Below are 221,870 nucleotides of genomic sequence, written 5' to 3'. Positions count from 1 at the left end.
CCTTGAAGAACACAAGGTTGATAGGTCAGAGGTGTAAGTGTGGTAACATATTTAGCTGACTGATACTAATAGGTCGAGGGCTTGACCAATAAAAATAGGCTTGAAATTAATTCATGTGCAATTTTCAGAGAACACTCTGAAAAGCAAATCTGGTAATGATGGCGTAGAGGAAACACTCCTTTCCATTCCGAACAGGAAAGTTAAGCTCTACAGCGTCGATGGTACTGCATGGGCGACTGTGTGGGAGAGTAGAACGTTGCCAGGTTATTTTTTTATGGGGGTATAGCTCAGTTGGGAGAGCACTTGCCTTGCACGCAAGGGGTCAAGGGTTCGAATCCCTTTACCTCCACCAAGCTACGAAGTAATTCGTAGCTTTTTTTGTTTATAATAAAAATATATATAATTGATAATAAAAATATATAATGTTATTATTTCTATATAAAGTAAAGTTTATAAAAATGGCAAGGTGATTAAAATGGCTTTGTATAGAGTAAAACAATTCGTATGGGGATTTACTTCATTATTTAAGGAAATAGATTATGATTATATCTGTAAGTTCTTAAACGAGGATGAGATAAAAATATTCAATAAATTAAAGCATAATGATAAACATCATTGTATAAGAGTTTGTAAGGATTCAATAAAAATGAAAAACGATTTAAATATAGATGTAGATACATATAAATTAGGGAAAGCGGCACTTTTACATGATGTTGGTAAAAGTAAAAAACATTTAAGCTTAATTGAGAAATCTTTAGTTGTATTATTAGATAAAGCAACTAAGGGAAGAATAAAAAAGTATAATAGCATAAAACAAATAGATATATATTATAATCATCCTAAAATAGGATTGGAAATGCTTAATAAATTTGATTATGATAAAGAATTTCTACAGGTTGTTAGGTATCATCATAATAAAGATAAAATCAAGGAAAATAAAATACTTAATATAATAAGTAAATGTGATGATAAAAATTAATAAAGAGGTGAATTTATGGGATCTATAGAAAGAAGAGAAGAAATTATGAAAATGCTAGTTGAAAGTAGTAGAGCAATTAAGGGAACGGAGCTTGCTTCTTTATTTAATGTTACCAGACAGATAATAGTTAAGGATATTGCTATATTAAGAGCTGCAGGTAAGAATATTATAGCTACTCCTGATGGATATATTTATAATAAAGATATCAACAAAGCAAAATCTATTATTGCTGTTAATCATGATAGTAGTAAGACTATTGAGGAACTAGAGATAGTAGTCAAATATGGTGGAATAATAGAAGATGTTATAATTGATCATCCTCTTTATGGTGAGATAAGAGGTAATTTAATGATAAAAAATTTAAATGATTTAAATAAGTTTGAAAATGAGTTCAAGGGAAAAAATGCAAAGCCTCTTTCAAACCTAACGAATGGAGTTCACCTTCATACAATAGCAGCAGATAGTGATGAAGAAATTAATGCTATAAAGAAAGAATTATTAGAAAAAGGATTTTTATTGTAGATTATGGGAGGATATGAGTTATGGATTATGATATTCTTATACTAGGCGGAGGAGTAATAGGGTGTTCAGTCGCTTATGAACTATCAAAATATAATTTTAATATAGCTCTAATAGAAAGAGATTATGATATAGCGGATGATATATCATTTGTAAACACATCAATAGTATATGATGGATCTGAAACATCAGATGATGTAATGGCAGGACTTGAGTATATAGGAAACTCAATTATGCTTGATACTTGTGAGAAGTTTAAAGTTCCATTTAAGAAAATTGGAGCTTTAAGGGTTGTGAGTGATGAAAATGGAGTTAAAAAGCTAGAAGAAATGTATGAAAGGGCAAAAAGAAGGGGAATAGACGGTGTATATTTAATAGATGATAAAGATGTATATGATATTGAACCCAATATAAACCCTAATATAAAAAAAGGTTTATATTCAGAAAACATAGGAATAGTTGCACCTTATGACTTAGCAATTGCTTATGCTGAAGTAGCAGCAGATAATGGTGTTAATTTTAGATTAGAAGAAGAAGTTTTAAATATACAGAACTTAGCTAAGGGGTTTAGAGTAACAACTAATAAAAATAAGTTTACCTGCAAGGTTGTAATAAACACAATTCCTCATGAGATATATATAAGGGAAAATGGAAAGGTAGAAGATAAGGAATTAGAAAGTGAAGAAGAACATTTTAAAAATATGAGTTATTTATTAGTTGATGATAATTATAAAAATAAATTAAATAAAATAGTAATAGAAACTTTCGATAAGAATACATTCGTACTAAGTACACCAACAACTACAACAGGTTCATTAATAGGTATAAAGAGTACAGAAAAAACTAGCTTAGAAGACAACTTAATATATGCTAATAGTTTATTGAATAATTTAGAAAAAAATAATATAAATAATTTGTTTAGAGAAAGTTATAATAAGGATTCTATGCTAATAGATGATAGCGAAATAGATAAGGGATATATAAGAGTGACAGGTACTCATTATGGAAAGATTACAATAGCACCAGCAATTGCTAAAATGCTTTGTGATACAATTGCTAATAACTTAAATTGCACATTAAAAAAGAACTTCATAGATAAAAGAAGAGAAGTTTATAAGTTTAGGGAACTTGGAAGAAAAGAAGCTAATGAAATAATTGCATTGGACAATAGATACGGTAAGATTATATGTGTATGTAATAATATATCAGAAGGTGAAATAGTAGATTGTATAAGAAGGCCGTTAGGTGCAAGAACCGTAGAAGGTGTTAAAAGAAGAACTGGATCAGGATTTGGAAGTTGTCATGGATCTTATTGCTATGAAAAGATTGTAAATATACTTGCAAGGGAATTAGATAAAAAAATTACTGATATAGTTGATGATTCTAAAGATTCTAAAGTAATTTCAAGTAGAATAAAGGAGTTTGGAGATGTCTAGCTTAGAGAATAAAAGTGATAATAAGGATATATTTACATCAATAGTTAGAGTAAAGGGAAATGATAAGTATAGAGTTATTCCAGTTAAATCTAATAAAGAAGTAGATAAGAAAATGTGGATGGAATTATCTAAGGTATTAGCTAGGATATATGTTAGTGTTCCAATTAAATCAGGGGATTTAATATGTAAAAATATACTTAATACTGGAATTGATATTGTTTGTACAAGAGACATATATGATGAATAATTAAAATATAAAAGTATAATAATATATATAAATAACTTAGTAAAATATTGACATATATATTTTTTTATAATATATTAAAAATAATGAAATAAAACTGTTGAAGGGGCTAGTAATAACAATATTTATTTTAAGAGAGTCGATGGTTGGTGTAAATCGATAGTAAAATGTTATGAATCCACCTTGGAGGGACTGTGATGAGCAGTACGGCTTAAACCGTTAAATTTATTTAAGAGAATAGCATATTTTGCTATTAATTAGGGTGGCAACGCGGAATCTTTCGTCCCTTGTTTAGGGAAAAGGTTCTTTTTTTATGAAAAAAATTAATAAATATAAATTATTAGGAGGTATACATAATGTTAGATTTAAAATTTGTAAGAGAAAATCCAGAGATAGTTAAGAAAAATATAAAAAATAAGTTTCAAGATAGCAAACTTCCACTAGTAGATGAGGTAATAGAATTAGATAAAAAGCTTAGAGAAGCTAAACAACAAGCTGAGGCTTTAAGAGCTGATAGAAATAAGTTTTCAAAGCAGATTGGAGCTTTAATGGCTCAAGGAAAAAGAGAAGAAGCAGAAGAAATGAAAAGGAAGGTAACTGAAAATTCAGAGCGTTTATCTGAGTTAGAAGTTAAGGAAACTGAATTATCTGAAAGAGTTAACAATATAATGATGACTTTACCAAATATAATTGATCCAAGTGTTCCAATTGGAAAAGATGATAGCGAAAATGTAGAAGTTGAACGTTTTGGAGAGCCAAAGGTTCCAGATTTTGAAGTTCCATATCATACAGAAATAATGGAAAAGTTAAGTGGATTAGACTTAGATAGTGCTAGAAAAGTAGCAGGAAGTGGATTTTATTATTTAATGGGTAATGTTGCAAGGCTTCACTCAGCAATAATTTCATATGCTAGAGACTTTATGATAGATCGTGGATTTACTTATTGTATTCCTCCATACATGATTCGTAGTGAGGTTGTAACAGGTGTTATGAGTTTTGCTGAAATGGATGCTATGATGTACAAAATTGAAGGTGAAGATTTATATCTAATTGGAACAAGTGAACATTCTATGATAGGTAAGTACATAGATACTATATTACCTGAAGATTCATTACCACATACTTTAACAAGTTATTCTCCTTGTTTTAGAAAAGAAAAGGGAGCTCATGGAATAGAAGAAAGAGGAGTATATAGAATTCATCAATTTGAAAAGCAAGAGATGATAGTTGTATGTAAACCAGAAGAAAGTATGGATTGGTATGAAAAATTATGGGTAAATACTGTAGAGTTATTCCGTTCTTTAGATATACCAGTTAGAACTTTAGAATGCTGTTCAGGAGATTTAGCAGATTTAAAAGTTAAATCAGTAGATGTTGAAGCTTGGTCACCAAGACAAAAGAAATATTTTGAAGTAGGAAGTTGTTCAAACTTAGGAGATGCACAAGCTCGTCGTTTAAAGATTCGTGTAAATTCTAAAGATGGAAAATACTTTGCTCATACATTAAATAATACGGTTGTTGCACCACCAAGAATGTTAATAGCATTTTTAGAAAACAACTTAAATGAGGATGGGTCAGTAAATATTCCAACTGCACTTCAACCATACATGGGAAATATGAAGGTAATTAAGTAATTTTAAAGACTAAATCTGCAGTGCTAGATTTAGTCTTAATTTATTATTATAAAGAATAAATTAAGTTATCATAGAATATATTATTTTTTAATATATTTAAGTTTTATAAAATTATAGTATAAATAAGTTGCTATTAGTCTAATAAATAGTTATTTTAGTATATAATGAAGGGATAAAAGTTTATTTTTTATAAAATTTATTATTTAGTTTAAAAATATATAAATTTATAATTGACAAAAAAGAAAGTGATTGCTATAATGATATTTGTCGTCAGACGAAGTATGGAGAGATGGTCGAGCTGGCTTAAGGCACCGGTCTTGAAAACCGGCGTACCTTTGCGGGTACCGTGGGTTCAAATCCCACTCTCTCCGCCAAAAATGCATCTAAGTTTTCTTAGATGCATTTTAAAATTTAATATATGTACCATTCAATTATAATGTTGTTCTAATAACTATTTATTAAATAATAAAAAAATTTAAAATAATAATTGACAATATGTAGAGTGGTTGCTATAATAATACTTGTCGCAAGACAGAATATGGAGAGATGGTCGAGCTGGCTTAAGGCACCGGTCTTGAAAACCGGCGTACCTTTACGGGTACCGTGGGTTCAAATCCCACTCTCTCCGCCATAAAACTTCAATAGAAGGCACGTGGAGAAATACTCAAGTGGCTGAAGAGGCGCCCCTGCTAAGGGCGTAGGTCGGGTAACTGGCGCCCGGGTTCAAATCCCGGTTTCTCCGCCAGAAAGCATCTAACATTTGTTAGATGTTTTTTTTATTTCTATAAAAATATAAAACTTTAAAAAAGGGTTGTATAATATTTTTAGTGAAATAATAATTGGAAAGTAGATATATTTTATATATAAAATATACTATAATCGTATTAAGTAATTTTTAGGGGGAAGATAAAATGAAGGTTACAATTAAGGATGTAGCTAGAGAAGCGAATGTTGCAACATCAACGGTTTCTAGGGTATTATCTAATAGCCATAAAATAAGTGATAAAACAAAAGAAAAGGTAAATGAGGCAATAAAGAAGTTAAATTATACTCCTAATATAATTGCAAGAGGACTTGCGAATAATAGAACAAGAATTTTAGCTGTAATACTTCCAAAGGAAGCTGAGGATATATTTTCAAATCCATTTTTTGTTCAGGCTATGAAGGGAATAAGTATATACGCTCAAAAAGAAAATTATTATATAATGTATGCCTTTAAACAAGAAGGAAAAGATGATAAGGAATGGTTTAAAAAATTTATAGATAGTAATTTAGTAGATGGAATATGCTTATTAAATTCTAAGGAAAAAGATGACACAATAAATTACCTAAATGATATAAAATTTCCTTTTGTAGTTATAGGGAGACCAGATGAAGTTAATAATGTATTATGGGTAGATAATAATAACGTAAAGGCTATGTATGATTTAGTTCAAATGTTAATAGACTATGGGCACAAGGAAATAGCTTTTATTGGAGCAAAAGCTAATTTAAATGTATCCAGAGATAGATTAAAAGGTTATAAGCAGGCATTAATTGATAATAGAATAGAGATAAAAAATAGTTTAATATATGAAGCTGAAGAATTTACACAAAGTAATGGAAGCTACGCTATAAATAAAATTTTAGATAGTAATAGACCAACTGCTGTAGTAGTAACAGATGACTTATTAGCTTTTGGAGCTCAAGAAACTTTAAATGAACTTGGAGTAAAGAATATGTCTATTGCAGGATTCAATAATATACCGATGTCAGAATATCAAAATCCTCCATTATCATCTGTAGATATTAATGCAGAAGAGTTAGGGTTTTATGCAACTAAGCTAATTATAGATAAATTAGAGGAAAAAAGTAGTAATAGAAATTCATATATAATAGATACTAAGTTAATAGAAAGAGAGTCAATAAAAAAGATTTAAATTCAAAAGCATATGCAATCGGTTGCATAAAACTTTAAATACTAAAGAAAAATAAAGGTAATTTAAAATAATTAGAAATTTTGAAGGAAAATAAGCAATTAAATTATTGTAAACAATTTCTGAAAATGCTATACTATGTCTATCATAATAATGGAAATAAAATTTAATTTATATCTAGGGGGATGGAAATGGAAAAGAAATATGTAGTTGGTGTTGATTTAGGTGGAACTAAGATATACACTGCTCTAGTTGATTTAGAAGGGGTTATAGTAAAAGAAGTTACGGTAAAAACGGAAGCTCATAAGGGTGAAAATGTAGTTTTAGAAAAGTTATTAAATACAATAGATGATGTATTAGAGGAAATTGATATAAATGAGGTTAAGGCAATAGGGATTGGATCTCCAGGACCATTAGATGTAGATAAGGGGTTAATAGTATATACTCCTAATTTACCATTTAAGAATTTTAATATAGTTCAACCTATAAAAGATAGATATAAATTAGATACTTACTTAGATAATGATGCAAATGTGGCAACATTAAGTGAATTTATGTTTGGCGCAGGTAAAGGAAGCAATAACATGGTTTTCATTACTGTAAGCACAGGAATAGGTGGAGGAGCAATAATAAATGGAAGTCTATTCAGAGGTAGTACATCAAATGCATTAGAAGTTGGACATACTACTGTTATGAAAGGCGGACCTAGATGTGGATGTGGTAATACTGGTTGTGCAGAGGCTGTTGCATCAGGAACTGCAATCATGAAAAGAGCAAAAGAGGCAGTGGAAAGCAAGGTAGAAACTGCATTAAAAGGTTATGAACAAGTAACTGCTAAGGAAGTATTTTTAGAGGCAGAAAAAGGAGATAAGGTTTCACAAGATATATTAAATGATGCATTATCTTACTTAGGAATAACTGTTGCGAATATAGCAAATACATTTGATCCTGATAAAATTGTTATTGGTGGTGGCGTAAGTGAAGCTGGAAGAATTGTATTTGATAAAATAGAAAATGAAATGGAAAAAAGATGTCTAAAGACAATTTATAATAACTGCAAAGTTGAAAAAGCTGTATTAGGTGGTAAGGCTGGAGTTTTAGGTGCAGCAGCACTAGCAATTTTAGAAAGCAAATAGAATATTGTGTACAGATATTTCTGTACACATATTTTACACCAGTTTGGGCAAACGATTGCATAATTTAAATAACAATGGACCAAATTAGACAACTATTGCATAAATTAAATTTATTAGATAAGGATTGCATAAATTATATTTAGTTAAGTTGGAGGAATATATGAAGCAGGTTTGGTGGAAGGAAGCAGTAGCATATCAAATATATCCAAGAAGTTTTATGGATTATAATAATGATGGTATAGGAGATTTAAAGGGGATAATATCAAAACTAGATTACCTAAAGGACTTAGGGATAGATGTTATTTGGATTTGTCCTATGTACAAGTCTCCTAATGATGATAATGGTTATGATATAAGTGATTATCAAGATATAATGACCGATTTCGGGACTATGGAAGATTTTAATGAATTATTAGCAGAAACTCATAAAAGAGAAATGAAGTTGATAATAGATTTAGTAATAAATCATACTAGTGATGAACATAAATGGTTTATAGAATCAAAATCAGCTAAAGATAATCCTAAAAGGGATTGGTATATATGGAGAAAAGGAAGAAATAATGCAGAGCCTAACAATTGGGAAAGTATTTTTAAGGGATCCGCATGGGAATATGATAAAAATACTGATGAATATTTCTTACACTTATTTACCAAAAGGCAGCCAGATTTAAATTGGGAAAATGAAGATTTAAGAAAAGAAATATATAAAATGATAAATTGGTGGCTCGATAAAGGAATAGATGGATTTAGAATAGATGCTATAAGTCATATTAAGAAGGATACAGAATTTATTGATATGCCAAATATAGAAAATAAGCAATATGTAAGCTGCTTTGAAAAGCACATGAATGTTGAAGGGATACATGATTTTTTAGATGAATTAACTGAAAATACATTTTCAAAATATGATGTTATGACAGTAGCTGAAGCAAATGGAGTTAGTGCTGAAGATGCAGAAGAATGGGTAGGAGAAGAAAAAGGCAAATTCAATATGGTATTTCAATTTGAACATCTAGATTTATGGAATAATGAGGATAATCAAAGCTTCAATGTAAAGGAGTGCAAAGAGGTTTTAACTAGATGGCAAGAAGGGTTAAATAATAGAGGTTGGAATGCATTATTTATAGAAAATCATGATATTCCAAGAGTAGTGTCAACATGGGGAGATGATAAAGAATATTGGAAGGAAAGTGCAACAGCTTTAGGATTAATGTACTTTATGCAACAAGGAACTCCGTTTATATATCAAGGTCAAGAAATTGGAATGACAAATGTAAAGTATTCATCTGTAGATAAATACGATGATGTTAAAAGCATAAATGTTTATAATGAAATGTTGGAAAATGGTTTTAGTAAAGAAGATTGCATGAAGCGTTTATGGGCTACATCTAGAGATAATTCTAGAACTCCAATGCAATGGAATAGTTCCATTAATTCAGGGTTTTCTAAACACAAACCTTGGATAGAAATTAATGATAATTTTAAAGATATAAATGTAGAGAAGCAAATCAATAATGAAGATTCAATATTGAATTTTTATAAAAAAATGATAAAGATAAGAAAAAGTAATAATGAACTTATATATGGTGAATATAAGTTAATATTAAAAAATGATGATAGTATTTATGCTTATATAAGAGAGTTAAATGATAAAAAGTTTATTATAATAACTAACTTAACAAATAAAACAGCAGAATACATTTATAAGGATGAAGTACTAAAATATAAAAATTTATTAATATCAAATTATAAAGTTTCAAAACATGATGATTTAAATACTTTAAATTTAAAACCATATGAAGCAAGAATGTACAAAATAAATTAATAATAATAGTAGTAAGGAGAGGTACAATAATGGGAAAAACAATGAAAAAGGGTAAGTTAATATCATTTGAATTTTGGCAAAAATTCGGTAAGGCTTTATTGGTTGTAGTAGCTGTAATGCCAGCAGCTGGACTTATGATATCTATTGGAAAATTGATAGGAATGTCGGTAGATATAGCATTAATAGATACAATTGCAAGGGTTATGGAGGATATAGGTTGGGCAATAATTGGAAACCTTCATGTATTATTTGCGGTTGCTATCGGGGGATCATGGGCTAAGGAAAGAGCAGGCGGTGCTTTTGCCGGATTGTTATCATTCATATTAATTAATCGTATTACAGGAGCTATATTTGGAGTAGGATTAGATATGTTATCTGATGCAACAGCAACAGTAAACTCATTATTTGGTTCAAAGCTTGTTGTAGCTAATTATTTTACTGATATATTAGGTGCTCCAGCATTAAATATGGGGGTGTTTGTGGGAATAATTGCGGGTTTCTTGGGTGCAGCTTTATACAATAAATATTATAATTATAATAAGTTACCTAAAGCATTAGATTTCTTTAATGGAAAAAGGTTTGTTCCTTTTGTAGTTATTTTAGGATCAGTAGTAGCTGCTATATTACTATCAATTGTTTGGCCATTTATACAAGGAGCTTTAAATGGATTTGGAGTTTGGTTAGCAGAATCAAAGGATACAGCACCAGTTTTAGCACCTTTTGTATATGGAGCATTAGAACGTTTGTTATTACCATTTGGATTACATCATATGTTAACAGTTCCAGTAAACTATACAGAACTTGGTGGAGTATATCAAATATTAACAGGTCCATCAGCAGGTACATTAGTAGCAGGTCAAGATCCATTGTGGTTAGCTTGGATAGGTGACTTAATAAATTTAAAAGATGCAGGTAATATTATAGAATATAATACATTATTAACCAGTATAGTTCCAGCAAGATTTAAAGCTGGCCAAGTTATTCTTTCAAGTGCATCATTATTAGGAATTGCATTTGCAATGTATAAGAATGTTGAACCAGACAAGAAGAGCAAATATAAAACAGTATTCTTATCAGCAGGTTTAGCAGTATTTTTAACAGGTGTTACAGAACCAATAGAATTTATGTTTATGTTTATATCACCAATATTATATGTAGTATATGCTTTAATCACAGGTATAGGTTTTGCTTTAGCAGATCTTTTCCAATTAAGAGTTCATGCATTTGGATTTATAGAATTCTTAACAAGAACTCCAATGATGGTTCATGCAGGATTAATAAGAGATATAATTAATTTTATAATTACATGCTTAGTGTTCTTTGGATTAAATTATGGAATATTCAATGTACTAATTAAAAAATTCAATATTCCAACACCAGGACGTAACGGAAACTATATAGACTCAGAAAGTGAAGATGCATTAGCACCTTCTGCTAAGAATGATCCAAGTACAGCAAATGATTTACAAGCTCTTAAGATAATATCATTATTAGGAGAAAAGGATAATATAGAAGATATAGATGCATGTATGACAAGATTAAGAGTTACTGTTAAAGATATAGCCTTAGTAGCTGACGAAAAGGAATGGAAGAAGAATGGAGCTTTAGGACTTATATTAAGAGATAAGGGAGTTCAGGCTATATATGGTCCAAAGGCAGATGTATTAAAATCAAATATACAAGATATATTAGGAGTTTAGAATGAAATTACTAACACTTAATTGCCATTCATGGATGGAAGAAAATCAATTAGAAAAAATAAAGTACTTAGCAGAAATAATAAATGAAAAGCAATATGATGTTATATCATTTCAAGAAGTAAGTCAAAGTATAGAAAAATCTGTAGTTAGTGGGGATATAAAAGAAGATAATTTCATTTATTTACTAAATAAAGAGCTTGAGAAGTTGGGAGAGTTCAATTATAAATATGTATGGGATTTTTCACATATAGGTTACGATATATATGAAGAGGGCTTATCTATACTGACTATACATGAAATTGAAGATATAGAGTTATTTTATATAACAAAAAGTAGTGAAAAGACTTTTTATAAAAGTAGAAAAATAATTAAAGCTACTATAACTATAGATAATAAAAAGATTAATTTCTTCACATGCCACTTGGGTTGGTGGGATGATGAAGAAGAATCCTTTAAGTATCAAGTAGATAATCTTATGACTAAGGTTAATGGGATAAGTTTTGTTATGGGGGATATTAACAATAACGCATTAATTAGAAATGAGGGATATGATTATCTATTAAGTAAAGGATTAATTGATACTTATGATATTGCACTTGAAAAAGATAATGGTATAACTGTTAAAGGCGAAATTGCTGGATGGGAAGGGAAAACTGAAAATAAAAGATTAGATATAATATTTACTAATACAGATGTTAATGTAAAAAAATCTAATGTAATATTTAATGATATAAATAAAAGTATTATTTCAGATCACTATGGAGTAGAAGCAGATATAGATATTATGGATTAGAATAAAAGAGCTCAATATTAAAAAGTGAGCTCTTTTTTTATTGTTCTCTTTTTTGCTTTTATAAATAGTTTTATAATTAAAGTATACAAAAATTAAAAGCATGGTATAAACTTTACTTAGGGAGATAGCAGTATGATATATGGAGAAAATATATATTTAAGAGATCCGGTAAGAGAAGACATAGATATTTTATATGACACTTGTGCAGACAAAGACGTACTTAAGTATAATGGTTTATCTACAGGGATTATGACTAAAGAATATATAAGGAGTCAATTTCATCATTTTACAAAGCCAAATAAAAAGGAAATGGTTATAGTGACAAAAGACAGCGATTTAATAGGATATGTTTATTATAAGGAAAATAGCTATACAAGAGACGTATATTCAATAGGGATAACTATTGGTAAGGAATATTGGGGAAATGGATATGGTAAGGATTCAATAAGAACATTATGTAAATATTTGTTTAACAATAGAAAGGCTCATAAGGTAGAATTAGAAGTTGTGAAGGAAAATATTAGAGCTATAAATTGTTATAAGAAATGTGGTTTTAAAGAAGAAGGAGTAAGAAGAAGCAAATATTATATTTGTGGTAAATATCTAGATACCATAGTTATGGGATTACTTAAAGAAGAATTTATTTAATACAAAGGGGAATAATTTAAGATAAAGTACTTTTAGGAGCGTGTTTATGGGAATAAGATTTATACTTGGAAGGGCAGGCACAGGGAAAAGCAGATTTTGCCTTGAACAAATAAAAAAGAAAATAGAAAATTATGATAATCAACATAAATTAGTTTTAATAGTTCCAGAGCAATATACTTTTGATACGGAAAAAAAATTCCTTGATATTGTAACAGAAAAGGGATTATTAAGAGGTGAAGTATTAAGCTTTAAGAGAATGGCGCATAGAGTATCAGAAGAATGTGGTGGACGAACAGAGCTTAGAATAAGTGATTCAGGAAGAAATATGCTTATTTATAAGCTATTAAAAGATAAAGGTGAAGAATTACAATACTTTAATAGAATGGCTAAGAAACAAGGTTTCTCGTTAATAGTATCAAAAGTAATAACAGAATTTAAAAAATATAATATTTCCGAGGAAATATTAAGTTCAAAGGAAGATGAAATAAATGATGAAGAACTGAAGAAAAAAATAAGTGACTTAAAATTAATTTTTAATAGCTTTAATGATATTCTTCATAAAAGATTTATCGACTCAGATGATGAGTTAACCTTTTTAGCTAAGAGGTTAAAAAATTGCAATATATATGATGATGCAGAAATATGGATAGATGAATTTACTACTTTTACACCTCAACAATTAGAGGTTATAAAAGTGCTTGCAAAGAAAGCGAAAGTTGTAAATATAACTTTATGTAGTGATTCTTTAAGTGCAGGTTCTGATATAGATTATACAGATATATTTGATGCTATAAAAAACACTGAGAACTCTATATTAAGAATTATGAAAGAAGGAAATATATCATACTTAGAACCTATTAATTTAAATAAGGGGCAGTCATATAGATTTCTAAATTGTGAGGATTTACAACACTTAGAACGTCATTTTTTTACATATCCATTTAAAGAGTATAAAGGAAAAGCTAATAATGTAAGAATATATAAGGCAAATAATAGTTATGATGAAGTTGAGGTTGTAGCCAAGGATATATTAAGAATGGTTAGAGATAATGGTTATAGATTTAAGGATATAGCTGTGGTATGTAGAAACATAGATGAGTATGAAAAAATATCTACAGTTATCTTTAATGAATACAACATTCCATTTTTCATAGATAAAAAAAGAGAAATACTTAATAATCCATTAGTTGTAGTTATTATTTCATCTTTAGAAATATTAGTAAGCAATTGGTCTTATGAAAGTGTATTTAAATATTTAAAGAGTGGATTAGTAAATGTTGAAAGAAATTATATTGATATATTAGAAAATTATATATTAGCTAATGGAATCAAGGGATACAAGTGGACTAAAGATCTTTATAATAAAGAGGATATTTCTGAAGAGGAAAATACAATTCTTGAAATTATGGAAGAAATACGCTCTCCTTTAATGAAGTTACATAATAGAATAAAAGGAAAGAATAAAGTAAGGGATTTTGCAACAAATCTATATGAGTTTTTAAATGAACTAAATGTATTTAAAACATTAGAAGTATGGTTAGAAGAATTTAATTCATTAGGGCTTCAAGATAAGATAAAGGAATATATACAAGTTCCTGAGATGGTAATAGAAATTTTAGATCAAGTTGTAGAAGTTTTAGGAGATGAAGTTTTAGATATAAAGGAGTTTACTAAAATACTTATATCAGGATTTGAAGAAAGAGAGATAGGGGTAATTCCTATGTCTTTAGATCAAGTAAATATAGGTGATATATCAAGAGTTAAAGGGAGAGAAGTAAAAGCTTTATATTTAATAGGAGTAAATGATGGGGTGTTACCAGCTGCAAATAAGGAAGAGGGAATTATAAGTGATAGAGAAAGAGACTTGTTAAGAAATATAGGTATAAGATTAGCTTCAGATACTAAAAGCAGAGCTTTCGAAGAGCAATTTATTGTTTATACAGCATTAACTATTCCTTCTCAGTATTTAATGGTAACTTTCCCTATGGCAGATTTTGAAGGAAAGTCTCTAAGACCATCTATAATTATTCCAAGGCTTAAAAAAGTTTTACCAAATGTAGTAGAGGAAAGTGAAATTTATAATATAAGAGATAGAAGAGATAAATTTAATAAGATAACAGCTCCAACGCCTACATTTAATGAACTTATTTCAGCATTAAGAATGGAATTTGAAAAAGAAAAGGTAGACGAATACTGGGCACAAGCATTTAAATGGTTTGAAAATAATGAGGAGTTTAAAAATAAATCAAATAGGATGTTTAAAGGCTTAACATATACTAATTTGGTTGAAAAAATTCCTAGGGAAAAAATAAAGAGATTATATCAATCAGAAAATAAAAAACTTATATTTAATGTATCTAGAATAGAAAAGTATGCTCAATGTCCTTTTTCTTATTATGTACAATATGGATTAAAGGCAAAGGATAGAAAAGTATATGAATTTTCTGCTCCAGATTTAGGATCATTTATGCATAATGTGCTAGATGATTTTACAAATACAGTTAGAAATGAAAAAATAGCATGGTCTGATTTGAATAGAGAAAGATGTAAGGTAATAGTTAATGAACTAGTTGATAAGAGATTAGAAAGTGATTCTAACTCAATATTAAATAGTACAAAGAAATATAAGTACTTTGCAGATAGATTCAAGAGAACTATAACTAAATCTGTTATGGTAATATCAGAACAAATGAGAAAAGGTAAGTTTGAGGTATTTAAGAATGAGTTTGCCTTTGGAGGATTTAGTGATGGAGAGCCAATTAAAATAGATTTACCATCAAATGAAACAGTATATTTAGTTGGAAGAGTAGATAGAATTGATACTTTAGATTTAGATGGTAACACATATATAAAGATAGTTGACTATAAATCAGGAGCTAAAAAATTCAATTTAACAGAAGTTTATTATGGTCTACAAATACAGTTATTGGTTTACTTAGATGCCCTTATTAAAAATTCAAAATATATATTACAAAAGCAAGCAATGCCAGGAGCAATATTATATTTCAGAATTGATGATCCAATAATAAAGTCTAAAAAGCAACTTACTGAAGAAGAAATAAAAGATAATATATTAAAAGAATTAAAAATGAGTGGATTACTTCTTAAGGATATAAATGTTGTTAAGGCTATGGATAATGATATGGATTCATATTCATTAATAATACCAGCTGCAATAAAGAAAGATGGCAATTTTACATCAAGTAGTTCTGTAATAACAGAGGAACAATTTGATACATTAAGAAAATATGTTAATGATAAAATGTCCGAAATATGCGAGGAAATGTTAAGCGGAGAAATAAAAATAGAGCCTTGCAAAAATAATAACACTGCATATTGTAGTTATTGTGATTATTCATCAGTATGTCAGTTTGATACATCAATAGAAAATAATAAGTATAGGGTAGTTTTAAAGAAGAGTAATGATGAAGCGTGGAAATTAATAAAAGATGAGGTAGAGAAGGGGGGTAACAACTAATTATGAGTGATACAAAATGGACAGAAGATCAGCTTAAGGCAATAACAACTAGAGGATGTAACTTACTTGTAGCTGCTGCAGCTGGTTCGGGAAAGACTGCTGTATTAGTAGAAAGAATTATAAGAATAATAACCAATGAAAATAATCCAGTAGATATAGATAGATTATTAGTTGTTACATTCACATCTGCAGCTGCGGCAGAAATGAGAGAAAGAATAGCAGCTGCAATATCAAGGGCTTTAGAAGCAAATCCTAATTCAAAAGTATTGCAAAGGCAATTAACTCTTTTGAGTAGAGCTAATATAACTACTATGCATTCATTTTGTTTAGATGTTATAAAAAATTATTATCATGTTATAGATTTAGATCCTACATTTAGAATTTCTGATGAAACAGAAAATACATTGTTAAAATTAGAAGTTATAAATGATATGTTTGAGGATTACTATGAAAGTGAAAATATAGGGTTTAGAAATTTAATAGAAGCATACAGTGGATCAAGAGATGATCAAAGGTTAAAAGATATAATACTAGATTTATATAGATTCTCAATGAGTGGTCCTTGGCCAGACAAATGGTTAGTTAATAATGCCGAAAGGTTTAATATAGAAACTATAGATGATTTAAATAAAACCATATGGATAGATGTATTAAAGGAAACTATAAAAATTGAAGTAACTGGATATATAAAAATGTTAGAAAAGGCTATAGGTATAATAAGGGATACTGAAGGTTTAGAACCATATGAAGTAACTTTTTTAGATGATTTGGATATGTTTATAAGGGTTGAAGAATCATTAAGCTTAGGAATAGAGGAACTATATTCTTCTATCAATAATATAAGTTTTTCTAGATTAAAGTCTGTTAAAAAGGATAAGGTTTCAGATGCAGAAAGCCTAGAGATAGTTAAGAGTATAAGAGATAGTATTAAAAAGAAAACATCAAAATTAATTGAAGATAGTTTTTCAATGACAGTAAATGATGCTTTAAATGGAATTAAAAATTCATATCCTTATATGAAAATGATAAGTCAGTTGACATTAGAATTTATAAATAGATTTAAGGAAAAGAAAAGAGAAAGAAATATACTAGATTTTAATGACTTAGAGCATTTATGTTTGAAAATACTTATAGAAAATGATGAAGAAGATAATATATGTCCATCTAGCGTTGCAAAAGGTTTTAGAGAATACTTTGATGAAGTTTTAGTTGATGAATATCAAGATTCTAATAATGTTCAAGAAGCAATAATAGATTTAGTTTCTAGAAAAACATTAGAAAATCCGAATGTTTTTATGGTTGGAGATGTTAAGCAAAGTATTTATAGATTTAGGAAAGCAAAACCTGAATTGTTTTTAGATAAATATAACAGATATCCACTAGAAGATGGTGATTTAAATAGAAAAATACAATTATATAAGAACTTTAGAAGTAGAGAAGAAGTAATTAGTGGAGTAAATTATATATTTAAGGAAGTAATGTCTAAGACTGTAGGTGAACTTGAATATAGCGACGATGAAGCTCTTAATCTTGGAGCTAACTACAAAGAAAATAATGATGAAAATACAATGATAGCAGGACCAATAGAACTTCATATTCTTGATAAGTCAGGGGAATACACTACTGAAGTAGAAGAATATGATTGTGAAGGTTTAGTAGAAGAGGAAGAAGATATTGATTCAATAGGACTAGAGGCAAGAATAGTTGCTAGAAGGATAAAAGAATTATTAAATCCAGATCCTAAAACAAGTAAAGTATTTAAAGTATTGGATAAGGAAACTGGAGAATATAGACCTTTAAAATATAAAGATATAGTTATATTATTAAGAGCAACTAGAAATTGGTCTGAAATATTTTTAGAAGAGATTGGCTCAGAAGGGATACCTGTTTATGCAGATACAGGAACAGGATATTTTGAAACTATAGAAATAAGAACAATGATGTCCTTATTAAAGGTTATAGATAATCCAATGCAAGATGTTCCTATGATTTCTGTATTAAGATCACCTTTAGTAAGTTTTAGCGCAGAAGAACTTGGAGATATAAGATTATTAGATAAAGAAAAATATTTTTATGAAATAATAAAAGGTGTTTCTGATGATGTATATGAAGTAAATGAGGAACTTAAAAATAAATGTAAAATATTTATAAATAACTTAGGAAAGTGGAGAAATAAATCAATTTATACTCCAATAGATGAATTTATTTGGTATCTTTACATGGATACGGCTTATTATGGTTATGTTGGGGCTATGCCAAATGGTAAGCTAAGGCAAGCAAATTTAAAGATACTATTCCAAAGAGCAAAGCAGTTTGAGCAAACTAGCTTTAAAGGATTATTTAATTTCATTAACTTTATAAATAAGCTTAGGAATTCATCAGGAGATATGGGAAGTGCAAAAATACTTGGTGAAAATGAAGATGTTGTTAGAATAATGAGTATTCATAAAAGCAAGGGGCTAGAATTTCCAGTAGTATTTACATGCGGTTTTGGTAAGCAATTTAATCTAATGGATTTAAATAAATCCATTTTATATCATGATGACCTTGGACTAGGGCCAGATTATGTTGATTTAGAAAGAAGAAACTCATATAGTACATTAGCTAAAGAAGCAATAAAGAAAAAAATATTATTTGAGACTCTTTCAGAAGAAATGAGAATACTATATGTTGCATTTACAAGAGCAAAAGAAAAATTAATTATTACAGGGGCAACAAGAAACTTAGAAAAATCAATATCAAGATGGGCTTCATCAGCAGCTTTAGATGATGAAATTGTTCCAGCATCAGAGGTATTAAAGGGGAAAAGTTATTTAGATTGGATTGGAATGGCTATATGTAAGCACAGAGATGGAGAAGAACTAAGAAAATATATTGGAGCAAAGAATAGTTCAATAATTAATGATTTTTCAACATGGAGAACACAAATGTGGACTAAAAATTTATTAGCTGTGGAAAAAAATGAAGTAGCTGTGGATGAAAATGAAGAAACAGATTTATTTATTAATTCAGATGTGGACCATATAGATAAAGAAATTGAAAGAAGATTAAATTATAAATATAAATATGATTTGGCAGGTAAATTACCTAGTAATGTTTCGGTTTCCGATTTAAAAAGATCTCTTTATAATAACGAAAATGATGATGTTATTACAGTAAATATTTTTAGTGATAAGGAAGTATTAAAGCCAAAGTTCTTACAAGAAAAAAGAGGTTTATCAGCATCAGAAAGAGGTACTATAGCACACTTTATAATGCAAAAATTAGATTTAAATAAAGTTAATACAAAAGAAGAAATAGATACTCAAATATATTCTATGAAGGATAAAAATTTACTTACTGAAGAAGAAATAAAAGCTGTACAAAAAATTAGTTTTATAAGCTTCTTTAATAGTAATTTGGGAAAGAGGCTTTTAAATGCATTTAATACAGGGAAATTAGTTAAACGAGAATTACCTTTTTATACTGAAATAAGTAGCTTAAATATTGATAGTACTCTATCAGAAGAGGTATATGGAAATGAAAATGTTAGATTGCAAGGGATAATAGACTGTATATTTGAAGAGGAAGATAAAATTATTTTATTAGACTATAAAACTGATTATGTTGAACATGGCAAGGAAAGTGAGATTTTAGATAAGTATAAAATACAAATTAAGTACTATAAGGATGCTGTGGAAAAGATAACTGGAAAAGAAGTAAAGGAATGCTATCTATATTTATTTGGATTAAATAAAGAAGAAAAAATGAATTTATAGATTAATTCTATAAAGAATATAAAAAGTGGATTTAAATAAATCCACTTTTTATATTATAAAGACATATTTTATATGTTTTTAGGTATTTATATTTAAAAATTAATTTTATTAAAAAATTATGTTTTAGTAAGTAGACACTCTTATGTAAAATAAAATTAACTACTATATTAAAGATAGAGGAAATAGTACTCAATATTATAAAAAGAAAAAAGTGATTTTATAAGTTACTTATAAAATCATTAGATAATTTTAATAATGATTCTCTAGTATTTAAATCAGGATTTTCTAAGACTTTATCCAATAAAAAGTTTAATGTATCTCCTATTAACTTTCCAGGCTTCAAATTAAATGATTTTATTAATGTCTCACCGCTTATATTAAGGTCTTTAATCTTAAGTGGTTCATTATTACTTAGTATTTCTGATACTAGATTATCTATATAATCAACTTTAGCTAAAAATATTTTAGGATTATCTAGAGAATTAATATCAGCTCTTTGTAAATCAAATAAAAGGTATATATATTCTTTACCAATAGTATTTAATAATTTTTTTACTTCAAATTTAGTTGGAAGATAGTTAACATTTAAAACTAAATGATGTTCTATTAATTTACAAACTATATTTATAGTATTATTATCAAATCTTAATTTAGATAATATTTTTCTAGTCATTAATGAACCTTCAATATTGTGATTAGGGAAGTAGTAGAATCCATTTTCATTATGGGTAAGAGTGTTTAATTTCCCCACATCATGCAATAATGCAGATAACCTTAGTAATAAGTTATTATGTGTATTATCAATTACATTAAGAGTATGCTTAAATACATTGTTATTATGATTATTACATTTTGGAGTGAATTTAACTAAGTTATTTATTTCAGGAAGTATTATCCCTAATAGGCTAGTATCCTTTAATAAAATCAATCCTTTAGATGGATTATCAGAAATCAATATCTTACAAAGCTCATCTCGTATTCTTTCAAAACTTATATTACTAATTAGTTTACTATTATTTAATATGGCATTATAAGTTTCTTCCTCTATATCGAAGTTTAGTTGACAACTAAATCTAACTGCACGGAGCATTCTAAGTGCATCTTCTTTAAATCTTTTATCAGCATCTCCAACACAACGAATAATACTATTTTTTATGTCGGATATACCATTAAAGTAATCAACAAGACCAGCTGATTTATTATAAGCTAAGGCATTTATAGTAAAGTCTCTTCTAGATAAGTCGTCTCTTATATCACTAACGAAATTAACTGATGATGGACGTCTATTATCTAAATAGTTTCCTTCAGTTCTATAGGTTGTAACTTCATACGAATTATTGTTGATAAGAACAGTCACTGTACCATGCTTTATACCAGTTGGAATTGTTTTTTCAAAAAGAGATAATGTATCTTCCGGTTTTGCGGAGGTAGTAATATCATAGTCTTTAGGTGAGTTATTTAGAATAGAATCTCTAACACAACCACCAACCATGAATGCTTCAAAATTATTTTTATAAAAAGTATCTATAATAAATTTAACTTCATTTGGAATATATATATTCATTATTATCCTACCTTTAAAATCAATAATATTATTATAAATATAATATCATATAATTAATAAATAAATTCATTATATAAATAATAAAAAGAGTCTGTATCAAAATTGTAATTTACTATTTTATTTTTAGATTTTATAAGTAAAAGCACCAAATAAGATGTAATTATTCTTATTTGGTGCTCCTGTTTACTATTATAGAATATTTAATTTGGGGTAAAACAAGGGATTATTTTTATGTTTAAATATTTAGAAACAGTTACGTTTTTCAATATATATTAATTTATTATTATCTTAGTATCATTTGCAATATTATCATATAACCATTTAGCATCTTCTACTTTTAATCTTATACAACCATGAGATGCAGGAGTACCAAGAGTGTCATCTAAAATAACAGTTTGGGTTTCATCAAAAGGAACGGAGTGAAATAAGTAATCGCCCATAAATTGAACCCAGTACTTACCGCCTTGATCAAACTCATCTGAGAAGAACCACTCCCCTCTATTGGTAACTGCAAATATTCCCTTGGGAGTTTCCTTGCCAGGAAGACCTGTAGAGCAAGAAAACTCTTTAACTAAATCCCAATCGTTAGTTTCTCCTTCATAAACATAGGTTTTTTGCTCGGCTAAATTTAAGTAAACAAAATAATTAGTTTTACTACTAATAGATAAGGTATTTACATTATTGAGTGTTATAGATTGAAGAATTGCATTAGAAGTATATTCAGAATCATCTCCTTGATACTCTTCTCTAAATAACTTAATAGAACTAATTTTATTTTTTATCTCAGTTATGTCATTTTTACTTAATAATTTTGAGTCATAATCAGATAAAAAGTCTATTGCTTTAGTATAATATTTATTTGCAACTAATTCATCTGCAGATTCAAGTAAGTAGTCTTTATAATTTGATTTACATTTTTCTATGTATTCTTGAGCTAGTTCATAATCATTAGCTAAGGAACTTGGAATTAGACTAAAATATTTCATTGCTTTTGAATAATCTTTTGAGTTAAAGGCTGAAATACCTAAGTTTAAGTAATTATCTTTATCAGCTGAAATATCATTAGAATTATCATTTGCAGAAGATATTTCTTTATTAGAAGTACCTTCAGTAGTTGAGGTTATACTATTACTATCTTTATCATCTAATGCAGAAATCAATTTATCTAAAGATGAATTTAATACATTGTAGCTCTTAATTTCATTTAGTACGCTTAATGCTTGATTAGTAGTAATTGCATTTTTAGATAAAGAAATGCATATTTTATCAACTATATCTGTAAAGTAATCATTTAAATCAGAATTAAGTTGTTTTTTCTTTAAAGATAAAATTTTATTATTTAAATTAGTCTTTGCATCCGAAAACTCACAATTATTAAAGGCTTTATAAAAGCTAGAAGTTACCTTACTATATTGAGAGCTTAAGTAAATATTTGCTCCAAATCCTAATAAAACAAATAGAATCATAGAAGAAAGAATCATAAAAATCGAAACTTTATTTTTGGGTTTGGATTTATTATTATACATTTTTATACCTCCTTACAACTTATACTATTAATCATTAACAAAAAGCTTAGACTTTAATCTTAAAAAGTCGTTTTTATAAAAATAAGAGTTGTTTATAAAAGTTAATACATATGATAGAATATTTATTAAGTATTAAATTCCATATAATTGGAGGTAATTATGAAGGATAATATAGGCTTTATAGATAAGGTTAAAATTAGTATTTATAACGTAGGAAGATATAAAGAATTATTAAAATTACGATTTTCTCATGCATTAGTATATTCTATATTATTAAGTGTATTAGTTGGATGTATATTAGGCATTATGAATTTTGCCAGTGTGACTACAATGCAAAATTCTATAAAACAAGTAATGACAAGTGATGAATTTCAATTTGAAATGAAGGATGGGATATTAGACTTTAAAAATTCTCCTATTAAAAGAGAAGTGGGAAGGTTTCTTATTTTAATTAATACGGACATATCACTTGACGAAGTTGAGACTATAAGAAATATAGTAATTCATAAGGATATTTCTATATCCATACTAAAAGATGGAATATCATATAGAGATAATGATGGAGTAGGGTCACTTAAATATAGCGATATTCCAATATTATTCGATAATATGAATAATGAAACTATTTTAAGAGCAGCAAGTATTATGGGAATATTAAAATACAGTATATTTATATTCACTCTTTTATATACTTATTTAGTTCTTTTATTTAATTCATTTATGCTATCATTAGTAGGATTAGTTCTAAGCAAAATGAATAATATTAACTTAAATTATGGAGATGTTTTTAAATTATGCATATATGCAATGACATTGCCAACATTAATTAACTTAATTTATCCACTAGGATCAGTTAGCATATTAATAGCAGGTATTTATTTAATACTTGCAATGAATAAAATAAGAAATGAAATGATTTAATTTAGAAATGATAAAATCTTAACAAGTAATTTAAAATTATTTGTTAGGATTTTTTATTAAATATGAGTAGTTTTAGTAATAATAATATTTGTAAAATATGAAAGATAATTATGAATTAATATAATTATGATTTTGAATAAAACATATATAAGCAATGTTTTATTCAATATTTTGGAAAATAAAATCAAAAGACCTTGTTGGGAAAATATCCATATGGTAAACTATTTATATAACATTAAAACAAAGTCTAAGACTGTTATGAAAGGAATTATTATCATGATTAATAATGAATTTATAGAGAAATTAGATAGTAAAATGAATATAAGTGAAATTATATTAAATGGAAATTTTAATTTTACAAATGAAGAGTCAACAAGTATCATAACAGGATTAATGGATAAAAGTATTAAACAAGAGAATTTTTTGCTTAATATTTCACATGATTTAAGAGGACATTTAAATGTAATATTAAGTATTATGCAATGTATAGATTATGGTAGCATAGCTATTAATGATAAAAAAGCAATGGAATATATGAAAATAGTAAAAAGAAATAGTCTCAAGATGTTAAAGTTAGTAAATAATTTAATTGATACAACGAAACTAGAAAATAACCATTATATTTTACACAAAAAAAATATAGATATTATATCTATGATTGAAGGCACTATAAGCTGCATAGATAAATACGCAAAGCAAAAGAATATACAGCTTATATTTGATACCAATGAAGAGGAATGTTTAATGGCAGTGGATCCAGATGCAATTGATAGAATTGTAATGAATTTATTATCAAATTCTATTAAGTTTTCATATACCAATACAAATGTATATATAAATATAATGGTTATGGGGGATAAAATTACTATATCTATAAGGGATGAGGGGCCAGGAATATCAAAGGAATATCAAGAAAAGGTTTTTAATAGGTTCTATCAGGTATCTAATAAAAAAGATAGAGAGAATTCTGGAAGCGGAATAGGATTAGATTTAGTAAATTATTTAGTGAAATCCATGGATGGAAGTATTGAGTTGAAAAGTGAAGAGGGAAATGGATGTGAATTTATAATAACGTTACCTATAACAATTGTAGAGGAACAAGATGACTTTTGCATAAGAGATGAAAGTAATAAAATACAAATGTTGGAAGTAGAATTTTCAGATATATATAATAATTGATCACATATAATATTTTATAAAAATTAGTCGCTTGATTTATTTAAGTAGTTATGATAATATAAATGTTGTTAAAATTTATATGCGGTGGTAGCTCAGTTGGATAGAGTAGCTGGCTACGAACCAGTTGGTCGGGGGTTCGAATCCTCTCCGCCGTACCATAAAAGCCTTGTAAATACTGAATTTACAAGGCTTTTTTATTTTGAAAAAAATTATTTTTTGTTTTAATCATTATAAATTTTAAGGTCAAAAATAGGTGAGTTAGTAAATGGACACTTATAATACTATTAATTTCAGTTCATAAATTTATATAAAATTTAGAGAATTATTTAAATTAAAAGGGAAAATGAATAAGTTAAATAAAATAAATGTAGTTACTATAAAAATTCAAAAAGTAACTACAATATTTATAGTTAAGATTGTAGTTATCAAATAAATAAAAGCAGTAACTACAAATAATCATTCATATAAATGAACTTTAAAAATTTTTTATTAAGCATTAAAGTATTAAAAATGTATATAAGCATTAGAAGAATATATAAGAAACAATTATATGGTGAAGATAAATGAAAGTATAATGGAATTAGAACAGTAAATATGAAAATTAAATATTAAAATTATAAAAAAACATTGATATTCCCGCGAGGTGACGTATAATTATTTATGGATTTACAATAATATTCGTAATATAAGGGGGTTATCAAATGAATTTTATTAAAGACAAATATGATGTTGTAATTGTTGGTGCAGGCCCTAGTGGGATATTCACTGCATATGAGCTTTTAAATATTAATCCAGAAAAGAAAATTTTAATTATTGAAAAGGGGAAGTCTGTTTATAAAAGATATTGCCCAATACCAAAGTTAAATAAGTGTGTTAAGTGTAAGCCATATTGTAATATAACTACTGGATTTGCAGGAGCAGGAGCATTTTCTGATGCAAAGCTATCTTTATATGACAAGGATTCAGAAGAAGTTTTAGTTGGAGGAAATTTACCAGAGATAATTGGACATCAAAGTACAAAGAATTTAATTGATTATTGCGATGAGATATATTTAGATTTTGGGGGAGAAAAAAATATAGCTGGAATAGAGCATAAAGATGAAATAAAGAAAATAAAGGATAAAGCAAAAAGTGAAAATATAAATTTAGTAGATATTCCTATTAGACATTTAGGAACAGAAAAATCAAGAGAGCTTTATGGAAAATTAGAAGATTATTTATTACAAAATGGTGTAGAAATAATATTTGGAAGTATTGTTAAAGATATTATAATAGAAAATGGTGAAGCTAGAGGTGTAGTAACTGAAAGTGGAAATTACTATGCTGATAAAGTAGTTATATCAGTTGGAAGAAATGGTGCTGATTTCTTATCTGATTTATGTGATAAGCATAAGATAGAAAAAGCAGTTGGAGTAGTAGACATTGGAGTAAGATTTGAAATGAAATCAGAAGGAGATATACAAAGGATAAATGAACTTATGTATGAAGGTAAGTTTATTGGGAATGTAGCTCCATTTAGAGATAAGGTTAGAACCTTCTGTCAAAATCCTGATGGGTTTGTAGCAGCAGAAGTTTATGACAATGGTGTTTCATTAGCAAATGGACACGCTTATAAGGAAAAGAAAAGTATAAATACAAACTTTGCAATACTTTCTTCTCATAAGTTTACTGAACCATTTAAAAAGCCAATAGAATATGCAAATAAAGTTGCAGAGCTTACAAATCTATTATCAAATGGAGAGGTTGTTGTTCAAAGATTTGGAGACATATTAAATGGTAAAAGAACTTGGAAGGAAGAACTTGAAAATAATTCAGTAGAAGCAACATTAAAAACTGCAATGCCTGGAGATATAACATTAGGTATTCCATATAGAACAATGACTAATATAGTTAATTTTATATTAGAGATGGATAAAGTAGTAAAAGGATTTGCTAATCATGATAATTTATTATATGGACCTGAAATAAAGTTCTACTCAAATGCTGTTAAACTTAATGAAAATTTAGAAACAAATATTAAAAACTTATATGCTATTGGAGATGGAGCTGGATTAACAAGAGGGTTAATGATGGCATCATGTTCAGGAGTTTATTTAGCCAGGAATTTATTTAATTAATACAAGAGGAGAGATTTCTTAATGAAATTTCTCCTTTTATATTATATGAATATAGGTATATGTATTTATTTAGGATAAAAATGCTCTCTTTGGATAAATTAAAAGTATATAAATTCAAAAAGAAGGATTATAGGTATGAATGTAGATATATTAATAAATCAACTAGATGAGCATAATCAAGCTAATATATTAGCAACAAAGAAATTTAATCCAAAGGAAGTCTTGTTTATATATGATAAAAATAACGAAACTCTAATGGATTCTGTAAAAAAATATTATGAAAGTTATATTCCAAATGTGAAATTTAATAAGACTATTGTCAATGAAGGTGAAGTTAATAAATTAGTTAAAATAATAAATGAAAATAAAAATAGAAATATATTAGTTAATTTAACAGGTGGTAGCAGAGTAAATTCTTTGACATTACTAAATATAAGCAAAGATAATTTGTTAAATTCAATATATGTAGATATAAAAAATAAGTTTTTATATATATTTGATAAGAGTATTAAAGTTATTAAAGAAGAATATGAGGATATGCAATTAGATAATCTTATAAAGGCATCTGGAGGAGAACTTTTAAATGATTCAAGTGATCTTTGTGATAAAGATGATTTAATTTATTTAACTAAAAAGATATATGAAAATTTAGAACTATGGCATAAGTATAAGCAAAAGCTATATGATTCAAATATTTTTATACATGACTATCAGGATACTAAAAAGGTTACTATAAAAACTGAATTCTTAACTAAAGAAGAAAAAATTATATTAAATAAAATATTAAATAAATTAAAAGAAATTAATGGGATGGATTATAATGAGACTCCTAATAATGAAATTCATGTTAATTTCAAAAATGAATATTTAAAATCATTTATATTTAAAAGTGGAACTTGGCTTGAGATGGCAACAAATATTATGATTAGTGAAATTAAAGAAATTGATGAAGTTAAAAGTGGAGTTATGTTCTTATGGAATGATAAGAGTAAGATAGTTAGAAATGAAGTTGATGTAGTTGCAGTAAAAGACTCAGTTGCTATTTGCATATCATGTAAAGATAGTGATAAATATAATGAAGATGCATTAAATGAGCTAGATGTATATAGTAATCAAATTGGAGGGGAAAAGGTATATAAAATTTTAGTTGCAACAAAAGAGCCTGTGAAGGCAGCAGTTAAAGCAAGAGCTAAAGAAATGGGGATAAATCTTATAATTTTTAATGGTAACGAAGAAAAATTTAAGTCTGAAATAAAAAATATAATTATAAAAAATTAAATTTAAAGTTTAATTGGATTTTCAAATTTTGAAATTGTTTTCTAAGATATATAGATATAATTAAGGTATAGAGATAATGAATAATTAAAAGTTATGGGGGTTAAGAGTATGGATAAAAAAAGTTTAAAAATAGTTACAATAGGTGGTGGATCAAGTTATACACCTGAATTAGTAGAGGGATTAATTAAGAGATATGATGAAATGCCTGTAAGTGATTATTGGCTAGTAGATATTGAAGAAGGTAAAGAAAAATTAGAGATAGTTGGTGCATTAGCAAAAAGAATGGTAGAAAAAGCTGGAGTACCAATGAATATCCATTTAACTTTAGATAGAAGAGAAGCTTTAAAAGATGCAGATTTCGTAACAACACAATTAAGAGTAGGGTTATTACCTGCAAGAGTTAAAGATGAAAGAATTCCATTAAGCCATGGATTTTTAGGACAAGAAACTAATGGAGCTGGAGGATTATTTAAAGCATTAAGAACTGTACCAGTTATACTAGATATAGCAAAGGATATAAGTGAGTTATGTCCAAATGCATGGTTAATAAACTTTACAAACCCAGCTGGAATAGTTACTGAAGCATTATTAAGATATGGAGTTCATAAAAAAGTAGTAGGTGTTTGTAATGTACCTATTGGTCTACAATATTCATTTGCAGAGATATTGGGTGTAGATAGTAATAGAGTAACAGTTGATTTTGCAGGATTAAATCATATGGTTTATGCAGAAAAAGTTTATTTAGATGGAAATGATGTTACAGCAGAAATTATTAAAGCATTAACAGCACCTGATACAAAGACTCAAACAATGGCGAATATAAAGGGATTTAATTGGGATGTTGCAACAATGAAGGCATTTGGAATAATTCCTTGTCCTTATCACAGATATTACTATAAAACTAGAGATATGTTAAATAGTGAATTAGAAGAGTTTAAAAAAGGAAAAACTAGAGCAGAAGTAGTAATGGAAGTAGAAAAGAAATTATTTGAAATGTATAAGGATGTTAATCTACAAGAAAAGCCAGAAGAATTGGCTAAACGTGGTGGAGCTCACTATTCAGATGTTGCATGTAATGTTATAAATGGAATATATAATGATAAAGACACTATAATTGCTGTAAATACTAGAAATAACGGAACTTTAAAACAATTTGAAGATGATTCAGCTATAGAAGTAAGTTGTTATATAGGAAAAAATGGTCCAGTTCCAGTAGAAACAGTTACTGATTTACCAATATTCGCACAAGGATTAGCTGGACAAATAAAATCATTTGAAAGGTTAGCAGCAGAAGCAGCATATACAGGAGATTATAATATAGCATTATTAGCAATGGTAACTAATCCTTTAATATCTGATGATGTAAGAGGAAGAAAGTTGTTAAATGAAATGTTACTAGCTCATAAGGACTATTTACCACAATTTAAAGATGTTATAGAAAAAATTGAGAAGGTAGAAAGAGCAGAGTTTTAATACAAGTTATAATGTATAATGAATAATTAAGGAAATAACTCATCTTAATGAGTTATGAAATAAAAAGAACTCAATTTTTAAAATTGAGTTCTTTTTTACCTATAGAAGCTAGTAAGAAGTAAGTTTTCCTTAACTTTTTCACTTTCACTATTAACTGTTTTTATACATGCTTCCGTATCTAATATAAATATATTCAAGTAGATAACTTAAGTCATATCTATGGTTTTGAACATATTCATTTGAATCATTTCTAGGTGGTAAATAAATTATATAATCACTTCTTTTCATATATTCAGGTTTATGTTGTTCGGTAATAACTACTACTGTAGCTGAACTTTTCTCTATTTTTCTCCAAAGTCTTTCATGATATAGTGTAAATCTACCAGTAGGAGAAATGAGAATTGCTAATGAATTTTCATCTAATTCATCAGCAAGTCTTTCTTGTTCTTGAACATCATTAGCGTGATAAATTAATTTAGAAATATTAACTAGTTTACGCTGTAATTCTTGTGCCATTAGCTGTGAAAATTGTGTTCCGAATATACATACATTATTACTATTGAAAATAAGTTCTACCACTCTATCAATAACTTTTAAATCTATAAATGATTTAAATGTTTCTATTTCATTTATAATTTCTAAAGACATATTATTTAGTATATCTTCTCTTGGTAGATCATAATGCATAGCTTTAGGCTTCATGAGACCTTTAGTATAGTGACCTATATTTATCTTTATGTTTTCTTTAAACTCTATAAAATTAGAATACCCTAGTTTATGACAAAATCTTGTTATTGCAGCTGGTGATGTAAAACAAAGATCAGCCAGTTTGCTTATAGACATATTAGGAATAGATCGTATATTCCTAAGCATAGTTATTGCTATATTATAATTAATATCATTTTCTTTACTGCTGTTTAAAAATAATAATAATCTATATATTAAGTCTCCCATAAATTCTAACTCCCATAATACTTTTTTAATATATAAGAAATTCTATTTTAGGTACTTGTTATAGACTTTGTTTTTATAAGCTATAAATTTTAATTAAAAAGTCTTATAGACTCAACTTTTTTTGCCTATCGTCTCACCCATTAGAACCTTACATTCAAATCCAAGATTTGTTTGATTTATTATATCTTCATCGATTTTAATTGTATCTTTTTTAAATAGAAGAATAGTAGTTGAACCACCAAACTTAAAGTAGCCTTTTTCTTCTCCTTTTATAACTCTATTACCTGGAGTATATGTTTGTATAATTGTTCCAACGCAAGTAGCTCCAACTTCAATGTGAATAATATCACCAAAGTTATCAGATTTAAATAAGCTCCATTCTCTTTTATTTTGACAATAAAGTTTAGCAATCCTTTCAAGGGCAACTGGATTAACAGAATAATAGTTACCATTAATAAAGTTACTTTGCATAGGAGTCCCATTATCAACAAAATGAAATCTATGATAGTCAGTAGGACAAAGTCTTAAAACTAAGCATACTCCACCTTCATATTCCTTAGCTATATCATCATCAGCGATTAATTCAGATAAACTATAATGAATTCCTTTAACCTGAACTAGTTTATCTACAGATATATTTTCATGTGCAAATAACCTTCCATCTCCAGGAGAAATAAGAAGATTATTATTAGTTTCAATTGGTCTAGCATCTTCTTTTAGCGATCTTACAAAAAAATCATTGAAATTATTAAAATCCTCAATAGCACTTGAGCTAATATTCATATCTATATCAAAATCTTTTATAAAATTAGATATTTTCTTTTTACTTAATGAAGTATCACAATAAGCTCCATAAAGTTTTGAAAATAACTTTTTCTTAACTAAAAGCTCTGTTAAGCCTTTTCCAACTGGTGAATTATAAGACCACTTTATATAATTTCCGCCTGCAACTTTTTCTACTTCATAATTATTTGTTTTTCTATTATATACTTGTATCATATGGTACCTCAAATAAATATATTTTATAGTATTATATTAACATAAAAACGCAATAAAAATTCTAAATTTGTTTAAATCGCTTTACTTATTTTTTATTATAAAAGATAATTGTTGATAAGGACAAGTTTGGAGGGGATAGGTTTTGATAGAACATTTTGTGGATTTAATAACTACAGTTGCAATACACCTTTTAGAGTTAATGGGAATATTGATAATAATAGTTGGCGCAATTAAAGCTTTTTATAAGTTTATAGTAAACATAGTTACTAAAAATAATTATCCTATAAAGGTGGAATTTGCACAGTCATTAACACTTGCACTTGAATTTAAGTTAGGTGCAGAAATATTAAAAACAGTAATAGTAAGATCTTTAGATGAAATGTATATATTAGCTGCAATAATAATTTTAAGAGCTATACTAGCTTTTGTTATACATTGGGAAATGAAAGCGGATTCTCATAGTGAAAAGTAAACTTTAAATAATTTATGTTAAATAATATAAATTTAAAAATTTTTAGAAAATATATTAAAAAGACATTATTAAAATGTCTTTTTATTTGAGTTTTAATAAAAAGAGTTAAAAGAATACACTTTTGACTATAATTTTACATTGTTCATATGCATTTTTTGTCGTAAAATCATAAGTGGAGAAAATCTAAGAAAATAATAATGGTTAAAAGATAGTAATTATTGCAAATATGGTGTAAAATAAAATTGTTAATATTCTAACAAGGATAATTTACTTACCATTCGGTTATAGGGGGAGTTATAATGAAGAACATAACTATTAATGGAAATAAAATTCTAGTAGATGATAATAAGAATTTGATGAAAATAGCTAAAGAAAATGGGATAGATATTCCAGCCTTATGTTTTTTAGAAGATTGCAGTAATGTTGGACAATGTGGAGTATGCCTAGTTGAAGTTGAAGGACAAGAAGATTTAGTTAAAGCGTGTTGTTTTATTCCAGAGGATGGAATGGTTATTAATACTAATACAGAAAGAGTTCAAGAAGAAGTTAAAAGTACAGTTTCATCATTATTAGATAAACATGAGTTCAAATGTGGACCATGTAAAAGAAGAGAAAACTGTGAATTTTTAAAGTTAGTAATAAAAACTAAAGCAAGAGCTTCTAAGCCTTTTGTTGTTGCAGATAAATCAGAATATGTAGATGATAGAAGTAAATCAATAGTTTTAGATAGAACAAAGTGCGTTACATGTGGAAGATGTGTAGCTGCATGTAAAACAAAAACAGGAACTGAATCAATAAAGTTCATAGAAGTAGATGGACAAAAAATAGTTGGACCAGAAAATTTAAAGTGTTTTGATGATACTAATTGTTTATTATGTGGACAATGTGTAGCTGCATGTCCAGTAGATGCTTTATCAGAAAAATCTCATATGGATAGAGTAAAAGATGCATTAGCAGATCAAGAAAAGCACGTTATAGTAGCAATGGCACCATCAGTTAGAACTGCCATGGGAGAACTATTTAAGATGGGCTATGGGGTAGATGTTACAGGAAAAGTATATACAGCATTAAGGGAACTTGGTTTTGATAAGATTTTTGATATAAACTTTGGAGCTGATATGACAATAATGGAGGAAGCTACCGAGTTAATTCAAAGAATTAAAACTGGTGGACCATTCCCTATGTTTACATCTTGTTGTCCTGCATGGGTTAGACAAGTTGAAAATTATTATCCAAACTTTATAGAACATTTATCAAGTGCTAAATCACCACAACAAATATTTGGAACAGCTAGTAAAACTTATTATCCACAAGTTGCAGATGTAGATCCTAAGAACGTATTTACAGTAACAATAATGCCTTGTACTGCAAAGAAATATGAGGCAGATAGACCTGAAATGGAGAATAACGGAATAAGAAATATAGATGCTGTAATAACAACGAGAGAATTAGCAAAAATGATTAAGGATGCTAAAATAGACTTTGCTAAGCTTGAAGATAGTGAAGCAGATCCAGCAATGGGAGAATACACTGGAGCAGGAGCTATATTTGGAGCAACAGGTGGTGTTATGGAAGCTGCACTAAGAACAGCAAAAGATTTTGTTGAAGGTAAAGATTTAGAAAATATAGAGTATGAACAAGTAAGAGGTTTAGCTGGAATAAAAGAAGCTACAGTTGAAATAGGTGGAGATAATTATAATGTTGCAGTCATAAACGGAGCTTCAAGCCTATTTGATTTTATGAAGAGTGGAAAAATTAATGATAAAAAATATCACTTTATAGAAGTAATGGCATGCCCAGGCGGATGTGTAAATGGTGGGGGACAACCTCATGTAAATGCTTCAGATAGATTAACTATGGATATCAGAAGCGTAAGAGCATCAGTGCTATATAACCAAGATAAAAATGTATTAAAGAAGAGAAAATCACATGAAAATGGTGCTTTAAATAAAATGTATGAAACATTTATGGGAGAACCAGGACATGGAAAGGCTCACGAATTACTTCATATAAAATATAATAAATAGAGTAAGTTAAAATAAAAAAGCAAAATAACATTAATATAATGTTATTTTGCTTTTAATTTTTTTCCTTGATAATCTTTTCTCTATATAACATTTAAAAATAAATATTCATATTTTACAATGAAAGGTGTAATGAAAATAACTAATGTTAAGTATGGTAAGAAAATATAATTTAATTTTAAAATTTCATATCTTAAAAATTAAAAATTAGTACTATATGTTATAATTTGAAAGTAGAAAATATTAGGGGAGTGTATATAAATGAAATATTTAGCTTGTGATTTAGATGGAACTTTAGTACAAAATGATGAAATTATCAATGAAGAAGATATAAATGCCATATTAAAGCTTAAGGAAGAAGGTCATAAGTTTATAATATCCACAGGGAGAAGCTTAGAAGGAATACATAAAATATTTAATAAATATCCTGAAATAGAATATGATTACATAGTTGCATGCAACGGTTCTATAATAATTGATAATAACGATAATGTAATTTATGATAATTTTATAACTAGTGAAGTTGCAGAAGAAGTATTTAGAGAGTTTATAGATGAAGATGGCATTTGTGTTCATTTTGAACATGAAGGAAGTAACTATCTTATAGATCCAGAGGACTTTAGTGGAATAGAACATTTAATGGACTACTTCAAAGGTGTAATATCAAAGGAAGATGTATTTTCTAAAAAAAGAAATTACTCAATTATAAGCTTATTTGCAAAAAATATGGATATAGATAAAGCAGAAGAAGCAAAGAATTTATTAATAAAGAAGTATGGACATGCGGTAGAAGCATTTAGAAATCAATATTTCGTTGATATAGCTCCTAAAGATTGCTCAAAAGGAAATGGACTAAAAAAATTATTAGAACTTAACAATTTAGATATAGAAAAGCTTTATGCAATTGGGGATTCATATAATGACTTATCTATGTTTAATTTAACTAACAATAGCTTCACATTTCATCATGTAGAAGAACAATTAAAGGGCTATGCTAATAATCATGTTTCAAGTGTTAGTGAATGTATAGAAAAGATGCTAAGGTAACAGATTATTTAAGAATACTAAGGAAATAAATTAATATAAATAAATTGGAAGTTTCACATGTTGACAATAAGAGTAAGTTATAATAAAATTGTTTTAATTAAATAAGCATTGAGTGATTATGTCGCCGGATATAATATTCGTATAGCAAGCATTAGGGATTCATGCCATTAGGCCTTTGGGTATGAACCACCTAATGCTTTTTTTATTTATAGGAGGAGAGAAATATGAGAATAGAATTAAGTAATAGTATTCTAAAAAGCTTCATAAAATATGTATCTTTTAATGTTATTAGCATGATAGGACTTTCATGCTATATATTAGCTGATACATTTTTTGTAGCAAATGGTGTGGGAAGTATTGGGTTAACTGCATTGAATTTGGTTTTACCAGCATATAGTTTAATTAGTGGAATTGGGTTAATGATTGGAATGGGAGCAGCAACAAAATATTCTATATATAGAGGTAGAAATAATAAGGAAAAGGCAAATAAAGTTTTTACCAATTCAATTATTTTAGGGGTGCTAGTTGGATTAATTTTAACTATTGTCGGGATACTTTTTTCATATGATATTGCTAGTCTACTGGGTGCAGATAAAAATGTGAATCCTTTAGCTGGAGTCTATTTAAAAACAATTTTAATGTTTTCTTGTGCATTCATAATAAATAATATAATAATATGTTTTATAAGAAATGATGATAATCCAAACTTATCTATGATAGCAATGCTTTTAGGAAGTTTTAGTAATATAATTTTAGACTATGTTTTTATATTTCCTTTTAAACTAGGCATGTTTGGAGCTGCATTTGCAACTGGACTTGCTCCGGTAATTAGTTTAATAGCACTAGCATTACATTTTATTAAAAAGAAAAATAATTTTAAATTTATTAAATGTAAGATTAGTAAGTATTATATAAAGAATATAATTTCTTTGGGAATACCATCATTTATAACGGAATTTTCTTCAGGGATAATAATGTTGTTATTTAATTTTACAATTTTAGGTATTGCTAATAACATAGGGGTAGCAGCTTATGGAGTAATAGCAAATCTTGCTTTAATAGTAGTTGCAATATTTACTGGTATAGCTCAGGGAATACAACCAATAATAAGTAAAAATTATGGCGAAGGTAAAAGTAAGAATGTTAAAGTTATATATAAGTATGCTTTAATAACAGCAGCAGTTGTTGGATCTCTTTGTTATCTATTAGGAATAGTATTTTCAGAAGAAATAATTAATGTTTTTAATAAAGAGCGAAATCAAGAGTTGTTTTCTATAGCAAATGAAGGTATTAAGATTTACTTTACAGCTTTTTTTATAATGGGATTGAATATAGTAACAACATCATTTTTTGCATCAATTAATGAAGCAAAAGAATCCTTTATAATTTCTATTATAAGAGGCTTAATTGTAGTTATTCCATTGATATTATTATTATCTAGATTATTTGGAATGACAGGGGTTTGGATTACTATCCCTTTAGCTGAAGTTAGTACTTTATTAATTAGTATTATGTTATATTTAAAATATACACAAGGAGTTAAAGAAGAAAAATAAATATAGTATTAAGGGGAGAGATTAGAGATGAATATAGAATTTAGGGAAATTGATAGAAGTAATTATAATGAATGTATAGAATTAAAAGTTAGTGATGAACAGAAAAGATTTGTTGCTTCCAATATGTATTCTTTGGTACAAGCAGCATATGAGCCTAATTTATATCCATTAGGTATTTATAAGGATAATGATATTGTAGGATTTATTTTATATGATTTTGATGACGAACTTAATGGATGGTCAATGAGCAGATTTATGATAGATATTAAGTATCAAAATAATGGAATAGGAAAAGTAGCAGTACAGAAGTTTTTAGAGTTCTTTGTAGATAAATATGGACATCAGAAGCTTTACACAAGTGCTGAGGTTGATAATATTATTGCGATAGATTTATATGAAAAAAATGGCTTTGAAAAGAGAGAAGTATTTGAATATGAATTTTCAGGAGTAAAATACAGAGAAATTAGAATGATAAATAATCTATAAAAAATAAGGAGCTGTTTCAAGCAGCCCCTTATTTTTATATAAATCTTTATTTAGTCTTACCTGAGAATTCTAAGTATTCATCATATGTCATAGCTCTATCTACTATTGATCCATCTTGTTTAATATCTATTATTCTATTTGCAATAGTTTGAATAAATTGATGGTCATGAGAAGCAAACATTATAACACTCTTATAATCTTTAAGTCCGTTATTAACAGCAGTTATTGATTCAAGGTCTAAGTGGTTTGTAGGTTGATCTAGCATTAATACATTAGCATTTGTAAGCATCATTCTAGATAACATACATCTAACCTTTTCTCCTCCTGATAATACACTAGCTTTCTTTAATGCTTCTTCACCAGAGAATAACATTCTACCTAGGAATCCTCTTAAGTAAGATTCAGATTGCTCTTCAACAGTGTTACCTGAGTATTGTCTTAGCCAATCTACAAGGCTTAAATCACAGTCATCAAAGAATTCATTATTATCTTTAGGGAAGTAAGATTTTGTTATAGTTATTCCCCATTTGAATTCTCCACTGTCTGGCTCCATTTCACCGTTTATTATTTTAAATAAAGTTGTTATAGCAATGTCATTGTCACCAATAAGTGCTATTTTATCATCTTTATTAATTCTAAAACTAACATTGTCTAAAACTTTAACTCCATCAATAGTCTTAGTTAATCCTTCAACTGTTAAAATTTCATTACCAACCTCTCTTTCAGGTTTGAATCCAACGAAAGGATATCTTCTGCTTGAAGGTTGAATATCATCTAAAGTTATTTTATCTAATAACTTCTTACGTGAAGTTGCTTGCTTAGATTTAGAAGCATTAGCACTAAATCTTGCAATAAAGTCTTGTAATTCTTTAATTTTATCTTCCTTCTTTTTGTTTTGATCCTTAGCCATTTGTAATGCTAATTGGCTTGATTCATACCAGAAGTCATAGTTACCAACATATAATTTGATCTTACCAAAGTCAACATCTGCCATTACAGTACATACTGTATTTAAGAAGTGTCTATCATGGGATACAACTATAACAGTTCCTTCAAATCTTAAAAGGAAGTCTTCCAACCAGTTAATTGATTGTATATCTAAGTGGTTTGTAGGCTCATCTAGAATTAGAATTCCAGGATTACCGAATAAAGCTTGAGCTAAAAGAACTTTAACCTTTTCTCCACCTACAAGTTCTGACATCTTTTTGTAGTGCATGTCAGTTCCGATTCCTAAGCCTTGAAGTAATGAAGAAGCATCTGATTCAGCTTCCCAACCATTCATATCAGCAAATTCACCTTCTAATTCAGAAGCTCTTATACCATCTTCATCAGAAAAATCAGGCTTTGCATATAAAGCATCTTTTTCTTCCATTATTTCATATAATTTTTTGTTACCCATTATTACTGTTTGTAAAACTTCGAATTCATCATATGCATAATGATCTTGTTTTAAAACAGACATTCTTGTATTTGGAGCAATAGAAACATCTCCTGTATTTGGTTCAATTTCTCCAGATAATATTTTTAAGAATGTACTTTTACCAGCACCGTTAGCACCGATAACGCCATAACAGTTACCAGGAGTAAATTTTATATTTACATCTTCAAAAAGCTTACGGCCACCAAATCTTAAACTTACGTTTGATACAGTTATCACTAAAAACCGACCTCATTTCTAATATTATTCATTTCGTTATTATATCATAAAGTTAACATATTTTCATTTAAAGCTAAAATAATATTTAGAAAATTTAATGGAAACATAGTAAATTATTTAAATACTATAATTTATAGGGTTGACACTCGAATAAGGAAGTGTTAATATTTACTAAAATGCAGTTTTGGGAGAATAAAAATGAGCAAAATAATTAACTTGAAAGAAATAAAAGTTAATATGAATTATTATTATAGCTATTATAGATAGGACTTGTATTTATAAAGTAATTATAGATACAAGCCGTAATCAAGATTTAAGGTTTGTATCTATGATGGTTATAAGTTTTAATTATGCTCGAGTTTATAGAGATAATTTAACCACATAGATAAATGCTATGTGGTATTTTTATTCCTGCTTATTTACCACATAGTAGAGACTATGTGGTTTTTTTATATATAAATTAAGGAGGAATGTAGGTTATGAAGAAAAGAGAACATTTTACGAGCAGGGTAGGATTTATAATATCTTGCATAGGAGCAGCTGTAGGTTTAGGTAACATTTGGATGTTCCCATATAGGCTAGGACAAAATGGAGGAGCAGTATTTTTAATACCATACTTTATATTTGTTTTATTACTAGGTTCTATAGGGCTTATTACAGAATTTACTTTTGGAAGATCAGCGCAGGGGGGATCATTAACAGGAATAAAAGATACATTTGAGAAAAGGGGCAAAAAAGGTGGAGTATTAATAGGGGCAATACCAGCAGTAGGATTAGCAGGAGTTTTTATGTTTTATAACGTAGTTGTAGGCTGGATTATTAAATATTTTACTTTAAGTACAACAGGAGAAATAAATAAAATAGAGATAGATAGTTTCTTTAATAATTTTGCAGGAAGTAATGAAACTATATTATGGAATGCAATTGCAATATTTATAGCTCTTATTATAGTAATTATAGGGATTACAAAGGGAATAGAAAAGGCAAATAAGATAATAATGCCATTACTTTTTATAATTTTTATATTATTAGCTTTTAGATCATTAACTTTACCAGGAGCAATGGAAGGAGTTAAATACTTATTAACACCTAAATGGGAATACTTATTTAAAGTTAATACATGGGTAATGGCACTTGGACAAGCATTTTTCACAGTATCATTAAATGGATGTGGAATGGTGGTGTATGGTAGTTATATAGAAAAGGATATGGATATACCAAGGGCCGCAATTAGTACAGCAATATTAGATACTATATCAGCATTATTAGCTTCATTTGTTATAATGCCAGCAGTATTTGCATTTGGCTTAGATCCTATGTCAGGGCCACCATTGTTATTTATAACACTACCGACTATTTTTAAATCAATGCCTGCAGGACAAATACTATCAATATTATTTTTCTTAAGTATAATATTTGCAGCTGTAAGCTCATCAATAAATATGCTAGAGGGGCCAGTAGAAGCTTTAATGTCTCAAACAAAATTAAGTAGGAAAAAAGCTACAATTTTAATATCAATGATATTATTTATACTATCAATACCATTAAATTTAGATATGAATTTATTTAATAATTTTGCAGATTTTATAACAATAGTTATATCTCCTCTTGGAGCATTAATAGTTCTTATAGTATTCTATTTCATGAGAGATAAAGAAGAAATTCTAGAGGAAATAAATATGGGTGCAAGTAGGAAGGTTGGAAATAAGTTTTTATTATTTTCGAAGTACGGTTTTACTACTATAACAGTATTGGTTATAATACTTGGAATAATTTATGGCGGTATATAGTTAATTAGTAAGTTTTAAATAAATCAAGAGATGATGTTTATATAGCATCATCCTTTTTTTGTTTCTAAATATTGACAATTAATCTTAAAAGATATATAGTTAATTACATAAGTAATGAACAAATTAACTGAATTCACATATATTATATTAGAAAGTTAAAAGGAGGTAGCTATGAATTTAGATTTTTCTAGTGAAATACCTATATATATTCAAATAGCACAATCAATAGAAGATGGAATTTTAAATGGAATTTTTAATGAAGATGAAGTAATACCATCAACAACAGAAATATCTGTAAAGTTCAAAATTAATCCAGCAACTGTAGCGAAAGGCTTTAATTTATTAGTAGATGAAGGAATTATTTATAAAAGAAGAGGTGTTGGGATGTTTGTTTCAAGTGGTAGTAAGGAAAAGTTAATACAAAAGAGAAAAGATAAGTTTTATTCTAATTATATAGTTTCATTAATTGAAGAAGCTAAGAAGCTTAATATATCTACTGTAGATATCATAGAAATGATTAGAAGGGGGGAGTAGTTAATGTCATTAATAAAAATATCTAATTTAACCAAGACATATGGAAAGAATAAGGTTCTAGATAATGTTTCATTAACAATAGAGGAAAATAAGATATATGGATTATTGGGAAGAAATGGGGCAGGGAAAACAACTTTACTAAACCTTATAACTAATAGAATATTCCCAACTGAAGGTAAAATTACAATTGATAATGAAGATTTAATAGAAAACGATAAGGTAAATGATAAAATTTATTTTATGACAGAGCAAGATTTATATCCACCAAGTTTAAAAATCAAAGATTTATTTAAATGGACAAAAGAATTCTATAATAATTTTGATATGGACTATGCATTAAATTTAAGCAAAAAGTTTGGACTTAATGTTGATAAAAAATTTAAAGAGTTATCTACTGGATATTCTTCAATATGTAAAATAATAATAACTTTATCATCAGGAGCTGAAATATTACTTTTTGATGAGCCTGTTTTAGGATTAGATGCAAATCATAGAGATATGTTTTATAAAGAATTAGTTGCAAATTATATAGATGAGCCAAAGACTATAGTACTTTCAACTCATATTATAGAAGAGGTTTCAGAGATTTTAGAAAAAGTAATAATAATTAAGAATGGAAAAGTTTTAGGTGATAGAGAAGTAGAAGGGTTATTAGGAGAAGCTTACTTAGTATCAGGAGCAGCTGAAAAAGTAGATAAGTATTTAGAAGGTAAGAATTGTATTAATATAGAAACTATAGCTGGATTTAAGGAGGCTACAATCATTGGGGGATTAACTAAAGAAAATAAAAAGGAGATAGTAGAATTAGGGTTAGAAATTTCAAAAGTTGAACTTCAAAAATTGTTTATTCATTTAACAGGAGAGGAGGAAGCTAAGTAATGAAGATAAAATCAATAGTTAAATATAATATAGGCTCTTTAAAAAAATCAATATTAATATATTATTGCGTATTCATTGCTATATGCGCTCTCTCAACAATATTTGCTTATAAATTTAATGGAACAATATCGTCATCGGGAATAGAACTTTCTTCTGCCATATTTATATTTGTTGTAGGATTAAATGTGTTTAAGGAAAATTTTTATTTTATAAAGGCTAATAACTTATCTAGAAAGAGTTACTTTTATGGAACAGTATTATCAATGGTTTCAATATCTATAGGGATGTCATTTATAGATTTAATTCTAAATAGGATATATAACATTTTTGTTAACTGTCCAACTAATTATGATATGATATATACGGATTACGTTAATATTTGGAATTATGCTAATAATGGGTGGGTTCAAAGTAATAGTTTAGAAACACTTTTTAATACGTTTTTATTTCAAGTATCTGTATATTTAATGGTATTTCTTTTAGGGTTTGTAATAACCATGCTTTATTATAAATGCAATAAATTAATGAAGACTGTAATATCAATTATTCCAATATTATTAATTATAGTTTTTAATATGATATTTAATATGATGGTATTAAGTTTTCCATATTTATTAGGTAAAATTTCTGAGGCTTTATTTTATATTTTAGGAATTTTACCTAGAAATGTATATATGACTATTTCAACTTTTAGCATTACATCTGTAGCATTAGCTGCTGTTGCATATATATTAATAAGAAAAATGACAATAAAACAAAAATAGTATAAATAAAAAATGAAGCCCTATTAATTAGAGCTTCATTTTTTATTTGTTTATATTTATATGAGATATGTGAAAACACATATGAAGTGACTTAAGCTTCCTAAGATAATAAATATATGGAATATTTCATGAAAACCAAACTTACCTAATTGAAGTTTTTTAGGCTTTATTCCATATATAACACCACCTACTGTGTAAAGAACACCTCCAAGTACTAATAAAAATAAACTAATAGGATTTAGTACTTGTGATAATGGTTTAATCATAAATATAGCAGCCCATCCTAGACCAATATAAAGAGATGTTTGTAACCATCTTGGGCAATTAAACCATAACATCCTAAATAATATGCCAGCTAAAGCTATAGAAGCTATAGTTGTAAAAAATACAGTTCCTTTTGAACCACCTAGAGCAATTAAGCAAAATGGTGCATAAGAACCAGCTATTAAGATAAATATCATAGAATGATCTAACTTTCTAAGTCTAAATATTATTTTTTCACTTGTTATTACGCCATGATAAGTTGCAGAAACACTATATAGTAAAATTAAGCTTATACCAAATATAACTACAGAAACAATTGCTACATTAGATGCATTATTAACTAATCCTTTTGCTAGCATTGCAATTAATGCAAATAGTGATAAAATTGCACCAACCCAATGAGTTAAACTATTTATAGGTTCTCTTAAATACTTTTCCAAAAATGAACACCCCTTTACATGTAGTTTAGAAAACTATGTACTGTTACTATTATATTAATAATATAAATTTAAAAAGTCAAAGTCTATAATATCTCAAATTTTTAGGGAAATTTATATATTTTATTAAATTCCTTGAAATATCTAACTGATACTAGTATATTTAAATATAGATATATTAATAGGTAGTTTGCAAAACTACATGGAGGTACATATGGATATTAATGAATTAAAAGAAAAATTTAGTGAGCTGAATTTACAAAATCAATTAACATTAGATGAAATACCTGAGATAGATTTATATATGGATCAAGTAACACAGCTTTTTGATAGTAAGTTTAATGAAACTAAGAGAAATGAAGATGATAAGGCATTAACAAAAACTATGGTTAACAATTATGCTAAAGGAAAACTTTTAATGTCTGTAAAAAATAAAAAGTATAGCAAGGAACACTTACTTTTAATGAGTCTTATTTATAATTTAAAGGGAGCGTTATCAATAAGTGATATAAAGAGTTCATTAAATAAAATAGTTATATCCTTAGAAAATGAAGAAGATTATCCAATAAGAGAATTATATAAATTGTATTTAAAACAATATGGGGAAGATTTAAAAGATGTAGAAGGTTCAATTGAAATAAAATATGATAGTATTGAAAATATGATAGCAAAAGAAGAAAATTTAAGTTCTGATGAATTTGAAAAAAACTTTTTATTGCTTAGTTCATTTATTAATATGAGTAATATGTATAGAAGAATGGGCGAAAAGTTAATAGATGATTATTTTAATAAATTATAAGAGGTAGTTTATGAGGGATTATAGCATTTTAAAAGAAGAATTAAGAAGAATAGATGGTAAGGGATATAAAGCATATAAGGACTTACAAGGCGAATATGACTTTAAAAGTTATATTTTATGTATTGATCATGTTCAAGGAGATCCTTTTGCATCTCCATCAAGAGTTAGAGTTGTTATTGATAAAAAGATAGCTGATTTCCCAGAAAATTTATTAAATGAAAAATATAAAAGAATTGCAGTTTCAGATTTTATAACTAGACTATTTTATTCAAATATAAATAAGTATAGTGAAAGAATATTTGGATCAGGAAAAAGTGGATTAATTACAATAAGTAAGTGTCCTCAAGAAATATTGGAGAGAACTTCAATAATAATAAATAAAAATAACATAGAAGCAAGATTTTATGTTGGTTTTCCAGCTAGAGGTAGAAGTGTATTAGCTAAGGAGTTAGAAAAGATATTATATAATATTGTTCCTAGTATAGTAGAAAATACATTAATATATAAGAATATTAATAAGAATAAGCTTATTGATAGGATAAGGATGATGGAAGATCAAGAATACATCAGAGCTAACCTTAAGAAAAATAAATTAATTGCTTTTGTGGCCAATGGATCGATACTTCCAAGAGAAAGTGGAGTTTCATCAAGACCATTAAAAACTGCTAAAAAATTTAAATCACCTAAAAGCTTAGAAGTAGAATTTAATTTGCCTAATAGAGGCTTAATAAAAGGGATGGGAATAAAAGAAGGTATAACTTTAATAGTAGGTGGTGGATATCATGGAAAATCTACTATTTTAAATTCATTAGAGCTTGGAGTATATAATCATATCGAGGGTGATGGAAGAGAATTTGTTATAACTGATAATACTTCTGTAAAAGTTAGAGCAGAAGATGGAAGAAGCATTAAAAATACGGATATATCATTATTTATAGATAACCTGCCAAATGGAAAAGACACAATAAAGTTTACAACTGAAAATGCCAGTGGAAGTACATCTCAAGCAGCAAATATAATTGAATCAATTGAGAGTGGTGCTAATGCATTGTTAATTGATGAAGATACATCTGCAACTAATTTTATGATTAGAGATGACTTAATGCAAAGATTAGTTTCAAAAGAAAAGGAGCCTATAACTCCATTTATAGAAATAGTTAAGCCATTATATGAACAAAAAAATATTTCTACAATTTTAGTAATAGGAAGTTCAGGAGATTATTTTGATGTAGCAGATTGTATTATTCAAATGGATAATTATGAAGCAAAAGATGTAACTAAAGAAGCAAAGTCATTAATGAGAGGCGAAATAAATAAGAGAATTAAAGAAAAGGATATAAAGATAAACATAAGTTTTGATAGGAAAGTAGAAAAAGGAACTATAGAAAGCACCCATAAAGGTGTAAAAATAAAAACTATGGGAGTAAGCTCAATTATTATAAATAAAGAAGATATAGATTTAAGATCAGTTGAGCAAATAGTAGATAATGAGCAACTAAATTCAATAGGTGCTATTATGAAGTGGGCAGAAGATAATATGATGAAGAAATCATTAGCTTTTGAAGAAATGATTGATTATATATATGAAGAGATAAATAAAAAAGGATTAATTTCTATAGATAAGATATATGGTGGATCTGGAAGTTTATCAATGCCAAGAAAACAAGAAGTTATGGCTGCTTATAATAGATATAGAAAGCTTATATTATAAGAAGAATCATTAATTTACAAATATTATTTATATAATCAGATAAGAATAAGTTGTATCAAAATAAATTTTGATATTAGCCGATGAAAAGTGAAGTTTTAATTAAAACTTCACTTTTGGTGCATATATATAATATATAAAAGTTTATATTTAAGTTTAAAAACGTCTTTAAGTAAGTAAAATCAATGGTTTAAAAGGAATTAATGAAACGGGATACCCTTTATAAAAATAAGAGATTAACTTTTTAAGAGAATAAAGTTCACTTGAAATTGAATAAATTTTAGGAGTATTTCTTATGAATGAAAAAGATATATTTATAAGATTTAACAGGATTAACTATAAAGAAGAAATTAATTGGTGTAAAAATTAACGATAAAATAATTAAATATTTTAGGTTAATAACTTATCATATAGATTGTAAAATAATCCATAGGATTTTTATTTATTTAGAATATGAATTAATAAATAAGGTAAAGGGAGAGATTTTATGTTTTTATATAAAAATACCATGGATAAGTTAAATGGTTTTGCAAAAAAATATAGATGGAATGAAGAAAAGGAGAACTTTCTGTATTTAATATTAGTCATTTAGGTGAATATTATGGAGAAGATGTAACATTTGAATCTGGGGGAGCAGGGCTTGTATAAACTATTGATGACTACAGTCATTTTGCTATGATGATGGTTAATAAAGGTGAACATAATGGTAAACGAATATTAGGCCGTAAAACTATAGAGTTTATGGCACAAGATAGATTAGCTTCAGATCAAAATATGGATCCAAAGGAAAATGTGGTATTTATGTATTTTATTCAAAGATGCGATTCTAGAGTTACACCAATTGTTAGAAAGCTTAGAATGGCTACTTATGCAGCATTAGAATAATATATTTAAAATTAAATTTGATTAGTAATTTATATAGATGAGTTTATTTTAGTATAAACTCATCTATTATACTTTAAAGATATTTTATAATTTCTTTAATAGTGCTTTCATTTCTTCAACACCTTTACTTTGTGTAGTTACAATATTTTCAGCAAGCTTTCTAAGCTCAGGATCCTTTGTATATTTTAAAATATCTTTTGCCATGCCAATAGCACCTTCATGGTGATATATCATTTCTTGAAGAAAATTAGCATCAACATTATTAGTTATTTCAACACCTTGCATTTCCTTAAACATCTTATCTTTTACTTTATTATATTCTTCTAGATATTCTTCAGAGTCTGCTTTACTTGAAGGTTTTTCTTTATCAAATTTAGCTTTTAGTTGCTTCATAATTGGAATTTGTGCTTCTTGAGAAGTAATGATATTTTCAGCAATTTTTTTTACTTCTGGATTAGAGCCATATTTAACGATTGCTTTTGCCATATTTATGCCACCCTCATGGTGAGGTATCATTTCTAAGACAAAGTCTAAATTAACATTTCCAGTATTAGGTGCAGCATTCATAGCCTTCATCATATTATTAAATATTGTTGTGTATTCTTCATTATATCCTTGCTTTTCGTTAAAAATAATAGAATTATTAATATTAGCAGAGACCTTTTGAAGTGGTGAAATAAAATTAATATTTGCAATTGATGTTGATATTAATAGCGATAAAAGTAATGTTTTCATAAATATCCTCCTAAGGCGTATTCATAGTTAGTATTTAATAAAAAAATAAATATATACTAACGAATAATGTTAATAGTAAGGAGATAAGTATTAAATTACCTACATTAAATTATTTCTTTAAAATTTCAATAATTTCTGTTAATGTAGAAATTTCATAAGTAGGCTTAAAATTAGTTTTATTTTCAATTTTACATGTATTAAGCCAACATGTATCTATACCAAAGTTTATTCCGCCTTGAATATCTGATGTTAAGCTATCACCTACCATTAATACCTTGCTTTTATCATTATAATTTAGATTGTTTAAAGCAATTTTAAATATATCATAATTTGGTTTTGATACACTGACTTCTTCGGATATTATAATATCATCAAAATATTTAGCTATATTAGATTTTCTTATTCTATTACTTTGAACATCTGATAGTCCATTAGTTATTATAGAAAGTCTATAATTTTTACTAAGTTCTTCTACAAGATTAAAGCTTTCCTCATATAAGATTGAAGAATGAGATAAATGTTTTAAATATGATTTAGAAAATTCAAGTTCATCAAACTTTATATTTAATTCATGAGATAATCTTTTAAATCTCTCAACTTTTAATTTTTCTTGAGAAATAAGACCACATTCAAATTCCTTCCAAATAGCAGTATTTATATCAGAATATATTTTAAGATGATAATCTTCTCTATAATCAATATTAAATTCTAAAATTGCCTTTTCAAAAGCATATTTTTCAGATTCCCTAAAATCAAATAATGTTTCATCTGCATCGAATATTATAACTTCATATTTCATAAAAGTCCCCCTAGTGTATTTATTTACATAATTATAAATATAGCATATAAATTCAATAAATATTTAATATTTAATTAAAATATATAATTTCAAAATTTACATTTCATTATAACTAAATTACAATATTTATATTAATTAATACATGACATATGTTATTATAGGAGAAATTATGAGAAGAATATCAGATAGAAGTCTTTTAAAGTACTATATTGATAAACATAATATAGAAGAAATATTAGATTAAGAAATTATAGATTATGCTCAGATTCATTTTTATGAGAAGGAAGAATATATATTACAGGCACAAGATGATCTTTAATATTATTATTTACTTGTAGATGTTAAGATAAAGATATCGTATCTTTTTGAAAATGGTAAATCAATGTTTTTAAAGTTTTATAGTAATTTTAATTCAATAGGAGATATAGAATTATTAAAGAATACTAATATACTTTGTGATATTAATGCTATAGGTGATACATATTTAATAGCAATACCGTCAGATATAATTAGAAAGAAGTTCCTGGGAAATATTAAATTTACAAGGCATTTAGATAGAACGTTTAAAGAGTTAGAATCAGAATCAATTATAAGATGTGATAATAAGAAAATATAAATTTTAGATGAACAAAGACTAAGAGATTTATCAAAATGTATATTTATAAAATCCTTCTAAGAATTTTTATAAGAATTATTCATTAAGAAAAATATATTAAAGTTTTGATATATAAATAGTAAATTGATATAATATTTTTAATTTGATTTATATAATATGAGAATTTTATATTTTAAATAGAGAGATAAAGCTAAAATAGATTGGGAGTGAAGATATGAAGGAATTAAAGGGGATAGAAGAAAAAATTTTGGATAGAGCATTATATCTTTTTGGAAAAAATGGGTCAACTAATGTTTCAATTAGAACAATAGTAAAAGAAGCTGAAGTAAATGTAAGTGCAATAAATTACTATTTTGGCAGTAAGGATAATATGCTGAAATATGTTAAACAATTTTATATAGACAATATTACTCAAGCATATTCGCCATTAGATTATGAAGAGTTAAGTAATGAAGAGAGACTTATTAGATGCGCTAATGAAATTATAGAATATTCGTTAAGATATCCTGGTGTACTTGTTATGAATAAGGAGGCCACTGATTCAAAAGAAAAGGATGAAATGGATGTAAAAATAATTGAAACTACAAAAGAAAAAAATAGAAAATTGGATAGTACATTGATAGAGGTTTTAAATTGTGAAGGCGAGGAAGTTAAATATAAAAGAGCTATATTTATTTCGTCTATTATATATCCATTTATGGGCGAAGATCATGAATTTTTTGGTGAGGAAATATCAAATAATATAGATTCAAGACTTAATTACATAAAATATATACTAAAGATGTTAAAAGGAAATGATATGAAAATGTAGGTTATTATCTCATTTAATAAATGAGATATTTTTTTTGTTAAAATTAAAACAAAATGTTTGAAACATATTGATTTAATTTTAACAAAGTCATATAATGAATGTGAGGGAAATATTGAAAATCAAATTTTGGAGGTAGCGAAATGGCATTTAATGATCTTTTTAGTCCAATAAAAATTAGAGGAATGGAAATAAGAAATAGAATTGAATTTCCTGCAATGGGAACAAAGATGGTAAAAGATGAGAAGGTAGTTACTGATCAGCTTATAAATTACCATGCTGCAAGATCTTTAGGAGGAAATGGCTTAAACTTCACAGAAGTATGTTCTGTATATGATAAAGCTGCACCGAAAAACTTTTTAGCACTATCAGATGATAAATATATTCCAGGAATGAAAAAGCTTGCTGATGCAATACATGAAGGTGGAGCAAAGGCAGGAGTACAATTATGGCTTGGTGGTTCAGCTGTATTATTTGGAGATCAAACTTCAATGGTAGTAGTTCCAAGTGATTTTAAAGTTGAAGGAACAGACTATGTTATAAAAGCTGCAAGCAAGGAAATAATAAATGAATGTATTAAGGCTTTTGGAGATGCAGCTAAACGTGCTGTAGAAGCAGGATATGATACTGTAGAGTTTCATGCTGGACATAATTACACACCACACTCATTCTTAAGTAAGGCTTTTAATAAAAGAATGGATGAATACGGTGGAAGCTTAGAAAATCGTGCTAGATTTTTATTAGAGTGTATAAAATCTATAAGAGAAAACATACCAGAAGATATGCCTTTATTTATGAGAATAGATGCTCATGATGATTGTGTAGAAGATGGACTTACTATAGAAGAGGTTATTCAATTTTGTAAATGGGCTAAAGAGGCTGGAGTAGATGTACTTGATGTATCACGTGGAAATTTTTCAAGTGCAGCTGTAAAATATGAAGTGCCACCAGTTGACGTACCAAGAGGATTTAATGTTGAAAATGCAGCAAGAATTAAAAAAGAAACTGGAATGATTACTGTTGCTGTTGGAAGAATTAATGATCCAGAGCAAGCAGATGAAATAATTAGAAGTGGAAAAGCAGATATGGTTGTTATGGGACGAGCTCAATTAGCTGACCCAGAATTCTGTAATAAAGCTAAGAATGGAAATGTTGATGATATAGTACGTTGTGTTGGATGTAATCAAGGTTGTTATGATGGATTTACTAATCCAGATGCACCATTTATAACTTGTATGAGAAATCCTGCTTTAGGTAGAGAAGCCGAATTTGTTATTAATAAAACAGATAATCCTAAAAAGGTATTAATAGTTGGTGGGGGAGTAGCTGGATTAGAAGCTTCTATAGAATTAAAGGATAGAGGACATAATCCAATCTTATGTGAAGCATCTGATTCACTAGGTGGACAATTTGTTCTTGCTGGTGCAGCACCAAGAAAAGAAGAAATGAAGGAAGCTGCTATAGCAATGGGAGAAATGGCTAAGAGAAAGGGAGTTGAAATAAAATTATCAACACCTGTTAATGCTGAAGTAATTAAGGATATAAATCCAGATGAAGTTATAATAGCAGCTGGTGCAGAACCAATAAAGTTAAATGTACCAGGAGCAAATTTACCTCATGTAACTAATTCTCATGATATACTTGCAGGAAAAGCGAAGGTAAATGGGGATATAGTTGTAATTGGAGGAGGCCTAGTTGGCTTAGAAGTTGCTGAGTATTTATCAGGAAATGTTAATAAAATTACTGTAGTGGAAATGCTTAATGAAGTAGCAAAGGATTTAGGGCAATTAAGAAAGATTTGTGTTATGGAAAGCTTATATCATGAAGGAATTAAGACCATAACTGAAGCAAAATGTGTTGAAATAAAGGAAAAATCAATAGTTATAGATAGAAATGGAGTAGTTGAAGAAGTTCCATGTGATTCAGTTATAGTTGCAATAGGAGCAAGATCTCGTAATTTTGAATCAATATCTGACTATTGCAAAGAAAATAATATACCATATCACGTAATTGGAGATGCAGTTAGAGCTCGTAGAGCACTTAATTGCATAGAAGAGGCATCTGAAGTAGCAAGAAGAATTTAATATATTAAATATGTAGTGGTATCTATAATTTAGGTGCCACTTTTTTATATAAACATTCAAATGTTATTAAAAAACATTAATAGGTTGAATTGGAAAATTTAAAATGATAATATTTTAATGAGTGAAATGTGTATGAAAGGGGTATAATCTATGGAAGAATTTATAGATGTATTGCAAGATTATATTTTGCTTATAAAAGATGGAAAAATAAAATTCTATAATAAAGCACTAAGAAATTTATTAGGAGATAATTTAAAAGAGTTAAATGACCTTAACATATTAGAACTACTTACAGACAAAGATAAATCAGATAGATACATAATTATTAATGATAAAAATGATAAAGAAGTTATATTTCAGCCTATTATTAAAAATATTATTATAGATAAAACGGAATTAAGCTTGATAACTCTAAAGGAATTAAAAAGTAAATCGTATAATATAGGTGATTTAGAGTTGATATTAGACAATATACCGTTAATTGCTTGGATAAAAGATACAAATGGTAAATATGTATATGCTAACAAGAGATATGCAGATGTCCTATGTATAGATAAATCTGAGATAATAGGAAAAGATGATAGTTATATTTGGGACATAAATCAATCAAATATATTTAAAAATGAAGACAGGAAAATAATAGAGGAAAAAGGTTATTTTGTTATGCCTCAAAAGTTTAATATAGGAAATAAATACATGTGGCATAATGTAAGGAAATTTTCAGTTTTAGATGAATGTGAAAAAGTAAAATTTATTATGGGATTTGCTGATAATATAAGCGATAAAATTACATTAAATGAAAAGAAAAGTGTATTAGAACATGAAATACAAATGGAAACTTTAAAAAATGAATTTTTTACAAATATATCACATGAGTTTAAAACCCCATTAAACATAATAATTAGTGCAAGCAAATTGATTAATACATACATAGAAAATAGAGCTAAAGAAAACTTAAATGATATAATTCTTAAAAAATATACTAAGTCAATAGAGAAAAATGCTTTTAGGTTAGAACGATTAATAAATAATTTAATAGATATAACAAAAATTGATTCTGGAGATTATGAAATATCTATAAACAATTATAATATTGTATCATTAGTAGAAAATATAGCTTTAGCAGTAGTAGATTATATTAGATCTGAAGATATATCAATAATATTTGATACGAATAAAGAAGAAAAAATTGTAAAGTGTGATAAGGAGAGTATTGAAAGGATAATATTAAATTTATTATCTAATTCAATAAAACATATTCATGGAGAAGGAAATATAGTAGTTAATATTAATGCATATGAAGATTATGTGGATATAACTGTAAAGGATGATGGTGAAGGGATTCCTAAAGAATATATAGAGAATGTTTTCAATAAATTTGGACAAGCAGATAAGAGCTTGTCAAGAAAACATGAAGGTAGTGGATTAGGCTTATTTATAGTGAAGTCGTTAGTAGAAATGCATGGTGGACTTATTAACATAGAGAGTGAAGTAGGAGTTGGGACTGAAGTTACAATAAGACTATATTCAAATGAACTAGAAAATAGTAAAGAAGTTAATGCGGAAGTAGAGGAGCTTATTAATAAATGTGGTAAAGAGTTTTCAGATATTTATTGCATTTAGTTTAGCTCTATTAATATAGATACATATTTAAATTTATAAAATGACGAAATATATGAATATAATAGTATTGATATCTATCTAATAATTTTTAGGTAAATTATATAACTAAAACTTTATATTGTAATATAATAAAATTAATATGTTATGAATGGAAATAATTTATAAAAATGTTTAATGTATATGGAGGGTTTATGGCAATGAAAGTTAATATTCAAAAGCCAAAGTTCCTAGATGAGCTTGAAGAAGTAGAAGATATCACAGAGGAAATAATTGAAGCTGATAAGATTCAAAATAAAATAGTAGAAAATATAGCAATAGAAAATATGATTAGTAAAGGAATTACAATAGATTCTTGTATATTTAAGAATGTAGTATTTGAAAGCTCATCACTTAGAAATATTGACTTATTAGATACAAGATTTGAAAATTGTGATTTATCTAATGTTGATTTAGGTGATGGGAGTATACATAGAGTAGAGTTTGTTAACTGTAAATTACTTGGAGCAAAGTTAGATGAGTGTAATATAAAGGATGTCGCGTTTCGCGACTCCCTAGGAAAATATATAAATTTATCTTATTCAAAGCTAAAGAATGTATGTATAGAAGATTGTAATTTCAAAGAAAGCATATTTCAACAGGTTAAATTTGATAAAGTTAGTTTTAATAATACAGATTTAACTGCTTCATATTTTAATAAAACATCATTAAATAAAGTGGATTTGACCACTTGTGATATAACTGAAATAGATGTTGAAATAAGTGATTTATCAGGTGCAATTGTAACTAGCATTCAGGGATTAGATTTAACTAGATTAATGAATATAGTAATTAAGTAATAAGATACAACTATTATTTTTATAAAAAAGAAGACAGTATAGAGTTTAAATTGATTAAATTCTATACTGTCTTTTTATATATTTAATATTTAAAGGAGAGATAAACTATATTAATTTAGTTGATTTTTTCCCAAGCACCCCACTGATTTGATCCAGGAGTTTCACCTTGTGTCCACCATTTAGCTTTATACTTAACACCGTTATACATAACAATGTCACCAGCTACATAAGCTTTAGTAGGACTATAGGTTGGAATCTCTGGCGTTGTATCATTAACAATAGTAATTGTTGCTTTAGCAGTAGTTATTAGTCCTTTACTATCAGTAACTGAGTAAGTTAAATCGTAAGCACCAGCTTTAGTTGTATCAACAGTACCAGAAACAACTATTTTACTAGTTAAATCACCATCTTCTTTATCAGAAGCAGTAACACCGGTTAGAGGGTTAAAGCTTGTACCGATATTAATTTGTTTATTAACTGCACCATTAATAACTGGAGCTGTATTTTCAGTAGGAGTTGATCCATCAGGAAGGACTCTTATTAATTTCCAATATTTTGTGTTAGCTGGAGAGCCATCATCTGTAGGAGGTATATACCAAGAAATACATTCATATAGGGCATCTTTATAAACAACTTGATCTCCATATTTGTAAGTTTTACTTGAATCATAGAATTGTTGTCCAGGTTCTAATATTCTTAGAACAGTTATTATTCTTTCCTTAGTTGTAGCTAATCCTTTGCTGTCTGTAACTGTGTATTTTAGAGTATAGTCACCAGCTTTAGATGTGTTAACTGATCCAGAAACTGAGATCTTACTAGTTAAGTCACCATCTTCTTTGTCAGAAGCAGTAATACCTGCTAAAGGATTAAATGAATCACCTAAATTTATTGAAGTATTTGAAATTCCTTTTAATGTTGGAGCATAGTTTCCATTTGAAGGAACATTTGATGGAAGCATTCCATTAAATGTTAAGTTTTTTACTCCTCCAAAGCATAGTTTAATTGATCCTGCTAATGAAGCTGTTTCTCCAACTCCAAGGTTTTGCCATCCTGATGATGTTATTGTAACTCTATTAAAATCTCCAATATCTTCAATTGTTGCAGTTCCACCTTGAGGTTGAGCGAATATTGCTGATTTCGGCAAATCAAAACTTACAGTCCAGCCTTTATCTATTGCCATATCTGTTTTATTTGTAACTTTGATATCATAAGTGTAATTTGGATGATCATATTTTCCTCCAAATATAACCTCTACATCAGTTTGAGATAATCCTGGAATAGAATCATCTGTTACTTTACAATTTCCTATTGCATCTAAGCCAGATTTTAATCTACTTGTTAGTGTATCTCCAAAAGTATATTTTCCTTCATTTATATTAGTAGAGCCTGGTTTATAATTAGGATTTGGTCCAAAATCTCCATTCATTACCCATATTAATGCTCCACCTAAGTTTTTGTTTTTAATATATTCTACTCTTTTATCTATTGATTTTTCATTTTCAAAAGATAGGAATACCTTCTTTTCATTTTGCCAAACGTATGGAACTCCACCAACTTCATCAAAATAAACTTTTAGATTTGGATCATTTTCCATTAAGTTTAATACGTGCCACAATGGATTAGCTCCTGCAGGGTCTAAGACACCGTTATTATCTACGTCGTCGCCCCAAACGTTATATATTCCTGTAGCAGGTGTTTTACTAGAACCGTGTAGTCCGTTAGTTCCACCTTGTACATTTTCCCATCCTCTTGTATAGTAAGGGATTCCCATAATTATTTTTTCAGGAGGTAATATTCCCCTATAGTATTTATAAGCCCAATCCATATTTAATGTAGGCATGGCCATTTGTATAGTTTCTCTATCAGCTGGATCGGGATAGATATTAGCTAAGTTTTCAACGAACTCATTCCAACCACCGTGGAAGTCATAAGACATTACACTAAGAAAATCTAAATATTGAGCATAAGAATTATCAGTCATTCCACCAAGAACCCAAGAAGATGCAGTTACTGCAGCTGTCTCAAGATATTTTTTACCATCTTGCTTTCCAGCGGCATCAAGTTTTTCTCTTAATGTCTTCATTAATAGATTATATCTTTCATTTAGTTTGCCTCTTCTAGGTTCAGCTAAATCTTGATCATCTGGATTACCAGAAGTTGATGTTGCAGATGGATATTCGAAGTCTATATCTATACCATCAAAGTTGTACTTTCTTACAAATTCAACACATGAATCGGCAAAAGTATTTATACCTTGATCAGTATCTAGCATTGTATAAAAACCTCTACTACCAGCCCATCCTCCAACAGACATCAATAGCTTTACGTTTGGATATTGTTTTTTCATTGTTTGAAGAACATTGAAGTGTCCTTTATAATGTAGGGTTGGATCAAGAGTAACAGCTTTACCATTGTGAGTTAATGGATGATCTGCAAATGTTTCTTCAATAGCGGCATGCTTATCTCCAAGTGTTATTTTATTAGTTGCTGGATCAATCATTCCAAAGGAATATTGAATATGAGTTAAGGATTCCCATTGCAAATCAGCAGCATCAAAATATCCTTGAGCCTCACTTTTATACGCCCATTCAGGGAAATATCCAATTATTTTTCTGTTTAAATCTGTATCGTTAATGCCTGAAGCAGTTGGTGTTATATTCTCATTATTAGTTGTGACAGCAGCTTGAGGTTGTATTGATATATTAAAAAGTGTAAATAGTGAAAGTGTTATTCCAGTTACTATTCGTTTAATTTTAATCTTTTTCATATTTTACCTCCATAATCTTAATTGAAAAAAGATGATAGAAGAGGCTAACAAAAATGTTAGCCATCTTCAAATTATAAATAGTTAAGTGTACTAATTAATTTTTTCCCAAGCACCCCATTGATTTGCACCTGGAGTTTCACCTTGTGTCCACCATTTAGCTTTATATTTAACTCCGTTATACATAACAATGTCACCAGCTACATAAGCTTTTGTTGGGCTATAAGTTGGGATTTCAGGAGTTGTATCATTAACAACAGTAATTGTTGCTTTAGCAGTAGTTACTAATCCCTTACTATCAGTAACTGAGTAAGTTAAATTGTAAGCACCAGCCTTAGTTGTATCAACAGTGCCAGAAACAACTATTTTATTAGTTAAATCACCATCTTCCTTATCAGAAGCAGTAACACCAGTTAATGGATTGAAGGCTGATCCAATTTTAATTTCCTTATTAGCAACACCATTAATTACTGGAGCAGTATTAGTTGAAGTTTTTTCGGAAACAGTTATAGTAACTATTGTAGTAGCTTTTAAACCTTTACTATCAACAACTGAGTAAGTTAAATTGTAAGATCCAGCTTTAGTTGTATCAACAGTACCAGAAACGGTTATTTTGTTTGTTAAGTCTCCATCTTCTTTATCGGAGGCAGTAACACCTGTTAGAGGATTAAAGGAATCTCCAATATATATTTGTTTATTAGTAGCTCCATTAATTACTGGAGCAGTATTATCATCTGGAGATACAGGGCTACCATAAATAAATTGTCTTCCCATTTCAGGAGATGTTGAATACATTCTTTGTGATAATTCAACACTTACTAATCCATTTAGGTTATCTATAGATTCAGCAATGTTTAAATCGAAAGATATTGTTTGACCAGGTTTCATAAGCTTTCCATCATATGATACAGAGAAATCTATTACGTAATATCCATTTTCTTGCTTAACTGCAGGACTTGGATGTTGAGCACCTGTTATAGTAATACCATTTGTCTTAATATAAAGCTTTACATTTTTTAGAGTTTTAGCTGCAGTTTCAACAGAACTAAGAACTTCACCAGATTCACTTAGCTTTTCATTATTTGTAAAGCTTAAATTTATTACACTACCACTTCCCCATGCAGGTTTACTTGTAGTTAATTTAGAAGTTATATTAAGATTATTATAAGTTAAGGTATAGTTGTCTAGACTACCTGAGCCAAATAATGCTTCCTTGGTTACTTTTGTTAGTTCATCATGTTTAGTAGATGTTGTTTTAGCATCTTGTGAAGCCATCCAAGCAATCATTCCACCTAAATTATGCTCTTTAACATATTTAGCTTTTTCTTGTATTGATCTTGCATTATCATAGGTAAAGAATGCACCAGTTGTTTCATTATATAAATAAGGTGCTTTAGCACTATCGTCCCAATATTCTTTTAGACCAGTATATTTTGATTTTAGTTGGCTAAGAGCATTGTATGACCATACTCCACCAGCGCGACCACCTTCACCATTTTTTATAGGAGCTTCATTAAGAGCACCTGGTGTTGGAGAAAGGTCTGCATCCTTATTAACTACTGCGGCTGTTCCAAATAATCCAGGGTTAGCAGCATCTGGGCCGTTATTACTTACTTTTTCCCATCCACGTGTGTAGTAAGCTGCTCCAATAACTATTTTTTCAGGCTTAGCTCCATTTGCAATATAGTAATTAACGCTTTCATCAACAGAAAGACATTCTCCTTTAAATGGAGATTTAGGATTAGTGTAAAGTGCTGTTTGATGACCGCTAACTGTGCTCCATGCACCAGCCATGTCATAAGTCATAATGTTAGCAAAATCAACTACATTAAATAATTTTGCTACATCAATACCTTCATCAACTTTAGCCTTACCAGCAGGGATAGCAACTGAAAGTTCATAAGTTTTTCCAAGTTCAATACCTTGTTTATTTAAGGCATTCTTTAAATCTTGTAATAAAATTATGAAGTTTTCTTTGTCGGCAGGAGTTGCTTTAGTAGTTCCTTCATCGTTAGTATTATCAACTTTGTCTGGATCTCTAAGACTAGCTGGGTACTCCCAATCTATATCAACAAAATCCATATTAGTATATTTAATAAAAGCCATAACATTTTTTACAAAGTTTGCTCTTATTGATGGATTAGCAGCTATAACTGAGAAGTCACCTGATTTAGACCAGCCACCTAAAGATACTCCTATTTTTAAATTAGGATTTTCACTTTTTAATACTTGGAATGCATTTAGAATACCTCCATTTACATCACCATAAGTTACGCCGGCATTTCCTAAAGGATGACCAGTAGCAGCATCTTTATCGGTGAATTTTAAAACACCTTGTGCATCAAAATCTACGAATGCAAAATTAAGGTGGGTTAATTGATCAGCAGGAATATCCTTAGGGTAGAAGTTACCTTGACCTCCCCAGATTGACCAGTCCCCATAATACATTACATTACGATATTTTTGATCAGATTGTTGAACTGCATTAGGTGCAAAATCGGTATTAGAATTAACAGTAGCTCTAACTGGAGTAACACCTGTTATAAGCATTGCTGCTATTGCTGTTAATGCAACAATAGGCTTCGATTTTTTATAAATCTTTTTCCTTATCATAATATTAAAACCCCTTTACAAATAAATTTCTAATTTTATTTAATTTATCTTTTCCCATGGGCCCCATTGAGTTGCACCAGGGGTTTCTCCTTGAGTCCACCATTTAGCTTTATACATAACTTCGTTGTATAAAACTATATCTCCAGCTACATATACTTTAGTTGGAATGTATGTCTGAACTGAAGTATCGATTACTGTTATTGTAGAACGGCCTTTACTATCAGAAACTGTATAGATTACATTGTAGATTCCTGCTTTAGATGTATCAACTAAGCCGTTTACAATAATCTTACTAGTTAAATCACCATCTTCTTTATCAGATGCAGTAACTTCTGCTAGAGGATTAAAGGTATCTTCAATATTAATTTGTTTATCTATAACACCGTTAATCACTGGAGCAGTATTGTCGCTAGGAATTGCTGGTGAACCGAATTTAGAAAATATCTTTGAATGCTCATACTGAGAAGTTATTCCTTGATTATTTTCTATTTGAGAATCTCTATTTAGTGACCAATAAGAAGTCATGCCAATATTTTTAGATTTAGCATGGTCGACTACTAATTGAGACCATGCTGGAGTAAATATAGGATCTGAAGAACTTTCATAACCTACAGATACTGTAGCACCAATTTTTGAATAAGCTTCGGAATCAGATAAAGTAGTATTAGCAAATTTTTGGTAAGAATCTTTTATTTGATTCTTTGTTGAGTCTATTGCTCGTATTGAGGCTGTGCCATAATTTTCTTCAGGTAGCAAAGTACTACTTCCATAGCACATAGCCATTATATTTATATATTTTAGAGTAACATTATTAGATAAATAGGCATCTAATAAATCTATTTGAGTTTGAGTTAAACCAGATGGTAAAACAGGAACGGTTAATGTCACTTCTACTCCTGTAGTATCTTGTAACATCTTTACAGCCTTTGCATTAGCAATATTGCTTTGTTTATTTTGGGCTCCGCCTTCAACATCAAGATCTATTCTTGTTAATGCATATCCATTCACTATGTCTAAATAGGTATTATAAAGAACATTAATATCTTGAGAAGTTTGCCAAAATGCAGTTCCACCAGAACCACCAAAGGATATAGCTGCATCACCACCAATTGCTCTTAGGTCTTTTAGAGACTGTTTTATTCCGTTATATTGATTATCATTTTTACCTTCGCTTAAAACAGAATATCCTCCCCAGCCCCAATTGATTTTTCCATTTGTAACACTACCAGTTGATTGTATAAAAGCTAAGTTAAAGTATTTTATACCAGTTTCATCTGATAGCTTTTTAAGATTAGCAGCTCCTCCGCCATCATTCCCCATATAATATCCATTTTTAGTTACCCAGCCAACCATATCAACATAGGGAGCATTAACTTGGGCAGGCCAGTTTTTTATTCCAATACCAGCATTATAACTACCAACATTTGTAGCTGCCTTAGTAATAAATCAAGTAGATGTAAGTGTAACGAAAGCTGTCAAAAGTGTGCAAATAACTTTTTTAAGAAAGTTTTTCTTCAATTATATTTACCTCCTAACAATATTTTTATTTATTCTCATCTGTATATTGAATGAGGATCTTTTTTTGAGTAGGTAAATATCTAATAATTTGATATTAGATTAAAGTAAGTTGTATATTTTTAGAAAAAATAAGAGACTCACTTTAAACATTTGTACATCTAAAAGGAAAGATCGGTTGTTTATTAAAAACTTAAGAATACTTTAATTAGCATACAAAATACGCATTTTATATCCTAAGAAATGTTTATAAAAAGGTTTGTTAAATACTCCAATAAAGTATTTGTATACTAAATGGAACATATTAAATGTAATTTATTAGATTTTTCTGAAGTGTTTATTAATTCCTATATTGAGTGAAGTGACAATGAATTTTTAGGAACAAAAATGTTAATAAATAATAAGCGATGATGCTTATTATTTCATCGAAGGTAACTATATCACCTCCTTTACAATAAATGGAATACTCCATTTATTTACAATATAAACTATTAGTAAATTAAAAGCAATACATTTAAATAAAAAGTCGAACGATTAATAGTATTTTACAAATTTTGTATGTTATTTACGGATTAGAATTAAAAGGAACAGAATAAATAGAATTAAAATTATAAAATGTTTAATTTTAAATAATAAATATATAAATTATAAGCGATATGATAAAAAGTACATATGATATATTATTAATTTCTTTGAGAGGGTATGTATGGAAAATACTGTTGGATGCAAAAATTATTTAGATGAAAATTCACCAGGGTTTGTAATTGAATATAGAGGGAATTTTAAAGAGGAAATTGATAAAGTAGATTATGCTTGTGGGGATATTATTAATGAGAATCTTGCAGTTATATCAGTAGAAGAAAAAAATTTAGATAGATTAAGAAAAGATGTACCTTCAATTATTTTTATTGAAGCAAGATCTATTTATGTATTACAAGATACATCACCTATAAATGTAGATGGTATAAATGCAGTTAAGATTAATAAATATCTGAATTTAACAGGAAAAGGAATAATCGTAGGGATGATAGATACGGGAATAGATTACTTAAATAAGGAGTTTATAAGAGAAGATGGCACGTCTAGAATAATAAAAATATGGGATCAAACAATTAATACAAATAGGAAAGGAAACTTATATATAGGATCAGAGTACCTTAATGAGGATATAAATAGAGCAATTGAAAGTAGTAAAATTGGACATAATCCATATGATATTGTAGCAAGTAAAGACGAAATAGGACATGGAACTAATATGGCTGGAATAATAGGAGCAAGGGGATATGACTCTAATATCGAAGGTATAGCTAATGATTGTGAATTTATGATAGTAAAGCTATTACCTTCTCCTAATTATATAAAAATATTGAGAGAAAATAATTTGCCAGTTGTGCCGGTTTATAATAATTCAGAGGTTTTATCTGCAATTGAATATTTAAGAAGGTCAGCATATGAATTAAGAAAGCCTCTTGTATTGTATATTGGGGTCGGAAGCTATAATGGTAGCCATGACAGACATAATATTACAGCCAGGTTTATAACAGCAATAGCTAGAAGAAGGGATATTGTTTTTGTTGCTGGAACTGGTAATGCTGGAAATTATGAGGGACATTCTACAAACTTTATATCAAATGAAGGAGAAGTTAAAAACTCTGAGCTATTAATGACTAAAGAATTAAAAATATTTGTTATGTATATATGGATTCGAAAACCTAATAAAATGTCATTAAACATAATAGCTCCTAGTGGAGAAGAATCGGGGTTTATAGTTCCAAATATTGAATCTAGAGATACAAGAATATTTTATTTAATTAATACTAAAGTTGAAATAAGATCTTATGATCCTGAAAGTTTCACAGGGCATCAATTATTTATATTAAATTTTTCAGAAATAAAGCCAGGAATATGGATGATAAAGTTAAGAGGAGAATATATAACAGATGGAAGGTATGACATATGGTTACAAGATAAGTATACTTTGCCAGAAGGTACAAAATTTCTTAACCCTAATCCGTATAATACATTAACTATACCGTCTACTGCTAAGAATTTAATAACAGTAGCATATTATAATGGACTAAATAATAGTTTAGTATCAGCGTCAGGAAAGGGATTTAATACAAATGGATTAATTAATCCAGATATAGCTACTGAAGGCATCAATATTTTGACTACATCTTCAGGGAGCAATAACATAAGTAAAGTAAGTGGAAGTTCAGCAGCTGCTGCAATAGTTGCAGGAGCTTGCGCATTATTATTACAGTGGGGAATTGTTGATAAGAATAATTTATCTATGTATTCAATTAAGCTTAGAAGTTTATTGATATATTCAGCAGATAGAGATGATATATATGAATATCCAAATGAGGATTTAGGCTATGGAAGGTTAAATTTGCTGGAGGTTTTTAAGGTTCTTGGTGGAAACTATCGAGTTAATAAAGATATGTTGGAATATTTGATTGGAAATTTATATATTAGAATTCCAAATGATATTATAAGAAACTAAATGGGAGGATAGTAAATGGAAGTTAATAGTTTTGAAGCTCCGGAATATATATTTAACAGTATCAATTATGTTAGTTATTTAGTTGAATATGTAGGTGAGCTTAATGGAACAATTACAAATAATCCTGGAATTTATATAATAGTAATTAATAATGAATACGCTTCTGTATATATTAAATCGGGTTTAATAAATTCTTTTGAAAATACTACAGAAATAATCGATTTAATTAATAGATTTTATGCCTCAGACAACTTTGAAATAGTTTATGTATTGCCTCCAGAAATTTATACTTTGCAAAGTATATCAGCTATTGAAGCAGCACAAGTTAATACACTACAAGCTGAATCACCATTAAACTTAAGAGGAAAGGGGGTAGTAGTTGGAATAATAGATACTGGAATAGATTATTTAAGTGATGAGTTTAAGGACATTAATGGGAAGACTAGAATAAATGAAATATGGGATCAAAGCATTGGTTCCAATATTGCTAACAATAATATAGAACTAGGGACTGTATATAAGAAGGATCAAATTAATGAAGCAATAGAGACATATAATAAAGGTGGAAACCCATATGATATAGTACCTAGTAGGGATGAAATTGGACATGGAACTAATATGGCTGGAATAGTAGGAGCCTTAGGAAAAAATCCAATGTTAAAGGGGATTGCTCCAGAATGTGAATTTGTTGCTGTAAAATTAATTCAATCAAATTTTTTTAAGTATAATTATGGAGTAAATGCTCCTGTATATAATATTACATCAATTTTATTTGCTATAGAATACTTAAAGAATTACCTTTTAGCAAACGGAAAACCTGTTGTTATACTATTACCATTAGGAACTAATAATGGAAATCATAAAGGTGAGCATATTTTAGATAATTATATAGCAGCAGTATCAAGTAATGTAGGTCTTGTTGTTGTTACAGGAACAGGAAATGAAGGGATACAGGATTGCCATGCTTCAGGAATTATCAAGGATAAAAATGAATATGAAGCTATAGAAATTATAGTAGAAAAGGAACAAAAAATATTATCTATGGAAGTATGGGTCAACTTACCTAATATAGTTGAAATAAATTTGATAGGTCCATCAGGAGCAGATACTGGATTTATACCAGCCATATTAAATATAAGTAAAAAATATTCATTTATCTTTGAACAAACAAGAGTGTCAATATATTATAACTTACCAGAGGAATATACAGGGGATCAATTAATTAGAATATATTTTCACGATATACGTCCTGGAATATGGAAAATACGTATTCGACTAAGGCTTGGGAAAATGGCAGAGTATAATGCATGGTTGCCACAAAGAGGATTGACTTTACCTGGAACTAGATTTATATCAAGTGATCAATATGGAACTTTAACTATCCCTGGAGATTCAGAATTTATTATTACTGTAGCTGCATATAATCAAAATAATAATAATCTATTGGCATACTCAGGAGTTGCTCTTAGAAATGCATATAAAGATGTAATTGATTTTGCAGCTGGTGGAGTTAATACTATGACTGTAGGTATAAACAATAAAATTGACATTGTAAATGGAACTAGTTTAGCAGCAGCTATAGGCGCTGGAGCATGTGTCCTATTATTTGAATGGGGGATAGTAGATAAAAATTATCCTTATATGTACTCACAAAGTATTAAGACATTTTTAAATAGGGGAACGTTAAAAAGGACTGGTGATATGTATCCTAATCCTCAATTAGGGTATGGAATTATAAACTTCTATAAGATATTTGAAAATATGATATGAGATTTATGTAAATCATTTAAACTTAATATAATATTTGAAAAAAGCTGTATCTGAAAAGATACAGCTTTTTATTAAAATATTATATTGGCAGCAATAACAATTACAGGTAAAGTGATTATAGTTCTTTCTATAAAAATTATTAATAGTTGCTTTAGTGATACAGGAATTTTTGATCCAAGTAGAACTCCACCTACTTCGGACATATATATTAATTGAGAAACGGAAGTACAAGCAACTATAAATTTAGTCATATCACTAGCAATGGTATTTGCAGCTAAAACAGATGGTAATAACATATCAGCAAATCCTACAACTAAAGTTTGAGAAGCCGCAACTGCTTCCGGAACTTGTAACAGCTTAAGATATGGTATAAAAGGTAATCCTAAAATTTGAAACACAGAAGTATATTCCGCTATTATTAAAGCTATAGTTGCAAGCGCCATAACAACTGGAAGTACTCCAAGCCACATATCTATTACATTTTTAAACCCATCTATGAAAAAGCCTTTTATATCAGTGTTTTCAGATGCTTTATCTATAGCCTTTTTGTATCCCCAAGAGAAAGAAGAATATCCGTATGGTATTGATTCATCGTTCTTCTTTTCTTGGTTATTATAATATGTATTAGGAATTTTACGTAATGGATAAATTCTTGGCATTATTATAGCCGCAATAATTCCAGAAATACTAACTGTCAAATAAAATGGTATAAATAAATGAGATAAACCAACTGTATCTATTACGATTAAACTAAAAGTTATTGAAACAGCAGAAAAAGTTGTGCTGATTATAGCTGCTTCTCTTTTAGAATAAAAGCCTTCTTCATATTGCTTATTTGTTAATATTATGCCTAAAGTTCCATCTCCAAGCCAAGAAGTTATACAATCTATAGATGAACGGCCTGGCAATGTAAATATTGGTCGCATAACTTTAGTAAGTACTGCACCAAAAAACTCCAATAAGCCAAAGTTTAAAAGCAATGGTAATAGAAGTCCTGCAAAAAAGAAAATAGTAAATAATATTGTAAGTAAATCATTTAATACAAATGATCCTGTCGAATCATTAACTATAAATTTCGGTCCAAACTTGAATAAAGCTAAAACACAAAATACAGCTCCAATTATTCTAGCAATAAACCAAATGGCACTAGGATTAAATAATGTGTTCAAAAATTCATTTTTTACTATAAATTTTGGCTTAAAAATTTTAGTTATTACACTCACAGTAGCAGAAGTACAAATAGCTATAGTTATTATAAAAGTTAATGAATCTCCAAGAGATTTAGCTAAGAACTTTGATAATATTGCTACTGGTATTGTTATTTCTCCATTAAAGTTAATAGGAATCATAAATAGAAGTACTCCTATTAAGGATGGAAGAATAAAGAATAATGATGATTTTAATGAAAATCCATCTTTAGTTAAATTTTTCATTCCGATCTCCTTTATATCCAAAAAATTAATATTTATACATAGGATTTTATTTTAATACATTTTAATACATTAAATCAATAGATTTTTATACAAATTTAACTAAAATTTATGCAATTAATTATAGTTAACTATAATTTCTAAGTTTTATAAATATATATTTTATGTAATTTAATTAATTTAATAATATTGGTTCTATATTAAATAGTTAACAGACTTTTTATAAGAGTATTAAAATTAAGGGTATAGATAATAATATTTTCTTCTAAGGATAAACTAAATTTAATTAATTTAAACAAAGGAGAAGTAGTTTATGCATAAGAAGAATGTTATTACATATTTAATTATTTTTAATTTATTAGCTATATTAGCAATATTACTAGGAAAAATTTCAGTGTTGAGAAATTTTATAAATGTAATTTTTGCAGTAGTTATTATACCAATAATATTTGGAGTATTTTTGTTTTATATACTAAAACCTCTTAATAATATATTTCTAAAAAAAAAGATGCAGGGAGGAAGTGCGGCTTCTTTAACTTTATTAATTTTCTTTTTTATTGCAGCTGGAATCATGAAATATTTTGGAGATTATTTTATAGAGCAATTTATAAACTTAAAAATTATATTTTTGAAAATAGTAGAGGAAAAAGGAAATCTGTATGGAGTAGGTGAGTTTTTTAAAGGTGATATATTTAAATTAGATTATTATGAAAAGTTTTTAGGTGATATACAAAAATATGCTATTTTATTAGCAAGTGGTCTAAGGGGAATATTTGATAAGGGAATGCAATTGTTTTCGGATATTTTACTTATTATATTAATAGTGTTTTATCTTCTTAAAGATGAAGAGAAGATTAAAGAAAATATAGTTAATATATTTCCTGGGAAATATAAGTATAAGCTTTATGATATTGTAGAAGAAAGCGATGAAGTCTTATCATCATATATTTTAGGTCAAGCTAAGGTAGCTCTTTCTTTAGCGCTGATGGTCTTTATTGGATATAAAATTATAGGGATGGCAAGTCCTTTACTTTTATCATCAGTTACTTTTGTCTTAGCTTTTATACCATTTGTAGGATTTTTTATATCTATGATTATTCCATATATAATTGCAATAGCTTTAGGATGGAATATGATTATAAAGTTATCTATATTAGTAATAATTGCTCAAACTCTTAAGGGAAGAATTATTGTACCATTAATAATGGGTAAAACAATGAACATACATCCAATAACAGATATTTTTTTAGTGGTTGGGGCAGCAAGTTTGGTTGGGCCAATAGGAGCATTTGTAGTAGTACCAATTTATTCATTAGGTAAGGTTATTTTTAAATATTTTAATAAAGAAGTAGAAGAAAAGTTGAAGGAGTTTAAAGAATAAAGCAAATTATGTAGAAAAAAGATGCAAAAAAAATTATAATTAAACAAAGAATAATATCAGGGGGATAGTAGGATGAATGCTAGAAGTAAAGTTAAAAACTCTAATAGAATTGTAGTTAAAGTAGGAACTTCAACATTAACATATGAAAATGGTAAAATTAATTTAACAAGAATAGAAAAGTTAACTAGGGTATTATCAGATGTAATGAATTCAGGAAAAGAAGTTATATTAGTTACTTCAGGGGCAATAGGAGTTGGAGTATCTAAGCTTAAGTTAAAGGAAAAGCCAAAGACTATAAGGGAAAAGCAAGCTGTTGCTGCAGTTGGACAATGTGAGTTAATGCATATTTATAGTAAATTTTTTGGAGAGTATAGCCATACTGTAGGGCAGGTTCTTTTAACAAGAGATGTAGTTGAAGATAGCCATATTAGAGAAAATGTATGTAATACATTTGAAACTCTAATAGAAAGCGGAATAATACCTATAGTTAACGAAAATGATACTGTTGCTATAGATGAAATAGAAAATATAGTTAGATTTGGAGATAATGATAACCTATCAGCTATAGTAGCTAAATTAGTTAATGCTGATCTTTTAATTATATTATCAGATATAGATGGATTTTATGATTCAGATCCTAGGAAGAATCCAAATTCAAAACTAATAAAGGAAATAGATAAAATTACTCCAGAACTTGAGGAATGTTGTGGAGGAGCTGGAAGTAATCTTGGAACAGGTGGAATGATAACAAAATTAACAGCTGCTAAGACAGCTACTGAATCTCAAGTAGATATGGTACTAGCTAATGGAGAAGACCCTAAAATAATTTTAAACATATTAAATGGTGAGGAAATAGGAACACTATTTAAAAGTTTATAAGAAGCTTTTGAAATGTAAAATGTAGAATTAAAATAAAGGATGTTTTGCTATGCAAAGCTTAAAAATAAATTAGTAATAGACTAAAAAATAAAAGTGAAGGAGAATTATTAATGCTAAGTATTTATGAGTTAGGTAAAAGGGCTAAAGAAGCATCATATGATTTAGGAATAGCATCGACTACTGAAAAAAATAAAGCATTAGAATCAATGGCAAATGCTTTAATTAACAATACAAATGAAATCATAAAAGCAAATAAAGAAGATTTGGATAGAGCAGTTCAAAAAGGAACATCCAAGGCTATGTTAGATAGATTATCACTAAATGAATCAAGGATAGAGGATATGGCTAAGGGATTAAGAGAGCTAATAGCTTTAGAAGATCCTATTGGAGAAGTAATAGAAATGTGGAAAAGGCCAAATGGTCTTCAAATAGGAAAGCAAAGAGTTGCAATAGGAGTAATAGGGATAATATATGAAGCTAGACCAAATGTAACATGTGATGCAGCAGGGTTATGTTTAAAAACAGGAAATGCTGTAATACTTAGAGGTGGTAGTGAAGCTATAAATTCTAATAAAGCAATAGTAAAAATATTAGCTAATGCTATATTAGAAGCTGGATTACCAGAGTTTTCGATTCAATTAGTTGAAGATACTAGTAGGGAAACAGCATTAGAAATGATGAAATTAAATGAGTATATAGATGTTTTAATTCCAAGAGGTGGGGCTGGACTTATACAAACAGTTGTAAAAAATGCAACTGTACCAGTAATTGAAACAGGAGTTGGCAATTGTCATATATATGTAGATGAAGATTGTGACTTTGATATGGCAAGAGATATAATAATAAATGCAAAAACATCAAGACCAGCAGTTTGTAATGCAGCAGAAAAGATGATTATAAATGAAAATATAGCAAATGAGTTTCTTCCAATCATAGTAAAGGCATTAAGAGAAAAGGATGTTGAGATTAGAGGAGATGAAAAAGTAAAATCTTTAATAAATGATGTTAAAGAGGCAAGTGAAGATGATTGGAGTAAAGAGTATTTAGATTATATAATAGGTGCTAAAATAGTTAAAAGTGTTGATGAGGCAATTAATCATATAAATAAATATGGTTCAGGACATTCAGAAGCAATAGTAACTAATAGCTATAAAAATTCACAAAAGTTCTTAAATAAAGTTAATGCAGCAGCAGTTTATGTAAATGCTTCTACTAGATTTACAGATGGAAGTGAATTTGGATTTGGAGCAGAAATAGGAATAAGTACTCAAAAGCTTCATGCAAGAGGACCAATGGGACTAAAAGAGCTTACAACTATTAAATATATAATTTATGGAAATGGACAAGTAAGATAAGTTTAAAATAATAGTATAAAAAATGTAGTTACTTTAATAAAAAATAAAGTAACTACATTTTTATAAGAAAAGTAAAACTACTTTAATTTTATAGTTAACTCTTCACCAACCTTTTTGTAATTATTGCTCATCCTAACGCTTTCTTTTGGAAAGGCTACTGCATATGTGTTAATGTTAATGCTTTTGAATCTTGTGAAATTTCAGTTTGATTTCTTTATAAGCCGTTAGTCATTTCTTCATAAGAACTATAAAACTTAACTTCATTTCCTAAATCATCATATCCTATTAATTCTAATGAATATACGTTATTTCTATCTTTATTTTCAACAGAATAGTAAATCTTTTCCCCTACAGCATTACTTCTATATTTATTAAGTATTATCTTTTGACCATTGTCTAGTGTAAATTAGTTATTTAAATTTATACTATTTGTATTTGTAGATAAAGCATCGCCGTTAGAAATGAATTCGAAGTTCCATGGGGCTTATACTTTATTTTCTTTTTCATCTATGCTTAAAAGAGCTTCATCGTATTTTATTTCTATATATAAATCTCCTCTTTCTAACTCTTTATCTAATGTGTATGAAAGTACACTTTCTTAAGTATAATCATCAATTTGATTTCATGAACCTCCAGCTGAGTTAGATACTTTTTTACCATTAATATATACATTCCCAAATACCATTATATTTCCATTATCACCTAGTTTTTTATCTGATTTTATTGTTGTTGAGAAAATAATTTCATCTTTGTATAAAATAACTTCATTTAATTGAATTGTTATTCCGTTTTTGATTATAGCTTCATTAACTACAGTGCTATACTCATCTAATTTATAATTAACTCCTAGATAATTTTTTATATCAAACATGGTTAATTTAACTGCTGCAATAAATATTGAGCCGAATGCTGTTATGCCTAAAGCTACCAATATAGTTGCTGCAACTATATTCTTATTAAACTTTTTAGATTTCTTATTTGATAGGCTTTTACTAAATGTTGTATCATATCCTTCATATACAGAGATTTTAATAATATCATCCAATTTTGAAGAAACTTTTATATAATCTATTTTTATATCTTTCTTTTTTAATATACAAAGGCTACTCTATATAAGTTTTCTTTAATTGGCTCTATTAATTTTATAAAGCTATCCTTATCGCCTTCTACAGCTTTTTTGAATAATAGTTCATTAACCATTATTAATGTCCCCGTCTTAATCGATTCACATTATAGACGATTAAATATATAAAAAGGTTCCATAAAAATAAAAAAATAAAAAGGATACTTGTTGTATCCTTTTTATTTTAGCATTTTATTATGCTTTATTTTTTAATTTATTTGATGATAGTCCTAATAGTATTAATGAAATTCCTAGTAGTAATACTATAGTAGTAATTTCATTACTTAGTGTTGAACCATAAAGTATATTACTATTAGATGTATTTATCCATGTAGTTGGAACAACTTTAGAAATGTTTTTTAATATTGTTGGCATTATATCTCTTGGCCAAAAGCATCCTCCAAGCATTGCAAATGGAAGGATCACAAGAGTACTTATAGTTCCAGATATTCTTAAATCTTTTGAATGAGTAGTAATAAATACTCCAAGAGAAATTGTAAATACTCCAAATATCAAGAACATTATATAAAGACTTAATGGTGAATCTCCTAAGTTAAATTTAAAAGCATACTTAAATAACATGAAGTATAAAGTAATTTGGATAAATGTAATTACTAAGAATGATAATAAGCTTTCAAATATATATTTAAAGCGTGTTATTGGTGTAGTAAATAATCTTGTAAATACATTTTTCTCTCTATCTTTTAGTATTATGTTAGTTGCTGATGTTGCAGAAAATAATAAATTTAGTACTATAAATGCCATAGCAGTATCTGTTTTAGATTTATTTCCTTCACCCTTATCTATACTTGTATAAGACAGTTCATAAGAACCTTCTGAGTAATATTTAACTGCATCATAGAACTTTTGCTTATCACCATTAGAGTTCTTAGCAAATGTCTTCAATATATTTATATAATTATTTAATGATTCTTTTATAGCTATAGAAGTATTTCCTTCCTTTGATTCAAAGGTTTTTAAAGTAGCATCATTTCCACTTATTAAAGAATCAGTATAACCTTTAGGAATAATTATTGCATAATCTATTTCATTGTTAATTAAATTATCTTGAATAGTTTCTTTAGAATTAAAGTTTACTTCTGCTTTATCCTCAATATTTTTAATAATATCTTTTGTAATGTCTGTATTATCTTCGTCTATAATAGTTACCTTTAAAGGTGGAGTACCATTTGAGCCTGAAAATGCAATGAACATAAATATTAGAGGTAATACTATTAAGAATAAAAGATTTAATTTTTGTCTGAATAATCTTTTTAATGTTGCTTTAAATATTGTCATACTCTTTCACTCCTTCCTATTATATTTGCTCCTAAAAATAGAAGAGCAGACATAATCCAAAGACCTATTATGCTAAATAAAACTTCATTTGTAGCTCCGCCATAAATTGATTTAAACATGGCATTTGAAGCTAAATAATTAGGAGTTAACTTAGAGATAGTTCCAATTATTCCACTAAAGTTTACTTTAACAAAGCCTCCACTTAAGAATGTAAATATAGGTACTATAACATTTAATAAAGCTAGACCTATTAAGCCTTTTTTAGTAATCATTATGGCAAAAATACCTAACATTGTAGATAATACTGATAATGAAAATGCTGATAATAATATAATTGGAAGGCTGGTCTCAAAGTTTACTCCAAAGGCTAAGTATGATATTAAGAGTAGAATTAATACTTGAATCATTATAGTTATAATTACTCCTATAGCTTCTCCAATAAATATTTCACCAAGATTTAAAGGAGTAGATCTAAATCTATATCCAACTGAGCCATAATAAGACTTATCTATGGCGAAGTTAGCATAAATTGATCCATACATTATTATCATTACAAGCATTGTTATAGCATAATAATCTATAGCAGAGGGCTTTTTACCTGATACAGATATTGCCTCATCTTGAAAGTTATTATTTTCTTCTATATTAAAATGTCTAGCTTGAATTTTAGCTAGTGCTTCCATAGCATTTGCAGAAGATGAATATGTTTCAATTATGCCTTTGACTATTGAAACTCCAAGTTGATTATATTCAGAACCTATTAGCTGAAGCTTACCAGTAGAATTTTCATCGTAAACAACTAAAGCATCATATTTTCTGCTTTCAATTAATTTTTTTCCTTCTTCAATATCATTAATTTTCTCAGTTTGAATTATATCTCCAAGTTCATCTAAGTTTATAAAGTTTTCAAAAGCTTTAGCACCATCAGTTGAATCTTCATTTATATATAGTAAATTTACTTTATCAATAGTTCTTGCTGTGAAATCATCATTATTCTTTAATGCATTTCCTAAAATTAATATTAAAAATATAGGAATTAATATCATTGATATAAGGCTTTGAATATCTCTGACTGATTGAATCAGTCTATATTTTACTATTGTTAAAATTTTCATATAGAAATCCTCCCTAGTCTCTAAGACTTCTGCCAGTAAGTTGAAGGAATACTTCTTCTAGTGAGGCAACGCTTCCGTCCTCATGTTTAACTAAAGCCTTAAGTTCATCATTTGTACCTTTTGCAATAATTTGTCCATGGTCAACTATACAAATATCAGAACAAATAGCATCAACTTCTTCCATATAGTGAGAAGTATAAATTATAGTGGAGCCTTGTTCATTAAGTTTCTTTATAGTTTCCAAAATATTATTTCTTGACTGAGGATCAATACCAACTGTTGGCTCATCAAAAATTATTAAATTTGGTTTATGAACAATAGCACAAGCTATATTTAATCTTCTTTTCATTCCACCAGAAAATTTAGGAGGAAAGTCTTTTTTTCTATCCCAAAGTCCAACAAATTCTAATGTTTCTTTAACAGCATCTTTTAGATTTTTTCCTTTTAAACCATATAGCTCACCAAAAAACTTAACATTTTCTTCAGCTGTTAAATCATCTATTAAAGCTAAGTCTTGTGGAACTACACCTAAGTTTTTCTTTATAAATAATGGATCTTCTTTAATATCTTTTCCAAAGATTTTAATATCTCCAGAATACTTAGAGTATAGGCCACTCAAAATACTTATAGTAGTAGTTTTTCCAGCACCATTTGGCCCTAAAAATCCGAAAATTTCACCTTCTTTAATGGTTAAATCTTTTATATCTACTGCTGTAAAATCTTTATAATTTTTAACTAAATTTTTAATTTCAATTACCAAATATAAAACCTCCTTATGAACAATGTTCATTTAAATTTATTTTAATATTAATACTATGAGTTGGTGAAGACAATCTTTAAATTTAATTAAAATCTTCTAAAAAGCTAAAAATAATAAGAATAGCATTAAAATAGAATGGTATTCTTAAAAATGCAAAATAAATAAATTTATTAAGATATTATAATATTATTATGAGTATATTACTATTGAAATATAGCTATTTATGGAAAATATAAAATAATAATATTATAATTATAATATACTAAAATTTGTGATTTAAAAGGAGTATTTTATGGAGAAGAAAATTGAGTTTAGAAGCAAGCATTTTAATGAACTTAACATAAGTGAACTTTATGAAATAGCTAAAGCTAGATATGAAGTTTTTGCTTGCGAACAAGAAATAACTTGTGAAAATGATTTTGATGATAAAGATAAGAAGTGTGTGCACTTATTTGCAATAGATAATAAAGATGGGGAAGAAAAAGTAGTAGGGTATTGCAGATTATTACCACCAGGATTATCTTATGAAGAGGCATCTATAGGAAGAGTGCTAGTTTTAAAAGAGTATAGAGGTAAAAAATTAGCTAAAGAAATGATGATTAAAGCAATACAAGAGATACATAAGCATTTTAAACAAGAAAAAATAACAATATCAGCACAAAGCTATATAAAAGAATTGTATAAGTCTGTTGGGTTTAAGGAAGTATCAAATGATTATGATGAAGCAGGAATTCCACACATTAAAATGAAGTATGGAATATAATATATCAGGATAATTTCATGAGAAATTTGAAATTTAAGAAGTGGGGAAGAAGAATTATGAGTATATTTATAATATTACTAATGATATTTATAATATCCATAAGTATAACCATTTCAACAGTCAATAGCTATAAAAAATATATTTATAATATTGAAGATATTCCTAGTGAAAATGATGCGATTATAGTGCTGGGGGCCGGAGTCAGAGCAGATGGAACACCATCAGATATATTAGTTGATAGATTAGAAACTTCTTTAGAAGCCTTTGAGGCTGGATTAGGAAATACATTTTTATTAAGTGGAGATCATGGTAGAGAAGAATATAATGAAGTTGGATCTATGAAAAAGTATATATTACAAAATGATATAGATGAAAAGATAATATTTATGGATCATGCAGGCTTCAGTACTTATGATACAATGTATAGGGCAAAAGAGATTTTTAAAGTTGATAAGGCAATAATAGTAACTAATGAGTATCATTTGCCAAGAGCTTTATATATAGCCAGAAAATTAGGAATAGATGCTTATGGAATAAAGTCAGATAAAAGACAATATCAATTGATGGATAGTTATAAAAAGCGTGAGTTATTAGCACAATTAAAAGACTTTGTCTACGTAAATATATTAAAACCAGAACCTAAATTTTTAGGAGAAGCAATTCCTGTAAGTAGCTCAGATGGAAGAGTGACTGAAGATGAAAAGAAATAATTTAGAGTAAAATAAAAGTGAGGCACTAAGTCCTCGCTTTTATTTTTAATTAATTATATCTTCATGTTTTATACGAGTTGCTGAAAAAATTAATTCCCCATTTTCTTCAATTATATCAATGACTATAGGTCTAATATCTGTAAGAAATATATTGCCGTGTATAACTGAACTGTGATTTTCACCATTTAATACGTAATTTAAGATTAAATCGGATTTTTCCATAATTGGTGAAGGATACATTTCTTCATTAACATCACTACTCATTGCTTTTATAGTTCCTAATTCAATAGGATGTCCACCTATGCCAGTTCTTTCAATAGTAGTATTCTCTAAGTTATAAGCTGTGTGATTCTTTATATATATAATTGTGTTGTGTCTATTAAAATCACTACTAAAAAGCAACCAAGAAACAGGAAATTTTTGAACTTCTCTTTTCATTTATAAGCACTCCTTATTTAAATAATTATTAGATATCTTTACCAGAGATTCTTTCAGTATTAAATATTAAGTTATTATTGTTTTCAGATATATTTATAGTTAGTGGTCTAATATCAGAAAAAATTATGTTGTTGTATACGATTGAACTATATTTTTCTCCGTTTAGAGTATAACTAAAAATAAGATCTGATTTTTCTTGTGAAGTTAAGATACACATTTCTTCATTAGTTTTTTCCATTGATTTGATATTGCCTAATTTAATAGGGTGTCCACCCTTTCCAGTATGTTCAATAGTACATTTTTCTAAATCCATAGATGTATTGTTCTTTACATGAATTACTACATTATTCATGTTTGGCATAGTAGGAATCATAATAAAGTCTCCTCTCAGCAATATATTTATTTTAAATACATATATAAATGTTATGCATATTATAACACTTTGAAACTTTATTGTAAATATATGGTGATTAATTTGAAATGGTGTATCAATAAATAAAAAAATTATAATTAAAGTATATATAGCTAAAAAATGTAGAGGTATGTTTATTCAACACAATGTTCGGATTTTATGAAATTATTGCTGGATTAATAGGGGATGATTTAGTGTAGAAAGTAAAAATTTATGTATATACTGGTAATAATTAATAAAAAGTGCAAAAAATATATTGATTAAATACGAATGAAATGATAATATATTTATATAATATTCGAAAATTAGAGGGGGCTATTATGGATAAATTTTTTAAACTTAAGGAAAATGGAACAGATGTTAAAACTGAATTAATGGCAGGATTAACTACATTTCTTACAATGGCATATATTTTATTTGTAAATCCATCTATTTTAGCAGCAGCAGGAATGGATAAAAATGCTGTTTTTGTTGCTACAATTATTGCAGCGGCTATAGGAACTCTAGTTATGGGGTTGGTAGCAAATGTTCCATTTGCACAAGCACCAGGGATGGGATTAAATGCATTTTTTACATTTACAGTAGTATTGGGACTTGGATTCACATGGCAACAAGCTTTAGCTATGGTATTCATTTGTGGAATTATCAATATTATTATTACTACTACTAAAATAAGAAAAATTATAATACAAGCTATTCCTCATTCACTTCAATATGCAATTTCAGGAGGTATAGGCCTTTTCATTGCATTCTTAGGTATTAAACAAGCTCATTTTCTTACTTTTACAGGTGAGGCTGCTAATCAAATTGCTTCATCAGGAGACTCATCAATATTTAACAGTGTAAATCTAGCAATGACTGATTTTAAGGATCCAGTAGCATTATTGGCACTAATAGGACTAGTGATTACACTTATATTAATGCTTCTTAAATTTAAAGGGGCAATCTTATTAGGAATTCTTTTAACTACAGTTGTTGGTATTTTTATGGGGGTAACACAAGTGCCTGACTTTTCACAAATTAGTTTTGGAATCCCAAGCATAGCACCAACATTTTTTAAGTTAGATTTTGTAGGATTATTTAGTGATCCATCTAAGATATCCTTAGTATTAATTACTATATTTGCATTTTCTTTATCAGATACTTTTGATACAATTGGTACATTTTTAGGAACAGGAAGAAAAGCAGGAATATTTGATGATAATGATGAAAAGCTATTTGAAAGTGGAAATAATTTTTCATCAAAATTAGAAAGAGCTTTATTTGCAGATGCAACAGCCACTTCAATAGGAGCTTTATTAGGAACAAGTAATACAACAACATATGTTGAAAGTGCAGCAGGAATTGGTCAAGGCGGAAGAACTGGATTAACTTCTGTTACAGTAGCAGTGTTATTCATATTATCATTATTTATATCACCTATAATGGGTATGGTGCCATCAGCAGCTACCGCTCCAGCATTAATAGTAGTAGGTATATTAATGATGGAATCCTTCAAAAATATTGATTGGAGCGATTTTGAAGTAGCTATGCCAGCATTCTTCGTAGTGACATTTATGCCTTTTACAGGAAGCATTTCAAATGGTGTGGCAGCTGGATTTGTAACATATTGCTTAGCTAAGATAGTAAAAAAAGAAGCTAAGGATGTACATCCAATAATGTATGTTGTAAGTGCTTTGTTTCTAATTAATTTTGTTATAAATGGTATAAAGTAAAATTTGAATTACTGTAAATATATTAGATAGTTTTTTTAATTATTATATTGTATTAGAAAAGATTTCAAATATATATAAGATAAACGTAGCAAAATAGAGAAAGGACAACCTTTCTCTATTTTTTATACGAAAATAGCCATTTATATTACATATTCGCATCTTATTTAATATTTATATATATAGAACTATATGATATATTTAAATATAAATTTTGATAAATAAATTTATGGAGGATTTTTTATGGGTAAACCGTATGGTAGGAGCTATGTACTTATAACTGGAGCTACTACTGGGATTGGATATGAATTAGCAAAACTATATGCTAATGATGGAAATAACTTAATTTTAGTTGCAAGAGATGAGGAGAAGCTAGAGAAGGTAAAAGAAGAGTTAATGTTACTATATAATATTAACGTGTATAGCATATCTTTAGATTTATCTGAGGATAACTCTTGTGAAAAACTATTAAATTATGTTAATAAAAAAAATATATCTGTGGATATTTTAATTAATAATGCAGGATTAGGATCCTTTGGTTACCTAAGCGAAATAGAAATAGAAAAAGAATTGAATTTAATAGATGTAAATGTGAGAGCATTAACAGAATTAACTAAGGTGTTTTTGCCAATAATGATAAGTCATGGTGATGGAGCAATAATGAATGTTGCTTCAACAGCGGCATTTTGCGCAGGTCCCAAAATGGCTACTTATTACGCATCAAAATCATATGTATTAAGTTTTACAGAAGCTATATATGAAGAATTAAAGGGAACTGGAATAAAAGTAAGCTGTTTATGTCCAGGCCCTGTAAGCACAGGGTTTCAAGATAAAGCTGGAATAAGAAAAAAAGAATCTGCTAAAAAAGCATTGATGACACCAAAAAAAGTGGCAGAAATAGCTTATAGAGATTTTAAAAAGGGAAAACTAATAATAATTCCTGGATTTAAAAATAAGGTTATAATTGCATTAAATAAGATTATGCCTAGAAGCTTATCTAGAAAGATTATATTAATGATGAATAAGGGATAGGTGAATTATTGTAATGACAGAAAACATTAAAGATGAAATTTTAGAGGTTTATGCGACTCTTATAGAAAATGGAGTCACATTTTATTATGGAAGTGAAGTTATACCTACAGGAGAAGTAACAAGTTTTAATATAATTGAAGGTGAGTATATTGAAATAGAAGTAGAAATAGAAGGTTTTGAAACATATCAAATCAGTGTAGAAGATTTTGAGGAATACCATTCAAAAGAAGGTGCGAATTATCATACTTGGCCTGAGATAAGAAAGTTTGATAAGAAACTTTCTATAATGAATAATTAAGGAATGAAAGAATTAAAGAATGAAAAAATTAAGGAAGGAATTCAGCTTTGAGCTGAATTCCTTTATTTTTAATAATTCACAAAGGTGGATTATATCTATAATTATGCATTGTCCATTGCTCAGTATGCATTGTTCATTATCAATTGTTAATTTCTAAAAATAACTTCTTCTTTTGAAAACATGAATTTAGCAAATATTATAGAAGCAATTATATAAACTATATGCCATCCAACAACTATGGCTATATGTTTAATATCAAAGATTCCAACTGTAAATTCCTTCATTAAACAAATTGCGTTTGTTATAGGAATATTGAAGAATGCTGGATTTATTCCTTTTGCATCCATCATATAAGGCAAGAAGGCTAAAATCATAGTAGGCATAGTAATAGCAGCTAAATATGAATTTGCTTCTTTAGTTGATCTTGCATAAATACTTACTGATATTTGTAATGCAGATAAAGTAATTAATACTAAAGCACCAATTATAAGCATTCCAAGTATTGTTGCAGGTGTTAGCTTAAAGTTAACTTCTTCACCAACAATCATAAACTTTTGCATTGAAATTACCATTGCAGTAAGGTTGGCCATCAAGGCTATGAATGAAACGGTACATAAAGCGCCTATTTTACCCCAAAGTAATGAAGCTCTTTTAGCAGAAGTTGATAAAAGTGGTTCAAATGTAAATCTTTCTTTTTCGCCAGCGCCAAGATCAGCAGCCATACCAACAGTAGAAGATACCATAAGAATAACAATTAATGTTGGAATCATAGTAAGAAGCATTGCGGCTCCCCCATTGATATCTTCATTATCAGCATTTATTCCTGATTTAACGCTAACTTCAAATGGAGTAAGTATAGATGAGTCTATTCCTTTATCAGCTAGGCGTTGTTCAACTATAGATTTTTTATAGCTTTCATATATTTCGTTAACCATGCTACTTGCAATCATAGACTTATTAGATTCTTCATCTATTAAAAGTTCAATAGTATCATTTTTTCCTTGAGATATATTTTCATCAAAGTTTTCAGGGATTTTTACTATAAGTTGAATATCCCCGTTTTTTAGTGATTCTGTTGGAGATTCTATTTCAGGCAATTTAATATTATCTAGAGATGTTATAGCTTTTGCCATAGAAGAATTTTTATCACCATCAATATATATATTAATTTCTTTTTGTACGTCTGATTGAGTTTTTTCCATTGCAGAAGACATAAATTTAAACATTATAGGATAAATAAGTATAGGCAATATTAATGTAAATACAAGAGTCTTCTTATCTCTTACAATATCTAATAGTTCTTTCTTTAAAACTGTTAAAAAGTTATTCATTAGATTTACCTCCTATAAGTTTTAGGAATGTTTCTTCTAAATCCTTATTATTATATTTTTCTTTTAATTTACTTAATGTACAATCTTCTATTAATTTCCCTTTATTTATAATTACAACTCTATCACATAGCTTTTCTACTTCTTTCATAGAATGACTAGAAAATAGTATTACTTTATTTTCACTTTTACATTGTAGTATGAAGTCTTGTACTATTCTAGCAGCACTAACATCTAAACCAGTAGTTGGCTCATCAAATAGCATGACAGATGGATTATGAACTATTGATCGAGCAATAGATATTTTTTGCTTCATACCTCTAGAATATTTTCCAACAGGTTTGTTTATATAATCCTCCATACCAAAGCTTTTTGCTAAGTTATCTATTCTTTCATCAGCTTCTTTTTTAGTCATTCCATAAAGATTGGCAAAGTACCTTATATTTTCTCTTCCACTTAGTCTATCATATAAGCCTACATCTCCTCCAAATAAAATTCCTATTTCTTTTCTTACGCTTTCAGAATTTGATTTTACATCAATATCGTTAACTTTAATGTCACCTTCAGTTATTTCTAACATAGTAGAAATCATTCTTAAAGTTGTTGTTTTTCCTGCTCCATTTTCACCAAGTAAACCAACAATTTCACCTTTATTAACAGAAAAGGATAAGTTATCGACAACTTTGGTAGTTTTAAATTTTTTACTTACATTGTTTAGTTTAAGCAAATTATTAACCTCCTCGCATATTTAATGGTATTATATATAATATTAAGAGTTATAATATACAGTATTATAACAGGGTAAAAATTTATTTTCAATATAATTATAGAATATTTTTACAAATAAATCATTTAAAACATATAGGTGCATAAAAATTAACAATGTTGAATTTTTATTCATAAATAGATATATTTATAATCCTATATGGTGTAAAATATATAGTATATAAGCAATAAATAATAAAGCGACTATCTAAATACTTATGTCGGTAATAATGCTATAAAATTATCTAGTGAATAAATGATAATTTAATATTTGTAATGTAAATTTGGTTTGTTTAAATAAATAAATATTCAGTAAAACTTGGGGAGTTACGCATAATTATTAATTTAAATTTCCTTGACAGATATTTATAGAAAATATAGAATATTATCAAAAGGATAATTAATTATCAAAAAGATAATTAAAGGGTTAAAAAGTACACTTTAAATTGGTCCTGTGAGGCCAGAAAGGGAGTATATAATTATGTTATATTTATATTCACAAAATAATTGCATAGCTATGTCAGTAAGGGCATTTTCTAATACTGATATTAAATATATAAGGATAGTAGGAAGAGAACTATAATTTGTTGTCTTCTTATTATCCTTTTATTTTTTAGATAAGTAGAGCTTTTATAAAGTGTATTTTTAGCTAAACATATTTTTAAATTTAAGGAGGGCTAAATATGAAAGCAAAGCTAATATTAGAGAATGGTATGATTTTTGAAGGAAAGGCTTTTGGATATTTAAAAGACAGTATAGGAGAAGTAGTATTTACTACAGGAATGACAGGTTATCAAGAGGTTTTAACAGACCCATCATATTATGGGCAAATAGTTACAATGACATATCCTCTTATAGGTAACTATGGAATCAATTTAGAAGATATGGAATCAAAATCATCTAAGGTTAAGGGATTTATAGTTAGAGAAAAGTGTAACTTCCCAAATAACTTTAGATGTGAAATGGATCTTGAAAATTATTTAAAACAAAATAAGATAATTGGATTAGAAGGCATAGATACTAGAGCTTTAACAAAAGTCTTAAGAAATTATGGAACTATGAAAGGAATGATTTCTTTAGAAGAAGTTACATTAGAGGATGTTAAGGAAAGGATAAGTTCTTTTTCAAATAAAGAAGCCGTTAGCATAGTTAGTACTAAGGAAAAGTATTCAATAGAAGGCAAAGGAAAGCATGTAGCAATAATTGACTTTGGAATAAAGGAAAATATAATAAGAAATTTTAAAAATAGAGGATGCAAGTTAACTGTATTCCCAATGAATGCAACTGCAGAAGAAGTTTTAGAAGTAAATCCAGACTTAGTGTTCTTATCAAATGGACCTGGAGACCCAGAGGATCTAGTAGATGTAATAGAAAATATAAAGGAGTTAGTAGGAAAGAAGCCTATAGTAGGTATATGTTTAGGGCATCAGCTTTTAGCATTAACTTTAGGGGGAAAAACTACTAAATTAAAATTTGGACATAGAGGATGCAACCATCCAGTTAAGGACTTAGAAGAAAATAAAGTTCATATTACATCACAAAACCATGGATATGTGGTTGAAACTTTACCAAATGATGTTGTAGCAACACATATCAATATAAATGATGGAACTATTGAGGGAATGAAGCATACGAGCCTTCCAATATTCTCAGTTCAATTCCATCCAGAAGCAGCAGCAGGACCAAAAGATAGCGAATATATATTTGATAAGTTTATAAAATATGCACTATAGGAGGATTTAGGATATGCCATTAAATAAAGATATTAAAAAAGTTTTAGTAATAGGATCAGGCCCAATAGTAATAGGACAAGCAGCTGAATTTGATTATTCAGGAACTCAAGCATGCCAAGCTTTAAAAGAAGAAGGAATAGAAGTAGTTTTAGTTAATTCAAATCCAGCAACTATTATGACTGATTCAGAAGTTGCTGATAAAATATATATAGAGCCACTAACAGTAGAGTTTTTAGAAAAAGTTATAGATAAGGAAAGACCAGATAGTTTACTTACAGGAATGGGTGGTCAAACAGGACTTAACCTTGCTGTAGATTTATATGAAGCAGGAGTTTTAGATAAATATAATGTAAAAGTAATTGGTACATCTATTCAATCTATTAAGGAAGGTGAAGATAGAGAGCTTTTCAGAAATATGATGAATAGAATTAATGAACCAGTTATACAAAGTGAAATTATAACTGAGATAGAAGCAGGGGTTGCTTATGCTACTAATATTGGATATCCAGTAATAGTTAGACCTGCTTACACACTAGGGGGAACTGGCGGCGGAATTGCTGAAAATGAAGCAGAGCTTAGAGAAATATTAGCCTCAGGATTACAACTAAGTACAATTGGTCAAGTTCTTTTAGAAAAGTCAGTTAAAGGTTGGAAGGAAATAGAGTACGAAGTAATGAGAGACTCTTATGGAAACTGTATAACTGTATGTAACATGGAAAACATAGATCCAGTTGGTATTCATACAGGAGATAGTATAGTTGTTGCACCATCACAAACTTTATCTGATAAAGAATATCAAATGCTTAGAACTTCAGCAATAAATATTATAAATGCTGTAGGAATAGAAGGAGGGTGTAATGTACAATTTGCATTAAATCCAAATTCCTTTGAATATGCAGTAATAGAAATCAATCCAAGGGTTTCAAGATCATCTGCATTAGCATCTAAGGCAACAGGATACCCAATAGCAAAGCTTGCAGCAAAGATAGCATTAGGATATGGATTAGATGAAATTAAAAATGCAGTAACTCAAAAAACTTATGCTTGCTTCGAGCCAACTTTAGATTACGTTGTAGTTAAAATTCCAAAATGGCCATTTGATAAGTTTTATGCAGCAGATAGAGCTTTAGGAACAAAGATGATGGCAACTGGAGAAATAATGGCAATAGGTGCTAACTTAGAGGCAGCACTTTTAAAAGGAATACGAAGCTTAGAAATAGGAAAATACTCTTTAGATCATCCTAAATTTAAAGAATTAAGCATTCAAGAGTTGAAATCAATCGTAGTTAAGCCAGATGATGAAAGATTATTTGCTTTAGCTGAAATGATAAGAAGAGATTATAGAATAGAAAGTATCGCTAAGATTACTGGGATAGATATATTCTTCTTAGAAAAGTTCAAATGGATAGTTGAAGAAGAAACTAGATTAAAATTAAGCAAGATAGAAGATTTAGATAAAGAATGGTTATTAAACTTAAAGAAAAAGGGATTCTCAGACAAGGCTATAGCAGATATGCTTAAAGTTAGTCCAGAGGATGTTTATAAGTTAAGAACGATATGGAATATCAAGCCAGCATATAAGATGGTTGATACTTGTGGAGGAGAATTTGAAGCCTTATCACCATATTACTACTCAACTTATGAGCAATATGATGAAGTAGAAGTATCAGATAGAAAGAAAGTAATAGTTATAGGTTCAGGGCCAATAAGAATAGGTCAAGGAATAGAATTTGATTATGCTTCAGTACACTGCGTAAAATCATTAAAGAAAATGGGAATTGAGACTATAATAGTAAATAATAATCCAGAAACAGTAAGTACAGATTTTAATATATCAGATAAGTTATATTTTGAGCCATTAACAGAAGAAGATGTATTAAATATAATCGATAAGGAAAACCCAGATGGAGTTATACTACAATTCGGTGGTCAAACAGCTATTAAACTTGCTAACTTCTTAAAAGAGAAGGGAATTAAGACTTTAGGAACTACAGCTGATCAAATAGATATGGCTGAAGATAGAGAAAAGTTTGATGACCTATTAGAAAGACTAGGAATTGATAGACCAAAAGGCAAAGGTGTTTGGAATGTGGAAGAAGGCTTAGAAGAAGCTAGAAGATTGGGTTTCCCAGTATTGGTAAGGCCTTCATATGTTCTAGGTGGTCAAGGAATGGAAATTACTCATGACGAAGAGGAGTTAAAATATTATTTAAAGAATGCATTTGATAAGGATAAGAAAAATCCTATACTAGTAGATAAGTATTTAATGGGTAGAGAAATAGAAGTAGATGCAATATCAGATGGAGAAGAAATATTAATTCCAGGAGTAATGGAACATTTAGAAAGAGCTGGAGTTCACTCTGGAGATTCAGTAACTATGTATCCAAGCCAAAATATAAGCTCTGATATAAAAGATAAAGTTTTAGATTATACTAAGAAATTAGCATTAGCAATTGGAATTAATGGAATGATAAATATTCAGTTCATAGAATTTGAAGGAGAGCTGTATATTATAGAGGTTAATCCTAGAGCATCAAGAACTGTACCATATATAAGTAAGGTAAGTAAGGTTCCAATAGTAGACTTAGCTACTAAAGTAATGATTGGACATAAGTTAAGAGATTTAGGCTATGGAGTTGATATATATAAAGAGCCAGAATTAGTATCTGTAAAGGTACCCGTATTCTCAACACAAAAATTACCTAAGGTTGAAGTATCATTAGGACCAGAAATGAAATCAACTGGAGAAGTTTTAGGTGTAGGAAGAAATATAAAGGAAGCTTTATATAAAGGTTTTGTTGCGGGAAGTATGTATCCTTCAAATAAAAAAGGAAAGATATTAGCAACTATAAATAAGCATGATAAAAAGGAATTCCTACCTATAGCAAAAATGTTAGCTGAAGTTGGATATAAGTTTGTTGCAACAGAAGGTACAGCTAATCTTTTAAGAGAAGCTAATATTGAAGTAGAAGTAGTAAGAAAATTACATGAAGATGCACCAAATATATTAGATGTAGTAAAAAATAAAGAAGTAGACTTAGTAGTTAATACTCCAACTAAGGGGAATGATTCTAAAAGAGATGGATTTATTATAAGAAGAGCAGCAGTAGAAAGAAATATAGGTGTTATAACAGCTTTAGATACATTGAGAGCTATAGCTGAGGTTAAGGCCTTTGGGGTAGAGAATAGAAATTTAGAGGTTTTTGATATAGCAGAATAATAATGAAAAAAATAAATGAAGATTTTCTGGAGATTGTGATTCAGAAAATCTTCATTTATTTTTTATTTGTAGAAAGTTTAGTTTTTAAATTTATATGGTTATATTCTAATATAGATCAACATAGTATATAAAGAATGTATGGTTACATAATAAAAATATTTTATATTATATAAAGATTTATATAAATTTTGACAATAAGAAATAGATTTCTACAATAAAAAAATATTTTTATAATTATTATGTAAAAATTATATACAAGTATTGACATAAAACGTATGTTCGTATAATATAAATATAGAACTTATGTTTGGTTGGAGGGTAATATGAATAATGATATTTTTGTAAAGTTAAATTATAAAACAATAGGTGAATTTAAAAGCTTAATAATAGATAGACAGCATATAGAGAATGAAAAAGAAAAGTATTTAATGTGTACAGGTAAATACGATAAAAATGGATGGACTTTTATATTTAAAGCTAACAGTATGAAGGAAGCTGAAGATTTTATAAATAATAATTCATTAAATAGAAAAAAGAGTGCTATAAAAAGTGTTTTAGATAATAATATATCTTTTATGGATAATGAAAAAATTCATATTCCTGCATGGATATAAAAATATTAGTTAAGATAAAAAGTAATGCAGGGGGACACTCATAGAGAGAAAACTTTTCTCTAAATTTTATTAAATTTAAAATTGTACAGTTATCTGTTGATAAAATAAAAAAGCTAAGCTTATTAGCTTAACTTTTTTAACAATGTTTCTATATAAATTTATATATCTAATAAATTCTTTGTATAGTTAGCGTAAAGATTTCTTAATTCACTCATTTTATCTTCTAATTCAAGTGATAGATCAGATGCTAGAGCATAATCTTCATTAGATAAAGCTAACTTTATACGAGTGAATAAGCTTTTGGTTGTATAAGTATCTTTCATTATATAATGTCTTAAGTTGTCTATAGTCATCCAATTTGATATATCTAAATCTAATGCGTTCTCAGAGTGAAGTTTTTTAAATGATCTAACTTCAGCAGCATGATTTAATATAACTCTATGAACAATATCTGTAGTCCATCTTTGAATTGTAGCGAGTTTAAAGCTATTTATTAATTTATCACTAAATACATCATTTCTTTTTAATATATTTAGTTTATCTGAATACGTATCTAATTGAATTAAGTTTTCATATACAGTAGCAGGTGCTTTACCAAAGTATTCGATTCTTTCATTATCTGTATAGAATTCAAATACGTCTTCTTCACTTCTATAAGCTCTAGATTTTTCTAAATAAGATGCATCATCACCAGGTTTCTTTGATAACTCTGCCAAAAGTTCTTCTTCAGTTTTATCATTTTCAAGAGCATAAATTATTCCATCAAGCATTGCCATATATGAAACAGAAAGAGCTAGATATATATTTGTATGAGGGTTAGGCGATCTAAGCTCAAATCTTGTTGCTAATGGATTTGTTAAGTCTCTTATTAAACCTATTAATATAGTTCTATTTCTTGATGGATTATCAGGAGATACTCCAAGTGATGTAACTATACATATAGGTGCCTCAAAGCCAGGTTTTAATCTTTTAAATGCACCACTAGTCGAAGATATAAATGGATTCATAATTTCATAATTTTTTAATACGCCCATTATTGCTCCGTATCCTATGCAGCTTATGAAATCTTCTTTAGTCGCGTGGAATAAGTTTATTCTTTTTCCGTCTTTTAATTTTAAACTAACACCTAAGTGTATATGCATTCCAGAACCAGCAACGTCATCTATTGGCTTTGCCTTAAACGTAACATCTAGGCCATGTCTTCTGAATGTTTCTTGAGTTAATATTTTTACGAAGATTTCATTATCAGCAGCTTGAATAGCATCAGCGTATTTCCAGTCTATTTCGAGTTGTTCCATTATATGATTGAATTGTCCATTAGAGTCAAGCTTTGACTTTACTCCACCAACTTCTTTATGTCCCATTTCAGGTTCAAATCCATATGATTCCATAAGAAGTAAAGTTTCTTCTAATGCAGTTCTAACAGCACCTTTAGTTCTTGTCCAATATTGCTCTTGTAATACTTGAGATGTAGACAATTCTTCTATATGAGCTTGTTCATTTGGAGTTTTAACCCAAAATTCTAGTTCGGAAGCTGAAGTTATTACAATTTCATTTATATCATCATATTCAATTCCAAATGGTTTTAAAGTTTTAGGTTTATTTTTAAAGATATCTAAAAGAGTTGATTTAAATGTATTTATTGCTGAAGTAAGAATGTTTCTTGAACATACTGATTTATTATTATGAATTAGGAATGAAGGAATTCTAAGAGTACCAATAGGTTTGTTAGTAAATGGATCAATATGATCGTAATTATAGTCAACAAACCAATTAGCATTAAGATCTGCAATCATATCAACTTTTGCGTCATTTAATGTTGCAATCCCAGGAAGTACAACTGAAGAACCGTCTGTTTGAATAGCAACTCCATTTAAAAATGAGTCAATATCATCTAAAAATAATCTTGATGGAATTTTTTCGTCAGTATCATTACCTGATAAATCTATTCCAACAATAGATACAAATTTTATTTCAGGATGGTCTTTAAAGATTCTAAATAAGTCTTCTTTATTATGCTTTGATTTTGGTATTGTAAAAATTAAATCTTTCATAAAATCTTCCTTGCCGAAATATAACAAGGAAAAGTCACTTCCTTTCTGCTTTAAATCGAATATTTAACTGGTCTAGACGTCATAATATTCGTAAAATTCTTTAATTATAAAGCAATTCTATTATATACATGGTATGATGTCAATAATTAATTTAACAAAATAATGTGAAAATAATATTAGATGTATATAGAATTTTTAAATTATTAAATAAAAATATGCAGGTCTGTTTGACTTCAAGTGAAGTTATAAAAAACAAACCTACATACTTATATTTTTATTTAGAAGAAATATCTTTAATTGAATCATTTATTATCTCATTAGGATAGCCTAAATAGGATAATAGTTTTATGGCATTTCCTGTATTACAAATGCCCTCTTTTAATTTAAAATCAAAAATTAAACCTTCATTTTCATCAACATCTTCACAAAAATAATATTTTAAATATTTATCATTACAAGTTTCGGCTAATTCTAAATCGTGTGTTGCAACAATTGAAAGTGCATTCCTACTCATAATATATTTTAAAATCTGCTTAGAGGTAGCTATTCTTTCAATTGGGTTTGTTCCTTTAAATATTTCATCAATTATGCAAAATGCTGGTACCTCTTCGTCTAATGAATTTAAAATCCTAAGAACAGCATTACATTCCTCCAAATAATAGCTAGTACCAGATAAAACATCATCTGAAATACTAAGAGAAGACATAACCCTAAAGAAGGAAGCATTATAATCATCACATAAACATGTATAAATAGATTGAGCTAATAGCATATTTAAAGCTAGAGTTCTCATAAATGTAGATTTACCAGACATGTTTGAACCTGTTAAAATAACTCCCTTATTATTTAAATTTATACTGTTAGGAATACCATCCTCTAATAATGGATGACAAGCATTTTCTATTTTAAATAAATTATTTTTATTATCAGTAAAGTTAGGTAAACTATAATTTTTTAATTTAGTTCTATAAGAAGATACAGAGATATAAGCTTCTATTTTACCAACTAATGCATAGAGTTCTATTAACTCTTGTCTATTTTTCTTGATAATATTGATTATAGAGTAGTAAGATCGTATTCTAGTTAAAAATAAAGCATTTATTGTTTCTATAAATATATCTAAAGCTCCTTGAGAATAGATAAATAATGTTTTTTTATCTATTTTAGAAAATAGATCTACTCTTTCTTTTATTTTGTCTATTTCATCCTTTAAAGTAGGATCGTCAATTTTAGATAGTTCCTTAGAAGCTCTAATAAAGTCACCTAAATATTGAAGTGAAGTAAGTTCATATTCTATTTCAGATGCTGTTCGCAGTGAAATGAACATGTATATGGCAAAAATTCCTATAAAAGTTGGAATTTTATCAGCGCCATCAATAATAAACCAAACTAATGCTACAACTGAGCTTAAAGCTATTAGATTGTATAATAATACCTTTGATTTATTTACAACTGTTTCTGTATTAAATAAATTAAATATCTCACCTTTTCTTTGTTTTCCTAAGTTAGAAAATATCTGTTGTATTGTACTTCTTAGATTTTCATCATTCTTAAATTTTTCTATTATTTTATTTCTTTCTATTAATTCAGCACTATTAGTTTTTGGTGTTCTTAAAATATAATACAGCATTTGCTCGCCTGGAGTTGATGAACAATTGCTTATCTTTTTAAAAACCTCATCAACATTTAGATCATGAGCAGTTTGATCATCTATATCATGAAAGGTATTTTCATTTAAAGATTTAGGACCATATTCATAATAAAATTTATGTATCTTATTAAAGTCAAATTTAGAATCATATGCATTTGGCCAAGATGAGATTAAGTAAAGTATTTCATTAAATTTTCTTGACTTATCAAAAAGGTTAGAAGAAATAACAATAAATATAATAAAGAGAAAAATTCCTATTTGATATATTCTACCTCCTAATTGTGGGCCTAATTTAAATGTAAAATAAATAGTAGCTATAGATAAAGCTGCAAAAACGCATGTAAGATATTTATAAATTAATAACTTTCTTTTCAAAAAACCACCTCTATTAATTAATCATATAATTTATTATAATATAACATTAATGGGAAAAATAGTATTTATGGATTGTCTTAAAAGTTTATTGAAGTTAAATAACATTATAAATTTGTAGATTTATATTAAATAAAGGTATAAAATAAAATATAGAATTAAAGAAAATGGAGTGAGATTAGGTGGACAATAAGAATAGGCCAATAGGTTTTTTTGATTCAGGAGTAGGCGGATTAAGTGTAATGAAGGAAGCAATACAAGTAATGCCGAATGAGAACTATATATATTTTGGAGATTCTAAAAATGCACCTTATGGAGTAAAGAGCGTTGAAGAGGTTAGAGATTTGACATTTAAGGCTGTAGAATTCCTATTAAATAAAGGGGTTAAGGGTATAGCTATTGCTTGTAATACAGCAACTAGTGCAGCTGTTGCAGATCTTAGAAAAATATATCCGGATTTGCCTTTAGTAGGTATAGAACCTGCATTAAAGCCAGCAGTTGAGCTTAACAAAGACGGAAATATATTAATTATGGCAACATCAATGACACTGAAGGAAGAAAAATTTAATAGGTTGATGAATAGATATAAGGATAGAGCATCAATAATTCCTGTACCATGCCCTGGGCTTGTAGAGTTTATTGAGTCTGGTAAGCTTGATGGGAAGGAAGTTGAGGAATACTTGTTTGAAAAAGTGAATACATACAATGGTGGTAAAATCGCTTCTATAGTATTAGGATGTACACATTATCCGTTTATAAAGGATACTTTAGTTAAAATTATAGGAAAGGATATTACTATAATAGATGGAGGACTAGGAACAGCAAAAGAGTTAAGAAGAAGGTTGAGCGAGAAGAATTTATTAACTGAATCAAGGGAAAATGGAACTATTGAAATAATTAACTCTTCAAATAAAAATGAAGTTATAGATTTGAGCTATAGATTGTTGAATAAATAGATGAAGTCTTTGAAGCAATTGAATTATGATTATAATTAAAATATAAATTATTAAAGATAAAAAAGTTAGGCTTATAGTTTTATTCTATAAGTCTAATATTTTAAAAAAAATTTGTTAAAACGTTGACAAAATTTCTAAAAATTGATATATTATAGTAAAGAGAATTTTCAGAAAATTTAATCAATTACGAAGTTGTGGAGGTAGTTTATGGAAACTGAAATAAAAATAAAAGACGTATTAGGTGAAGATATAACTATAGAAGATGCAATTTTACTAAGAGAAATTATTAGAAATAGTATAAATATTGGAGTATCCCTTGACTTTGAAGGCTTTGAGAGAATTCCAACTACTTTCTTAAATGTTTTACTTGGAGATTTAATAAATAAATTTGGAAGAGAATTTATTTTTAAGCAAGTTTGTGTTAAAAATTTATCAAATTATACTGATTATTCTAGAGTGGTACTAGGAACTACTTTTCAATAAAGCATAGAGAAATCTATGCTTTTTTTATTAAATAATATATAATTACCATAAGAAGAAAAAATATATAATTCCAGACTTAAATTATAATGGATATATATTATAAATTTGAATTTATAGATTCAAATATGACAATAATAATAAAAGATTTAATTTGAAAGGAGATTTATTATGCAAAATCCAATAGTAACTATAAATATGGAAGATGGAGGTGTTATAAAAGCTGAGTTATACCCAGAAATAGCACCAAATACAGTAAGAAATTTTATAGATTTAATAAATAGAGGTTTCTATGATGGTATTATATTTCATAGAGTAATACCAGGTTTTATGATTCAAGGGGGATGCCCAGAAGGAACAGGTATAGGTGGACCTGGATATAGCATTAAAGGAGAATTTTCTAGAAACGGCTTTAAAAATGATTTAAAACATTCAAGAGGAGTTCTTTCAATGGCAAGAACTATGATACCTGATTCTGCAGGAAGCCAATTCTTTATAATGGTTGCAGATTCTCCTCATTTAGATGGACAATATGCATCATTTGGAAAAGTTGTTGAAGGAATGGAAGTTGTAGACAAGATAGTAAACTCAAAGAGAGATTATAGTGATAAGCCTTATGAAGATCAAAAGATATTAAAAATGACAGTAGATACCTTTGGTGTAACTTATGATGCGCCAGAAATCATAGAAGATTAATAGAGGGGTTAGGAGGGGTTATATGCTTGATAACAATAAGTGTATTTTAGTTTATAATGTTCCAGAAAGAGAGTTAAATATTTTAAAAGAAGAAGGAATTAAGCTTTTAGAAATATCATCAGAAATGGTTGAAATGACTGTTAAGGATATACTAAATGGGTTAAAGTTCGAGACATTTAATTCAAATCCGCGAAGAGAATCTGTTATTCTTTTTAATAATTTTTCTGATGAAGAGCTAAAAGAAACTATAAGAAGTATTAGACAAAAGTTCAAAGGTGGAATATTAGCAACAGTAACTCCAATTTCTATGGAGTGGAAATTCAATTATTTAGTGGAGCATTTAATTGAAGAAAGAGAATGGTACTTAAAACAACAGAAGGGAAGATCTCAAAGTGAGTAGAGTTGGGGAAAAAATAAAAGAGGCTAGACTTAAGAGTGGAATGAGTCAAAAGTTATTAGCTAAAAAGTTAGGTGTAGCAGAGAAGTTTATAAATGAAATTGAAATGGGAAGAAGAGTAGCTCAAGAATCTTTAATTGACAAGGCATCAAAAATATTAAATGCTGATTTTAATGATGTTAGTATGGTTGTTACTGATGAAGCTTTAATTGAAGAAAGAAAGGCTATGAGTGATGTAAAAAATAAGTTATCTAAAGGAAATATAGAAAAGAATGAAGTTTGGACTAATGCTTTTTCATCTGTGTTAAAGAATGTTCCTATTCTCGATTATTCATTAAAAAATAATAAGGGCTTTAAAGAATTACCTATACATTCAAATAAGGTTGAGGGATACTCTCAGGATAAGGTTCTATACTTAGAAATTCAAGATGATGAGATGTCTGGATTTAGAATGTTAAAAGGAGATTTAGCATTTGCTACTTTAGTAAAGGAAGTAAGCAATAATGGAATATTTTTGGTTGAATATAAAGGAAGAAGAGCAATAAGACAAATAAAGAATTTAGGAAACTCTAAAGTCTTATTAGTTAGTAATGCAGGAAACCTATTAACTGAAACTATGAATCTTAACGAGATTTCTGTATTAGCTAAATTAGATAGAATAGAAATAAAATTATAAACGGAAAGTTGTTTTGGATTTAATAAATTCAAAACAACTTTTTTTTATAAAGAAAACTTATGAATATATAAAACAAATTATAATTTAGGTTCCCACTTTACAAAAAAAGTACATATATTGATATAAACAACATTGAGAGGTGAGAACTATAGAAAACATAAATCCAAATAAGGTGGATGCGGGATTAGGACTTATACAAAATGTACCAAAGAATATATTGAGTAAATTAGGAATAAGTCATGGTACTAGTTTTTCGGATGGAGGGACAATAGAAGTAACTATAATATCTGGAGATAGCCCTGAGAATATAACTAAAATTGTAGAGGACTTAGGTGGAAGATATGAGGATTTAGGTTTTGGATTTGGAATAGTTAATATACCTGTTGATAATTTATGGAGATTAGCAAATGTCAGTTCGATACAATATATAGAATTACCTAAAAGCTTATATACTACAGACTCCCAAAGTAATAGAGCGGCTTGTGTAAATACAGCTAGAGAAAGTTTTGGTATTCAGGGTGAGGGTATTTTAGTTGGATTTATAGATACGGGTATAGATTATACTCATCCAGCATTTAGAAATGAAGATGGAACAACAAGAATCGATTATATATATGATTTAAGTGATAATGGAAAGATATATAATAGAGAGATTATAAATACTGCTCTTCAAAATACAGATCCATTTTCTGTAGTTCCTTCCTATGATAATGCAGAACATGGAACTCATGTAGCTGGGATTGCTTGTGCTGGAGGAAATATAAATCCAGCATTTTATGGAGTGGCTCCTAAAAGTTCGATTGCAATGGTTAAATCTACTAGAGGGCAATTTGCACTTAGTACTAATATAATGAGAGGGCTAAAGTTTCTTGTCGATAGGGGAAAGGAATTGAATAAGCCATTAGTAGTTAATATAAGTTTAAGTACTAATGATGGAGCTCATAATGGAACAAGTCTTTTAGAGCAATATATATCAACTATATCGACACTAGAAAGGATTACAATTGCTATTGCTGCTGGAAATGAGGGGGATGCAGCTCATCATGTTGGTGGAGATTTAACAGGGGAAAAAAGAATATCTATAAATGTAGCTGAGGATGAACCAGCTGTAATATTAAATTTATATAAGTCTGTTTTATCTAACATATCTATAAGAATAACAAGCCCTACTGCAGCAACAAGCGGAGAGATAATAATAAGAGAGGGATACACTGAAGGAATAATAGGAAGGGATAGATATCAAGTTTATTATACTGGACCTAAACCCTTTGATTTAATAGGAGAAATATCAATTGCATTACTAACAAATAGTCAATATATATCAGCAGGGCAGTGGGAAATTAGGTTATCATTACAAAATGAATATACAGGCATATTTGACATGTGGTTGCCAATATCTGAAGGATTAAATGTTAATACAAAGTTTTTACAACCAACTGTATTAAATACACTTGGAATTCCTGCAACAGTAAGTAATATAATTGCGGTTGGAAGCTATAATTATGTTACAAATAATATATCCTCTTTCAGTGGAAGAGGAAGACCAGCAATATTTGAGGCAATAAGGCCAGATTTAGTAGCCCCAGGAGAAGGTATTTCAGCACCAACTCCCAATAGGTCATTTGATACTAAGAGCGGTACGTCCATGGCGACTCCGCATGTAACTGGAATTGCAGCGTTGATGATGGAATGGGGAATCTTAAAAAGAAATGATCCATATTTATTTGGTGAGAGGCTGAAATATTATTTAGTAGTTTCGGCTAAGAGGCCTAGAACAGATGTAGTATATCCAGATCCGAGTTGGGGATATGGTCAGGTATGCTTAAGTTCTGCTATAGAAACTATAATAAATAATATTGGGTTTATAGGATCTAGAAGTAGTAAAGCATATAGAGATGATGGAGAAAATAATATTAACGAAAATTTAGATAGTGATAATAATGATGATACTTACGAAAATCTAAAAAATATAGAAACTATGGATAATGAAATAAATAGTAGTAATGAATATGTTAGAAGTAAAAATTCAATTAATGAAATTTTGGAGGAGAAGGAAGTGGATATAAAAAGTAATAGTTATAGGCAGCCAAGTATATATAAGGACTTTGAAAGAGAAACGTTTCAAAACTATAAAGATTATAGCGAAGTGGTAGGTTTTATAGTTGAATATACATCAAGAGATGAGTTGTTAAAGATAAACAATATACCCGGTGCATCGGTTGTCGCATTAGATCTTAATTTTGCTATTGTTTATATACCTTTTAATAGAGTTTTAGAGGTAGAACCATATGTTAAGGATATAGTTTCTATAGAGGTACCAGTAATCTACACATTACAGCAATCTTCACCTGTAGAAGCTAGTGGAGCCCCTTTATTTCATAATAATCCCTTTCTACAATTAAGTGGAAGAGGAGTTATAGTAGGTATAGTCGATACTGGCATAGATTATTTAAATAATGAATTTATGAGAGAAGATGAAACCACAAGAATAGTAAGGATATGGGATCAGAGCTTAGATGGTGAGAATGAGGTTTATGAAGCTAGACTAGGGATTGAATATAATAGTGATCAAATTAATGAAGCAATACAAGCAAATAAACGTGGTGAAGATCCGTATGCTATAGTTAAAACGAAAGATGATATAGGGCATGGAACCATGGTAGCTAGTTTAGTTGGAGCTAGAGGGATAAATCCTGAAGTTATGGGAGCAGCTCCAGATTGTGATTTTGCAATAGTTAAGTTAAAGCAGGCACCTAGTGTAATATTAGATTATGCTGGAGTAAGTACTCCAGGAACAGGAAGATATGCAACTGTTGAGGTGTTACTAGCTATAAGATATTTATCTAGATTAGCAAGCGATTTAAAGAGACCTATGGTTATATGCGTTGCTCTTGGAAGTAATACAGGGGCTCATGATGGAACTAATGCTGTTGAAACAATAATCACAAATACAACTAGTCAACTTGCACTTGCATGTGTGACAGGTACTGGAAATGAGGGGGATACAGATACTCATACAGAAGGTAAATTTGATAAGCCTGGTCAAATAAAAAATATAGAGATTAGAATGGGAAAAGGTCAAAAGGATTTAAACTTTCAAATATATATTCAGCAGCCAGATAAAGTTTCAATAGGAGTAGTGTCTCCATCTGGTGAAGTAGTTGAAAAAATACCAGTTAGATTAAGCAGGGTAGAGAATGTACAATTTATTTATGAAGGTACAAGAATGAGGATTTCATATATTTATCCTGATCCTGTTACAGGAGATGAAATAATAAGTATTGAGGCAAGAGGGCTTAGAGAAGGTATATGGCAATTTAGATTATATGGAGATTATATAGTTGATGGGAGGTACTGGAGTTGGTTACCTCAAAGAAGCTTGCTAGATCCGGATACAAAATTTTTAAGTCCAAGTCAATATACAACATTAACAATTCCGGGAACATCAAGAGGCGCGATAGTAGCTGCTTTTTATAACCAAAATAATAATGCAACTGTAGGTCAATCAGGAAGAGGATTTACAAGAGATGGAAGAGTAAAACCAGATATAGCAGCAGGTGGTATAAACGCAATAGTTACAATGCCGGGAGGGGGAACTAGAGTAGTAAGTGGTTCATCCGTTGCAACAGCTATTACAGCAGGGTGTTGTGCATTAATAATGCAATGGGGAGCTGTAGATGGAAATGATCCTAATTTATATGCAACAGAAATTAGAACTTATTTGATAAGAGGAACAAATATGAGAGTAGGGGATATATATCCAAATGAGCAATGGGGGTATGGAGCAATAGATATGAAGGGTGTATTTGATTCTATAAGGGAAAATTTAACTGGTGGTGTTAGCCAAACGAGAGATAATGAAGAGTATAGTGTAGGTAATCTATTTGTAAGCAAGCCAACAGATATATAAAAGAACAAAATACTCATTAGAGGCATATATTGATTAAAGGAAAAATATTAGAGGAGAATTATATGGCTCAAAAAGGTAGATTAAAGGTACAAAGCTTTGTTAACGAAAGTTATATACCTGTTGAAAATACGAGGATAGTTATAAGGCCATCAGTTGGTGGCCCAGAAACAAAAGAAATAGTCCTATCTACAAATTCTATGGGAGAATCTGAAATAATAGAATTAGATGCACCTCCGTTAGAATACTCTCAACAACCAACAGGACAAGTTCCTTATAGTATGTATGATTTAAGGGTGGAAAGAGAAGGATTTCAAAGTATAGTAATAAACAGATGTCAAATATTCCCTGATGAGTTAGCTATACAACCATGCTATCTTATTGAATCCTTAAATAGATCATACAGAAACGAAACTATAAATGTTCCGCCGAATACATCCAATGTATCACCTACTGCTCCAGGAGGAAGTGTAGTAGAAACCATAAATATTGGACCAAATGTTTTAAATGGAAATTATCCAGAAAAAATTCCTGAAGAAGAGGAAAAACCACTGCCACCTCCAACAAGTGGGGTTGTTTTGCAAAAACCAGTAGTACCTGAATTTATAGTTGTTCATGCTGGAGGTCCAAATAATACATCAGCACCCAATTACAGGGTTCCTTATAAAGACTATATAAAGAATGTTGCATCATGTGAGATATATTCAACTTGGTCAGAAAATACAATACGTTCAAATATTTATGCTATAGTTTCATTTACTTTAAATAGAATATATACAGAGTGGTATAGAGGTAAGGGAAAGAATTTTGATATAACAAATTCAACAGCATATGATCATGCATTTACTTATGGAAGAAATATATTTGAAAGTATTAGTGAAGTAGTAGATGATATATTTGCAACTTATGTAAGAAGAGTAGGAAGAAAGCAACCACTATTAACCCAATATTGTGATGGTAAAAATGTATCTTGTCCAGGTTGGATGACACAGTGGGGAAGTAAGTATTTAGGAGATCAAGGTAAGACTCCGTTTGAAATACTAACAAACTTTTATGGAAGTGATATTGAATTAGTTACTGCAGATCAAGTAAAGGGTGTACCAAAGTCGTATCCAGGATATGATTTAGTAATAGGATCATCAGGACAGGAAGTTAGAACTATACAAGAATTTTTAAATAGGATATCCCAAAATTATCCTCTAATTCCTAAGGTTGCTCAGGATGGTATATATGGAGCTAACACAGCAGAAGCAGTTAGGGTTTTCCAAGGAGTTTTCAATTTACCTAAAACAGGTGTAGTTGATTATGCAACTTGGTATAAAATATCAGATGTCTATGTAGGAGTAACAAGAATAGCAGAGTTAAGGGGAAGTGCAAGGTCTGTTCAAAGAATATTTGTTCCTCCAAGGTCTTTTGATAACTATTATGATCCTACAATTCCTAAATTTGATTATATGGATGATATGGTGTAATAAGGTGATGAATTGGAATATTTCCAATTCATCTATTTTTTTTATAAAAATAGTTATATAATGAATTTAAATATATAAAGTTTTCAAAATTGCATATTAAGTATGCATATTTAATTTAAGGGGGGACAGTTATGAAAGGTACAGTTGTTTCTACGTGGCTAAGAACATGTAGAGATTTATATGGCAATGAAGTTATAAATAAAAGTTTAAAATCGGTAAATTGGTCAGAGAACATAGTATTTACACCTTTAGAAGATGTAAATGACACACAAATATTCAGTTTAATACAGACAATAGCAGATAATGTAGGTACTTCAGTAAATGGGTTATGGCAAGTTATTGGAGAAAATAATCTACAGAAATTCTCAGAAGATTATCCTGTATTCTTTAAAAGAGTAAATTTATATAAATTTTTAGATTCACTTAACTTTATACATTCAATAATAATGAAAAAGATAAGAGGGGCTAGACCACCTAAGATGCATTTAGAACCAATATCAAGTAATAGCATATATTTTACATACAGATCAGATAGAGAGCTATTTGATTATTTTTTAGGCCTGTTAAATGGAAGTGCTAAATATTTTGGTGAGAATATAGAAATTAAAGAAGTAGAAAGGAAAAAAGGTGAATTAAAAGTACATATTAAATTTGAAAATACTATCCAACGTAGTAAGAGATATAAATTTAGTAATAGCTTATCAAGTATAGGATTAAAGAGTTTAGAGTTAAAGATGGCAGTTCCTATATTTGTAGTTATTACTTTTATTAGTATCCTAATTGCAGGATTACCAAAGGGATTAATTATTGGAGTTATATCTGGAATTATATCGGTATTTGTATCTTATATGACAATAAAGCCTTTAAATGACATAATAGAAAATATAGAAAATAATAATTTTGATGCTATAGATAAAAGTATAACTACAAATGATAAGCTTGAAAAAATATATAAGGGAATATCAAAATTAAAAGATAATATTGGGAAAGATTCAACATCAGCTAATCTTGTAGTTAATGAGCTGGCTACATTTACTCAAGCAATGTATAATACAACAGAAAAAATGAGAAAAACTACAGAGGAAATAGCTAGCTATTCAGAACAAGTTTCAGAATTAGCAACACAACAAGAGTTAAGTACAGAAACCCTTGTAAAGCAAACAAATGAAAATATTTTAGCTTTAAAAGATTTAGTAAATTCTGAAGATAGAAATAAAAATGAATTAGATAAATCTGTTGAAAAGATCAATCAAAGTCATATAAATGTGGATAGGTCTAGTGAAGCCATAAAAGAATCATTAAAATCATTTATGGATGTAAAGGAAAAAGGTAAAAATCTTCAAAGAAAGGCAGAGGATATTACTCACATAGTATCTTTAGTATCAGGAATTTCATCTCAAACCAATCTTTTAGCTCTAAATGCTTCAATAGAAGCTGCAAGGGCAGGAGAACAGGGAAGGGGATTTGCTGTTGTAGCTGAAGAAGTAAGAAAACTTGCAGAACAATCACAACAAGCTGTTAAGGATATAAATAGCAATTTGTCATTCTTTGCAGAAGAAATCAATTTATTAGTTACAAGTATAGAAAATCAATATAATATATTAGAGCTAGAAACAGATAATTTAGAAAATGTAAGAAGGACAAGCTTAGAGGCTAATGAATTAATTAAGGTTGTTTCAAGCGAAACAAATAAATCAATAATTCAATTAAATAATGAAGTTAAGTCGGTTGAAGAAATGTTTAAAACAATTGATTCATTAGCTTCAATTGCAGCTGAAAATGCAGCATCATCTCAACAGGTTAATCAAGATATAGAAGAGTTTACTAGAAATATTCAAGATATGATAGATACTCTTCAAAAAGTTAAAGATGTTGGAGATAACTTTTCAAATGATATAGATATATAATTCAAGAAGTTACACCCCAGTATTCCAGTTTTGGGAATATGGGGTGTTTTCTTTTATGAATTAATTTAGTTCTTTTTTATGTTTAAAATAAAAATAAATTGTTTGTGCTATAAATACTAAGCTAAGCATTCCAAAAAGAGGATATAATGATCCAATTAATTTTGAAAATCCTATTCTTGATATAGGAAGAGCAATAATAAGAACTATGAAGATTGCCTTTTTAAATTCTATATTAAAGCTATTATCTAATGTTTTACTTATAGAGTAAACATCAGAAACTTCAGTAGAAAACATTTCTAACCAAATTACTACTAATAATAATGCTTGAACTACATTTCCAAAACGTTGAGCTACAAATAATAAAGGTATTTCATATTGATGTATATATGGTTGATTTATCATTAATAAAAAGTTTATAGCAAAGCTTAAACCTGCTAAGCCTATTGCACCAAGTGCAATTCCATAAAACATAGTCTTAGGCTTTTTTATTTGATTACTAAGAGGTACTAATACACCAAGGCAACAAAGAGTATTATATCCAGCATATAATATTGTAGATAATGTTACACCAGTTTTTCTTGGTTCAAATTTAGTTAAAAACTCTAATGAAATCATATCTTTACAAAACATAAAATATAGCACAGTTATTGTTGTTATTGTAATTACGAGAGTTGGAACTATAAATGAATTAACTTCAATTAAACCATCTGTATCCCTTAGAAGAAAGAAAATTGCTAAAGCTACCATTATTAAAGAACCAATTATTTTAGGAATATTAAAAAATTGATTTATTAATGCTCCACTACCAGCTAGTATTATTGATGCGCTAGAAATTAAGTATAGTGTAGTAATTACACCAGTAATTTTGCCAAGTAGATTTGGGCTTACAACTTTAATTACATCACCATAAGAGTTTAATTTATATTTGATACTAATTTTAGAAACTATAGATCCCATGATTATATAGAATATACCACAGGCTATGATTCCTATAAAACTAGATACTCCATATGATGTAAAAAATTCTTTGATTTCTTGTCCAGAGGCTAATCCAGCCCCAACAATTGTACCTATAAAAACAACTGCTATTTGAAAAATTTTAGAAAATTCCCGTTTCATTTTTATATCCCCCTATTTTACTATCTATTAACAAATATATATTTATTAAAGTACTTTTATTCTTCAAAAATGAATAAGGTATATTTTCTTAGGGAAAATAACTTTGAGGAACATATATAAGGAGGTAGTAAAAGTGAAAAAGAGGAATTTGTTCAAATGTTGTTTATTAGTAATTATGAGTTTTTATTTATTATCAGCATGTACAAAAAAAGAAAATAATGAAAAAGCTAATATAGATTTATTTAATCCAAAGGAAGCAGTAAAAGTTGCTGAAAATTATTTAAACTATGTTAAAGATAATAATATAGAAGAAGCAAATAAGCTATGCACAGAACAATTGATAAGTAAAAATAAGGAGATATCAACTGGAACATCAAGAATAATAGCGTATGCTCCTGACAACATGATAGAATCTTCAGGATCAGCTTATGTGATATATAATGTAATCAGAAATTCAGCATCAGAGCCAAAATGTGACTTAGATAATTATGCAATAAAGGTATTGAAAATTGATGATCAATATAAAATTGATGAAGTTAAATCAATGAATAAAAAACAAGTTTTTGTTAGAAATAAATCATTAAGAATGATTGGAGAAGATGGAGGAAAAAGCGATTTAATATTAACATTAAATAATTTGCCTAAGGATGTTTATTTAAGTGAAAATAAAATAATGTTATATAAGGAAAAAGCTCCATCTGAAGCTTTTGGACCAGTGTCATTAGGATATAAGGGGCAAAAAGTAGCAATTTCAACAATAGGAAATAATAAGACTTTTTTATCAATTGCATATATAGAAGAAAGTAAGGCCGCTCAAGGGCAAGGTGGGGGAGAAAGTGCAACAGCCGGTGCAAATCAAAACTCTAATATTAGTGGTGATTTAGAGGAGTTAGTAGATAAGCCAATTGCTAAGAAGGTTATACCTTTAGATATATTGGATAATGCTAAAATTGAAAACTTAGTTTTTTCAAGGGAGGAAGGGTATTTAATCGTAGAATATTTAAATTCTAATGGGTTAAATAGAATAAATGTATATAAGACTGCTGATGGAGAACTTGTTAAACTAAAATTTAATGAAATGTTTCCAGAGAATAAATATAATATAACTTTAAAAAGTTTTGATAAAAGCGAAATAACAGTTGAGGTTAGTGCTAAAGAGGGGAGAAATGACATTAATATAGATGTTATTGGAGAATATAAAGCAAATATGGAAGAAGAGGAAGTTAAAAAAAATATTTAAAATACTTAACATATAAAAATATTGTAGTAGAATAAAAGTACAACTTAAATATAGTGGTACTTTTATTTTTTTATTAGGAGGAAATAATGAAAGAATGGAATGGTAAGAGATATCATAGTTTAAACTATTATCTTAGAAATAAATTTAATGAAAAAGTATATAAGATATCCTTAGATGGAGGATTTACTTGTCCAAATAGAGATGGAAAAGTTGCCAAAGGAGGTTGCACATTTTGTAGTGCTAGAGGATCAGGTGATTTTGCTGGAAGCAGAACATTATCTATAACAAAGCAATTTGAAGATAGAAAAGATATGATGGAGAAAAAATGGAAGGATGGAAAGCTAATTGCATATTTCCAAGCCTATACGAACACTTATGCGCCAGTAGAAGAACTTAGAAGAAAATATAAAGAAGCATTAACTCAAAAAAATGTAGTAGCGATATCAATAGCAACAAGACCAGACTGTATTGATGATGATGTTTTAGAATTTTTAACTGAATTAAACGAAAAAACATATTTAATTGTTGAACTTGGGCTACAAACAATAAATGATGAAACTGCTAGAAATTTTAATAGAGGATATGATTTTAAAGTATTTGATGATACATTAAAAAGACTATTAGAAAGAAATATTGAGGTAGTTGCACATACTATTTTTGGATTACCTGGCGAAACAGAAGAGGATATGTTAAGGACTGTTGATTACATAGCACACTCAGGGGCTAAGGGCATAAAGTTTCACTTACTTCATCTGATGGAAGGAACAAAGATGGTCGAACAGTATGAGAGTGGAGAATTAAAGTTATTAACACAAGAACAATATATAGATTTAGTTTGTAAGGGAGTTTCTATGATACCAGAAGAAATGGTTGTACATAGATTAACAGGAGACGCACCAAGAGAGTTACTAATAGGACCAATGTGGAGTTTGAAAAAGTGGGAAGTATTAAATGCCATAGATAAGGCTTTGGAAGATAATGATATATGGCAAGGAAAGAATTTTAAGTAATACAAATATCATAATAAAAATCGATGATTAATCAAATTTAAATTAAAAATATGGGGAGGTATTTTTATGAATATAGATGTAATTATATCGGCAGATCATATTAAAGAGGAATATCTAGATGATAAAATAGTAGTAGTAATAGATATGCTAAGAGCTACATCAGTTATTACAACGGCATTAGCAAATGGAGCAAAGGAAGTAATTCCAATGCTAACTGTAGAGGAAGCCTTCAATAAGAAAAAAGAACTTTCAGAAAAGGGACTGGATGCATTACTAGGGGGAGAACGAAGAGCTATAAAAATAGAGGGTTTTGACTTTACTAACTCACCATTAGAGTATACAAGAGATCAAATAGAAGGAAAAAGTATAATATTAAGTACCACTAATGGAACAAGAGCAATAAATTTAAGTTTGAAAGCAAGTAAAATACTAATAGGTGCAATGATAAATGCTAAGGCCGTTATAGATATGATTAATGAAAATTCTAGTGATATAGTATTTATAAATTCAGGTACAAATGGTCAGTTTTCTATGGATGACTTTATTTGTTCAGGGTATATGATTAATTTACTATGTGAAAATAATGTTCATAATTTATCTGATATAGCTAAAACAGCTAAATATATATATGAAAATAATAAAAATATAGTAAACTTTATTAAAGAAGCAAGGCATTATAATATATTGAAAGATTTAAATTTACAAGATGATCTGGAATATTGCTGTAAAAAAGATATATTGGATATAGTTCCGGTGGTAAATAAGAATACAGGAGTGATATCATTAATAAACAAATGATAATAAATTTCAATTAATTATAACATTTCTATTGACAATGGTAAAAAAAGAATATATTATAATATTAGATTGATAATCAATATCAATTGAAGAGAGAAAAGATATTATTAAAAGCTCCACACTTTTAATAATATGAAGCATATACAAACAAATTAAACTCCTATAATTATAGAATTTATTTCAATAAAAGATGACTAATAGCAACGCTTAGTCATCTTTTATTTTGTTAGAAAATAAATTTAATATTTTGGGATAAATCTAGATATATAAGGTTAAAAGAAAAATTAGTTTAAAATTAGATATGTATTGTTTCATATAATATAAAAGAGTATTGCAAAAAATAATTAAAATATACTAAATATTTTTTGGGAAATTTTATCATGGGAAATATATCAATTTATCAATGAAAAAATACATAAATATTTATTTTTTATATATAAAATAGATGTACTTAAACTCAGAAATGACGCAAACTAAGACAGAATGAGCACTTAATAAATATATATGTAAATGTTATAGATTTTATATGAGATTTTTTTGTGGTAAAAAAATCAATATAAATAATATAATTACTATTCATAGAATAATATTCATTAATTAGAAACTAACTCATATTTAGCCCCCCTAAACATTATGTTAGTATAATGGCACAGATGAATAAACAAATCTGAAGGGGGAATTACAAATGATTAAATCAAAATTAATGATGTTATTAGTATCAACAGGAGTAACAATAGCCTTAGGAGTAGGAAGCTTTTTTATGCCTTCAAAAGTTGAAGCACCTAATAATGATACTACAAAGATTCAATCTAACAGTGAAACTTCATCTGAAAATAAGGAAACAAAAACTGATGAATCTAACAAAGTAGTAGAAACAAGTAAAAATACAGTAGCTTCAGTGGACAAGGCTTCAACTGATTCTAATACTAATGTAAATAATGAATCTTCAAATAATAAACAACCTGCAAATGGTAAGAATGAAACAAGCATAAAAGCTAATCAACAAACAGAAAATAATGCTTCAAATGAAGACTGTTATACTGATGGACAATACACACCACAACAAAATCCAGTGTTTACTCCATCACAAGGGTCTAACTCTAATTCAGGGCAAGAATCAAATCAAAAACCAAGTGATTCAGATAGTAGTAGCTATATAGCAGAAATTGAACAAGCTATATTCCAAAGAGTAAATCAAGAAAGAGCAGCAGCAGGACTCCCTGCATTAAGCTATAATGGAACTATGGAGCACTATGCTAGAATTAAATCTAAAGATATGGGCGATAGAGGATATTTTGATCATAAAGATCCACAAGGAAAGTTAATTACTGAACAAATGAAGGCTGATGGCGTATCATATAGTGCTTGGGGAGAAAACATTGCATATATACAAGGTGTAAATGGTAATGCAACTTTAGCAACACAATTTATGGACAACTGGATGAACTCATCAGGACATAGAGCAAATATACTATCATCAAACTTTAGTAGCATAGGTATTGGGGTTTATAAGATAGGAAACACATATTATGCAACACAAGAATTCTATAGATAATAAAGTATTAAAGCTATAAACAGTTTAGCCAATTAAGGTTATTAAGTTTATATTATATATAATTTATAAAAAGCTATTATATTGCAATAATATATGCAGTATAATAGCTTTTTATTTAATATACTAAAGTTAATTATAAAAAATTAGAAGCTATGTATCACATTTTACTATATCTATATAAATATAAAATAAGTTATCTTTTGATAATTGATTAAATAATAGTAGTAGATTTGATGTTTGTACTTTTATATTTATTCTATTTTTTTTAGATATAGTTAAAGATTCACAAAAAGGATATTTCTCTATGATTTTAAGTGCTTCATATTTATTTTTAAAATCTAAAGATACATTATTAAATTCGTATATAGAATGAGTAGAAATTACATTATTTTTTAATGTCTCAGAGCCTTCCAAATTTTTATTTGTATTTTTACTATCTAACATATCCATAAAGACCTTCTTTCAAAGTTTAAAGTTTATATATAACGCACAATAAAAGTTCTATATTAGTACTCATTCAGATTTAATATATAAGAAAAATATTTTAATATTAATAAAATAATACTTATATAGAAAAATTTACCTAAATAAATTATATATTACTTTTTATAAAAGTCAAAATGATCTTGTAGGTTATATGTTAATATACTGATAGTATCAATTATTTGAAATATTAATTAGAACATAAATATTAGAATATATTTTACTAATAAAATAGTATAGCAAAAAGGAACTTGGGGTTATGATATACTTTCTTTATAGTAGACATTTAAAATAATAAAACTGTAACTATAGAGGGAGAAGTTCATTATCAATTTCCTTTTTGCTATATTATCGTTATATATTTCTTATTAGCTTTTGTAATGTTAAACCACTTGGAAAATGAAGAATTTTAAATAATAGGATTCATCTGAATTCCATAGAATTGGATGATCTGCACTTTGAGTTCTTATTTCCACTTGTCTCAATGTTCTTCTAGCATCATGAGCTGCTTCTTGAACTGTCTTTTTTAATTGTTCTTCACTCATATAGTGTGAGCAGGAGCAAGTAGCAAAGTATCCGCCTGATTTAACCATTTTTAATCCTCTAAGATTGATTTCTTTATAGCCTCTAATAGCTGATTTAATAGTATTTCTTGATTTTGTAAATGCTGGTGGGTCAAGTATAACAACATCAAATTGTTTACCTTCTCTTGACCAATCTCCAAGAACATCAAAGGCATTATGACATTCGAATTTAACTACATCCTGTAAGTTGTTAAGTTCAGCATTTTTTCTTGCACAGTCAATAGCATGCTGTGATACATCTATTCCAAGAACTGATTTTGCTCCAGCAATACCGGCATTCAAGGCAAATGAACCAGTGTGAGTAAAGCAGTCTAATACATCTTTGTCTTTGCATATTCTATGCATAGCAGCTCTATTTTCTTTTTGATCTAAGAAGAATCCAGTTTTTTGACCATTTTCTAAATCGACTATGTATTTAACTCCATTTTCTATTATTTGAATATTGGTATCAAATGGTTCTGTTAAGAAGCCTTTAGTTTGTTCAAGTCCTTCAATTTCTCTTGTCTTAATATCACTTCTTTCATAGACACCCTTAGCACCGTATTCTTCAACTAGAATTTTTACTATTAAGTCCCTATATTGGTCCATTCCTAAAGTAGAAATTTGAATTACATAGTAATCTTCGAATTTATCAACTGTAAGTCCTGGTAAGAAGTCAGCTTCTCCAAATATAAACCTACAAGAAGATGTATCTATAACTGTTTTTCTATATTCAAATGCATTAGCAAATCTCTTTTTAAAGAAATCATAATCTATTTCTTCATTAATATCTGTTGTCATTATTCTAATAGTTATTTTACTTCTATCATTTATATAACCTTTTCCGATAAAAAATCCTTTATGATTATATACTTCAACTATATCTCCATTTTCGTAATCGCCATCATATTCATTTATTTCATCGACATATATCCAAGGTCTTCCTTGTTCAGCTCTTTTATTTTTTCCTTTATGTAAATAAAATTTACTTGCCATATTGTAGCTCCTTCCTAAATTAATCTTATAAGATTATATCATAACTATAAGAAAATAAATATTAAAGTTAAATAATATAAGTTGATGATAAATTATATATATTCAGATAATAAATATGTAAAATTGAAAAATAAGTTAAGGAAATACAAATAAATTGTTAAAAAATAATGTGCAAATAAATTGACTTTAATAAAATAAATGCTATAATATTATCAATAAGTTAATTGTAATAAAATGTAATCAGTTATATATTTACTTATTTATTCAATTAAATGGTATCAGGGTTTGATATATTTTAAATGAGTAGATACTAAATATATTAATGTGTATTTAAATTACATCAATAATAAAAGGGGGCAAATTATGAAAAAAAGATTTATTTCTTTACTAGCAATAGGCTTAAGTTGCATGATGATACTTGGAGGTTGTGGAAAAAAGGGGCCTGAACAATCAGAAAATGGGGAATCTAGTAGTGTACAAATGGATAGTGAGCAAGTATTAAACACTATTTATTTTGAAGTTGCTACTTTAGATGCAAATGATACTACAGATAATCAAAGTTCATCTATTCTTAATGCAGTACAAGAAGGATTAGTAAGAATTGAGAATAATGGAAAGGGAGACGAGATAGTGCCGGCTGGGGCAGAAAAATGGGAAGCTTCAGAAGATGGTTTAACATGGACTTTCCATTTAAGAAAAATGAATTGGTCAGATGGAGAGGCTGTAGTAGCAAAGCACTACGTTGATTCTTTTCAAAGGATATTAAATCCAGACAATGGATTTGCTTATGGATTTTTAGCTTATGATATTGAAGGTGCAGAAGAATATAATACAGGAAAAGGAACAGTTGATGCTGTAGGTGTAAAAGCTGTTGATGATTATACTCTAGAATTCAAATTAAAGCATCCAGTACCTTACTTCGCATCAAAGGTTTCTTATACAACGTTCCATCCAATTAGATTAGATATTATTGAAAAGTTAGGGGACAAGTATGCTAGTGAAATTAAAGATACTGTATATAATGGACCATTTAAGATAGAAAGTTGGGATAATGGAAACTCAATGGTATTAGTAAAAAATGATACTTATTGGGATGCTGATAATGTATATCTTCAAAAGATTAACATGACAAAGATTCAAGAATTTGCAACTCAAGCTCAATTATTTGAGGCACAAGAATTAGATATAACTGGCGCTCAAACAGATTATATAGAAAAATGGACTGAAAGAGCTGATGCAGGAGAGTTCCAAAAGCTTACAGGAGAGGATCCAGGATCATTCTATTTATATTTTAATCAAAAGAGTGAATCTGCAAATGGAATATTAAAGAATGCTAAAATAAGAAAAGCTATTGGCTTATCAATAGATAGAGATGTCTATACAAAAGACTTAGTTGGAAGATTCCAATCAGCTTATGGAATAGTTCCAACAGCTATAAATGTTGGTGATGAAAAGTATAGAGATAAAGTAGAAGGACCTTTAGAAAGTGATGCGAAGACTTATGTAAATAATAAGGAAAAGCTTCAAGAACTATTTAAAGAAGGATTAAAGGAATTAGGACTTCAAACAGATGACTTAAGCAAATATGAATTAACTTATTTATCTCAAGGAAGTTCAGAATTACAAAAACAAAGATCTGAATGGTTAGCGCAACAAGTAAATGGAAATTTAGGTATAAAAATAAATGTTGAGACTCAAGGAGATTGGGGAGTTTATTTAAGTATAATGGATAAACTCGAGTATGACTTTACAATGTCTGGATGGTCAGCAGATTATAATGATCCAATGAGTTTCTTAGATATATGGGTATCAAATGGTGGAAATAACCACACTGGTTATGCTGATACAGAGTATGATGAATTGTTAAAATCAGTATACAAAGAAACAGAGCAAGATAAGGTTACAGAAATCTATAAAAAGCTAGAAAATAAACTAGTTAATGAAGATGCTGTTATTTCACCAGTTTACTATACTGATAAGTATGCATTCTATCAAAACTATGTTAAGGATATCCAATTTACTTCATTTGGATCAGTTTATGAATTCAAGCATGCATATATACAAGGGAAAAATTAATTAAACCTATTATATAGAATTAGTATAATGCACATCAACTATTGTTGATGTGCATTAATTCAATCTGAAGGGGAGAGGAATATGGCAAAGTATGTTATAAGAAGATTTATTGAGATGGTTATTACACTTTATTTAATTGGAACAGCAACTTTTTTTCTTTTAGCTGCAATTCCAGGAACAGCTATAGATAAGAAGATTCAAAAGCTGCCAGAGCAAACAAAGCAAATTGTTATAGCTAAATATGGTTATGATAAACCTGTAGTAGAGAGGTACTTTATTACATTAAAAAATTATATTGTGAAAGGTGAGTTTGGGGAGTCTTTAGTACGTGCAGGAGACACACTTTCAAGTATAGTTAAAAATAAGATGCCAGTATCAGCAAGGCTTGGAATACAACAAATAGTAGTTGGAGTAACGCTAGGTATTCTTCTAGGAATAGTTGCTGCAATGAATAGGGGGAAGGTTATTGATTATGTAATTTTGGTAGGAGTGATGATACTTGCTTCGGTACCATCACTAGTATTATCACTATTATTACAAAAGTATTTAGCAAAGGGACCATTATTAAATTTACCTATAATCGGATGGCCGAAAGGTGCTGATATTTGGCTAGGTGGATGGAAGTATACTATTTTACCAACGTTAGCTGGAGCTGGAACATACTTAGCTTATTATGCAAGATTAATGAAAACTAGTATGTTAGATAGCATTAATCAAGATTATACACTTACAGCTAGATCAAAAGGATTATCAGAAGTATCTATAGTTAGAAAACATGTTCTTAGAAATTCATTTATACCTATAATCACAGTATTACCAGTGGCAATATCAGGAGTAATTTCTGGGTCTTTCTTTATAGAAAGGGTTTTTGCTATTCCTGGAGCTGGACAATATTTTATTCAAGCAGCAAATGATAGAGACATTCCAATACTTATGGGATTAACATTATTGTATGCATTAATTTATCTTGTAGCAATATTTATAACAGATATACTTTATACAGTTGTAGATCCGCGTATAAGATTAGTTAAGTAGATAGGGGTGTGACTTTATGAATAAATTAAAAGTAAAAGATAAAAGATTTGAACTTGTAGATTCATATACTTTAGACAGTGATTTAGTTGTAAGACCCAATATTAGTTATTGGCAAGATGCTTGGAGAAGGCTTAAAAAGAATCCAGTTGCTATGGGAGCTTTATGTATATTACTTGTAATAATTTCAATGGCAATTTTTATGCCTATTATAAGAAATTTAGATTATCAAACAGTTGTAACAGAAAAGAAAAATTTATCTCCTAGTAGTGAGTTCTGGTGGGGAACAGATGCTATGGGAAGAGATTTGTTTACAAGGGTGTGGATAGGAACAAGAATATCAATAAGCGTAGCATTGATTGCTACTGTAATAGATATAGTAGTTGGATGCTTATATGGAGGCATAGCTGCATATTTAGGTGGAATAGTAGATGAAATAATGATGAGAATAGTTGAAGTATTGAATAGTATTCCATACTTAATAATTACATTACTGATTTTAGTTGTTTTAGGAAATGGATATTTTCAGTTAATGTTAGCTTTATGCCTAACAGCTTGGACTAGCACAGCAAGAATGATAAGAGGACAAATTCTTCAATTAAGAGAAAGCGAATATGTTTTAGCAGCAGAGGCTTTAGGAGCATCTCCAATGAGAATAATTTTAAAGCACTTATTACCAAATACAATTGGATTAATAATATTAGATGTTGCATCAACAATTCCAAGTGTAATAGTTTCTGAAACAATATTGTCATTCTTAGGATTAGGATTGAATATCCCAGCATTTAGTTTAGGATCATTATTATCAGCTGGACAACAAGCTATGGCATTTTATCCTTATCAATTGCTGTTCCCTACTATAATTTTATGTTTATTAATATTATCATTTAATGTTTTAGGTGATGGTTTAAGAGATGCTCTAGATCCAAAGTTAAGACAATAGGAGGTATATAAGGTATGGAGAAATTAGTAAATAAAAATGAATCAATTCTAGATGTTAAAAATTTAAGAGTATCTTATCATACTTATGCTGGAGAAGTACAATCTGTTAGAGGGGTGTCCTTTGAGGTTGAGAGAGGTGAGGTATTAGCTATAGTAGGAGAATCAGGATGCGGAAAAAGCGTTACAGCTAGATCAATTATGGCTTTAATTCAAGCTCCGCAAGGTGAAATTAAAGAGAATAGTAAGATACTTTATAATGGAGAAGATATATTAACTTATGATAAAAAGAAAATTAGAGAATTTAGGGGGGGAGAATGTTCAATGATATTTCAAGATGCATTAACATCTCTTAATCCGACTATGAAGGTAGGTAAGCAAATAATAGAGAACTTAGTAGCTCATAGAAATATGGACAAAAAATCTGCACGAGAAGAGGCTATACGGATACTTGACTCTGTAGGAATACCAAATGCCGAAAAGAGAGTTGATCAGTATCCACACGAGTTTTCAGGCGGAATGAGACAGAGAGTTATGATTGCAATAGCAGTTGCTTGTAATCCTAAAATTTTAATAGCAGACGAGCCTACAACAGCTCTTGATGTTACAATTCAAGCACAAATACTTGAACTTATTAATGAATTAAAAGACAAGCTTAATACAGCGGTAATATTAATCACTCATGACTTTGGAGTGGTTGCAGGAATGGCAGATAAAATTGCGGTAATGTATGCAGGACAAATTATAGAGCAGGGGAAAAAAAGAGAGATATTTTATGAGCCTAAACATCCATATACTTGGGCACTTTTAAATTCAGTTCCTAAGCTTGGATGGAAGGGAAAGCAGTTATTAGATACAATAAAGGGAACTCCTCCAGATTTAATTGCACCACCAGAAGGATGTGCATTTGCAGCTCGTTGTAAATATTGTATGAATATATGTTTAGAAGAAGAGCCAAAGGAATATTCATTCGGAGATACACATAAGGCTAAATGTTGGCTATATAGTGAAGGGGTTCCTGAGGAAATTTTAGATAAAATTGAGGAGGAAAGAAGAAATGGCTAATGAATCAAATATAATTTTAGAAGTAAAAAATTTAAAAAAATATTTTAAACTTGGTAATAAAGAAATTTTAAAAGCAGTAGATGATGTTTCATTTGCCATAAAAGAAGGAGAAACTTTGGGATTAGTTGGAGAATCAGGATGTGGAAAAACAACTTGTGGAAGAACTGCTATTGGGCTGTATGATAAAACAGATGGGAAAATTTTTTATAGAGGTAAATCAATAGACGGATTAAAGGGTAAAGAAAAAAAGCAGTTTAATAAAGAAATTCAAATTATATTCCAAGATCCCTATGCATCGCTAAATCCAAGAATGACTGTTGCTGATATAATCTCAGAGGGAATAGATATTCATGGTATAGCTAAATCAAAAGAGGATAAGGAGAAAAGAATCTATGAGCTATTAGAGAATGTAGGGTTAAACAAAGAACATGCAAATAGGTTTGTACATGAATTCTCAGGTGGACAAAGGCAGAGGATAGGTATAGCCAGGGCTTTAGCTGTTGAACCTAAATTCATTTTGTGTGATGAACCTATTTCTGCTCTAGATGTATCAATTCAAGCGCAAATTGCCAATTTATTAATTAATTTACAAAAGAAATTAGGATTAACATATTTATTCATTGCTCATGATCTATCTATGGTTAAGCATATTTCAGATAGAGTAGCAGTTATGTATTTAGGTAGTATGGTTGAATTAGCTGAATCAGAAGAATTATTTAATAATGCTAAACATCCATATACAGAAGCATTAATGTCAGCAATTCCTATAGCGGATCCGGATATAGAAGAAAACAGGGAGAGAATTATGCTAGAGGGGGATGTCCCCAGTCCAATTAATACTCCTAAAGGATGTAAGTTCCAAGGTAGATGTATTAAATGTATGGAGATATGTAAGAATGAATCCCCAGAATTTAAAGAAGTAGAAAAAGGACATTTTGTAGCATGTCATTTATATTAATTATATTTTAGGAGAGAAGTACATGCAAAAATTAAATGGAATAATAAAAGATTTTATAAAATGCATCATTATTGGAAGCTTTATATCTTTAGCAATGATTTTAGGTGTAGGAATGATTTCATTAATAATATCGAAGTTTAATTGGCAACAATCATTAAATATTGTAAGAAGTGGATTGCTTATAATTGGACCATTAGGAATGATTTTAGGATCTATTTTAATACTAAGGAGAAGAGATGAGAAAAAGTTTTTATTTATTGATCAATGGAAGGAAAAGTATAGTGTATTTTCGTATAAAATTGTTTTAATAATAATTAGTTTAATCATTATTTTATATGGAGGAGCTATAGACTGGATTATAATGAACTTCAATATAATAAACTGAAGTATTTTATATTAACATTTGCTTATAGATCCCATTCTCTAAGGAGTTTGGGATTTTATTTGTTTTGATGAATATTAAATATAAATGTAAATATAATTATAGTATAAAGCAATTATTTGGGGAGATATATATATGATATTTAAAGCAATTGTTATACCAACTCCAAGAAGAATTAGAAAATATGTGGAGAATAAAGTAGATGAATTGACTTGTGAAAGTATAACAAAAGATAAGGTTGAAAATAAGGATTTAGAACATATTGATATGACAAAAGATACATTTAAAAATTTTGGATTATCTATTAGAATTTTTTAAATTAAGAAAGGACATATATAAATTTGGTTACTTAGTTATTTTTCTCTAAGTCAATGCAAATTTACATATGTCCAATTTAGTATTGGGAGAAGGAAAATATAAAAAAACCACCTGCTTCCATAACAGGTGGTTTTAGGGGAGATATAATCTATATGCTAATATAGTTTGGGGGAACTATATTAGTTATTTTCCAGATGTTTATCAATCAAATTTTGGATTGTAGGGGTACATCTGTAGCCTCTGCATCCACCTGTGCAAGCTCCTGTTGCCTTAGAAACTTCTGCCACAGTGTGGGCTCCGGCTTTGATTGCATCTTTTATTTTGGATCTTGGTATTGCCTTGCAAGTACAAACTTTAGTAATCTTATCAAGGACTTGTTCGTTTAAGTTATTTTCCATTTAGTTTTCCTCCTGTATTAAGAAATCGACTAAGGAAAATAAAGGGGATAAAAAATAAATTTAATGTTTATTCTTTATGTTTTTATTATATATTTAGCAATAAAGAAAGTCAATACTAATTGATAAAAATTATTAGTTAATTTTTAGTGTCAAGAATAAACATTATATTTTTATTTTGCGAAAAATTTATTTAAATATTCTTAAATATAATCTTTTATATTATTTTACTTTGTAGTAGAATATAATTATTATTAACATAATGATTATATTTGTATTATTTCATTATAATAGTTAAAGACTGTGATTAGGAAAAGTACTTAGTTGGATACTTTAAGAGAGTGGCTGGTTGGTGAAAAGTCATAGAGAAGATTAAGGAAAATCACCTAGGAGTTTGAGACTGAAAGGTTCAAAATTACTGATTAAGTTTTTCACGTTATCCTGCGTTAAGGGATAGAGTATGTTTGTACTCGAATTGAAAGGGTTTTTCATATTTATTTATGGGGAACTTCTAACCTTAGGTGGTATAGCGAATAATCTTCGTCCTATTGGGCGGAGTTTTTTTTATTTAAATCTGTATATTTATCATCTGATAGCTATTATTAGCTAATGAATAATTACTAGACTATAGTTAATAATGTAAAATATAGATTTAAGATTAGTAATAAGTGTAGACTCAAAGCAGTTAGCTTTTATATGAAGTAATTAACAGAAGGGAGTTAAGATATGTATAAAAAGGTTGAATTACCAAAAGGTTTTGTTGGTATGGAAAAAGAAGTAGCAGACCTTTGGAAAGAAAATAATGTCATTAAAAAGAATTTTGATATGAATCAAGATGGTGAATATTTTACATTTTATGATGGACCTCCAACAGCAAATGGAAGACCACATGTAGGACACGTTTTAACAAGAGTTATGAAGGATATTATCCCAAGGTATAAGGTTATGAAGGGATATAAAGTTATAAGAAAAGCTGGTTGGGATACTCATGGATTACCTGTTGAACTTGAAATTGAAAAGAAGTTAGGTATTTCTGGTAAGGAGCAAATTGAAGGTTATGGAGTAGAAAAATTCGTAACTGAATGTAAAGAATCAGTATTTACTTATGTTAACATGTGGGAAAAGATGACTGACCAAATAGGATATTGGGTAGATATGGAAAAGCCTTATGTTACATATCATAACTCATATATAGAATCTGTTTGGTGGGCATTAAGTCAAATGTGGGAAAAATGTCTTTTATATAAGGGACATAAGGTAATGCCATATTGCCCAAGATGTGGAACAGGTCTTTCTTCTCACGAAGTTTCACAAGGATATAAGGATGTAAAAGATTTGACAGCTATAGCTAAGTTCAAAGTTGAAGGCGAAGAAAATAAATATATTCTAGCTTGGACAACAACTCCTTGGACTTTACCATCCAATTTAGCATTATGTGTTAATAAAGCTTATGATTATATTGAAGCTAAAGTCGGAGATGAGATATTAATAGTTGCTAAAGAATTAGCTCCAAAAGTTTTAGGGGAAGACTACGAAGTAGTTAAGGAATTCAAGGGAACTGAGTTACTAGGTACTAAATATGAAAGATTACTTCCTTTTGGTGAAGTTGAAGGAAAAGCTTTTGAAGTTATACATGGAGATTATGTAACTTTATCAGATGGTACTGGTATAGTTCATATAGCACCAGCTTATGGTGAAGATGATAGCATAGTTGCAAAGAAGAATGGCATTGGATTTATAAACTTAGTAGATGCAAGTGGTAATTTCGTAGATGAAGTAACTCCTTGGGCAGGAAAGTTTGTTAAGAAGTGCGATGAAAGCATAGTTAAGTATCTAGAAGAGGATAATAAGTTATTTAAGGCTGAAAAGCATCTTCACTCATATCCACACTGCTGGAGATGTGACACACCACTTCTTTATTATCCAAGAGAAAGCTGGTTTGTTGCAATGACTAGGCTTAGAGATAAGCTTTTAGAAAATAATAATAAAATTAACTGGTATCCAGACAACATTAGAACAGGTAGATTTGGTAAGTTCTTAGAAAATGTTATTGATTGGGGTATATCAAGAGATAGATATTGGGGTACTCCACTTCCTATTTGGGAATGTGAATGTGGCCATAGAGAATGTATAGGAAGTATCGCAGAATTAAAGGAAAAAGGAATTAATGTTCCTGATGATATAGAGCTTCATAAGCCATATATAGATAACATTCATTTAAATTGTCCTAAGTGTAACAAAGAAATGACAAGAACTGCTGAAGTTATAGATTGTTGGTTTGATTCAGGATCAATGCCTTTTGCACAGTTACACTATCCATTTGAAAATAAAGAGCTATTTGAAAAGAATTTCCCAGCTCAATTTATTTCAGAAGCTGTTGACCAAACTAGAGGTTGGTTCTATACATTATTAGCTATTTCAACAGCTATATTTGAAACTAATCCTTTTGAAAACTGTATAGTTTTAGGACACGTATTAGATAAAAAGGGATTAAAGATGTCAAAATCAAAGGGAAATGTTGTAGATCCATTTGAAGTTTTAGATGCGCAAGGCGCAGATGCAACAAGATGGCACTTCTACACTGCAAGTGCTCCATGGCTTCCAACAAGGTTCTCTATTGATGATGTAGCAGAAGCTCAAAGAAAGTTCTTAAGTACTTTCTGGAATGTATATTCATTCTATGTTTTATATGCAGAATTAGATAAATTTAATCCATTAGATTATAAAGATTTCAAATCAGAAAATGTAATGGATAAATGGATAATGTCAAAGCTTAATACATTAATTAAGGATGTAGATAGCAATTTAAATTCATATCAAATAACTCAAGCTGCATTAATTATAGAGGAATTTACAGATGAGTTATCAAACTGGTATGTAAGAAGAAATAGAGCTAGATATTGGTCAGAAGATTTAACAGAAGATAAGATTGGCGCTTATGTTACTTTATATAGAGTTTTAACTACTTTAGTTAAAGTTGCAGCTCCATTTGTACCGTTTATAACTGAGGAAATTTATCAAAACCTAGTTATTGGATTAGATAAATCAGCTGTGGAAAGCGTACACTTATGTTCATGGCCATCTGTAGATGAAAGTGCTATTGATGAAAATCTAGAGAAGGAAATGGATTTAGCTTACACAATTGTTAAACTTGGAAGAAGTGCTAGAAATGGAGCTAATATCAAGAATAGACAGCCGCTTTCAAAGATGCTATTATCAACAGATGCAATACCAGGATACTATGGCGATATTATAAAAGATGAGCTTAATATAAAATTAGTAGAGTTTGGTGCTGACTTATCACAATATGTTAATTTTGAAATTAAACCTAACTTACCTGTATTAGGTAGAGCGTATGGTAAGTTAATTCCAGGAATAAGAAAAGAAATAGCTTCAAGAAATCAAATGGAATTAGCACAAAAGCTTCAAAATGGTGGTACTGAAACTATAGTAGTAGATGGAACAGAAATAGTTTTAAATAGTGAAAGTGTTTTAGTAACAATGCAAGGATTAGAAGGATATGCTTTTGCTGGTGAGGGTCAAATAGGTGTTGTTTTAGATACAACTATCACAGAAGAATTAAGAGAAGAAGGACACCTAAGAGAAATAATATCAAAGATACAGAACATGAGAAAAGAAAAAGGTTTTGAAGTAGCAGATAAGATTAAATTATTTGTTGCGGATAATGATATGCTAATAGGTGTTATTAACAAGTATTCTGATGTAATAAAGAGAGAAACACTAACTCAAGAAATTACTATTAATGAAAAAGTAGATTATACTGAAACTGTTATAAATGGTGAAAAGTTAAATATGACAGTTGAAGTAATGAATTAAATTAAGAAATAAGTTAATAAAGTTAGAGGTTTTCATTAAGCTTCTAACTTTTTAACTCTAATTTATATTTTCAAATACTATATAATTAAATATAGTATTTGATTAAATAGTTAAAAGAATTATTTAAGTAAAGGAAATCTTGATTTAATATATATTATTTGGTATTCACACAAGTTAAAAGATTCTAATTTTATTTAAATGCCATTATTTGACAGTATGTTTTAGGCGAATATGACATCTTTATTGCAAATATATAGTAAATTATTATAAAGAGAAACCTTGAATATTGTATTAATTATTTGCAAATAGTATAATATATAGTTAGAATAGGATAAAAGATTATAAAGAAAAATGGAGTGATGTTGGTATGGCTACTTCTATAAAAGATGTTGCTAGAGAAGCGGGCGTTTCAATTGCTACTGTTTCCAGAGTTTTAAATGATATAGATGTTGTAAATGAAGATACAAAGAAGAAGGTTTTAGACGCTATAAAAAAACTTGGATATAGACCTAATATAGTAGCAAGAAGCTTAAAGACGCAAAAGACAAAAACAGTCGGTATTTTAGTTCCGGATATTTCAAGTGGTTTTTATCCTGAAATAGTTAGAGGAGCAGAGGATGTTGCTAATATATATGATTATAACGTTATATTATGTAACTCTGATTTCGACGATGAAAAGGAAAAGGAATATTTAAGAGTACTTAAAGAGAAAATGGTTGATGGAGTTATATATATGAGTTCATCATTACAAGAAGAAACTTTAAATATCATAAATGAATTAGATTTGACTACAGTATTGGTTGAATCTAAAGATAAAGAGGAAAGTTTACCAAGTGTAATAATAGATAATGTAAAGGCTTTAGAGGAAGCTACAAATTATTTATTAAACAAAGGATTAAATAACATAGCATATGTAGGTGCCAAGAAAGAGAGTATGAATGCTTGGGGAGATAGATACATAGGATATGAAAAGGCTCTAAATGAAAAAGGTCTTAATGTAGATGAGGATTTAGTTTATACTAAAGGATTAAAAGTTAAGACTGGATATGAAGCAATTGAGTATTTTGAAAACAGCAAGAAGAATTATGAAGCAGTAGTTTGTGCTTCGGATGAAATTGCTATGGGAGTAATAAATGCATTGAGAGAGCGTGGTAAAAGAGTTCCAGAAGATGTAAGCGTTATAGGGTTTAATGATAATGCAGTTTCTTCAGTTTTCTATCCTAAGATAACAACAATAAAGCAACCAAGTTATGATATGGGATCAGTAGCAATGAGAATGCTTATAAAGATGTTAAATAAAAAGGAATTAGAAGAATCACAATATGTTCTCGACTATCAACTTATAGAAAGAGAAAGTTGTAAGTAAAGTTTTAAGTAGGAATATTGAATATGTTTCAATATTCCTACTTTTTTATACCTTTATATATTGCCACAAAATAGAAATTGTGATATAATTATGTTAATATATTATTAAACGTTTTCAATTTCGACTATGTGTATGAGAAAGCATGATAGTGTATGGTCTGATTAGAAATGGGTTATCTAATCAATAAGAGAATGTGAGTTATGGGTTACAAAAAAGCAACTTCAGAAATGAAGTTGCTTTTTTGTTTTATTATAAATTTAAAGAATTCCTTCAGTTTTTAATATATTCTCTAATTCCTGAACTTTTTCTGTTAATGTAACAAATTTTTCTTTTAATACATTTTTAGGAAGATCAGTGTTATCTAGTACACTTACTATATCTTCTACTGTTTTTAGGGCGTCATCAATGTCTTTTTGAGCTATTTTTAAGTTAGATTCCTTCATAATTCGTCTCCTTTATGTATATAAACATAATTAATATTACATATATTTATCCTATCACTAATAAATATTAGATGCAAGGCATATATTGTATAAGTAATTCATAAGAGGTGAGATTTTGATAAATTATATTTGGTTCGGAATGATATTTTTAGGAGTGCTAATTGGGTTACTCACAGGAAATGGAGAGGTGATATCTAAGGCTATAATATCTTCAGCTGACTCAACAGTTTCTCTTATTATAGGATTAGTTGGGCTTATGTGTTTTTGGTGTGGAGTAATGAAAGTGGCTGAAAAAAGTGGGTTTACTAACAAATTGGCAAAAATTTTAAGACCTATTTTAAAGTTAATATTTAAAGAAGCAGCAAAAGATGAAAAGGCTTTAGGAGCAATAGTAATGAATATAACTGCTAATATGATGGGACTTGGAAATGCAGCAACTCCATTTGGAATTAAAGCTATGCAAGAAATGGATAGGTTAAATAAAGAAAAAGGAACTGCTTCAAATGATATGTCTCTTTTTTTAGTTTTGAATGCAGCTTGCATACAGCTAGTTCCATCTACTGTAATTTCAATAAGAGCAGCTTGTGGATCAAGTAATCCAGGAGCAATAATAATGCCAGCTGTGTTAGCAAGCACTATTGCTACAGTAATGGGAGTTATTTGTTGCAAAATACTACAGCGGTATTTTTAAAAGGGGGAGTCTTCAGATGTTTCAATATTTAACGAAAAGCATAATTCCTATAATAGTTATAATAATTATTACTTATGGAATGTTTAAGGGACGAAAGGTTTATGAATGGTTTATAGAAGGTGCAAAGGATGGACTAAAAGTTTGTTTAAACATATTTCCATACTTATTAGCTATGATTATAGCTGTAAACATATTTAGAGAGGCAAAGTTATTAGATATATTAAATAATATGATAGCTCCAATAGGTGGATTAATTGGTCTACCAAAAGAAGTTATTCCATTAGTATTAGTTAAACCATTATCGGGTAGTGGTGCTGTTGGGATTTTAACAGATATCTTAAAGACATATGGACCAGACACTACTATAGGATTAATATCTTCAGTAATTATGGGAACAACAGAAACTATATTTTATACAATAACAGTTTATTTTGGAGCTGTACAAATTAAGAAAATTAGGCACACATTATGGGCAGCAATACTAGCTGATATAACTGCAATAATAGCTGCAGTTTTTTTAGTAATTAGGCTTTTATTATAATTTGGGAAAATATACAGAATAATTAATAATTTTTAAACAATACGTAATAATTTTGTAACTAGTTAATGTAAAAAATATTCTATAATAAATTTATAGAAATAAAGGAGGGAAGTGGATAAGAGATGGAGTGGAATGACAGATTATTTTTGTCAGATGAAGAAATAAAAGTCTTAGCTATATTTTTAGCATATGGAGTAGGAATTGGAGTATTAGTTGGTTTATTTGTTGGAAACATACAGCTTTGCTTTGCATTAGGAGGAGTTATATCTATTTTGGTTTCGCTAATAAAAACTTTTATAGAAAGAGTTAAGAAGTCAAATAAGATTCATATATAAATATAATAAAAAATAAACATTACGAATAATATGTATTTTCTTTTAAATAAGCTATATAATTATTAATTATATAGCTTATTTAATTTTCATATAGGGGCAGGTGATGTTATGGCTTCAGAAAAGTTTTATATTATTAGTAGTAAAGTTCTACCGGAAGTTTTTAAAAAGGTTTTAGAAGTTAAAGAAAGTCTTTTTACGGGAAGAGCAAAAGACATAAGTGAAGCTGTAAAGCAAACAGGAATAAGTAGAAGTACATTTTATAAATATAAGGATTATGTTTTTCCTATGTCAGAGGGGATAAATAGTAAAAAGATAACCTTAGTTGTACTATTATCTCATGAAACTGGAACTTTATCTAAAGTTTTAGATTGTATTGCTTTTAATAAGGGAAATATATTAACAATAAATCAAGATATACCTATAAATATGGCTGCAAATGTAACCATAACGTTGGATATATCTAATATGAAAAAGGATTTAAAACACTTAGTTAATACTTTAAGGGCATTACCTAATGTTGTTAGTGTTAAAGTGTTAGCTATGGAATAAAAAAGAGGAAGTGAATTTATGAATAAGGAATTCTATAAGAATAATAGAAGTAAGGTATTAGAGAGTATTGATGATAATTCTTTACTGATTTTATTTGCAGGAAAGGCTCCAAAGAAAACTGCAGATGAAAAATATCCTTTTACACCAAATAGAAATTTTTATTATTTAACTGGTATTGATGAAGAAAATCATATTTTAGTCTTATCTAAGATTAATGGTAAAACAAATGAATATTTGTTTATAAAAGAAGTTGATCCTATTGCAGAAAAATGGGAAGGTAAGACTATTAGAAAAGAAGAAGTCTCTCAAATTTGTATGATTGAAGATGTTAAATACCTTGGAGAATTTAATAATTTTATAGAAAAAGTAGTTCTTAACAAAGAAGAGATAAATATATATCTTGACCTAGAGGCTGGAAATACATCATATAAGTATGTAAATGAAATTAAACATAAATATTATAATATAAATATTAAAAATGCTTTTAAGCTTATAGGAAATCTAAGGCTTATTAAAACTGATGAAGAAGTCAGCAGAATAAGAAAAGCAATAGATATCACAATAGAAGGCGTAAAAGAATTAATGAGAAATTCTAAGTCTGGGATTAAGGAATATGAACTAGAAGCATATTTTGATTTAATCTGCAAGAAAAATGGAGTAAAGGATTTTGCTTTTAAAACTATTGCAGCAGCTGGAAAAAATGCTACAGTGCTACATTATGTAACTAATGACTCAGAATTAAAGGATGGAGATTTAATATTATTTGATTTGGGTGCTCAATATAAATATTATAATGGAGATATATCAAGAACATTTCCTATCAACGGTAAGTTTACTGAAAGGCAAAAAGAAGTGTATAATGCTGTTCTTAGAGTAAATGAAAAAGTTATTAAAGAAATGAAGCCAGGAGTTAAGTTTGTTGATTTAAATAAAAAGGCAAAGGATTGGATTTCAGAAGAATGTATTTCACTTGGATTAATGACAGAAAAAGATGATGTATCAAAATTCTATTATCATAGTATAGGTCATAGTTTAGGAATGGATACCCATGACATAGAGTTAGAAAATAGAGATGTTACATTTGAGACTGGAATGATATATACTGTTGAACCAGGAATATACATCGAAAATGAAGGTATTGGTATAAGAATAGAAGATGATGTTTTAATTACTGAAGATGGAAATGAAGTGTTAACAAAAGAAATGATTAAAACAGTAGAGGAAATAGAAGCTTTTATGGCAGATAAATAGGATTATTAAAAATTAGGACTAATAATTATGGTTGATTTAGTAAGTTGATAATTATATAATATTAGTATAAATTAAATGTGAATAACGACAAGGGTAGAGGCGCGATACTTAAGAGTACTATTAATGAGGTAAGCACAGTGATTTAATAGGAAAGGAAATATCGCCGAAGCGTATGATTGATGCTTTAAAATCATATGGCTGGGGTTGCATAAAATATATGTAACACTGTCACAAACTTATTTTGTGGTGAGCTATCGCTTGAGGAATGTTACTTTTTTCTATTATAGTTTAGAGTATATTTATAGCCTTGAGTGAAAACTCAAGGCTCTTTTTAATTTCTGCCCTTTAATTATTTACAACACTATATTAAGGGGGAGTAAATATGAATAATAAAAAAAGTCTTAAAGTATTATTAATGACTATTATGATGACTTTACTATCAACATCAATAGTTTTTGCTGCAGAGGTAGATACAGCTACATCTAATGCAAACCATTATGGGTTACTAACTTTAATACCACCTGTTGTAGCAATAGTATTAGCTTTTTTAACAAAGAACGTAATTATATCTTTATTTATTGGAACATTATCAGGAACTTTCTTAGTACAGCTAGTAGATAATTCATTTTTAAGTGCTATCGTACAGTCATTTTTAGATTTTGTATCCAGGATCTTAAACTCATTAGCTGATCCGTGGAATGCTGGTATAATTCTTCAAGTATTAGTTATAGGTGGAGTTATACATTTAGTTGCTAAAATGGGAGGAGCTAAGGCAGTTGCGGAAGCCCTAGCAAGAAAGGCTAAGACTGCAAAAAGTACTCAAGTTGTTACTCTTTTATTAGGATTAGCTGTGTTTTTTGATGATTATGCTAATTCATTAATAGTAGGTCCTATTATGAAGCCTGTAGCAGATAAAATGAAGATATCAAGAGAAAGATTAGCATTTATTATAGATGCAACAGCAGCTCCGATTGCTGGATTAGCTATTGTATCTACATGGATAGGATTAGAAGTTGGCTTAATAAATGATGCTTTTATTAATGGAATAGGTCAAGAGGTTGATGCTTTTGGAGTATTTTTACAAACAATACCTTATAGATTCTATAATATACTAATATTAGTTTTTGTATTTATTACTTCAATATTATTAAAGGAATTTGGTCCTATGTATAGGGCAGAAGTAGAAGCAAGAAGAAGAGGCTTAAGTTTTGAAGAAGAGGAAGTTGCATCAGATTCTAATATGGATCATGATGAGCTTGAACCAAAGGAAGGGATAAAGCTAAGTATATGGAATGCGATAATTCCAATAGGTGTGCTAGTTATAACCGCATTACTTTGTTTCTATTTTAGTGGTTATTCCGCAATAATGGGGGGAGAGGACGTTGCCCTTCAAGGAATAATGACTAATTCACCATTATCATTTAAAGCAATACAAGAAGCTTTTAGTGCATCAGATGCATCAGTTGCTTTGTTCCAATCAGCATTAGTAGCAAGTATAGTGTCAATAATAATGGGAGTAGCTAAAAAAATATTTACAGTTTCAGAAGCAATAGATACATGGATAGATGGTATGAAACCTTTATTAATAACAGGTGTAATATTATTACTAGCTTGGTCACTAAGTTCTGTAATAAAAGATCTAGGAACAGCAAAATATTTAGTTTCATTACTTTCAGGATCATTACCTAACTTCTTACTTCCAAGCCTTATATTTATACTAGGTGCTATTATTTCATTTGCAACAGGAACTGCATATGGAACTATGGGAATATTGATGCCGCTTGCAATACCATTAGCATATTCGATGAACCCAGATATGAGTTATGTAATTGTTAGTACAAGTGCAGTATTAACTGGAGCTATCTTTGGTGATCATTGCTCACCGATATCAGACACTACAATTCTTTCATCAATGGGGGCAGGATGTAACCATATAGCTCACGTAAATACTCAAATGTGGTATGCTTTATTTATAGCAGCTATAACAATTTTATTTGGATATATACCAGCAGGTTTTGGATTGCAATGGTATATAGTGCTTCCAATATCTATAATAGCAGTGTTCTTAGGAGTACAAATACTAGGTAAAAAGGTTGAAGAAGCAAAATAGAAAATTATAAATTGATTTAGAAGATTAATGAACTAGGACGCAGCTAAGATATAGGCAAAGTTGATATTATTAAATATATAATAAATGAAGCTCTACAAGATATCTGCTTGTAGAGCTTCATTTTAATTTGAAAATATTTATTTAAGACTTCCACCATGAAAATAAAGCTTAAATATTTCATTTCCATTATAAGATATTGATTCAACTCCATTAAATGAAGATAAATCTCCATCCCAAGTACATTCATAAATAAAGTCTTCATTTTTAAAGTATTTTGGACCTCTAAATGGAGAATCTTCTGATACGTTTTTTAAAGCGCTTCTTAAAAACTTATTAAACCCAGAAGGTGTTTCATTAATAAGAACTTGTCCCTTGTAATTCATACCCCAGCAGACCTTTTCGTTGTGCCAAACTAATTCCTCGCCTATGAACTCCTTATCTCCAACATGACTATCAAGGTAATAATAATTATATTTTTTATAAGCGTAGTCTTTTGAGTTTGGTCTAGAAGATTCTTCTTTCTTAGCTTTTGAAGCATAAGTATTTCTCTTAGCTTCTACTAAAAAGTCTTTAAATTTAGATACATTTCCCATATAAGTCTCCCCCTTTTTATGCAATACATAGATTATATAAAAAAAATTTAATTAAATCAATAAGTTTTCAGAAAATACAATATATTTAGAATTAAATGAATATATAGATTATCATGAAATATATGGCTATAATATTATTTATAAAAATATATAACTTAACAGATCTTAAGTTGATTAAGGGGGCAAATATGAATAATTTAGAAAAACTCAGAGAAGCTATGGAAAAAGAAAACATAGATTATTATATCATTCCAAGTAGCGATTCACATCAAAGTGAATATGTTGCGGAGCATTTTAAGGGAAGAGAATTTATATCAGGTTTTACAGGATCAGCAGGAGTACTTTTGGTTGGTTTAAAAGAGGCATTTTTATGGACTGATGGTAGATATTTCATTCAGGCTGAAAGAGAGCTTAATGGAAGTGGAATTTCACTTATGAAAATGAGAACGCCAGGATATCCAACTATTGAAGAGTGGATAAAGAAAAATATTAAATCTAAAAAAACCTTAGGATTTGATGGAAGATTATTTTCAGTTAATCAATACAAGGGATTTTTAGATATATCTAAAGAAAATAATTTTAGCATTAATATGGATAATGATTTATTAAAGAATATTTGGGAAGCAAGGCCTGAATTACCTAAAAGTAAAATCTTTTTACATGGGGAAGCTTATTCTGGCAAATATGCTTCTGAGAAATTACAAGAAGTTAGAAAACATATGAAAGAAAAAGATGCTAAAAATTATATAATATCTTCTTTAGATGATATAGCATGGCTTTGTAATATAAGAGGAAATGATGTTAAATTTAATCCAGTTGCACTTTCTTATGTTCTTATCAATGAAAATTATGCAAATTTATATATAAATAATGCTAAGATAGATGATAATACAAAAGAAAAGTTAAAAAATGAAGGCTTTGAAATATATGAATATGATGAAATAGAAGAACATGTAAAATTAATAGAGGATAGAACTATAATAGATCCAAATAAATTAAATGCTAAGATATACTCATGTTTGAGTAGTGATGTAAAAGTAATAAATGAGATGAATATTACTACAAAATTAAAAGCTATAAAAAATGAAGTTGAAATAGCAAATACAGAAAAATCTCAGGTTAGAGATGGCGTTGCTATGGTTAAATTTATAAAGTGGTTAAAAGATAATCTAGGAAAAGAAAAAATAACTGAAATATCAGCAAGTAAAAAGTTAACTGAATTTAGATCTAAGGGTGAAAATTATAAGGGAGATAGTTTTGGAACTATAGCAGGATATAAAGAACATGCAGCCATGATGCATTATTCAGCAACAGAAGCAACTGACTATGAGATAAAACAAGAAGGAATGTTTCTTGTAGATTCTGGTGGACAATATCTTGATGGAACAACGGATATAACAAGGACTTTTATTTTGGGTAATATTACTGAAGAGGAAAAGCGAGATTTTACTCTTGTATTAAAGGGGCACATAGCTTTATCAACAGCAAAATTCTTAAAGGGTACTACAGGAGTTAATTTAGATATATTAGCTAGAAGGCCTTTATGGAATTATGGAATAGATTATAAATGTGGAACTGGTCATGGTGTTGGATATTTCTTAAATGTTCATGAAGGACCACAAGGAATAAGACCAGAGGGAAATTCAACAGTATTAAAGCCAGGTATGATAATAACTAATGAGCCGGGTGTATATAAGGAAGGAAAGCATGGTATAAGAATAGAAAATACTCTTTTAGTTGTAAAAGACATAAATTCGGAAGAGTTTGGGGAGTTTTATAAATTCAAGACAATATCATATTGTCCAATAGACTTAAATGGAGTAGTTATAGAAATGCTTACAAATGAAGAAAGAGATTGGTTAAATAACTATCATAAGATTGTATTTGAAAAGTTAAGTCCTTATTTGAATGATGAAGAAATAGAATTTTTAAAGGTTCAAACAAGAGAAATATAGTTGCTAAATGGACATAGTTAAGTTTATCTAAGCCTATCTTGAAGGAAAGGATAGGTAAACTTAATATGTCCATTTACATTACTAATAAGTTACTCTTTAGGTGGTAAAATAAATTTATTAATAAGTAAAGCTATTAAAATTCCAAAAAGAGTTTCTATTATTCTATTAGTTGCATAATAGAATGGGTCTGTAAAAGCATGAATAGTAGTTACGCCAAGAAATGCAATACAAGATACATTAATTGCACCAGGCTTTTTTAGTAAGTTACAAGAATAGATAACTACTATTATACCTATAGATATAGCTATATAAATTAATATTTTACTTAGAGCTATAGATTGGATATTAAATTTAAAATATCTGCAAATAATTAAAAATAATAGTCCTATAATTGCCCCGACTATTGTCCCAAGCCCTCTATTTATAGCCATTTTAACTGAGCTTGCAACTGTATCTTGAACACAGATAACAGCAGTTAAACATGCAAAGAATGGCTCGTTAGGAAATAGTAATAAGCATAGAAATACTGAAACGGCGGTTTTTATAGTCCTAAGTCCAACCTTAGGAAGTGTAAGATTCATATTATTTTCTCCCTTAATCTTTTGTAAGTAAATTTATTTTTATTTATTATTTGTATTTTCTAATTTTTCATTTGTTTTTTGCTTTTTATTTTTGGGTGGATGAACATATTTGTTAATAATTATAGCAACTATTATTCCAAATGCTGTTTCTACAGTTCTTCTAATAGAATATATTAATGGGTTATCATAACTTTGAGAAATAAGTATACCAATTAATACTATAGAAGCAATAGAACATGCAGCAGGTTTTTTAATTAAATTACAAATATAAATTATTAAAGACACTCCAATAGCAGTTATTATTGTTGAAAATGATGTTAAGTTTAATTTATTTATTGTAAAAAGTAATATAACGCCTAATATACCACCAAGTAAAGTTCCTATCAATCTATTAAGGCCAATTTTAACTGAGTTTTCTACTGTGTCTTGAACACAGATCACAGCTGCTATTGCAGCAAAAAGAGAATTTGGCCAAAATATAAGGCAAATTAAAACAGAAAGGGCTGTTTTAATATTTCTAGAGCCTATATGAGGTAATTCAAAGTTTTCCACAGCATCAACTCCAATCTTTTTTATAATATTATAGCATATAAGTTATATAAGATTAGCATATAAAAGTAACTTAAGGTTATAAGTCTATATAAAAATTTAAGTACTACTAGATTAGCAATTATATTTATAATACGTAGTTACTAAGTGAAAATAAATAGTAACTACATATTATAAATATATATTGCAGATATAGTTATTGTTATTATAAAATATAAATATTACAAATATGTTTAATAAGGATTGATTATATGAGTTTTTGGGTTTACTTATTGATAGTAGAAATAATTCCGATAGGTATGTTTATCTTCGGAGGACTATATGAAACTAGTTCAACTAAATATCCAGATACAAAAATAGGATATAAACATAAGTATTCATTAAATGATAAATATTCATGGGAGTATTCAAATAAATTAGCAGGTAAAATTTATGGATCTGTAGGAACGGGATTATTTATAATTAATGCTATAGTATTATTTATAATTGGTGAAAATACTTTTACATTTATATTGCTGTTTAGTTTATTTATGGTTTTATTATCAAGATTAATGATTGATAAGTTAATAAAGAAAAAGTTTGATAAATAATCATATACTAAAAATAATTGACAGTATTTTTAATATAGAATATCATAATAATAAATGAAAAGTGCGATGAAAAGAAGAGTAGTAAAGAAAGAATGTCCTAAAGAGAGCTAGGTAAGGTGAAAGCTAGCGGCAAGAATCTTTATGAAGATGGCCTTGGAGCATATTTCTTGAGCTATTCAGTTAGAGGAATACGGGAGCAACCGTTATATTGCAGGGTGATTAAATTCACCTAGTGAGATATTTATTGTGAAATAAGTATGAATTAGAGTGGTAACACGTATAATACGTCTCTATATAGGTCTTAATATACCTATATAGAGATTTTTTTATTATAAAGAAGATAACAATGTTAGGGAGGAGAAATGGTATGTGTAAAAAGACATATTATATAACTACACCAATTTATTATCCATCAACTAAACTTCATATTGGAAACACTTATACAACTGTAGCAGCAGATGCTCTTGCAAGATATAAGAGATTAACTGGATATGATGTAATGTTTTTGACTGGAACAGATGAACATGGTCAAAAGATACAAAGGATAGCAGAAGAAAAGGGAATAACACCAAAAGAGCACGTAGACGAAATAGTATCAGGAATAAAAGATTTATGGAAGATGATGAATATTAGCTATGATAAGTTTATCAGAACAACTGATGATTATCATATAAAAGCTGTTCAAGATATATTTAAAAAATTATATGACAAGGGAGATATTTATAAATCATCATATGAAGGTTTATATTGTACTCCATGTGAATCTTTCTGGACAGAAACTCAATTAGTTAATGGAAATTGTCCTGATTGTGGTAGACCAGTAGAAAAATCAAAGGAAGAAGCTTACTTCTTTAAGATGAGTAATTATGCTGATAAGTTAATGGAGTATATTGAAACTCATCCAGATTTTATACAACCAGAATCAAGAAAAAATGAAATGGTTAATAATTTCTTAAAGCCAGGATTACAAGATCTTTGTGTTTCAAGAACTAGCTTTAACTGGGGAGTTCCTGTAACATTTGATGAAAACCATGTTGTATATGTTTGGATAGATGCACTTTCAAACTATATAACTGCTTTAGGATATGGTAGTGATAACAAAGATTTATACGATAAATATTGGCCTGCTGATGTACATTTAATTGGTAAGGATATTTTAAGATTCCATACTATTTATTGGCCAATTATGTTAATGGCATTAGATTTACCATTGCCAAAGCAAGTATTCGGTCATGGATGGTTACTTGTTGATGGGGGAAAGATGTCTAAATCTAAAGGTAATGTAGTTGATCCAGTAACATTAGTTGAAAACTTTGGTGTTGATGCAGTTAGATATTATCTATTAAGAGAAATACCGTTTGGATCAGATGGATTATTTAATAATGAGATATTTATAAAGAAGATAAATTCAGACTTATGTAATGACTTAGGAAACTTATTATCAAGAACTGTAGCTATGATTGAAAAATATTTTGATGGAGTAATCCCAAACAATAATATAAAAGAAGCTATAGATGATGAATTAATAAGCTTAGCATTAGAAACTCCAAAGAAAGTTAATAAGGCTATAGATGACTTAAGAATTCCAGAAGCATTAGAAAATATATTTGAATTAATAGGTAGAGCAAACAAGTATATAGATGAAACAACTCCTTGGATATTAGCTAAGGACGAAGATAAGAAAGAAAGACTTGGAACAGTTTTATATAACTTAATAGAAAGCTTAAGATTCTCATCAGTTTTATTATCTGCATTCTTACCAGATACAAGTAAGAAAATTAATGAGCAAATAAATGCAAGCAATATTACATTTGAATCATTAAATGATTTTAATGGAACAATAGTTGGAACTAAGGTTCAAAAAGGTGAAGCTTTATTCCCAAGAATAGACGTAGATAAAAAAATAGCAGAGTTAGAAGCATTAAGAGAAGCACAATTAGCAGCTAATAAAAAGGAAGAAAAGAGAGAAATAACTCCAATTAAAGAAGAAATAACTATAGAAGACTTCGAGAAAATAGACTTAAGAGTAGTAAAAGTATTAGAATGTGAGCCTATAAAGAAAGCTAAAAAGTTATTAAAACTAAAAGTAGATTTAAATGGAGAAGAAAGACAGGTAGTTTCAGGAATAGCACAATACTACAAACCAGAAGACTTAGTTGGAAAATATGTGGTATTAGTAGCTAATTTAAAACCTGTAACATTAAGAGGCGAATTATCACAAGGTATGATATTAGCAGCATCAACAGATGATGATAGCTTATTAAAAGTAGTAAATCCAGGAGAACTACCAACAGGAAGCGTAGTAAGATAGTTAAGAAGTGAAATAATGAAAAGTTAAAAAGTTAAGGATATAATTCAATTACAATTGAATTATTAAAAGTTTATATAAAAACTCAGCTTTTAGCTGAGTTTTCTCCTTAATCTTTCACTTTTTCACTCATTCACTTTTCTAATTTTTATAAGGGGGTTTTTTATGAATATAATAGTAGGAAACGCATGGCCATATGCAAATGGACCATTACATTTAGGAAGAATAGCAGTATTGCTCCCAGGAGATATAATTGCTAGGTATCATAGACTTATGGGAGATGAAGTTGTATTTTTATCAGGAACAGATTGTCATGGTACGCCAGTAACTATGAAAGCAAAAGAAGAGGGAATAACTCCATTAGAGGCAACTATTAAATATCATGATGAGTTTAAGAGATGTTTTGATAGTCTAGGATTTTCCTTTGATGTTTTTGAGAAGACTCACTCTGATTATCATGAAGAAAAGGTTAAGAAATTTATCCTTGAATTATATAATAATGGGTATATATATGAAAAGGAAATAGAACAAACATATTGTGAAAATTGCCATGAATTTTTATCTGATAGGTATATAGAAGGAAAATGTCCACATTGCGGGGAAATAGTCTCAGGTGACCAATGTGAAAGCTGCTTGGAGATAATAGATTCAGAGGAACTTTTAGATAAAAGATGTAAGCTTTGTGGTAATGAAACAATATTAAAAGAAACAAAACATTTATTTTTTTCACTTTCAAGTTTTGAAAATGATGTTAGAAGACTTTTAATTAGGCAAAAGGGTTGGAGAGAAAATGCTCAAAAAATAGTAAAGAGATATTTAGATGAAGGATTAAGAGACAGGGCTGTGACAAGAGATTTTAATTGGGGAGTAGATGTTCCTTTAGAAGGATATGATGATAAAAAAATATTTGTTTGGATTGAAGCGGTAATGGGATATTTAACAGCTAGTATGAAGTGTTTAGAAGAAAGAAACGAAGATTGGAAAGAATATTGGCAGGGGGAAGACTCAAGAGTTTATTTTGTTCATGGTAAAGATAATATACCATTCCATACTGTAATATTTCCAGCTATATTAGCAGGTATTGGAATAAAGAATCCTAATTTGAGAGTTATATCAAGCGAATATATGAAGTTAGAAGGGAAAAATTTCTCGTCAGTTAAAAATTGGGCTATATGGGGTGACTATATAGTTGATAATTATGATGTTGATGAGTTTAGATATTATTTAGCGCTGAATTCTCCAGAAGTAAAGGATACTGATTTTACTTGGAGAGATTTTATAAATGTAGTAAATAGGGATTTAGTTAATTCATTAAGTAATTTTATTAATAAAACAATTGATTTTATAAATAAAAATTATGATTCTAAGATACCTAATGGAATTATATCAAATGATTTTAAAAATGAAATATTAAATCTATATTTTGATGTAGGAGATAATATAGAAGAAGGTAAGTTTAAAAATGCAATTTTAGATATTATGTCTTATGTCAAAAAAATGAATAAATATCTTGAAGATGAATTATTAAAGATAAAATTACAAAAGAGTAATAAGGAAATTAAAAATAAGATTTATGAGTGCGTTCAAGTAATTGCAAATTTATCTAACTTATTAGAACCATTTATGCCAGATACTTGCAAGAAGATAAGAAACTCTTTAGATTTAGAAGAGCCCATATGGAGCTATATAGAAAAGAAGAGTGAAGAAGTTTTATCATTAGAAATATTATTTAAAAAGCTTGATAAGAAAAGAGCCTTTGAAGAAGTTAAGAGGTTAAAGGAAGAAAGAAATTAATGATTTAAATGGAAAAACCCTAGATTAAATCACTTTGGGGAATAATTTAATCTAGGGACCATTAGATGGTTTTAGGGGTAAATAATAATGCTTTAACTACTTTACAGTTATTATAATACATTAATAATATGACAATAGTGTGACAAAAAAATAAATAAACTATGAATGCTTTATAAAGATCTTCTTATAATAAATAGATAAATTTAAAAATAAGGATAACTTTACATACTATTTAATATTTACAATTTTATCTATTAGTTGTATAGTAATTTTGTTAACAAAATATTAACTTTATATTAACAATTGAAATTATTTAAATTATAAGGAGAATAATTTATGGACAAGTTTGCTATTTTAACAGGTTTAATAGGTGGACTAGGTTTATTCTTATATGGCATGAAGCTTATGGGAGATGGTCTAGAAAATGCTGCAGGTGAAGGCCTAAAATCAATACTAGAAAAGTTAACGAGCAATAAGTACATAGGAGTTTTAGTGGGTGCATTGGTTACTGCAATAATACAGAGCTCAAGTGCAACAACGGTTATGGTTGTAAGCTTTGTAAATGCAGGATTAATGAACTTATTTCAAGCAACAGGAGTAATAATGGGAGCTAATATAGGTACAACTATTACAGCTCAAATGGTATCTTTTGATTTAGATGCAATTGCACCATTATTTATAGGCGCAGGTGCTATAATAATGCTTATAGCCAAGAAGAAAAGAGTTAGAGATATAGCAAGTATAGCTTTAGGATTTGGTATTTTATTTATGGGGATGGGCGTAATGTCAGATGCCATGAAACCAATAGCAGAGGCGAGTTGGTTTAAAGAATTTGTAATGGTAGTTGCAGATAATAGTATTTTAGGCTTAATAGCTGGTCTTGGTATGACAGCTGTTGTACAAAGCTCATCAGCGACAACTGGTATTTTGGTTGCTCTTGCAACAACTGGTGCAATAGATATGCGTTTAGCATTTCCTGTAATATTAGGTTGTAATATAGGAACTTGCGTAACAGCAATATTAGCGTCATTAGGAGCAAATAGAACTGCAAAGAAAGCTGCATTGATACACTTACTATTTAATTCAATAGGAGCATTAATTTTCTTACCATTTATAAATCCATTTATAAGATTAGTAGAATCAACTGATCCAACAAGTGTAGCAAGACAAGTTGCTAATGCTCATACTATATTTAATATTACAGTTACTGTATTATTATTACCGTTATCAGCATATTTAGTTAAAATAGTTAACAAGATTCTTCCAGGTGATACTGAAATAGAAAAAGAAGGAGCTATATATTTAGATAAGAATTTATTAGAAACTCCTATAGTAGCAAATGGACAAGTACTTAAAGAAACAATAAGAATGGCTACTAAAGCAAAAGAAAACTTAGAGTTAGCTATGAAGGCATTTACTGAAAATAGTACTGAATCAGCTGAAAAGGTATATAAAAATGAAAAAATAATAAATGCATTAGAAAAGGATATAACTGATTACTTAGTTGAACTTTCACAACTTGATTTACCAGAAGAAGACATAAAATTATTTAGTTCAACATATCATGTAATTAATGATATAGAGAGAATTGGGGATCATGCGGAGAATATAGCAGATCTAGCTGTAGAAAAAATGAATAAGAATATTCATCTTGGAGATAAAGCTAAAGAAGAATTATCACTAATATTTGATAAAACTGTTAAGGCTATTGAAGTTGCTATTAGTAGTTATAATAGTAAAAATCCAACAGCTCCAATGGAAATAGAGCAAATAGAAAATGAAATAGATAAGCTAGAAAAGAAATTTAGAGAAAATAATATAAAGAGATTAAATGAAAAATCATGTTCTGCAGCATCAAGTGTTATATTCTTAGATTTAATAAGTAATCTAGAGAGAATAGGTGACCATGCCAATAACATCGGAAATGCAGGGAAAAAACATAGTGTATAACAGTATATAAATAACATAAAAGAGTCTGCTTAGTTTTTTAGCAGACTCCTTTTTTGCCTACGGATAATATATATAAATAAAGATAAAATGTGTATTCTATCGTTTTTTGTAATATAATAATATTTATAATAATTTCAGAATGAATTGGAGGAATGGATATGGAAAATAAATATGTAATATTTGATACACATGCTCATTATGATGATGAAGCTTTTGATGAAGATAGAGAAAGTGTATTTAAACAAATTAAGGAAAATGGAGTTATAGGTATACTAAATTGTGCTTCTAGTTATGAAAGTATATCAAAAGCTAATAAATTGACTCTTGAAAATGATTTTATTTATGGAGCTTTAGGTATACATCCAGAAAATGCAAATGAATTTAATGACGATGTAGAAAAAGAAATTTTAGATTTAGTTGAGAAGAATAAAAAGATAATCGCTATTGGAGAAATTGGATTAGATTATTATTGGGACGAAAATCCATCAAAGGATATACAAAAGAAAGTTTTTAGACAACAAATGAAACTTGCAGAGAAACTAAATCTTCCTGTAGTAATACATGATAGAGAGGCACATGGAGACACTTTAGAAATTATTAAAGAATTTCCTAATGTAAAGGGAATAGTTCACTGCTTTTCAGGTAGTACTGAATTTGCTATGGAATGTATAAAACATGGATACTATATTGGAATAACAGGGGTAGTTACATTTAAAAATGCAAAAAAAATAGTAGAGGTGGTTAAGCATGTCCCACTAGAAAAATTACTAGTTGAGACAGATTGTCCATATATGGCCCCTGTACCAAATAGAGGAAAGAGGAACAAATCGGACTATATAGCTTATATAATAGAACAAATTGCTATAATAAAGGAATTGGACCCAAAAGAAGTTAATTTGGCTGTAAATGATAATTTTAAGAGGTTGATTGGAAATAATTTATAAAGTACAATAAAAAAGTAATAACTTCAAAAAATTACAAATTCATTATTTTGTTAACATACACGGAAAAGTCATATAAAGAACGTATCTACTTTTTGTAAAAGGCTGCAAAATTGCTATTATTTATAATTTATATTTTAAGTATGCATATGATGCATTTATACGCAGTTTCATTAATGCAGGAGGTCTTAATTTGACAAAAGCGTTCAATTCAATTATAATGCAAAAGACGCTCTTGCCAAAGGAGGTAAAGTAGATGGTAGAAAAATGGAAAGAATACATGAAAAATAATTTTTCTAACGGTCCAAAGGCAAAAATACTGATGGGTATAGCAGTATTTGCTATTATATTATCAGTGACGTTCATAAATATGAGAAAGACAGTAACAATGGAAATAGACGGTAAAGAAGAAACGTTTGTCACATATAAAGGGACTGTTAAAGATGTGTTGGATACAAACGGGGTAGAAGTTAACCCTAAAGACAAAGTTCAACCAGCTTTAAATAGTAAGGTATCTGAAGGAGATACAATTTCTATTAAGAGAGCTGTTTCAGTAGAACTTACTGTAGGAGATAAACAAGTAAAAATTGACACTGCAGAAGATACTATTGAGGAAATGCTAGAAGTAGAAGAAGAACTTAAGAATCAAGGCATTGAATTTAATGAAGGTTTAGACGAGATAACTCCTGCATTAAATACGAAAATTACATCGAATTTAAAAATTAACCTTGTTAAGGTTGAGGTGAAAAAAGAGTTAGCCAAGGAGGCTATTGATTTTGATGTAGTAGTTGAAACAGATGCAAACCTTGATAGTGGACTAGAAGAAGTTAGACAAGATGGAGCTTCAGGAGAAAAGGAAGTCACTTATGAAATAGTTTACAAAAATGGTGAAGAATTTTCTAGAGCTGTTAAAAGTTCCAAGGTAGTAGCAGAACCAGTTAATAAAGTAGTTGCACAAGGAACAAGAAAAACCTTTGCAAGTAGAGATGGTCAGCTATTAAATTATAAGAGCGTAATATATTGTGAGTCTACTGCATATAGTGGTGGTGGAGTTACAGCAACAGGGACTGTACCTGTTAGAGATCCAAATGGTATAAGTACTATAGCTGTTGATCCAAGAGTTATTCCTTTAGGAAGTTTAGTTTATGTAGAGGGATATGGAAGAGCTGTAGCTGCAGATACTGGTGGTGCTATAAAAGGAAATATCATAGATGTATATGTAAATTCTGAAGCAGAAGCATATAATAACTGGGGAAGAAAATATAACGTTCCTGTTTATATTTTAGCTTATCCAGGGGAATGGTAAAATAAGAGGGTGCTCTAAAGTTAGAGCATCCTTTTATTTTCTAATTAATTTGACATAATAAGAATATAAGGATAAATTATTACTTAGATGTAATAAATAAAGGATTTTTTTATTAACGGAAAGGAAGTTAATATTTTGATTAAAGAGGTTATTGTTGTTGAAGGTAGAGATGATATAACTGCTGTTAAGCAAGCTGTTGATGCTGAAGTTATAGCAGTTGGTGGATTTGGAATAAATGCTAGGGTTATAGAAAGAATAAAAGAGGCTCAAAAAAGAAAAGGTGTAATAGTTTTAACTGATCCTGATTTTGCAGGAGAAAAGATCAGAAGTATAATAGCTAAAAGAGTGAAGGGAATAAAGCATGCTTATATAGCCCAAGAGGATGGAATAAAAGGTGATGATATAGGCGTAGAAAATGCAATTCCAGAGGTGATTATAGAAGCTTTAAATAGGGCAAAAATATCAGAAGAGGTAGTTGATGAAGTATATACCTCTGAAGATATGTTCCATTTTAAACTTACAGGTGATATTGATTCGAAAAGAAGAAGAATAATCCTAGGAAAAGAACTAGGAATAGGATATGGAAATGCAAATCAGATGTTAAGTAGATTAAATAAATATTCTATAACAAAAGAGGAATTCATTAAGGCAATACAAAAAATAGAAGAAATTTTAGAGGTGAAAAATTAATGGAAATACAAGATATAAAAACGGCTGAGCTAGTTAAAAAATATAATTTTAAGTTTTCCAAAAGCTTAGGACAAAACTTTTTAATAGATGATTCAGTTCCAAGAGATATAGTTGCTGGTGCTGAAGTAGATGAAAATGACTTAGTAATAGAAATAGGACCAGGAGTTGGTACATTAACAGCTCAATTGTTAAATAAGGCTAAAAAAGTAGTAGCTATAGAATTAGATAATGATCTTATACCTATCTTGAATCAAGAAATAGGAAATAATCCTAAATTTACATTAATACATAAGGATGCTTTAAAGGTTAATTTTAATGAGATAATTGGAGAAGAAAAAAGTGTAAAGCTTGTTGCTAATTTACCTTATTATGTTACTACGCCTATAATAGTTAAATTATTAAAGGAAGGCTATAACTTTAAATCATTAACTATAATGATACAAAAGGAAGTTGCAGAAAGAATGAATGCAGATCCTGGGAACAAAGATTATGGTTCTCTTTCATTATTAGTTCAATATTACTGTAATACTAAAATAGTTAGAAGAGTACCACCTCAATGCTTCATACCAAGACCAAAGGTTGATTCTATAGTGATAAGATTAGATAAATTAAATGAGCCAAAAGTTAAAGTTGAAAATGAAAAATTATTTTTTGATATAATTAGAAATTCGTTTAATATGAGAAGAAAAACTCTTTGGAATGGTGTGAAAAATATCGGATTAAGTAAAGAAAACTTAGAATTAGCATTTAATGAGGCTAATATTGATCCAAAAAGAAGAGGCGAAACTTTAACTATTGAAGAGTTTGCGACTTTGTCAGATAAGATAAATCAATATTTAAGATAGATTTCGATTTAATATAGTAATTATTTTACTCGTGAGAAATTTGGTGTAATATCAAATAATCTCACGAGTTTTATTTTTAACATATTTAGATATGATATGCATATAATGTATTGAATTAATGTAAAGTGGAGGTTCTAGAGGTTTGTCACAATTAAATAAGTTGTATAGAAATTTTATTATTTTACAAGAAGACGAAAGAGGCTACTCTAATTCTAATGACAAAACCTTATCAGGATATTCAAAGATAGAAGCAAGAGGAGATACATGCAAAATTTCTTTCTATGCTCAAAATCTAAGGAATGATGATGATGATTATTGCATTTTAGCTATATGCAATAAGAAAGATACTAAGAAAATAGTAGACTTAGGTAAAATTACTATTTCCGATGGTGGAAAGGCAGAAATAACAAAGGAGTATTCTGTTGATGATATAGCAGGATTAGGAATATCTTATGATAAAGTATCAGGAGCTGCAATAGCTAAGATGAAGAATAAAGTTCCAATTATAATAATGTGCGGTTTCATAAATGGAGAACAACCAAGTGAAAATTGGAAAAATTACAAAATAGTAAAATCTGCTCATGAAAAAATAAAGGATAAGATTGAATATATTAAGAAAGATGAAAAAAAGAAAAAGGATGAAGATAAATACCATGAAAAGAAGAAGTGTGATGAAGAGAAACATCATGAAGATAAGAAGAAAGAAAAGAAATGTGATGAACATAGAGATGAAGATATTAGAGGTGAAAGACCTATTATTGAGGAAATTGATAGTATTGATCCTATAAATATAGAAGACGAAAAGCATTTAGAAGAATCAGAAGAAGTTGTAGAAGAGCCTACTAATTTAGTAGAGATTGTTAGCGCAGATAATCCATTTATTAATCAACAGGTTGAAGAAAACCCATTTGCAAATAAAACTGAGGATATTGATTATTACGGAATGAATTCATTAAACAGAGATGGTAATCATGATAGTATTGATGAAGAGGAGATTATTAACGAAGATAATCAATTTACTGAGCAAGAGATTGGAGAAAATCAAGTTGAAAGTAAAGAAGAAAACATTAATCAATATGAAATGGATTCATTAAACAGGGGCAATAAGAAGAATAAATTTGATGAATACGAAGAGAAGATAGATGAAAAAATAGAAGATAATATAGAAGAGGAGCCGAAGGTATTTACAATAAGAGGAAGTGTTGGAGAATACTTTGAGGGAATTGCCAATGGATTTGAACACTGCAGAGGGGAATATCAAGAAATAAAATATTGTAAGTGGTATAAAGTACCTGTTCATGATTTGCATGAAATGTGTAATATGTCAAATTATAATAGATATACAGTAGCATATTATCCAATGCTTAATTACTATCCATATATAAGAAAGTATGGACACTTTATGCTTGGATATAAATGTGATAAAGATGGAAATCTAAGGTATATAGTTTATGGTATTCCAGGAAAGAAAAATAGAGATGAGCAACCTTATGAAGGAAAGACTGGATTTGTAACTTGGATTAATGATGAAACTAGGGATGGAATGGGATGCTGGTTGATGTTCTATGATTTCAGAAATTCAACTGTTGTAGTACCTATGCAATAGAGTGCTATAGCAGGGTGTACTTATAAATCCTGATGAGTATATTAAATGAATAAGAAAAAAATCTATATAATAACCCTAATGGTATTCCTAATGTTTCTTATAGTCTGTATGAAGAATCTATTTATAAATGATATAAGAAAAGTTGCAATTTCAAATAATAATATAGAAGAATTTGATGTTTATTTGTTGAGAGAGGGGAAATATAAAATTTCACTACCAATAGGGTGGGAAATAGACGATAATTCCAATAGTTATATAAATATTAATTTTACTGATGGGAAAGATATTCATGGAAATATATCTATTACAAATGATGAAATAGAATCTATTTGTAATGATATAACAATAAATAAAGATGATATAAAAATAGTAGAGGATAATAGTACTTGGTATATTATAAATAAAAAAGAGGACGATACTATAAATAAATATTATCTTAGAAATTACTCAGAGGGAAAAGTTCTTATGATTAAATATTCCTATATAAAAGGAAAAGAAAAAAATAGCATAAATGTTGTCTTGGATAATATATCAAAGAGTTTTCAATAATCATTTAATAAGATTTGCTATTAAAGAATTAAAGTATTATAATTTATTTATAGTTAGGAGAAGCTAATGCTTCTCCTAACTATAAGTTATTGTAGGGATACTATTGACTTTTTAATAGAGGGGAAGGATATAATTGAAAAAGCCAATAAAAAGTATAATTACTATATTAGTGATAATTCTGTCATTTAGCTTAACATCTTGTGGGATGATAGATAATATAAAAAGTAAATTTAAAAGCGATAACGGTTATTTTGATTACTTAGGAAGTGGAAAAGTAGAGGTTATAAGTATTCAAAGTGTCAGAGATAAGTCATTTAAGTTTCTTGTAACTGATGATAAAGCTATATTAAACATGTATAACCTTTTATCAAAGGCAAAGGTTAGTGAAAAAAAATCAGATTTACAGCCAGACTACATATTTGAAATAAAAGTTGGTGATGAAGTTAAGACTTTTAATTATGTAGTTGGGGCATATGATGGAAACTTTTATAACGATGATATTAGTTTTACGGTCTCTAAAAGATTGGATGAAGGGATTCTTCAAAATTTATCAATAATTAGAAAGCCTAGAGATTTTGAATACATATATTATAATTCTATATTAGATGTTATGAATCTTCAAAAAGAGGTTCTTAATGATGGAAATAATAAGATTGGAATTGACGTGCAAGAAGATGTAGATTGTCTAAAATATATATTTTCTTCTGATATAGAGGATTTTCTCACAAGAGCGAGAAATATTACACCTAATGTAGAGATGGTAAATAACAATCAAAATGATTTTGATATTGTTATAAACATCAAAAATAGGGGACATAATTCAACTATATATAAGAGTAATATAACAGTGCAAGATAAGAAAAACAACATAGAGTATTATTACTATGTAGTCGGGGAAAATGAATTTAAGGAATGGAATATTTCTATTTATACTAAAGATAATATTCCAAAAGAAGTAGAGAAAAACTGGTAGGAGGTAAGTATTATGTCAGGTTGTTCAACTTGTCCAAGTAAAAATAAATGTAGCTCAAAGGATACTGTTGGAGCACAAGGTTGTGGTAAGCTATTACCTAAGTATGGTGAAATAAAGAATGTAATTGGAATAATAAGCGGTAAAGGTGGAGTAGGTAAATCTACAGTTACTGGGATATTAGCAAGTACATTAAGAAAAAAAGGATATAAAGTCGGCGTTTTAGATGCTGATATAACAGGTCCTTCAATGCCAAGATTTTTTGGTATAAGTAATAAAAGAGCAGTTATTGAACCTATTGATGAAAATAATTTTAAATATAATCCAGTAGAATCAAAGGGTGGAGTAAAAGTACTATCAATGAATCTACTAATACCAAAGGAAGATGATCCAGTTGTTTGGAGAGGTCCTATAGTAACAAGTGTTTTAACTCAACTGTTTACTGATACAGTATGGGGAGAGTTAGATTATTTATTAATAGATATGCCACCAGGTACATCAGATATAACTTTAACAGTAATGCAAAGCTTCCCTATTACAGAGCTTATTATTGTTTCAACCCCACAAGATATGGTATCTATGATAGTTAAAAAGGTAATAACAATGGCAAATAAGATGCCTTTACCAATAAGAGGTGTTGTAGAAAATATGTCTTATATAAATTGTCCAGGTTGTGATACCAAGATGAGAGTGTTTAGTAAAAAATCAGCAGAAGAGCATGCTGAATATTTAGGTGTACCTTTAATTGGAGAACTTCCAATAAATGTGGATTTAACTGAAGCTTTAGAAGAAGGAATAGCAGAGGAATATGTAATAAATAATGATTTATATTCATTAATTTTTGAAGGTTTGTATTAGTAAGAAATACATAAAATATATATTCATGGGTAAAATAGTAATGATATTAATAAAGAAAGGAAGATTACAATATGGAAGCTCATGTAGATAAAGATACTTGTATTGGATGTGGATTATGTACATCAATTTGTGAATCAATTTTCGAAATGGATGATGATGGAAAGGCAGTGGCAAAAAATCCTGATGTTCCTAGTGAATTAGAAGATGAAGCTAAGGATGCAGAAGCTAGTTGTCCAGTAAATGCAATAAGCGTATCATAATAAAAAGATGCTTGAATATCAAGCATCTTTTTATTATTAAAAAAAATCTACTATTTTATCTTGAGTCAATTTAGGTTTATTACTAGTGCTGCAGCTTAAATTATTAGAGTCAAGATTAACTACAGCACCAACGCTTAAATAATCACTTACTTGAGTAAGTGGAACTTTAACAACAGTATCATCTTCTAAAGCTACAAAAGCTTCAAAGTAATTATAATCAATAATTTTACCTTTCAAAATAACACCACCTAAAAATTTATAATGTTATTTTGTGCAAAATTAAAAAATATAATACAAAAAGGTAACTATTTATAAAGGTCCTTATAAATTATTTTAAATACCTTTAATGCCTCTTCTATCTTAGGCTTTAAAAGATGTTTTCTAGATTCATATTCCTCTATTCCTTTTTGAGTTAAGGAATAAACTTTTTGAAATTTCTTTTTAGGATCATCCCATTCACCAATTATATATTCATCTTTTTCTAATTTCTTTAGTAAAGGATAAATACCACCAGTACTAGGAATCCAAAGTCCGTTTGTACGTTCACCTATTTTATTTGCAATATCATATCCATTTGAAGGAGCAATACTAAGTATATGAAGAACATATATAGGTAATAGACCTTTAGTAAATACTTGACCAACAGATTCTTTTTCTTTTTGAATCTTTTTTAATTCTGAAAGTTTTCTTTTGTATTCTTCATGGAGTCTTTTTTCTTCCTCTTTTATATCTTCTATACTGCTTAGGTGAAGGTTGTAATTATCCATATTAATAAACCTTTTGAATTGCTAGGCCAAGTAACCCGGGTCCTCCATGTACTCCTAAAGCAGGGCTTATTTGGGATATATCAAGACTAACTATATTTTTTAAGCCTTTCAGAGATTCCATGAAATTTTTTGCTTCTTCTAAAGCTCCACCTTGAAGTACCCAAACTTTACAAGGTCCTAAAGCAAGTTCATCATTTAATATATTTGTAAGCTTTAATATTGATTGTTTTCTTCCTCTAGCTTTACATACAGTATAGTAGACACCTTCTTCATCAACAGTTACAATAGGCTTTAGATTCAACATTTCTCCTATTGTACCAGATATCTTACCTATTCTTCCGCCTCTTTTTAAGTATTCTAATGTGTTTATAGTAAAGTATCCAGTAATATTTCTTCTTATTTTTGGAATTTCAGATACTATTTCCTCAAATGTTTTTCCATCATTAATTAAATTAGCAACCTCTAATGCAACAAGGCCCTCAGGCATAGCTAAAATTTTAGTATCAAATACATAAGATATTAGCTGAGGATGATCCTCTAGTGCTAATCTTATTGAGTTAAATGTTCCTGATAGGCCGCTAGAAATAGTTATAGCAATAACATGAGTATAGCCTTCATTTTCTAATGAAACTAAAATTTCTTCCATATTTTCTGCACTAGGTAAAGATGTTTTAGGAACTTCTTTTTCTAGGTTATCGTAAATTTCGTCAGCAGATATATCTATCTTATCTCTATATTCTTTATGAGAGTAAGCAATTCTAAGTGGAAGTAAATGAATATTTTTTTCCTTAAGTGTCTCAAGAGATAAATCACACGCACTATCAACTATTAATGCTATTTTTTGCATAAAAATCCTCCTAATATAAAATAATTTAATATAATTCTATAATCTCAAAATCTTAAAAATCTATACATTTTTATTATATCATAGCAAATTTATATATCAATACTGATACTTAAAAACTATATCAATAGTGATATAGTTTTGTTGAGAGAAATTTTTATTTGTCAACTTTATATAATCATAAAAAGAAGTAAATATAGAAGAAAACACCATATATTAAAAGTAAATCTATTGAAATCTAATTATATTACAATTTGAAATGAATATTTTTAGAGCGTATAATGAATACTATAATTAATACAATATATTGTGTAACGGGGGTAGTGTAAGTGCTATATGTAGTAAAAAGAGATGGGAGAGAAGTTTCCTTCAATTCAGTTAAAATAGCTACGGCAATAAGAAAAGCAGGAGATGAAATAGGGGAAAGGCTTAAAGAAGTTGAATTATTAGATATTGTAAAAAAGGTAATAAATTATATAGAAGAAACAGGTAATGAAAAAATAACGGTTGAAGAAATTCAAAATTTAGTTGAAAAATCTTTGATTGATAGTAATTATAAAAATATTAAAACTGCATATTCAAGTTATAGAAAAGAAAGAACTAAGGTTAGAGAAATAAAATCAGACTTAATGAGAGCAATCGAAAAAATAGGTATAGAAACTGATAGAGATAATGCTAATGTTGGAAATAACTTTAGCTCTAAATTGTTAAGAATAGCATCAGAGTCTAATAAGTGGCATAACTTATCTATGATGCCAAAGCATTTAGCGAAAGCACATGAAAATGGAGATTTATATTATCATGATTTAGATAGTTATAACTTGACTATTAACTGTTTACACATACCAACAAAAGAAATATTAGAACAAGGATTTAATACAGGTTATGGAACTATTAAAATTCCTAAAAGGATAGAGACAGCAGCAGAACTTTCGTGTATATTACTTCAGTCAAGTCAAAATGATATGTTTGGAGGACAATCACATCCGGATTTTGATAATGATATGGCTATATTTGTTGATCCTACAAGAAAAGAAATAAGATTGGAATTGGAAGAACTCGGATTAGATAAAGATAGAATACAAAAGTTAACAGAAGAAAGATTAAAAAAGAAGATACATCAAGCAATGCAAGGTGTTGTTTATAATTTGAATACAATGCATTCTAGGGCAGGCTCACAAGTTCCTTTTAGTTCTATAAATTTAGGTATACCAAACTCTGGAGATGCAGCATTAATATGTGAAATATTTTTATTAGAATATGAAAAGGGATTAGGTAAGGGAGAACAACCTATATTTCCTAATATAATATTTAGAGTTAAAGAAGGAGTAAATAGAGAACCAGAAGATAAATATCATTATTTATATCAATTAGCATGTAGAGTTGCAGCTAAGAGAATGAACCCTACATTTATGAATATAGATGCTGATTTTAATAAAGAGTATTATGATATGGGATATATGCCTGCGACTATGGGATGTAGAACTTATTTAATGAAGAATATTAATGGAGAGCCAGGATGTAAAGGTAGAGGTAATATTGCTCCTGTAACAATTAATTTACCTAGAATAGGAATTCAAGCAAATGGAAGTATTGATGATTTCTTCGATATTTTAGATAAAAGATTAAATTTAGCAAAGGAGTCATTACTTCATAGATATAATGTATTGAAGAAACTTAAGGTTAAGGATTTACCTTTTGTTGCTGGTCAAGGGTTACTTAAGGGATCAGAAGGCCTATCTCAAGAGGATTCAATAGAGCCTATATTGAAGCAAGGGACTTGGGGAATAGGATTTATTGGTTTGGCTGAAACTTTAATTGCTTTAACTGGTCATCATCATGGAGAAAATGATGATGCAAGAAAGTTAGGATTTAAGATTATTAGTTATATAAGAAGTTTTATTGATAGAGTAACAGAAGAAACAAAGCTAAATTGGAGTTGTTATGCTACACCTGCAGAAGGACTTTCTGGCAAATTTATAAAGAAAGATAAAAAATCCTTTGGAATTATTAAAGGTGTAACAGATAAGGATTATTATACTAATAGCTTCCATATACCTGTCAAATATCCTATATCCATAAAAGATAAAATTGATATAGAAGCCCCTTATCACAAATTATGTAATGCTGGACATATAAGTTATATAGAGGTAGATGATCGTCCATCAGGAGAATCAATAATGGATATATTAAATTATGCATATAAAAGCACAAATATAAGTTACTTAGGAATAAACTTTCATATAAGATATTGCAAGAGTTGCGGAAAGTATTTAAATAGTAGTGAGAGAAAGTGTCCGGATTGTGGAAGTGAGGATATTCAAGGGGTTTCAAGAGTAACTGGATATTTAAGCCTTGACGAAAGATTTGGACCAGGTAAGTTTGAAGAGAGAGCAGATAGAATATCTCATTCTGGAAGTCAACAAAATAACTATAAAGTTTTATAGAAAGTTATAAATATAAAAATAAAAGTAGGGTTATTTTAAATCCTACTTTTTTGCGCAAGTAAATAAATGCAAGATTTTTTGATTTTATTGCAATTTTTTATGTTGATTTAGCTTATTAAAATATAATACATGCATAAAATGAAATAAATTTATTTAAACTTGCAATTTTTATAATAATTAATCTTATTTTACTTGTTTGAAGCTAGTGGATATGATAAAATAATTATTAATAATTTTTGAAATATTATGAATTATTATCTAAAATTGGGGTTAGTTAATTAGCAATAAGTAATAAATAAATTTAAAGGGGGAAGCTTATGTCTATTAAAAATTTAAATAATGGCAAAGAAGTCTTTATTGTAGATACTACTTTAAGAGATGGAGAGCAAACAGCAGGGGTGGTTTTTGCAAATGAAGAAAAAATTGCAATAGCATCGATGCTAAGTGAACTTGGGGTTGATCAGCTAGAAGTAGGGATTCCAACTATGGGTGGAGATGAAAAGGAAGCTATAAAACAAATTGCAAAAAGAAATCAAAAGTCGAGTATTATGGCTTGGAATAGAGCAGTTATAAAAGATATAGAAGAGTCAATAGATTGTGGAGTAGATGCAGTGGCTATATCAATATCAGTTTCGGACATTCATATACAACATAAACTTAAAACTTCTAGAGAATGGGTTTTAGAAAATATGGTTAAATCCGTAGAGTTTGCAAAGAAAAATGGGTTATATATATCTGTTAATGGAGAAGATGCTTCAAGGGCTGATAGGGAATTTTTAATTCAATTTATAGAAGCAGCAAAACAAGCAGGTGCAGATAGATTTAGATATTGTGATACAGTAGGAATAATGGAGCCATTTAAAATTAATGAAGATATAAAATATTTATGTTCTCAAACAAATTTTGATATAGAAATGCATACACATAATGATTTTGGGATGGCAACTGCAAATGCTATTGCGGGAATAATGGGAGGAGCATCTCATGTTGGGGTAACTGTTAATGGTTTAGGAGAAAGAGCTGGAAATGCTGCATTAGAAGAAGTTTTAATGGCATTGATGTTTGTTTACAATTATGAAAGTAATATAAATACCACTATGTTTAGAGAAGTTTCAGAATACGTTTCTAGAGCATCAGGTAGAATATTACCAGCATGGAAAGCTATTGTAGGAGACAATATGTTTGCTCATGAGTCAGGAATACATGCAGATGGGGCAATAAAAAATCCTAAAAATTATGAAGCGTTTGATCCTGGAATAGTTGGATTAGAAAGGCAAATAGTTATAGGAAAACATTCTGGTAAAGCTGGAATTATAAATAAATTTAGAGAATATGGAATAGAATTAGACAGTAGTTCAGCTCAAGATATATTAGAAATGGTACGCTCTACTTCAGTAAGATTAAAGAGAAGTTTATTTGATAAAGAGCTTGTTAGAATATATAAGGAATACTTGAGACTAAATGAAGAAAAAGTTAATTAGATAAAAGGGGGCAATAAATTAATGGGGGATAACTTAGTTTACAAAGTACTAAAAAATCATTTGCTTGAAGGTAATATAGAAGTTGGAAAAGAAATAGGTATTAAAATAGATAGAACATTAACACAAGATTCTACTGGAACAATGGCATATTTGCAATTAGAAGCAATGGGAATAGATAGAGTTAAAACAAGAAAATCTGTAGCTTTCATAGACCATAATATGCTTCAACAAGGATTTGAAAATGCTGATGATCATAAGTTTATACAAACGGTAGCATCAAAATACGGTGTTTATTTTTCAAGACCAGGTAATGGTATATGCCATCAAGTATTTTTGGAAAGATTTTCAGTTCCTGGAGATACTCTTATAGGATCAGATAGCCATACTCCTACTGCAGGTGGAGTTGGAATGCTTGCTATGGGGGCAGGGGGATTAGATGTAGCGTTAGCTATGGGGGGAGGAGCTTATTATATAACTACTCCTAAAGTATGTAAAATAAACTTGGTTGGAGCTTTAAAACCAATGGTTGCAGCTAAAGATATAATTCTTGAAGTTCTTAGAAGACTAACTGTTAAAGGTGGTGTTTCTAGGGTGTTTGAGTATTGTGGAGAAGGTTTAAAAACACTTTCAGTACCACAAAGAGCTACAATAACCAATATGGGAGCTGAACTTGGAGCAACTACATCTATATTTCCTAGCGATGAAAAAACACTAGAATATTTTAAGGCTCAAGGAAGAGAAGATGATTGGATAGAGTTTAAACCAGATGAAGATGCTGTGTATGATGAAGAAATAACAATAAATTTAAATGAATTACAGCCTTTAGCAGCTAAACCGCATAGTCCAGATAATGTTGAGGAAGTAGAATCTATTGGTAAAATAAAGGTAGATCAAGTTGCTATTGGAAGTTGTACAAATTCTTCTTATGAAGATTTAATGAAGGTAGCTATAATATTAAGAGGGAAAAAGGTTCATAAAGATGTAAGTTTAGTTATAGCGCCTGGTTCTAGGCAAGTTATGGAGATGATAGCTAGAAATGGAGCTCTAGGAGATATAATTAGCGCTGGAGCAAGGATATTAGAAAACTCTTGTGGTCCATGTATAGGAATGGGGCAAGCTCCTGGAACTGAAGGAGTATCATTAAGAACTTTTAATAGAAACTTTTATGGAAGAAGTGGAACATTATCTGCTAAGGTATATTTAGTAAGCCCAGAAACAGCAGCAGTTTCAGCAATAAATGGAGTTCTTACAGATCCGAGAGAATGTGATGTAAATATTAATATAGAAATGCCAAAAGAGTTTTTAATAGATGATTCAATGATTATAGCTCCTGAAGAAGATGGAGAAAATGTAGAGGTTGTAAGAGGACCTAATATAAAGCCTTTTCCTGTAAATAAAGAATTAAGTGATGAAGTAGAAGGAAAAGTGCTAATTAGGGTTGAAGATAATATTACAACTGATCATATAATGCCATCTAATTCAAAGCTATTACCTTTTAGATCTAATATACCTTACTTATCAGAGTATTGTTTTAATACAGTTGATGAAGGGTTCCCAAAAAGAGCTAAAGAAAATAATGGTGGAATAATAGTTGCTGGGAATAATTATGGGCAAGGGTCTAGCAGAGAACATGCTGCATTAGCACCGCTGTATTTAGGAGTAAAAGCTGTAATTGCTAAATCATTTGCAAGAATTCATAAGGCAAATCTCATAAATAATGGAATTATACCAATGGAATTTGAAGCAGAAGTAGATTATGATAAGGTAGAACTTTTAGATGAACTTTTAATAAGTGACATTAAAAGAGCTTTAATTGATGGCAAAGCTAGAATAAAGAATGTAACTAATGGGACTAGTTTTAATGTATATATTAACTTAACTGGAAAAGAAGTTGATGTAATAAAAGCTGGTGGAAGGCTAAATTATGTTAAGGTAAATAGATAAAGATTATAAATAGCACGCAAAATTTAATTGTTTTGCATGCTATTTTTTATATTTATGGGATATAATAAATATAAAAGTGTATAACATAGGGGGAATTATGAAAGGTAATGGGAAAAGAATAATTTTATTAATAGCTATGTTTATTATAGTAGCAGTAGGTGTATTTTTTATTCCTAGAGTTGAGATAATATTAAATAACTTTAATAACAAAGCTATGAAGAATACGGACAATATAAGCTCTGATGAATACCAAGATGAAGATATAGAAGTAGAGGGAAATGATATAAAGACTATAGATATAGTTGCTACAGGAGATTTTTTAATACATAAAGAAATATTAGAAACTCAATATAATGAACAAAGTGATACATATGATTTTAAAAATACTATCCAATATGTAAAAGATTATTTAAATAATGCAGATTTAACTATTGTAAATATGGAAGGAACACTTTCTGGATTAGATAATTATGGATACTCAGGATATCCAAGTTTTAATGCACCTGATGAATTAGCAGATGCCATGAAGTGGGCTGGAGTAGATGTTGTTAATAATATGAATAATCATTCTTTAGATAGAGACGTGCGAGGTTTTAATAGAACTAGAAGTGTTCTTAAGGAAAGAAGCTTTGATATAATAGGAACAAGAGAAAGTACTAATGACAATAGATATGTAATAAAGGATGTTAATGGTATTAAGGTCGGTATAATATCATATAGTTATTCAATGACTGCTGAAGGTGGAGCTAGGGGGTTAAATGGTACAATTATACCAGAAGAACTCTATCCATTAATGAATACATTTAGAGAAGATACATTAGATTCAGATTTTCAAGAAATGAAGGAACAAATACTTGATATGAGAAATAATGGAGCAGAAGTTATTATATTTTATATGCATTGGGGAGATGAATATGAATTAGAACCTAATAGCACACAAATAAAGATAGCTGAGTTTCTAGCAAATCAAAATGTAGATATAATATTTGGAACACATCCACATTCATTACAACCTATAGATATTATTAAATCAGAAGATGGAACTAATGAAACGGCTGTAATTTATTCTATGGGTAACTTTTTATCAAGTCAAAGAACTGAAAGAATACAAAATCCCTATACGGAAGATGGAGTTATAGTATCTGTAAGACTAAGTAAAAATACTAAAACAAATGAAATTAAAATTGAATATCCAACATATATACCAACTTGGGTAAATTGGTACGAAAAAGATGGAAGATTATTTTATGAAGTTGTTCCATCTACAATTAATGATGCAGATTATCTAACAGAAGAAGGAAAGGGGAGAGTGATTGAGTCATTAAACAGAACTAGAAGAATAATAGAGAAATATAACGATAAAATTAAAATAAGAGAATAATTTAAGTAAAAGAGTAATTAAAATAAAAGGGGATGTAGTCATATATGAAAGAAACTATAAGGCTTTCTGGAATAGCTTATGAAAGTTTGGTTAATGGTCCAGGAATCAGAAGGGTATTCTTTTCTCAAGGATGTAAGCATAACTGTGAAGGATGTTTTAATCCAGATACTCATGACTTTAATGGTGGGGAAGAACGTAATATGGATGAACTAATTAATGAGGTGCTCAAAAATCCTATGATTAAAGGTGTTACTTTTAGTGGAGGAGATCCTTTTGAAAGAGCAGAGGAATTTGCATATATGGCAAAGAGTTTTAAAGAAAATAAATTAAATGTATGGAGCTATACAGGATATACTTTTGAAGAAATAATTAATAATTTAGATAAAAGAAATGGTTGGAGAGATTTACTTAATAATATAGATGTCTTGGTAGATGGTAAATTTGATAAAAATAAGATGGAAGATGGATTGAGATTCAGAGGCTCAAGTAATCAAAGAATAATAGACGTTAGAAAAAGCTTAGAAGAACATAAAATATGCAAATTAGAATATTAGTGAAAAGTTAGGAGTGAAAGAGTGAAAAGCTTAGGATATTTTGCTACGCAAAATTTAATCTATAAGTGCAAAGCACCTTTTATTAAAAAAAGTCCTGTAAGGATTTTCTCCTTAACTTTTTCCCTATTAACTATTTCACTCTTCACTATTTTGCTTCGCAAAATATAACAATAGTGTTATAATAGATAAAAAAATAAACATATAGTATTCGTATATGCTTGAAGATATGGTTCAAGTGTTTCTACTAGGAAACCGTAAATATCCTAACTACGAAGATTCGATTATTGCCATGTAGTTTATTTTGGCTTTGTTACTTGAATTATCAAATAGGACAAGCTTTTTAAGAATACTATAGAAAAAGTAATAAAGGGGATAATTATATGGAAAAGTTAAAAGAAAAGATACTTAATGAAGGAAAAGTAAGAGAAGGAAATATATTAAAGGTTGATTGTTTTTTAAATCACCAAATGGATATAAAATTTTTAAATGAAGTAGGAGAAGCTTTTAGAGAAAGATTTAATGGCGAAAAAATAGATAAAATTCTTACAATCGAAGCATCAGGAATAGGAATAGCTGCTATAGCATCCCAATACTTTAATTATGCGCCAGTAGTTTTTGCAAAGAAAACAGAAAGCTTAAATCTTGATAAAGATGTATATGAATCAGAGGTACATTCATTTACTAAGAAAAAGACATATAAAGTTAGAGTTGGAAAACAGTTCTTAAATGAAGGCGAAAACATATTAATAATAGATGACTTTTTAGCAATGGGTTGTGCAGCTAAGGGAATGATTGATATAGTTAAGCAATCGGGGGCTAATTTAGTTGGAGTAGGAATAGTTATAGAAAAAGGCTTCCAAGAAGGAAGAAGTGTATTAGAAGGTATGGGGGCTAGAGTTGAGTCTTTAGCTATAATCGATAAGTTTGAAGATAATAAAGTAGTATTTAAGTAGAGAAGAAACTCAGCGGAAGCTGAGTTTTATTTTTGTATTTAGAATAGCACATGTTGAACCTGTGGTATTCTAAATACAATAAAGAATCTCAAACAAATGTTTGAGATTCCACTAAAATTATTTCATTCCTTAATTTTTTCACTTCTTCATTATTTATTAAGGTAGTATTCCATAACATTTCTAACCTTAGGTACAGTTACATGACTATGGCCTCTATCCTTAACATTTTCAATAATCATTGATATAGAAATTTTAGATGTATCTGGATCAACAGATACAAACCAACCATTTTCAGTTCCAGATGTATCGTCTTGAGATTTTTTTATTTCAGCAGTACCTGTTTTACCTGCAACTCTAAATCCAGGTACAGCGCCATCGGGAATTGTTGCACCAGCATCATTGATTAACGCTGTAAATGAATCTATTAATATTGGTAAATTTTCTTTGGCTATTGCACCTTGCTTCCAAACCTTAGCTTCAGAATTTTCACTTACTACTAATCTTGGTTGCATTATATCTCCATTATTAGCTAATGCACTATAAGATAAAGCTACATGCAAAGGAGTAACCATGATTTCACCTTGTCCATATCCGGTATCTGCTAGTAAAATTTCTCTACTTAAATCTCCATCATTGGAAATTTGGGATTCTTGCATAGGATATTCAAAGCTTAATTCTTCGCCAATTCCGAAATCTTTGATTCCATTTATAAACTTCTCATTACCTAATTCTAGAGCTACTTGTCCAAAGTAAATATTATCTGAATGATTAACTGCATCTTTTAGATTTACAGGGCTACCGGGATCAGTTACTCTAGTTATTTCAAAGTCTCCCCAAGACCCATCTTTTTGCCAGCCTAATCCCTTAATATCTCTTGTAGCATTAGGATCTATAACACCGTTTTTTAATCCTATTGAAGCGGTTAAAAGTTTCATAGTTGATCCAGGAGAATATGTTTTATTAAATCTATTTATTTCATCAGCATTATTTGTTTCTTCCCATTTTGTTTTTTGAGTTTTAGTTACATAAGTTGTAAATACATTTGAATCAAATGAAGGGGCACTTATCATAGCTAATATCTCACCAGTTTTAGGATTAACTGCAGTAGCAGCTCCCCTTTCACCAGTCATTTCACTATATATTTTATTTTGTAGATCAGAATCTATAGAAGTTTTTATATCTTTTCCATCTTCACCATCTTTTTTTGCAATAGTTATTTTTTCTTCTCCACGCTCTATATATATTTCAGCTGAATCTTTGCTTCTTAATGTATCTTCATAAACTTGCTCTAAGCCAGCTTTACCTATAAGGCTTGTATCATGATAATCTTTATCTTTATTAGCTTCAAGTTCTTCAGCTGTTATACTTCCGATGTACCCTATTAATCGTCCAAAGGCTTCACCGCCTGCATAAACTCTACCAGATTTAGGTTGAATTAATATTCCTTCATCGTCTCTATTAATTAATTTGAGAATTTTAGGGTCATTTTGTAATATATCAACCAATGGAATAAGTTGTTCAGGATTAGTATTTGCTTCAAGCTTATTCTTTATATTTTCTTCACTAATATCTAGAATATTAGCTATTTCGGTTATTTTAGTATCTATGTTTGACGAATTGAACTTAGCTGGATAAATTCCTATTGTATTAATTGTTCCATCTTTAGCTAATGGATTACCATCTTTATCAAGTATACTTCCTCTTTTTGATGGAATAGTACTTATTCTTACCTTATCATCTTTAGTCATTTGAGGGAAAATTAAACTTTCATCCCATTTTACTTTATATTCTTTCTCTTCTTTAACTAATATTAATTTATAATCTTCAAGAGTAACATCACCTGCTAAGGTGTTCATAGTCAGATTAAATGGAATAATAATTTGATTATCAGATTTTTCTTTATCCCCAGAAAGCTCTAATGATAAATTATTAGCATTTATTGCAGAAAATATATTAGTATATCGTGTAGTAAAATCTTCTTCTGATATAGTTGATTTCGAATCATTTGTTAGCATTTGATACATACCTGAATAGTCACTTTGAACCCATTTTTCAGTGTAGTTATCATAAGCTTTTTGAGCTTTATCCATTTTTGAACATCCACTGAGTAATAGTATAAATGACAATAGTAGTATAGGTATTATTATCTTTCTATTTTTCATGTTTTCCTCAACCCTTCATAAATTATTAGAATTTACTATAAATTATATCATTTAAATTAATAGGTTTACATAATTTTATATATTTTAGATAAATAAATTAAAGATATATTTAAACAATAAGTTTACTAGATTTAAATTTGACCTATTTAGAAAAGAAATTATAAAAGAATATTTTAGGAAAGCTTTATATACTATAAAATATTTGAATTCTTAAGATAATTTATAAAATAAAAAAGCGCCGAAGCGCTTTATAAATAAATGGGGGATGGGACCTGTATTAAACAGGTTTTGTATCTACATTAGTATTATTTACAGAAATAAAGTTTTTATACAACAAAATAAAAAAATTCTTAGAATTAAATATTTTTTCAAACAAATAATAATTATTATCCATTGAATAGATTTTATAATAGTGGTATTATGATTAAAAGATAGTTTTAGACGAGGTGATTAAATGAAGATATCATATAGAGGCTTTACATGCTCTCAAGGAGATGTAAAAGTATTTTATTTATTTGAAAACAATATTAACTTATCAAAAGAAGAAATAAATAGACATGTTGTTTTAGCACAAAGCAGAAATTTATTTAATGGTAAGGATGGAGAATTATATACATTTACAATAGATTCTAATGAATCAATTCAAACAATTATTTTAGTAGGATTAGGAAAAGAGGAACAATTCACTGTTGATGTAGTAAGAAAAGCAACTGCAAAAGCCATCAAAAAAGCTAAGGAATTAAAAGTGAACTCAGTGTTCTTAAGACTTCCAAAGACTGAAACAATAGAAGTTGAAGAGTTAATTAAAAATGCAGAAATTGCAGCATTTTTATCAGAATATACATTTAACAAATATAAGACTGATAAAAAAGAAGAAAAAGAATTAGAAGTATCAATTGGAAGATGCGGAATTAAGGAAGCAACTCCAGAGATATTAACTGCAGTTGAAGAAGGTAAAGAAATAGCAAATGGAATTATAGTTGCTAGAGATTTAGTTAATGAACCATCAAATGTAATTTATCCAGAAACTTTAGCTAATAAAGCGGTTGAAGTTGGAGCTGAAAGTGGATTTGAAGTAGAAGTTCATGGAGTAGAAAAAATTAAAGAACTAAACATGGAAGCTTTTTATAATGTAGCTAAAGGATCTACAAAAGAACCAAAGCTTATAGTTATGAGATACTTTGGAGATAAGGATAATAAAGATAAGGTTCTTGGATTAGTAGGAAAAGGCTTAACTTATGATTCAGGTGGATACTCAATAAAGCCAACTGATAGTATGCTAGATATGAAGTCAGATATGGGTGGAGCAGCTTCTGTTATAGGGGCTATGTCAATTATTGCAAAAAGAGGTTTAAAGCTTAATGTAGTAGCAGTTATAGCAGCTTGTGAAAACTTAATATCTGGGGATGCATATAAGCCAGGTGAAGTAATTGGAACTATGGCTGGTAAGACTATAGAAGTTGTTAATACAGATGCTGAAGGAAGATTAACTTTAGTAGATGCTGTGCATTATATAATAACAGAGGAAAAAGTTGATGAAGTTATAGATTTGGCTACATTAACAGGTGCAGCTTTAGTTGCATTAGGAGAAACTACAACAGCGGTAGTTACAAATAATGATAAATTCTTTAATGAATTAAAATCAGCTTCAGAATATACTGGAGAAAAGATGTGGCAATTACCTGCATTTGATGATTATAAAAAATTAATTAAATCTGACATAGCAGATTTAAAAAATAGTGGTGGAAGATTTGCAGGTACAATAACTGCTGGACTATTTATAGAAGCATTTGTACAAGATAAGCCATGGTTGCATTTAGATATAGCAGGAACAGCTTGGGCTTCAAGTAATAGTGATTTATGTGTAAAAGGTGGAACAGGTGCTCCAGTTCATACATTATATGAATTAGCAAAGAGAAGAAGTAAATAATTATAATATAGAATAAAGATTTTTATATTATTGAACTAATCCTATAAAGTAGACTTTTTAGAAGTACTTTATAGGATTTTTTTATAATAAATTTAATAATAAAGCAAAATATAAATAAAGTTATGAAGAAAAAGGGTGCTAGAGTATGTATGGTGAAAATAAAAATGTTACTAGTAATAAAACTTTAAATAATATTGTGTATTATTTTGAATCACTAGTTTTAAATTCTATAAACAAGAAATTAGAGGAAGAAAATAAAGTAGCTTTAAATAAAAACATTAAAGTAGGAAAGTTTTTGGTTATTAATGCAATTATACCGGATGGGATAGCTGGACTAAATGGCCAGACAATTATAGAAGTAAGGCTGCATAAAAATAAAGATGATTACTTTAGATTGGATAAAGAGCTTATTGAAAATATAAATAACTCAATAGAAGATTCAAAATTACCTATAAAAAGTGTGTTATTAGTATTTGGAAATGAATTTACTCATGAAGAGTTATCCATATTGGAGATGATATATAAGGAAGAAATAAATTATCAGGTGAAAGTATGGGGATTGGATGAGTTATGTAAAATTGATAATAAATTTAATAATTTTAGAAATGGTGATTTTTCGAAAGTAGTGGAATTTTTAGTAAGTGACTTAGTAACTGAAGCGTTAAATCAGGATAATGATAGATGGAAGAAACTAAGAGAAGAACGAATAAATGAACTTAAAAAAATATATAGTAGAGATGATTTAGTTTTATTTTTAGGAGCAGGGGTATCTAAGGAAGCTGGGATAGGTGATTGGAACGATTTAATGTCTGATTTATTAATACTTATGATAATGAAGGAATTAGAAGAAAAGAATATAAACATAACTTCTGAAGAAAAAGAATTTATTATAAAGAAAATGAAAGAAACGAATAATAAATCCCCTTTACTGCAATCTGCACTTATAAAATCAGCATTAGGAGAGACATTTGAAGAAAGTTTAGCACAATTATTATATAAAAATATTAATAGTGGTAATGGAAATTCAAATTTATTAAATAGTATTTCAAAATTATGTTTAGCAAAAGATAATGGAACTGGAATTAAAGCTATTGTTACATATAACTTTGATGATTTACTAGAATATAATTTTAATAAACATGGTATAGAATATCATTCTTTATATAGTGAATTAGATTATTCAATTTCAGACAAGCTAGGAATTTATCATGTGCATGGATTTTTACCACGAAATCCTGATAAATATGAACAATTATCAGAAGGATTATTAGTATTTTCTGAAGATAGATACCATAGCCTATATAATGATCCATATTCTTGGACTAATATTACTCAACTAAACTTTTTAAGGGAAAATACAACATTGATGATTGGATTATCTTTAACAGACCCCAACTTAAGAAGGCTTCTATCAATAAGTAATAGAAAAAATAAGCTTAGAAAACATTATGCAATTATGAGAAAAAAGGATTTTAAGATATCCATAGAGGATACTAATATAAATAAGGATATTCTTAAATCATTTAATAATATAAATAATGAATTACATGAAACAGCTTTTGAACAATTAGGAATAAATATTATATGGGTAGAAGATTATGATGAAATTTCAGATATAATAGATAGAATTAGGGATATATAAATTTTAGAAAAATAAAAATAAGTAGTATATAATATCCTACTTATTTTTACTCTTTATATTTTAGCTTTTTTATAATTTCATAGATAAAATACAAAGAATTTTTATAATTTGATATATTAAAAGTATCAATAAAAGAAACAAAAACTTTTTGATTTAAAAGAAGCATTAGAGCAGTTAAATAAGAAATTTAAGTCAATATATTGCTTCAAAGTATAAAAAGGAGTTTATGAAAGATTTAAAGTAAACAAAATGATAATTATACAGAGCTACCTATTGTCTATTATGTTAATAAAGATAATATTTTAAATATGAAAATGCTATGGATTATTTTAGTGTATCTTATATAATATCTAGAAATTCTTCGAAAAAGTTATATATACATCTATTTACTCCTCCGAACAAATTAGATTTGTTATCTAATTCGTTTGGTAAAATGGTAATAGCTTTAGAGAATATTGTATTTATCTTATTATTAATTAAAGTTAGATAATCTGGAATATAATGAGTTATTTCACTATGAATAAATATATTATCAGCAGCAAATAAATTAAATATATTAGATATTCCAATGGACATAAGTTCAATATTTTTTGTTATTGTATCCACAGCTATTTTGTCATTTGAATTATATAAATCACAAAGTTCTTTTATAGTACGTATCTTTAAATATGACTTACTATTAAAATCTTCTAATAAAGCAGGCAATGAACAATACTGTTCAAAGCATCCTTTATTTCCACAAGGACATTCTTTCCCATTAGGAACAAGGACAATATGACCTATTTCTCCTGCGTGTCCTTCAAAACCAGTATATAACTTGCTATTAATTATTATTCCTGCACCTATACCAGAATGAACATTAATAACTACTGCATTATCTAATGGATCTATAGAATTTTCAAATTCACCAACAGCTGCTAGATTAGATTCATTTTCTATATAAAAGTTAATATTAGGCATTAGCAAAGATAAATCTTCTACCAAGTCTATTTCATCTAAATCATAGTAAGGAGTAAACTTAATTTTATTATCAAAAACTCTACCATGCACAGCTAATGTTGCACCTATTAATCCGTATTCATATTCTTTAAAAACATTTTCTAGTGAAGTGATTACTTTTACAATAATTTCGATTACATTATTTTTATTAATTATTTCTTCATAATAATCATAAAATAATACATTTCTATTTAAATCAGTAAGTAAGAAACTAACATAGTCAATTCCTAAGTCGATTCCTAAGCTACACCCTGCCTTTTCATTGATTTTAAGTAAAATAGGTTTTCTTCCTCCGCTAGAACTACTACTACCAGTACCAATTTCACTAACTAAATTTTTCTCAACTAAGAGAGATACTATTTCAGAGACACTTGCTTTGTTAAGATTGATTAGCTTTGAAATATCTATTCTAGAAATATTAGGTTTCTTAAATAAAAGATTTAGTATTTCAACTATATTAAATTTTCTTATATTAAACTTATTATCCATTTTATTCCCCTTCTTTAAGTACTCATAAAATAATATAGCATAGCAATACAAAAAGTTCAAAAGGAATAGTTTTATAAAATTATAAATAAAGAAAAGTTTTAAAATTTTTAAAAAATTTTAAATGTAAACATTGACACGAGAAAAATATGGATGTATTATTAAGTTAGATAGGAAAACTAACTAATTAAAAGAGGTGTAGATATGGAGTACTTTAGCAATATAAAAAAAATAAAATATGAAGGACCAAATAGTAACAATATGTTTGCTTTCCATCATTATAATCCAGAAGAAATAGTAATGGGAAAACCTATGAAAGAACATCTTAAATTTGCAATAGCCTATTGGCACACATTTAATCAGGATGGATCAGACCCTTTTGGAAAATCAACCAATATAAGAAACTGGAATACAGAAGATCCAATGAAAACTGCTATGAATAAAGTAGATGCAGCTTTCGAATTTTTTGAAAAATTAGGAGTTGAATATTTTTGTTTTCATGACATGGATATAGCTCCATTTGGAAATAGCTTAGAAGAATTTTTTCATAACTTAGATGTTATAACTGATTATATGAAAGAAAAAATGGACAAGACAGGTGTTAAACTTTTATGGAATACAGCAGATAGACATTCTAATCCAATATATGTTAATGGAGCAGCTTCAAGTCCTAACTTAGATGTTTATGCAATTTCAGCAGCTCAGGTTAAAAAAGGAATAGATATAAGTAAAAAACTTGGAGGTAAGAACTTCGTATTTTGGGGTGGAAGAGAAGGATATGAAAGTTTTTTAAATACAGATATTAAATTTGAAGAAGAAAATATAGCAAGGCTTTATAAAATGGCAGTAGCTTATACAAAAAAGATTAATCATAAATTAACTTTCCTAATAGAGCCAAAACCAAAAGAGCCAATGACACATCAATATGATTTTGATTCAGCAACAACATTAGCATTTTTACAAAGATATGGCTTAATGGAAGATTTTAAATTAAATATAGAAGCAAATCATGCGATGTTAGCTGGACATACTTTTGAACATGAATTAAATATAGCAAGAAACTATAATGCATTAGGCTCAATAGATGCAAACCAAGGAGATTCATTATTGGGGTGGGATACTGATGAATTCCCAACTAATCTTTATGATACTACGCTAGTCATGATAGAAATATTAAAGAACGGTGGATTACATGATGGTGGTATAAACTTTGATGCAAAAGTTAGAAGAAGTTCTTTTGAACAAGAAGATCTATTTATAGCTCACATAGCAGGAATGGATACGTATGCAAGAGGATTAAAGGCTGCGGCAAAAATAATTGAAAGCGAATATCTAGATAATCTTAAAAAGGAAAGATATTCATCTTATAAAAGTGATTTAGGTAAAAATTTATTAAATAATCAAGAGAATTTAGAATCACTTACTAACTATGCATTATCAATAAAAGAAGTTGATAATGAATCATCACATATTGAATATGTAAAATCTAAACTTAATGATTATATTTATTAAAGGAGGAAGACAATGTTTTATACCATTGGAAACAAGCTTTTTCGCAAATACGATAATGAAATACTATGTATAGAACCATGGGGGAAAAATAGCTTTAGAGTTAGATCAACACCTTATGGAAGTATACCTCAATATGAAAATGCTTTAACAGAAGAAATAAAAAATAATGAAGCAGATATAAAAATATTTGAAGAGTTAAATGAAGCAGAAATTATTAATGGAAATATTAAAGCTTATGTAACTAATAGAAATAGAATAGTATTTAAAAATGGTAAAGATGAAGTATTGTTAGAAGAATACATTAGAGAAAGAGCTGTTGCTAATGATATGGGTAACGAAGATGTTAGTGTAAAAAGTATCACTGGATTTTCATGTACTTTAAAGTTAAGAGCTAGAGAGTTTACCCCTTCTTTAAATGGAGATTATAAGCTGACTCAAAGATTTGAGTCAGCTCCAAATGAAAAAATATTTGGAATGGGTCAATATCAACAATCATTCTTAGATTTAAAGTATTGCAAATTAGAATTAGCCCATAGAAATAGCCAGTTAACAGTTCCATTTTATATATCAAACAAAAAATATGGATTTTTATGGAATAATCCAGGTATTGGAGAAGTAAATTTCGCAAAAAATATAACAGAATGGACTATGAAATCTACTGATTATTTAGATTACTGGATAACATCAGAAGATACTCCTAAAAAGATAATAGAAAACTATACAAGTGTTATTGGTAGAGCACCTGAAATGCCAGAAAATTTATTAGGATTATGGCAAAGTAAAATGAGATATCAAACACAAGAAGAAGTTTTAGAAGTAGCTAAAAAATATAAAGCGCTAGGTATTACCCCATCAGTTTTAGTAATAGATTTTTTCCATTGGACAGAACAAGGACATTATGATTTTGATAAGAGATACTGGCCGGATCCACAAAAGATGGTAGATGAGCTAAAAGAAATGGGTATAGAAACAATGATTTCTGTATGGCCAACAATATCTCAAAATGCTAAAAATTATAATGAAGCTATTGAAAAGGGTTTATTAGTTAAAGTTAATAGGGGCGTAAGGATTACAATGCAACAGTTAAGTAACACTGTATTCATAGATCCAACTAACCCTGAAACAAGAGACTATGTTTGGGAGAGATTAAAGAAGAACTATTATGATAATGGAATATCTATGTTCTGGCTTGATGTAGCTGAGCCTGGATATGCATTATATGATTTTGATAACTATAGATATCATTTAGGAACTGACTTAAAAGTAGGTAACTTATACCCTAATGAATTCTCTAAAATTGTATATGACGGATTAGCAAAAGAAAATAAGACTCCTGTAACATTAATTAGAGGGTGTTGGGCTGGAAGCCAAAAGTATGGAACTTTGGTATGGTCTGGAGATATAGATTCTAGCTTTGGAGCATTTAGAAACCAAGTTAATACAGGATTAAACATGAGTATTGCAGGAAATCCATGGTGGACAACTGATATAGGGGGATTCCATGGAGGAAATATTAATAATCCGGAATTTAGAGAGTTAATGATAAGGTGGTTCCAATATGCAACATTCTCACCAATTCTTAGAATGCACGGAGATAGACAACCTCACAAAAAGGCACTTGGAACAGATGGTGGAGGTCAATGTGAAAGTGGTGCAGATAATGAGATTTGGTCATATGGTGAAGAAGCTCAAAAGATATTTGTTAAGTATATAAAGATAAGAGAAAAGTTAAAAGGATATATATCACAGTTATTTAATGAAACTCATAATTCTGGTGAACCAATAATGAGACCTGTTTTTTATGATTATCCTAAAGATGAAGTAGCTTGGACAGTAGATAATCAATATATGTTTGGATCAGAATTACTTGTAGCACCAATTATGTATTATAAAGATAGACAAAGGAAAGTTTATTTACCAATTGGAAATAGATGGGTTGATATTAATACAGAAAAAGTATATGAGGGTGGACAATTTGTTGTTATTGACGCACCTCTAGATAGTATTCCTGTACTTTGTAAGGAAGATTCATATATTAAAAATTTATTCTTATAGGAGGTGAGATAAAAGTGTATAAAATAGTTTTAGCATCACATGGAAATTTTGCTAACGGAATTTTAGATACAATTCATTTCTTTACAAAAGACACTGAAAACGTATATAAAGTAATTCTAGATGAAAGTGGAATAGATAATTTTCAGAATAAGATTATCTCGATATTTAATGAAATTAGTGATTCTAATGTTCTTATATTAGTAGATTTATTTCATGGAACACCATTTAATGTTTGCACAAACAACATAGGTTTAATAAACGGAGATGTAGATATAGTAGCAGGAGTAAATGTACCAATATTCTTAGATGCATTATTAAATAGTACTAGCCTTTCAGTTTCAGAAGAAATTGAAAATATCAAAAATATGAACGTTATAAATATTTTATCGGAAGAATTTAAAAACCAAATAAATAATAATGATGATGAATAAAAGGAGATGGAAGAATGGAAGTTCAAGCTTGGCAATTAATATTAATTGTTTTATATGGATTCTTTATCAACTATGAAAAAAATAGTACTATGTTCGGTACATATCAACCAGTTACAGCAGGATTTATTGTTGGATTAATAATGGGAGATGTTAAAACAGGATTATTTATAGGAGGTACATTACAATTAATGTCCTTAGGTATAAGTAACTTTGGTGGAGCATCAATACCTGACTATCAAACAGCAAGTGTTGTTGCGACATTTATAACTGTTTCAACAGGTCAAGATCCTAATGTTGGAATAACTATTGGTATTCCAGTAGCGCTTTTAATGGTTCAATTAGATGTATTAAGAAATACAATGGGCGTTTGGTTAGCACATCAAGCTGAAAAATATGCAGATAAAAGGGAATACAATGGAATTGCTAGAATGCAAATGTTAGGAGTTGTTTTAACTTGTGCTACAACAGGAGTTCCAATATTATTAGCTACTATATTTGGCCCGGATTTAGTAAATGCATTAATAGATAAGAGTCCAGAATGGTTATTAGGTGGTCTTCAAGTTGCAGGTGGAATTTTACCAGCGGTTGGTATAGCTTTACTATTAAAGAATCTTCCTACAAAAGATTACTTTGCATATCTTTTAATAGGATTTGTAGTTACTATATATTTAAAACTTCCTTTATTAGGAGTTGCACTTATAGCAGCAGCTATAGCATTAATTGAATTTAAAAGAGATAATGATAGAGAAGCTACAGTTGTTTCTCCAGTAGGAGGTATGGACGAAGATGAGTAATAATGAACTTACACCAAAAAAAATACGTAGTAAAGTTTTATTAAGATGGATATTTACAAGCAGTGTATCATCTAACTATGAAAAAATGCAAGCATTGGCTTATTGTTATGCAATATTACCATTTTTAAAATTTACCTATAGAAATGATCCAGATGGATTACAAGATGCAGTTAAGAGACATTTACAGTTTTTTAATACAAATCCATGGGTAGCTCCTTATGTTTTTGGTTTAAACATAGCTATTGAAGAAAAAGAAAAGAATAATGCTGCTGAAGCAGTAAGTTCAATTAAGAGTGGTTTAATGGGACCTTTAGCAGGATTAGGAGATAGCTTATGTGTTGTTATTCCTTGGACTATATTTGGAGCAATAGCTGCAAATATGGCTATAGAAGGAAATCCAGCAGGAATATTCTTATGGATAGCAGTAAGTATTGCTATAAAAATGCTTAGTTTTCCTTTATTTAAAGCAGGTTATTTTTCAGGAACTAAGTTAGTAAATGCTTTAGAAAGTAAAATGAAATCAATTACTAAAGCAACTTCAATTTTAGGATTAATGGTTGTAGGTGGACTTATGTCTACTGTTATAAGAGCAACTGTAGGTTTTAGCTTTGTTCAAGGTGAAATTGAAATGACTGGACAAAGTATATTAGATCAAATAATGCCAGGATTAATTCCAGCAGCTATAGTTGGCTTAATGTATTATTTACTAGGTAAAAAAGTTAAACCAACATATTTAATATTATTAGTAATAGTAATGTCAATAATTTTACATGCACTAGGAGTACTTGTTTAGGGGGGATAATAAATGAAAGGGATAATTCATATAAGAATAGACGATAGATTAATACATGGCCAAGTTGCTACAATGTGGACAAACAATTTAGGAGCAACTAGAATAATGGTTATTAATGATGAGGTAGCTAATAATGATTTGCAAAAATCAGTATTAAGAATGGCAGCACCATCAAATGTAAGTACATCTATCATAACTAGAGAAACAGCTTTAAAAAATATTTCTTCAGGAAAATATGAAGGACAAAAAGTGTTTATTGTTGTAAAATCACCATTAGATTTACTTTATCTTGTTAAAAATGGATTAGATATTAAGAAGATTAATGTAGGTAATATGTCTTCTAAATCAAATACAGAAGTTATAAGACCATCTGTAAGTGTTACACCAGAAGAAAAGGAAGCATTTAAAGAATTAATAGATAGAGGAGTTGAAGTTACAGCAATAATGACTCCTACAGATCCATTAGTTTATTTAAAGGAGTATCTATAAGATTTAAGGGAGACAATAAAGTCTCCCTAATTTATTAATATAGGAGGATATTTTTATGGAATATGTTATAGGTTTAGATTTAGGAACAGGTTCTATCAAGGGGATAGCTTTAGATAAAGCTGGAGAAGTAGTATTGAAGCATTCGGAAAGTTATCCTTTATACAATAATAGAGATGGACATTCTGAACAAGAGCCAGAAGATTGGTATAATGCTTCAGTTAAGGTTTTGGAAAAGATAACTAATGATTTAGGTGGAGCTGGATTAAGAGCTATAAGTATATCAGGTCAAATGCATAGCTTAGTATTATTAGATAATGAAAATAAACCTATAAGAAGAAGTATTCTATGGAATGATACAAGAACAACTAAGCAATGTGAATATATAATGAATAACTTTGGAGAAAAAGTAATTGAAATCACAGGGAATAAAAGCCTTGAAGGATTTACGCTTCCAAAGGTATTATGGGTAAAAGAAAATGAACCTGGAAATTGGGAAAAGACTAAAAAGTTCTGTTTACCTAAAGATTATTTAGTATTTAAATATACAGGTAACATATGTACAGATATATCTGATGCAGCTGGAACACAAATGTTAAATATTAAAGAAGGAAAATGGTCTGAGGAAATAGCAAATCTTTTAGATTTAGATTTAAATAAATATCCTAAGATATATAATTCAACTGAATGTGTTGGAGAATTAAATGAAGAATTAAAGGAAAAGTTAAATGCCAAAGGAAGTATTAAAATCTTCCCAGCAGGATCAGACAATCCTTGCTCAGCTTTAGGATCAGGAATAATAAATAAAAATAGAGATTTATTAAGTATAGGAACTTCAGGTGTATATTTAAAATATGAAGAAGAGTATAAGAACTATGGTGGAAAACTTCACATGTTTAATAATGTACTACCAAATAGCTGTTACTCAATGGGGGTAACTCTTTCTGCTGGAGATTCTTTAAGCTGGTTTAGAAATACCTTTGCAAAGGATAAAGATTTTGATGAACTTTTAAGCGGAGTATCTAATGTTAAAGAAGGATCTAATGGATTATTATTTGCTCCTTATATAGTTGGAGAAAGAACACCTTATGCAGATAGTAATATAAGAGGAACCTTCATAGGAATAGATAAAAGCCATGATTTAAATCATTTTGCAAGAGCGGTAATTGAAGGAATAACATTCTCATTAAAAGATTGCTTTAGCATATATGAAGATGATAGTGATAGAGAAATAATTTCAGTAGGAGGAGGAGCTAAGTCTAAGGATTGGCTTCAAATACAAGCTAATGTATTTAATAAGAAGGTAATATCTTTGAAAATAGAAGAAGGTCCATCTCTTGGAGCTACAATAATAGCTGCTGTTTCATTAGGATGGTTCGTTTCTTTTGAAGATGCTGTAAAAGTAATAGTAAAAGAAAAAGAATGTTATTATCCAAATGAAGAAGCAGTAGAAGCATATAAAGAAATTTATATTCGCTATAGAAAAATATATGACAATATAAAAAATATATAGATAAGCATAGATTGATTTTTATAAGTAATAGTATTATAATGTTTAAAGAAAATGTGAATAATTTTTGGGAATGAAGTTCTCCCATGAGAAATCTAAACCGTCAAGTAAGACTAATGACTTCTATGATTTAATCGTAGAGTCATAGTCTTTTTTATTTTTTAAGAAATTAATCATTAGAAAGGTATGCGTAATATGAGAATTTTTAAATTAACAACTTGTACAATTATAGTGTCAATTATAATGGGAATTATATCAGCTATATTTTTAAGATCATTAGAATTCGTTACAACCTTAAGAGAGGGATTTCCTTATATAATTTTTTTAATTCCTATAATAGGAGTATTAACAGCATATACATATTCAAAGTATGGGAATGGATCTAATAGAGGAAACAATTTAATTATTGAAAGTGTTCATAAGGAGGTAAAAGTTCCATTTATAATGGTATTCTTGACATTTATTTTTACTGTATTAACGCATTTATCTGGAGGATCAGCGGGAAGAGAAGGTACAGCGGTTCAAATAGGAGGAGCCTTGACAAATAAATTAGCTAACATTTTCAAAATGGAGCATAAGGAGAAAAGAATTCTAATTATGTCAGGAATAAGTGCTGCATTTGGCTCAGTCTTTGGAACACCGCTTGCTGGTACATTTTTTGGTATGGAAGTATGTTTTATAGGAAAGCTTAGCTATGAAGCAATGATATATTGTTTTATAGGATCATATACAGCTAATTTTGTTACAGAATCATTAGGAATAAGTCATACAAGTCATTTAATAAAATCTATACCTAGTATTTCTTTGCACACATTATTAGTATTAATAATATCGTCAATATTATTTGGAGTTTTTGGAAGGATGTTTGCAAAAGGCATTCATTTTGTTAAAGGATTTTATAGTAAAAATATAAAAAATAATATATATAGAGCAATAATATCTTCAATAGTAGTTTTATTAGTAATTGTATTATTTAAATTATATAAGTTTGAAGGATTAAGTACTTGGCTTATAGATATTGGATTTTCAGGAAATGCAACTCTTTTAGATCCAATAAAGAAATTAATATTAACAATACTAACATTAGGAGCTGGATTCCAAGGAGGAGAGGTTACTCCGCTATTTGATATAGGAGCTTCTTTAGGTGGTGCTATAGGTAATTTAACTAATATAGAGCCTTCATTATTAGCAGCTATTGGGATGATTTGTGTTTTTGGGAGTGCTACTAATACTCCACTTACTACAATTATGCTGGGAATTAATTTGTTTGGATCAGAAGCTGTTCCTTACTATATAATTGGAGCGTTTATTAGCTATTATGTAATAGGACATAATGGGATTTATGGAGCACAAATTATTACTACTCCTAAGTTAAAAAGACTAGAAAAACATAAAGGGATATCTCTAGAGAATATAGAAAAATAATTTATAAAGGAAGTGTTATGCACTTCCTTTATAAATTATTTTAAACTAGTTTTAAATGAGATCCATCACAAAATGGTGCATTTTTAGTATGATTACAAGCACATAAATGAGCTTTTTCAGTCTTTTTAGAAGTAAAAGTTAAAGGTGAAAAATTAGTTCCAACATGAGCACCGTTACAAAATGGTAAGTTAGAACTTTTTCCACATGTACACCAAAAGTAAGTTTGATTTTCTTTTAAATCAACTAATATAGGGTGTTTTTTAGCTACGGAAGACTTGTCCATAACAACCTCTTCTTTAGGTTGTTTAACTATTGAATCATACTCAGATTTTATTTTATCAGCAAGGTCCTGATCTTGTTTAGATACATTAAATAAATACATCAAAACACTTCCAGGAAAATCAACATCATCACTTAAATAAGTATGTTCTAAAGACTTTCTAGCTAAAGAAATAGTACAGTTATCATCATGTCCTTTATTACATTCTTTACATATCTTACAAACACTCGCAATACCTTTAGCTATAAGATTTTTATTGTATAATTTAGTATCGTTCTTTGGTATTAATTTTTGTCCATCAGCAATAATTTGAATAGAATTTGGATTTGAAGCTTTTATAGCATTTAAAGCAAATCCTATGTTACATTTTGATTTAATACAATCTTTAGTCTCATAAAATTTACATTCTGAACAAATAAGAGTTAAATTTTCTTCAGTATTTTCATAATAATTCATTGGTAACCTCCTTTATATTTATAATTTCGTATATAAAGTGATAATTTTAATAAAACTTCTATAATTTTATATATGAAAACTCCTAGTAAATATAATATTTACTAGGAGTTTTTTACTAAAATTCAGATTGTCCTGTAGTTCTTGGGAATGGGATTACGTCTCTGATGTTTGACATACCTGTAATATACATAATAAGTCTTTCAAATCCTAATCCAAATCCAGCGTGCTTAGTTTCTCCATATTTTCTAAGCTCTAGATACCACCAGTAATCTTCTTCCTTAAGTCCAAGTTCAGCCATTCTCTTAGTTAAGATGTCTAATCTTTCTTCTCTTTGGCTACCACCTATAAGTTCTCCTATACCTGGAACTAAAAGATCTGTTGCAGCAACTGTCTTTCCATCATCATTTAATCTCATATAGAAAGCTTTAATATCCTTTGGATAATCAGTTACAAATACAGGTTTCTTAAAGTGTTCTTCAGTAAGATATCTTTCATGTTCTGTTTGTAAATCTATTCCCCATTCAACAGGGTATTCAAACTTCTTATCAGCTTTCTTTAATATTTCAACTGCTTCGGTATAAGTTACTTTTCCAAAGTCAGATGTCATAACATGATTTAATCTGTCTAGGATACCCTTATCAACAAATTGATTGAAGAAAGCCATTTCTTCTGGACATTCAGCTAAAACATATTCTAAAACATATTTAAGCATATCTTCAGCTAATTCCATATCATCTTGTAAATCAGCAAATGCTATTTCAGGTTCTATCATCCAGAACTCAGCTGCATGTCTTGCTGTATTAGAATTTTCAGCTCTGAAAGTAGGTCCAAAAGTATAAACATTTCTAAATGCTAAAGCATAACATTCAGCATTTAATTGTCCTGATACTGTTAAGTTACTTTCTTTACCAAAGAAATCTTGCTTAAAGTCTATTGCACCTTCTTCAGTTTTTGGAACATTGTGTAGGTCTAAAGTAGTTACTCTAAACATTTCTCCAGCACCTTCACAGTCACTTCCAGTTATTAATGGAGTATGAGTGTAAACAAATCCTCTTTCTTGGAAGAATTTGTGGATAGCATAAGCTGCTACTGAACGTACTCTAAATACAGCTGAAAATGCATTACTTCTTGGTCTTAAATGAGCAATAGTTCTAAGGTATTCAAAAGTATGTCTTTTCTTTTGAAGTGGATAGTCTGATTGTGATAAACCTTCTATAACTATTTCTTTAGCTTGAATTTCAAATGGTTGCTTAGCTTCTGGAGTAGCAACTAAAGTACCTATAACTGTTATTGATGAGCTAATAGGCAATTTTGATACATCTTTAAAGTTATCAAGTTTATTATCAAAAACTACTTGAACATTCTTAAAAAATGTACCGTCATTTACTTCAATAAATCCAAAAGCATTTGATGCTCTTAAGGTTCTTATCCAACCAGAAATTTTTATTTCTTTAGATAAATATTCATCTTGATTTCTGTAAAGTGATTTTACTAAAATTACTTTATCCATTATTGTTCCTCCTACTATAATTTTTTGTAAAATAAAAAACCTTTCATCCCTAAAATAGGGACGAAAGGATAATTTCGCGGTACCACCCAGATTGCTATCATATAAATAGCCACTCTACTGACACAAGTAATGTCATTCAAATAATAACGGTTTGAATCCGTCTAAGTCTACTTAAGTGAGACTAAAGTTTTAATTAGTCTAATTTACACCTTGAATAAGTAAGGTGATTATTTTCACTTGTTCGGTTAGAAACTCAGAGATGTTCTTCACTAAAGGCTTCGTATAAGGCTTACACCATTCCTTACTCGCTAAGACTACTTCCATATAGCTACTCTTCTCATCATAGTAATAAATTTTATAATGTTTATTACGATTTTACACCAATTCACTAACATTTGCAACTTTAAATCATAAGATAATTTTAGGTAATATTTTATGGAGGATTATATGGGTTATAAGGGGTTTCTAGAAGAAAAATTTATTGAATTAAATCAGCTAAAAAGTATGTTAGTAACATATCCAAAGGAATACAAAGAAAATATATTGAATGTGATGGAGAGAGTTTGTAATCAAATTAATTCATATTTAGAAGAAGTAAGTTTTTATAACAAAAAAAAAAATAGTGAATTACTTCAATTAACTGAGTCGGAATTAGCTTTATATAATGGAGAAAATGGAATGCCAGCATATATTGCAGTAGATGGAACTATATATGATATGCGTGATATACCTCAGTGGAAAGATGGCAAGCATTTTGGAATTAAGGCAGGGGCTGATTATAGTAAGGTTTTTAAAAGTTGTCATGATGGAGATAAAAGTATTTTATCAAAATTAAGAGTAGTAGGTTTAATGAATTATAAGGAAAAATGTACCTGGGAAGAGTAATAAAAAATTGCTACGATATTAAATCGTAGCAATTTTTTTATTTTATTCAGTTCCACTTTCATAAGAAGAAACCAATTGAGCAGGAAAATTAAGCATTTGCGAATCTTTTACTATTCTTTTGAATTCATATTCTAACTCTCTAAATTTAACATCTACATTTTTACTTTCATCAATATTAATTATGCAATAAGTTGCGTTTGGACGGCCTATTTTGGGTTTACCAACACTTCCTACATTTATAAATATTTTATTATTAAATTTCTTATAGGAAGGGATATGAGTATGAGCACAAACTAAAATATCTTCTTCTAATTTACTCATTACTTTTTCAGTATTTTCTTTATCTTCAAATAGGTATTCATTTATAGCATTTGGACTACCGTGAGTAAATTTAATTTTAACACCATTAATATCATAATCTAAATATGTTGGTAATTGTGATAAATAATATTTATTTGATGCCCTAACTTCTTCGCATGCCCAAGGGAGTGCAAAGGAATTAATGCTAGTATCTCTTATAAATGTAAATCCACCATCAACTACAGAAGCATCATAATTTCCTTTTATACAATGAATTTCTCTTATTTTGATTAAAGCAATAACTTCGTTTGGATGAGGACCATAGCCAACTAAATCTCCAAGACAAATTACTAAATCTACTTTTTGTTCATCAATATCTTCTAATACCTTCATTAGTGAGTAAATATTTCCGTGTATATCTGAAATTGCAGCTATTTTCATAAGATAAGCCTCCTCAATAAATATAGAATGTCAATTTTATTATTGCATTTAAATATACATATTTTAATTAATAATCTACATAATTAAAAATAATATTATAATAAATAGATTTATTTAAGGAAAATAAAATATATTTATAAATCAATTATTAATAATACCAATCACATAATATATATTATATCATTTAAAATATTTGCTATAAATAAATTTAATAATATTATTATAAATAGATATTATTTATATGATGAGGTATATTATATTTATAGAAAAAAATTAGGAGGTAAAGTATATGAAATTAAATAGAGTCAACAATGTTTTAAAAGCGATGGAAGAGCAAGGATTAAATCAAATGATTATATCATCTCCTCCAGCTATTTTTTATTTAACTGGAAAGTGGTTTTCTCCTGGAGAAAGAATGATAGCATTATATTTAAATACAAAAGGAAATCATAAACTTGTAGTTAATAAGCTATTTCCTATATATGAAGACCTAGGAGTAGATTTAGTTTGGTACACAGACATTGAAGATCCAATAAAAATATTATGCACAATTGTGGATAAAGAAAGTACATTAGGTGTGGATAAAAATTGGCCTGCACATTTCTTAATAAAACTTATGGATAATAAAGGGGCAAAAGCTTTCGTTAATTCATCACCTATTATTGATAGATTAAGAATGATAAAGGATGAAGAAGAAATTGCATTGATGAAAAAATCTTCAAAAATAAATGATAAAGTTATGCGTGAATTATGGAACAGATTAGAAGAGGGAGAGACAGAGAAGTATTATGCTAATTTATTAGTAGATTTATATGAAAAGCATGGAGTAAATGAATTTTCATTTTCGCCAATAATTGCTGTTAGCCCTAATGGAGCAGATCCCCATCATCATTCTAGCAATGATACTATAAAAAAGGGACATAGCATAGTTATAGATATAGGTGGAGTATATAATTCATATTGTTCAGATATGACTAGAACTGTATTTTTTGGTGAAGCACCAAGTGAAAGACATGCAAAAATTTATAATATAGTTAAAGAAGCAAATTTAAATGCTATAAGTAAGGTTAAAGAAGGAATGAAGTTCTCCGATATAGATAAGGCAGCAAGAGATTATATTGAATATGCTGGTTATGGAGAATATTTTACTCACAGAACAGGGCACAGTATTGGAATAGAAGATCATGATTTTGGAGACGTTAGTTCATCAAATCATGAGGAAATTAAAGCTGGAATGATATTTTCAATTGAACCAGGAATATATTTAAAGGATGACTTTGGTGTAAGAATAGAAGACTTAGTATTAGTAACTAAAGATGGATGTGAAGTTTTAAATTCAGTAACAAAGGATATAACTATAATCTAAATTAAAGAGGTGCATCAAACATATTTGATACACCTCTTTAATAAATTTCATAGTTAATTTTAAGATTTTTATTTAAAATAATATACCTGCTATAGTTGCAGTTAAGCATGTAGCAAGTACCCCACCAATAAGAGCCTTAAATCCTAGTTTTGCAATAGTTCCCTTTTTATCAGGAGCTAAACCACCTATACCTGCTATTTGTATTGCTATAGAACTAAAGTTGGCAAATCCACATAATGCATATGTTAATATCATTACAGTTTTTGGTTGTAATACATCAAGAGTTATTAAATTTGCAAGTTCAGAATAAGCAACAAATTCGTTTAATATTATTTTTTGACCAAGTAAACTTCCAGCTGCTGATATATCAACAGTAGGAACTCCCATAACAAAAGCTAATGGGGAGAATAACTTTCCTAGAATCCACTGAAAACTTAATTCTGGGAATCCAAATAAACCTCCAATAGCTCCAATTATAAAATTAATAAGGGCTAATAATGCTATAAATGCAAGTAACATAGCAGCAACATTTAATGCTAATCCTAGCCCATCACTTGCTCCATTGGCAGCAGCCTCAACGATATTAGAAGCTGTATTTTCAACTGAGATATCAGTTGAGTTTTTAGTTTTACTTTCTTCTGTTTCTGGAACTAAAATTTTTGCAAGTATTAATCCCGCAGGAGCAGCCATAATGCTTGCAGCTAATAAATGGCCTGCATTTACACCCATTGCAACATAGCCTGCCATAACGCCACCAGCAACAGTAGCCATTCCACCAACCATTATAGCTAAAAGCTCTGATCTAGTCATATCTTTAACAAAAGGTTTAACAAGAAGTGGTGCCTCTGTTTGACCAAGAAAAATATTACCAACTGCACTTAAAGTTTCAGAACCACTAGTTCCAAGTAGTTTTCCAATGAACTTAGCAATAAATTTAACTATAAATTGCATTACTCCAAGGTAGTATAGTACTCCCATTAATGCAGAAAAGAATATTATCGTAGGTAATATTTGAACAACCCATACAAATCCTATTCCATTAGTGTCAGCAAGTGGACCAAATAAAAAATCTGTTCCTTCCTTAGTAAAATCTAATAATTTTGTTATTGCACTACTTGCACCTTCAAAAATTGTTCTACCAACTGGAACTTTTAAGATCAATATTGCAAATACTATTTGTAAGCCTAATCCAGCTATTACTAGCTTCCAATTGATTTTCTTTTTGTTTTCAGACAGCAAAAAGGCTATTCCAATTATAACTATAACTCCTATTATTCCAACAAATCTATTCAATTTAATTTCTCCTTTGTTTATCTCAATTTCTTCTTATGTATATGATTTACTTTAATTGAAGTTAGATTACTTCAATTATTTTATTCATAAATGTAGTGAATTTTTCCTTAACCATATTAGAAGTTTCTACTACTTCTTCATGGTTTAAAGGTTGTTCTAGTATTCCAGCAGCCATGTTAGTTAAGCAAGAAATACCTAAAACCTTCATTCCAGAATGATTTGCTATGATTACTTCAGGTGCTGTAGACATACCTACTGCATCTCCACCAAGTATTCTTGCCATTCTTACTTCAGCAGGAGTTTCATATGTTGGGCCACTAAACATCATATAAACACCTTGTTTTATATCTATATTTAAGTCTTTAGCCACGTTTAAAGCTCTGTTTATTAATTCTGGGTTGTATGCATTTGACATATCCGGGAATCTAGGACCGAATTCTTTAAGATTGGCACCTATTAGCGGATTATCTCCAGAGAAGTTAATATGATCATTTATAAGCATTAAATCTCCAGGCTTAAAGCTTGTATTTACTGCTCCAGCAGCATTAGTAACAATTAATTTTTCAACTCCAAGTAATTTCATTACTCTAACTGGAAAAGTAACTTCATTATAAGAATATCCTTCATAGTAATGGAATCTTCCTTGCATTGCAACAACACATTTTCCATTTAACATACCAATAACTAATCTTCCAGCATGACCTTCAACTGTTGATATTGGAAAGTGAGGAAGTTCCTCATAAGGGTAAAATTCAGGGCTTTCTATAGAGTCAGCTAATGAGCCTAATCCTGAACCTAAAATTAAACCGATTTCTGGTTTGTATTTAGATTTTTCCATTATAAAATCTGCAGCGTTTTTAATCTTATTTGATAAATCCATAAAATCACCTCTACTTTAATATTTGTACTATATAAGATTTTAAACAATAAAAAAATTATAGAATAGTACTTATAGTCTTGTAAATTATAAAATAAACTTGTTCAAAAATAAACATAAAAACCAAATAATATCAATATTATTAGTGTATTAGTCAAAAGATGGCAAAAAGAAAACTATAAGAAGTAGATTTATATAAAAAAATTCATATAAGTCTGCTTCCTATAGTATTTGCTAATAAAACAATAATATAAGTTAAATTTTAAATGACAATTATTTTAATATTATATCGGCAACTTTTACTACGTCTCCAGCGCCGATGGTTAGAATAATATCATCATTAGAAACTACATTTTTTAAATAATTTGCAGCCTGTTCATGGCTATGAATATTAGTACATTTAATCCCCTTAGCTCTTATTGCATCTCCAAGTTGTTCTGAGTTTACTATACCAGTATCTTTTTCTCTTGCTGCATAAATATCCATAAGCAATAGTTCGTCTACCTCTGAGAAGCATTCAGTAAAATCTTCAAATAGAGTTTTTGTTCTTGTATAAGTATGTGGTTGGAATACAGCATAAATATTTTTATGAGGTATTATTGTTGCTGTATCTAAAGTAGCTTTAATTTCAACAGGATGATGAGCATAATCATCAATTATTGTAGCTCCATTGAATTCACCTTTATATTCGAATCTTTTATGTGCACCCTTACATTCTCTTAATCCTTCTATTATTGAAGTATAAGGTATATTAAATATTAATCCAACACAGATAGTTGATAAAGCATTTAATATATTGTGCTTACCAGTAGTATTTAAAGTTACATCGAACAATTCATCATTATCCTTACATACAGTAAAGCTCGCGCGACCTTTATTATCAAAAGATATATTTGTAGCTCTTACATCGCCTTTATTTATACCATAACTAATTGTGTTACACTTTGCTTTATTTAATATTTCATTTACATTTTCATCTTCACAATAACCTATTAAATATCCATCACTTGGTATTATGTTTGAGAACTTTTCAAAAGTTTCTTTTATATGATTTAAATCTCTATAATAATCTAAGTGGTCTGCATCTATATTTAAAATAACTCCTATATATGGATAAAATTTTAAAAATGATTCCTTATATTCGCAGGCCTCTGTTATGAAATATTCACTATTTCCTATTTTGAAGTTACCATCAATTACATCTAGTTCCCCACCAACTAATATTGTAGGATCTAAGTCAGCTTTTAAAGTAACATGTGAAAGCATTGATGTACAAGTAGTTTTTCCATGTGTACCTGATATAGCAACATTGTATTTGTGGCCTTTCATTATTAAACCTAAAAACTCGGCTCTATCCATAAGATCGATATTTTTATCCTTTGCTTCAATTATTTCTGGATTATCTGATGGAATAGCAGCTGTATAAACTACTAAGTCAACATCTTTCAAGTTACCTTTATCATGACCTATGTAAATTTCAGCACCTTCAGATTTTAATTTATTAGTAATTTCAGATTCTTTAGAATCTGAACCCGATACCTTAAACCCTTTTGTTAGTAAAACAGCAGCAAGTCCGCTCATACTAATTCCGCCAATACCTATAAAATGAACTTTCTTATTTATATCTTTGCTTAAATCAAAAGACAAAAAATCAACCCCTTTATTATTAAGAATTCTTTTATAAAAATTACTGTAAATAGTTTTCACTTTATAATTATATACAAATTTAAGAAAATAAACACATAAAAAAGCTATATTTAAATAAATTGATAAAATTTTATTAAAAAAAATAATAATTATAATCTAAATAGAAGATAACTGATTAAAATCTATTGATATTGAGAAAAATATAGAATAAAATATGAATATTAGATGCTTAAAACTAACGAATAATTCGGAAAAAATTGAAATTGTAGGTGATATATTTTGGAAAAGCTAAGTAGAAATAGCAGAGTAGTGGCCATTACAAAAATTTTAACTGAGAACCCAAATAAGGTTATAGGATTAAATAAGTTTTCAGATTTATTAAATGCAGCAAAATCAACCATAAGTGAAGATATAGTAATAGTAAGAGAAATTTTAGAAAAATTGGAAATGGGAAAAGTTGAAACAATAGCTGGAGCAGCAGGAGGAATAAAATACATTCCAGGAATAGAAAAAGAAAGTAGAAAAAAGTTTGCTGAAGATCTTTGTGAAATGTTGAAGGATGAAAGTAGAATTGTTCCAGGGAACTTTATATACATGACAGATTTAATGTATAATCCTCAAATTATCAGTAAAGCGGGAGTTATATTATCTTCAGTATTCTGTAATAATGATGTGGATTATGTTGTAACAGTTGAAACTAAAGGAATCCCACTTGCTTATGAAGTTGCAAGGAACTTAGGAATTCCACTAGTTATAATAAGAAGAGATAACAAAGTAACAGAGGGATCGACTGTTACAATAAATTATGTGTCAGGTACTAGCGGGAGAATTCAGCAAATGTCACTTTCAAAGAAATCAATGAAAACAAAAAGTAAATGTATATTTATAGATGATTTCTTAAGAGGTGGCGGAACTGCACAAGGAATAAAGGATTTATTAAAAGAATTTGAAAGTGAATTAATAGGAATTGGAGTATTAGTAGATAACATAGGAGTAGCTCAAAAAAGAGTCGATGATTATATATCTATAGTCGAATTAAGACACTTAGGTGAATCGAAAGATTTAGAAGTTAAGCCTTCAAATTTGATAAATAATTAAAAAAACTTCGGGCAAGCTACACAAAATTTGAAAAATTTAAAAAATTTAAAAAATTTTTAAATAAAAGAAGGATTTTTATATTTTTTATAGAATTTAATATCTATCAGAGCAACGGAGGTGTAGTGCGATGACAATAACTGATGTAAGAATTAGAAAAATAGCTTCTGATGGAAAGATGAAGGCTATAGTTTCTGTTACATTTGACAACGAATTTGTAGTTCATGACATCAAGGTAATCGAAGGACAAAATGGATTATTTATAGCTATGCCAAGTAGAAAGACACCAGATGGAGAGTTTAAGGATATAGCGCATCCTATTAACACAGACACTAGAGAAAAGATTCAGAATTCAATACTTGAGGCTTATGAAAAAGCTAAACTTGAAGAAGATTCTGAAGAAGTAGTTGGCTAAATTATGTTAATTAAAAATAAAAGGGATGACCCTTTTATTTTTTTGTGATAATTTCCTTTATTTATTGAAAAAAATTATTAATAAAGCAATGTAATTCGATGCAAAGTAGGGCAGATACATAATGGAAGAGAATGAAGGAAGGATAAATAGGTTGAAATACTTTTTCTAATACAATATAATATAATGAGATGTTTACGAACGTTTTTTAAGTTAATTATAAATTTGTCCTTAACATTTTATAGAGGGGTGTTTTTTTATGTATAAATGTTCATTAATTTTAGCTGCTGGACAAGGAACTAGAATAAAATCTGATTTGCCAAAGGTTTTACATAAAGTATGTGGTAAAGAGATGGTTAATCATGTTATAGATACTATGAGAAAAGCTAATATAGAAGATATAAATGTTATCATTGGAAAAGGAGCAGACCTTGTAAAAGAAAAGACTTCTTCTAGAAATGTGAGCTATGCATTACAAGAGGAACAATTAGGTACAGGTCATGCTGTAAAATGCGCCATTGACTTTTTAAGAGGTAAAAAGGGTGTTGTAGGAGTTTTTTGTGGAGATGCACCATTAATAAAAGCTGAAACAGTTGATAATTTATTTAAAACACATATAGAAAATAAAAATAGTGCGACATTATTAAGTTCAATAGTTGAAGATCCAACTGGATATGGAAGAGTTGTAAGAGAAAATGATGAAGTTTTAAAAATTGTTGAACATAAAGATTGTACTGAAGAAGAGCTAAAAATAAATGAAATGAATGCTGCAATATATTGCTTTGATATAGAAAGGCTTTTAAATTCGTTAGATAAATTATCTAATAATAATAATCAAGGAGAATATTATTTAACAGATGTTATCGGAATATTAAAAGAAGAAGGAAATAAGGTTGGAGCTGTTACAATAGACTATGAAGAAACGATAGGAGTTAATTCAAGAATACAATTAGCGGAAGCAGAAGGAATATTAAGAAATAGAATTAATACAAGACATATGATTAATGGTGTAACATTAATAGATCCAAGCACTACATATATAGGGGATGATGTAGAAATAGGAAGGGATACTATTATATATCCAGGTAATGTTTTAGAAGGAAACACTAAAATAGGAGAAGGTGTTATACTATATCCAAATTCAAGAATATCAAATAGTATAATATTAAATAATGTAGAAATTCAATCTTCTGTTATTATTGATAGTCAAATTGGTGAAAGAACTACTGTTGGACCGTTTGCATATATAAGACCAGAGTCTGTGATTGGTTCGGGAGCTAGAATAGGAGATTTTGTAGAAATTAAAAAATCAACTATAGGGAATAATACTAAAGTGTCACATTTAACATATATAGGCGATGCATCTGTAGGTGAAAACTGTAATTTTGGCTGTGGAACAGTAGTTGTTAACTATGATGGACAAAAGAAGCATAAAACTACAATTGGGAACAATAGCTTTATAGGTTGCAATACTAATTTAGTATCACCAGTTAATGTAGAAGATAACACATATATAGCTGCAGGATCAACAATTACTAATGATGTAAAAGAAGGAGAGCTTGCAGTAGCAAGGGCAAAACAAAGGAATATCGAAGGTTGGGTGACTAAAAAAGGTCTTACTAACAAATAGTTATTTAGATAAACAAAAGTGCTAAAAATTTTAAGGAGGTCTTCACACAATGATAACCCATGGAAAAAATATTAAAATATTTACTGGAAACTCACATCCAGAATTAGCAAAAGAAATTGCTGACATACTAGGATTACCACTTGGTAAAGCTAAGGTTTCAACTTTTAGTGATGGAGAAATATCAGTTGATATAGCAGAAACTGTAAGAGGAACAGATGTGTTTTTAGTTCAATCAACTAGTTCACCTGTTAACAATAATTTAATGGAACTTTTAATAATGATTGATGCATTTAAAAGAGCTTCAGCAGGTAGAATTACAGTTGTTATGCCATACTATGGATATGCAAGACAAGATAGAAAAGCTAAATCAAGAGATCCAATAACAGCTAAATTAGTTGCAGATCTTTTAACAGCAGCAGGAGCTCATAGAGTATTAACTATGGATTTACATGCAGCACAAATTCAAGGATATTTCAATATACCAGTTGATCATCTATTAGGATCACCAATATTAGCTAAGTATTTTGTGAAAAATGGCTTTGATGATAGAGATGATGTTGTAGTTGTTTCACCTGACTTAGGAAGTGTTACTAGAGCAAGAAAGTTTGCTGATAGATTACATGCACCGATAGCAATTATAGATAAGAGAAGACCGAAGGCAAATGTATCAGAAATCATGAATATAATAGGAGATGTTGAAGGCAAAAAATGCATCTTAATAGATGATATGATAGATACTGCAGGAACTATAGCAAATGCAGCAAATGCACTAAAGGATTTAGGTGCTAAAAATGTATATGCATGTTGTACTCATGGAGTTTTATCAGGACCTGCTTTCGAAAGAATAAATAACTCTGCTATAGAAGAATTAGTTATGTTAAATACAATTAAGTTACCTGAAAAAGATGATTTAGTTAAATTTAAATCATTATCAGTAGCACCTTTATTTGCAGAAGCAATAAAAAGAATATATGATGATGAACCAATAAGTAAGTTATTTGAAGTTTAATACATAATAGGATAAAAGGCCTCTAAAAAGCACAAACTTTTTAGAGGCCTATTAATTCTGTAAATAATTAATAATTTGTAACAATTATTAATTATTATTTATAATTAATATAAAAAATTTTATATAAGATATAAATGAATTATAATAAAAGTAAGGATGGTGTTATTATGAATAATAGATTAGGAAAAGTATTAATTGTAGATGATGATGAAAATATATGCGAAGTAATAAATATGTATTTAATAAGTGCAGGATATGAAACTAGAAGGTGTCACAATGGAAGAGAAGCTTGTGCTGTTTTTGGAGATTTTAAACCAGACTTAGTACTGTTAGACATTATGTTACCTGGAGTAGATGGCATAGAAGTTTTGAAGTGGATTAGAAAATCAAGTGAAATTCCGGTGATTATGCTGACTGCAAAAGGTGATACGTTTGATAAGGTTTTAGCTTTAGAGCTAGGTGCCGATGATTATATAGTAAAGCCATTTGAGCCAAAAGAGCTTCTAGCAAGAGTGAAAGCTGTTATGAGAAGATATAATTATGATGAAAAGAATACTGAAATAATAAATTATTCAGATTTAGTTATTGATGCCAATTCTTATAATGTTGTTTATAAAGGTGTTGAAATAAAAATGCCGCCTAAAGAGTTTGAGCTACTTCATTACTTAGCAAGTAATAAAAATAAGGTTTTTACAAGAGAGCAATTGCTTTGTGAAGTATGGGGATATGATTATCCAGGAGATTCTAGAACTGTTGATGTTCATATTAAGAGATTAAGGGAAAAAATAAGTGGCGGAGAGAATTGGTTGATAGAAACGGTTTGGGGTGTTGGATATAAATTTGAGGTGAAATAATGAAAAAGAAAAGTGTAATATATAAAATTTTAATTACCTTTTCATCTATTACAGCAATATTATTAATATTGATTGGAATGGTTTTATCAGCTTGGATTAATAGGGATTATTCAATACTAAGATCTGAACGTATAAGTAAATACATGGAGATAATTCAAGGTTCTACAGAAGAATTTTTAAATGAAAATAGTGAAACTGGATATGAGGATTTAAAAAGTACAATGAAAATAATTAAAGCTTCTGTCGATATGGATTCAATAATTTTAGATAATCAAGGTTATGTATATGCCATATCTGATGAAAGATTTGAGGATTTAATGTATAACAAAATAGATATGAATGATTCAGATTTAAAAAGATTAAAATCTGGTAAAATGATAGAAAAAAGTTTTTTTGATAAAAACAATAAAAGATTTAAAACTTATACAACTCCATTATTTAATGGAGAGAGTTTTAATGGTATTATAATAGTTTTTGAAAACTCTGAGAGTACTGATTTTTCAAAAAAATTATACAGTGTGATATGGATATCTGTATTAGGAGCTGTTGTTTTATCAAGTGTAGTTGCATATTATTTTTCTCAAAAAATATTAATAAGTCCTCTATCTGAAATTAACAATGCAGCTAAGAAGCTTGCAAAAGGTGAAGTAGAAAAACGGGTTTATATAGACTCAGATGATGAAATAGGTGAATTAGCAAATTCATTCAATATAATGGCAGAATCTTTAGAAAAGGTAGATAATGTAAGACGTGAATTTATTTCAAATGTATCTCATGAACTAAGATCTCCAATAACATCAATTAAGGGCTTCATAACAGGGATTGTTGATGGTGTTATTCCTAAGGATAAAGAAAACTATTATTTAAATATAGTAAATGATGAAGTTTCTAGGCTGTCGAGGCTTGTAAATGATCTATTAGATATATCAACTATGGAGTCAGGAAAGTTTAAGCTAAAAGTGGCTAAGTTGGATATAAATGAAATTATAACTTTATGTACATTAAATTTAGAAGGAAAGATAAACGAGAAAAAAATTAGAGTTGAGGTTATATTTAATGATAGCTATGAGTACTGTATAGGCGATAGAGATAGGATAATACAAGTTGTGACTAATCTCCTTGAAAACGCTATAAAGTATGGCGATGAAGGCGGAAGGATACAAGTGGAAACATATGCAAAGGGCGATTTTGTATATGTTAGTATATTTAATAGTGGTCCTAATATTCCAAAAGAGGATATCAATAAGATATGGGAAAGGTTTTATAAAATGGATAAAGCTAGAACCAATAAAATAAGTACGGGGCTTGGGTTATCAATAGTTAGGTTAATATTATCTCAACATAATCAGGATATTTGGGTTAATAATATAGAAGGAAAAGGCGTTAAATTTACTTTTACACTTAAAAGATCAATTAAATAAAATTAATGTTGGAGGAGGGGATTTTATGAATAAAAAGTTGAAGGATAAATTTAATGATAAAGATGAGTTTATGAATGAAAACTTTCCTTCAATACAATTTAAAAGAAAGAGAACAAAATCTAACATTAAAATGCTTGGTAAGCTTTTGAGCTTATTAATTATAGCGGGATTATCGGGTGCATTATTTTCAATTTTAGTTATCGAGAATAAATATAAAGATTTAGTTAATGAACTAAATGATAAATTAGAAAAAAACACTATTACTTTAGAGTATTCTGGATTAATAGAAAAAGTAAAACAATCATTAGTAACAATAAGTGATAGTGAGGTTAATTTAACTCAAAATAAGTATTTTGATAGTAATACAACTGGTGTGATTATAGAAAGCAATGGAAAGATATTAACAAACTACTCGAAAATAAAAAACTTTAAGAATATATATGTAAAATTACCTTCGGTAGGAGCTAAGCCTGTTAAGGCTGAAATAGTTGTAGCAAATGAAAATATGGATCTTGCACTTATACAAGTTAATTGTGATGAAGAGTTAATACCGATTAAATTTGTTATGAAATCAGATATAGTAGAAGGAGAAAAAATTTTTCTTATCAGCAATTCTACTAGTAGCGATTACATAGATAATATAATACCAGGCATAATAACAGCAACTAATAGAAGTATAAACACCAATAATAGTAAATATAAAGTACTAGAAATTAATACACCAATAACAGCTATGAATACAGGGGGAATAATAAGTAATATAAATGGAGAAATTATAGGTATTGCTAGTTATAAAATAACGAATGAGATGAATCAAAATGGATTGTACTATGCGTTAGACTTTAGTTCTCTAGAGGAAGTAGTAAGTTCAACAAATGAGATAAAAGATATACTAGGTATTTCAGAGGGTGGATTTATTAATAGTGATAAGTGGAATAATGTAGGTGGATTTTATATTGCAGCAATTAATCAAGAGAGAGGTTCATATAAATCAGGGCTACGTCCTACAGATATAATATTTGAAATGGATGGGAAAAAGATAACGAGTATTACACAAATGTCCGAAATATTAAAAAATAAATTGCCAGGAGATACATTAAAATGCAAAGTAATGCGCTCTGGTGAAGTAAAAGACTTAGAAATAAAGATATATAATTAATAAAAATAAATATAATTATTTGCAGCTCTATTTAAGGGTTGCAATTTTATTTTAAATACTTTTATTATTGTAAAAAACTAGTATAATAATAAATATGCTAATAGCAATTAGGAGGCTGCATAATATGTTTTTAATTGTTGGATTAGGAAATCCAGGTAAAGAATACGATGGAACTAGACATAATATAGGGTTTGAGGCTATAGACTATATTTCAAACAAGTATAATATAGATATAAATAGGACAAAATTTAAAGGAGTATACGGGGAGGGATTCATAAATAATAATAAGGTTATTTTATTGAAACCAACAACTTATATGAATTTAAGTGGAGAAAGTATACGAGAGGTCATAAATTTTTATAAATTAGAAAATGATGAAGTTATAGTTATATATGATGACATTAGTTTAGAAGTTGGAAAACTTAGAATTAGAGAAAAAGGAAGTGCTGGTGGACATAATGGTATCAAGAGTATAATAGCTAATATAGGCACAGATATTTTTCCAAGAGTTAAAATAGGCGTAGGACAACCTACAAGTGATTTAGTTTCTCATGTTTTAGGGAGATTTAATAAGGAAGATATGGATAGTTTGATAGAAGTTATAGATGCTTCCTCAAAGGCAGTAGAAGTTATAATAAAAGACGGAACAAAAGAAGCGATGAATAGATTTAATGGGTTTAAAACATCAAAAAAAGAATAGATTAAGGACGGTGTATATTAATGAGATTAAAGGGGGTACTACAACCTTTAAGAAATGACTCTACTTTCAATGAAATAATAACTAGTATTAATAATAAAAGGTACCCGATTAATATAAATGGATTATCGGATTCAGGAAAAAGCTATGGGATTTTTGGAATATATGAAAGTATAGATTCACCTATGATAATATTTACTCATAGTGATATGGAAGCGAAGAATATATATGAAGATTTAAGTTTTTATACAAATGATATTTATTATTTTCCTGCAAAAGAGGTAGTTTTTTATAATATAGATGCTATTTCAGGAGATTTGAGATGGGCAAGACTAAAGGTAATAAAAGAAATTTTAGATAATAAAAATAAGATAATAGTAACATCAATCGATACCTTAACATCAGTATATACTCCTAAGGAATTATTTAGGGAATATACATTTAAATTAAGTGTAGATGATGATGTTAATTTTAAAGATTTATCTAAAAAACTATTAGAAAGTGGTTATGAAAGGGTAGAGGCTGTAGAAGGAAAGGGAGAATTTTCTTTAAGAGGAGGAATTCTTGATGTATTTCCACCAATAGCTACTTATCCATATAGAATAGAGCTTTTTGGAGATTCAATAGAGTCTATACGAACTTTTAATAAAGAATCACAAAGAAGTATTGAAAAGGTTGATAATATAGAGATATTCCCAGCCAAAGAGATTATATTAAATGAAGAAGCATTAAATAGAGGAAAAGAAGCTATTTTAAAAGAATTCCAAGAAATTAAAGGTAAAGCTAAAGGAAATGATGAAAGAATACAAAAGTTGGAATCGATTATAAGTGCGAACATAGAATCTTTAACAGAAACTTTAACATTTGAAACTTTAGATAGTTATTTACCTTATTTCTATGATAAGACGGATAGCTTTTTTAGCTATGTAAAAGATTATATGTATGTAATTGATGACGTTAAAAAATGTGAAGGTAAACTAGAAAGTTGTTATTTTGAATTTAGTGAAAATTATGAAGCTTTTTTACAAAGAGGAGGAATTTTACCATCTCAAAGTAAGCTTTTATTAAATAAAGATGATTTAATTGAAAAATTAGAATCTAAAAAATCAATAACTTTAGATGTATTTGCTATTAATAGTAAAATTTTAAATCCTATAGAAAGATATTCATTTAATGCATCAACTCTAAATAGTTATCAAGGTCAATTAGATTTGTTAATAGATGATATTAAAGAGAAAAAGTCAAAGGGATATAAGACGATAATATTATCTGGAACAAGGACTAGGGGAGAAAGACTTGTAAATACATTAAGAGATAGGGAAATTGAAAGTTCTTACAGAGAGGATATAAAATCAATAGAGTTTGGAGAGGTTGTTATTACCTTCGGAAATCTATTAAAAGGTTTTGAGTATCCTGATTTAAAACTGTGTGTAATATCAGATAAAGATGTTTTTGGAGAAGCTAAAAGAAAAATATCTAAAAAGGCTAGTTCAAGAAAAGGCATAGGGAAAATAAAAAGCTTTGCAGAGCTTAAGCTTGGAGATTATGTTGTTCATGCTAATCATGGAGTTGGGGTTTATAAAGGAATAAAGCAAATAGAAGTTGGTGGACATACAAGAGATTATTTAGATATTGTTTATGATAAAGGTGATAAATTATATGTCCCTGTTGATCAGTTAGATTTAGTTCAAAAGTATATAGGAAGTGAAGGTAAAACTCCTAAGGTAAATAAACTTGGAAGTAATGAATGGAATAAAGCAAAAGCAAAAGTTAAAAAATCTATAAATGAGATAGCAGAAGATTTGGTTAAGCTTTATGCTACAAGGGCTACTTTAAAGGGATATAAATTTAGAAAAGATACAGAGTGGCAAAAACAGTTTGAAGATGAATTTCCATTTGAGGAAACACCAGATCAATTAACATCTCTAGAAGAAATTAAGCATGACATGGAAACTGATAAGCCTATGGATAGACTTCTATGCGGTGATGTTGGGTATGGAAAAACAGAGGTTGCTATTAGAGCAGCATTTAAAGCTGTTATGGATGGTAAGCAAGTAGCATTCCTAGTACCTACAACTATACTGGCAGAACAACATTATAAAAATATGACAAAGAGATTTTCAGATTTTCCAGTAAAAATAGATATGATAAGTAGATTTAGAAGTGCAAAAGAGCAAAAAGCAACACTTCAAGCTGTAAAAGAAGGTAATGTAGATATATTGATAGGAACTCATAGACTAGTTTCTAAGGATATTGTTTTTAAGGATTTAGGACTTCTAATAATAGATGAGGAACAAAGATTTGGGGTTGCTCAAAAAGAAAAAATAAAAGGATTAAAGAAAAATGTTGATGTATTAACATTAAGTGCAACACCGATACCAAGAACTCTTCATATGTCATTAACAGGAGCAAGGGATATATCTGTAATAGAGACACCGCCGGAGGAAAGATATCCAATACAAACTTATGTAGTGGAGCAAAATGATCAACTTGTAAGAGATGCGATATTAAGAGAAGTGAATAGAAGTGGTCAAGTTTATTATGTCTATAATAGAGTTGAAAGTATAGAGGGGATGGCTAAATACATCAGGGAATTAGTTCCTGAGTGTAAAGTTGGAATTATACATGGACAAATGACTGAAAGACAACTTGAAAAAGAAATGGTAAGCTTTATGAATAAAGATTACGATATATTAGTATGCACAACAATTATAGAAACGGGAATAGATATACCAAATGTTAATACTATGATAATTCACGATTCAGATAAAATGGGATTATCACAACTTTATCAATTAAGAGGTAGAGTTGGAAGGTCAAATAGAATAGCATATGCTTACTTTATGTACACTAAAGATAAAATATTAACAGAAGTAGCTGAAAAGAGATTAAAGGCTCTTAAGGATTTTACAGAGCTTGGATCAGGTTTCAAGATAGCAATGAGAGATTTAGAAATAAGAGGGGCTGGAAATATGATGGGTTCAGCTCAACATGGTCATATGGCTGCAATAGGATATGATTTATACTGTAGAATGCTAGAAGATACAATAAAAATTATTAAGGGTGAAATAGAGAAAGAGCCTATTGAAACTACAGTAGATATAAAGGTAGATGCATATATACCAGGAACTTATATTGAAGATGAAATTCAAAAAATAGAAATATACAAGAAGATTGCTGCTATTGATGGATTAGAAGATTATATGGATATAAAATCTGAACTTGAAGATAGATATTCAGAAATTCCAGACCCTGTATATAACTTGATGGATATAGCTTATATTAAGAGTAGAGCCAAAATTATTTCTATTGAAGAAATAAAGGAAACACCAAAGGAAGTTAAGTTTATATTTGCGGATGGAATTAAGAATTTAAATAGCATATATAAATACCTGTTGGAGAATTATAAGGATAAAGTATTTTTAATGTTTGGAGAAAAACCATACTTTGCGGTGAGAAGTTCGGATATAAAGAAAGAAACTATATTAGGATTTTATAAGGAAATATTAGAAAATTTAACAAAAAATATGTAAAGTTATTTATATAAATTGAATAACTGACACAATATTGATATACTAGACATGTATAATGGTATTGAAACAAATTAAAAGAGAAGTGAGGGAACTTAAGTGATTAAAATTAAGAAAATTATAGCTGCAGGAGCTTTAAGTATATTTGCTTTTTCAGCAGTTGGATGTGAAATGATACAAAAAACACCAGAAGCAATAAAGAATACTGTTTTAGCAAAGGTTGGAGATGTAAAGATAACTAAGGGAGAAGTAGATGAAATAGCTGATCCATATTTACAAAAATATGGAAGTGATTATGATACTAATCCTAATATGGCAGAACAGGTAAAAGCTTTAAGAACTCAAGCAATAAATTTATTGGTTGAAGAAAAAATGATGCTTAAAAAGGCAGAAGAATTAGGAGTAACTCCAACCCAAGAAGAGGTTGATGCTGAAGTTCAAAAGTATATAGAAAGTCTTAAAGAAAGCTATGGCGGAGATGAGCAATTTAATGCAGCTCTTGAGCAAGCTGGAATGACTTTAGATGAATATACAACTAAGCTTACAGAAAGCATGAAAAATAAATTAGCAACAGAAAAAGTAACAGAAGATTTATTTAAAGACGTTAATATAACTGATGAAGATATAAAAGCATATTATGAAGAAAATAAAGATAGTTTTGGTGAAGCTAATGCTGAACATATAGTGGTAAGTGATGAAGCTAAGGCAAAAGAGATCAGAGAAAGAATTATAAATGGAGAAGATTTTGCTACAGTGGCAAAAGAGGCTTCAGAGGAACCAGCTGCAGCAGAAAGTGGCGGTAATTTAGGCGTAATTAAGTTTAACACAACAGAATATGACCAAGATTTTGTAGCAGGATTAAAAGCTCTTAAAGAGGGAGAAATATCAGAACCAGTAAAAAGCCAATTTGGTTATCATATAATTAGAGCAACTAAAGTTAAACAAGGAACTTTTGATGAAGTTAAGGATTCTATAAAGACTACATTAGAAAATCAAAAGAAAAATGAAATTTATTCAAGTTCTATTGAGCAATGGAAAAAGGATTATAATGTAAAAATATACGAAGATAGACTTTAGAAAAAATAATTAAGAGATAATAAATTAAAGGGATCAGTTTAGTTAAACTGATCCCTTTGTTTATTTATAATACTTATTTTTAGATTTAGTTTTACAGTTAAAACGTTAGAAGTATTCTATTATTTTATAAATTTTGGTTATATGTGTATAAAATTTCTAAGAAGTCAAATAATAATATTGCAACTAATTATTATTAATAAAAGGAGGTAGCTCATAAGAATGAAGGCAACAGGAATTGTTAGACGTATTGATGACTTAGGTAGAGTTGTTATACCAAAAGAGATAAGAAGAACATTAAGAATTAGAGAAGGGGATCCGTTAGAGATTTTCACTGATAGAGAAGGCGGGGTTATTTTAAAGAAATATTCACCAATTGGAGAGTTAACAGACTTCTCAAAAGAATATGCCGAAAGCTTACAACAAGCAATTGGACATATTGTTTTAATTGCAGATAAAGATGCATTTATATCAGTAAGTGGAGCTCCAAAAAGAGATTACATGGAGAGAAAAGTTAGTGTAGAATTAGAAAAAGTAATGGAGGATAGAAGAGCTGTTCTTATAACAGAACAAAATAAGACTATTCCATTACATAATGATGAAGAAACAGGAAAATACGCTAGTCAAGTAATATCTCCAATAATAGCTGAAGGGGATGCAATTGGAGCAGTTATTATATTATCAAAGGAATCAGGAGAAAAGTTAGGAGAACTTGAATTGAAGTTATCTGAAACAGCTTCAGCTTTCTTAGGTAAACAAATGGAACAATAAAATAAATATTTTATCAAATATAAAGTAATAAATAAAATAAAGTAATAATACCTCTAAACTTACAATACAAATTTACTAGAACTATTTTGAGTTTGGAGGTATTTTATGAAGAAACAATCACTACTTAAAGCAAGTATAGTACTTGGAGTAGCAGGAATGGTAGCAAAGTTTTTAGGGTTATTCTTTAGATGGCCGCTAATAATGCTTATAGGTGACGAAGGTGTTGGATATTATCAAATGTCATATCCTTTATATATGTTTTTCGTTGCTATGGCGTCAGGGGTACCAGTAGCTATTTCGAAAATGATATCAGAAAAAAAGGCAAAGGGTGATATACAGGGAATATTTGAGGTTGTAAAAGAATCAACAATTTTAATGATGTTCTTAGGTGTTGGTACAACCCTTATATTGTTCTTTTTTGCTAAACCTATTATAAAATTTGTTCAGTGGGACATGAAATCATATTATGCTTTACTTGGAATATCCTTTGCACCATTTGTAATATCTATAATGACTATATATAGGGGATTTTTTCAAGGGTTGCAAAATATGACTCCATCAGGAGTATCACAAATACTTGAGCAGATAGGAAGGGTAATAATAGGAGTTGGACTTGCTATATTATTTTTACCTAGAGGAATAGAATATGCAGCAGGGGGAGCTGCTTTTGGTGCAGCTGCCGGAGGTGTAATAGGAGCAACATATCTTCGTGAAAAATATAAAAAAGTAAAAAAACAAATGTGGAATAAAAGAGTTAAGAGTAATCCAGAAGTATTAACTTCTATATTAAAGATTGCTTTACCAATTTCAGTAGGAACAACGGTAGGTACTATAATGAGCTTAATTGATTCGATATTAGTTCCACAAAAGCTTTTGCAAGCTGGATTAACATCAGAGAGTGCAACTATTTTATATGCTCAATTAACAGGCAAGGCAAATGTAATAACTAATATTCCATTGACATTATCTATGGCAGTAGGAACTTCACTTATTCCTATAATAGCAGAAAATTATATAATGAATAAAAGAAAAGATTTAGAGTCAAAAGTTCAATTGTCGATAAAGTTATCTATGTTAATAGCTATGCCGTGTACTTTAGGATTATTCTTTCTTGCAGGACCAATAATGAAACTTATATTTCCCGGGAAATGGGACGGTATATTAATACTTAAATATTTATCTTTATCAGTTCCTTTCATAATAATAACTCAGACAACTACATCAATTATGCAAGGTATAGGTCATTATATTAGACCTATAATAAACCTATTTATAGGATGCATCATAAAGATTATTTTAACATTTGTGCTAGTGCCTATGGCAAATATAAATATTTATGGTGCTGTAATAGCTAGTATATCGGCTTATTTAGTATCAACAATATTAAACTTAATTTCACTTAAGAAGAGATTAAAATTAAAGCTAGATATATATCAAACAGCTATAAAACCAATTATTGCAGCTTTTATCATGATGTTTGGAGTGTTATCAGCATATTTATATTTATTTAATAAGACAGGTAGTAATGGTTCTGCTTGCTTAATAGCTATATTTTTGGGTATTATTATATATATGGCATTAATACTAATACTAAAGGTATTTAGCATAGACGAAATAAAAAATAGAATTGTAAAAAATTAATGAGTGAGGAGAGAACCTAATGATAAAGATAATAGGTTTAGGACCAGGAGCACCGGAAGCTTTAACTATAGGAGCTGTTAAGGCTTTAGAAGAAGGAAAGAATATTTATTTTAGAACAGAGAAGCATCCTACTGTTGATTATTTAAAAGGAAAAATTAAAGAATTCAAGACATATGACCATTATTATGAAACGTCTGAAAGTTTTGACGAGGTTTACAATAACATTGCAAAAGATATAGTAAACAAGTATAAAGATGAAAAAGAGATAATATATGCAGTTCCAGGACATCCTTTAGTTGCAGAAAAATCAGTTTTTAATCTTATGAGTTTATGCGATGAAAAGGGAATAAGATATGAAATACTTCCAGCTGTAAGTTTTATCGATGCTATGATGGATGTATTGAAGATTGATCCAATAGAAGGATTAAAAGTTATAGATGCATTTGATATGAAAAATCAAATTTTAGATAAAAGAATAGGGACTATAATAACTCAAGTGTATAATCCTTTAATAGCTTCAGAAGTTAAGCTTAGATTGCTTGAATATTATAACGATGAAACTGAAATATATTATGTTAGAGCAGCGGGAATCGTTTCGGAAGAATCTATAAGAAAAATACCTATATATGAGCTTGATATGCAAGAGGATATAGATTATCTGACATCTATATATATACCTAAAGATATGAATAATAAAAAAGATTTTAATGATTTAGTTGAGATAATAGATACTTTAAGAGGAGAAAATGGTTGCCCATGGGATATGGAGCAAACTCATGAGAGTATTAAAAATCAACTTTTAGAAGAAGCTTATGAAGTTATAGATAGCATAAATAATGATGATATAGATGGAATGATAGAAGAATTAGGAGATGTCTTATTGCATGTAGTTTTCCATGCTTCACTGGGTAAAGAGGATGGATATTTTAATATTTATGATATACTTGAATCTATATGTAGCAAAATGATTTATAGACATCCTCATGTATTTGGTGAAGGAGAAGTTGATAATAGTGGAGAAGTTCTTGAAAATTGGGAAGAGCTTAAAAAGAAAGAAAAGAGTTTTAATACAGTTACAGAAGAAATGAATGCAATAGCTAAGGCTTTACCATCTTTAATTAGAGCACATAAGGTTCAAAAAAAGGCAGCTAAAGTAGGTTTTGACTGGGATGATATTGAAGATACAGCTTTAAAAGTGCAAGAAGAATTAAAAGAGGTATTAGATGTATATAAATCCAATAATAAGGAAAAAATAAAAGATGAAGTAGGAGACTTAATATTTGCATGTGTTAATGTAGCCAGAAAATTAAATGTTGATGAAGAAGAAGCGGTAAATTCAACTATACAAAAATTTATAAGAAGATTTTCTTTTATAGAAGAAGAAGCTTTAAAATCCAACAAAAATTTGAATGAAATGACATTAAAGGAAATGGATTTGTTATGGGAACAAGCAAAAAACAAAGAATTTAATGAAGGAAAGAAGGATTTATAAAGTTTTTGAAGAATAATATATAAAGGTTTATACTATACTATAAATAACTTATTGTAATAAATAGCTTTTATAACAAAAAATTGATAATGTTATAGACTAGCACCAAAAGACGATATATAATAAGAGAATGTAGTTATAGTACATATTAACAGAAATAGTTAACTACTAAAATATATAACGGGTTATTTAAGGAGGATGTAATTGTGAATAAAGCAGAATTAATCACTAGCATGTCAGAAAAAAGTAAATTAACTAAGAAGGATGCTGAATTAGCTTTAAAATCATTCATAGAAAGCGTTGAAGAAGCGTTAGAAAAAGGTGAAAAAGTTCAATTAGTAGGATTCGGAACTTTCGAAACAAGAGAAAGAGCTGCAAGAGAAGGAAGAAATCCTAGAACTAAAGAAACTATAAACATTCCAGCTTCAACAGTTCCAGTATTTAAAGCTGGTAAAGAATTTAAGGAAAAAGTTAATAAGTAGTATATTTAGAACCCGAGTATTCTCTCGGGTTCTTTTAATAATACAAACAATAATAATAGTTATAAGGAGAGTTATTATGAGATTAGATAAATATCTTAAAGTTTCTAGAATAATAAAAAGAAGGACAGTTGCTAAAGAAGTTTGTGAAGGAGGAAGAGTTTCCATTAATGATAAGGCTGCTAAAGCATCAACAGTTGTAAAAGAAGGCGATATAATAGAAATTCAATTTGCAAATAGATCATTAAAAGCAAGAATAATTAATATAGTTGAGCATGTAAAAAAAGAAAATGCAAAAGAAATGTATGAGATATTAGAAGGAGAGGAAGATAAAGAATAAAAACAATAACTTCTTCATATATTTTTATAAAGAATATGTGGAGGAGATAAGATGGAAAAGAGAAATGAAAATAAGTTAGAAGAGCCAAGGGGTAATATAACTTTAGAGAATAGAAAAAGATTAACGCTTACAGGGGTAGAAGAGGTTATAAGTTTTGATGATGAAAAAATATTATTAAATACAAAGTTAGGGTTTTTAACTATCAAGGGATCAGAATTAAAGATGAATAAATTAGATGTGCAAAATGGTGATGTTATAATTATAGGGAATATATCTTCCATAGTATATAGTAGTAAAGAAGTTAAAAAAGAAAAAGAAAATATAATTTCTAAGTTATTTAAATAGGGGTAAGTATGCCGTTATCAATAGATGTCCAATTTGACATAGTTATGTATTCCATTATTTCGGGAATATTGATAGGAATTATGTTTGACCTATATAACATAATAAGAGGAGTGAAAATACCCAAGATAATAATCATAATAGAAGATATATTATTTTGGATATTAACTGCTATTATAGTATTTGCTTTTTTACTATACGCCAATTATGCCTTCTTAGGACCATATGTATATATATTCATGATAGTAACCTTGATTATTTATTTAAAATTAATAAGCCCTACAATTTTAAAGTTAGAGAGATATATGATAGATAAAACTGGTAAATTTATAAGAATATTTTTGAAAAATCTAATTTATCCTATAAAACTTATATATTATAATATTTGCGGAAAAAAATAGATTTAAAGTAGTAACATAAAAAAATAGCTTGAATAAAATATGTATAGTGTTTAAAATGTATTATATAATATATTTTAAAGAGGGTGAGAGCAATTAAAAAGCAAGTAACTCTTAAAAGATTAATTATAGTTTTTATTTTTGCAATTTTCGTATTTAATTACATTAAACAGGAAATTACAATGAAAAGAATCCAGGAGGATATTGTTATTAGCCAAAAGGAACTAGAAGAGCTTAAAGATAAAAATAGTAAGTTAGAAGCAGATTTGAAAAAAGTTGATTCTAATGAATATATTGAAAAGCTTGCAAGAGATAGGCTAGGAATGATAAAAGAGGGCGAAAAAGTTGTAAATCCTAAAACGCAAAACTAAAGAATATGTTTTAAAACTACAAAAAAAGGTTATTATTATAATAACATATATTATTTAATTTTTAAGGAGGAATCTTTGTAACATGACCTTAATGGCAGGAAACATATTAGAGGGTACAGTGGTTAATATAACTAGTTTTGGAGCTTTCGTAGAGATAGAAGGTAAAACAGGGTTAGTTCATATTTCAGAAGTAGCAGATTCATTTGTTAAGGATATTAGACAACATCTTAATGAACAAGATAAGGTTAAGGTAAAAGTAATATCAATTGACGATAATGGCAAGATAAGTTTATCAATTAAGCAAGCAAATGTTCAAAAAAAATCAGTAAAACCCATAGAAATAGATTGGTCTTCAGAAAATAAAAAGTCTGGGGGAAACTCAGGAAACTTTGAAGATATAATGTCAAGATTCTTAAAGGATAGCGAAGAAAGAATGCAGGATGTAAAAAAGAATCAAGATTTTAAAGCTAAAAGCGGAAGAAGAAGCTTCTAGTTTTATAAATAAAGACATCATATAAATTTAATATATAAATCTATATAAAGGGCTGATTGCATGATGCATATCAGCCCTTTATAATTTTAATAACATAATGTTACTAGAAAAAAATTAAAAAATATGTTGACACTATAGAAAACATAATATATAATTAATTTTGTCGCTGAGGGGCGACAGTAAAAACATGCTGAAGTGGCGGAACAGGCAGACGCACAGGACTTAAAATCCTGCGGTAGCGATACCGTACCGGTTCGATTCCGGTCTTCAGCACCAAGCTAAATTCAACTTATAATATCGCGGGGTGGAGCAGTTGGCAGCTCGTCGGGCTCATAACCCGAAGGTCGTAGGTTCAAGTCCTGCCCCCGCAACCATAAAATGGCGGAATAGCTCAGCTGGCTAGAGCACTCGGTTCATACCCGAGGTGTCGTAGGTTCAAGTCCTATTTCCGCTACCATACACGCTGAAGTGGCGGAACAGGCAGACGCACAGGACTTAAAATCCTGCGGTAGCGATACCGTACCGGTTCGATTCCGGTCTTCAGCACCAAGTTGAATTTAGCTTATAATATCGCGGGGTGGAGCAGTTGGCAGCTCGTCGGGCTCATAACCCGAAGGTCGTAGGTTCAAGTCCTGCCCCCGCAACCATAAAATGGCGGAATAGCTCAGCTGGCTAGAGCACTCGGTTCATACCCGAGGTGTCGTAGGTTCAAGTCCTATTTCCGCTACCATACACGCTGAAGTGGCGGAACAGGCAGACGCACAGGACTTAAAATCCTGCGGTAGCGATACCGTACCGGTTCGATTCCGGTCTTCAGCACCAAAAGTACTTAAGATTTCTTAAGTACTTTTTTGTTTTATAAATTTTTATTTAATAAAGAGTGGTGTAGATTAAAAAGATTAGTAGTATTTTTGTTATATAAATTTTCATTAATTTATATAATAGGGGTAAGGTTAACTATTAAAATTAATAACATAAATTATATGATAGATAAAAATAAAAAATTACTATGTTGCAAAAAAATGTTCTTCATAAAGTTTGTTATAGTGACAAAATTGTATTAAAAATTAAATTTTTAAAAAGAATTTATAATGAATACTTATATAATTAAAATATTCTGTGAACTATTAGGATACATGGATTTCAAGCAAGTTTATATAAATATAATATTAAAAAAATTATCTATATACATATAAGGAAATTTATATTTTATTGTCCAACGAAAGTAGTTAATAGGATACATCATATGACATATATTTCTTAAAAGCAATGCTATAATTAAAATTACATTTTATGGAAGTTGGAGGGGAGTATATGCAATATGGTGTTGATATATCAACATATAAAAGATTAGAAAATAAAAAAAATAAAAAAGAATTAAGATTAAATGGGACAGGAGTTAGTGCCATTGCAGCTTTTTTGATGGGATTTTTGTTAAGTAGGGTTTTATTATCGGTAACTATAGATATGGGGATAGCGCCTTTTGGGATTGCGTATCTTATTGGAATAAGAAAAGAGAAGGGGAGAGATATGCTTTTATCCTTATTGGGGATTATAGGTGGATATCTTTCTATATATAAAACTCTAGAAGGATCGATAGCTTATTGCATAGTGGCTATTGTAGTAATGCTATATATTGAAATATGTAATAAAATAGAGTTAAAGCAAAGAGATATAATAACTTTTGGGTTAATATTCTCAACGTTCTTTATTTATAATTTAATAGTAAATAATCAACCTATAGGTGTTAATTTAACATTTTCAGCTTTAAAGGTATTAAGTATAATACCGGTTAGGTACATACTTAATTATGCATTGAATTGTGTTGATGAATTAGAAAGTAATTATTTTTTCTCAACAGAAGAATTGATAAGTATAGGAATTTTATTGTGCTTATTAGTTGCGGGAATAGGGAATTTAAATATTTTTGGAGTTTATTTAAGAAGTATGTTAGCTTTAACTATAATAGCTATTTTTGCATATGTAGGAGGGGCTGGATTAGGAGCTGCTATAGGAGTTTCGATGGGATTTGTCATTGGAATAACTAATAATGATATAATAACATCCATAAGTTTGTATAGTTTATGTGGGCTTATAATTGGGATATTTAAAGATACAGGAAGAGTATTTTCTTCTATAGCATATTTTGTTGTTTACTTCATAATATCAATGTATTCAGATAAATTTTCTATTCATGGAGGGATAGAAGTAATAATAGCTATAGCTATTTTAATTAGTATTCCTAAAAAGGTTATAGAATATATAAATAAAGAATTTAATCAAGAAAAGAAGGCAGAGGTTATTAATGATATACATCTAAATGGTGTGAAAAATGAATTTGTTGATAGGCTTAACTCCATGAAATCGATATTATCAAGTTTATCATCATCAATATTAAATTTGGGAGAAAATGATATTTTATCATTAAATAATAAAGGAACTGCTATGGTAGAAAGTTTAGCGGATAGAGTGTGTTACAATTGTGAACTTAAACAAAGGTGTTGGGATCGTAATTTACATTCTACTTTTGAAGGTTTTTCTGAACTTATAAGTAGCTGTGAAGATAATGATATATATTTCCCGCAAGATTTAGAAAAGAAATGTGTAAAGAAAAGAAGTCTAATGAAAAATGCTCAAGAAATTGTAAATAATTATACTGTAAATGAAGCTTTAAAAACAAGGTTAACGGAAGGTAGAAATTTAATTGCAAATCATATAAATAATATATCTCAGACTATGGGAGATATGATTAGGGACTTTGAAAAAGATATATCTATATGCTCAGAAATAGACAAGGTTTTAAAGAAGGCCTTAAGTAAAAATAAAATAGAGTATAAGGATGTGTTCTGTTATTTAGATAGAAAAGGTAGAATGAAAATAAAAGTAACTTTAAATAACTGTGAGGGCGGATGCTATTGTGCAAAAAACATATTACCTATAATTAATGGGTTAGTAAGAGTTCCGGTATCAATATCAAGTGAAGGATGCAGAATAGATCCTGATACAAATGATTGCTCAATTATAATAGAAGAAACTCCAAAATATCATATGACGTCTTATGCAGCGACAAGAGCTAAGGATGGAGAAACTTCAATGGGAGATAGTTATAGTTTTTCTAAAAATAATGATGGTACTTATTTAGCTATAGTAAGTGATGGAATGGGATCGGGCCCTGAAGCAGGAACGGAAAGTGGACTAGCTGTTGATTTAATTGAAAAGTTTATAGAAAATGGATTTAGTGAAAAAACAGCCATAGATACGGTTAACTCTATAATGGCTATGAAATTTAACGAAGATGAAAAATTTACTACTATGGATTTAAGTGTAGTTGATTTATATACTGGTGAAACGGAATTTATAAAGATAGGTGGAGTTGTTAGCTTTATAAAGAGAGGACAAAACGTTAAAGTTGTTAAATCTAACAGTTTACCTTTTGGAATATTGGATAGTGTAGATTTAAGTTCAGAGAAAGTAAAACTAAAACATGGTGATATAATAATTTCAATTAGCGACGGTGTATTAGATATAGACAAAAATAATGTTGGAAGTTATTCTTGGTTACAGGAATATTTACAATATGCAGATACGAATCCAGCGGCCTTGTCTAGGGATATTCTTGAAAAGGCAATAGTGTTAAGTGGTGGAAAGGTATGGGATGATATGACAGTTTTAGTTTCCAAAATGTACTCTGTTTATTAATAAGAAGATTAAATAAAAGAGGATGGGATATAAATGTAGTATCTCATCTTCTTCAATTTTTGATGTTGAAAAAATTAACAATCATAATTGTTTACATATATAAATGTTAAGGTTATTATATTATATATGTTTTGATTATTAATGTGAAATATAAAGTGCGATATATAACTTTAAGGTTTATATTTAATTAAATAAGTTCATAAGATTATTAATATTAGAAAACTATTATAAGAAGAACACTAATTAATAGGAAGAATATTAATTGAATTATATTAGAGAAGTGATTATTAGGAGTTATATAATAAAATAAATATACTGAGGAGCATAAATGTGATAAACAAAGTAAAGGATTTTATAATTAAAAATAATCTTATACAAGAAGGAGATAGAGTTTTAGTTGCTTTATCTGGAGGGCCTGATTCAGTTTGTTTACTTCATATACTTTATAAGTTAAGAGAATCTCTAAATATAGATATAGGAGCAGCTCATGTTAATCATATGCTGAGAGGTCAAGATGCTTTAAATGATGAAGAATATGCAAAAGAAATATGTAAAGAATTTAATATCGAGTTTTATCCAATAAGGATTGATATAGATAAAATAGCTAAAGAAAAGGGTATTTCTCATGAAATGGCAGGAAGAGAAGAAAGATATAAATTCTTTGACTTTATAAAAAACACACAAAACTATAGTAAAATAGCTGTAGCTCATAATTCTAATGACCAAGCTGAAACTGTTGTTATGAATATGATGAGAGGGACTGGAATTGAAGGGTTGTGTGGAATTAGAAGTAAGCGGGATGGCGGGATAATAAGACCTATATTATGTCTTTCAAGAGAAGAGGTAGAAAATTATTGTAAAGAAAATAATTTAAATCCTAGAATAGATAAAACTAATTTAGAAAATATATATAGTAGGAACAAAGTTAGGTTAGATATACTACCTTATATGAAAGAAAATTTTAATAAAGATATAATAGAAACTTTGAATAGAATGACAAATTTATTACAAATAGATAATGACTTTATTGAAAAACAATGTAATAATAGTTATAAAAAGTATTGTAGTAATAAAAATAGTCATATAGTTATATCGAAAGAAGCATTTTTATTAGAGAAGGCAATAATAACAAGGATTATAAAAAAGTCGTTTGTAGAGTTTACTGGAAAGTACAATAATTTCGAGATGAAGCATATTTATGAAATGATTGAGCTTGCAAAAAATTCTACAAATAAAAAAGTTGATTTACCAAATGGAATAGTAGCCGAAAATGTATATGGAGATATATACTTAAAAAATAAAGAATATAAAAATAAAGAATATATAGAAGAAGAGGTGTTAATAAATAAGAGTCAATTGAATGAAGATTCTTTTGAATATGAGAGATATGATGTTAGCTTTAGGATTATAAAAGGTAAAAATAATATAGAATTTTCTAATAATGTATTAATAAAATATTTTGATTATGATAAGATAAAAGAAAAGATAATTATTAGAAAAAGAAGAAATGGGGATAAGATAGTCCCTCTTGGAATGAAAGGAAGTAAAAAAGTAAAAGACATATTTATTAATCTAAAAGTTCCAGTGGAACAAAGACCTGAGATTCCTATTTTATGTTTTGATAATGAAATAGCTTGGATAGTAGGTCATAAGGTTTCAGATAAGTTTAAAATAACTAAGGATACTAAAAATGTACTAAAAATTACTTTTACTAGAAAGGAATAGGGAAATGATAAGGGACATAAAGGAAATATTACTTACTGAAGAACAAATAGTAGGAAAGGTTAAAGAATTAGCAACTAAGATAAGTGAAGATTATAGGAATAAAGATTTACTTGTTGTAGGGATTTTAAAAGGGTCAGTTATGTTTGCGTCTGATCTTATAAAGAATATAACAATACCTTGCGAAATTGATTTTATGGCGGTATCTAGTTATGGAAGTTCTACAGAAACATCTGGAGTGGTTAGAATTTTAAAAGATTTAGATCATAGCATTGAAGGTAAAGACATAATTATAGTAGAAGATATAATAGATAGTGGAGTTACACTAGATTATTTATTAAAGTACCTGAAAACTAGAAAAGCTAATAGCATAGAAATAATAACTTTTTTAACTAAGCCATCTAGAAGAAAGGTAGATATACAAGTTAAATATTGTGGATTTGAAGTTCCAGATGAGTTTTTAGTTGGATATGGATTAGACTTTTCTGAAAAATATAGGAACCTACCATATGTAGGTATATTAAAAGAAGAAGTGTATAAAAATTAAATTTAAAATGCAATATAATAAAACTAGAGGAAAGGGGGGCCTTGAATGAAAAAATATTCAAGTGCAACAGTATGGATATTTGTTATTTTGATACTTTTCTTATCTGCAACGTTCTTATGGAATAGCGGTAAGATGGCAGATGAGATATCATACAGTGATTTTCAACAAAAATGGGTTAATGATGAGATAGAAAGTATTATGGTTCATCCAGATAAGATGTTAATTTCAGGAAAAACAAGAGACAGTAAGCAATTCAATACATATGCTCCTAGTGAAATGGTGCAGATGTTAATGGCTCAAACTCCTAAAGATGATATTAGAGTAGATTTTAAACAACCTTCAAATAGTAGCGTATGGATTAGTATAATACCTACAGTGATGATAATGGTTCTATTCTTTGTATTCTTCTTTATGATGTCACAACAGTCACAAGGTGGCGGTGGTGGAAGAGGTGTTATGAATTTTGGAAAAAGTAGAGCAAAGATAATGCCTCCAGATGCCAAGAGAGTTACATTTGATGATGTAGCAGGAGCAGATGAAGAAAAGCAAGAATTAGAGGAAATAGTTGATTTCCTAAAACAACCATCAAGATATACTGAGATGGGAGCTAGAATACCTAAGGGAGTTTTATTAGTAGGACCTCCAGGAACCGGTAAAACTTTATTAGCAAAAGCTATAGCTGGAGAGGCTGGAGTGCCTTTCTATAGTATATCAGGATCAGACTTCGTTGAAATGTTCGTTGGTGTTGGTGCATCAAGAGTTAGGGATTTATTTGAGCAAGCTAAAAAGAGTGCACCATCACTTGTGTTTATAGATGAAATAGATGCAGTAGGTAGACAAAGAGGTGCAGGCCTTGGCGGAGGACATGACGAAAGAGAGCAAACATTAAATCAACTATTAGTTGAAATGGATGGTTTTGGTGCTAATGAAGGAATAATAATGATTGCAGCAACAAATAGACCAGATATTTTAGATCCAGCTCTACTTAGACCAGGTAGATTTGATAGACAAATAGTTGTTGGAGCTCCTGATGTAAAGGGAAGAGAAGAGATATTAAAAGTTCATACTAAGAAAAAGCCTTTATCAGAAGAGGTAGAATTGAAAGTTTTAGCTAAGAGAACTCCAGGATTTAGTGGGGCGGATTTAGAAAACTTAGCAAATGAGGCTGCGTTATTAGCAGTTAGAAAAAATGAAAAATTAATAGGAATGCAAGATTTTGAGGAAGCTATAACTAGAGTAATAGCTGGACCAGAAAAGAAGAGTAGAGCTATTAATGAACATGATAGAAAGTTAACTGCATATCACGAAGCAGGTCATGCGGTTGTAATGAAACTTTTAGTTCATTCAGATCCAGTTCATGAAATTAGTATAATACCAAGAGGTATGGCAGGTGGATATACAATGCATTTACCTGAAGAAGATAGATCATATACATCAAAAGAAAAATTAAGAGATGATATGGTTGGATTACTTGGTGGTAGAGTTGCTGAAAAGTTAATATTATCAGATATTAGTACTGGAGCTAAGAATGATATTGATAGAGCAAGTGCTATAGCAAGAGCTATGGTAATGGAATATGGAATGAGTGAAAAGCTTGGAACTATCTCATATGGCGGAGATAATAATGAAGTGTTCTTAGGAAGAAACTTAGGACACGGCAGAAATTTCAGTGAAGAAGTTGGAGCAGAAATCGATAAGGAAGTTAAGAGATTTATTGATGAAGCATATGAAAGAGCAGAAACTTTATTAAGTCAAAATATTAATAAATTACATGCAGTAGCAGCAACTTTATTAGAAAAAGAAAAAATAGATGGCGCAGAATTTGTAAGAATTTTTGAAGCTAGCTAATATAAAAAAACAGTAGCCATATGGCTACTGTTTTTTTTATATTAGGAATTTATAATAAAGTTTGAAATTAATTATTAACATATAAAGAGGTTACATAATATAAAAGATACTTTATAAATTTAATAGATATCTTATAAAAATATAAATGCGAATTATATATTGCAAGAACAAATCGGAAACAAGCAATTTATAGTAATTTTGCGAATTATAACGGTTATTAACAATATAATGTTCGAATATATATTTAAAAGTTATGAATTAAATGATATAATTTATGTATAAAATAAGAATATAAAATAATTTTATGAAAGTTAGGAGTGTATTGAGATGAAGAGCGATATTCAAATAGCTCAAGAAGCTAAAATGGAATATATAACTAAGATATCAGAAAAGCTAAATTTAACTGAAGATGATATAGAACAATATGGAAAATATAAATGTAAATTATCCTTAGATATATTAGAAAAAAATAAAAATAAAGAAAATGGTAAGTTAGTTTTAGTTACTGCAATAAATCCTACACCTGCGGGGGAAGGAAAATCAACAGTTACAGTTGGTCTAGGGCAAGCACTTTGTAAAATGGGTAAAAATGCAGTTATAGCATTAAGAGAACCTTCACTTGGACCGGTGTTTGGAATAAAAGGGGGAGCAGCAGGTGGTGGCTATGCTCAAGTAGTACCAATGGAAGATATAAATTTACATTTTACAGGTGATATGCATGCTATTACTAGTGCTAATAACTTATTAGCGGCAGCTATAGATAATCATATACATCAAGGAAATGATTTAAGGATTGATTCAAGAAGAATAGTGTTCAAAAGAGTAATGGATATGAATGATAGAGCACTTAGGAACATAGTTGTTGGATTAGGTGGAAAGCTTAATGGTTTTTTAAGAGAAGATGGATTCATGATAACTGTTGCATCAGAGATTATGGCTATATTATGTTTAGCTAATAGTTTATCAGATCTTAAAGAAAGAATGGGTAATATATTAATAGCATATGATTTAGATGGGAATCCAGTTTATGCAAAGCAATTGAATGTACAAGGAGCAATGGCTTTACTTATGAAAGATGCTATAAAGCCTAATTTAGTTCAAACATTAGAGAATACTCCAGCCATAATACATGGAGGACCTTTTGCAAATATAGCGCATGGATGTAATTCCATAATAGCAACCAAGATGGCCTTGAAATTAGGTGATATAGTTGTTACTGAAGCTGGGTTTGGAGCTGATTTAGGAGCAGAAAAATTCTTGGATATTAAATGTAGATATGGTGAACTAACTCCGGATTGTGTTGTTATAGTTGCAACTGTTAGAGCTTTAAAGAATCATGGTGGAGTGAATAAGGAGATGTTAAGTACTCCTGATGTTGAAGCTTTAGCTAAGGGAATAACTAATTTAGAAAAGCAAATTGAAAATATTAAAAAATATAATGTACCAGTAGTTGTAGCTATTAACAAATTTATAAGTGATAGCAATGAAGAAGTAGAGTTTATTATAGATTATTGTAACAAATTAGGAGTTAAGGTTGCTTTATCGGATGTATGGGCAAAAGGTGGAGAAGGTGGAATTGAATTGGGAGAAGTTGTTTGTAATGTATTAGAAAAAGAAAAATCTAACTTTAAACCTATTTATGATATAGAAAATAGTATAGAAGAAAAGATAAATATAATAGCTAGAGAAATTTATGGAGCAAATAGAGCGGTATTTACTCAAAATGCAAAAAAACAAATTGAGGAATTAGAGAAATTTGGGCTAGATAAATTGCCTATATGTATGGCAAAGACTCAATATTCTTTATCTGATAATCCATCATTAAAAGGTAGACCTGAAAATTTTGATATAACTGTTAGAGAGGTTAGAGTTTCTAATGGCGCAGGGTTTATTGTTGCATTAAATGGTGATATAATGACAATGCCAGGACTTCCAAAAGTTCCAGCTGCAAATAAAATGGATATACTAGATAATGGAGAAATAGTAGGGTTATTTTAATATATAGAATTTACAACACTTGACAAATAATTTGTAATTGTTAAAATTAGATTGTTAAATTATTGTGATTATATTTATTTAATAAAGGCAGCTTTCAAAGCTGCTTTTAATTGTATTAAGGTGGTGCTTGTATGATTTTAGTGGTAGACGTAGGTAATACCAATATAGTCTTGGGAGTATATAATAATTCTGAAAATATTGCTAGCTGGAGAATTTCTACTGATGCAAAAAAGACATCAGATGAATATTCTATTCAAGTTATGCAGCTTTTTATTCAAAGTAATCTAAATCCTAGAGAGGTAAAAGGAATAATAATTTCATCTGTAGTTCCTAACATAATGCATTCGTTAGAAAATATGATAAAAAAGAGCTTTGGAATTAATCCTTTAATTGTAGGTCCAGGTGTTAAAACTGGAATAAATATTAAATATGATAATCCAAAGGAAGTAGGAGCGGATAGAATTGTAAATGCTGTAGCTGCCCATGACAAATATAAGAGGGATCTTATAATAATAGATTTTGGAACAGCAACAACATTTTGTTCATTAACTAAAGAAGCAAACTATCTTGGAGGGTGTATTACACCAGGTATAAGAATAGCATCTGATGCTTTATTTGATAGAGCTGCAAAGTTACCGAGAGTAGAATTAGAAGTACCCAAAAATATAATATGTAAAAATACTATATCTAGCATGCAAGCGGGTATAATTTATGGATATATAGGGCAGGTAGAATATATAGTAAATAAAATAAAAAAAGAAATGAAAGATCTTGGTTCAGATGAGCCTTTAGTTATAGCGACTGGAGGATTAGCAAAATTAATAGCTAAGAAAACTAACGTTATAGATAAGGTTGATTCTAGTTTAACATTAGAGGGGTTAAGAATAATATACGAAAAAAATAAGGAGTAGTATAATATGAAAATTGGAAACCTAGAATTTGAAAATAATGTTTTTCTAGCGCCTATGGCAGGGGTAACCGATATCTCTTTTAGAGGACTATGTAAGGAGATGGGGTGTGGGTTGGTTTATACAGAGATGGTAAGTGCTAAGGCTCTTTACTATGGAAATGAAAATACCAAGTCATTGCTTAGAATAGCTGATGAAGAAACTCCTGTTGCAGCTCAAATTTTTGGGAATGATCCTAGGATAATGGCTGAAGTAGTACAAAGATATTTTAATGAGAGAGAAGATATTTGTTTAGTAGATATAAATATGGGCTGTCCTGTAAATAAAATTACTAAAAATGGAGAAGGATCAGCTTTGTTAAAGCATCCAGAGTTAGCCGCTAATATAGTGAGAGAAATTAAAAAGGTATCTACTAAACCAGTAACAGTTAAATTTAGAAAAGGCTGGGATGAAGGAAATATCAATGCTGTTGAATTTGCCAAGAGACTTGAAGATGCTGGAGTAGATGCAGTTACTGTTCATGGAAGAACAAAGGAGCAGATGTACGAAGGTAAAGCAGATTGGGATATAATAGGAAAAGTTAAGGATTCTGTATCAATACCAGTACTGGGAAACGGAGATGTATTTACTTCAGAAGATGCAATAGAGTTAAAAAATAAAACTAATTGTGATGGAATAATGATTGCAAGAGGTAGTATGGGGAACCCTTGGATATTTAAGCAAATTGAATATGCACTAAAAGGAAAAGTACCTTTAGAAATAACATATTTAGATAGAATAAATATGTGTTTAAGGCATTACGAATTAGCAATTAAGTACGATGGTGAGAGAAAAGCTGTGAGAGAAATGCGAAAGCATGCATCCTGGTATATAAAGGGATTACCTAATAGTGCTGACATAAGGGGAGTTATGAATACTTTAGAGGATAGTAGTGCTGTAATTGAATTGTTAAATAACTATAAAAATGAATTAACAAGAAGTTCTGATAAAGTTTAAATAATATACTTGAATAATAAATTTTTAAAAGAATAAATATATTAAAAGCGAGAATACTATATATCTGTTAAATAAATATAAAGGGATGTCTTTATATTATAACTTAGTTGACATATAATACTTGCTGATTTATAATGTTTTAAATGATTTTAAGAATATCAGACCTAGTGTTAGGTATTTAAATAAAAGTAGTAATTTTGAAGGGGAGAAAATCATGAGTGAAACTAAAAAGTTCGTAATGACATACGAAGGTGTAAAAAAGTTAGAAGATGAATTAGAGTTTTTAAAATCTGTTAAAAGAAAAGAAATAACTGAAAAAATAAAAGTTGCATTAGGATATGGGGATTTAAGCGAAAACTCAGAATATGATGAAGCTAAAAACGAACAAGCATTTACTGAAGGTAGAATTATTCAATTAGAAAATATGCTAAAGAATGCTGTTGTTGTTGATGGATCAGAAATTCCAACAGATAAGGTATCAGTAGGAACAAAGGTTAAAGTTAAAGATTATGAATTTGATGAGGAAGTTGAATATTCAATAGTAGGTTCAGCAGAAGCAGATCCTATGGAATTTAAAATATCAAATGAATCACCAGTAGGAGCAGCTTTATTAGGTAAAAAGGTTGGAGAAATAGTTGAAGTTTTAGTTCCAGGTGGAATAAACAAGTTTGAAATATTAGGAATAAGAAGAGAGTAACGGAGGGATATTTAATGTCAACTGAGGAAATGAATATACAAGAGTTAGAATCTCAGTTTAGTGAGCAAGAAGCATTAAGAAGAGAAAAGTTAGTAGAGTTACAAAATCAAGGAAAGGATCCATTTGACGTTTATAAAGTTGAAAGAACACATATGTCAGAGGGTGTTAAGAAGGATTTTGAAAATCTAGAAGGAACTATAGTTACAGTTGCTGGAAGAATCATGTCTAAAAGAGGTCAAGGAAAAGTTGTATTCTCAGACGTACAAGATAGAGACGGAAAAATTCAATTATTTATAAAAATAGATGAAGTAGGAGAAGAAGCTTTAAAGTCATATAAAACATATGATTTAGGTGATTGGGTTGTTGCAACTGGAGAAGTATTTAAAACTAAAACTGGAGAAGTTTCAGTTAAGGTTAAGAATTTTGAATTAATATGTAAATCATTAAAACCATTACCAGAAAAGTGGCATGGATTAAAAGATCCAGATTTAAGATATAGACAAAGAGAAGTAGATATGATCTCAAACCCAGAAGTTAAGACTAATTTCATGAAGAGAGCAACTATACTTAAAGGAGTAAGAGAATTCTTAGATAACAGAGGATTTATAGAAGTTGAAACTCCAATGCTTGCACCTATAGCTGGAGGAGCGTCAGCAAGACCATTTATAACTCATCATAATACTTTAGATATAGATATGTATTTAAGAATAGCTCCAGAATTATATTTAAAGAGATGTATAGTTGCTGGATTAGAAAAAGTTTATGACATGGGAAGAACTTTTAGAAATGAAGGTATGTCTGTAAGACATAATCCTGAATTTACAATGATAGAATTATACGAAGCATTTTCAGACTATAACGATATGATGGAAATTGCAGAAAATATGATTGCATCAGTATGCGAAAAAGTAAATGGAACAACTAAGGTTAATTATCAAGGTACAGAAATTGACTTTGCACCGCCATGGAGAAGAATAACTATGGTTGATGCTGTAAAAGAACATACAGGTATAGATTTTAATGAGATAAAATCAGATGAAGAAGCTCAGGTTATAGCTAAAGAAAAGAATTTAGAATTTAAGAAGAATATTAAGCATGTAACAAAGGGTGAAGTGTTAAATGTTCTATTTGAAGAATATGCAGAACAACATATGATACAACCAACATTTATCTGTGATTACCCAGTAGAAATATCACCTTTAACTAAAAAGAAAAGAGGAAATGATAAATTTACTGAAAGATTTGAAGGATTTGTATTTGGAAGAGAAATATGTAATGCATATTCAGAATTAAATGACCCAATAGTTCAAAGAGAAAGATTTAATCAACAAGAAAAAGAAAGAGAACTAGGGGATGATGAAGCATACATGATAGATGAAGAATTTATGAGTGCTTTAGAAACAGGTATGCCTCCAACAGGTGGATTAGGAATAGGTATAGATAGAGTTATAATGTTCTTAACAGATTCAGCATCTATAAGAGATGTTATAATGTTCCCTACAATGAAACCACAAAAATAATATTTTAAGGCTGTCATAGACAGCTTTTTTATTTTTTAGTAGATTGATTTTATTAAAATTCACATAAATAATTTTATTAAATTTTAATGTATTTTAAGATATTTAAAAATTAAAATTAAAAAAATCATAAAAAACACTTGCAATATTAATGAAACTTGATATAATAACTAATGTAGTAAATATTCCGCGATAGCTCAACGGTGGAGCACTCGGCTGTTAACCGATAGGTTGGAGGTTCGAATCCTCTTCGCGGAGCCATTTTAATTTTAAAATTAATTTATGAATATTCCGTGGTAGCTCAATGGTGGAGCACTCGGCTGTTAACCGATAGGTTGGAGGTTCGAATCCTCTCCACGGAGCCATTTTAATTTTAAAATTAATTTATAGGAATATTCCGTGGTAGCTCAATGGTGGAGCACTCGGCTGTTAACCGATAGGTTGGAGGTTCGAATCCTCTCCACGGAGCCATTTTTATAAGAGTTTTATAAGAATAGATAATTTGTCTATTGTTATAAAACTCTTTTTGTATATAAGAGAGAGATAATATTTAAATTTAAATAATGATAAATAGAATATAGCTAAAAATAATATAATTATTAATTTAATACAAATTTTTAATAGAAAGCCTTTTGCACTTGACATATAAAAGGCTTTTGGTAAAATTAATATATAATTTAATAGATACAATGATAAAGAGGAGTAAACTTAATATTTCTTTTAGAGAGACGATGGTTGGTGTAAATCGTTATTAATTTAAGTTGAAGGGCGCTTTTGAGTATTAACACTGAAAGTTGGGCTAAAGCCAAGAAGGGTGGAACCGCGGAATTGAAATTTCGTCCCTTTAGGTTTGGGGCCTTTTTTATTTATAAAAAATTGGAGGTATTAAAATGGCAGTAGAAAAAACTATGGAAAAAATAGTTGCTCTTTGTAAGAGTAGAGGTTTTGTATTCCCAGGATCAGAGATATATGGAGGATTAGCCAACTCTTGGGATTACGGTCCATTAGGAGTAGAATTTAAAAATAACGTTAAAAAGGCATGGTGGAAGAAGTTCGTTCAAGAAAGTCCATATAATGTAGGAGTAGACTGTGCTATATTAATGAATCCAGAAGTGTGGGTTGCATCAGGACACGTTGGTGGATTTTCAGATCCTTTAATGGATTGTAAGGAATGTAAAGCAAGATTCAGAGCTGATAAGATAGTGGAAGATCATATGACTGAAAATGGAGCAGAAGTTGCTAGTGCAGATGGTTGGTCTAATGAGCAATTAAAGGAATATATAGAAAAGAATAATATAGTATGTCCTAAGTGTGGAAAATTAAATTATACTGATATAAGAAAATTTAATTTAATGTTTAAAACATTCCAAGGAATAACAGAAGATTCTGCTAGTACAATATACTTAAGACCAGAAACAGCTCAAGGTATATTTGTAAACTTTAAATCAGTACAAAGAACTTCAAGAAAGAAAGTTCCATTTGGTATTGCTCAAGTTGGTAAATCATTCAGAAATGAAATAACTCCAGGAAATTTTACATTTAGAACGAGAGAATTTGAGCAAATGGAGTTAGAGTTTTTCTGTAAGCCAGGAACAGATTTAGAATGGTTTAAGTATTGGAAGGATTATTGTTGGAATTTCTTATTAAATCTAGGAGTACAACAAGATAATTTAAGAATGAGAGATCATGGTGAAGAAGAATTATCTTTCTATTCAAATGCAACATCAGATATAGAATATTTATTCCCATTTGGATGGGGTGAATTATGGGGAATAGCTGATAGAACAGATTATGACCTAAAAAAGCACCAAGAACACTCAGGTCAAGATATGAGTTACTTAGATCCAACCACTAATGAAAAATATGTTCCTTATGTTATAGAACCATCTTTAGGAGCCGATAGAGTTGCATTAGCTTTCTTAGTAGATGCATATGATGAAGAAGAGTTAGAAGGTGGGGATGTTAGAACTGTTATGCATTTACATCCTGCTTTAGCTCCATATAAGGCAGCAATTTTACCACTTTCAAAGAAGCTTTCAGAAAAAGCCTTAGATGTATATTCTGATTTAAGCAAAAAATTCAATATAGAATATGATGAAGCTGGAAGTATTGGTAAGAGATATAGAAGACAAGATGAAATAGGAACTCCGTTCTGTATAACAATAGATTTTGATACTTTAGAAGATAAAGCAGTTACTATTAGAAATAGAGATACTATGGAACAAGAAAGAATAAAAATTTCAGATTTAGAAGCTTATATTGAAAAAAGCTTAGAATTCTAATTTTAAGAAGGGGCTATATTAAAATAAACTTTGATATTAGCTGATAAAAAGGGAAGCTCGAATTAGAGTTTCTCTTTTTGTTCATATATAAATAATATACCCCCAATTTCCACTTAAGTTTAAAGATACTTTTAAGTAAGTAAAATCAATAGTTTAAAAAGGGCTCGCATTTCGTGAGCCCTTTTATAAAAATAAGAGATTAACTTTTTAAGGCAATAAAGCTTATTTGAAATTAAATAAATTTTATATTAAATAGATTTCTGAGACTGCGTCTTTTTTGTATTTAATAAATTTAAGTGTTATAATTAGAAAGAATTGGGACAGACTTAAAGATAAGTGAGCTTCCAAATTTTATATTTGGCAAAGTAAACTTACTCATTAGAAAAATGTGAGAGTGGTAAATACATATTTATTGGATTTTAAATGACTTATTTAGTAAGTTTATATTATTGATTTGAACTTAGTAAAAGGAGTTTCATATAATATTTTATATATGGTTTTGGAGGAAGATTATGAAGAAGCAATTTAATGAATTTAAAGATTTTATAAAAGGACAAAAAGTTGCTGTTGTGGGCATAGGAGTTAGTAATATACCTCTTATAAGATTTTTAGTTAAACTTGGAGCAGTTGTAACTGCATTTGATAAGAAAAATAGAGAAGAACTAGGAGATATAGCAAAAGAGTTTGATGAGTTATCAGTTACATTAGAATTAGGAGAGGGTTACTTAGATAGATTAACAGGATTTGACGTAGTATTTAAGACACCATCAATGAGAATAGATTGTGATGCTTTAGTAAAAGTAAAAAGTGAGGGCGCATATATAACTTCAGAAATGGAGGAGTTTGTTAGATATTGTAAAGGAAAAGTTTACGGAATTACAGGAAGTGATGGGAAAACAACAACAACAACAATTATATCAAAGCTTTTAGAAGAGGCAGGATATAAAACTTGGGTTGGGGGGAATATAGGAACTCCATTGTTTTCTAATATAGAAGAAATAAGAGAAGAGGATAAAGTTGTATTAGAATTATCTAGTTTTCAGCTTATGACTATGGATGTTCCAGTTGATATTGCTGTAGTAACTAATCTTGCACCAAATCATTTGGATATGCATCTTGATATGCAAGAATATATAGATGCTAAGAAAAACATATTCTTATATCAAGATAAAGATGGAGTTTTAATATTAAATAGAGAAAATGAAATAACTCATGGGTTTGTTCCTGAGGCTAAAGGGATAGTTAAAGAATTTAGTTCTAAAAGAGAAATTGAAAATGGTGCTTACTTAAAAGATAATATGTTATACCTAGAAAATAATATAGTTTGTGAAAAAGAAAATATAGCTATTAAAGGGATTCATAATATAGAAAATTATTTAGCTGCATTTTTAGCAACAAAAGATGATGTATCTATAGATGTTATGAAGAAAGTTGCTGAGAGATTTGGTGGTGTTGAACATAGATGTGAATTAGTTAGAGAAATTGATGGTGTTAAATACTATAATGATTCAATAGCTTCAAGCCCAACAAGAACATTAGCTGGATTATTTGCTTTTGATAAAAAGGTAATTTTAATAGCTGGAGGATATGATAAACATATTCCATTTGAACCTTTAGCAGAAGAAGGGTATCCATATATAAAAGAGCTAATACTATTAGGAGCTACAAAAAATTTGATAAAAGATGCTTTTGTAAAATTAAAAGAAGAAAAAGGAATTGAAGTTTCTATAAGTTTAGTAGATACATTAGAAGAGGCTGTACTTAAAGCTAAAGACTTAGCTGATGAGGGGGATGTAGTTACTTTATCACCAGCTTGTGCATCTTTTGATATGTTCCCTAACTTTGCTGAAAGAGGAAATAGATTTAAGGAAATAGTAAATAAGATATGATAAAAAAATAAAAGGCTATTGAGCCTTTTATTTTTTTAATTTATATTAAGAATTTCTATTTCATTAGTATTTGAGGAAGTTTCTATGAAAATCCCTTTATCTGTAGGGAAATATTCATTTGTAAAATCAGAAAACACCTTATTATAATTAAAGTTATTATCTTGATCTATAGTTTTAAGTTCGTAAATAGAATTTGGATCATTATTATTTATAAAGTAAATTTTATCATCAAATTGTTTTAATTTAGTAGCATTAATATTTAAGGCTTTTTTTATTTCTTTAGTTGATGAATCCAAAGAATATAAAGAGTTATTATCTGAAGTATTTATAAATAATATTTTATTACTATAAGTTATAAAACTATCTACAGGAGTATCTGTTAATTTGAAGTTTGCACCGCTATCTATTTTTAGGCAGTATAGCTTTGAAGAATCATCCAAGTTTTTATAGTATATAGAATTATTATTTACGATAAATTCTCCTACCTTAGTGTTTGATAATAATGTTTTAGAGTTGGATTTAATGTCTAATGAGTAGATATTTTGAGTATTTAAATCAGTATAATACAATTTCCCATTTTGATAAACTAATCCCTTAGGATAACTATCACTAATTTTTGTAATATTCTTTTTTTGATAGTCTAATTTATAAAGTCCCTTACTATTAGATAGTGATGAAAAATAAATGAAGTTATTATCTGTAGCTATGGAGTCAACAGAATAATCAAAGCCATCTATAACTAAATCGTTAGTTATTTTATTAGTAGTTTTAGAAATATCTAATACAGATAATTTATTATTGTTGGATGTATTAGGAAAAAATAATAAATTACCTAAATATATATATTTAGTATAAGTAGAAGTCTTTCCAGAAAGAGTTAGTTTAGTATCAGTATTAGTACTTTCCTTGTATGATGTTGATAGAGTAGTAGTATTATTTGTTGAATCTGTATTAGAGTCCTTGCTTGTACAGCCTGTTAATAAAAATGTTGATATAATTAAAAGAAAAAGTGTCTTCTTTACCATACATACCTCCGGATATTTAATTTTGATTATTTTATAATAATATTTTAGATTAAAATTGATATTAAGTAAAATAAAATTGTGAAAATATAGATAATTTTGATGGAAAATGATATTAGTTGTATTAAAATCATAAATTTATTAGTTAACTTTGCCACGTGTATCATTATATGAAAAAACGAGAATAAATTAGAATTTACTAGAAATTTAATAATAAAATAATAAAATAATCTAAAGTGTGCTTTAAGCTTACTTACAGTCATGATATTATAAATAGCGTCGTCAGGAACGAAAGCTAAATAACAGGGAAAATTGATAACAAAAAAGTGTTGACAATTGAGTAATGAAATGTTATTATAATTAAGCAGTCGATGAGACGGCAAGGTTTAGATCTTTGAAAATTGAACAGAAAATAAGTTAAGTAAACAAACCAGCAATTCTTTTAGACGTCTTAACATTAAGACTCAAAGTAATTTGAGCAAAGATTAAACTTTTTATTGAGAGTTTGA

At 28.7% G+C, this 221,870-nt stretch carries 178 protein-coding genes, 15 tRNA genes, 2 rRNA genes, 1 pseudogene, 3 riboswitches and 5 other annotated features; of the genes and pseudogenes, 154 read left to right on the top strand and 42 right to left on the bottom strand.

Annotated elements, in window-relative coordinates:
• From J2Z25_RS07355 to addA, 19 genes are all read left to right on the top strand, one after another.
• Positions 1-89, top strand: a 23S ribosomal RNA gene (locus tag J2Z25_RS07355); the annotation flags it as partial.
• A gap of 59 nt (positions 90-148) precedes the next feature.
• Positions 149-265 (top strand): 5S ribosomal RNA (gene rrf / locus J2Z25_RS07350).
• An 11-nt stretch (positions 266-276) separates the two neighbouring features.
• Positions 277-352 (top strand) — tRNA-Ala (locus tag J2Z25_RS07345).
• Positions 353-475: 123 nt separating this feature from the next.
• Positions 476-979: an HDIG domain-containing metalloprotein gene (locus J2Z25_RS07340; RefSeq protein ID WP_209739417.1), complete on the top strand. Its 504-nt coding sequence runs from the start codon at positions 476-478 to the stop codon at positions 977-979.
• A 15-nt stretch (positions 980-994) separates the two neighbouring features.
• Positions 995-1,501: a transcription repressor NadR gene (locus J2Z25_RS07335; RefSeq protein ID WP_008681348.1), complete on the top strand. Its 507-nt coding sequence runs from the start codon at positions 995-997 to the stop codon at positions 1,499-1,501.
• 20 nt (positions 1,502-1,521) lie between these two features.
• Positions 1,522-2,934, top strand: coding sequence for an NAD(P)/FAD-dependent oxidoreductase (locus tag J2Z25_RS07330; protein WP_209739415.1), 1,413 nt, complete (start codon positions 1,522-1,524; stop codon positions 2,932-2,934).
• Entirely contained in the window at positions 2,927-3,181 is a 255-nt protein-coding gene (locus J2Z25_RS07325) for a DUF1667 domain-containing protein (RefSeq protein WP_008681350.1), read from the top strand. Before J2Z25_RS07330 ends, J2Z25_RS07325 begins: the two co-directional genes overlap by 8 nt.
• A gap of 88 nt (positions 3,182-3,269) precedes the next feature.
• Positions 3,270-3,469, top strand: a binding site (T-box leader).
• 65 nt (positions 3,470-3,534) lie between these two features.
• Complete coding sequence (gene serS, locus J2Z25_RS07320; protein ID WP_008681351.1) at positions 3,535-4,812, top strand: serine--tRNA ligase; 1,278 nt, start codon at positions 3,535-3,537, stop codon at positions 4,810-4,812.
• Positions 4,813-5,095: 283 nt separating this feature from the next.
• Positions 5,096-5,186 (top strand) — tRNA-Ser (locus J2Z25_RS07315).
• Positions 5,187-5,352: 166 nt separating this feature from the next.
• A tRNA-Ser gene (locus J2Z25_RS07310) sits at positions 5,353-5,443 on the top strand.
• A gap of 23 nt (positions 5,444-5,466) precedes the next feature.
• Positions 5,467-5,557: transfer RNA gene (locus J2Z25_RS07305), tRNA-Ser, on the top strand.
• A gap of 166 nt (positions 5,558-5,723) precedes the next feature.
• Complete coding sequence (locus J2Z25_RS07300; protein ID WP_209739413.1) at positions 5,724-6,731, top strand: LacI family DNA-binding transcriptional regulator; 1,008 nt, start codon at positions 5,724-5,726, stop codon at positions 6,729-6,731.
• Positions 6,732-6,919: 188 nt separating this feature from the next.
• Entirely contained in the window at positions 6,920-7,864 is a 945-nt protein-coding gene (locus J2Z25_RS07295; protein ID WP_209739411.1) for an ROK family protein, read from the top strand.
• Positions 7,865-8,024: 160 nt separating this feature from the next.
• The gene (locus J2Z25_RS07290) at positions 8,025-9,689 is read left to right on the top strand and encodes a glycoside hydrolase family 13 protein (RefSeq protein WP_209739409.1); all 1,665 of its coding nucleotides are present in this window, start codon (positions 8,025-8,027) and stop codon (positions 9,687-9,689) included.
• A gap of 41 nt (positions 9,690-9,730) precedes the next feature.
• On the top strand, positions 9,731-11,389 hold the full coding sequence (locus tag J2Z25_RS07285; RefSeq protein WP_209739420.1) for a PTS transporter subunit IIBC: 1,659 nt from the start codon (positions 9,731-9,733) through the stop codon (positions 11,387-11,389).
• Position 11,390: 1 nt separating this feature from the next.
• Entirely contained in the window at positions 11,391-12,182 is a 792-nt protein-coding gene (locus J2Z25_RS07280; RefSeq protein ID WP_209739407.1) for an endonuclease/exonuclease/phosphatase family protein, read from the top strand.
• 132 nt (positions 12,183-12,314) lie between these two features.
• A complete protein-coding gene (locus tag J2Z25_RS07275) occupies positions 12,315-12,830 on the top strand; it encodes a GNAT family N-acetyltransferase (protein WP_008681363.1) in 516 nt (171 codons plus the stop codon).
• Positions 12,831-12,876: 46 nt separating this feature from the next.
• Complete coding sequence (gene addB, locus J2Z25_RS07270) at positions 12,877-16,308, top strand: helicase-exonuclease AddAB subunit AddB (RefSeq protein WP_209739400.1); 3,432 nt, start codon at positions 12,877-12,879, stop codon at positions 16,306-16,308.
• Between the two features lie 2 nt (positions 16,309-16,310).
• On the top strand, positions 16,311-20,066 hold the full coding sequence (addA, locus tag J2Z25_RS07265) for a helicase-exonuclease AddAB subunit AddA (RefSeq protein WP_209739398.1): 3,756 nt from the start codon (positions 16,311-16,313) through the stop codon (positions 20,064-20,066).
• Between the two features lie 217 nt (positions 20,067-20,283).
• On the opposite strand, the gene J2Z25_RS07260 is transcribed toward addA, so the two are convergent.
• Both J2Z25_RS07260 and J2Z25_RS07255 read right to left on the bottom strand, forming a co-directional pair.
• A complete protein-coding gene (locus J2Z25_RS07260; RefSeq protein WP_209739396.1) occupies positions 20,284-21,630 on the bottom strand; it encodes a CCA tRNA nucleotidyltransferase in 1,347 nt (448 codons plus the stop codon).
• Between the two features lie 272 nt (positions 21,631-21,902).
• Positions 21,903-23,156, bottom strand: a complete 1,254-nt coding sequence (locus J2Z25_RS07255; RefSeq protein WP_209739394.1) for a L,D-transpeptidase family protein — start codon at positions 23,154-23,156, stop codon at positions 21,903-21,905.
• Between the two features lie 159 nt (positions 23,157-23,315).
• Here J2Z25_RS07255 and J2Z25_RS07250 point away from each other — a divergent pair, with 159 nt between their 5' ends.
• From J2Z25_RS07250 to J2Z25_RS07225, 6 genes are all read left to right on the top strand, one after another.
• On the top strand, positions 23,316-24,077 hold the full coding sequence (locus tag J2Z25_RS07250; RefSeq protein WP_209739392.1) for a DUF1189 family protein: 762 nt from the start codon (positions 23,316-23,318) through the stop codon (positions 24,075-24,077).
• A gap of 213 nt (positions 24,078-24,290) precedes the next feature.
• Positions 24,291-25,256, top strand: a complete 966-nt coding sequence (locus J2Z25_RS07245) for a sensor histidine kinase (protein ID WP_245173144.1) — start codon at positions 24,291-24,293, stop codon at positions 25,254-25,256.
• Positions 25,257-25,337: 81 nt separating this feature from the next.
• Positions 25,338-25,414 (top strand) — tRNA-Arg (locus J2Z25_RS07240).
• A gap of 543 nt (positions 25,415-25,957) precedes the next feature.
• A complete protein-coding gene (locus J2Z25_RS07235; RefSeq protein ID WP_209739390.1) occupies positions 25,958-27,373 on the top strand; it encodes an NAD(P)/FAD-dependent oxidoreductase in 1,416 nt (471 codons plus the stop codon).
• Positions 27,374-27,508: 135 nt separating this feature from the next.
• Positions 27,509-28,651: a Card1-like endonuclease domain-containing protein gene (locus tag J2Z25_RS07230; protein WP_209739388.1), complete on the top strand. Its 1,143-nt coding sequence runs from the start codon at positions 27,509-27,511 to the stop codon at positions 28,649-28,651.
• A gap of 108 nt (positions 28,652-28,759) precedes the next feature.
• Entirely contained in the window at positions 28,760-30,124 is a 1,365-nt protein-coding gene (locus J2Z25_RS07225; protein ID WP_209739386.1) for a 6-phospho-beta-glucosidase, read from the top strand.
• A gap of 150 nt (positions 30,125-30,274) precedes the next feature.
• Here J2Z25_RS07225 and J2Z25_RS07220 read toward each other — a convergent pair whose 3' ends face one another.
• On the bottom strand, positions 30,275-31,078 hold the full coding sequence (locus tag J2Z25_RS07220; RefSeq protein WP_008681385.1) for a MurR/RpiR family transcriptional regulator: 804 nt from the start codon (positions 31,076-31,078) through the stop codon (positions 30,275-30,277).
• Between the two features lie 111 nt (positions 31,079-31,189).
• Positions 31,190-32,077 (bottom strand): phosphatidylserine decarboxylase, encoded by an 888-nt coding sequence (locus J2Z25_RS07215; protein ID WP_209739384.1) that lies wholly within the window; start codon positions 32,075-32,077, stop codon positions 31,190-31,192.
• A gap of 142 nt (positions 32,078-32,219) precedes the next feature.
• Here J2Z25_RS07215 and J2Z25_RS07210 point away from each other — a divergent pair, with 142 nt between their 5' ends.
• From J2Z25_RS07210 to J2Z25_RS07190, 5 genes are all read left to right on the top strand, one after another.
• Positions 32,220-32,549 carry a DUF1622 domain-containing protein gene (locus J2Z25_RS07210; RefSeq protein WP_209739382.1) on the top strand — a complete coding sequence of 110 codons (330 nt, stop codon included), beginning with the start codon at positions 32,220-32,222 and terminating at the stop codon, positions 32,547-32,549.
• Between the two features lie 299 nt (positions 32,550-32,848).
• A complete protein-coding gene (locus J2Z25_RS07205) occupies positions 32,849-34,576 on the top strand; it encodes a ferredoxin hydrogenase (RefSeq protein WP_209739379.1) in 1,728 nt (575 codons plus the stop codon).
• A 258-nt stretch (positions 34,577-34,834) separates the two neighbouring features.
• On the top strand, positions 34,835-35,620 hold the full coding sequence (locus J2Z25_RS07200; RefSeq protein WP_099346382.1) for a Cof-type HAD-IIB family hydrolase: 786 nt from the start codon (positions 34,835-34,837) through the stop codon (positions 35,618-35,620).
• 224 nt (positions 35,621-35,844) lie between these two features.
• A complete protein-coding gene (locus J2Z25_RS07195) occupies positions 35,845-37,176 on the top strand; it encodes an MATE family efflux transporter (protein ID WP_209739377.1) in 1,332 nt (443 codons plus the stop codon).
• 27 nt (positions 37,177-37,203) lie between these two features.
• Complete coding sequence (locus tag J2Z25_RS07190; protein WP_111928656.1) at positions 37,204-37,662, top strand: GNAT family N-acetyltransferase; 459 nt, start codon at positions 37,204-37,206, stop codon at positions 37,660-37,662.
• Positions 37,663-37,708: 46 nt separating this feature from the next.
• On the opposite strand, the gene J2Z25_RS07185 is transcribed toward J2Z25_RS07190, so the two are convergent.
• Positions 37,709-39,319, bottom strand: coding sequence for an ABC-F family ATP-binding cassette domain-containing protein (locus J2Z25_RS07185; protein WP_209739375.1), 1,611 nt, complete (start codon positions 39,317-39,319; stop codon positions 37,709-37,711).
• A gap of 479 nt (positions 39,320-39,798) precedes the next feature.
• Here J2Z25_RS07185 and J2Z25_RS07180 point away from each other — a divergent pair, with 479 nt between their 5' ends.
• The 4 genes from J2Z25_RS07180 (at position 39,799) to J2Z25_RS07165 (ending at position 43,286) form a co-directional block, all read left to right on the top strand.
• A complete protein-coding gene (locus J2Z25_RS07180; protein WP_008681397.1) occupies positions 39,799-41,109 on the top strand; it encodes a sodium-dependent transporter in 1,311 nt (436 codons plus the stop codon).
• A 171-nt stretch (positions 41,110-41,280) separates the two neighbouring features.
• Positions 41,281-41,643 carry a GntR family transcriptional regulator gene (locus J2Z25_RS07175; RefSeq protein ID WP_209739373.1) on the top strand — a complete coding sequence of 121 codons (363 nt, stop codon included), beginning with the start codon at positions 41,281-41,283 and terminating at the stop codon, positions 41,641-41,643.
• Between the two features lie 3 nt (positions 41,644-41,646).
• Positions 41,647-42,522, top strand: a complete 876-nt coding sequence (locus tag J2Z25_RS07170; protein WP_209739371.1) for an ABC transporter ATP-binding protein — start codon at positions 41,647-41,649, stop codon at positions 42,520-42,522.
• Positions 42,522-43,286: a hypothetical protein gene (locus J2Z25_RS07165; RefSeq protein WP_209739369.1), complete on the top strand. Its 765-nt coding sequence runs from the start codon at positions 42,522-42,524 to the stop codon at positions 43,284-43,286. The genes J2Z25_RS07170 and J2Z25_RS07165 overlap by 1 nt, the downstream gene beginning before the upstream one ends.
• Before the next feature lie 56 nt (positions 43,287-43,342).
• Here J2Z25_RS07165 and trhA read toward each other — a convergent pair whose 3' ends face one another.
• Complete coding sequence (gene trhA / locus J2Z25_RS07160; protein ID WP_008681402.1) at positions 43,343-43,990, bottom strand: PAQR family membrane homeostasis protein TrhA; 648 nt, start codon at positions 43,988-43,990, stop codon at positions 43,343-43,345.
• A 211-nt stretch (positions 43,991-44,201) separates the two neighbouring features.
• On the opposite strand from trhA, the gene J2Z25_RS07155 reads away from it, so the two are divergent.
• The 3 genes from J2Z25_RS07155 (at position 44,202) to J2Z25_RS07145 (ending at position 47,379) form a co-directional block, all read left to right on the top strand.
• A complete protein-coding gene (locus J2Z25_RS07155; protein ID WP_008681403.1) occupies positions 44,202-44,786 on the top strand; it encodes a DUF1836 domain-containing protein in 585 nt (194 codons plus the stop codon).
• Between the two features lie 10 nt (positions 44,787-44,796).
• Entirely contained in the window at positions 44,797-46,497 is a 1,701-nt protein-coding gene (locus tag J2Z25_RS07150; RefSeq protein ID WP_209739367.1) for an ABC-ATPase domain-containing protein, read from the top strand.
• A gap of 672 nt (positions 46,498-47,169) precedes the next feature.
• Positions 47,170-47,379 carry a hypothetical protein gene (locus tag J2Z25_RS07145; RefSeq protein ID WP_209739365.1) on the top strand — a complete coding sequence of 70 codons (210 nt, stop codon included), beginning with the start codon at positions 47,170-47,172 and terminating at the stop codon, positions 47,377-47,379.
• Between the two features lie 84 nt (positions 47,380-47,463).
• Here the strand turns inward: J2Z25_RS07145 and J2Z25_RS07140 are convergent, their stop codons facing one another.
• Positions 47,464-48,114 (bottom strand): DUF305 domain-containing protein, encoded by a 651-nt coding sequence (locus J2Z25_RS07140; RefSeq protein ID WP_209739364.1) that lies wholly within the window; start codon positions 48,112-48,114, stop codon positions 47,464-47,466.
• Between the two features lie 109 nt (positions 48,115-48,223).
• Positions 48,224-48,913, bottom strand: coding sequence for a YjjG family noncanonical pyrimidine nucleotidase (locus tag J2Z25_RS07135; protein WP_209739362.1), 690 nt, complete (start codon positions 48,911-48,913; stop codon positions 48,224-48,226).
• Positions 48,914-49,082: 169 nt separating this feature from the next.
• Between J2Z25_RS07135 and J2Z25_RS07130 the strand changes: the two are divergent.
• The 5 genes and pseudogenes from J2Z25_RS07130 to J2Z25_RS07110 all read left to right on the top strand — a co-directional run bounded on the left by J2Z25_RS07130 (position 49,083) and on the right by J2Z25_RS07110 (position 54,880).
• Positions 49,083-49,529 (top strand): annotated as a pseudogene (locus tag J2Z25_RS07130) (cyclic nucleotide-binding domain-containing protein).
• A gap of 214 nt (positions 49,530-49,743) precedes the next feature.
• The gene (locus tag J2Z25_RS07125; RefSeq protein WP_008681410.1) at positions 49,744-50,340 is read left to right on the top strand and encodes a TetR/AcrR family transcriptional regulator; all 597 of its coding nucleotides are present in this window, start codon (positions 49,744-49,746) and stop codon (positions 50,338-50,340) included.
• A gap of 140 nt (positions 50,341-50,480) precedes the next feature.
• Complete coding sequence (gene baiCD / locus J2Z25_RS07120) at positions 50,481-52,421, top strand: bile acid Fe-S flavoenzyme BaiCD (RefSeq protein ID WP_209739360.1); 1,941 nt, start codon at positions 50,481-50,483, stop codon at positions 52,419-52,421.
• A gap of 150 nt (positions 52,422-52,571) precedes the next feature.
• Entirely contained in the window at positions 52,572-54,044 is a 1,473-nt protein-coding gene (locus J2Z25_RS07115; RefSeq protein ID WP_209739358.1) for a PAS domain-containing sensor histidine kinase, read from the top strand.
• 191 nt (positions 54,045-54,235) lie between these two features.
• Positions 54,236-54,880, top strand: a complete 645-nt coding sequence (locus J2Z25_RS07110) for a pentapeptide repeat-containing protein (protein ID WP_209739356.1) — start codon at positions 54,236-54,238, stop codon at positions 54,878-54,880.
• 115 nt (positions 54,881-54,995) lie between these two features.
• Here J2Z25_RS07110 and J2Z25_RS07095 read toward each other — a convergent pair whose 3' ends face one another.
• The 3 genes from J2Z25_RS07095 to J2Z25_RS07085 all read right to left on the bottom strand — a co-directional run bounded on the left by J2Z25_RS07095 (position 54,996) and on the right by J2Z25_RS07085 (position 61,610).
• Positions 54,996-57,647, bottom strand: coding sequence for a glycosyl hydrolase family 18 protein (locus J2Z25_RS07095; RefSeq protein WP_245173142.1), 2,652 nt, complete (start codon positions 57,645-57,647; stop codon positions 54,996-54,998).
• 90 nt (positions 57,648-57,737) lie between these two features.
• On the bottom strand, positions 57,738-60,257 hold the full coding sequence (locus tag J2Z25_RS07090; RefSeq protein ID WP_209739354.1) for a glycosyl hydrolase family 18 protein: 2,520 nt from the start codon (positions 60,255-60,257) through the stop codon (positions 57,738-57,740).
• A 39-nt stretch (positions 60,258-60,296) separates the two neighbouring features.
• Positions 60,297-61,610, bottom strand: coding sequence for an immunoglobulin-like domain-containing protein (locus J2Z25_RS07085; protein WP_245173141.1), 1,314 nt, complete (start codon positions 61,608-61,610; stop codon positions 60,297-60,299).
• A gap of 868 nt (positions 61,611-62,478) precedes the next feature.
• Between J2Z25_RS07085 and J2Z25_RS07080 the strand changes: the two genes are divergently transcribed.
• Both J2Z25_RS07080 and J2Z25_RS07075 read left to right on the top strand, forming a co-directional pair.
• On the top strand, positions 62,479-64,278 hold the full coding sequence (locus J2Z25_RS07080; RefSeq protein ID WP_209739352.1) for a S8 family peptidase: 1,800 nt from the start codon (positions 62,479-62,481) through the stop codon (positions 64,276-64,278).
• Positions 64,279-64,293: 15 nt separating this feature from the next.
• Complete coding sequence (locus J2Z25_RS07075; protein WP_209739351.1) at positions 64,294-66,048, top strand: S8 family peptidase; 1,755 nt, start codon at positions 64,294-64,296, stop codon at positions 66,046-66,048.
• A 71-nt stretch (positions 66,049-66,119) separates the two neighbouring features.
• Here the strand turns inward: J2Z25_RS07075 and J2Z25_RS07070 are convergent, their stop codons facing one another.
• The gene (locus J2Z25_RS07070; RefSeq protein ID WP_209739349.1) at positions 66,120-67,481 is read right to left on the bottom strand and encodes a YjiH family protein; all 1,362 of its coding nucleotides are present in this window, start codon (positions 67,479-67,481) and stop codon (positions 66,120-66,122) included.
• 310 nt (positions 67,482-67,791) lie between these two features.
• On the opposite strand from J2Z25_RS07070, the gene J2Z25_RS07065 reads away from it, so the two are divergent.
• The 3 genes from J2Z25_RS07065 (at position 67,792) to J2Z25_RS07055 (ending at position 71,093) form a co-directional block, all read left to right on the top strand.
• A complete protein-coding gene (locus tag J2Z25_RS07065; protein WP_209739346.1) occupies positions 67,792-68,859 on the top strand; it encodes an AI-2E family transporter in 1,068 nt (355 codons plus the stop codon).
• A 72-nt stretch (positions 68,860-68,931) separates the two neighbouring features.
• The gene (gene proB / locus J2Z25_RS07060; RefSeq protein WP_008681424.1) at positions 68,932-69,738 is read left to right on the top strand and encodes a glutamate 5-kinase; all 807 of its coding nucleotides are present in this window, start codon (positions 68,932-68,934) and stop codon (positions 69,736-69,738) included.
• Positions 69,739-69,848: 110 nt separating this feature from the next.
• Positions 69,849-71,093, top strand: a complete 1,245-nt coding sequence (locus J2Z25_RS07055) for a glutamate-5-semialdehyde dehydrogenase (RefSeq protein WP_209739344.1) — start codon at positions 69,849-69,851, stop codon at positions 71,091-71,093.
• Between the two features lie 622 nt (positions 71,094-71,715).
• On the opposite strand, the gene J2Z25_RS07050 is transcribed toward J2Z25_RS07055, so the two are convergent.
• From J2Z25_RS07050 to J2Z25_RS07035, 4 genes are all read right to left on the bottom strand, one after another.
• Positions 71,716-72,138 carry a DUF4179 domain-containing protein gene (locus J2Z25_RS07050; protein ID WP_209739342.1) on the bottom strand — a complete coding sequence of 141 codons (423 nt, stop codon included), beginning with the start codon at positions 72,136-72,138 and terminating at the stop codon, positions 71,716-71,718.
• 273 nt (positions 72,139-72,411) lie between these two features.
• Positions 72,412-73,515, bottom strand: a complete 1,104-nt coding sequence (locus J2Z25_RS07045) for an ABC transporter permease (protein ID WP_209739340.1) — start codon at positions 73,513-73,515, stop codon at positions 72,412-72,414.
• Positions 73,512-74,630, bottom strand: a complete 1,119-nt coding sequence (locus J2Z25_RS07040) for an ABC transporter permease (protein ID WP_209739338.1) — start codon at positions 74,628-74,630, stop codon at positions 73,512-73,514. The genes J2Z25_RS07045 and J2Z25_RS07040 overlap by 4 nt, the downstream gene beginning before the upstream one ends.
• Before the next feature lie 13 nt (positions 74,631-74,643).
• Positions 74,644-75,420 carry an ABC transporter ATP-binding protein gene (locus J2Z25_RS07035; protein ID WP_209739336.1) on the bottom strand — a complete coding sequence of 259 codons (777 nt, stop codon included), beginning with the start codon at positions 75,418-75,420 and terminating at the stop codon, positions 74,644-74,646.
• Between the two features lie 262 nt (positions 75,421-75,682).
• Between J2Z25_RS07035 and J2Z25_RS07030 the strand changes: the two genes are divergently transcribed.
• A complete protein-coding gene (locus J2Z25_RS07030; protein WP_209739334.1) occupies positions 75,683-76,153 on the top strand; it encodes a GNAT family N-acetyltransferase in 471 nt (156 codons plus the stop codon).
• A 56-nt stretch (positions 76,154-76,209) separates the two neighbouring features.
• Positions 76,210-76,863 carry a SanA/YdcF family protein gene (locus J2Z25_RS07025; RefSeq protein WP_245173140.1) on the top strand — a complete coding sequence of 218 codons (654 nt, stop codon included), beginning with the start codon at positions 76,210-76,212 and terminating at the stop codon, positions 76,861-76,863.
• A 45-nt stretch (positions 76,864-76,908) separates the two neighbouring features.
• On the opposite strand, the gene J2Z25_RS07020 is transcribed toward J2Z25_RS07025, so the two are convergent.
• On the bottom strand, positions 76,909-77,301 hold the full coding sequence (locus tag J2Z25_RS07020) for a hypothetical protein (protein WP_142691353.1): 393 nt from the start codon (positions 77,299-77,301) through the stop codon (positions 76,909-76,911).
• Positions 77,302-77,329: 28 nt separating this feature from the next.
• Positions 77,330-77,674: a hypothetical protein gene (locus J2Z25_RS07015; protein WP_097034075.1), complete on the bottom strand. Its 345-nt coding sequence runs from the start codon at positions 77,672-77,674 to the stop codon at positions 77,330-77,332.
• A gap of 359 nt (positions 77,675-78,033) precedes the next feature.
• Here J2Z25_RS07015 and J2Z25_RS07010 point away from each other — a divergent pair, with 359 nt between their 5' ends.
• The 3 genes from J2Z25_RS07010 (at position 78,034) to J2Z25_RS07000 (ending at position 80,755) form a co-directional block, all read left to right on the top strand.
• Positions 78,034-79,428 carry an NCS2 family permease gene (locus tag J2Z25_RS07010; protein WP_209739330.1) on the top strand — a complete coding sequence of 465 codons (1,395 nt, stop codon included), beginning with the start codon at positions 78,034-78,036 and terminating at the stop codon, positions 79,426-79,428.
• A gap of 240 nt (positions 79,429-79,668) precedes the next feature.
• Positions 79,669-80,457, top strand: a complete 789-nt coding sequence (locus tag J2Z25_RS07005) for an SDR family NAD(P)-dependent oxidoreductase (RefSeq protein WP_008681446.1) — start codon at positions 79,669-79,671, stop codon at positions 80,455-80,457.
• Between the two features lie 13 nt (positions 80,458-80,470).
• A complete protein-coding gene (locus J2Z25_RS07000) occupies positions 80,471-80,755 on the top strand; it encodes a hypothetical protein (protein ID WP_209739328.1) in 285 nt (94 codons plus the stop codon).
• A 146-nt stretch (positions 80,756-80,901) separates the two neighbouring features.
• Here J2Z25_RS07000 and J2Z25_RS06995 read toward each other — a convergent pair whose 3' ends face one another.
• Together J2Z25_RS06995 and J2Z25_RS06990 are read right to left on the bottom strand one after the other, a co-directional pair.
• Positions 80,902-82,086, bottom strand: coding sequence for an ABC transporter permease (locus J2Z25_RS06995; RefSeq protein ID WP_142691357.1), 1,185 nt, complete (start codon positions 82,084-82,086; stop codon positions 80,902-80,904).
• A complete protein-coding gene (locus J2Z25_RS06990) occupies positions 82,079-82,810 on the bottom strand; it encodes an ABC transporter ATP-binding protein (RefSeq protein WP_209739326.1) in 732 nt (243 codons plus the stop codon). The genes J2Z25_RS06995 and J2Z25_RS06990 overlap by 8 nt, the downstream gene beginning before the upstream one ends.
• Before the next feature lie 721 nt (positions 82,811-83,531).
• Here J2Z25_RS06990 and J2Z25_RS06985 point away from each other — a divergent pair.
• From J2Z25_RS06985 to J2Z25_RS06975, 3 genes are all read left to right on the top strand, one after another.
• On the top strand, positions 83,532-84,581 hold the full coding sequence (locus J2Z25_RS06985) for a carbamoyl phosphate synthase small subunit (protein WP_209739324.1): 1,050 nt from the start codon (positions 83,532-83,534) through the stop codon (positions 84,579-84,581).
• 13 nt (positions 84,582-84,594) lie between these two features.
• A complete protein-coding gene (gene carB / locus J2Z25_RS06980; RefSeq protein ID WP_209739322.1) occupies positions 84,595-87,801 on the top strand; it encodes a carbamoyl-phosphate synthase (glutamine-hydrolyzing) large subunit in 3,207 nt (1,068 codons plus the stop codon).
• Positions 87,802-88,124: 323 nt separating this feature from the next.
• Positions 88,125-88,415 (top strand): hypothetical protein, encoded by a 291-nt coding sequence (locus tag J2Z25_RS06975; RefSeq protein WP_008681458.1) that lies wholly within the window; start codon positions 88,125-88,127, stop codon positions 88,413-88,415.
• A 158-nt stretch (positions 88,416-88,573) separates the two neighbouring features.
• Here J2Z25_RS06975 and J2Z25_RS06970 read toward each other — a convergent pair whose 3' ends face one another.
• Together J2Z25_RS06970 and J2Z25_RS06965 are read right to left on the bottom strand one after the other, a co-directional pair.
• Complete coding sequence (locus J2Z25_RS06970) at positions 88,574-90,469, bottom strand: type I glutamate--ammonia ligase (RefSeq protein ID WP_209739320.1); 1,896 nt, start codon at positions 90,467-90,469, stop codon at positions 88,574-88,576.
• 274 nt (positions 90,470-90,743) lie between these two features.
• The gene (locus tag J2Z25_RS06965; protein ID WP_209739317.1) at positions 90,744-92,495 is read right to left on the bottom strand and encodes a MutS-related protein; all 1,752 of its coding nucleotides are present in this window, start codon (positions 92,493-92,495) and stop codon (positions 90,744-90,746) included.
• A 179-nt stretch (positions 92,496-92,674) separates the two neighbouring features.
• Between J2Z25_RS06965 and murI the strand changes: the two genes are divergently transcribed.
• From murI to J2Z25_RS06925, 8 genes are all read left to right on the top strand, one after another.
• Positions 92,675-93,448 (top strand): glutamate racemase, encoded by a 774-nt coding sequence (gene murI, locus J2Z25_RS06960; RefSeq protein WP_097033545.1) that lies wholly within the window; start codon positions 92,675-92,677, stop codon positions 93,446-93,448.
• Between the two features lie 207 nt (positions 93,449-93,655).
• Positions 93,656-93,931 carry an STAS-like domain-containing protein gene (locus J2Z25_RS06955; protein ID WP_008681462.1) on the top strand — a complete coding sequence of 92 codons (276 nt, stop codon included), beginning with the start codon at positions 93,656-93,658 and terminating at the stop codon, positions 93,929-93,931.
• Positions 93,932-94,099: 168 nt separating this feature from the next.
• Positions 94,100-94,624 (top strand): peptidylprolyl isomerase, encoded by a 525-nt coding sequence (locus tag J2Z25_RS06950; RefSeq protein ID WP_209739314.1) that lies wholly within the window; start codon positions 94,100-94,102, stop codon positions 94,622-94,624.
• 22 nt (positions 94,625-94,646) lie between these two features.
• On the top strand, positions 94,647-95,024 hold the full coding sequence (locus J2Z25_RS06945; RefSeq protein ID WP_008681464.1) for a DUF3783 domain-containing protein: 378 nt from the start codon (positions 94,647-94,649) through the stop codon (positions 95,022-95,024).
• On the top strand, positions 95,017-95,697 hold the full coding sequence (locus J2Z25_RS06940) for a helix-turn-helix domain-containing protein (protein ID WP_209739312.1): 681 nt from the start codon (positions 95,017-95,019) through the stop codon (positions 95,695-95,697). Before J2Z25_RS06945 ends, J2Z25_RS06940 begins: the two co-directional genes overlap by 8 nt.
• Before the next feature lie 139 nt (positions 95,698-95,836).
• On the top strand, positions 95,837-99,607 hold the full coding sequence (locus tag J2Z25_RS06935; RefSeq protein ID WP_209739310.1) for a S8 family serine peptidase: 3,771 nt from the start codon (positions 95,837-95,839) through the stop codon (positions 99,605-99,607).
• A 62-nt stretch (positions 99,608-99,669) separates the two neighbouring features.
• The gene (locus J2Z25_RS06930) at positions 99,670-101,076 is read left to right on the top strand and encodes a peptidoglycan-binding domain-containing protein (RefSeq protein ID WP_209739308.1); all 1,407 of its coding nucleotides are present in this window, start codon (positions 99,670-99,672) and stop codon (positions 101,074-101,076) included.
• Positions 101,077-101,207: 131 nt separating this feature from the next.
• Positions 101,208-102,983 (top strand): heme NO-binding domain-containing protein, encoded by a 1,776-nt coding sequence (locus J2Z25_RS06925; RefSeq protein WP_008681471.1) that lies wholly within the window; start codon positions 101,208-101,210, stop codon positions 102,981-102,983.
• A 60-nt stretch (positions 102,984-103,043) separates the two neighbouring features.
• On the opposite strand, the gene J2Z25_RS06920 is transcribed toward J2Z25_RS06925, so the two are convergent.
• A complete protein-coding gene (locus J2Z25_RS06920; RefSeq protein WP_008681473.1) occupies positions 103,044-104,102 on the bottom strand; it encodes a YkvI family membrane protein in 1,059 nt (352 codons plus the stop codon).
• Positions 104,103-104,235: 133 nt separating this feature from the next.
• On the opposite strand from J2Z25_RS06920, the gene J2Z25_RS06915 reads away from it, so the two are divergent.
• The 4 genes from J2Z25_RS06915 to J2Z25_RS06900 all read left to right on the top strand — a co-directional run bounded on the left by J2Z25_RS06915 (position 104,236) and on the right by J2Z25_RS06900 (position 108,705).
• Positions 104,236-105,342: a hypothetical protein gene (locus J2Z25_RS06915; protein ID WP_142419220.1), complete on the top strand. Its 1,107-nt coding sequence runs from the start codon at positions 104,236-104,238 to the stop codon at positions 105,340-105,342.
• Positions 105,343-105,428: 86 nt separating this feature from the next.
• Positions 105,429-106,352: a tRNA modification radical SAM protein MnmL/YtqA gene (mnmL, locus tag J2Z25_RS06910; protein WP_008681477.1), complete on the top strand. Its 924-nt coding sequence runs from the start codon at positions 105,429-105,431 to the stop codon at positions 106,350-106,352.
• Positions 106,353-106,418: 66 nt separating this feature from the next.
• Positions 106,419-107,150, top strand: coding sequence for a 2-phosphosulfolactate phosphatase family protein (locus tag J2Z25_RS06905; protein WP_209739306.1), 732 nt, complete (start codon positions 106,419-106,421; stop codon positions 107,148-107,150).
• A 685-nt stretch (positions 107,151-107,835) separates the two neighbouring features.
• Positions 107,836-108,705 carry a CAP domain-containing protein gene (locus tag J2Z25_RS06900; RefSeq protein WP_209739304.1) on the top strand — a complete coding sequence of 290 codons (870 nt, stop codon included), beginning with the start codon at positions 107,836-107,838 and terminating at the stop codon, positions 108,703-108,705.
• A gap of 150 nt (positions 108,706-108,855) precedes the next feature.
• On the opposite strand, the gene J2Z25_RS06895 is transcribed toward J2Z25_RS06900, so the two are convergent.
• Both J2Z25_RS06895 and J2Z25_RS06890 read right to left on the bottom strand, forming a co-directional pair.
• On the bottom strand, positions 108,856-109,155 hold the full coding sequence (locus J2Z25_RS06895) for a hypothetical protein (RefSeq protein ID WP_209739302.1): 300 nt from the start codon (positions 109,153-109,155) through the stop codon (positions 108,856-108,858).
• Between the two features lie 416 nt (positions 109,156-109,571).
• Positions 109,572-110,747, bottom strand: a complete 1,176-nt coding sequence (locus tag J2Z25_RS06890; RefSeq protein WP_209739300.1) for a class I SAM-dependent rRNA methyltransferase — start codon at positions 110,745-110,747, stop codon at positions 109,572-109,574.
• A 363-nt stretch (positions 110,748-111,110) separates the two neighbouring features.
• On the opposite strand from J2Z25_RS06890, the gene J2Z25_RS06885 reads away from it, so the two are divergent.
• From J2Z25_RS06885 to J2Z25_RS06855, 7 genes are all read left to right on the top strand, one after another.
• Positions 111,111-112,823, top strand: a complete 1,713-nt coding sequence (locus tag J2Z25_RS06885) for a peptide ABC transporter substrate-binding protein (RefSeq protein WP_209739298.1) — start codon at positions 111,111-111,113, stop codon at positions 112,821-112,823.
• 81 nt (positions 112,824-112,904) lie between these two features.
• A complete protein-coding gene (locus tag J2Z25_RS06880) occupies positions 112,905-113,858 on the top strand; it encodes an ABC transporter permease (protein WP_209739295.1) in 954 nt (317 codons plus the stop codon).
• Positions 113,859-113,874: 16 nt separating this feature from the next.
• Complete coding sequence (locus J2Z25_RS06875) at positions 113,875-114,798, top strand: ABC transporter permease (RefSeq protein ID WP_209739294.1); 924 nt, start codon at positions 113,875-113,877, stop codon at positions 114,796-114,798.
• Positions 114,799-114,812: 14 nt separating this feature from the next.
• Positions 114,813-115,859 (top strand): ABC transporter ATP-binding protein, encoded by a 1,047-nt coding sequence (locus J2Z25_RS06870; protein ID WP_209739292.1) that lies wholly within the window; start codon positions 114,813-114,815, stop codon positions 115,857-115,859.
• The gene (locus tag J2Z25_RS06865; protein ID WP_209739290.1) at positions 115,852-116,817 is read left to right on the top strand and encodes an ABC transporter ATP-binding protein; all 966 of its coding nucleotides are present in this window, start codon (positions 115,852-115,854) and stop codon (positions 116,815-116,817) included. The genes J2Z25_RS06870 and J2Z25_RS06865 overlap by 8 nt, the downstream gene beginning before the upstream one ends.
• A gap of 22 nt (positions 116,818-116,839) precedes the next feature.
• Positions 116,840-117,202, top strand: coding sequence for a hypothetical protein (locus J2Z25_RS06860; RefSeq protein ID WP_209739288.1), 363 nt, complete (start codon positions 116,840-116,842; stop codon positions 117,200-117,202).
• A 132-nt stretch (positions 117,203-117,334) separates the two neighbouring features.
• Positions 117,335-117,517, top strand: coding sequence for a hypothetical protein (locus J2Z25_RS06855; protein WP_008681495.1), 183 nt, complete (start codon positions 117,335-117,337; stop codon positions 117,515-117,517).
• A gap of 179 nt (positions 117,518-117,696) precedes the next feature.
• On the opposite strand, the gene J2Z25_RS06850 is transcribed toward J2Z25_RS06855, so the two are convergent.
• Complete coding sequence (locus J2Z25_RS06850; protein WP_008681498.1) at positions 117,697-117,915, bottom strand: (2Fe-2S)-binding protein; 219 nt, start codon at positions 117,913-117,915, stop codon at positions 117,697-117,699.
• 291 nt (positions 117,916-118,206) lie between these two features.
• Positions 118,207-118,463 (top strand) — a binding site (T-box leader).
• A 175-nt stretch (positions 118,464-118,638) separates the two neighbouring features.
• On the opposite strand from J2Z25_RS06850, the gene ileS reads away from it, so the two are divergent.
• Both ileS and J2Z25_RS06840 read left to right on the top strand, forming a co-directional pair.
• On the top strand, positions 118,639-121,749 hold the full coding sequence (gene ileS, locus J2Z25_RS06845) for an isoleucine--tRNA ligase (RefSeq protein WP_209739286.1): 3,111 nt from the start codon (positions 118,639-118,641) through the stop codon (positions 121,747-121,749).
• 367 nt (positions 121,750-122,116) lie between these two features.
• Positions 122,117-123,115, top strand: a complete 999-nt coding sequence (locus J2Z25_RS06840; RefSeq protein ID WP_008681502.1) for a LacI family DNA-binding transcriptional regulator — start codon at positions 122,117-122,119, stop codon at positions 123,113-123,115.
• A 257-nt stretch (positions 123,116-123,372) separates the two neighbouring features.
• Here J2Z25_RS06840 and J2Z25_RS06835 read toward each other — a convergent pair whose 3' ends face one another.
• The gene (locus tag J2Z25_RS06835; protein WP_008681503.1) at positions 123,373-123,558 is read right to left on the bottom strand and encodes a hypothetical protein; all 186 of its coding nucleotides are present in this window, start codon (positions 123,556-123,558) and stop codon (positions 123,373-123,375) included.
• A gap of 115 nt (positions 123,559-123,673) precedes the next feature.
• Between J2Z25_RS06835 and J2Z25_RS06830 the strand changes: the two genes are divergently transcribed.
• The 6 genes from J2Z25_RS06830 (at position 123,674) to J2Z25_RS06805 (ending at position 129,035) form a co-directional block, all read left to right on the top strand.
• Complete coding sequence (locus J2Z25_RS06830; protein ID WP_209739284.1) at positions 123,674-124,249, top strand: nucleoside recognition domain-containing protein; 576 nt, start codon at positions 123,674-123,676, stop codon at positions 124,247-124,249.
• Positions 124,250-124,265: 16 nt separating this feature from the next.
• A complete protein-coding gene (locus J2Z25_RS06825; RefSeq protein WP_209739282.1) occupies positions 124,266-124,790 on the top strand; it encodes a spore maturation protein in 525 nt (174 codons plus the stop codon).
• A gap of 122 nt (positions 124,791-124,912) precedes the next feature.
• Positions 124,913-125,125, top strand: a complete 213-nt coding sequence (locus J2Z25_RS06820) for a hypothetical protein (protein ID WP_209739280.1) — start codon at positions 124,913-124,915, stop codon at positions 125,123-125,125.
• A 108-nt stretch (positions 125,126-125,233) separates the two neighbouring features.
• Complete coding sequence (locus J2Z25_RS06815; RefSeq protein ID WP_008681505.1) at positions 125,234-125,674, top strand: ACT domain-containing protein; 441 nt, start codon at positions 125,234-125,236, stop codon at positions 125,672-125,674.
• An 18-nt stretch (positions 125,675-125,692) separates the two neighbouring features.
• The gene (locus tag J2Z25_RS06810) at positions 125,693-126,925 is read left to right on the top strand and encodes an aminopeptidase P family protein (protein WP_209739277.1); all 1,233 of its coding nucleotides are present in this window, start codon (positions 125,693-125,695) and stop codon (positions 126,923-126,925) included.
• A gap of 86 nt (positions 126,926-127,011) precedes the next feature.
• Positions 127,012-127,187, top strand: a riboswitch (Lysine riboswitch).
• Positions 127,188-127,307: 120 nt separating this feature from the next.
• Positions 127,308-129,035, top strand: coding sequence for a Na+/H+ antiporter NhaC family protein (locus J2Z25_RS06805; RefSeq protein WP_209739275.1), 1,728 nt, complete (start codon positions 127,308-127,310; stop codon positions 129,033-129,035).
• Between the two features lie 137 nt (positions 129,036-129,172).
• Here the strand turns inward: J2Z25_RS06805 and J2Z25_RS06800 are convergent, their stop codons facing one another.
• The gene (locus J2Z25_RS06800; RefSeq protein ID WP_209739273.1) at positions 129,173-129,628 is read right to left on the bottom strand and encodes a DUF5680 domain-containing protein; all 456 of its coding nucleotides are present in this window, start codon (positions 129,626-129,628) and stop codon (positions 129,173-129,175) included.
• Between the two features lie 188 nt (positions 129,629-129,816).
• Between J2Z25_RS06800 and J2Z25_RS06795 the strand changes: the two genes are divergently transcribed.
• Entirely contained in the window at positions 129,817-131,583 is a 1,767-nt protein-coding gene (locus J2Z25_RS06795; protein ID WP_142419226.1) for an aminopeptidase P family protein, read from the top strand.
• 89 nt (positions 131,584-131,672) lie between these two features.
• Here J2Z25_RS06795 and J2Z25_RS06790 read toward each other — a convergent pair whose 3' ends face one another.
• Positions 131,673-132,164: an FUSC family protein gene (locus tag J2Z25_RS06790; protein WP_099346357.1), complete on the bottom strand. Its 492-nt coding sequence runs from the start codon at positions 132,162-132,164 to the stop codon at positions 131,673-131,675.
• A gap of 39 nt (positions 132,165-132,203) precedes the next feature.
• Positions 132,204-132,716 (bottom strand): FUSC family protein, encoded by a 513-nt coding sequence (locus J2Z25_RS06785; RefSeq protein ID WP_008681511.1) that lies wholly within the window; start codon positions 132,714-132,716, stop codon positions 132,204-132,206.
• A 248-nt stretch (positions 132,717-132,964) separates the two neighbouring features.
• Here J2Z25_RS06785 and J2Z25_RS06780 point away from each other — a divergent pair, with 248 nt between their 5' ends.
• The 13 genes from J2Z25_RS06780 to J2Z25_RS06720 all read left to right on the top strand — a co-directional run bounded on the left by J2Z25_RS06780 (position 132,965) and on the right by J2Z25_RS06720 (position 147,380).
• Positions 132,965-133,303, top strand: coding sequence for an SdpI family protein (locus J2Z25_RS06780; protein ID WP_008681512.1), 339 nt, complete (start codon positions 132,965-132,967; stop codon positions 133,301-133,303).
• Between the two features lie 57 nt (positions 133,304-133,360).
• Positions 133,361-133,598 (top strand) — a binding site (T-box leader).
• 72 nt (positions 133,599-133,670) lie between these two features.
• On the top strand, positions 133,671-135,614 hold the full coding sequence (gene metG, locus J2Z25_RS06775; RefSeq protein ID WP_008681513.1) for a methionine--tRNA ligase: 1,944 nt from the start codon (positions 133,671-133,673) through the stop codon (positions 135,612-135,614).
• A 162-nt stretch (positions 135,615-135,776) separates the two neighbouring features.
• On the top strand, positions 135,777-137,405 hold the full coding sequence (gene metG / locus J2Z25_RS06770; RefSeq protein WP_008681516.1) for a methionine--tRNA ligase: 1,629 nt from the start codon (positions 135,777-135,779) through the stop codon (positions 137,403-137,405).
• Positions 137,406-137,741: 336 nt separating this feature from the next.
• Positions 137,742-139,355 (top strand): Na/Pi cotransporter family protein, encoded by a 1,614-nt coding sequence (locus J2Z25_RS06765; protein WP_008681517.1) that lies wholly within the window; start codon positions 137,742-137,744, stop codon positions 139,353-139,355.
• A 158-nt stretch (positions 139,356-139,513) separates the two neighbouring features.
• Positions 139,514-140,299 carry a TatD family hydrolase gene (locus J2Z25_RS06760; protein ID WP_142419228.1) on the top strand — a complete coding sequence of 262 codons (786 nt, stop codon included), beginning with the start codon at positions 139,514-139,516 and terminating at the stop codon, positions 140,297-140,299.
• A gap of 253 nt (positions 140,300-140,552) precedes the next feature.
• Positions 140,553-141,602, top strand: coding sequence for a resuscitation-promoting factor (locus J2Z25_RS06755; RefSeq protein ID WP_209739271.1), 1,050 nt, complete (start codon positions 140,553-140,555; stop codon positions 141,600-141,602).
• Between the two features lie 135 nt (positions 141,603-141,737).
• A complete protein-coding gene (gene rnmV / locus J2Z25_RS06750) occupies positions 141,738-142,292 on the top strand; it encodes a ribonuclease M5 (RefSeq protein ID WP_209739269.1) in 555 nt (184 codons plus the stop codon).
• Positions 142,292-143,137 carry a 16S rRNA (adenine(1518)-N(6)/adenine(1519)-N(6))-dimethyltransferase RsmA gene (gene rsmA, locus J2Z25_RS06745; RefSeq protein ID WP_209739267.1) on the top strand — a complete coding sequence of 282 codons (846 nt, stop codon included), beginning with the start codon at positions 142,292-142,294 and terminating at the stop codon, positions 143,135-143,137. The genes rnmV and rsmA overlap by 1 nt, the downstream gene beginning before the upstream one ends.
• Before the next feature lie 142 nt (positions 143,138-143,279).
• Entirely contained in the window at positions 143,280-144,743 is a 1,464-nt protein-coding gene (locus J2Z25_RS06740; protein WP_209739266.1) for a hypothetical protein, read from the top strand.
• Positions 144,744-144,851: 108 nt separating this feature from the next.
• Complete coding sequence (locus J2Z25_RS06735; RefSeq protein WP_245173134.1) at positions 144,852-145,292, top strand: hypothetical protein; 441 nt, start codon at positions 144,852-144,854, stop codon at positions 145,290-145,292.
• Positions 145,293-145,425: 133 nt separating this feature from the next.
• Positions 145,426-146,265: a YhfM domain-containing protein gene (locus tag J2Z25_RS06730; RefSeq protein ID WP_008681533.1), complete on the top strand. Its 840-nt coding sequence runs from the start codon at positions 145,426-145,428 to the stop codon at positions 146,263-146,265.
• 12 nt (positions 146,266-146,277) lie between these two features.
• Positions 146,278-147,120 carry an Mrp/NBP35 family ATP-binding protein gene (locus J2Z25_RS06725; RefSeq protein ID WP_008681534.1) on the top strand — a complete coding sequence of 281 codons (843 nt, stop codon included), beginning with the start codon at positions 146,278-146,280 and terminating at the stop codon, positions 147,118-147,120.
• A 71-nt stretch (positions 147,121-147,191) separates the two neighbouring features.
• Positions 147,192-147,380, top strand: a complete 189-nt coding sequence (locus J2Z25_RS06720) for a ferredoxin (protein ID WP_008681536.1) — start codon at positions 147,192-147,194, stop codon at positions 147,378-147,380.
• A 36-nt stretch (positions 147,381-147,416) separates the two neighbouring features.
• Here the strand turns inward: J2Z25_RS06720 and J2Z25_RS06715 are convergent, their stop codons facing one another.
• The 3 genes from J2Z25_RS06715 to J2Z25_RS06705 form a co-directional block, all read right to left on the bottom strand.
• Entirely contained in the window at positions 147,417-147,617 is a 201-nt protein-coding gene (locus J2Z25_RS06715) for a hypothetical protein (protein WP_008681537.1), read from the bottom strand.
• A 68-nt stretch (positions 147,618-147,685) separates the two neighbouring features.
• Complete coding sequence (locus tag J2Z25_RS06710) at positions 147,686-148,147, bottom strand: PadR family transcriptional regulator (protein ID WP_008681539.1); 462 nt, start codon at positions 148,145-148,147, stop codon at positions 147,686-147,688.
• Position 148,148: 1 nt separating this feature from the next.
• Positions 148,149-148,994: a DegV family protein gene (locus J2Z25_RS06705; protein ID WP_209739262.1), complete on the bottom strand. Its 846-nt coding sequence runs from the start codon at positions 148,992-148,994 to the stop codon at positions 148,149-148,151.
• A 326-nt stretch (positions 148,995-149,320) separates the two neighbouring features.
• On the opposite strand from J2Z25_RS06705, the gene nrdD reads away from it, so the two are divergent.
• The 6 genes from nrdD to J2Z25_RS06675 all read left to right on the top strand — a co-directional run bounded on the left by nrdD (position 149,321) and on the right by J2Z25_RS06675 (position 157,751).
• On the top strand, positions 149,321-151,438 hold the full coding sequence (gene nrdD / locus J2Z25_RS06700) for an anaerobic ribonucleoside-triphosphate reductase (protein WP_209739260.1): 2,118 nt from the start codon (positions 149,321-149,323) through the stop codon (positions 151,436-151,438).
• A 317-nt stretch (positions 151,439-151,755) separates the two neighbouring features.
• Positions 151,756-152,919, top strand: coding sequence for a homocitrate synthase (gene nifV / locus J2Z25_RS06695; protein WP_209739258.1), 1,164 nt, complete (start codon positions 151,756-151,758; stop codon positions 152,917-152,919).
• 21 nt (positions 152,920-152,940) lie between these two features.
• Positions 152,941-154,863 carry an aconitate hydratase gene (locus tag J2Z25_RS06690; RefSeq protein WP_209739256.1) on the top strand — a complete coding sequence of 641 codons (1,923 nt, stop codon included), beginning with the start codon at positions 152,941-152,943 and terminating at the stop codon, positions 154,861-154,863.
• A gap of 97 nt (positions 154,864-154,960) precedes the next feature.
• Complete coding sequence (locus tag J2Z25_RS06685) at positions 154,961-156,244, top strand: CapA family protein (RefSeq protein ID WP_209739254.1); 1,284 nt, start codon at positions 154,961-154,963, stop codon at positions 156,242-156,244.
• 44 nt (positions 156,245-156,288) lie between these two features.
• Entirely contained in the window at positions 156,289-156,798 is a 510-nt protein-coding gene (gene nrdG, locus J2Z25_RS06680) for an anaerobic ribonucleoside-triphosphate reductase activating protein (protein ID WP_008681550.1), read from the top strand.
• 188 nt (positions 156,799-156,986) lie between these two features.
• Positions 156,987-157,088, top strand: a riboswitch (purine riboswitch).
• A 90-nt stretch (positions 157,089-157,178) separates the two neighbouring features.
• Positions 157,179-157,751, top strand: coding sequence for a xanthine phosphoribosyltransferase (locus tag J2Z25_RS06675; protein ID WP_099346353.1), 573 nt, complete (start codon positions 157,179-157,181; stop codon positions 157,749-157,751).
• 149 nt (positions 157,752-157,900) lie between these two features.
• Here the strand turns inward: J2Z25_RS06675 and J2Z25_RS06670 are convergent, their stop codons facing one another.
• Complete coding sequence (locus J2Z25_RS06670) at positions 157,901-159,841, bottom strand: penicillin-binding transpeptidase domain-containing protein (protein WP_245173132.1); 1,941 nt, start codon at positions 159,839-159,841, stop codon at positions 157,901-157,903.
• A 526-nt stretch (positions 159,842-160,367) separates the two neighbouring features.
• Here J2Z25_RS06670 and J2Z25_RS06665 point away from each other — a divergent pair.
• Complete coding sequence (locus J2Z25_RS06665; protein ID WP_209739250.1) at positions 160,368-161,843, top strand: leucyl aminopeptidase; 1,476 nt, start codon at positions 160,368-160,370, stop codon at positions 161,841-161,843.
• Positions 161,844-161,988: 145 nt separating this feature from the next.
• Positions 161,989-163,485, top strand: a complete 1,497-nt coding sequence (locus tag J2Z25_RS06660) for an SIR2 family protein (RefSeq protein WP_209739248.1) — start codon at positions 161,989-161,991, stop codon at positions 163,483-163,485.
• A gap of 339 nt (positions 163,486-163,824) precedes the next feature.
• Here J2Z25_RS06660 and J2Z25_RS06655 read toward each other — a convergent pair whose 3' ends face one another.
• Positions 163,825-164,973: an ROK family transcriptional regulator gene (locus tag J2Z25_RS06655; protein ID WP_097033565.1), complete on the bottom strand. Its 1,149-nt coding sequence runs from the start codon at positions 164,971-164,973 to the stop codon at positions 163,825-163,827.
• Positions 164,974-165,174: 201 nt separating this feature from the next.
• Between J2Z25_RS06655 and xylA the strand changes: the two genes are divergently transcribed.
• The 8 genes from xylA to J2Z25_RS06615 all read left to right on the top strand — a co-directional run bounded on the left by xylA (position 165,175) and on the right by J2Z25_RS06615 (position 173,976).
• Positions 165,175-166,482, top strand: a complete 1,308-nt coding sequence (gene xylA / locus J2Z25_RS06650; RefSeq protein WP_008681562.1) for a xylose isomerase — start codon at positions 165,175-165,177, stop codon at positions 166,480-166,482.
• Positions 166,483-166,494: 12 nt separating this feature from the next.
• Positions 166,495-168,537 (top strand): glycoside hydrolase family 31 protein, encoded by a 2,043-nt coding sequence (locus J2Z25_RS06645; protein ID WP_209739246.1) that lies wholly within the window; start codon positions 166,495-166,497, stop codon positions 168,535-168,537.
• Positions 168,538-168,551: 14 nt separating this feature from the next.
• Complete coding sequence (locus J2Z25_RS06640; protein ID WP_008681567.1) at positions 168,552-168,968, top strand: PTS sugar transporter subunit IIA; 417 nt, start codon at positions 168,552-168,554, stop codon at positions 168,966-168,968.
• 14 nt (positions 168,969-168,982) lie between these two features.
• On the top strand, positions 168,983-169,762 hold the full coding sequence (locus tag J2Z25_RS06635; RefSeq protein ID WP_008681569.1) for a PTS mannose/fructose/sorbose/N-acetylgalactosamine transporter subunit IIC: 780 nt from the start codon (positions 168,983-168,985) through the stop codon (positions 169,760-169,762).
• Entirely contained in the window at positions 169,755-170,555 is an 801-nt protein-coding gene (locus tag J2Z25_RS06630) for a PTS system mannose/fructose/sorbose family transporter subunit IID (protein ID WP_008681571.1), read from the top strand. The genes J2Z25_RS06635 and J2Z25_RS06630 overlap by 8 nt, the downstream gene beginning before the upstream one ends.
• A gap of 12 nt (positions 170,556-170,567) precedes the next feature.
• Entirely contained in the window at positions 170,568-171,044 is a 477-nt protein-coding gene (locus J2Z25_RS06625) for a PTS sugar transporter subunit IIB (RefSeq protein ID WP_008681572.1), read from the top strand.
• Positions 171,045-171,099: 55 nt separating this feature from the next.
• On the top strand, positions 171,100-172,554 hold the full coding sequence (gene xylB / locus J2Z25_RS06620; RefSeq protein WP_195623979.1) for a xylulokinase: 1,455 nt from the start codon (positions 171,100-171,102) through the stop codon (positions 172,552-172,554).
• 57 nt (positions 172,555-172,611) lie between these two features.
• Positions 172,612-172,684, top strand: a riboswitch (Fluoride riboswitch).
• Between the two features lie 62 nt (positions 172,685-172,746).
• Entirely contained in the window at positions 172,747-173,976 is a 1,230-nt protein-coding gene (locus tag J2Z25_RS06615; RefSeq protein ID WP_209739244.1) for a chloride channel protein, read from the top strand.
• A gap of 40 nt (positions 173,977-174,016) precedes the next feature.
• Here J2Z25_RS06615 and J2Z25_RS18570 read toward each other — a convergent pair whose 3' ends face one another.
• Positions 174,017-174,712 carry a CDGSH iron-sulfur domain-containing protein gene (locus J2Z25_RS18570; protein WP_008681578.1) on the bottom strand — a complete coding sequence of 232 codons (696 nt, stop codon included), beginning with the start codon at positions 174,710-174,712 and terminating at the stop codon, positions 174,017-174,019.
• 115 nt (positions 174,713-174,827) lie between these two features.
• A complete protein-coding gene (asnS, locus tag J2Z25_RS06605; RefSeq protein WP_209739242.1) occupies positions 174,828-176,222 on the bottom strand; it encodes an asparagine--tRNA ligase in 1,395 nt (464 codons plus the stop codon).
• Between the two features lie 53 nt (positions 176,223-176,275).
• Positions 176,276-176,575 (bottom strand) — a binding site (T-box leader).
• A gap of 94 nt (positions 176,576-176,669) precedes the next feature.
• On the opposite strand from asnS, the gene J2Z25_RS06600 reads away from it, so the two are divergent.
• Positions 176,670-177,107 (top strand): cytochrome b5-like heme/steroid binding domain-containing protein, encoded by a 438-nt coding sequence (locus J2Z25_RS06600; protein ID WP_209739239.1) that lies wholly within the window; start codon positions 176,670-176,672, stop codon positions 177,105-177,107.
• Positions 177,108-177,149: 42 nt separating this feature from the next.
• On the opposite strand, the gene J2Z25_RS06595 is transcribed toward J2Z25_RS06600, so the two are convergent.
• Positions 177,150-177,848: a metallophosphoesterase family protein gene (locus J2Z25_RS06595; RefSeq protein WP_209739237.1), complete on the bottom strand. Its 699-nt coding sequence runs from the start codon at positions 177,846-177,848 to the stop codon at positions 177,150-177,152.
• A gap of 289 nt (positions 177,849-178,137) precedes the next feature.
• Here J2Z25_RS06595 and J2Z25_RS06590 point away from each other — a divergent pair, with 289 nt between their 5' ends.
• On the top strand, positions 178,138-179,214 hold the full coding sequence (locus J2Z25_RS06590; RefSeq protein ID WP_209739235.1) for a M24 family metallopeptidase: 1,077 nt from the start codon (positions 178,138-178,140) through the stop codon (positions 179,212-179,214).
• A 72-nt stretch (positions 179,215-179,286) separates the two neighbouring features.
• On the opposite strand, the gene J2Z25_RS06585 is transcribed toward J2Z25_RS06590, so the two are convergent.
• The 3 genes from J2Z25_RS06585 to murC form a co-directional block, all read right to left on the bottom strand.
• The gene (locus J2Z25_RS06585; RefSeq protein WP_008681618.1) at positions 179,287-180,507 is read right to left on the bottom strand and encodes a NupC/NupG family nucleoside CNT transporter; all 1,221 of its coding nucleotides are present in this window, start codon (positions 180,505-180,507) and stop codon (positions 179,287-179,289) included.
• Between the two features lie 61 nt (positions 180,508-180,568).
• Positions 180,569-181,387, bottom strand: a complete 819-nt coding sequence (locus J2Z25_RS06580; RefSeq protein WP_209739233.1) for a purine-nucleoside phosphorylase — start codon at positions 181,385-181,387, stop codon at positions 180,569-180,571.
• 270 nt (positions 181,388-181,657) lie between these two features.
• A complete protein-coding gene (murC, locus tag J2Z25_RS06575) occupies positions 181,658-183,031 on the bottom strand; it encodes a UDP-N-acetylmuramate--L-alanine ligase (RefSeq protein ID WP_008681621.1) in 1,374 nt (457 codons plus the stop codon).
• Between the two features lie 279 nt (positions 183,032-183,310).
• Here murC and purR point away from each other — a divergent pair, with 279 nt between their 5' ends.
• The 40 genes from purR to murD all read left to right on the top strand — a co-directional run bounded on the left by purR (position 183,311) and on the right by murD (position 220,339).
• On the top strand, positions 183,311-184,129 hold the full coding sequence (gene purR / locus J2Z25_RS06570) for a pur operon repressor (RefSeq protein WP_008681622.1): 819 nt from the start codon (positions 183,311-183,313) through the stop codon (positions 184,127-184,129).
• Between the two features lie 127 nt (positions 184,130-184,256).
• On the top strand, positions 184,257-184,541 hold the full coding sequence (gene spoVG / locus J2Z25_RS06565; RefSeq protein ID WP_008681625.1) for a septation regulator SpoVG: 285 nt from the start codon (positions 184,257-184,259) through the stop codon (positions 184,539-184,541).
• Between the two features lie 256 nt (positions 184,542-184,797).
• Positions 184,798-186,168 (top strand): bifunctional UDP-N-acetylglucosamine diphosphorylase/glucosamine-1-phosphate N-acetyltransferase GlmU, encoded by a 1,371-nt coding sequence (gene glmU / locus J2Z25_RS06560; RefSeq protein ID WP_209739231.1) that lies wholly within the window; start codon positions 184,798-184,800, stop codon positions 186,166-186,168.
• A 49-nt stretch (positions 186,169-186,217) separates the two neighbouring features.
• On the top strand, positions 186,218-187,177 hold the full coding sequence (locus J2Z25_RS06555; RefSeq protein ID WP_008681631.1) for a ribose-phosphate diphosphokinase: 960 nt from the start codon (positions 186,218-186,220) through the stop codon (positions 187,175-187,177).
• Positions 187,178-187,344: 167 nt separating this feature from the next.
• Complete coding sequence (locus J2Z25_RS06550) at positions 187,345-188,031, top strand: response regulator transcription factor (RefSeq protein ID WP_008681633.1); 687 nt, start codon at positions 187,345-187,347, stop codon at positions 188,029-188,031.
• Entirely contained in the window at positions 188,031-189,452 is a 1,422-nt protein-coding gene (locus J2Z25_RS06545; protein ID WP_008681635.1) for a sensor histidine kinase, read from the top strand. Before J2Z25_RS06550 ends, J2Z25_RS06545 begins: the two co-directional genes overlap by 1 nt.
• A 25-nt stretch (positions 189,453-189,477) precedes the next feature.
• Positions 189,478-190,611 (top strand): S1C family serine protease, encoded by a 1,134-nt coding sequence (locus J2Z25_RS06540; protein ID WP_209739228.1) that lies wholly within the window; start codon positions 189,478-189,480, stop codon positions 190,609-190,611.
• Positions 190,612-190,735: 124 nt separating this feature from the next.
• On the top strand, positions 190,736-191,311 hold the full coding sequence (pth, locus tag J2Z25_RS06535) for an aminoacyl-tRNA hydrolase (RefSeq protein WP_008681639.1): 576 nt from the start codon (positions 190,736-190,738) through the stop codon (positions 191,309-191,311).
• A gap of 20 nt (positions 191,312-191,331) precedes the next feature.
• Positions 191,332-194,841, top strand: coding sequence for a transcription-repair coupling factor (mfd, locus tag J2Z25_RS06530; RefSeq protein WP_209739226.1), 3,510 nt, complete (start codon positions 191,332-191,334; stop codon positions 194,839-194,841).
• A gap of 96 nt (positions 194,842-194,937) precedes the next feature.
• Entirely contained in the window at positions 194,938-195,915 is a 978-nt protein-coding gene (locus J2Z25_RS06525) for a peptidylprolyl isomerase (RefSeq protein WP_209739224.1), read from the top strand.
• A 219-nt stretch (positions 195,916-196,134) separates the two neighbouring features.
• A complete protein-coding gene (gene spoVT / locus J2Z25_RS06520; RefSeq protein WP_008681645.1) occupies positions 196,135-196,683 on the top strand; it encodes a stage V sporulation protein T in 549 nt (182 codons plus the stop codon).
• Between the two features lie 105 nt (positions 196,684-196,788).
• Positions 196,789-198,324 carry a putative polysaccharide biosynthesis protein gene (locus tag J2Z25_RS06515; protein ID WP_097033572.1) on the top strand — a complete coding sequence of 512 codons (1,536 nt, stop codon included), beginning with the start codon at positions 196,789-196,791 and terminating at the stop codon, positions 198,322-198,324.
• Between the two features lie 19 nt (positions 198,325-198,343).
• Complete coding sequence (yabN, locus tag J2Z25_RS06510) at positions 198,344-199,816, top strand: bifunctional methyltransferase/pyrophosphohydrolase YabN (protein ID WP_209739222.1); 1,473 nt, start codon at positions 198,344-198,346, stop codon at positions 199,814-199,816.
• 203 nt (positions 199,817-200,019) lie between these two features.
• Positions 200,020-200,295, top strand: a complete 276-nt coding sequence (locus tag J2Z25_RS06505; RefSeq protein ID WP_008681650.1) for an HU family DNA-binding protein — start codon at positions 200,020-200,022, stop codon at positions 200,293-200,295.
• 76 nt (positions 200,296-200,371) lie between these two features.
• Complete coding sequence (locus tag J2Z25_RS06500; RefSeq protein WP_008681652.1) at positions 200,372-200,632, top strand: RNA-binding S4 domain-containing protein; 261 nt, start codon at positions 200,372-200,374, stop codon at positions 200,630-200,632.
• A 51-nt stretch (positions 200,633-200,683) separates the two neighbouring features.
• Positions 200,684-200,977, top strand: a complete 294-nt coding sequence (gene yabP / locus J2Z25_RS06495; protein ID WP_008681654.1) for a sporulation protein YabP — start codon at positions 200,684-200,686, stop codon at positions 200,975-200,977.
• Positions 200,978-200,985: 8 nt separating this feature from the next.
• Positions 200,986-201,375: a spore cortex biosynthesis protein YabQ gene (yabQ, locus tag J2Z25_RS06490; protein ID WP_008681656.1), complete on the top strand. Its 390-nt coding sequence runs from the start codon at positions 200,986-200,988 to the stop codon at positions 201,373-201,375.
• A gap of 83 nt (positions 201,376-201,458) precedes the next feature.
• Positions 201,459-201,743, top strand: a complete 285-nt coding sequence (locus J2Z25_RS06485) for an FtsB family cell division protein (protein ID WP_311315505.1) — start codon at positions 201,459-201,461, stop codon at positions 201,741-201,743.
• A gap of 82 nt (positions 201,744-201,825) precedes the next feature.
• Complete coding sequence (locus tag J2Z25_RS06480; protein WP_008681660.1) at positions 201,826-202,236, top strand: S1 domain-containing RNA-binding protein; 411 nt, start codon at positions 201,826-201,828, stop codon at positions 202,234-202,236.
• A 189-nt stretch (positions 202,237-202,425) separates the two neighbouring features.
• Positions 202,426-202,512: transfer RNA gene (locus J2Z25_RS06475), tRNA-Leu, on the top strand.
• 22 nt (positions 202,513-202,534) lie between these two features.
• A tRNA-Met gene (locus J2Z25_RS06470) sits at positions 202,535-202,610 on the top strand.
• A gap of 6 nt (positions 202,611-202,616) precedes the next feature.
• Positions 202,617-202,693 (top strand) — tRNA-Met (locus tag J2Z25_RS06465).
• Positions 202,694-202,698: 5 nt separating this feature from the next.
• Positions 202,699-202,785, top strand: a tRNA-Leu gene (locus tag J2Z25_RS06460).
• 22 nt (positions 202,786-202,807) lie between these two features.
• A tRNA-Met gene (locus J2Z25_RS06455) sits at positions 202,808-202,883 on the top strand.
• 6 nt (positions 202,884-202,889) lie between these two features.
• A tRNA-Met gene (locus J2Z25_RS06450) sits at positions 202,890-202,966 on the top strand.
• Between the two features lie 5 nt (positions 202,967-202,971).
• Positions 202,972-203,058 (top strand) — tRNA-Leu (locus J2Z25_RS06445).
• 492 nt (positions 203,059-203,550) lie between these two features.
• Positions 203,551-205,935 carry a stage II sporulation protein E gene (gene spoIIE, locus J2Z25_RS06440; protein ID WP_209739220.1) on the top strand — a complete coding sequence of 795 codons (2,385 nt, stop codon included), beginning with the start codon at positions 203,551-203,553 and terminating at the stop codon, positions 205,933-205,935.
• Between the two features lie 330 nt (positions 205,936-206,265).
• Positions 206,266-207,660: a tRNA lysidine(34) synthetase TilS gene (gene tilS, locus J2Z25_RS06435; RefSeq protein WP_209739217.1), complete on the top strand. Its 1,395-nt coding sequence runs from the start codon at positions 206,266-206,268 to the stop codon at positions 207,658-207,660.
• A gap of 4 nt (positions 207,661-207,664) precedes the next feature.
• Positions 207,665-208,204, top strand: coding sequence for a hypoxanthine phosphoribosyltransferase (gene hpt / locus J2Z25_RS06430; RefSeq protein ID WP_209739214.1), 540 nt, complete (start codon positions 207,665-207,667; stop codon positions 208,202-208,204).
• Positions 208,205-208,249: 45 nt separating this feature from the next.
• Entirely contained in the window at positions 208,250-210,052 is a 1,803-nt protein-coding gene (ftsH, locus tag J2Z25_RS06425) for an ATP-dependent zinc metalloprotease FtsH (RefSeq protein WP_099346343.1), read from the top strand.
• A gap of 327 nt (positions 210,053-210,379) precedes the next feature.
• On the top strand, positions 210,380-212,050 hold the full coding sequence (locus J2Z25_RS06420; protein ID WP_195960130.1) for a formate--tetrahydrofolate ligase: 1,671 nt from the start codon (positions 210,380-210,382) through the stop codon (positions 212,048-212,050).
• Between the two features lie 131 nt (positions 212,051-212,181).
• Complete coding sequence (locus tag J2Z25_RS06415) at positions 212,182-212,961, top strand: type III pantothenate kinase (protein WP_008681669.1); 780 nt, start codon at positions 212,182-212,184, stop codon at positions 212,959-212,961.
• Positions 212,962-212,967: 6 nt separating this feature from the next.
• Complete coding sequence (dusB, locus tag J2Z25_RS06410) at positions 212,968-213,954, top strand: tRNA dihydrouridine synthase DusB (protein ID WP_209739212.1); 987 nt, start codon at positions 212,968-212,970, stop codon at positions 213,952-213,954.
• 214 nt (positions 213,955-214,168) lie between these two features.
• Positions 214,169-214,651 (top strand): transcription elongation factor GreA, encoded by a 483-nt coding sequence (gene greA, locus J2Z25_RS06405; RefSeq protein WP_008681672.1) that lies wholly within the window; start codon positions 214,169-214,171, stop codon positions 214,649-214,651.
• A 14-nt stretch (positions 214,652-214,665) separates the two neighbouring features.
• Entirely contained in the window at positions 214,666-216,171 is a 1,506-nt protein-coding gene (gene lysS, locus J2Z25_RS06400) for a lysine--tRNA ligase (RefSeq protein WP_209739210.1), read from the top strand.
• Positions 216,172-216,354: 183 nt separating this feature from the next.
• Positions 216,355-216,429, top strand: a tRNA-Asn gene (locus J2Z25_RS06395).
• A gap of 29 nt (positions 216,430-216,458) precedes the next feature.
• Positions 216,459-216,533: transfer RNA gene (locus tag J2Z25_RS06390), tRNA-Asn, on the top strand.
• A gap of 31 nt (positions 216,534-216,564) precedes the next feature.
• Positions 216,565-216,639, top strand: a tRNA-Asn gene (locus J2Z25_RS06385).
• Between the two features lie 209 nt (positions 216,640-216,848).
• Positions 216,849-217,015: a binding site (T-box leader), on the top strand.
• A gap of 43 nt (positions 217,016-217,058) precedes the next feature.
• The gene (locus J2Z25_RS06380; RefSeq protein WP_209739208.1) at positions 217,059-218,450 is read left to right on the top strand and encodes a glycine--tRNA ligase; all 1,392 of its coding nucleotides are present in this window, start codon (positions 217,059-217,061) and stop codon (positions 218,448-218,450) included.
• A gap of 512 nt (positions 218,451-218,962) precedes the next feature.
• Positions 218,963-220,339: a UDP-N-acetylmuramoyl-L-alanine--D-glutamate ligase gene (gene murD, locus J2Z25_RS06375; RefSeq protein ID WP_209739205.1), complete on the top strand. Its 1,377-nt coding sequence runs from the start codon at positions 218,963-218,965 to the stop codon at positions 220,337-220,339.
• A gap of 35 nt (positions 220,340-220,374) precedes the next feature.
• Here murD and J2Z25_RS06370 read toward each other — a convergent pair whose 3' ends face one another.
• Complete coding sequence (locus J2Z25_RS06370) at positions 220,375-221,364, bottom strand: DUF5050 domain-containing protein (RefSeq protein WP_209739203.1); 990 nt, start codon at positions 221,362-221,364, stop codon at positions 220,375-220,377.
• Positions 221,365-221,870 lie beyond the last annotated feature (506 nt).

The sequence above is a fragment of the Clostridium tertium genome (assembly GCF_017873245.1).
Lineage (GTDB): Bacteria > Bacillota > Clostridia > Clostridiales > Clostridiaceae > Clostridium > Clostridium tertium.
The sequence above is the reverse complement of the archived record's forward strand: the minus strand, read 5'-3'. Positions and strand labels throughout refer to the sequence as shown.

Excerpts from the sequence above, each read along its gene's own strand:
- J2Z25_RS07340 (WP_209739417.1), top strand. The coding sequence starts at position 476 with ATGGCTTTGTATAGAGTAAAACAATTCGTATGGGGATTTACTTCATTA.
- J2Z25_RS07335 (WP_008681348.1), top strand. The coding sequence starts at position 995 with ATGGGATCTATAGAAAGAAGAGAAGAAATTATGAAAATGCTAGTTGAA.
- J2Z25_RS07330 (WP_209739415.1), top strand. The coding sequence starts at position 1,522 with ATGGATTATGATATTCTTATACTAGGCGGAGGAGTAATAGGGTGTTCA.
- J2Z25_RS07325 (WP_008681350.1), top strand. The coding sequence starts at position 2,927 with ATGTCTAGCTTAGAGAATAAAAGTGATAATAAGGATATATTTACATCA.
- serS (WP_008681351.1), top strand. The coding sequence starts at position 3,535 with ATGTTAGATTTAAAATTTGTAAGAGAAAATCCAGAGATAGTTAAGAAA.
- J2Z25_RS07300 (WP_209739413.1), top strand. The coding sequence starts at position 5,724 with ATGAAGGTTACAATTAAGGATGTAGCTAGAGAAGCGAATGTTGCAACA.
- J2Z25_RS07295 (WP_209739411.1), top strand. The coding sequence starts at position 6,920 with ATGGAAAAGAAATATGTAGTTGGTGTTGATTTAGGTGGAACTAAGATA.
- J2Z25_RS07290 (WP_209739409.1), top strand. The coding sequence starts at position 8,025 with ATGAAGCAGGTTTGGTGGAAGGAAGCAGTAGCATATCAAATATATCCA.
- J2Z25_RS07285 (WP_209739420.1), top strand. The coding sequence starts at position 9,731 with ATGAAAAAGGGTAAGTTAATATCATTTGAATTTTGGCAAAAATTCGGT.
- J2Z25_RS07280 (WP_209739407.1), top strand. The coding sequence starts at position 11,391 with ATGAAATTACTAACACTTAATTGCCATTCATGGATGGAAGAAAATCAA.
- J2Z25_RS07275 (WP_008681363.1), top strand. The coding sequence starts at position 12,315 with ATGATATATGGAGAAAATATATATTTAAGAGATCCGGTAAGAGAAGAC.
- addB (WP_209739400.1), top strand. The coding sequence starts at position 12,877 with ATGGGAATAAGATTTATACTTGGAAGGGCAGGCACAGGGAAAAGCAGA.
- addA (WP_209739398.1), top strand. The coding sequence starts at position 16,311 with ATGAGTGATACAAAATGGACAGAAGATCAGCTTAAGGCAATAACAACT.
- J2Z25_RS07260 (WP_209739396.1), bottom strand. The coding sequence starts at position 21,630 with ATGAATATATATATTCCAAATGAAGTTAAATTTATTATAGATACTTTT.
- J2Z25_RS07255 (WP_209739394.1), bottom strand. The coding sequence starts at position 23,156 with ATGTATAATAATAAATCCAAACCCAAAAATAAAGTTTCGATTTTTATG.
- J2Z25_RS07250 (WP_209739392.1), top strand. The coding sequence starts at position 23,316 with ATGAAGGATAATATAGGCTTTATAGATAAGGTTAAAATTAGTATTTAT.
- J2Z25_RS07245 (WP_245173144.1), top strand. The coding sequence starts at position 24,291 with ATGGTAAACTATTTATATAACATTAAAACAAAGTCTAAGACTGTTATG.
- J2Z25_RS07235 (WP_209739390.1), top strand. The coding sequence starts at position 25,958 with ATGAATTTTATTAAAGACAAATATGATGTTGTAATTGTTGGTGCAGGC.
- J2Z25_RS07230 (WP_209739388.1), top strand. The coding sequence starts at position 27,509 with ATGAATGTAGATATATTAATAAATCAACTAGATGAGCATAATCAAGCT.
- J2Z25_RS07225 (WP_209739386.1), top strand. The coding sequence starts at position 28,760 with ATGGATAAAAAAAGTTTAAAAATAGTTACAATAGGTGGTGGATCAAGT.
- J2Z25_RS07220 (WP_008681385.1), bottom strand. The coding sequence starts at position 31,078 with ATGGGAGACTTAATATATAGATTATTATTATTTTTAAACAGCAGTAAA.
- J2Z25_RS07215 (WP_209739384.1), bottom strand. The coding sequence starts at position 32,077 with ATGATACAAGTATATAATAGAAAAACAAATAATTATGAAGTAGAAAAA.
- J2Z25_RS07205 (WP_209739379.1), top strand. The coding sequence starts at position 32,849 with ATGAAGAACATAACTATTAATGGAAATAAAATTCTAGTAGATGATAAT.
- J2Z25_RS07200 (WP_099346382.1), top strand. The coding sequence starts at position 34,835 with ATGAAATATTTAGCTTGTGATTTAGATGGAACTTTAGTACAAAATGAT.
- J2Z25_RS07195 (WP_209739377.1), top strand. The coding sequence starts at position 35,845 with ATGAGAATAGAATTAAGTAATAGTATTCTAAAAAGCTTCATAAAATAT.
- J2Z25_RS07190 (WP_111928656.1), top strand. The coding sequence starts at position 37,204 with ATGAATATAGAATTTAGGGAAATTGATAGAAGTAATTATAATGAATGT.
- J2Z25_RS07180 (WP_008681397.1), top strand. The coding sequence starts at position 39,799 with ATGAAGAAAAGAGAACATTTTACGAGCAGGGTAGGATTTATAATATCT.
- J2Z25_RS07175 (WP_209739373.1), top strand. The coding sequence starts at position 41,281 with ATGAATTTAGATTTTTCTAGTGAAATACCTATATATATTCAAATAGCA.
- J2Z25_RS07170 (WP_209739371.1), top strand. The coding sequence starts at position 41,647 with ATGTCATTAATAAAAATATCTAATTTAACCAAGACATATGGAAAGAAT.
- J2Z25_RS07165 (WP_209739369.1), top strand. The coding sequence starts at position 42,522 with ATGAAGATAAAATCAATAGTTAAATATAATATAGGCTCTTTAAAAAAA.
- J2Z25_RS07155 (WP_008681403.1), top strand. The coding sequence starts at position 44,202 with ATGGATATTAATGAATTAAAAGAAAAATTTAGTGAGCTGAATTTACAA.
- J2Z25_RS07150 (WP_209739367.1), top strand. The coding sequence starts at position 44,797 with ATGAGGGATTATAGCATTTTAAAAGAAGAATTAAGAAGAATAGATGGT.
- J2Z25_RS07145 (WP_209739365.1), top strand. The coding sequence starts at position 47,170 with ATGATGATGGTTAATAAAGGTGAACATAATGGTAAACGAATATTAGGC.
- J2Z25_RS07140 (WP_209739364.1), bottom strand. The coding sequence starts at position 48,114 with ATGAAAACATTACTTTTATCGCTATTAATATCAACATCAATTGCAAAT.
- J2Z25_RS07135 (WP_209739362.1), bottom strand. The coding sequence starts at position 48,913 with ATGAAATATGAAGTTATAATATTCGATGCAGATGAAACATTATTTGAT.
- J2Z25_RS07125 (WP_008681410.1), top strand. The coding sequence starts at position 49,744 with ATGAAGGAATTAAAGGGGATAGAAGAAAAAATTTTGGATAGAGCATTA.
- baiCD (WP_209739360.1), top strand. The coding sequence starts at position 50,481 with ATGGCATTTAATGATCTTTTTAGTCCAATAAAAATTAGAGGAATGGAA.
- J2Z25_RS07115 (WP_209739358.1), top strand. The coding sequence starts at position 52,572 with ATGGAAGAATTTATAGATGTATTGCAAGATTATATTTTGCTTATAAAA.
- J2Z25_RS07110 (WP_209739356.1), top strand. The coding sequence starts at position 54,236 with ATGGCAATGAAAGTTAATATTCAAAAGCCAAAGTTCCTAGATGAGCTT.
- J2Z25_RS07095 (WP_245173142.1), bottom strand. The coding sequence starts at position 57,647 with ATGAAAAAGATTAAAATTAAACGAATAGTAACTGGAATAACACTTTCA.
- J2Z25_RS07090 (WP_209739354.1), bottom strand. The coding sequence starts at position 60,257 with ATGATAAGGAAAAAGATTTATAAAAAATCGAAGCCTATTGTTGCATTA.
- J2Z25_RS07085 (WP_245173141.1), bottom strand. The coding sequence starts at position 61,610 with ATGGTTGGCTGGGTAACTAAAAATGGATATTATATGGGGAATGATGGC.
- J2Z25_RS07080 (WP_209739352.1), top strand. The coding sequence starts at position 62,479 with ATGGAAAATACTGTTGGATGCAAAAATTATTTAGATGAAAATTCACCA.
- J2Z25_RS07075 (WP_209739351.1), top strand. The coding sequence starts at position 64,294 with ATGGAAGTTAATAGTTTTGAAGCTCCGGAATATATATTTAACAGTATC.
- J2Z25_RS07070 (WP_209739349.1), bottom strand. The coding sequence starts at position 67,481 with ATGAAAAATTTAACTAAAGATGGATTTTCATTAAAATCATCATTATTC.
- J2Z25_RS07065 (WP_209739346.1), top strand. The coding sequence starts at position 67,792 with ATGCATAAGAAGAATGTTATTACATATTTAATTATTTTTAATTTATTA.
- proB (WP_008681424.1), top strand. The coding sequence starts at position 68,932 with ATGAATGCTAGAAGTAAAGTTAAAAACTCTAATAGAATTGTAGTTAAA.
- J2Z25_RS07055 (WP_209739344.1), top strand. The coding sequence starts at position 69,849 with ATGCTAAGTATTTATGAGTTAGGTAAAAGGGCTAAAGAAGCATCATAT.
- J2Z25_RS07045 (WP_209739340.1), bottom strand. The coding sequence starts at position 73,515 with ATGACAATATTTAAAGCAACATTAAAAAGATTATTCAGACAAAAATTA.
- J2Z25_RS07040 (WP_209739338.1), bottom strand. The coding sequence starts at position 74,630 with ATGAAAATTTTAACAATAGTAAAATATAGACTGATTCAATCAGTCAGA.
- J2Z25_RS07035 (WP_209739336.1), bottom strand. The coding sequence starts at position 75,420 with ATGAACATTGTTCATAAGGAGGTTTTATATTTGGTAATTGAAATTAAA.
- J2Z25_RS07030 (WP_209739334.1), top strand. The coding sequence starts at position 75,683 with ATGGAGAAGAAAATTGAGTTTAGAAGCAAGCATTTTAATGAACTTAAC.
- J2Z25_RS07025 (WP_245173140.1), top strand. The coding sequence starts at position 76,210 with ATGAGTATATTTATAATATTACTAATGATATTTATAATATCCATAAGT.
- J2Z25_RS07020 (WP_142691353.1), bottom strand. The coding sequence starts at position 77,301 with ATGAAAAGAGAAGTTCAAAAATTTCCTGTTTCTTGGTTGCTTTTTAGT.
- J2Z25_RS07015 (WP_097034075.1), bottom strand. The coding sequence starts at position 77,674 with ATGATTCCTACTATGCCAAACATGAATAATGTAGTAATTCATGTAAAG.
- J2Z25_RS07010 (WP_209739330.1), top strand. The coding sequence starts at position 78,034 with ATGGATAAATTTTTTAAACTTAAGGAAAATGGAACAGATGTTAAAACT.
- J2Z25_RS07005 (WP_008681446.1), top strand. The coding sequence starts at position 79,669 with ATGGGTAAACCGTATGGTAGGAGCTATGTACTTATAACTGGAGCTACT.
- J2Z25_RS07000 (WP_209739328.1), top strand. The coding sequence starts at position 80,471 with ATGACAGAAAACATTAAAGATGAAATTTTAGAGGTTTATGCGACTCTT.
- J2Z25_RS06995 (WP_142691357.1), bottom strand. The coding sequence starts at position 82,086 with ATGAATAACTTTTTAACAGTTTTAAAGAAAGAACTATTAGATATTGTA.
- J2Z25_RS06985 (WP_209739324.1), top strand. The coding sequence starts at position 83,532 with ATGAAAGCAAAGCTAATATTAGAGAATGGTATGATTTTTGAAGGAAAG.
- carB (WP_209739322.1), top strand. The coding sequence starts at position 84,595 with ATGCCATTAAATAAAGATATTAAAAAAGTTTTAGTAATAGGATCAGGC.
- J2Z25_RS06975 (WP_008681458.1), top strand. The coding sequence starts at position 88,125 with ATGAATAATGATATTTTTGTAAAGTTAAATTATAAAACAATAGGTGAA.
- J2Z25_RS06970 (WP_209739320.1), bottom strand. The coding sequence starts at position 90,469 with ATGAAAGATTTAATTTTTACAATACCAAAATCAAAGCATAATAAAGAA.
- J2Z25_RS06955 (WP_008681462.1), top strand. The coding sequence starts at position 93,656 with ATGGAAACTGAAATAAAAATAAAAGACGTATTAGGTGAAGATATAACT.
- J2Z25_RS06950 (WP_209739314.1), top strand. The coding sequence starts at position 94,100 with ATGCAAAATCCAATAGTAACTATAAATATGGAAGATGGAGGTGTTATA.
- J2Z25_RS06945 (WP_008681464.1), top strand. The coding sequence starts at position 94,647 with ATGCTTGATAACAATAAGTGTATTTTAGTTTATAATGTTCCAGAAAGA.
- J2Z25_RS06930 (WP_209739308.1), top strand. The coding sequence starts at position 99,670 with ATGGCTCAAAAAGGTAGATTAAAGGTACAAAGCTTTGTTAACGAAAGT.
- J2Z25_RS06925 (WP_008681471.1), top strand. The coding sequence starts at position 101,208 with ATGAAAGGTACAGTTGTTTCTACGTGGCTAAGAACATGTAGAGATTTA.
- J2Z25_RS06920 (WP_008681473.1), bottom strand. The coding sequence starts at position 104,102 with ATGAAACGGGAATTTTCTAAAATTTTTCAAATAGCAGTTGTTTTTATA.
- mnmL (WP_008681477.1), top strand. The coding sequence starts at position 105,429 with ATGAAAGAATGGAATGGTAAGAGATATCATAGTTTAAACTATTATCTT.
- J2Z25_RS06905 (WP_209739306.1), top strand. The coding sequence starts at position 106,419 with ATGAATATAGATGTAATTATATCGGCAGATCATATTAAAGAGGAATAT.
- J2Z25_RS06900 (WP_209739304.1), top strand. The coding sequence starts at position 107,836 with ATGATTAAATCAAAATTAATGATGTTATTAGTATCAACAGGAGTAACA.
- J2Z25_RS06895 (WP_209739302.1), bottom strand. The coding sequence starts at position 109,155 with ATGGATATGTTAGATAGTAAAAATACAAATAAAAATTTGGAAGGCTCT.
- J2Z25_RS06890 (WP_209739300.1), bottom strand. The coding sequence starts at position 110,747 with ATGGCAAGTAAATTTTATTTACATAAAGGAAAAAATAAAAGAGCTGAA.
- J2Z25_RS06885 (WP_209739298.1), top strand. The coding sequence starts at position 111,111 with ATGAAAAAAAGATTTATTTCTTTACTAGCAATAGGCTTAAGTTGCATG.
- J2Z25_RS06880 (WP_209739295.1), top strand. The coding sequence starts at position 112,905 with ATGGCAAAGTATGTTATAAGAAGATTTATTGAGATGGTTATTACACTT.
- J2Z25_RS06875 (WP_209739294.1), top strand. The coding sequence starts at position 113,875 with ATGAATAAATTAAAAGTAAAAGATAAAAGATTTGAACTTGTAGATTCA.
- J2Z25_RS06870 (WP_209739292.1), top strand. The coding sequence starts at position 114,813 with ATGGAGAAATTAGTAAATAAAAATGAATCAATTCTAGATGTTAAAAAT.
- J2Z25_RS06865 (WP_209739290.1), top strand. The coding sequence starts at position 115,852 with ATGGCTAATGAATCAAATATAATTTTAGAAGTAAAAAATTTAAAAAAA.
- J2Z25_RS06860 (WP_209739288.1), top strand. The coding sequence starts at position 116,840 with ATGCAAAAATTAAATGGAATAATAAAAGATTTTATAAAATGCATCATT.
- J2Z25_RS06855 (WP_008681495.1), top strand. The coding sequence starts at position 117,335 with ATGATATTTAAAGCAATTGTTATACCAACTCCAAGAAGAATTAGAAAA.
- J2Z25_RS06850 (WP_008681498.1), bottom strand. The coding sequence starts at position 117,915 with ATGGAAAATAACTTAAACGAACAAGTCCTTGATAAGATTACTAAAGTT.
- ileS (WP_209739286.1), top strand. The coding sequence starts at position 118,639 with ATGTATAAAAAGGTTGAATTACCAAAAGGTTTTGTTGGTATGGAAAAA.
- J2Z25_RS06840 (WP_008681502.1), top strand. The coding sequence starts at position 122,117 with ATGGCTACTTCTATAAAAGATGTTGCTAGAGAAGCGGGCGTTTCAATT.
- J2Z25_RS06835 (WP_008681503.1), bottom strand. The coding sequence starts at position 123,558 with ATGAAGGAATCTAACTTAAAAATAGCTCAAAAAGACATTGATGACGCC.
- J2Z25_RS06825 (WP_209739282.1), top strand. The coding sequence starts at position 124,266 with ATGTTTCAATATTTAACGAAAAGCATAATTCCTATAATAGTTATAATA.
- J2Z25_RS06820 (WP_209739280.1), top strand. The coding sequence starts at position 124,913 with ATGGAGTGGAATGACAGATTATTTTTGTCAGATGAAGAAATAAAAGTC.
- J2Z25_RS06815 (WP_008681505.1), top strand. The coding sequence starts at position 125,234 with ATGGCTTCAGAAAAGTTTTATATTATTAGTAGTAAAGTTCTACCGGAA.
- J2Z25_RS06810 (WP_209739277.1), top strand. The coding sequence starts at position 125,693 with ATGAATAAGGAATTCTATAAGAATAATAGAAGTAAGGTATTAGAGAGT.
- J2Z25_RS06805 (WP_209739275.1), top strand. The coding sequence starts at position 127,308 with ATGAATAATAAAAAAAGTCTTAAAGTATTATTAATGACTATTATGATG.
- J2Z25_RS06800 (WP_209739273.1), bottom strand. The coding sequence starts at position 129,628 with ATGGGAAATGTATCTAAATTTAAAGACTTTTTAGTAGAAGCTAAGAGA.
- J2Z25_RS06795 (WP_142419226.1), top strand. The coding sequence starts at position 129,817 with ATGAATAATTTAGAAAAACTCAGAGAAGCTATGGAAAAAGAAAACATA.
- J2Z25_RS06790 (WP_099346357.1), bottom strand. The coding sequence starts at position 132,164 with ATGAATCTTACACTTCCTAAGGTTGGACTTAGGACTATAAAAACCGCC.
- J2Z25_RS06780 (WP_008681512.1), top strand. The coding sequence starts at position 132,965 with ATGAGTTTTTGGGTTTACTTATTGATAGTAGAAATAATTCCGATAGGT.
- metG (WP_008681513.1), top strand. The coding sequence starts at position 133,671 with ATGTGTAAAAAGACATATTATATAACTACACCAATTTATTATCCATCA.
- metG (WP_008681516.1), top strand. The coding sequence starts at position 135,777 with ATGAATATAATAGTAGGAAACGCATGGCCATATGCAAATGGACCATTA.
- J2Z25_RS06765 (WP_008681517.1), top strand. The coding sequence starts at position 137,742 with ATGGACAAGTTTGCTATTTTAACAGGTTTAATAGGTGGACTAGGTTTA.
- J2Z25_RS06760 (WP_142419228.1), top strand. The coding sequence starts at position 139,514 with ATGGAAAATAAATATGTAATATTTGATACACATGCTCATTATGATGAT.
- J2Z25_RS06755 (WP_209739271.1), top strand. The coding sequence starts at position 140,553 with ATGGTAGAAAAATGGAAAGAATACATGAAAAATAATTTTTCTAACGGT.
- rsmA (WP_209739267.1), top strand. The coding sequence starts at position 142,292 with ATGGAAATACAAGATATAAAAACGGCTGAGCTAGTTAAAAAATATAAT.
- J2Z25_RS06735 (WP_245173134.1), top strand. The coding sequence starts at position 144,852 with ATGAAGAATCTATTTATAAATGATATAAGAAAAGTTGCAATTTCAAAT.
- J2Z25_RS06725 (WP_008681534.1), top strand. The coding sequence starts at position 146,278 with ATGTCAGGTTGTTCAACTTGTCCAAGTAAAAATAAATGTAGCTCAAAG.
- J2Z25_RS06720 (WP_008681536.1), top strand. The coding sequence starts at position 147,192 with ATGGAAGCTCATGTAGATAAAGATACTTGTATTGGATGTGGATTATGT.
- J2Z25_RS06710 (WP_008681539.1), bottom strand. The coding sequence starts at position 148,147 with ATGGATAATTACAACCTTCACCTAAGCAGTATAGAAGATATAAAAGAG.
- J2Z25_RS06705 (WP_209739262.1), bottom strand. The coding sequence starts at position 148,994 with ATGCAAAAAATAGCATTAATAGTTGATAGTGCGTGTGATTTATCTCTT.
- nifV (WP_209739258.1), top strand. The coding sequence starts at position 151,756 with ATGTCTATTAAAAATTTAAATAATGGCAAAGAAGTCTTTATTGTAGAT.
- J2Z25_RS06690 (WP_209739256.1), top strand. The coding sequence starts at position 152,941 with ATGGGGGATAACTTAGTTTACAAAGTACTAAAAAATCATTTGCTTGAA.
- J2Z25_RS06685 (WP_209739254.1), top strand. The coding sequence starts at position 154,961 with ATGAAAGGTAATGGGAAAAGAATAATTTTATTAATAGCTATGTTTATT.
- nrdG (WP_008681550.1), top strand. The coding sequence starts at position 156,289 with ATGAAAGAAACTATAAGGCTTTCTGGAATAGCTTATGAAAGTTTGGTT.
- J2Z25_RS06675 (WP_099346353.1), top strand. The coding sequence starts at position 157,179 with ATGGAAAAGTTAAAAGAAAAGATACTTAATGAAGGAAAAGTAAGAGAA.
- J2Z25_RS06670 (WP_245173132.1), bottom strand. The coding sequence starts at position 159,841 with ATGGATAAAGCTCAAAAAGCTTATGATAACTACACTGAAAAATGGGTT.
- J2Z25_RS06665 (WP_209739250.1), top strand. The coding sequence starts at position 160,368 with ATGAAGATATCATATAGAGGCTTTACATGCTCTCAAGGAGATGTAAAA.
- J2Z25_RS06660 (WP_209739248.1), top strand. The coding sequence starts at position 161,989 with ATGTATGGTGAAAATAAAAATGTTACTAGTAATAAAACTTTAAATAAT.
- J2Z25_RS06655 (WP_097033565.1), bottom strand. The coding sequence starts at position 164,973 with ATGGATAATAAGTTTAATATAAGAAAATTTAATATAGTTGAAATACTA.
- xylA (WP_008681562.1), top strand. The coding sequence starts at position 165,175 with ATGGAGTACTTTAGCAATATAAAAAAAATAAAATATGAAGGACCAAAT.
- J2Z25_RS06645 (WP_209739246.1), top strand. The coding sequence starts at position 166,495 with ATGTTTTATACCATTGGAAACAAGCTTTTTCGCAAATACGATAATGAA.
- J2Z25_RS06635 (WP_008681569.1), top strand. The coding sequence starts at position 168,983 with ATGGAAGTTCAAGCTTGGCAATTAATATTAATTGTTTTATATGGATTC.
- J2Z25_RS06630 (WP_008681571.1), top strand. The coding sequence starts at position 169,755 with ATGAGTAATAATGAACTTACACCAAAAAAAATACGTAGTAAAGTTTTA.
- J2Z25_RS06625 (WP_008681572.1), top strand. The coding sequence starts at position 170,568 with ATGAAAGGGATAATTCATATAAGAATAGACGATAGATTAATACATGGC.
- xylB (WP_195623979.1), top strand. The coding sequence starts at position 171,100 with ATGGAATATGTTATAGGTTTAGATTTAGGAACAGGTTCTATCAAGGGG.
- J2Z25_RS06615 (WP_209739244.1), top strand. The coding sequence starts at position 172,747 with ATGAGAATTTTTAAATTAACAACTTGTACAATTATAGTGTCAATTATA.
- J2Z25_RS18570 (WP_008681578.1), bottom strand. The coding sequence starts at position 174,712 with ATGAATTATTATGAAAATACTGAAGAAAATTTAACTCTTATTTGTTCA.
- asnS (WP_209739242.1), bottom strand. The coding sequence starts at position 176,222 with ATGGATAAAGTAATTTTAGTAAAATCACTTTACAGAAATCAAGATGAA.
- J2Z25_RS06600 (WP_209739239.1), top strand. The coding sequence starts at position 176,670 with ATGGGTTATAAGGGGTTTCTAGAAGAAAAATTTATTGAATTAAATCAG.
- J2Z25_RS06595 (WP_209739237.1), bottom strand. The coding sequence starts at position 177,848 with ATGAAAATAGCTGCAATTTCAGATATACACGGAAATATTTACTCACTA.
- J2Z25_RS06590 (WP_209739235.1), top strand. The coding sequence starts at position 178,138 with ATGAAATTAAATAGAGTCAACAATGTTTTAAAAGCGATGGAAGAGCAA.
- J2Z25_RS06580 (WP_209739233.1), bottom strand. The coding sequence starts at position 181,387 with ATGGATTTATCAAATAAGATTAAAAACGCTGCAGATTTTATAATGGAA.
- spoVG (WP_008681625.1), top strand. The coding sequence starts at position 184,257 with ATGACAATAACTGATGTAAGAATTAGAAAAATAGCTTCTGATGGAAAG.
- glmU (WP_209739231.1), top strand. The coding sequence starts at position 184,798 with ATGTATAAATGTTCATTAATTTTAGCTGCTGGACAAGGAACTAGAATA.
- J2Z25_RS06555 (WP_008681631.1), top strand. The coding sequence starts at position 186,218 with ATGATAACCCATGGAAAAAATATTAAAATATTTACTGGAAACTCACAT.
- J2Z25_RS06550 (WP_008681633.1), top strand. The coding sequence starts at position 187,345 with ATGAATAATAGATTAGGAAAAGTATTAATTGTAGATGATGATGAAAAT.
- J2Z25_RS06545 (WP_008681635.1), top strand. The coding sequence starts at position 188,031 with ATGAAAAAGAAAAGTGTAATATATAAAATTTTAATTACCTTTTCATCT.
- J2Z25_RS06540 (WP_209739228.1), top strand. The coding sequence starts at position 189,478 with ATGAATAAAAAGTTGAAGGATAAATTTAATGATAAAGATGAGTTTATG.
- pth (WP_008681639.1), top strand. The coding sequence starts at position 190,736 with ATGTTTTTAATTGTTGGATTAGGAAATCCAGGTAAAGAATACGATGGA.
- mfd (WP_209739226.1), top strand. The coding sequence starts at position 191,332 with ATGAGATTAAAGGGGGTACTACAACCTTTAAGAAATGACTCTACTTTC.
- spoVT (WP_008681645.1), top strand. The coding sequence starts at position 196,135 with ATGAAGGCAACAGGAATTGTTAGACGTATTGATGACTTAGGTAGAGTT.
- J2Z25_RS06515 (WP_097033572.1), top strand. The coding sequence starts at position 196,789 with ATGAAGAAACAATCACTACTTAAAGCAAGTATAGTACTTGGAGTAGCA.
- yabN (WP_209739222.1), top strand. The coding sequence starts at position 198,344 with ATGATAAAGATAATAGGTTTAGGACCAGGAGCACCGGAAGCTTTAACT.
- J2Z25_RS06500 (WP_008681652.1), top strand. The coding sequence starts at position 200,372 with ATGAGATTAGATAAATATCTTAAAGTTTCTAGAATAATAAAAAGAAGG.
- yabP (WP_008681654.1), top strand. The coding sequence starts at position 200,684 with ATGGAAAAGAGAAATGAAAATAAGTTAGAAGAGCCAAGGGGTAATATA.
- yabQ (WP_008681656.1), top strand. The coding sequence starts at position 200,986 with ATGCCGTTATCAATAGATGTCCAATTTGACATAGTTATGTATTCCATT.
- J2Z25_RS06480 (WP_008681660.1), top strand. The coding sequence starts at position 201,826 with ATGACCTTAATGGCAGGAAACATATTAGAGGGTACAGTGGTTAATATA.
- spoIIE (WP_209739220.1), top strand. The coding sequence starts at position 203,551 with ATGCAATATGGTGTTGATATATCAACATATAAAAGATTAGAAAATAAA.
- hpt (WP_209739214.1), top strand. The coding sequence starts at position 207,665 with ATGATAAGGGACATAAAGGAAATATTACTTACTGAAGAACAAATAGTA.
- ftsH (WP_099346343.1), top strand. The coding sequence starts at position 208,250 with ATGAAAAAATATTCAAGTGCAACAGTATGGATATTTGTTATTTTGATA.
- J2Z25_RS06420 (WP_195960130.1), top strand. The coding sequence starts at position 210,380 with ATGAAGAGCGATATTCAAATAGCTCAAGAAGCTAAAATGGAATATATA.
- J2Z25_RS06415 (WP_008681669.1), top strand. The coding sequence starts at position 212,182 with ATGATTTTAGTGGTAGACGTAGGTAATACCAATATAGTCTTGGGAGTA.
- dusB (WP_209739212.1), top strand. The coding sequence starts at position 212,968 with ATGAAAATTGGAAACCTAGAATTTGAAAATAATGTTTTTCTAGCGCCT.
- greA (WP_008681672.1), top strand. The coding sequence starts at position 214,169 with ATGAGTGAAACTAAAAAGTTCGTAATGACATACGAAGGTGTAAAAAAG.
- lysS (WP_209739210.1), top strand. The coding sequence starts at position 214,666 with ATGTCAACTGAGGAAATGAATATACAAGAGTTAGAATCTCAGTTTAGT.
- J2Z25_RS06380 (WP_209739208.1), top strand. The coding sequence starts at position 217,059 with ATGGCAGTAGAAAAAACTATGGAAAAAATAGTTGCTCTTTGTAAGAGT.
- murD (WP_209739205.1), top strand. The coding sequence starts at position 218,963 with ATGAAGAAGCAATTTAATGAATTTAAAGATTTTATAAAAGGACAAAAA.
- J2Z25_RS06370 (WP_209739203.1), bottom strand. The coding sequence starts at position 221,364 with ATGGTAAAGAAGACACTTTTTCTTTTAATTATATCAACATTTTTATTA.